Origin of the sequence: Klebsiella sp. C239, from assembly GCF_048822715.1 — a bacterium.
GTDB lineage: Bacteria > Pseudomonadota > Gammaproteobacteria > Enterobacterales > Enterobacteriaceae > Klebsiella > Klebsiella quasipneumoniae.
The window spans coordinates 169,462-392,815 of record NZ_JBMEZK010000006.1 but is presented as its reverse complement, the minus strand read 5'-3'; the positions used below and the strand labels follow the sequence as shown (position 1 = coordinate 392,815).

The following is a 223,354-nucleotide window of genomic DNA, read 5'->3' as shown; positions in this document are numbered from 1 at the left end:
GTTGGATTCCAGCACGTTGGTGACGCCGACGTAGGCCTTCTTCAGGTTAACCTCGTCGCTCCAGTGGTCAAACATGACGTTGAGATCCCAGATAGCCCCCTGCGCGCTTTTGAAGGCTTTGCTGATCTGGAATTCGCCGCCGTTGCTTTCGTTGCCCAGACGACCGATCGCCGAGGCGCCGTTATAGGAGCCGTCGACGCCGACATATTTCTGGTCGCCGGTCTGGAAATGGGCGCCATAGCGGGCATAGCCGCTGAACTTGAGGCCGAACGGAATCGCCACATCCGGCGAGGCGGCGGTGGTCTGCGGGTTGGTAATGACGTCGACCTTTTTGTCGGCCGCGGCGTCAATTTTCGCCTGGCGGTCGGCCAGCGCTTTATCAACGGCTTTGGCGACAATGGCGTCGATCTGCTCCTGAGTAAATTCTTGCGCCATTACGGAAATTGGGCACAGCGCGGCGACAACCGCCATGGCTAAAGGCAGTTTTTTCACAGTATTCATGGTTATCTCGCTTTAATAATTAATATATTTCAGATAATAACCATCCCATTCTGGCTAAAATAAATAACCAAAATAAGCTGATTTGTTTTTTTAGGGTACAGCGACGCCGGAGAGTAATATTCTCGCTGACGTTATTCCATATTAATTAACGCTGGTACAGATGGATTAATTCTTCTGAGAACTCGCGGGCCAGCAGCGAATTCATCAGATGATCCTGGGCATGTACCATAATAAGCGTCATAGGCTGACGCGCTTCACCGGCATCCTGCTCGATGAGCTGGGTCTGCATCTGATGCGCCCGGCGGGCGTAACCGTCGGCCTCATTTAAGAGTAAACGCGCTTCGTCGATATTTCCGGTTCGGGCCGCATGCAGCGCTTCAAAACATAATGAGCGTGACTGTCCCGCATTGACGATAATTTCCATTACCGCATCTTCTAATTCAATCATGTGTATTCCTGAGGTCTTTATTATTTAATAATGCAGTGAAAGTCCTTTTTCTGCATTATGACGCTGTCATCATATTATCTCTCCGGGGCGGAGAGGAATTAGCTAACGGTTTCTGCCACCGGAACGCTATTTTTGGTTTTCTCAACTTCGGTTTTCATTAAGGAACGTTCATAGGCGCGCAGGAACGGCAGGTAAATCACCGCCGACATCACCATGCAGATAAGGCACATCACTACCGGGCTCAGCGTCCAGTTGGCCGCCCACGAGGCGCCAATCGGTGCCGGCGTGGTCCACGGAGTGAGAGACACCACCTGGCTCAGCCAGCCAAGACGCGTCGCGCCGTAAGCCAGCACCGCGTTGACCATCGGTACGCAGACGAAGGGGATAAACATCATCGGGTTCATGATGATCGGCGCCCCGAACAGGATCGGCTCGTTGATATTAAAGAAGCTCGGCACGATGCCCATCTTGCCGATGGTGCGCAGATGAGTGGCCCGGCTACGCAGCAGCAGGAAGGCCAGCGGCAGGGTCGAACCGACGCCGCCAATCAGCAGATAGTGATCCCAGAAACCCTGCAGATAGACGTGCGGCAGCACCGTGCCGGCCGCCAGCGCCGCCTGGTTTGCCGACAGGTTGGCCATCCAGAACGGGTTCATAATGCCGGTGACAATCAGCGAGCCGTGGATCCCGGCGAACCAGAAAATCTGGCACATCAGAACGGAGAGCAAAATCGCCGGCAGCGAGTCGGAGGCGGAAACCAGCGGCTCCAGCAGATGCATGATCGCCTGCGGCAGGATCATCCCGGTCTGCGCTTCGATAAACAGGTTCAGCGGATGCAAAGTACCAATCACCACCAGCACCGGGATCAGGATTTCAAATGAACGGGCGACGCCGGTCGGCACCTCTTTCGGCAGACGGATGGTGATGTTGTTTTGCTTCAGCCACGCGTAGACGCGGGTGGAGTAGATGGCGGTGATCAGGGCGGTAAAAATGCCCTGGCCGGACAGATACTGAGTGGAAATTTTACCATCGGCATAGGGCGCGGCGACCAGCAGGAAGGCCATAAACGCCAGCAGACCGGACATCACCGGATCGAGCTGAAACTGACGACCGAGGCTGGCGCCAATGCCGACCGAGATAAAGAAGGTCATTACGCCCATGCTGAGGTTAAACGGCAGCATCAGCTGTTCGCGGTAGTGCTGGGAGAAATCGAGCCAGCCGCGGGCAAAGCCGTTGGTGGTATCGGGTGAAAACGGCGGAAAGATAAATACCAGCATGAAAGAGCCGATGATCATAAACGGCAATGCGGCAGTGAAGCCATCGCGGATAGCGATAACATATTTCTGCTGCCCAAGGCGTCCTGCCAGCGGAGTAATAGATTGCTCGATCACGGCAATCATGGACTGATACAGAGAACTCATTTCAACACCTCTCAGTGCGCCGCTGGGATCAGCGACAGAGCATAATTCAGGACGTTGTCTCCCCGCTGCATGCCGTAGTCCATCGTATCGATGGGCTGAACCGGAATGTTGAGGGAAGCCGCTTTGTCAGACAGGGTTTTCAACATGTATTTCACCTGGGGGCCAAGCAACACCACCTGATACTGCGGAAACTGGATGTCAAATTCGGAAACGCCATAGGCGTCAATCTGCACCGGCAGATCACGTTCATTCGCCGCCTCCACCATCTTTCTGACCAGCAGACTGGTGGACATTCCGGCAGAACAGCACAGCATAATCTTGTACATCGACGACCATCCTCAAAATGTAAAAAGTTATTGCGTGGATGATTTGATATCAGACGGAAACCGGTTTCCATTCATAAAAAGCAGAACTGTGATAGTGGTCAAGATCTCCTGGTTATGGGGCGGATTTATTGGATTTGGCTCACATTATTCTGTCGATTTGGCGATGTTTTGCGCTGAAATGGAAAATCGGTTTCCAAACAAATGGCGAAATGGATATACTGCGCTGGTCATAATTGAAGCGATTCAGGTTTACGGGATTTTAGCGGGGCGCAGCGCCCGCGCAGGGGAAAATGATGTCGACAATCAATGATGTTTCACGACTTGCCGGGGTTTCCAAAGCCACGGTGTCGCGAGTGTTGAGCGGCTCACGTGGCGTGAAGGAGGCCAGTCGTCAGGCGGTGCTGCAGGCGGCGGAAACGCTCAATTACCGGCCAAACATGATAGCCCAGTCGTTGCTTAGCCAGTCCACCGGCTGCATCGGCGTCATCTGCGCCCAGGACAATATCAATCAAACCACCAGCTATCTCTACGCCCTGGAAAAACAGCTCAGCCAGCACCAGAAGCACCTGCTGCTGCGCTTCGCCAACACCAGCAGCGGCGTGATGAACTCGCTGGAGGAGTTGACCTGCGGGCTGTGCGATAACGTGCTGATCATCGGCGCGCGTTTTCCTCTGAATATTAACCGCCCGGACGTGGTGCTGGTGGACTGCCTCGACAGCGAGGGCGAAAACAGCATTCAGTTCGATCACGCCTTCGCCGCCGAAACCGCCTGTCACTATCTGATAAGCCAGGGCAGAAGGCAGATTGCGCTGATCCATCCCCAGAGCAGCGGCTTCGCCGATCAGGTGCTGCTGGGCTACAAGCACGCGCTGGAAAAAAACTTTTTGCCGTTTAATCGCAATCTGGTGTTTCTGGATAACACCTCGCCGTCGGTGGCGGTGCAGGAGCTGGTCAATAACGCCACGACGCTGAACTTTAACGCGCTGCTGGTGAGCGATGAACAGCAGGCGCAGCGCGTGGTGCCGCAGCTGCAGGCGTTTAACCGCGCCGTTCCGCAAAATGTGATGGTGTTTAGCCTCGCCGGATCGTTACAGCTGCCCGGTATCCCGACTATCCCGGCGATTGAATATTCCATGGACGCGATGGCGTCGCGGATCGTCAACTGGTTGACCGAGAAAACGGACAACCCGGGCGGCAGTCCGCTGCGCGGCGATTTAATTATTCCGAAGCACTGATCGTCGCTCTTGCCCTGACCCGCCGCCGTTGGCTGCGGGTTTTTTAATGGCTGTTTTTTGTCGTATCCCTCACATTATAAATAAAACTCATATCTGTCGCCGGGTTTTCGAACCGGACAGCCTGCGTGACCTGCCTTAAGTTGAGTACGAAAGTTCCACTCAAAAAACACTAACCAGAACATTCGTACCGCCTGCTTGAGGAAGTCACCCTATGAATCACATGAACGTTGTCGATGTGAAAGCGTGGATAGATGCCCGCCCGGTCTCGCGCTTTCAATGGAACGTGCTGCTGCTCTGTTTCATCATCATTATGCTGGATGGGTATGACGCCGCGGTGATGGGCTTTGTCGCCCCGGCGCTCATCGAGGACTGGGGCATCAGCCGGGCTGAAATGGGGCCGATTCTTGGGGCGGCCATGTTCGGCGTCGCCATTGGCGCGCTGGTGGCGGGCCCGCTTTCTGACCGCTACGGCCGAAAGCGCATTTTACTCTGGTCGGTGGCGTTGTTTGCGCTGTTCAGCCTGGCCGGCGCCGTGGCGCAAAGCCCATCGCAACTGGCGCTGATGCGTTTTCTTACTGGCCTTGGACTTGGCGCGGTGATGCCCAACTGCGTCACGCTGGTGGCGGAATATATGCCGGAGCGGCGTAAAGGGGTGATGATCACCCTGATGTACAGCGGTTTTAACGTGGGTTCCGGCCTCGGCGGCTTTATCGCCGCCGGATTGTTATCGCATTACAGCTGGCATTCGGCGCTGATTTTTGGCGGCGTGCTGCCGCTCGTGGTGCTTCCCTTTATGATCGTGATGTTACCTGAGTCGGCAATGAGCATGGTGGCGCGCCGATTACCTGGCGAGCAGATCGCCAGGGCGCTTAACCGGCTTGGGGGCCAGTTTACGGCTGAAACCGTTTTCCAGCTGAATGCGCCGCCCATCACGCGGAGCAGTAAAGTGGCGCAGCTGTTCCGGCATGGCTATGCCCGCGGCACGATAGCGCTGTGGCTGACCTATTTTATGGGCCTGTTCGTGATATATCTGCTGAACGGCTGGCTGCCAACCATTCTTCGCTCCGGCGGGTTGTCGCTGCAGCAGGCGGCGATGATGACCGGCTTGTTCCAGCTTGGTGGCCCGCTGGGCGGGATCCTTGTCGGTATGCTGATGGATCGTGCCTCGGCGAAAGCGGTGATTGCGGCAACCTATTTTCTCGGCTGCCTGTGCTTGATGTCCCAGGGGTTGATGGATTTCGGATCGGCGGCGCTATCGGTGCTGATTTTTATCAGCGGGATGTGCATTAACGGCGCGCAGAACGGTCTGCAGGCCTATTCGCCAGCCTATTATCAAACCGAAATCCGCGCCACCGGCGTCAGCTGGATGCATGGTATCGGCCGTACCGGCGCTATTCTCAGCTCCACGCTGGGCGGGATGCTGATGCTGGCCGTACCGGGACACTCCTCGATCTTTTTAGTGCTTGCGCTACCGGCCTGCCTGGCGGGGATCTGTATTTTGTTGCACCGTATGAATCACGCTAAGCCTCGACTCACAGAGGCAGAACTGGACGCTTTGTCATCCCCCCTGGAACACCGATAAGTGGAGTTATCAGATGGCTAACATTCTCGGCGGTATCGCCGTCTCTCATACCCCGACTATCGGCTTCGCGGTCGATCATCATAAACAGCAGGACCCGGCATGGTCGCCGATCTTCCAGAGCTTCGAACCGCTGCAGCGCTGGCTGGAGGAGAAAAAACCGGATGCGCTGGTGTACATTTTTAATGACCATGTGACCGCCTTTTTCTTCGATCACTATTCGACTTTTACGCTGGGAATCGACAATCAATATGACGTTGCCGACGAGGGCGGCGGACCGCGCTGCCTGCCCCCGGTACAGGGCAACGCGGCGCTCTCAAGGCACATAGGCGCCAGCCTGATGGCCGATGAGTTTGATATGTCGTTCTTTATGGATAAAAAGCTCGACCACGGCCTTTTCTCGCCGCTTTCGGCGCTGTTGCCCTGGGATGAAGAGCAGGGGTGGCCGACGGCGGTGATCCCGTTACAGATCGGCGTGCTGCAATTTCCGGTACCAAGCGCGCGTCGTTGTTACAAACTCGGTCAGGCGCTGCGGCGGGCGATTGAAAGTTTCCCGGAAGATATCAATGTGGCGATTGTCGCGACCGGCGGGCTCTCTCATCAGGTCCATGGCGAGCGCTGCGGATTTAATAATCCTGAGTGGGACGCCCAGTTTGTTGACATGCTGGTTAATGACCCGGAAAAGCTTACCGAAATGACCCTTGGCGAATATGCCGAACTGGGGGGAATGGAGGGGTCTGAGGTGATCATGTGGCTGGTGATGCGCGGCGCGCTATCAGCCAATGTCACCGAAACCTGGCGCGACTATTACCTGCCGTCGATGACCGGTATCGCTACGCTGATCCTTGAGAACAATGCGCGCATGCCCCCCGTCGATACCCTGACGCGCCATCGCCAGCATATGGCGCAGCAGTTGGCCGGGGTGGAGAAACTGCCGGGAACCTATCCTTTTACCCACGAGCGCAGCCTGAATGGCTTGCGGCTTAACCGTTTCCTGCATCGGCTGATTGAGCCTGCCTGGCGCGAACGTTTTCTGCAGTCGCCTCAGTCGCTTTATGCCGAAGCTGGACTGAGTGAGGAGGAAAAGCAGTTGCTCAACGCACGCGACTGGCGTGGATTGATTCAGTACGGCGCCAGTTTCTTCCTGCTGGAGAAAATGGGCGCGGTGGTCGGCGTATCCAACCTGCATATTTACGCCGCGATGCGCGGGCAGACGCTGGAGGCGTTTCAGCAAACGCGTAACCAACAGGTAACTTACTCAGTGGCGGGTAAACGTTAAACGGTCCCGCCCTGAACCTGCTGATAAATAAAACGCAACAGCGCCTGCGTCGCCGGGGAGGGCAGGCTGCCGGCGCGAAACGTCAGTCCGATACGCCGGGTGGTATCAGGCAGGGGGACCGGCAACACGCTGAGCAGCCCGTTGTCTGTCTCAAAACGCATCTGGCTGGCGGAAACCGCCGCCAGCATGTCTGAGTCCCTCAGCAACCCTCGCACCATCGCCGCATCCCCGGTCTCCACCGTCGGCTGAGGCAGCGGCAATCCTAAGGTGACAAACGCCCTATCCAGCAAATGGCGTGCCGGGGCGTTGGCGCGCGGTAGCACCCATTGCGCTGTCGCCAGCTGGCTACGCGGGTCTGGATGGCGTAGCAGTGGGTGGTTATTACGCAGTAAAATCAGCATATCCTCTTCGAATAACGCCTCGCTACAGAGGTCCGGTAGATCTTCATCCTGGCGCAGCGCACCGATAATAAAATCGATATTACCTGCCCGCATATCGGCGACCAGCGACTCATACGGGCTTTCATTGGTCATGAGAGTAATGCCCGGGTGCTGTGCCAGAAAGGCGGCGATGGCGGTGGGCAGTAGCCGGGTGCGACTCAGCGGCAGAGCGCCAATACGCACGGTGCCCTCCAGTACCCCACGACGGGCGGCGAGATCGCTCCAGATATTTTCCAGTTCGTTGAGCGCTCTGCTGACCGGCGGATAGAGCAGTTCTGCGGCAGGCGTGGGGCGTACCCCTTCTGGCGTTCGGCGAAACAGCGCCGAATCCGCCCCTTTTTCCAGGACTTTCAGCGCGGCGCTGACCGCCGGTTGGGTGATCCCCAACTGTTGCGCGACGGTTTGGGTATGGTTGACGTGATAGAGCTGAATAAAAATGGCTAACCGGCGGGTATTGAACAGCCAGCCGGCGTCCGCCAGGGGGCCGCTGGTGCGGGTATGGTGTTTCTGCAACAGCGCCGGAATGGCCTGCAGGTCGTCAATCGCCCGCCGGGCGCGCGGCAGGATGCACTTGCCATACTCGGTGGGCACCATGCCGCTGTAATGGCGTTCGAATAGCGTGACGTTCAACGCGGCTTCAAGATCGCGGATAGCCCGGGTTATCGCTGACTGCGTGCGGAATAAGTCATCGGCAGCACGCGAAACGCTTCCGCGCAGCGCGACCTGACAGAAAAAACGCAGCTGCATGATATTTATGATTTTATTGTGCATTCTCTTCAGCATTATTCGTCAGGCCTGATACAGTGAGTGAGTCGACAACATAAATAAAAATCATAGCCTTCGCAAGTTAACGAATTACCTCCCAACGGCGGGACATGACAAGCTGAAAAAAACAACAGAGGAAGCCATCATGTCTCATCCGGTTAGCGAAAAAAGTGCCCTTGTCGTCAGCGCCCACTCGGCCGATTTCGTTTGGCGCGCGGGTGGTGCGATAGCCCTGCATGCCCTGCAGGGCTATCAGGTCCATGTGGTCTGTTTGTCCTTTGGCGAGCGCGGCGAGTCCGCCAAACTATGGCGTAAAGGCAACATGACGGAGGAGGCGGTGAAGCAAGTCCGTCGCGAAGAGGCGCAGGCTGCTGCCGAGATCCTGGGCGCCAGCGTCGAATTCTTTGATATCGGCGACTATCCGCTGCGCGCCGATAAAGAGACGCTATTTCGTCTGGCGGATGTGTATCGCCGTATCCAGCCCCACTTTGTCCTGACGCACTCCCTGCACGATCCCTATAACTACGATCATCCGCTGGCCTCCCATCTGGCTCAGGAAGCACGGATTATCGCCCAGGCAGAGGGCTATCGCCCCGGTGAGAAAATTGTCTCTGCTCCCCCGGTTTACTGTTTCGAACCGCACCAGCCGGAGCAGTGCAATTGGAAACCCGATGTGTTACTGGACATCACCGCCGTCTGGGAGAAAAAGTATCAGGCCATTCAGTGCATGCAGGGTCAGGAGCATCTGTGGGAATACTACACCCGCGTGGCGCTGCAGCGCGGGGTACAGGCCAAGCGCAATATCGGCATCACGGCCGCGCGCGATATCGTTCACGGCGAAGCCTTCCAGAGCATCTTCCCCCGCGTAACGGAGAACCTGGCATGAACCTGTTAAATAAAAAAGGCCTTGTGATCCGCCATCTGCCGCGCCATGACGAGGCGGTTTTGCGCCGCTGTGAGGCGGCCGGGGTGGCGACGCTTCATGAGGCCTGGGATCGTCAGGGGCTGATGGGGCCGACAATCCGTCCGATTCAGCAGGGTGTCAGTCGGGCGGGCAACGCGGTAACCGTGCTGGTGACGCCAGGTGACAACTGGATGTTTCATGTCGCGGTCGAGCAGTGCCGCGCCGGCGATATTCTGGTGGTGGCCCCGACGTCGCCGTGCGGCGATGGCTTCTTCGGCGATCTGCTGGCGACGTCTCTACAATCGCGCGGCGTGGTCGGTCTGGTGGGCGATATCGGCATTCGCGATTCGCAGACGCTACGGGAGATGGGATTCGCCGTCTGGTCTCGTCAGGTGTATGCCCAGGGAACAGTGAAAGAGAGCCTCGGTTCGGTTAACGTGCCGGTGATTTGCGCAGGCCAGCTTGTGCAGCCGGGCGATGTCGTAGTGGCTGACGACGACGGAGTCGTGGTGCTGCCGCACGCTCAGGTTCGTGATGTGCTTGATAAAGCGGAAGCCCGCATGAGTAATGAACTTGCGAAGCGTGAGCGGATGCGCCATGGCGAGTTGGGACTCGATATTTACGCTATGCGCCCGCGTCTGGCGGAAAAGGGGCTGCGGTATTACGACAGTGCTGATGAGGTGGAGGAGTAAGATGGCGCAACGTGGGATCCCTTGTCTGTGGATGCGCGGCGGCACCTCGAAGGCGGCCTGTTTTCTTGCTGACGATTTGCCTGCCGATCCGGCGCAACGTGATGCGGTGCTGCTGGCGGTGATGGGCTCGCCAGATCCCCGGCAAATTGACGGGATCGGCGGCGCCGATCCGCTGACCAGTAAAGTGGCGATTATTCGCCGCTCTGCACGGCCTGACGCCGATGTGGACTATCTGTTTGCCCAGGTGAACGTGGCGGGGGCCACGGTGGATTACGGCCAAAATTGCGGGAATATTCTTGCCGCCGTTGGCCCTTTCGCCATCGAGCGTGGGCTCGTTCCCCACGATGCGCCGCTTACTCGGGTGCGTATTTATATGGAGAACACGGGGCAACTGGCGGTGGCAGAGATCCCCTGCGATGCCGAGGGAGTCAACTACGTCGGCGAGAGTCGTATCGATGGTGTGCCGGGCAGCGCCAGTCCAATCCTGCTCCATTTTCTTGATGTGGCAGGCTCCAGCTGCGGGACACTGCTGCCGACCGGCAGGGTCCGCGACCGTTTTGATGGCGTCGAGGTGACCTGCATCGATAACGGGATGCCTGTGATCCTGCTGCGCGCTTGCGATCTGGGATGCACAGGCTATGAGACACGCGAACAACTGGATAATGATGACGCGCTTAAACGTCGCCTCGAGTCGATTCGTCTGCAGGCCGGGCCACTGATGCAGTTGGGTGACGTCAGCCAGCGTACGGTGCCAAAGATGACCCTGATCGCCGAGCCGCGACACGGCGGCGCCATCAGCAGCCGCACCTTTATCCCGCATCGCTGCCACGCGTCGATCGGCGTTTTTGGCGCGGTGAGTGTCGCCAGCGCCTGTCTGATCCCGGGCACTGTCGCGCAGGGCATGGCGCAGGTCGCGCCAGGCGAGACGCCGCTGCTCAGCGTTGAGCATCCGACAGGTGAATTTAGCGTGACGCTTCAGCTTGACGCTGATGGCGCCCTGGCAGGCTGCGGCCTGTTACGCACGGCGCGACTGCTGTTTGCTGGCGAAGTTTTTATTCCGGCCCGCGTCTGGCCGTGTGAGGAGTAATGATGACGACAATCGCGTTTATTGGTTTTGGCGAGGCGGGTGGCATTCTGGCGGCAGATCTGGCCCGTGAGCATGCGGTGACCATTTGGGATTGCAAGCTCAATGGCCCGGAGCGAGAGGCAATGGTCAGGAAAGCCAGTGAGTCGGGCGTTCAGGTGGGGAGTTCGCTGGCGCAGGCGCTGGAGAGCGCCACGCTGGTTTTTTCTACTGTGACCGCCGGTGAGGCGCTAAAGGTCGCGCAGCTGGCCGCCGCGCTGCTGCAGCCGGGGCAATATTTCCTCGATCTCAACTCCGTGGCGCCGGAGACGAAACGGCAGGCGGCTGGCCATTTTCTTCCCGGCGTTTACATTGATGTCGCGGTGATGGCGCCGGTGCCGCCGGCCCGATTGCAGACACCGTTATTGATCGGCGGGCCGCAGGCGGAGGCGATGGCGCCGCGTCTGCAGGGGCTGGGGCTGAACGCCCGCTATGGCGCCAGTACGGTGGGCCAGGTGTCGGCGATAAAAATGTGCCGCAGCGTGATGATCAAGGGTCTTGAAGCGCTCACCACTGAATGTCTGTTCGCGGCCCGTGAATATGGCGTCGAGGAGGAGGTGCTGAGCTCCTTGCATCATAGTTTCCCCTCTCTGGGCTGGACGGGGACGTTTCCCGACTATCTGATCAGCCGGGTGGCGGAACACGGAATTCGGCGCAGCGAAGAGATGGAAGAGGTGGTGAAAACCCTGCGTGACGTGGGTAGCAGCGGGGTCATGAGCAAGGCGATCGCGAGAAGCCAGCGCCAGCTTCCGCACCAGATGGCTGCCCGTAGCCTGAGCTACAGGCAGTTGACGCCGTTTGACTGGAGAACGCTGGTCGCCAGGCTGAAATAGTCGCTATTTGGCCGGACAGACGATTTTGTCGATCGCGGCCTGGTAGCTTTTCTGGTTATTGCGCTCTTTCGCCAGCGTTGCTTCGCGGACCGCGTTCTTGTTGCCGTCGGTCGCCAGCACGTTATTGGCAAAATCGTTGTCGCTGAGGTGGCTTGCTGGCGCGCATTTTTCCTTCACCGCTTTAAGCACCTGCTGCTTTTGCTGTTCGAACTGCAGGCTTTGCAGCGGTGATTCAGCCCACGCCGACGTGGCGCTCAGGGCGGTGACCAGGCATACCATCCAACATGCTTTCATCAGGCTTCTCCTTCCGTAATCGCTTCCGTCAACTATATGCGCAGGCGGGAAAACACGCAAATAGCGGTTAATTTAACTTGTTGAAAAGGCGTTTGTTATCATCGCCTCAGGCGGCTCTCACCCGCCGCCGCGAGTCGATGGCGATCAGCACCACCGAGGCCAGGATCAGCAGCGTGCCCAGCCAGTCCGGCAGCGTGAAGGTGATCCCCAGCAGCAGAAGCGACAGCAGGGCGCTGCTCAGCGGTTCGGCGCAGCTGAGGATCCCGGCTTTGGCGCCGCCAATCTTCTGCGCGCCGTTAAGATAAAGGCTGAAGGTCAGCGAAGTACCGATCACCACCAGGTAGAAAAAGGCTAACAGCAGGCTGCCGTTAACCACAAAATCGGTGCCCTGGCCGCCATAAAACGGCAGCAGCATCGCGCCGCCGAACAGCATGCTCCATCCCACGATCGGCAGCGTCCCGTAGCGGGCAATCAGCGTCGAGGGATAGGTGGTATAAAACGCGGCGGCAAACGCCGAGGCGATCCCCCAGAACAGCGCCGCCGGCGAAATCGACAGCGTCGTCGGGTTGCCGTGGGTCACCAGCAGAAAGGTGCCTGCCAGCGAGGTGCAGATAGCCCCCAGCACCAGCGGAGTGGGGCGCGCTTTACGGGCGAGGGCGAACCAGGCGACGATGATCGTCGGGGACAGGAACTGCAGCACCGTGGCCGTGGCGGCATTCGATTTTTCAATGGTCATCAGAAAGGTGAACTGCACGGTTAACGCGCCAAACAGCGAGAAAAACAGCAGGCTGACGGCGTCGCGGCGGTTTTGCAGCACGCGGAAAATGCGGTCGCCGTGAACAAAGCCGAGCATCAACAGGATCAGCCCGGCGAACAGCAGACGCGTCATGGTCAGAAACGGCGACGACATCTGGCTTTCCTGCATAATAAACTGCGCGCACACCCCGGAACTGCCCCACAGCACGGCGGCAATCAGTACGTTCAGCATCCCTTTTTTGCTGGAGCCCATCTTTTCCTCTGGCGAAATATGACAAAGGGGAATCATAGCATGCGCCCGCCCGGGGCGGCGGGGCAGGAAATGGTAGTCGGGCGCGGCGGTACAACTATTTTGCAGGCCCGGTAAGGCGAAGCCGCCGCCGGGCATTAACCGACAAACGCGCTCTAACTTAAATCGACATTTTTACTGCCGAACAGCCAGGTGAGCGCAAAGCCGCACAGGTAGGAGACCGCCAGTCCGCCGGCGTAGACCGCCATCCCGGCGTAAATCCCGCTGCCGGAGGTCATCAGCGGCAGCGCCACCAGCCCGGACGGACCAAACACCGTGTTCAGGCCGACCGGCAGCCCCAGCCAGGCGATCAGCCCGACGAAGAAGCCGCCGCAGGCGCCGCCGAGGCAGGCGGTGACAAACGGCTTCATCCGCGGCAGGGTGACGCCGTAGATTAGCGGCTCGCCAATCCCGAGGAAGCCCGGAATAATCGCCCCCTTAATCTGGGTTCGCAGCAGCGAATCGCGCTTCGCCCGCCAGAACAGCGCCAGCGCCGCCCCCACCTGCCCGGCCCCGGCCATCGCCAGGATTGGGAACAGCGAGTTAAAGCCCTGGGCATCCACCAGCGCAAAATAGACCGGGACAAACCCCTGATGGACGCCGAACATCACCGCCAGCAGGAACAGACCGGCCAGCACCGCCGAGCCAAACGGATTGCCGTTAAGATGCAGGAACAGCCACGACATGCCGGTAAACAACCAGCCGCCAATCGGCATGATCACCGTAAAGGTCACCGCGCCCATGATCAGCAGCGTCACCGCCGAGGTGAGGATCATATCGAGGTTGGCCGGCATGACCCGCCGCACCTGGCGTTCAACCCACGCCCCAAGGATGGCGGCGATCAATACGCCGATGATATTGCCGCGCGGATCGATACCGTGGCCGAAGAAGGTGGAGATCCCGGCATAGACGCCGCTGGTCGCCTCCGGGTTGTAGCCCAGCACGAACAGCGAGGCGATAATCGCGCCGTTCACGCCGGAGCCGCCGAACGCCTTCTGGGCGTTATAGCCAATCAGGATACTCAGGAAGGTGAACATCCCTTTGCTGAATACCTTCATATAGCCAATCAGCGCCACCAGGCTGGCGTTCGGATGGGCGTTCTCCAGCACGAAAACCTGTTCCGCCAGGGTGGCGAAGCCCAGCAGCAGCCCGACGGCGATAAAGCCAGGGATCAGCGGCGTAAAAATGGTGGCGAATTTGGCGAGAAACTTCTGCACCGCGCTGGTCTGCTTGCCCTTCAGCGCCTGTTTTTTCTCCGCCGCGACGTCGGCCAGCGTCGGCGCGGCGGGCGCCTCCTCCAGCAGGCCGTTCATCATCTCGGCGGCGGTTTGCGCCTTGCCGGGGCCGAGCACCACCTGGAACTGCTCGTCGCTGACGATCACCCCCATCACGCCGTCAATCTGGCGTATGGCGGCGGTGTCGGCCAGGCCTTCATCGCGCAGGGTCAAGCGCAGGCGCGTCATGCAGTTGCCTGCCTGCGCGACGTTAGCGGCGCCGCCTGCGTGGGCGAGGATCCGCGCTATCATCTCTTTCGTTATTTTTGCCATTGCCCGTTACCTGTCTGTCGGCGCTCAGGTGTTGCTGAGCGCCTTGCGGATATAGCCGTTGTTCTTCGCCAGCAGCGACTGCGCCGCTTCGGCGCTTAAGTCCGCCAGCACCATCACGATCGCCGTTTTACAGTGGCGGCCGCAGGCCTCCAGCGCCTTCTGGGCTGTGGGACGATCGCAGTCGGTCGCCTCCATCACGATGGAAACCTGGCGCTCAATCAGCTTGGCGTTGGTCGCTTCGACGTCGACCATCAGGTTGCTGTAGACCTTGCCGACGCGGATCATCGCCCCGGTGGAGATCATGTTCAGCACCAGCTTCTGCGCGGTACCGGCTTTCAGGCGGGTCGAGCCGGTCACTACCTCCGGGCCGACCACCGGGGTGATGGCGACGTCCGCCAGCTGAGCCATTTCGCCATGCGGGTTACAGCTGACGATGGCGACAAAGGCATTCTGACGATGGGCATACTCCATGGCGCCAATGACGTACGGCGTGCGTCCGCTGGCCGCCAGCCCCACCAGTACATCGCGGTTGCTGAAGTTCAGGTTCTGCAGATCCATCGCCCCCTGCGCTTTGTTGTCTTCCACGTTTTCCACGGCGCTGAGAATCGCTTTATGTCCGCCGGCGATGATCCCCACCACCTGCTCCGGGCGGGTGCCAAAAGTCGGCGGGCATTCGCTGGCATCGAGGATCCCCAGACGCCCTGAGGTGCCAGCGCCGATATAAATCAAGCGGCCACCGGCCTGCAGCGCCGTCGCGACCTTATCCACCACCTCGGCAATCTGCGGCAGATAGGGCGTAATCGCCTGGGCCACCTGCTGGTCTTCCTGGTTTATCACCGTCAGCATCTCGAGGGTGGAAAGGGTGTCAATGTTGGCGCTGTTGGCGTTGCGTCGCTCGGTCAGCAGTTTGCTCAGGTCAATACTCATAGGAACCTCGTTATTCTCAGTCGTGCGCAGTATAAGGAATTATTTATTCCTTGCCTGTGAAGAGTATCACGATTAGTTCGAGGAGAATAATATGAGAATGGTAGAGATGGCGGGAAATAGTGCGGTAATCAAGGTGGAATATTTTATTACCGCACCTGGCGTTTAGCGCGCGCCGCGCGGCTGGCTGAGGCCCATCAGCAGCGCCAGCAGGTAGCAGATCGCCATCGCGAGGCTCATCTTCAGCATCGTTTCGCCGCCGAGGCCCGCCAACGGCGCGGCGATGCCGCCGAAAACAAACATCAGGGTGCCCATCAGCGCGGACGCGGTCCCGGACTGGGCGGCGTCGACGGCGCTCATCGCTTCCGCGCCGGCGACGGTACTGATGCCGCTCATCAGCGACACGGTAAAAAACAGGCCGACCAGCGCCAGAACCGGCAGCTGCAGCCAGGCAAACAGCAGCATGATCGCCGCGCAGCCCACCGCCAGCGTCAGGCCGCCGCGCAGCAGGCCTTCGGCGCTGAAGCGGCGCGCCAGACGGGAAAAGATCATCGCCGCGATAATCAGCCCGATACCGTTCAGACCAAACAGCAGGCTGAACTGCATGGCGCTCATGCCGTATTCGCTCTGCATTACGAAGGAAGAGGAGCCGATGTAGGAGAACAGCCCGGCCATCATAAACGCCTGAATCAGGCAGAAGCGCAGAAAACGACGATTCTTCAGCACCGGCTGGCCGGGCCGCTGGCGGGCGGCATGGGTCGCCGCGGCCGGGCGCGTTTCCCGCAGGATAGTCAGGCTCATGACCAGCAGCGCGCCGCCAATGGCGGCCATCGTCCAGAAGAGAATTCGCCAGTCGAAGGCGGTGATCACGTAGCCGCCCAGCACCGGGGACAGGACCGGCGCAATGCCGTTCACCGTCATCAGCAGGGCGAAAAACTGGGTCAGCAGGGTGCCCTGGTATTTATCGCGGGCGATGGAGCGCGACAGCACCGAGCCGCCGGCGCCGGCGAAGCCCTGTAAAAAGCGCCAGACAATCAGCATGTTGATATCCCGGGTCAGGGCGCACATCGCCGAAGAGAAGATAAACAACAGCAGGGACAGCGCCAGCGGTTTCAGGCGGCCAATCCGGTCGCTCAGCGGGCCGAAAAACAGCTGACCCAGGCCGAGGCCAATCAGCGCGGCGGTCAGCGACAGCTGGGTCTGGGTGCTGGTGGCCTGCAGCTGCTGAGTGATCTCCGGCAGAGCCGGCAGATAAAAATCCGTGCACAGCGGCCCAATGCCCGACAGCAGGCCGAGGATCAGCGCCCAGGAGAGGGAAACACGTGGCATAACGATTCCTTACAGAAGCCGGGCGCGGTCGCCCGGCGGGTGAAATTAACTGGCGCCGCCGCCCAGCGACTGCCAGAGGGTGATCCGGTTATTGAGGTCGGTCTGCTGCAGGGACAGCAGCGTCGTCTTCGCCGACCACAGCGTGCGCTGGGCGGTGAGCACCGACAGATAATCGCCGACCCCAGCCTGATAGCTCTTCATGGCGATATCCAGCGAGGTCTGCTCGGCGGCGACATACTGTTGCTGGGCATCGAGCTCTTCATTTAGCGTTTCCCGGCGCGCCAGCGCATCGGCAACGTCCTTAAAGGCGCTCTGAATCGATTTCTCGTAGGTGGCGATCAGCCCCTTCTTCTCCGCTTCCGCATAGCGCAACTGCGCCAGGTTGCTGCCGCCGGTGAACAGCGGCAGGCTAATGGAGGGGGCGAACGACCACACCTGCATCCCGTGGCTGAACAGCGACGACAGCGAGTCGCTGCCGACGCCGGCGCTGGCGGTCAGGGAAATCGACGGGAAGAAGTTCGCCCGCGCCGCGCCGATATCGGCATTGGCGCTCTTCAGATTATGCTCCGCTTCCTGAATATCCGGCCGGCGCAGCAGCACCGACGATGACACCCCCGCCGGCACCAGGGCGATGCAGTTATCCCCGAGACTGTCGAGGGTGCCGGGCAGCAGGCTCTCCGGCACGGTTTCCCCCGCCAGCAGGTTAATAGCGTTTTTATCCTGCGCCACCAGCGTGCGGTAGCTGGCGACGCTGGCGCGCGCCTGCTGATAGACGCTTTCCGCCGAGCTTAAATCGCCGGCGGAGGCGGTGCCCACCGCCATCTGACGGGCGACGATGTTGCGCGAGTTTGCTGCGCTGTCCATGGTCTGCTGCGCCAGCGCCAGATTGCTGTTATCCGTCGCCAGGGTCACCCAGGCGGTGGTCAAATCGGCAATCATCGTCAGCCGGGTATTCTGCGCGGTGAATTCGCTGGCAAGCCAGGTTTCGCGCGCCGCGCGCGACAGGCTCTGGTTCTTGCCAAACAGATCCAGCTCGAAGCTGGAGACCGCCCCGTCGGCCTGCGAAGCGGAGCTCAGGCCGCTGGCCACCGTTTTGCTGCGCGTATGGCTCAGCTCGGCATCGACGGTGGGGAACAGCGACGCCCGCGTCTCGCCGTACTGGGCGCGCGCGGCCTCGATATCGGCCAGCGCCTTTTGCACATCGCGGTTGCTGTTCAGCGCGATACTGACCACTTTTTTCAGCCGCGCGTCATTGACCACTTTCTGCCAGTCGCCGACCACCGCCGTCGATTCGCCGTGCGCCCCGGGGAGGGTAGCCGGCACCGGCGCGGCCGGGCGATCATAATGCGGATCAAGCGAGACGCAGCCCGCGGTCAGGAGCGCGATAAACATAAAACTCAAACGAAACATACCTTACTCCTGAGAAGAACGTTGGCGGGTGAAGAAGCGTTTCACCAGCACGAAGAACAGCGGTACGAAGAACACCGCCAGCAGGGTGGCCGTCAGGGTGCCGCCGATGATGCCGGTGCCGATCGCCACGCGGCTGTTGGCCCCGGCGCCGGTGGCGATGGCCAGCGGCAGCACCCCGGCGATAAACGCCAGCGAGGTCATGACAATTGGGCGCAGACGGGTCTGCGCGGCGCGGATAGCCGCCCGGGAGAGCGAATAACCCTCATCCACTGCGGATTCAGCGAACTCCACGATCAGGATGGCGTTCTTCGACGACAGGCCGATGGTGGTCAGCAGCGCCACCTGGAAGTAGACGTCGTTGCTTAAGCCGCGCAGCGTCGCCGCCAGCGCCGCGCCGAGCAGGCCGAGCGGGATGACCATGATCACCGAGAACGGCACCGACCAGCTCTCATACAGCGCCGCCAGGCACAGGAACACCACCAGAATCGAGATGGCGTACAGGCTCATCGCCTGGCCGCTGGCCAGCTTTTCCTGCAGCGAAATGCCGCTCCACGCCCAGGTGGAGCCCGCCGGCAGGCTGTCGGCCAGCTTTTCCATCTTGTCCATCGCCGCGCCGGAGCTGAAGCCGGCGGCGTTTTCGCCCTGGATCTCAAAGGCGGCGGAGCCGTTGTAGCGCACCAGGCTTTCCGGACCGTATTGCCAGTGGGTGGTGGCGAAGGCGGAGAAGGGCGTCATGCTGTTATCGCTGCCGCGAACGAACCATTTGCCGAGGTCGGAGGGCACGGCGCGCGCGTCGCTCTCGCCCTGGATGTACACCTTCTTCACCCGGCCGCGGTCGATAAAGTCATTCACGTAGGTACCGCCCCAGGCGCTGGAGAGGGTATCGGTCACGTCGCTCAGCGACAGCCCCAGCGAGACCGCTTTGTTGTTATCGATATCCACCTGCAGCTGCGGCATCTGCGGCAGGTCGTTGGCGCGCACCGACTGCAGCTCGCCGCTCTGGTTGGCCGCGGCCAGCAGCTGACTGCGTAGCTTCATCAGGCTGTCGCGGTCGGTACCGCCGCTGGCCATCAGCTCGAAGGTGAAGCCGTTGCTCTGTCCGAGACCGTCCACCGACGGCGGGGTCATGGCGAACAGGGTGGCGTCGCGGATCGTCCCCAGCTCTTTATTGGCGCGCAGGGCGATGGCCTGGGCGGTATTGTCGTCGCCTTTGCGCTGCGACCAGTTGTTCAGCGACACGAAGGCCATCCCGGCGTTCTGACCGCTGCCGCTAAAGCTGAAGCCGTCGACGGTGAAAATGACGTTGGTATTGGCTTTCTCTTTGGTCAGGAACCAGTCGGTGACCTGGCGACGCACCTCGGCGGTACGCACCGCGGTGGCCCCGGCGGGCAGGGTGTACTGGACCATGATCTCGCCCTGGTCCTCCACCGGCAGAAAGCTGCCCGGCAGTTTCCACATCGCCAGCGCCATCGCCCCGCAAATCAGGACGTAAGCGCCCATCATCACCGCGCCACGGCGCAGGCCGCCGAGCACGCGGCGCTGGTAGCCCGCTTCCGTGCGCCCCCACAGACGGTTAAACGCGCCGAAGAACCCTTTAGTATGAGGCCTGGAGTGGCTGAGCAGCGCGCCGCACAGCGCCGGGGTGAGGGTCAGGGCCACCACCACCGACAGCATCATCGCCGAGATAATGGTCACCGAGAACTGGCGATAAATGACCCCGGTCGAGCCGCCGAAGAAGGCCATCGGCAGAAAGACCGCCGACAGCACCAGGGCGATCGCCACCAGCGCGCCGGAGATTTCGCCCATCGATTTTTCGGTGGCTTCCCGGGCGGGCAGCCCTTCGTCGCGCATAATGCGCTCGACGTTCTCCACCACCACAATGGCGTCGTCCACCAGCAGGCCGATCGCCAGCACCATGGCGAACAGCGTCAGGGTGTTAATCGAGTAGCCGAACAGCGCCAGCACGCCGAAGGTGCCGAGCAGCACCACCGGGACCGCTACCGCCGGGATCAGCGTGGCGCGGAAGTTCTGCAGGAACAGATACATCACGCAGACCACGAGGATAATCGCTTCGAAAAGGGTCTGAATCACGTCTTCGACCGAGATTTTGATGAACTCGGTGCTGTCCTTTGGATAGGCGATATCGTAGCCCTGCGGCATCTGACGCTGGAATTCGGCGATTTTGCTTTTCACCAGGGTCGCGGTGTCCAGCGCGTTGGCGCCGGGGGCCATCATCACCGCGATCCCGGCGGCCGGGTGGCCGTTGAGATTGGCGGTAGCGGTGTAATCCTCGCTGCCCATCTCCACCCGCGCGACATCGCTCAGGCGCACCACCGAGCCGTCGGCCTGGCTTTTCACGATGATCGCTTTGAACTGGTCAGGGGTTTGCAGCCGCGACTGCGCGCGCACGGTGGCGGTCAGCTGCTGGGCGCTGGACGATGGCAGGGCGCCGATTTTACCGGCGGAGACCTGCACGTTCTGGGCCTCAATCGCCGACTGGACGTCGGAAGGCATCAGCGAGTAGGAGGCGAGTTTAGTCGGGTCCATCCAGACGCGCATCGCGTATTCGGCGCCGAACACCTGCAGGCTGCCGACGCCCTCTACGCGCGCCAGCGGGTCCTGCAGGTTGCTGACCAGCCAGTCGGAGATATCGGAGCTGGTGGCGCGGTCGGTTTTGTCATACACCGCGAGGATCAGCAGGAAGCTGCTCTGCGATTTTTCCACCGTCACGCCGGACTGCTGGACTTCGCTCGGCAGCCGCGATTCCGCCTGCTGGACTTTGTTCTGCACCTGCACCTGGGCGGTGTCCGGGTCGGTCCCCTGCTCAAAGGTGACGGTGATGCTGACCGAGCCGTCGGAGCTGCTGGTGGAGCTGAAGTAGAGCAGATGGTCGAGGCCGGTAAGCTGCTGCTCGATCACCTGGGTGACGCTGTTCTCCAGGGTTTCGGCAGAGGCGCCGGTGTAGGTGGCGGAGATTTTCACCGCCGGCGGGGCGACGTCCGGGTACTGGCCTACCGGCAGAGTGCGGATCGCCAGCACGCCGGCGAGCATAATCAGAATGGCGATCACCCAGGCAAAGACCGGGCGACGCACGAAGAAACGGGAGAACATCAGGCGTTGCCTCCGTTATTGTTGACGGCAACGGCCTTCACCGTCTGGCCAGGGGCCACTTTACCCGTGCCTTCGACGATCAGCTTGTCGCCCGCTTTCAGGCCGCTCAGCACCAGCCATTTATCGCCGTAGGTGTCGCCGGTTTCCACGGCGCGCTGCGCAACTTTGTTGTCGGCATCGACCACCAGCGCCGTGGCGTCGCCTTTGGCATCGCGGGTAATCCCCTGCTGCGGGGCGAGGATCGCGTCGTTCATGATGCCTTCATCGATGCGCGCGCGGACAAACATCCCCGGCAGCAGGACGTGCTGCGGGTTGGGGAAGATGGCGCGCAGGGTTACCGAGCCGGTGGATTCATCGACGGCGACTTCGGTGAGCGCCAGACGCCCTTTTTCGCTGTAGGTGCTGCCATCTTCAAGGATTAACGTCACGCTGAGGGTATCGCTGTTGCTGGCCAGGCTTTGTTTGCGTAAACGCAGGAGATCGACGCTGGAGCGCGTCAGATCGACATACATGGTGTCGAGCCCGCGGATCGTCGCCAGCGCGGTATCCTGATCGGCGGAGACCAGCGCCCCCGGCGTGACCGACGAGATGCCGATGCGTCCGGCAATCGGCGCGGTGACAGTGGTCCAGTTCAGGTTGATGCGCGCGCTCTCCAGCGCCGCTTTCTTCGATGCCACGCTGGCCTTGTCCTGGGCGCAGGTGGAGGCGGCGTCGTCGGCATCCTGGCGGGAGACGCCGTTATCCCGGACCAGCGACGCGTAGCGCTGAGCCTTCTGGCAATCGGAGACCACCAGCGCCTGGGCCTGTTTCAGCGCCGCCGCCGCTTCATTCCAGGTCGCGCGATAGCTGGAGGGATCGATCTGGTAAAGGGCCTGCCCGGCCTTCACCATATCGCCTTCGGTAAACAGGCGCTTCTGGATGATGCCGCCCACCTGCGGGCGTACTTCGGCGCTGAGCGAGGCGGTGGTGCGGCCGGTGAGCTGGCTGACTACCGGAACCGGCTGGCTTTGCAGAGTGACCACGCCCACTTCCGGCGTGGGTTGCTGCGGGGCAGATGTCTGCGCATTATCGCATCCGCTGAGGAGAAATAATGCTGTCGCGATGGGAGCTATGATGTATTTCATTATATTTTCTCAAGATATAAGACGTCCGCCCCGTTTATTTAAAAACGAGGGAATAGGTTGGGCGCTGAGGCATTTTCGGCTAAGCGAAAATGACAAAAAAGGAACACAGATGTTCCTGAACGTGATTGTTATTGTGTCTCCGCTGAAGCCAACCTCTTCGGCCTTCAGGAGGTGAAAAGCGCATCTCCTCTGGTTTTGTGGTGAGAATGATCATTCTCATTTTTTCCCATTATACGATCCGCCGCGATAATGGAAAGGTTTTTTTGCTTACTTTTAGAACGCAAAAAATTAAGGCAAATAATCATGGAGAAAATAAGAATTTTTTGTGAAAGTGGAGAGGAAAAATAACCTTTCGGCACCGCGATACTGGAGATAGTTAATGGCGTTAATTATTACAAAAAGCATTAATCCCGACGACCAACAAGAATTGTTTGTCGGTCTGCGGCACTATAATCAGCAGTATCTTGATGCGGCGCAGTTTGGCGATCTGGGCGTTTACTCCCGCGATGCGCAAGGGGTGATGCAGGGCGGGCTGATTGCCAAACGCAAGGGTAACTGGCTGTGCATTGAGTATCTGTGGGTCAGCGAAGCGACGCGCGGTCGCGGACTGGGGAGCGAGCTGATGCAGGAGGCGGAGCGGCAGGCGCAGGCGCTGGGCTGCAGCCATCTGCTGGTGGATACCTTTAGCTTCCAGGCGCTGCCGTTTTATCAGAAATTAGGCTATCAGCTGCAGATGTCGCTGCCCGACTTCCCGCATGCGGGGATGCAGCGTCACTATTTGTCGAAGGCGCTGTAACGGTCCTGATATCGCCGGGCGGTCAGGTACCGTACCAGTGATTGTGCCGGATGGCGGCATAAATGCCTTATCCGGCCTACACAGTTCTCCCGTCGTTTCGCCCCACCCAGGACCGGCAAGCGCAGCGCCGCCGGGCAGGATATCAGGCACGGCACCAGTATTCTTGCCGGGTGGCGGCTGCGCCTTACCCGGCCTACGGTTCGTGCTGTGCCCGCCATGATGCCGAGCGGCCTGTTGTTGATATACCCACTTGCGCGACTGAAACTGCCGGTGCTGGCGGCCTCAAAATCGCTGAGATGTTCCCGGAAGGCCGGGGCAGCCCGCATGGATGCGGGCTGAGGGCCGTGTTTTGCATGGACGCTGCCTCGGCCCGACCCGAAGCCTGCAGGGATAAGTCGAAGGTACCGCGTAGCGGCGATTTTGCTGGCCGGAGCCCGGGGGTACAGGGGGCGGCGGCGACTGGCCGCCCCCTGTGCGCTCCCTGCGCCATAAGAGACATAGCGCAGAAGAAATATCGGGAGCGCAATCTGCCCGGACATAACACGGGAGTGGTAGCCCTGCTAAGCGTAGCGCGAGCAGGGAAATTTACGGTTGTGCCGTTATTTCTGTAGCCCTGCTAAGCGCAGTGCGAGCAGGGAAATTTACGGTTGTGCCGTTATTTCTGTAGCCCTGCTAAGCGCAGTGCGAGCAGGGAAATTTACGGTTGTGCCGTTATTTCTGTAGCCCTGCTAAGCGTAGCGCGAGCAGGGAAAATCCCGGATGGCGGCGCGTGGCGCCTTATCCGGGCTACAAAAGCGTCAAAACCACGCCTTAACCCCCGACGCCATGGCCCATTAACGCCAGCGCGTGGCTGACGATGGTCTGGCGGTCGACCGCCTGTAAACGCGGATCGCTGTGGATGCGCGAAAACGGCACCAGCACCAGGCTAATCACCGTGGTAAACAGCAGCTCCGGCGACAGCGCCGGGTTAATCTTGCCCTCCCGCTGCCAGCGGCGCACCGCCTCCAGCATCACCTGAAAACGCTCCTCGCCGAAGCGGGCGTCCATATGCTGACGCAGGATCGGCATCTCGCCGATGATCTCCTGCATCCACAGCGGCGCGAACCAGGCGTTTTTCTCCGCCATGTGCGCCAGCGTCTCGACCATCATCGTCAGCGCCAGCACCGGGTCCTGCGGATGGTCGACAAAGATGCGGCTGATGTGGTTGCGCAGCGGCATAAAGCGCTCTTCGATCAGCTGCGTCACCAGCGCATCCCGCGAACTGAAATAGTAATGCAGCATCGCCGGCGTCACCCCGGCCTCTTTGGCGATGGCATTCAACGACACGCGGGCCGCGCCGTCGCGGGCAAACAGCGTCAGGGCGATGTCCATCAGCTGTTCGCGGTTGGCGGTACCCGGTTTTTTACCGCGCGGCCGCCCCGGGCGGCGGGGGGTATCCTGATCCTTTTGTGCTGTCATGATATGGCGATCTCTTGACCCGACTCATTCTTTCACTAAATATTAATTATGCATTTAATTAATTTCAAGCGAGTGTTGTGATGACTTCTCAAGTCGCGAACCCACCGGTGCAGTCGATACGCCTGCTGTTTAGCGCCTTGCTGCTGGTGATGCTCCTCTCCGCGCTGGATCAGACCATTGTCTCCACCGCGCTGCCGACGATTGTCGGCGAACTGGGCGGGCTGGACAAGCTTTCCTGGGTGGTTACCGCCTATATCCTCAGCTCCACCATCGCGGTGCCGCTGTACGGTAAATTCGGCGATCTGTTCGGCCGCAAAATCGTGCTGCAGGTGGCGATTGGGCTGTTTCTTGTCGGCTCCGCCCTCTGCGGGCTGGCGCAGAACATGACCCAGCTGGTGCTGATGCGCGGCCTGCAGGGGCTCGGCGGCGGCGGCCTGATGGTCATCAGCATGGCGGCGGTGGCCGACGTCATCCCGCCCGCCAGCCGTGGCCGCTATCAGGGGCTGTTCGGCGGCGTTTTTGGCCTGGCGACGGTGATCGGCCCGCTGATCGGCGGCTTTTTGGTGCAGCACGCCTCCTGGCGCTGGATCTTCTACATCAACCTGCCGCTGGGCCTCTTCGCGCTGCTGGTGATCGGCGCGGTATTCCACAGCAGCAATAAACGCAGCCAGCATGAGATTGACTGGCTGGGGGCGATTTACCTCAGCATGGCGCTGCTGTGCATCATCCTGTTTACCTCGGAAGGGGGCAGCGTTCATGCGTGGAATGACCCGCAGCTGTGGTGCATTCTGGCCTTCGGCATCGTGGGGGTCATCGGTTTTATCTACGAAGAGCGAATGGCCGCCGAGCCGATTATTCCGCTGTCGCTGTTCCGCAACCGCAGCTTCCTGCTGTGCAGTCTGATCGGCTTCGTCATCGGCATGTCGCTGTTTGGATCAGTCACCTTCCTGCCGCTCTATCTGCAGGTGGTGAAGGAGGCGACCCCCACCGAGGCCGGGCTGCAGCTGATCCCCCTGATGGGCGGCCTGCTGCTGACCTCGATTATCAGCGGGCGGATTATCAGCCGTACCGGTAAATATCGCCTGTTTCCGATCCTCGGTACCCTGCTTGGCGTGACCGGCATGGTGCTGCTGACCCGGATCACCATTCACTCACCGCTGTGGCAGCTGTACCTGTTTACCGGCGTGCTGGGGGCCGGTCTGGGGCTGGTGATGCAGGTGCTGGTCCTGGCTGTTAAAGGAGGCGCCGCTGAAGACCGCGACGCACTAAGCGGCCCCGGCGATGCGCAGCAGCGCCTGACGCAGCGCCGGCGCGGCAAAATCGATAAATTTTCGCAGCTTAAGCGGCGCCAGGTCCCGGGCGGTATACAGCAAATGGACCGGCGCCGGCTCCGGCTCGACGCGCTCCAGCAGCAGACGGAGCTCACCCTGTCGCAGGCCGTCCAGCGCCTGATAGTGCAGTAAGCGAGCTACGCCCACCCCCAGCCGCGCGGCATCGGCAGCGCTCTCCGGCGTGGTGACCGATAACGCCGGCGGCAGGTTAATCAACTGGTCCTCGCGCTCAGCGGCGCGAAAGCGCCAGCCGCGATAGGGCATCGGCGATTCAATGCGGATGATCGGCAGCGCCGCCAGATCGCGCGGCCGCTGCGGCTCGCCGTATTTCGCCAGCAGCGCCGGATGGGCGCAGGCCACGATGCGCATCCTGCCGAGGCGGGTGGCCACCATGCTGCTGTCCGCCAGGTCGCCTATCCGCACCGCCAGATCGATATGGTCGCCCACCAGGTCGGCGTTACGATCGCTGAGCAGCAAACGGACGTGAATCTGCGGGTAACGGGCGATGAATTCAGCGATCACCGGGAGAACGTGCTGGCGCCCAAACATTGTCGGCGCAGAGATCACCAGCTCGCCTTTCGGTTCCTGATACTCGCCCGTCGCCTGGCGTTCGGCGTTTTCCACCTCCTCAAGGATCCGCCGCGCGGCAGCGACATAATCGACCCCGGCGTCGGTGAGCGTCAGTTTGCGGGTGGTCCGCGCCAGCAGGCGCACCCCCAGCGCGTTCTCCAGCTCGCCGATATGGCGGCTGACGGTGGTCAACGGCATATTCAGCGCCCGCGCCGCCGCCGACATACTCCCCAGCTCGGTCACTTTCACCAGCAGCGCCATCGCGCTTAATCGATCCATTATTCTCCCGATTTTTGGAAAGATGATTGCCACGAAACCAGTATTATCATTTTTCGCAGTACAGTCCATGATGGCGCCAGACAACAGGAGGCGCTATGGCAGCAACCTTTCTCGATATCGCCATCACCCCGGACGTGATGGATGTGCAGCATGAAATGGGCAGCGACCAGCTGTGGCAAACGCCGCACAGCCGCCGCCAGGCCGACCGCTTCGGCGACAGCGAAGCGGGGATGATCGCCACCCGCGACAGCTTTTATCTGGCGACGGTGTCGCAGAGCGGCTGGCCCTACATTCAGCATCGCGGCGGCCCGCCGGGGTTTCTGCATCTGCTGGACGATACCACCCTGGCGATGGCGGATTTCGGCGGCAACCGTCAGTACATCACCACCGGCAACCTGCGCGGCAGCGACCGGGCCTGCCTGTTTTTGATGGATTATCCGCGCCGTGCCAGGCTGAAAATCTACGCCACCGTCGAGGTCGTGGCGGCAGAGAACCACCCGCCGCTGCTGGCGCAGGTGGCGCCGGCCAACTATCGCGCCCGCATCGAGCGCCTGTTTCTTTTTCATCTGCAGGCGTTTGACTGGAACTGCCCGCAGCACATTACGCCGCGCTACAGCGCGCAGCAGGTGGCGGAGTACAGCCAGAACCTGCAGCAACGTATTCATGACCTGGAGCAGGAGAATCAGCGCCTGCAGCAGCAATTAGCCCGCAGAGGAGAGTCAGCATGACCGAACAACGTCCCCCGTTACCGCCGTTTACCCGCGACAGCGCTATCCAGAAGGTCCGCGCTGCGGAAGATGGCTGGAACAGCCGCGATGCCGAAAAGGTCGCTCTGGCCTACACCATGGACAGCGAATGGCGCAACCGCAGCGAGTTTGTCCACGGCAGGGGGCAAATTGTCGAATTCCTGCAGCGAAAATGGCGTAAGGAGCAGCAATATCGGCTGATTAAGGAGCTGTGGGCATGGCAGGAAAATCGCATCGCCGTGCGCTTCGCCTATGAGTGGTGCGACGACAGCGGCAACTGGTTTCGCTCGTACGGCAATGAAAACTGGGAGTTTGATCAGCACGGGCTGATGCAGACGCGCTACGCCTGCATCAACGACCTGCCGATCGCCGAAAGCGAGCGCCTGTTCCACTGGCCCCAGGGGCGTCGCCCGGACGATCATCCGGGGCTCAGCGACCTGGGGCTGTAAAACCGGCGCTGCGCGACGGATTAATCGGCTTTCGGGAAGTCGACCACCGTGTCGTTAACCCGGTTCACCATATTGGTGAACAGGATCGCGCTGATGGCGCTGATAATCTCAATCACCTGCTGGTCGCTAAAACCGGCGTTGCGCAGCGCGGCGACGTCGGCTTCCGGCAGCGTGCCGGTGGTGGTCACCAGCGTCTGCGCAAATTTCACCAGCGCATCAAGCTGTGCCTCTTCCGCATACTCCCCGCGGCGCAGGGCGTGGATCTGTTCGCTGCTGAAGCCGGCTTTTTTCGCCATCAGCGTATGTGCGGCCAGGCAGTAGTCACAGCCGGTGGCTTCGCTGACCGACAGGTTAATGGCTTCCAGCTGTTGGGCGCTGAGGCTGCCTTTATGTAGCATCGCATTGTGCGCCAGCGCCTGCTGCAGCGCGGCCGGCGAGTGGCCGCCGATGGCCAGGTAGGCATTCGGCACTTTGCCCATCGCTTTTTTGATCCCGGCGAAAATATCGGCGGCTTTGCCGGTGGCGTCTTGTTCACGGATATCAGCTAAACGGCTCATGGTTAACTCCTGTTGTTTTCGAGGGTGTGTGTTGGCATCGGGGTCATCTTAGGCGGTTGCCGCATGCTAGACTGGCGGTCTTCGTCTCACCTTTTTGTCTTATCGTCTCAGGAGAAGCATGGACAGTCTCAGTCATCTGCTGGCGCTGCTGGCGCCGCGCTGCGAAGTGAACCTGCACTGTCGCTTCGGCGGCCGCTGGCAGGCCGGGCACCAGCAAATGCGCAGCGGCGTGGTGCCATGGCACGTGGTGCTGCGCGGCGAGGGGCGGCTCAACGTCGGCGGCCAGACCCATCACCTGCGCGCGGGAGATGTGGTCCTCCTGCCGCACGGTTCGCCGCACCTGATGGAGAGCCTGGTGGAGTGGGGCCAGGTGCTGCCGGTGGCGCATCGCTTTAACGGCACGGTGACGGAAATGCGCGCCGGCCCGGCGGAGGGGGCGCTGGAGATGCTGTGCGGCGAATTCTATTTTGGTCCGCACGTCAGCTGGCTGTTCACTGAGGCGTCGACGCTGATCCATCTCCATACCGATGCGCGCGAAGACTGCCCGGAGCTGCAGCCGTTGCTTAACATACTGGTCCGCGAAAGTCTGGCGCAGCGTCCCGGCGGCAGCGCTATCGTGCGCAGCCTCGGCGATACGCTGCTGGTGCTGCTGCTGCGCATGCTGCTTGGCGAGCAGCAGCCGCCAGGCGGGCTGCTGCGTCTGATGAGCGATGAGCGCCTGATGCCGGCGGTGCTGGCGGTGATGGCGACCCCGGAGCAGCCGTGGACGCTGGAAACCATGGCCGCCCGCGCCTTTCTGTCGCGGGCCACCTTTGCCCGCCATTTTGCCCGCGTTTATCACCTGACGCCGCAGGCGTGGCTGTCGCAGCTGCGAATGGCGCTGGCCGCCCGGCTGCTGCGCCTGGAGCGTCAGACCAACCTCGAGGTCATTGCCGAACGCTGCGGCTTTCAGTCGCTGGCGTCCTTCTCGAAGCGCTTCAAAATGCGCTATGGCGTGACGCCGGGCGAGTGGCGACGGGGCTAGCGCTTCGCGCCTGGCGAAGATGATTTTATTTCCGGTTGCGCGGTTTGCTGTTTATTACCCCACCCGAAAGTCGCTATAGTTTTGCACGAAAAAAACAACGACAGTCAGGACGGACAGGGTGAAGAGGATGAGATTACGTTTACGTGCCGCCGCCGCGGTAATGCTGGCGGGTCTGGCGCTGGTCGGCTGCGACCAAAAGGGTAATGAAGCGAAGCACATTAAGGTCGGCGTGATTAACGGCGCTGAACAGGATGTGGCGGAAGTGGCGAAGAAAGTGGCCAAAGAGAAATATGGTCTGGAGGTTGAGCTGGTGGGGTTCAGCGGCTCGCTGTTGCCTAACGAATCGACCAACGCCGGGGATCTGGACGCCAACGTCTTCCAGCATCGGCCTTTCCTTGAGCAGGACAACAAAGCGCATAACTACCATCTGGTGGCGGTAGGCAATACCTTCGTCTTCCCGATGGCCGGCTATTCGCGCAAGATAAAGTCAGTCGCCGAACTGAAAGACGGCGCGACGATCGCTATCCCCAACGATCCGACCAACCTCGGGCGGGCGCTGCTGCTGCTGCAAAAAGAGAAGCTGATAACCCTCAAAGCCGGTACCGGCCTGCTGCCGACGGCGGTGGATATCACCGACAACCCGCATCATCTGAAAATTATGGAGCTGGAAGGGGCGCAACTGCCGCGCGTACTCGACGATCCTAAAGTCGACGTGGCCATCATCAGCACCACCTACCTGCAGCAAACCGGGCTGTCGCCGGTTCGCGATGGCATCTTTATCGAAGATAAAAACTCGCCCTACGTGAACATCATCGTGACCCGGGAAGACAATAAAGACGCGGAAAACGTGAAGGAGTTTATGCAGTCGTACCAGTCGCCGGAGGTGGCGAAGGCGGCAGAGACTATCTTCAACGGCGGCGCGGTGCCGGGCTGGTAAGCCAACTTACAGGGAGAGGCGCGTATGGTACGCCAACGGCAGGCTGATCTGCTGCTGATTGCCGCGACGGTGATTGCCGCCTGCGGCTGGATTTTTTCCCGCGAGGCGATCGCCGGCATGCCGGTATTCGCGTTCCTTGGGCTGCGCTTTTTCTTCGCCGCGCTGCTGCTGCTGCCGTTTTGCCGCGGGTTTCGCCCGCAAAAGCAGCACTGGCCAAAGCTCATCATCAGCGGGCTATGGTTTGCGCTCAACCTCTGCCTGTGGATCTACTCGGTCTCCACGACGGCATCGCTCGGCGAAGGGGCGTTTATCATGAGCCTGTCGATGATGTTCGTCCCGCTGACCGCGTGGGTGATGATGAAGGTGCGTCCGCCGCGGGCCTGGTGGGAGTGCCTGCCGATCGCGGTGGTGGGCCTGGGCCTGCTCAGCCTGCACATGCCGATAGTCTTCCATCCCAGCCAGGGCTGGTTTTTGCTGACGGCGCTGGTGCAGTCCATCTGGTTCTGTTACACCAGCCGCTGCGCGCGCGAAGTACCGCTGATCCCCCTGACCACCGTGCAGCTGGCGATCACTGGTATCGTCGGGTTGACCCTCTCCGCTGCCGTTGAACGCTGGGACCAGCCGATGACCCTGCCGACCTTCGGCTGGCTGGTGGCCAGCATTGTCATCGCCACCAGCCTGCGCTTCGGTCTGCAGATGAAGGGGCAGAAGTACGCGGCGGTGGCCAGCGCGGCGATCATCATGGTGCTCGAACCGCTGCTGACGGTCATTGCCGCCGCGCTGTGGTATGGCGAACAGCTGCCGCTGCAGAAGATTATCGGCGGCGTGCTGATCCTGGTTGCCCAGCTGTGGTTCCGCTGGCGGATGCTTAAGCCGTAGCCTGCCCGGTGCGCGGCTGCGCCATCAATTGCAGCAGCGGCACCAGCGACAGCCCGTCCGGCATTTCGCCGCGGGCGATCAGCTGGTTTATCTCCTCAAAGGTAAACCAGCCGGTTTCCATCACTTCATCCTGATCCGCATCCATCCCCACCCAGCGTAAACCGGTGGCCAGCCAGGTGATAAACAGCTGATCGCTGCTGCCGTAGGAGGGGTTGAAGCGAATGATCTCCTCGACGCGTTGCGCCTGCCAGCCGGTCTCTTCCCGCAGCTCGCGCAGCGCGGCGACCGCCGGATCTTCCCCTTCGTCAACGCCGCCTGACGGAATGGCCCACACCACCTTGTCGATCAGGTAGCGGTAGTGGCGAATCAGCAGCACTTTCTCATCCTGAATGGCCACAATCCCCACCGCCGGGCGCGGATAGTGAATGGCGTAAAAGTCGCGGCGCTCGCCGGGGGCGATATCAATACCCACCTTGCGCATGCTGAACCACGGCGTCTCGGCGATGACCTGCGGGTCGTGCATATCGGCGGCGGTCAGTTTTTTCTTCATCCTGCCACTCCTGTCAAAAATGGAGCCTTCAGAACAACATAGCCGGAGGCGGATAGCAATCGCCGCAGGTTGGCCCGATTTCATCGATCCTTGCCCAAATGCCCCTATTGCGCCAGGCTGGTACTCAGTACGATGTTCGTCAAATCACCCCCCTGAGGAACGCCAACATGAACATCACCCATATCCGTAACGCGACCCAGATTATTGAATACGCCGGGAAAAAGTTTCTGATCGATCCGATGCTGGCGGACAAGGGCGCCTGGCCGGGTTTTCCTGGCACCGCGCGCAGCGAGCTGCGCAACCCGCTGGTGGCGCTGCCTTTTTCCCGCGATAAAATCATCGACGTTGACGCGGTGATCGTCACCCATACCCATGACGATCACTGGGACGAGGCGGCGATCGCCGCGATCCCGAAAACCCTGCCGGTGTTCGTCCAGCACGAAGCCGACGGCGCGTTGCTGCGCAGCCAGGGTTTCCAGGATATCCGCCTGCTGACGGCAGACAGCGAATTTGCCGGCGTGCGCCTGCTGAAAACCACCTCCGGCCAGCACGGCAGCGATCGCACCTACGCGGTGCCGGCGATGGCCGAACGCCTGGGCGAGGCCTGCGGCGTGCTGTTTCGCCATCCGCAGGAGAAGACGCTATGGCTGGTGGGGGATACCATCTGGCGTGATGAAATTGCAGCCGACCTGCTGAAGCTGCGCCCGGACGTGGTGGTCCTCAACGCCGGCTACGCCCACGTCATCGGCTTTGGCCCGATTATCATGGGCAAAGAGGATCTCCTGAACGTACACTTCACCCTGCCGGAAGCGAAAATCATGGCGATTCACCTGGAAGCGGTCAACCACTGCCTGGTGAGCCGGGAAGAGATGCGCCAGTATGCGCTGGATAATCAGATAGCCGAGGTAGTGTGTATCCCGCAGGATGGGGAAACCGTGGTTTATTAACGTGCGCAAGGGGAAGGAACGATGAAACTCACCGACGTGGCGATTGTTGCCGTAGAGGGCTTTAGCCCGTTTCATTATGCCGTTCCCTGCATGCTGTTTGGCGATTCGGTCTCTGAAAGCAAACGCTTTAACCTGCACATTTGCGCCGAGCGGCCGGGGCTGCTGCGCGCCCGCGACGGCTTTGCGCTGTACGCCAGCGGCGATTACGCCGTGCTGGAACAGGCGGATATCGTGGTGGTGCCTTACTGGGGCGAGGTCGACCGCCGCCCGCCGCAGGCGCTGCTTGATAGCCTGGTGCGGGCCCGGAATAACGGCGCGGAAATCGTCGGTCTGTGCCTCGGCGCGTTCGTTCTGGGCTACGCCGGGCTGCTGGACGGGAAACGCGCGGCGACCCACTGGGAGTTTGAGCAGGATTTTCAGCGCCGGTTTCCGCAGGTGCGGCTGGATATCAACGCCCTGTACGTCGACGACCAGCGGATCATTACTTCGGCGGGCACCGCGGCGGCGCTGGACTGTTGCCTCTACATCATCCGCCAGCGTTTCGGCAGCCTCGCGGCCAACCAGATCGCCCGGCGGCTGATTGTTTCACCGCACCGCGAGGGCGGCCAGGCGCAGTTCATCGCCCAGCCGGTGCCGAAAAACACCCGCGATGCGCGAATCAACTGCCTGCTGGATTATCTGCAGCAGCATATTGCCGAGCCGCATAATCTCGATTCGCTGGCGCGGGTGGTGGCGATGAGCCGCCGCAGCCTGACCCGCCACTTCGCCCGGGCGACCGGGATGAGCATTACCGACTGGCTGACCGCCGAACGCCTGCGCCGCAGCCAGAGCCTGCTTGAGGCGGGCGATCTGCCGGTTGAGCAGGTGGCGGAGGCGGTGGGTTATCTCTCTGCCGTCACCTGGCGTCAGCAGTTTAAGGCGCGCTTTGGCGTCAGTCCGACCGAATGGCGGCGCACCTTTCGCCGCGGCGCTTAGCCGGCGAGGGTCGCGCTGTCGATCACGAAGCGGTATTTCACATCGCCCTTGACCATTCTTTCCCAGGCTTCGTTGATCTCATCCCCGCGGATCAGTTCGATATCGGCGACGATGCCGTGTTCAGCGCAGAAGTCGAGCATCTCCTGAGTTTCCGCGATCCCGCCAATCATCGACCCGGCAATCGACCGGCGGCGGATGATCAGATTGAACACTTCCGGCGACGGATGCGGCGTGGCCGGAGCGCCCACCAGCGTCATGGTGCCATCGCGCTTCAGCAGCGTGGTGAAGGCATCGAGATTATGCGGCGCCGCCACGGTGTTGAGGATGAAATCGAAGCTTTTGACGTGGGCCGCCATTTCGTCTTCGTTACGCGACACCACCACCTCATCGGCGCCCAGCGCTCTGGCCGCATTACGCTTGGATTCGGAGGTGGTAAAGGCCACCACGTGAGCCCCCATGGCGTGGGCCAACTTGATTCCCATATGCCCAAGGCCGCCGATGCCGACCACGCCGACTTTTTTACCCGGCCCGGCGTGCCAGTGGCGCAGCGGCGAGTACGTCGTGATCCCGGCGCACAGCAGCGGCGCGACGGCGGCCAGCTGCGCTTCGGGATGGGTTATCCGCAGCACGTAGTGTTCTTTAACCACGATCTGCTGTGAATAGCCGCCCAGAGTGTGGCCCGGCGCGTCCTGAGTCGGTCCGTTGTAGGTCAGCACCATATGGTCGCAGTAGTTCTCCAGCCCCTCAGCGCACTCCTCGCACTGTTGGCAGCTATCGACCATGCAGCCGACGCCCACCAGATCGCCGACGGCGTAGCGCGAGACAGCGTCGCCGACCGCGGTGACCCGGCCCACAATTTCATGCCCCGGCACGCAGGGATAGAGCGTTCCCGCCCATTCCGATCGCGCCTGGTGGAGATCGGAGTGGCAGACGCCGCAGTAGGCGATGGCGATCTGCACATCCTGCGGCCCCGGTTCGCGGCGGGTGATGGCCATTGATTCCAGCGGCTGGCTGGCGGAGTAGGTACCTATAGCGTTGATCAGCATAGCGAAACCTCTTGATCGAATAGAGCGGGAGATGGATGCGGGTCGTCAGTGGCATCGATAAGGGTAGCCTGGACTGGGAGAGATGCGAGGGGGAAAGCGGCATCAGACACGGCGTAAGCGAGCGAGTCGCCGGAGCCGCAATTTATAAGACAGGTTTATCATTTAAGCGGCTAAGCCGTATAAATATTTACGAAAATTATTGTTTTTTAGTGATGGAAAATCGAGGTAAACCGCTTATGCCGATAATAATGCTTACACTCTTTTTATTATGGAAACGACTTGGTTTTTATTCATGATTGCGCGTGTTGATACTATTACCGCTGAAAATCATGCCCTTCAACCTGACTTAATGACACAACACGATGTCGAAACCTGACGCCAACGGCCAGAATTCCCGGTCATTACCCTCTTTTTTTTATGGACGACGAACAAAACCGTTACCTGCGGTGGAATCCTTATTATCCGCGTTCCGGCCTGTCAGCACCCCTTTTGAACTGGCGCAGTCAAACTATTACCATTTTCCCTTGGCCCAAAGCGAATCCGGCTTCATTCTCCTCGAAGAAGGCGTGGCTTCAGTTTGCTTTGCGGAAAATCAACTGGTGATATCGACGGTCCTCGCCCCGGCTATATTGGGATTAATTGATAATTATGGCGTGTTTAACGGACTCCCGGATATACGCCACAGTTCTCTGTTTGCTGAGACGGATTTAAGCGGGCGCTGGATAGCGCATCAGGCTGCGGTCAATATCCTGAATGAGAAAAACCTGTGGCAGGAGATGGCCCATATCCTGACGCAGCGGTTGATGGTGTTGAGCATGCGCGAGCGGGAGCTGCTGGGGGTGGACTCTTACCAGATGGTGCGCATCCTGTTAATGGAGCTGGCGGTCTATTCGGAGACGTACCGTAGACAGATCAATGTATTAAGGTTTATCCAGCGGCGTACCAACCTGTCGCGTAGCCGCATTATGTCGATTCTGTCGGAGCTGCGCAAAGGCGGTTATATTATTATCCACCGCGGGGTGTTGATGACTATCGCCCAACCGCTTCCCGCCAATTTTTGAGCCTGGCAGGCGAAGGGCGTGATTTGTCGCCCCCCACCTGCTGGTCCGCTTAGGGCTCAATCGCCGTCAGGTAGTCCAGCCGCAGCGGCTCAGCCAGCAGACGCTCCATCTGCGTAACAAACGCCTGAAAATAGGGCATCTCTACATGCGCATCAAGGGCGTCCTGCCCACGCCACGCTTCGCGCATGTAGAAAGTGTCCGGCGCGTCGCGCAGCTGGAACAGCGCGTAGTCGAGATTGCCCGGCTCCTGTCTCGTCGGCAGGAGCAGCTTCTGCAGGGCCTGGCGCAGCGCGTCCGTTTGGCCTGGTTTCGCCTTGAGCACGGCGAGCAGGGTTATCATCTTAAAATCCCTCCAGCACAATCTTGCCCACCGCGCGTCCGGTTTCCAGCTGGCGATGCGCTTTCTGCAGATTGTCGGCAGTGATGGCGCCGTAGTGTTCGCCGAGGGTGGTTTTGATCGTGTGGTTGTCGATCAGGGCCGCCACGCGGGTCAGCAGCTGATGCTGGGCGATCATGTCATCCGTCTCAAACATTGAGCGGGTGAACATAAATTCCCAGTGCAGGGAGAGGCTTTTGGCTTTCAGCGGCACCACGTCCAGGGTCTCCGGATCATCAATCAGCGCCAGCTTGCCCTGCGGGGCGAGGGCGTCAATCAGCGCGTTGAAGTGCTGGTCGGTGTTGGTCAGGCTGGCGACATGGGTCACCGCGTTGATGCCGATACGCGCCAGCTCGTCGGCGAGCGGCTTGCTGTGATCGATAACATGGTGCGCGCCCGCCTCGCGGACCCACCGTTGACTCTCCGGACGCGAGGCGGTGCCGATCACCGTCATGGCGGTCAGTTTACTGGCCAGCTGGGTCAGGATCGAGCCCACGCCGCCCGCCGCGCCGACGATCAGCAGCGTGTCGCCCGCGTTGCCGCCTTCCGTGACGCCGAGACGGTGAAACAGCAGCTCCCAGGCGGTGATCGCCGTCAGCGGCAGCGCGGCGGCGGAGGCGTTATCGAGGGTGCGCGGTTTGTGCGCCACCAGGCGCTCATCCACCAGCTGATATTCACTGTTGCTGCCGGCCCGGCCCAGGGCGCCGGCGTACCAGACCTCATCGCCTGGCGCGAACAGCGTCACTTCCTCGCCGACGGACTGCACCACGCCAACGGCGTCCCAGCCCAGCACCCGCGGCGTGTCGCCCTGGAAGCCGGCGCGCACTTTGGTGTCTACCGGATTGACCGAGACCGCCTTCACGGCAACCAGCAGGTCACGCCCGTGGGCGGAGGGGACCGGCAGGTCGATCTCGGTTAAAAAAGGGATATTGTCGCCGTCAGCGGCGGCTTGAGTAATGGCGATAGCTTTCATAACTGCTCCGGTCTGTGAATCGGGTGAATAAAGCGATGACGCGATAGTAGACCGGTGCCGGGAGGGGAAAAACGGGTTAACGGCAATAACAGTTATATGCAGAAAGTGAAAATCAGCCCACCTGATAGAAATCGAGCATCACCCCATCCTGAGTACGCCCGCCAGCACAGATAAACAGCGAGGTGGTTAGCCAGCTGAGCGCGGGGGTATCCACCTCGAAGGTGGGGACGGTGCGAAAATAGATATCTTCCGGCGGAATAGTGCTAAAAAAGCGCATATCGTCGGCGAACAGTTGGTCATGATAGTGGGCCGGCACCCGGCGGATACCGTTGTTTTCCACGTACATCGTCCCTTCCTCCACCTGCAGGGCATAGCGGGCGGATAGCCTGCATGTGCCGTCGGGCCCGATAATCTGGCTATCGACGCCGCCGGGCAGCACGTGGCCGCGCAGTTGACCCGAGACGCTGCCGCCGAGAATCGGGATCAGCTGGCGCTTGCCGGTCTGCGGACTGCGGGAGACTATCACCGGTTTATCAACCTGGATGGTAATGGAAAAACAGTGTCTCAGTTCGGGGGTCATCATGGCTCTCCTGTTTCGGTTGGCAACGACACGCGGCCTTTGCGTCAGTGTAACGGGTTTGCAGGAGACAAAATAACGCAGGGTTTGGATGAAAATGATTGGCTGAGATGATGGGTTTTGCGACTCAGTTTGGTTGGGCGTGGCTGTGGGCGAGCAGAGGCAAACTGGCGGAAGATCACAGGAGTTGAACCTGCCCGGGACCGCTGGCGGCCCCAACTGGATTTGAAGTCCAGCCACCTCACCGGAGATGACGATCTTCCGCGCCTCGATTGCTACATGGAGGCGGGGCGCATTATAGCTACTTTCAGCCGTTTACCACATACCTGAACGCACTTTTTTACTGTTAAAACTGGACTTTGCAGAACAGTCTGAGACAAATCCGTTCAAAATCCATGAGTTACACTTTTTCATACTCTTTTCAGGCTAACGCGATCGCAAAATACATGAAACATATTCTGATAATGACCTAATTCATCTTCCTGCGGCAAAGGCTGATAAAAAATGTAACCGGTACCCATCCGTGGTGCCGCCAAGGGAATTGTGCCCATATGAAAGATCCTGTTTTGTCCGTCAAAGAGAAAAATGGCTACGGCATCATGGGCGACGGCGCCACCCTCCCCATTATTCTCGCCTTGTTCACCCTCATTTCGGCGGAGAGGGTTTTTTTATTCCATTTTTGTACAAAAAGTAACATTCATTTCAGTCTGGTGACTCAGGCCGCAGACGCTATTCCTGAACGGTGATAGCGTATGCTGCCGCTGAGAGGAGCCCGCCATGGACTTAGAAAATATCTTTCGTGACGTGAAGCTAAGCAAAACGGAAATGACCGTGCTGCGCTTTATCCAGAACGACCCGGAGCTGTGTATCCGCCAGGGGATCCGCGCCGTGGCGGAGCAGTGCTACAGTAACCCCTCCTCGCTGGTGCGGTTGGCGAAAAAGCTTAAGTTCAGCGGCTGGCTGGAGCTGGTCTATTTCATCAAGTTCAATATCACCATGCCGAAGCTCGATGTCACCAACGATATCGACTATATGAGCATTCAGCCGGCGGAGGCGCTGACGCCGCTGCTGGCAAGCCTCGCGCAGCAGCGCGTCCTGATCCACGGCAGCGGCTTTTCGCAGCTGATTGCCCAGTATATTTATAACAAGTTTCTCGTCACTGGGGTGAATGCCAGCCTGGCGCTGTGGCCGGATTACGAAATCCTTGAGCAGAAAAACGCCGCTCGCTTCGACTCCATCTGGATCATTTCTAAATCCGGGCGCAGCAGCTCGGCGCTCAACTGGGTGAAGGCCCTGGAGGGGAAAGAGATCAACCTGGTCTGCTTTACCGGTGATTATCAGAGCCCGCTGGCGCAGGCTGCGGATACGGCGTTTATCATTCACGATCCGCAGAAGTTCGACGATGATATTTACTGGAGCAACCCGTTTTTCGGCTACTGCATCCTAGGCTTTGAGCGGCTACTGAAGATGTGGTTTACCCGCGCACCTGGCAATAGCTAGCCCCGCTAAGCGCAGTGCCGCCGGGCAATATATCAGGCGCCGCGCCGCCATGTTGCCGGGTGGCGGCTGCGCCTTACCCGGCCTACGCCTCCAGGTCCGGTCAGTGATTTACCGCCAGGCGGCGAACTGCTTATCGTCGAGATAAGCTTCGACCAGGGTTTTCGCCAGCGACCAGGAACCGATCAGCGGGTGCGCCATCAGCGCCCGCACCGCCAGCGACTTATCCTGCTGCAGGATCGCCGCTACCGCCAGCCGCTCATACTCTTTCACGCAGGAAATCATATTCTTCTGCGCCGTCGGCACCTTCGTCGGCGTGACCGGCCTGAGGCCCTCCCGGCTCAGGTCGCAGCTGATCTCAATCACGTCGTCAGGGCGCAAAAAGTCGAGCGTGCCATTATTCTGGATCGACACCACGATCCGCTTGGTGGTGGTGCTGTTCACCGCTTCCAGAATATCCAGCGCCACCCCGGCATAGCCGCCGGTGTCCGGCTCTTCGATAAACTGCCGCAGCGTCAGCGGCTCGCGGGTATGAAATTTCTCCTGCCGGGATTCGTTCTGCATATAGCTGTTTTCCCGGCGCAGGTAGTGCTGCATCCAGATATTGAAGGCGGCTTCCGGCTGCGTTCTGGCATCCACGGTGCGCAGCGCCTGGCGCATCTCCTGATTGATACGGGCGATCTGCTCCCCGCGCGTTTCGCCTGCCCCCTGAATCGCCTTCAGCGCCTCGTCGCGATAGTAGTAATAATAGAGATATTCGTTGAGTAACTGGTTATCGCACAGCCGCACCAGCTCGGGTGAGAAGTACTGCATCGCGGTCTTCTGGTACAGCGCCGGGCTGGCGATCAGCCGCTCGGTCACCGCTTCCCCGCGCACGGTGAAGTGGGTAAACCAGGAGAAATGGTTCAGCCCATAGCATTCCACGCTCAGGTCGCGCTCCTCACAGCCGAGGATCGCCGGCAGTTCACGAATCAGCTCGGAAGGCGCATCGCAGATCCCATAGACCCGACGCTTAAAGCCGGACTTGACGATCGCTTCCGTCACCAGGCCTGACGGGTTGGTAAAGTTAAACAGAATGGCGTCTTCGGCGGCATGGGCTTCGATCAGCCGGCAATAGTCGAGGATCGCCGGGATCGAGCGCATAGCCATCGCGAAGCCGCCGGCGCCGGTGGTCTCCTGGCCGAGGGTGTTATGTTGCAGCGCAATGCGCTCGTCGCGAATGCGGCTTTCATCGCCGCCGACCCGCAGGGTGGTAATAATATAATTGGCGTTTTGCAGCGCCGCGACCGGGTCGGTGGTGGTCGTGAAATGAATATCCGGGCGAATGGTCGTAAATACATAGCGGGCAATTTCGCCGAATATCGCCAGATTATCCGCAGAGTTATCGAGAAAAACCACCTCCGTTAAACCAATGCGGTGAGCATTATATGCCAGAGATTTCGCTAAAAATGCAGAGCGAACGCCGCCCCCGCCTAATACGGTTAATTTCATACAAACTCCTCATTAATTTTCTGCTAACCAGTTATCAACCCGGGAACGTACCTGTCCCACTTTTACGCCATAAATAACCTGAACTTCATTACGATTGCGCACCACGCCGTTGGCGCCGGTATTTTTTAATTGCGCGTCATCAACTTGCGCCATATCGCGCACGGCTACGCGCAGACGAGTAAAACAATTATCGACGGAGAGAATATTCTCCTTGCCCCCGAGGCCGCAGATAATGTCATCGGTAACCGACTGCGGCTGCGCGACTTTCTGGCGGTACTCCGCTTTGCTGTAGAGCTTCACGCTCTCGTCATCTTCCCGGCCCGGCGTTTTCAGATTCAGCTTCACCACCAGGGTGCGGAAAATCACGTAGTAGACGGCGAACTGGCCGATCCCGATAAGGACATATCCCGGCCAGCGCGTTAAGGAGACCGGCAGCGGCAGGTTATAGATCAGAAATTCGATCAGGCCCGATGCGCCCCAGGGGCGTACGGTGAAGAGGTCGCAAATGGCCTGCGAGGCGGCGGTTAACGTCGCATGGATCACCCACAGCAGCGGCGAGACAAACAAAAAGGTGAACTCAATCGGCTCGGTGATGCCGGTCAGCATGGAGGTGATAATCGCCGGCAGCAGAATCGCCTTAGCCATTACTTTTTTCTCCGGCTTCGCGGTGTGGTAGAACGCCAGCGAGGCGCCGGCGAGGCCGAAGATGGTGGTCATCCCTTGCTGTGAGAAGCGTAGGGCCTCATTCATCACCGGGGTCAGATCCGGGTGGCGCATATAGGCGAGGAAAATGGCCTGGGTACCGGAGACCACCTGGCCGTCCACGTTCAGGGTGCCGCCAATCTGGGTGAGCTGGAAGGGGGACCAGACAAAATGGTGCAGGCCGGTCGGGATAAGAAATTTTTCAAAGAAACCATAGACGAAGACCCCGGCGACCCCGGCATTTTTCATAAAGCCGGTGAGGGCGGAGATGCCGTGGGTCATAAACGGCCAAATCCAGGTAAAGGCGATGGCGTAGAAGATAACCACCGGCGTCATCGCCACCAGCGTCAGCTTGGCGCCGCCGTACATCGACAGCGCGCCGGGCAGGTCAATGGTAGAGACTTTATTGTGCACCCACGCGATGGTGCAGCCGAGAATAATGCCAAGGAAAACGCCCATATCCACCACCACAAAGCCCAGCAGCTGGGTTTGCCCGGTGCCATAATATTCACCGTTAATTTTTTCGGCGAGTCCGTGGGTGTGTTCCAGCCAGGAGTGGTTGGCGCCAAGAAACATAATGAAGCACATCACCGCAACCAGCGCGACTTCGGTTTTTTTATCTTTTGCCAGACCATAGCTAATGCCGACGCAAAATAATAAGCCGAGGTTGCCAAATAAAGGCCAAAAGGTGTCGCCGAGCATCTGCCCAAGCTGGTGCAGGAAACTGGTTTCAGCAATTAATGTCGGATTAGTTAATACTGAACTGAGGGCCAGAATTAAGCCAATGACCGGCAAGAACAATACGGCGCCGATCATGGCCCGGGAGAATTTTTGCATATTCTCCAGAATACGCTGACGTATTTCAGGCATGATTGATCCTTTTATATTTTTGTAGGGACAGGGAGCGGTTTTTTATCGACTTCCAGTATTTTGGTTATAGCAACTCTGATATTTGAAGGGAACCAGTAGCGGTAAATAGGCACAGATAGGCGCTTATTGCACACAGGTTTCAGAATGCCTGCAGACCCTCTCCCTGACAGGGAGAGGGCGTAGCCAGAGCGGCGTTTTTGCAGAGAAGCCTTCCCTCTCCCGTGGGGGAGAGGATGATGGGATATCGCTATGGCGTGACGGGAGCGGGCGCTGGCGCGGCGGGGGCGGTATTGACCTCGCCGTTGCGCATCGTTTGCGCCACCTGCTGTTTCTCCATGTTCACGGCGCTAAGCTGTGCGTTGACCGTCGGCTTGAGCGGGGCATCGGCCTGCACGCTGCCGCTGGCGGTCAGCTGGAGATTGCCATCCCCGCTGATGGGGAGCGAAGGCCAGCCCCAGGCCTGCAGAATATTCAGCGGCACGCCGCGGCCGTTCAAGCTCAGATTGACCTGGCGCTGCGGCAGCTGGGATACCGCGGCGGTGGCCTGCAGGATACCGCGCTCGGTGAACGCGCTGAGCTCAGTGATATTGAGCGTCGACGCCGTGGCGCTCAGCTTGAGTGAAGGGCGGCGCACGTCAATTCGGTTAAAAGTCGCCGCCGCGGCGTTCAGCGTCGCGCTACCGTTCCACACCCCCCAGCTGCCGTTTTTCACCAGCTGAAGCTCGCCGCCATAGCCATCGAGAGCGGTAATTTGCCATGGGAAGGCAGGGTCCACATCGATGATCAGGTTGCGGCTGGCGCTGAATTTTTTCAGCGTCAGGCTTTGCAGCCAGGCCGGCAGCGGCGTCATCCACAGCGGCTTCCAGTTCGCCGGCAGCGTGTACTCCAGCCCGGCGAAGGCGGTGTCGTCGAGCACCAGCGCGTTACCGGCGCGCAGCCAGTTGCCGGAGGTTCGCACCATGCCGCCCTCCCAGCGCGAGGAGAACTGGCGCAGGGCAATACCCTGGGGTGAAAATTCGGCATTCACGATCGGGTCGAAAAAGTGCAGCGAGCCGTAGATAAATTCGCTGGCATTCATCGACAGCGTGCCGTCCTGGCTCTGCCAGCCGCCGTGACTGAGCGTCAGGTTGCGCAGGTTCAGGTCGAGGTCGGTTACCGCCCAGTCCGGCCCCTGCAGGCGGGCGTCGGTGATATCCAGGCGGCCAATCTGCAGAGAGGGGACCGTGGTTAACGGCGCGAAAAAGTCGGCCAGCGAGGCGGCGCTCTGCAGTCGGATCTCATTTAGCTGAAGGTTATCCACCAGCCAGCTGCCGTCGGCGCTGCGTTTCGCATTGCCGGTTAAGGTGCCGCGGGCGACATCGGCGCCGAGGGTGGAGAGGGTGACCTCGCCCTGATCAATCTTGCCCTGAATCAGGACGTTGCTGGCTTCGACGCCGTTGAGCGTCATTGAACCTGCGCTCATCTGGATCTGCGCCGTTTTCCCCAGCACATTGCCTGCCTCCGGCGCCCATGGGCTGACGCCGCCGGTGACGCGCTGCGCGCTGAGCGCCCAGCCGGTTTCCGGACTATTGAAAGCCATATTGCGCAACATCAGCCGGTCGGCAGCGAACGGCAGGTCGGCAGAGTGGGGGGACAGATTCAGGGTGCCGTCGTTAAGGACAATCTCATCCGCATGCAGCGGGTCGCTAAACTGGCGGGTGCTGAAACCAATATCGACCGTTTTCGCCACCAGGGTTGCCGGCTTGCCTTCCCGGCCAAAGGTGACGTTTTGCAACTGCACATGCAGAGGGGAGGAGAAATCATGATCCATCGCATCGAAGGAGACCTGCCAGCCGGTGCCATTGCTGAGCCAGGCGCTGGCCTGGCGGGCGCCCCAGTGGGTTTGCAGCAGGAACCACGCGCCAACCATGACGAGCAGCAGAGCGACTAGCAGCCAGAGAATCAGCTTTCCAAGAAATTTCATGGTCTTCCATTCTGTGAGATGCACATAACCGTGTTATGCCCGATTTAGGCGCACTTCTCAAGGCAGGCGTGGTTTATTTCCGTGACGGAGCAGGCGGTGGAGAACAACAGGGGGGCGTCCCGGCCGATGGCACGACCGGGGGCGCGTTAAATCAGGCTTTTTCCGGCGGGAAAATTAAATTCAGAACAATCGCCGTGATACCGCCGGCGGCGATGCCGGAGGAGAGCAGATTCTTCAGCCAGTCCGGCGCGAACTGCAGGATCAACGGCTGTTGCGACACGCCGAGGCCCACCGCCAGCGACAGGGCGATAATCAGGATCGCCCGGCGATTCAGCGGCTCGCGGGAGACGATGCGCACGCCGGACGCGGCGATGGTGCCGAACATCACCAGCGTGGCGCCGCCGAGCACCGGCTCAGGGATATGCTGTACGAAACCGCTCACCGCCGGGAACAGCCCGAGGACGATCAGCATCAGCGCTACCACAAAGCCGACGTAGCGGCTGGCGACGCCGGTCAGCTGGATCACGCCGTTGTTCTGGCCGAAGCAGGAGTTCGGGAAGGTGTTGAAGACCGCGGAAACAAAGGAGTTGAGGCCGTTAGCCAGCACGCCGCCTTTCAGGCGTTTCATATACAGCGGACCGGAGACCGGCTGCTCGGAGACATCGGAGGTGGCGGTGATATCGCCGATGGTTTCCAGGGAGGTGATCATAAACACCAGCATCAGCGGCAGCAGGAGGCTCCAGTCGATGCCGAGGCCATAGTACAGCGGCGTCGGAACGGTGATGAGGCTGCTGTTGGTCGGGGCGGTGTTGGCCGGCAGCATATCGAGGAACCACGCCGCCAGATAGCCCGCCGCCATGGCAATCACCAGCGAAGCGATGCGCAAATAGGGATTACGCTGGCGGTTGAGAATGATGATCAGCGCCAGCACGATGCCCGCCAGCAGCAGGTTCTTCGGCGCGCCGAAGGTGTGGTCGGCCATCGCCGCGTAGCCGCCGCCGATGGAGGTCAATCCGACCTGAATCAGCGACAGGCCGATAATCATCACCACCACGCCGGAGACCAGCGGGGTAATGATGCGGCGCGCCAGATGCAGGACGCGGGAGAGAACCATTTCCGTGCAGCTGGCCAGCATCAGGGTGCCGAACAGGGCGGCCATCATTGTCGGGACGTCGGCGCCGCCGGTTTTCAGCGCGGTGCCGCCCATGATGAGCGGGGCGACAAAGTTGAAGCTGGTGCCCTGGATGGAGAGCAGTCCGGAACCGACCGGGCCCCAGGCTTTGATCTGAATAATGGAGGCCACGCCCGAGGCGAACAGCGACATGCTGATGATATGTTGGGTATCTTGCGCCGGGAGACCGAGAGCCTGGCAGATTAACAGCGCCGGGGTGATCACCGCGACAAACATCGCCAGCAGGTGCTGGAAGGCGGCGAACAGGGTTTGCGGTAGCGGTGGGCGATCTTCGAGGCGGTAGATTAATTCGCTGGCTGGTTTATGCGCAACCGGTTGCGCATTTTCTGACTCTGCGGTGTTAACGGACATCACAAGCAATCCCAAGGTGGCAAAGCGGGAATTTTATCGGACTGTAGACCAAAAGCAAACGTTTGCCAGCGATTGCCCATAAAAATTTATGCCGTGAATATGCGCAACGAGATAATTAACATTTTGTATGCTAAATCGCATCATTCAGGATACAAAATATGTTTTCCTGTCATTTTTTCCGCCGTTCTGCGTAAAATCCCCCTCTGACTCCTCATGATGAGAAGCTAAAGACACCAGGAATATCGTCGCGTGTGAATGGATCATGCGCCATAAGGAGCTTTTTATGTTTCATCTCGATACCTTATCGACGCTCGTTGCCGCAACGCTTGTGCTGTTACTCGGCAGAAAACTCGTCCAAACCGTTCCCCTCCTCAAGCAATACACCATTCCTGAACCTGTTGCCGGCGGTCTGCTGGTGGCGCTGGCGCTGCTGGTGCTGAAAAAAAGTATGGATATCGAAATTGATTTCGATATGAGCCTCAAAGATCCGCTGATGCTGGCGTTCTTCGCCACCATCGGGCTAAACGCCAACCTCGCCAGCCTGCGGGCGGGCGGCAAGGTGCTGGGTACCTTCCTGATTGTGGTGGTTGGTCTGCTGCTGCTGCAGAACGCCCTCGGTATCGGCATGGCGAAGCTGCTGGGGCTGGATCCGCTGATGGGTCTGCTGGCCGGCACTATCACCCTTTCCGGCGGCCACGGCACCGGCGCGGCGTGGAGCAAGCTGTTCATTGAGCGCTATGGTTTTGCCAATGCCACGGAGGTGGCGATGGCCTGCGCGACCTTCGGCCTGGTGCTCGGCGGTCTGATCGGCGGCCCGGTGGCGCGTTACCTGGTGAAACACTCTTCCTCTCCTGACGGGACGCCGGACGATCAGGTGGCGCCGACCGCCTTTGAAAAGCCGGACGTGGGGCGGGTGATCACGTCGCTGGTGCTGATCGAGAGTATCGCCCTGATCGCCATCTGTCTGACGCTGGGCAAGGTGGTTGCGCAACTGCTGGCGGGCAGCGTCTTTGAGCTGCCGACCTTCGTCTGCGTGCTGTTTATCGGCGTGATCCTTAGCAACAGCCTGGCGCTGGCGGGGTTGTATCGGGTGTTCGATCGCGCGGTGTCGGTGCTGGGCAACGTCAGCCTGTCGCTGTTCCTCGCCATGGCGCTGATGAGCCTCAAACTGTGGGAGTTGGCCTCCCTGGCGCTGCCGATGATTATTATCCTGGCGGTCCAGGCGTTGGCGATGGCGCTGTATGCGGTGTTCGTCACCTACCGGATGATGGGCAAAAACTACGATGCCGCGGTGCTGGCGGCGGGCCACTGTGGGTTTGGTCTGGGGGCAACGCCGACGGCGATTGCCAATATGCAGGCGATTACCGACCGTTTTGGCCCGTCGCACATGGCCTTCCTGGTGGTGCCGATGGTGGGGGCGTTCTTTATCGATATCGTCAACGCGCTGGTGATTAAGCTGTTTCTGCTGCTGCCGGTGTTTGGCTGATAAAAACCCGGAGGCGGTGCGCTACCTGATTATGCGGTCTGCGGGCTGTGTAGCCCGGGTAAGGCGTTTACGCCGCAACCCGGGGATACCCCGGGATTTATGCGTTGGCGCGGCTTCTCCCCGGCTCGCGCTGCGCTTAGCCGGGCTACGGGGTGTGCGGCCTGCTGGTTGTATCCCGGCCAAGGCGTTTACGCCGCCAGCCGGGAATACCTCAACAACCTTACGCTTCGTCGTGCTCTTCCCACGCCAGGGCGCGTTTCACCGCTTTCTTCCAGCCGCTGTAGCGATAGTTGCGCTCGGTGGTTTCAATGCCCGGGCGGAATTCGCGCTCAATCACCGCTTTCTCCTGCAGCTCATCAAGGTTCTGCCAGAAGCCGACCGCCAGCCCGGCCAGATAGGCGGCGCCCAGGGCTGTGACTTCGCGCACTTCCGGACGCTCCACACGGGTGCCGAGGATATCGGACTGGAATTGCATCAGGAAGTTGTTGGCCACTGCGCCGCCGTCCACGCGCAGGGCGTGCAGACGGATACCGGAGTCAGCCTGCATTGCTTCCAGCACGTCGCGGGTCTGATAGGCGATGGACTCCAGCGTCGCACGGATAATGTGGTTCGAGTTCACGCCGCGGGTGAGGCCGAAAATCGCGCCGCGGGCATACGGGTCCCAGTAGGGCGCGCCAAGACCGGTGAACGCGGGCACGACATACACGCCGTTGGTGTCCTTCACTTTGGTGGCGAAGTACTCGGAGTCGAACGCATCGCTGATGAGCTTCATCTCGTCGCGCAGCCACTGGATGGAGGCGCCAGCCATAAACACCGCCCCTTCCAGAGCGTAGTTCACCTCGCCGCGCGGACCGCAGGCGATGGTGGTCAGCAAACCGTGAGTGGAGGTCACCGCTTTTTCGCCGGTGTTCATCAGCATAAAGCAGCCGGTGCCATAGGTATTTTTCGCCATCCCTTCCTTGACGCACAGCTGGCCGAACAGGGCCGCCTGCTGGTCACCGGCGATCCCGGCGATAGGAATACGGGTCCCGCCTTTACCACCGATGTTGGTCTGGCCGTACACTTCGGACGACTTGCGCACTTCCGGCAGCATGGCGCGCGGAATATCCAGCGCGTCGAGCATCTTGTCGTCCCAGTCCAGGTCGTGGATGTTGAACAGCATGGTGCGCGAGGCGTTGGTGTAGTCGGTGACGTGCACGCGACCCTGGGTCATCTTCCAGATAAGCCAGGTGTCCACGGTGCCAAACAGCAGCTCACCGCGCTTCGCACGCTCACGGGAACCTTCGACATGGTCGAGGATCCATTTCACCTTGGTGCCGGAGAAGTAGGGGTCCACCACCAGGCCAGTGGCCTTGCGGATATACTCCTCCATCCCGTCACGCTTGAGCTGCTCGCAGATCTCTGCGGTGCGGCGGCACTGCCAGACGATGGCGTTATAGATCGGTTTGCCGGTCTCACGCTCCCACACCACCACGGTCTCACGCTGGTTGGTGATACCGATGGCCGCGATCTGATCGGAGTTGATATCCGCTTTGGCCAGCGCTTCGACCAGCGTCGAGCTTTGGGACGCCCAGATTTCCATCGGGTCGTGTTCGACCCAGCCTGGCTTAGGATAAATTTGTTCGAATTCTCGCTGGGAGACGCTGACGATATTGGCATCATGATCCATCACAACGGCCCGGGAGCTGGTAGTGCCCTGGTCAAGCGCAACGATATATTTTTTGTCGGTCATAGTCGGTGTCCCGTAGTCAGATTACAGCGAAGCTTTATGTTGAGTGGTGGAAGAGGAGGGGCTCTGTTGCTCTTCGTCCACGCAGGTGTCGCAAGGCAGGTGGCGGCCAATCAGCTTACGATAGCTGAACGCGCCCAGCGCCGCGCCGACCACCGGTGCGCACAGCGGCACCAGGAAATAAGGTATATCTTTGCCGCCGGTGAAGGCGACATCACCCCAGCCGGCCAGCCAGGCGAAGGCTTTCGGGCCGATATCACGCGCCGGGTTCATGGCGAAGCCGGTCAGCGGGCCCATGGAGGCGCCAATCACCGCGATCAGCAGGCCGATCAGCAGCGGCGCCAGCGGGCCGCGCGGCACGCCGTTGCCATCGTCGGTCAGCGCCAGGATGACGCCCATCAGGATAGCGGTAATCACCATCTCTACCGCGAAGGCCTGCACAAAATTGATATGCGGGTTCGGGTAAGTGGAGAAGATGCCAGCCAGATCAAGGCTTTCCACGCTGCCGCGTACCATATGGTGGGTGGTTTCATAATCGAGGAAAAGATTGTAATAAAGCCCGTAAACTAATGCCGCAGCGCAAAAGGCGCCAGCGAATTGCGAAATAATAAAAGGAACCACTTTGCGGCCATCGAAGCAGGCGAACAGCCAGAGCGCGATGGTCACCGCAGGGTTAAGGTGCGCACCGGATACCCCGGCGGTCAGGTAGATCGCCATGGCGACGCCCAGACCCCAGATGATGCTGATTTCCCATTGTCCGAAGCTGGCTCCCGCGACCTTGAGCGCAGCCACGCACCCAACGCCGAAAAAGATCAACAACCCGGTACCGAGGAACTCTGCGATGCACTGGCCTTTTAAGGTTGATGTTTGGCTCATAATCGAATCCTGAAGCGTGGTGATGATTATTGTATGTAGGGTGGTCACAGACGACCATATTGCCATGTAGGCATAGTGTTAATTTATCGTTAACGAGCAAAAACGAGAAATATCGAACTTCAAATGTGTGTACCACGTCAAGAAAATGAGCGTTTTCGCGCCATTCGCGCGCATTGAGCGCGCTGCCGGAGCGTTTCACCTCGCATTTTGTTAACCATAAAATTAACAATGGCTCATGAAGTACGAGCGAACTGCGCTGAAAGTACCAGGTAAAGACTGAAAAGTGTTGCAAACCGCAATCTGCGCGGCTTGCCGCTGGACAGGGGAGGCGGGGATTCATACAATCGACGATAACACCGCTATGTGCGCTAATTTTCGTTAAGGCGGGACCGCGTATACGAAACACCAGTTTCTATCAACGCCTTGCAAGTTCAGGAGAGGTATGACGATGTCATTAGAAGTGTTTGAGAAATTAGAATCTAAGGTTCAGCAGGCGATTGATACCATCACTCTGTTGCAGATGGAAATCGAAGAGCTGAAAGAAAAGAACAACACCCTGGCGCAGGAAGTTCAGAGCGCACAGCATGGTCGTGAAGAGTTGGAGCGCGAAAACAGCCAGCTGAAAGAGCAGCAGCAGGGCTGGCAGGAGCGTCTGCAGGCGCTGCTGGGCCGCATGGAAGAAGTCTAATCGCTTCGCGCCCTCTCCCGCCAGGGAGGGGGTGATCCTTATCCCTCCCTTTATTCTCGCAAGTTATAGCCAATCTTTTTTTATTCTTTAATCATTGAATCGCTTTCTGGCACGCTTAGCCCATCACAACACGACATAAAGAGAGCGGTGCGATGAATAAGTGGGGCGTAGGGTTAACTCTGTTGCTGGCATCCGCCAGCGTTCTGGCAAAAGACATTCAGCTATTAAACGTATCTTATGATCCAACGCGCGAGCTGTACGAACAGTACAACAAAGCGTTCAGCGCGCACTGGAAGCAGGAGACCGGCGACAACGTGGTGATCCGCCAGTCGCACGGCGGCTCCGGCAAGCAGGCGACCTCGGTGATTAACGGTATTGAAGCGGATGTGGTTACGCTGGCGCTGGCCTACGACGTCGACGCGATCGCCGAGCGCGGCCGTATCGATAAAAACTGGCTGAAGCGCCTGCCGGATAACTCCGCGCCCTATACTTCCACCATCGTGTTCCTCGTCCGTAAGGGCAACCCGAAACAGATCCATGACTGGAACGACCTGATCAAACCGGGCGTGTCGGTCATTACCCCGAACCCGAAAAGCTCCGGCGGCGCTCGCTGGAACTACCTGGCGGCCTGGGGCTATGCCCTGCATCAGAACCATGGCGACCAGGCGAAAGCCCAGGAGTTCGTCAAGGCGCTGTATAAAAACGTGGAAGTGCTGGACTCCGGCGCGCGCGGTTCGACCAATACCTTCGTAGAACGCGGGATCGGCGATGTGCTGATCGCCTGGGAAAACGAAGCGCTGCTGGCGACCAACGAACTGGGCAAAGACAAGTTTGAAATCGTGACTCCGAGTGAGTCGATTCTGGCTGAGCCGACCGTTTCGGTGGTCGATAAAGTCGTGGATAAGAAAGGCACCCGCCAGGTGGCGGAAGCGTACCTGAAGTATCTCTACTCGCCGGAAGGCCAGGAGATTGCGGCGAAGAACTTCTACCGTCCGCGCGATCCGAACGTGGCGAAAAAATATGCTAATGAATTCCCGAAACTGAAGCTGTTCACCATCGATCAGGAGTTCGGCGGCTGGACGAAAGCGCAGAAAGCGCACTTCTCCAACGGCGGCACCTTCGACCAGATTAGCCAGCGTTAAACCTCTCCAGCCCCGCTCCGGCGGGGCTTGCTGCCATCGCCCTGCGGCGGCTGTGCTTGCGCGGGCCTTCAGGCCGCCAGCGTAGCCCGGGCAACGCGCCAGACGCCATCCGGAAAAGCGCCCCGCCCGTCATCTGTTTTCATTTAGTCATCAAATTACGTTACTCTTCCGCTTCAGGCTTAACAGGGAATGAAAATGAGAAGAGTAAGATACTTTTTGCTGGCGCTGCTGGTGGCGATCCTCGCGGCGCTGGCCGGCGGCTACTACTGGCTGCACTCTGGCAACCCGGACGCGTTGCGCAAGATTGTTCTGCAGCAGTGCGTTCCCCATCAGCAACAGCAGCAAAACCCGTCGCCGTGCGCCGAAGTGAACCTCAAGGGCGGCTATGTGCTGTTTAAAGACCGTAACGGCCCGCTGCAGTATTTGCTGATGCCGACCTACCGCATTAACGGCACCGAAAGCCCGCTGCTGTTGGATCCGCTGACGCCCAACTTCTTCTGGCAGGCCTGGCAGGGGCGTGAAATCATGAGCCAGCGCCACGGCGCGCCGGTTCCGGATAACGCGGTATCGCTGGCAATCAACTCGCGCAGCGGACGCACGCAAAACCATTTCCATATTCATATCTCTTGCCTGCGCCCCGATGTGCGCGCGCAGTTAGATAAGGATGCGGCGGCGATCAGCAGCCGCTGGCTGCCGCTACCGGGTGGGCTTGAGGGCCATGAATACCTGGCGCGCCGGGTGACGGAGGCGGAGCTGGCCCAGCGCAGCCCATTCCTGATGCTGGCGGAAGAGGTGCCGGAGGCGCGTCAGCATATGGGACGCTTCGCGCTGGCGATGGCCCAGCAGGGCGACGGCTCGCTGGTGCTGCTGGCGACGGAGCGTAACCTGCTGTCTCTGAACCGGGCCTCGGCGGAAGAGATTCAGGATCATCGCTGCGCCATCCTTAACGCAAACCACTAGTTCTGGCGTTTACCTGTCTTACCTGTCGTCGTATTCTTGCTGAAAAAAACGACAGGAGACAGGCATGTCGCTCTGGCTTACCCACCCGCTGTTCCTCCCTTCACTGATTGTCGGCGTCACCATTGTGCTCTGGGCGACGTCGCTGCTGCCGGAGTTTATCACCGCGCTGCTGTTTTTCGCTGCGGCGATGATGGCGAAAATCGCCCCGCCGGAGGTGATCTTTGGCGGTTTTGCCTCCTCGGCCTTCTGGCTGGTGTTCAGCGGCTTTGTGCTCGGCATCGCGATCCGTAAAACCGGGCTGGCGGACCGGGCGGCGCAGGCGTTGTCGGCGCGGCTAACCGACTCCTGGCCGCGGATGGTCGCCAGCGTGGTACTCCTCAGCTACGCCCTGGCGTTCGTGATGCCTTCCAACATGGGGCGCATCGCGCTGCTGATGCCGATCGTGGCGGCGATGGCCCGCCGGGCGGGCATTGCCGACGGTAGCCGCGGCTGGTTCGGCCTGGCGCTGGCGGTGGGATTCGGCACCTTTCAGCTGTCGGCGACCATTCTGCCCGCCAACGTGCCGAATCTGGTGATGAGCGGCGCGGCGGAAGGCTCGTACGGTATCCACCTGAATTATGTCCCCTATTTACTGCTGCATACGCCGGTGCTTGGCTGGCTGAAAGGGGCGGCGCTGGTGGCGCTAATCTGCTGGCTGTTTCCTGATAAGCCGCATCCGCCGCGCGACCTGGCGCCGCTGCCGGCGATGAGCCGCGACGAGAAGCGTCTGGCGTGGCTGCTGGCGGTGGTCCTCACGCTGTGGGTGACCGAGAGCTGGCACGGCGTCGGCCCGGCGTGGACCGGCCTGGCGGCGGCGGTGGTAACGCTGCTGCCGCGGGTGGGCTTTATCAGCGGCGAGGAGTTTGCCAGCGGCGTGAATATGCGCACCTGCATCTACGTCGCCGGGATTCTGGGGCTGGCGATCACCGTCACCCAAACCGGGATTGGCGGCGTGGTGGGCAATGCGCTGCTGGAAGTGATGCCCTTGGATAAAGACAATCCTTTCACCAGCTTTCTCGCTCTGACCGGGATAACCAGCGCGCTGAACTTTATTATGACCGCCAACGGCGTGCCGGCGCTCTACACCACCTTTGCCCAGAGCTTTGCCGACGCCACCGGCTTCCCGTTGCTGAGCATAATTATGATTCAGGTGCTGGGCTATTCCACGCCGCTGCTGCCGTATCAAGCGTCGCCGATCGTGGTCGCGATGGGGTTAGGCAAGGTCCCGGCGAGGGCGGGGATGCTGCTGTGTCTGGCGCTGGCGGCGGTGAGCTATTTGATTTTGCTGCCGCTGGACTACGCCTGGTATCAGCTGTTGGGGAAACTGTAGAGGCAAAAAAAGCCCGGCTTGCGCTGTGCGAAGCCGGGCTTCAGAGAGTTATCAGTCATCCCGGTCGCGTGTCGCCGCCGGGAAAAGCGGATTAGGCTTTTTTCGCCGCTTCTGCAGCTTTCACGATCACCGCGAAAGCGTCTGCTTTCAGGGAAGCGCCGCCAACCAGCGCGCCGTCGATGTCCGGCTGGGTGAACAGCTCTGCTGCGTTGCCAGCGTTAACGGAACCGCCGTACTGGATGATCACTTGCTCAGCGATTTTGGCGTCAGCTTTAGCAATGTGGTCACGGATGAATTTGTGCACCGCCTGAGCCTGAGCCGGGGTCGCGGATTTGCCGGTACCGATAGCCCATACGGGTTCGTAAGCGATAACCACGCCTTCGAAAGCGGCAGCGCCCTGCGTTTTCAGTACCGCGTCGATCTGACGCGCGCAAACTTCTTCCGTTTTGCCCGCTTCGTTTTCCGCTTCGGTTTCACCGATGCACAGTACCGGAGTCAGACCCTGCTCTTTCAGCACGGCGAATTTCTTCGCGATCAGCTCGTCGGATTCTTTGTGGTAGGTACGACGCTCGGAGTGGCCGATGATGATGTACTGCGCGCCGATATCTTTCAGCATTTCGGCGGAGGTTTCACCGGTGAAAGCGCCGGACAGGTTCACGTCAACGTTCTGCGCGCCCAGGTGGATGTGGCTGCCTTCTGCCGCACGCTTAGCCAGGTCCAGATACATTTCCGGCGGGGCGATGGCAACTGCGCAGCCGCTTACGCCAGCCAGCTCGGTACGCAGGTTCGCAACCAGTTCGTTTACCATGTGGCGGCTGCCGTTCAGTTTCCAGTTACCCATCACTAAAGGATGTCGCATTTTAATTCTCCACGCTACTTAAGCGAATTAAGGAATATAGCCGCCCCAGAGGGCAGCATGGTCTGTGAAACAGTATAGAGACTCGTCACTGGAAAGGCTTTGCTTTTTGTCATTTATTGTTACCTTCCAGCGTTTCAGATAGCGCCAGCTTAATCGGTTCAATAGCGAAGGTCAGACCCTTTTCGCCATGATCTGCCACCACATAGCGCACGGCGCCCTCGGTGTCGGCGAAGTAGCGTTTGCCTTTGCCGGCGGTCAGGAGTTTCTGCAGTTTTTGCTGGCTCTGCGCCGGGCTAAGGGTGGGCACGAAGGCGCGGATCATGGCGCTCATATACTCCAGCGCTTTGGCCTTCACCGCTTTTTGCTCCGGCCCCTGGATCGGTAGCCAGGTGATCTGCATGGATTTGATCTTCAGCGTGCCGCGCTCCAGCGCGGTGGAGGCATAGAGATTTTCGTTTATCTTGCTGGCGGCGCGGGTCAGGTTAGCCCGATCGCGGCTGGTTGATATGGAACGGAATTCATTCAGAGGCAGCTTCGGGTTATCGGCGTTAAATTTTTCCCGGAACTGGCTGATCGACAAGTCAAAGCTCGGCGCGCCGGCGAGCAGGTAGGGGGCAGCGGTCGTCGATTCGCTTTCTGCGGACAACGCGTGCGGGCCGACGGCAAGGCCCATCAGCCCACTGAAACACAAGATTGTCCACTTCTTCATGCCCGTCGTTCCTTTTTTTGCCTGCTGACGATTAAATCGGGAAGCGCGGCGCTTGTCAAAAAGTCACGACGCCAGGGTAAACTACGCAGACGATGATGATAAGGAAAAACGCATGACCCTACAGCAGTGGTTATTCTCAATTAAAGGGCGCATTGGCCGCCGCGATTTCTGGATCTGGATTGCCATCTGGCTGGTGACCATGAGCGCTCTGTTCACCCTGGCAGGCAGCAATCTGCTTAATCTGCAGACGGCGGCGTTTATTATCGTCTGCCTGCTGTGGCCGACGGCGGCGGTGGTGGTGAAGCGACTGCACGATCGCGGCAAATCCGGACTGTGGGCGCTGCTGATGATTTTGGCGTGGATGCTGCTGGCGGGGAACTGGGCGATGCTGCCGCAGGTCTGGCAGTGGGGCGTCGGGCGCTTTGTGCCGACGCTGATTATCGTCATGATGCTGATCGACCTGGGGGCGTTTGTCGGCACCCAGGGCGAGAATAAGTTCGGCAAGGAGACCCAGGACGTGCGCTGGAAAGCGGACGCCTGATTACCAGTAATGCTCCGCCGTCATGTGGCCCGGCCGGCGACGCAGATGTTTGGTCATCTGCCGGGTCTCTTTTAACAGCTGTTGGGTATCGCGCACCATCTGCGGGTTGCCGCACAGCATCACATGGCTGGTGTCGTTGGTCATCGGCAGGCCGACCGCCTCCTCCAGCGCCCCGGTTTCAATCAGGAACGGCACCCGGCCGGTCAGCGAGCCTGCCACGGTTTCGCGACTGACCACCGTCTGGATGCGTAATTTGCCGGCGTAGCGCTGCTCAAGCTCGCGCATCAGCGGCAGATAGCTCAGGTCCGCGGCGTAGCGCACGGCATGGACCAGCACCAGATGGTTAAAGCGCTCAAGATCTTTGCCTTCCTGGAGAATCGACAGGTAAGGCCCAAGCGCGGTGCCGGTCGCCAGCATCCACAGGGTATCGCAATTCGGTACTTCCTCGAGGACGAAGAAGCCAGCCGCTTCGCTCACCACCTGGACCTTATCGCCCGGCTTCAGCGCCGCCAGACGCGGGCTCAGTTTGCCTTCCGGGACGGTGACCAGATAGAACTCGAGATCGGGATTGCCGGGAGCGTTGACGTAGGAGTAGGCGCGCTGCACGCGTTCGCCGTCGATTTCCAGCCCGAGCTTGGTAAATTGCCCGGCGGTAAACGGCTGAACCGGCGCCCGCACGTATAAACTGAACAAGGCGTCCGTCCAGTACTCCACTTTTGTCACTTTGCCGCTAACCCAGTCCGCCATCGTCTTCTCCTGTTGCCAAGCGATGCTTTATCTTCGGCCCAGACGGGCAAGATTTCCACCCCACAGGCGCAAGAAAGCTCTATTGATCAAATATAAACGAAGAACAGGACAACCGCCCGCGGACGGTTGCCTGGAGGAGAGAAAGCGGTATTACAGGATGTGCTGCTGGACGTCCGGATCTTTACGGTCGAGGTAATGAATCGACTGGATCCGACGGATGGTGCGCGACTTGCCGCGGATCAGCAGCGTCTCGGTGGTGGCCATATTGCCCTTACGGGTGATGCCGTCCAGCAGATCGCCTTTGGTGATGCCGGTGGCGGAGAAGACGACGTTATCGCTGCGCGCCATTTCATCAAGGCGCAGCACTTTACCCGCTTCGATGCCCATGGTTTTGCAGCGCGCCAGCTCGTTTTCACCGATGCGACGATTCTCTTCACTGTCGCCCTTCACGTGGTGACGAGCCAGCAGGCGGCCCTGCATATCGCCGTCGAGCGCGCGGATCACCGCGGCGGAAACCACCCCTTCCGGCGCGCCGCCGATGCCGTACAGCACGTCAACTTCGCTATCCGGCATGCAGGTGAGAATGGAGGCCGCGACGTCGCCATCGGGAATGGCGAACACGCGCACGCCCAGCTGCTGCAGCTGAGCAATCACCGCGTCGTGGCGCGGTTTCGCCAGCACGGTGACGGTCAGCTCGCCCAGCGGCTTGTTCAGTGCGCGGGCGATATTGCGCAGGTTCTCTTCCAGCGGCAGACTGAGGTCGATAGCGCCTTTAGCGCCCGGGCCGACAATCAGCTTTTCCATATACATATCCGGCGCGTTGAGGAAGCAGCCTTTATCGCCGACCGCCATCACCGCCAGGGCGTTAGCCTGGCCCATCGCCGTCATCCGGGTGCCTTCGATGGGATCGACGGCGATATCCACCGCATCGCCCTTTCCAGTGCCCACTTTTTCGCCGATATAGAGCATCGGCGCTTCATCGATTTCGCCCTCGCCGATGACGATGGTGCCGTCGATATTGACGAGGTTAAGCATAATGCGCATGGCGTTCACCGCGGCGCCGTCGGCGGCGTTTTTATCGCCGCGGCCCAGCCATTTATAGCCCGCCAGCGCGGCGGCTTCGGTGACACGCGAAAATTCGATGGCCAGTTCTCGTTTCATAATCCACTCATTGTGTAGAAAAATTGCCCGCAGCGCGGCAAAAGCGCGCTACGCGTTGGAATAGCGTTCGGTTTCCGGCATCCAGCGCTCGATCAGCGCCTGGGCCTGCAGCGGATAGCGTTCATGAATGTGGCGCGCAATGCGCTGAACGTCGGGGATCATCGCCTGATCGCGCAGTAAATCCGCCACTTTAAACTCGGCGTTGCCGGTCTGGCGGGTGCCGAGCAGCTCGCCGGGACCGCGAATTTCAAGGTCTTTCTGGGCGATGACGAAACCGTCGTTGCTGTCGCGCAGCACCTGCAGACGCTTCTGCGCCGTTTTAGAGAGCGGCGATTTATAGAGTAGCACGCAGTGGGAAGCGACCGCGCCGCGCCCGACGCGCCCTCTGAGCTGGTGCAGCTGCGCCAGACCCAGACGTTCCGGGTTTTCGATAATCATCAGGCTCGAGTTCGGCACGTCGACACCGACTTCAATGACCGTCGTGGCTACCAGCAGGTGCATTTCGCCCTGCTTGAAAGCCTGCATCACCGCCTGCTTCTCCGCCGGTTTCATCCGCCCGTGTACCAGACCGATATTCAGCTCCGGCAGCGCCAGCTTGAGCTCCTCCCAGGTGGCTTCCGCCGCCTGGGCCTCCAGCAGATCGGACTCTTCGATGAGGGTACAGACCCAATAGGCCTGGCGGCCTTCGTGGGTGCAGGCGTTGCGCACGCGGTCGATAATATCGCTGCGCCGGGTGTCCGGGATAGCGACGGTGGTCACCGGGGTTCGGCCCGGCGGCAGCTCGTCGATAACCGAGGTATCGAGGTCGGCGTAGGCGGTCATCGCCAGGGTGCGCGGGATCGGCGTGGCGGTCATGATCAGCTGATGCGGATGAAAACCCTGCTGCTGACCTTTCTCCCACAGCGCCAGCCGCTGGTGTACGCCGAAGCGGTGCTGTTCGTCGATAATCACCAGCGCCAGGCCATTAAACTGCACCTGTTCCTGGAAGATGGCGTGGGTGCCGACAATCATCTGCACCTCGCCGCTGGCGATCGCGTCCTGCTGCGCCTGGCGGGCTTTGCCTTTCTGTTTGCCCGCCAGCCAGCCGACTTCAATGCCCAGCGGTGCAAACCAGCTGCGGAAGTTATTGGCGTGCTGCTCGGCGAGCAGTTCGGTGGGCGCCATCAGCGCCACCTGTTTGCCGTGGGCGATAGCGCGCAACGCGGCCAGGGCGGCGACCAGCGTTTTACCGGAGCCGACGTCGCCCTGCACCAGGCGCATCATTGGCACGTCCAGCGCCATATCGCGCTCGATCTCGGCGGTGACCCGCGCCTGCGCGCCGGTGGGCTTAAAGGGCAGGGAAGCCAGCAGCTGATTTTTCAGGGTATCGTTGGCGCCGAGCGGCAGGGCGTGATAGCGCTGGGCGCCTGCCCGCAGCGCCAGCATGCTGAGGTTGTGCGCCAGCAGCTCTTCCAGAATCAGGCGCTGCTGCGCCGGGTGCTTGCCGCTTTCCAGCTCGCTAAGCAATAACGATGACGGCGGACGATGCAGGGTGCGCAACGCCTCCGGCAGGCTCATCATCCCCTGCGCCAGCTCCGGCGGCAGGAGTTCGCCGATAGCGCAGGTCTCCAGCAGCTCGAGCGCCTGATCGGTGAGCTTGCGCAGGGTCGCCTGCTTAATGCCCTCGGTCGTCGGATAGACCGGCGTTAGGGTCTCCTGCAGCTCCGGGGTGCTCATATCGCCCTGGACGCGATATTCCGGGTGGATCATTTCGGCGCCGTACTTCCCGCGTTTGGCTTCACCGTAGGCCAGCACGCGTCGACCGGTCGCGAGGCTGTTTTTCATCGCCGCGTTGAAGTTGAAAAAGCGCATGGTGAGGATGCCGGTGCCGTCGCTGATCTGGCAGGTCATCATTCGGCGGCCGCCGAAGGTGATATTGCTGTTGAGCACTTCGCCTTCCACGGTGGCATAAACGCCGGGAAGCAGATCGGCTATCGGATAAAGATGGGTGCGATCTTCGTAGCGCAAAGGCAGGTGCAGCAGCAGATCCTGTACCGTATGCAGGCCGATCTTCGCCAGCTTGCTGCTCTGCGCAGCCCCGACGCCGGTGAGTGAACTGAGCGGAACGGCATCTAACAGGCGGCCTGACATCGCGTTTACCTCGCAGCCTGCATGGTGGCCCACCACGCGGCATCGGCTTCCACTTCGCCCTGCTCGTTAACGTGGGGGTAAGGCAGCCCTTTTTGTCTCGCAACGCGGGCCAGCACCGGATAGCCGCCTTCAAACAGCAGGCGCTGTTGCTCTTCCGGCGGCAGCATGCTGTTGGCGCGTTGGTACATCCCGGCATTCTGTCGCTGCCGCTGGGCTTCATACAGGATCAGCGCCGAGGCGACGGAGACGTTCAGCGACTGCACCATGCCGATCATCGGGATAATAATGTCCTGATCGGCCAGGGCCAGCGCTTCCTGAGTGATGCCGGTTTTCTCCTGACCCATCAGGATGCAGGTTGGGCGCGTATAGTCGATTTCACGGAAATCGATGGCTTTGTCGGAAAGATGGGTGGCGAGGATTTGCATACCCTGGCCTTTGAGGTGGCCGACGGCATCTGCGATGGTACGGTGGGTTTTCACCTGCACCCAGCTGTTGCTGCCCGCGGCGGCGGAGGCCATGGTGCGCATCCGGCTGCTCGGCCAGACCGCGTGCACCTCGTGTACGCCAACGGCGTCTGCGGTCCGGATGACCGCAGAGACGTTATGGGGCTTATGGACCTGCTCCATGCAGACCGTCAGGTCAGGCTGACGCCTGGCGAGCATCTCGCAGATACGCGCATAACGCTGTGAATTCATTACTCTTAATCCTTCGAATTACCTCTTTAGCCGCTGCGGATCACGCGGCCCATCCCTGGGCCTCGCCCCTGACGGGGGCGCTGCAAGCAGCGTTCAAATCTGCTCCCGGCAGATTTGTCATTCGCTTGCCGCCTTGATGCAATTCGAATGTTTTGTCTAAAAGCTAATTTCGGTTACGGGTGACTTTAATCACGTCCGGCATGACGCGTATTTTGCGCATGATATTCGCCAGATGCACGCGGTCGCGGGCGGTCAGGCGGATAAAGGCGCTGTATACGCGGCCATCTTTCTCTTCCGTATTCAGGCTCTGGATATTGGAAGAGGCGGTGTTGATCGCCGCCGTCAGGTTAGCCAGTGCGCCCTGGTGGTTAAACATATCCACCTTGATCTCCGTAATGAACTCCTGAGCGGTCTCTTTATCCCACTCAACCGCCATAAATTTCTCCGGCTCTTTCTGGTAGCCGCGGATGTTACGACAGGATTCATGATGGATAACCAGCCCTTTGCCAGGACTGACGTGGGCGATAATCGGGTCACCGGGGATCGGGCGACAGCACTTGGCGAAAGTGATCAGCACGCCATCGGCGCCTTTGATCGGCAGATGGCCGTGGTTTGAGGCATTGGCCGGCACCGGCGCCGCAGCGGCTTCGCCCTGCTGCAGGTTTTTCGCCACCACCACGCTCATGGCGTTGCCCAGACCGATCTCCGCCAGCAGGTCGTCAAGCGAGGCCAGCTTCATCCGGTCGAGCTCGCGCTGGATATTCTCCGGCGGGATCTCGGCGAGTTTGCGGCTACCGCCCAGCGCGTGGTTGAGCAGACGACGGCCAAGGCTGACCGAGTCATCGCGCTTGAGGTTTTTCAGCAGCTGACGGATCTTGGCGCGCGCCTTCGAGCTGACGACAAAGTTCAGCCAGGCGGCATTCGGACGTGCGCCCGGCGCGGTAATAATTTCGACAGTCTGACCGCTGGAGAGCGGCTGCGACAGCGGATAGGGCTGGCGGTCGACGCGCGCGCCGACGCAGGCATGGCCGATATCGGTATGCACCGCATAGGCGAAGTCCACCGGCGTGGCGCCAGCGGGCAGTTCGACAATGCGCCCTTCCGGGGTGAAAACGTAAATCTCATCGGGGAACAGATCGGATTTAACGCTCTCGATAAATTCAAACGAGCTGCCGGCGCTCTGCTGCAGCTCCAGCAGGCTTTGCATCCAGCGCTGGGCGCGGATTTGCGCGGTGGTGCTGCTTTCGCCGCCGTGCTCTTTATAAGCCCAGTGCGCCGCGACCCCCATCTCCGCCATCTGGTCCATGTCTTCGGTACGAATTTGTACCTCGACCGGGACGCCGTGGGGGCCGATCATCGAGGTGTGCAAAGACTGATAGCCGTTCGCTTTCGGAATAGCGATGTAATCTTTGAAACGACCTGGACGCGGTTTATAGAGGCTGTGCATCTGGCCAAGCACGCGGTAGCAGACATCGGCATCATGGACGATAACGCGGAAGGCGTAGATATCCATGATCGAGTGAAAACGCTGCTCTTTAAGCACCATTTTGCAGTAGATCGAGTACAGATGCTTTTCGCGACCGCTGACGCGGCAGGGGATCCCCGCTTCCTGCAAACGCCCTTCGATTTCCGAGAGAATCTTTTGGATCATCTCTTTACGGTTGCCGCGCGCCGCTTTGACCACCTCTTTAATGACGCGGTAGCGGTTCGGGTACAGCGCCTCAAAGCCCAGCTCTTCGAGCTCGGTTTTGATGTGATGGATACCTAAACGGTGCGCCAGCGGGCTGTAGATTTCCAGCGTTTCGCGGGCGATGCGGCGGCGTTTATCCGGGCGTAGCGAGCCCAGGGTACGCATGTTGTGGGTGCGGTCGGCAAGCTTGATGAGGATGACGCGGATGTCCTGCACCATCGCCATGATCATTTTGCGAAAGTTTTCGGCCTGTGCCTCTTTCTTATCGCGGAACTTGAGCTTATCAAGTTTCGATACCCCCTCTACCAGTTCGGCGACGCTTTTACCAAAAAGCTGTTCCATGTCCTGGTAGGTGGCGGGAGTATCTTCAATCACATCATGCAGCAGCGCGGCCATCAGCGTTTCGTAGTCGAGCTTCATCTCGGCCAGAATACAGGCTACCGCGACCGGGTGCGTGATATAAGGTTCACCGCTTGAACGTGTCTGACCCTCGTGAGCGTCACGTGCAACGAGATACGCCTGCCGCAGACGTTTGATCTGGTCTTCCGGCAGGTAGTTTTGAATCAGCTGATTCAGGCTTTCAAACAGATACAAGGGCGACCCGCTGTGTGATTAACGACGACCTTCAGCAATCGCGGTAACGGCTTGTAATTCAGCGGCTTCCTGCTCTTGCTGTTCCTGGCGCTCACGTACGTCGAGGATCTGGTTGTTGATCAGACCTTCTTCGATTTCGCGCAGTGCGATTACGGTGGTTTTATCGTTTTCTTCCGGTACCAGCGGATCCTTTCCGCCTACCTGCATCTGACGAGCGCGACGCGCGGCGACCAGTACCAGGTCAAAACGGTTACCAATTTTCTCTACAGCGTCCTGAACAGTTACGCGTGCCATACTTAAAATGCTCCACAGGTGAAGAAATGACTGGGCATGATACTGAATGTGGGTTCAGTCTGCCAATAGTTTGGTGATTAAAGCGCCATGTCGCTGCTTTTGGCGGCTCATGCGCAGACGTTCAGCGCGGATGATATTTTTCAGGTCGCTCAGGGCGGTGTCAAAATCATCGTTCACAATCAGGTAATCATATTCGGCGTAATGGCTCATTTCCGCAACGGCCTGGGCCATTCGTTTCGCGATCACCTCTTCGCTGTCCTGGCCGCGGCCGCGCAGGCGACGGTCCAGTTCATCTTTTGACGGCGGCAGAATAAAAATGCTGCGTGCGCCAGGCATGCTTTTACGGATCTGCTGCGCGCCCTGCCAGTCGATATCGAGGAAGACATCAACGCCGGTCGCCAGCACCTGCTCGATCGCTTTACGCGACGTGCCGTAATAGTTGCCAAAGACCTCTGCATGTTCCAGAAACGCGTTTTCGCCAATCATCGAGCGGAATTCGTCGTGATTCACGAAGAAATAATGTTCGCCGTGCACTTCACCCGGACGCGGCGCCCGCGTGGTATGGGAAACCGATACCTGGGTGTCATACAACGGTTGGGTTTTTAATAAAGCCTGAATCAGGCTGGATTTACCCGCGCCGCTAGGGGCGGAAACAATATAAAGCGTGCCTTGAGCCATGAGTGTCTTTTGTATGTGGTTATCGAAAGAGGTCCTACATACGAGCCTATTATACACGTCGCCGCGGCGTGACGCAGTCCTTGTCACACTTTTTGCCGCTGTTTCTTTCATTTTGCCTGCCGTTTTCCTGAATTCGAGAGCCGTTGCTGCAACGAGGTGTAAATCCTGGAAGGCGCTTCGCAGGGTGAAAAAGCGCCCGTCGCGGTTTCCGGCATTCTGCCGCAGACTCTCCGCCAGGTGATGAAGGAGGGGACAGCAATGCGTAAAGGAGGAGGGTGGCTGGCGATAGGGATGTTCTCCGCCAGCGCGCTGGCGACGTGTCCGGACTGGCCGCCGGCCAAAGGCAGACAGGAGATCGCACGTCTACATCAGCAGATTGACGCCTGGAACGAGGCTTACTGGCGACAGGGCGCCAGCGAGGTGAGCGATGACGTTTACGACCAGCTCGCCTTGCGCCTGGCGCAGTGGCGGCAATGCTTTCCGGGCGCGACGCCTGAGGATGACGATCTGCCTCCGCCGACTGGCGATACGCGTCATCCAGTCGCCCATACTGGCGTGCGCAAGCTGGCGGATGGGGCCAGCGTGGCCCGCTGGATGAAAAATAAAGCCGACCTGTGGGTACAGCCTAAAGTGGACGGCGTGGCGGTCACCCTGGTCTATCGCCAGGGGCATCTGGTTCAGGCTATTAGCCGCGGGGATGGCCTGCGCGGTGAGTTGTGGACCGCCCGAGCGCGGCAGATCCCGGCGCTGGCGAAGCTGACGACCGGCGAACTGGCCAACAGCGTGCTGCAGGGGGAGCTATTTCTGCGTCGGGAGGGGCATATTCAGGAGCAGGCTGGCGGAATGAACGCGCGGGCGAAAGTCGCCGGGTTGATGATGCGGGCTGACGCGGCGGCGGCGCCGCTGAGCCAGCTGGACGTTTTTATCTGGGCCTGGCCAGACGGTCCCTCGGATATGCGCCGTCGACAGCAGCTGCTGGCGCAGGCGGGGTTTGGCTACAGCGGACAATACACCCATTCGGTAACGCGCGTTGAGCAGGTGGCGGAGTGGCGCCAGCGCTGGTATCGCTCGCCGCTCCCCTTCGTCAGCGATGGCGTGATTGTGCGTGAAGGACGCGAACCGTCGGGGCGCGTCTGGTCACCGGGAAGGGGCGAGTGGCTGGCAGCCTGGAAATATCCTCCGGCATCGCGGGTGATGGAGGTGCGGGCGATCCATTTCAGTACTGGCCGCAGCGGCAGACTCAACGTAGTGGCTGAGCTTGAGCCCCAGCGGCTGGATGACAAACGCGTGCAGCGGGTTAACGTTGGCTCTGCGAGCCGCTGGCAGGCGCTGGATATCGGGGTTGGCGATCAGCTGCAGATCAGTCTGGCAGGCCAGGGTATTCCAAGGATCGACGCTGTTGTCTGGCGGACGGTCGAGCGCCATAAACCGACGCCGCCGGCGGCGAAATTCAATGCGCTAACCTGCTATTTCGCCACCCCCGAGTGCAGCGAACAGTTTCTTTCCCGGCTGGTCTGGTTGTCATCAAAGTCGGCGCTGGATATCGATGGCGTAGGGGAAAGCGTATGGCGCGTTATTCAGCAGCAGCACCCGATGGAGCATCTTTTTTCCTGGCTGGCGCTCACGCCGGAGCAGCTGCAGGCGATGCCGGGGATCTCGGCTGCCCGCGGGCAGCACCTCTGGCATCAGTTTGATCTTATTCGTAAACGGCCTTTTATACGCTGGGTGCTGGCGATGGGGATCCCGGTGCCCCAGGGGGCGCTGGCGCAGCCTGGCAGTGAAAACTGGCGCCTCCTCACGGCAAAGAGTGAAGCGCAATGGCGCACGCTGCCGGGCGTGGGGGCGATCAGAGCCCGACAGTTAGTGGCTTTCCTGCATGACCCTGACGTGGCGGCGCTGGCGCAATGGCTTAGCAGGCAGCGCATCCCCGGGTTTTAAGGCGGTTAGTGGGCGTCGTGGGTGTAGTGGAAAACCGGTAGCCCGAGCTTCCAGCGCAGCGCCAGCATGCGGGCGGTAAAGCCGAACAGCAGCGTGGCCAGGACCACCACATCGTGGCTGCTGACGTAGTGTTGCAGCGCTATATAGAGTACCGCTGCGGCAAACGAGATCCCGGCATACAGCTCTTTCTGGAAGACCAGCGGAATGCGCTTGCAGAACATATCGCGCAGTACGCCGCCGAAAACGCCGGTGATGACCGCAGCAATAGAGGCGATAACCGGGCCTTCGCCCATATCCAGGGCGATCTGCGCGCCGATGATGGAAAACACGATCAGCCCCAGCGCATCCAGCACCAGGAAAAGCCGGCGAAGGTGCGGCATTACCGGGGCGGCAATTGTGGTAAGGACGGCGGCGACGGCGACAATGATGACGTATTCCGGATGCTTCACCCAGCCGAGAGGATAGTGTCCCAGCAGGATATCGCGAACAGAACCCCCGCCCAGCGCGGTCGCGGTGGCGATAATAATGACGCCAAACGTGTCCATCCGCCGACGACCGGCAGCCAGCGCTCCGGTCATGGCTTCCGCGGTGATACCGATTAAATACAGAACATGAAGCAGCATAGATCCCCCCAGACAGTGGCCGGCAGGTTAACGATTTGTGCGCAGGATCACGATTGATATTTTCTAAAGTGAAGTCGTTAGGCCAGGAAAAAGTAATGACAACATGGCTTAAATTGGCTTTATTTGGTGGTTAAGTATTATTTTTTGAATTTTTACAGATTAGAAAAAGTAATGTCTTATTCCCGATCGGTTATCTATATTGAAAACGCTATGAATACCTAATGTTTAAGTCCCGACCTTTATCCTTTTATTTTCTTTCTCGAGGAGATGAGAAAATGCGTGTCGCCGCCGGGAACAAACATTCTCTGACTCGCCTGATGGCCGTAGTATTAACCGGGATTCTGGCCGGTCTGTCCGGTATGGCGCTGGCGCTGATTTTACATGCCATTCAGCACCTGGCTTTTGGCTACAGTCCAGCGCATATCGTTGGTTCGGTGTCATTTTTACAGGGCGTCACGGCGTCGCCCTGGCCACGTCGCATCGCGGCAATCGTGGCAGGCGGCATCGTCGCCGGATTTGGCTGGTGGCTGCTTGGTCGCTATGGGCAGAAGCGGGTTTCCATTGCCGCGGCGGTGGCTAACCCTTCCGTCCCCATGCCCGCGGGCACCACGACGATCCACGCTCTGCTGCAGATCGTCACCGTAGCGCTGGGGTCCCCGCTTGGCCGCGAAGTGGCTCCTCGGGAAATGGGCGCGCTAGGAGCGGGGATGGTGGCGCGTAAGCTGCGCCTGCTGGAGGATGAAACCCGTACGCTGATTGCCTGTGGGGCGGGCGCGGGCCTGGCGGCGGTGTATAACGTCCCGCTGGCAGGGGCGTTGTTCACCCTCGAGGTCATGCTGCTGTCGTTTAGCTGGGAAAAAACGCTGGCGGCGATAATGACCTCGGCGATTGCCGCCTGGACGGCCACCCTCGGGTTAGGGGATGAATCGCAATACCATTTTGTTTCCAGCGCGCTTCCGCACACCTTTCTCTGGTGGGCGATTCTGGCGGGCCCGATTCTTGGCGCCGGCGCCTGGCTCTTTCGCAAAGCGACCAGCGCAGCGCGTTCACGCGTGCGAAGTAACTGGCAGATGCCGGTGTTCTGTCTGCTGGCGTTTTCGCTTCTGGCCGTCCTTAGCCTCTGGTTCCCGGCGCTACCGGGCAATGGCAAGGGGCCGATGCAGCTGGCGCTCAGCGACGGGCTGCCTCACTCCATGGTCGCGATCCTGTTAGGGCTGAAGCTGGTGGTGATCCTGGCGGTGTTGCGCGGCGGCGCGGAAGGCGGGTTGTTAACCCCGGGGCTGGCGGTGGGCGGGTTGGTCAGCCTGCTGCTCTGCGCGCTCTGGCAATCAGGGTTCCCTGGCGGAGATGAAAGCAGTTTCGCCCTGGTGGGGGCAGCCGCTTTTCTCGCCGCCTCCATGCAGATGCCGCTGACGGCGGTGGTGCTGGTGATGGAGTTCACCCACATGGATCACAGCTATCTGGCCCCGACGCTGCTGTGCGCGGCAGGGGCGTTTTTGACCTGCCGGGTACTGGATAAAAGACATTGCTTTTGAAATGAATGAAAAAAGGCCGGTAAACCGGCCTTCAGAAAGGTATCTGAGATTACTCGATATTCTGGATCTGCTCGCGCATTTGCTCGATCAGCACTTTCAGCTCAATCGCAGAGTTGGTGACCTCGGCATTGATCGATTTTGACGCCAGGGTGTTCGACTCACGGTTGAACTCTTGCATCATAAAGTCGAGACGGCGACCCACAGCCTCTTTCTTTTTCAGAATGTTGTAGGTCTCTTTTACGTGGGCTTCGAGGCGGTCCAGCTCTTCGGCAACGTCGATACGCTGCGCCATCAGCACCAGCTCTTGCTCGAGACGGTTATTCTCCAGCTGCACTTCCGCATCTTCCAGCTTGGCGACCAGACGCTCGCGCTGCCACTGGAGAATTTCCGGCATATGAGCGCGAACTTTCGCCACTTCGCCGCTCACGCCTTCAAGACGCTGCTCGATAAGCGCTTTCAGCGCCTGGCCTTCCGTTTCGCGAGCGACGATGAAGTCATCCAGCGCGCCGTCAAGGGCTGCCAGAATGTCGGCGGCGATGGCGTCAAGATCCTGTTCTTTGGCGGCCATCACGCCCGGCCAGCGCAGGATATCAACCGGATTGATTTCCCCTTCATCGCTCTGCATTTTTACCCAGTTGGCGGCGTTAACCAGCTGTTTAGCTAGCTTTTCGTTGAGAATCAGTTCGCCCTGAGCGCTGGGGTCTTGTTCAAAACGCAGGGTGCATTCGACTTTACCGCGAGTCAGGCGGGCGCGAATGCGCTCGCGTACCACGGGCTCCAGGCTACGGAACTGCTCCGGCAGGCGGAAGTACGTTTCCAGATAGCGCTGGTTTACCGAGCGCAGCTCCCATGCGGCGCTACCCCAGTCACCCTTGGTTTCACGGCGGGCATAGGCGGTCATACTGCGGATCATAGACGTTCCTGTTTTCGTAATAATGAATGCAAGGATTATAGCTATGCCGGCGGTGACTTAACAGGAATAGTGATGAAATACTTCAAGACTGATTTTTTAAGGGACATAGCTTCGCTGTATTTAATGCGATTACTTTGCTTAGTGAAATGTATCCTTTTATAGCGGATAGGAAATAAGCTTTGATTCTTTCGCGGCTTAAGCATCATTATGCTGTTAATTTTTATCAAATGAATTCTGTCTATTCGCAGTAAAGCTATCTCTCCCTGCTTTCAGGCAGAATAAAAAAGAGTGAAAAACCGTAGGCCTATTTTTATTATTGAATGTGAGTATGATCATCCACATGTTTTGTATCGTCTTAAAGCTATATCGTGGTATTTTTTACAAAGTATAACCGCCAAAAATGTTATGGGGTATTACCTTTAACTATTATGTATGCTTTTTCTGAATTCAATATGACAAAAGTATTAATATCTCTGTTGGGTGCATTCTCTTCATGAATATAATCAATTTAATTATATTTATTTGTTTTGTAATGGCAATGATTTAACTTTATGTAGTATTGTCCGGCAGCAAGATCGCGAGTATAGTCATTTTAGATGAGTTCTATAAAAAGGATTTTAATATGGACACTATCTTTGATAAAGTCATTAGAGAATTTTTCCCAAATACAAATATACCCTTTTGGAAAAAATGGCTTTTCAGGTCCGCCTTCGGCAATAAGAAATTTACTCGCATAATATATAACGATCGGTTAGTTAATCAAAGTGGAGTCGAATGGGTTAATTCGGTCGTCGATCTCCTTGAATTGCAATGTGCAACCGAACAGCATCAATTTAATAACATACCCGAAAATGGGGCAGCGGTTGTTATTTCAAATCATCCAACAGTCATCGATGGTCTTGCTTTAATACATACGGTCTCCCGGGTGAGGAAAGATATAAAAATAATTGCCAACCACATTTTGCCAATTATATTTCCACAGGTGGCAGAACTGACCATTGGTATTGAAAATATGGCCGGTAAGATGAGCCATAAAAAATTTAGAGAGATGAACAATCATCTGCGAGAGGGAGGCGTATTAATTATATGTCCAGCGGGTAAACTGGCTAACTGGTCTCTTTCAGGTTTACAGGAGCATAAGTGGAACCCCGGTTTTTTACAGCTGGCGATGAGAAATAATGCGGCGCTGGTGCCTATTCATATTACGGGTAAAAACAGTAACGTTTATTATCTTACTGCAACGATCTGGCGGCAACTGTCAAATATAATGGTTATTCGTGAAGCTCTCCGCCATCGTGGAAAGACCATGGGAATCAATATCGGACAGCAAATAACCTTATCTTCATTGCAAAAATACAATGAAGATCTTTCTGCAGCAGCTAATGTATGTTTGATGCACCTCCAGAGCATAGGGAAGAATGGAGCAGCTCTTGTCGATACGATTTCGCCACAAGGACTAAAAGAAGATAGAGAGGATTTAATAAGTGCGATAGATGAGTGCGAAATATTAAGACAGTTTGATGATGGAAGAAAATTATTGATTTATCGCTGCAATACTGGCCGTTTCTCACCAATTATTGATGAGTTAGGACGCTTACGCGAACGCTGTTATCGCGATATTGGTTCAGGGTCCGGTAAAGATAGAGATAATGATATTTTTGATGAAAGTTATTATCACATTTTATTGTGGGATCCTGCTGAAACAGAAATTCTGGGGGCGTACCGTCTCGTTCCTGTTGGCGAGCAACTCGCCCGCCATGGAATAGCTGGCCTCTATAGTAATAGCTTATTTAAATATCATGATAGCGCCTATTTGTGCTTAGAGCAGTGTGTAGAAATAGGTCGTGGCTTTATCCAGAAACCTTATCAAAAAGGTAATGTTCTTGATTATTTATGGCAAGGTATATTCGATTTTATAAAAAGATACCCCAACTATAAATATTTATTAGGTGTGTTGACTATCCCAGGATCTTTTCCTGAAGAGGTACAGAAACTGATTGTGAGTTTTTATAATATGTACTTTCCCACCACGACTGATTTTTGTACACCAATAGCCCTGTTCACGGTAGAAACTACACAAAGCGATAGTCCTTTTAGCGGAAACGATTTTAGCGAAGACTGGAGTATGTTAAATCATCTTCTGAGAGAAAAAGGTTATAAGCTGCCCTGGCCTTTTAAACAGACTGCTAAATGGTTCTCACCAGGTGGATCGTCGATTATTTCATTTACTAAAGATGAGGCTTTTAACTCGATAGCTGGGTTAAATCTGAGCGCTATTGATAAATTGAATGAAATATACGTTAAACATTATTTAAAAGACTGAGTTGACGATGACTAACGGGTACTGGAGTAATAATGCTTTAATCCAGCCGTCAGTAATAAGGGAAATGATATGCGTATGGATACGTTTTAATGCAAAAGTCAGTAACTAAATGCTTTGTCATGATTTCGATGCTAGTACTCTCGGGATGTGATAACAAACCGGATAACATGCTATCCGGTTATTCACATGGTGAATTTGTATACCTTTCTTATTCTGGTAATGAAAAAATAGAACGAATCTTCATTAATAAGGGCGATAATGTCATTCCAGGACAGGAGTTAGTGAAGATTGACTCCTTCGATGCACAAAATATTTTCCTGCGTGCTGAAGAAAAACTTTCAGCTGAGAGCGCAGTGTTACGAAATCTGAAATCGGGAGAGCGGCCAGAAGAGCTGGATATTATACGGTCACAGCTAAAAAAAGCCCAATCGGCAGAATCACAGGTAAAGCGGCAGCTTGGGCGATATCGTCATCTTTATGCCAACCATGCCATATCGCGGGCGGAATGGGAGGATATCAGGGATGAGTTAACGCAAAAAGGCGCACAGGTTGAAGAGTTAATTAATCAACTCAAGGCACGGCAACTACCGGCCCGTCAGGATGAGATTAGCCAACAGCTCTCGATGGTGGCCGCGGCAAAACTCGAACGTGATAAAGCGCTTCGGGATGTTCAGCAAACGACGATTGTATCTCCAATAAATGCCAAAGTTTTTGATATTATATATCGTGTTGGGGAGCGTCCTTCAGCCGGCAGACCAATAATCAGTCTGTTACCACCTGAGAATATAAAAGTACGCTTCTTTATACCCGAGGCGATGCTCGGTAAATTTAATATCGGGACGAAGGTAAGACTTTTATGCGACGGTTGTGCAGAACCTATTCCTGGCGTTATTAATTATATCAGTCCTGAAGCAGAGTTTACGCCCCCGGTTATTTACAGTACGAAACGCCGTGAAAAACTTATTTTTATGGCCGAGGCGATCCCTGTCCTGGAGCAGGCTGAACGGATGAAAATCGGTCAGCCGTTTGATGTGGAGATTATTGGCAATGAATAATCTTTGTATTGATGTGAAAAATCTCAATAAACATTTTGGCGAACATCATGTCGTAAAGGATTTCTCATTACAGGTGGCAAAAGGCGAGATTTATGGTTTTCTTGGTCCGAACGGTAGCGGAAAAACGACATCGATACGGATGATGTGCGGTTTGATTACGCCCGATTCAGGTGAAGGTTTTTGTCTGGGTATGGACATCTTCACTCAGCGGGAAAAAATAAAACAAAAGATAGGCTACATGACTCAGTATTTCTCGATGTGGGGAAATTTAACTATTCGGGAAAACTTATATTTTATTGCACGATTATATGGCCTTGACCAGCGTAAGGCCCGGGTTGAGGATGCGCTTACAGAATTAGGTCTTACTTCCCGGCAGCACCAGCTGGCTAAGGAACTTTCTGGCGGCTGGAAGCAAAGAATGGCCCTCGCCGCCTGCATGTTGCATGAACCTGTTTTGCTGTTTCTGGATGAACCGACCGCTGGCGTGGATCCAAAAGCGCGACGGGAGTTCTGGCAAATGCTGCATCAGCTCTCTGACAAAGGGATCTCAATACTGGTGAGTACGCATTATATGGACGAGGCAGAGCGCTGCCATAAAGTTGCTTACCTCTCTTATGGTCGGCTACTGGCGAATGGCACTATTGCATCGATTATCGCTTCGCAGAACCTTATTACCGTGAGAACCAGCGGCGCTGGGCTGACGGTGCTTGAAAGCCAGCTCCAGCGCTTGCCGGATATTGAACAAACGGTCATTTTTGGCAATCAGCTTTATGTTACTTCCAGAGATGAAGCGAAGTTAGCATCCGCGCTATTTGCTTTTAAACAACAGGGTTATGAGTTCTGCCAGGTCGATACCAATCTGGAAGACGCATTTACCTATCTGATGAAAAACAATTGTGAAAAAAATTAATTTAAACTTCTCTCTAATCCGCTGGTTCGGTGTGGTTATTAAGGAGATCCACGAATTACGTCGTGATAAAGTCAGTATCAGCATGGTACTCCTTACCCCTATTTTTCAGCTGATCATTCTTGGCTATGCGATAAATATGGACCCGCATCATCTTCCTACCGCATTACTGAATTACGATAGCGAACGCATGAGTCAGGTTTTTGTGACAGGAGCGCAAAATACCGGATATTTTTCGATGATACCTGTCGATTCTGAAGAGGCAGCTCAGAAAGCATTTGTTCGAGGTGATGTCACTTTTATCGTAACGATCCCCGAGGGGTTTACGCGCAAGATGCTGCGTGGAGAAAAACCTCAGCTGCTTATTCAGGGGGATGCTATCGATCCGATGACCACGGGAAATGCGTTAAGTGCTCTGGTGCAGGTTGCGAAATCGATGTTTCAGCAAGACTTGCCGGGTGAAATGCGTGTAGAGCAAAAAGAGGATGATTTTGAGCTTATTATCCATCGCATGTTTAACCCGGAGGGGATTACCCAGTTTAATACGATTCCCGGTATTATGGGGTCGATACTCAGTACAACCTTGATCCTGATGACCGCTCTGTCGATTACTCGTGAGAGAGAAAACGGTGCGTTAGAAAATTTACTGGTTTCTCCTTTGACCGGGCTTGAGGTCATTGTTGGTAAGATAACACCTTTTGTTATCATTGGCCTGTTTCAGGCGACGTTAATTCTGATTGCCGCCGTTCTGTTATTTGATATTCCTCTTCATGGCAGCGTTTTCCTGCTTTTTTTAGTGTTGTTGATTTATGTCTTCCTCTGCCTGTCAATCGGCATTGGTATTTCTGGCATAGCGCAAAACCAACTGCAGGCGCTGCAAATGTCGTCATTTTATTTTATCCCTTCCATTATGCTGTCTGGCTTTATCAGTCCTTTTATTAGTATGCCCGACTGGGCGAAAGCCATTGGCTCCTGTTTGCCGCTGACCTACTTCATCCGGTTGGTAAAGGGCATTATGCTGAAAGGGTATTCTGCGACGGCATTATTACCCGATCTGTTGCCGCTGATTGGCCTGGCGGTGATAGTGATCGGCGTAGGGTTGAAATCTTATCGGAAAACGCTGGACTGACATTATGTGCGCGCCCGGCAGGTGTTGGCATAGGCTTTTCGCCATGAAATTCGTATAATGCGGCCTTACATTCGTTTCAAGCCGGAGATTTCTATCATGCGTCCAGCAGGTCGTAGCGCCAACCAGGTGCGCCCCGTTACCCTGACCCGTAATTACACAAAACACGCTGAAGGCTCTGTGCTGGTTGAATTCGGTGATACCAAAGTGCTGTGCACCGCCTCCATTGACGAAGGCGTACCGCGTTTCCTGAAAGGACAGGGACAGGGGTGGATCACCGCTGAATATGGCATGCTGCCGCGTTCAACGCACACGCGTAACGCGCGTGAAGCGGCAAAAGGCAAACAGGGCGGCCGGACGATGGAAATTCAGCGCCTGATCGCCCGTGCGCTGCGCGCGGCGGTTGATCTGAAAGCGCTGGGCGAGTTTACCATCACCCTCGACTGCGATGTGCTGCAGGCCGACGGCGGCACCCGCACCGCGTCTATTACCGGTGCCTGCGTGGCGCTGGCCGACGCGCTGAATAAGCTGGTGGCGGCCGGCAAGCTGAAAACTAACCCGATGAAAGGGATGGTGGCGGCGGTCTCTGTTGGGATCGTTAATGGCGAAGCCATCTGCGATCTGGAGTACATCGAAGACTCTGCCGCGGAAACCGATATGAACGTGGTGATGACCGAAGATGGTCGCATCATCGAGGTGCAGGGTACGGCAGAAGGCGAGCCGTTCACCCATGAAGAGCTCCTCACTCTCCTGGCGTTAGCCCGAGGGGGGATCGAATCCATTATTACGACGCAGAAGGCGGCGTTAGCAGATTAGTTTTTAAGGCGACTGAGAAGTCGCCTTTTTTTTGACCGTAAAAAAGTAAGATGAGGAGCGAATCCATGAAGCCGTATCAGCGCCAGTTTATTGAGTTTGCGCTTAGCAAGCAGGTTCTTAAGTTTGGCGAGTTCACGCTGAAATCCGGGCGTAAGAGCCCCTATTTCTTTAACGCCGGCCTGTTTAACACCGGGCGCGATCTGGCTCTTCTGGGCCGTTTTTATGCCGAGGCGCTGGTGGATTCCGGGATTGAGTTCGACCTGCTGTTTGGCCCGGCCTACAAAGGGATCCCGATTGCCACCACCACCGCGGTGGCGTTAGCCGAACACCATGACCGCGACCTGCCTTACTGCTTTAACCGTAAAGAGGCAAAGACTCACGGCGAAGGCGGCAATCTGGTCGGTAGTCCACTGCAGGGCCGGGTCATGCTGGTGGATGATGTGATCACCGCCGGTACGGCGATTCGCGAATCCATGGAGATCATCCAGGCCAACGGCGCGCAGCTGGCGGGTGTGCTGATCTCCCTGGATCGTCAGGAGCGCGGCCGCGGCGAAATCTCCGCCATTCAGGAAGTGGAGCGGGATTACGGCTGCCAGGTTATCTCGATCGTCACCCTGAAAGAGCTGATCGCTTACCTGGAAGAGAAACCGGAGATGGCGGAACACCTGGCGGCAGTTCGCGCTTATCGCGAAGCCTACGGCGTGTAACGAAAATGCCCGGTAAGCAGAGCGCTACCGGGCAATGCAAAAAAACTACTGCAGCTGTGCGGCGACCAGCGGCCAGCGGGCGTCGAAATCATCCGTCGGACGGTATTTGAACTCGCTGCGCACAAAGCGCGACAGCATGCCCTCGCAGAAGGCCAGCAGCTGGCTGGCCAGCAGCGTTTCGTCGAGAGTGTAGCCTTCGCCTTCGCGCATTTTTTTCTCGCGCATCACCTGACGCAGCTGCACTTCGATGCGTTCAAAAAGCTGGTTGATACGGCCCTGCAGCCGATCCTGTTCGAACATCAGCGCGTGTCCGGTGAGGATGCGCGTCAGCCCAGGATTACGCTCGCCAAACCCAAGAATCAACAGAACAATCAGGCGCAGGCGCGCGGATGTGTCCTTCTCATCTTTCAGAATCAAATTGATGCGCGTAATCAGACTGTCTTCAATGAACTCGATCAGGCTGTCAAACATGCGGGTTTTGCTGGGAAAATGGCGATACAGCGCGGCTTCAGAAACGCCGACGGAAGCCGCCAGTTTCGCGGTGGTAATACGTTGGCTACCATCGCTGGATTCCAGCATTAGCGCCAGAGATTGAAGTATTTCTTCGCGACGATTCCGTTTCGCAGTTTGCTTTTCTGCCATGTTTTAAAATACCCCTGAAAATAAGCACTTGTCAGGCAGACATCCACAACGCGACCGCAAACCAGAGTTTGCGGTGATGTTATTGCATTATGCGCGTTGGGATGCAGATTCCGTGTTGCTGGGCTTATTTACGCCCTGAGTGACCGAAGCCGCCTTCGCCGCGGTCGGTGGCATCGAAAGATTCCACCAGGTTAAATTCCGCCTGCACGACCGGCACAAAGACCATCTGCGCGATACGTTCGCCCGGCTCGATAATAAAGCTCTGCTGACCGCGGTTCCAGACGGACACCATCAGTTGCCCCTGGTAATCGGAGTCGATAAGGCCCACCAGGTTGCCCAGCACCACGCCGTGCTTATGACCCAGGCCCGAGCGCGGCAGGATCACCGCCGCCAGAGAGGGATCGGCGATATGAATCGCAAGGCCGGTCGGCAACAGCGTGGTTGCGCCCGGCGCCAGCTCTACGGCGTCGTCGAGACAGGCTCGCAGGTCAAGTCCGGCGGAGCCGGAGGTGGCATAGGTCGGCAGCGGAAATTGCTGGCCGACACGCGGGTCCAGAATCTTAACGTCGATTTTTTTCATCATAACGGGTCACGATCTCGTCGAGTAATAATTGGCCCAGGAGTTCCTTGCGCTCAAGTGGTAAGCGCTTTTCCCCATCCTGCCAGAAAAGGTGTAATGCGTTGCTATCGCTGTTAAATCCCTGATTAGGCTGGGAAACATCGTTGGCGCAAATCAGGTCGAGGTTTTTGCGGGCACGTTTTTGCCGCGCATATTCTTCCACATTATTCGTTTCGGCGGCAAACCCAACGACGTAGGGGCGATGCGATTTTAGCGCTGCAACCCCGGCGACGATATCCGGGTTTTTAACCATTTTTATTGTTAATTCATCACCTTGTTTTTTTATTTTATCTTCGGCGATGGCGGCGGCGCGGTAATCCGCCACCGCGGCGCAGCCAATAAAAATGTGCTGCTGCTGAGCGCTGGCCTGGACGGCCGCTTCCATTTCCAGCGCGGTAGTGACATCAATGCGCTGCACAAAGGGCGGTGTCGGTAGCGATACCGGTCCGCTGACCAGGGTCACGTTCGCGCCGCGCTGTGCGGCGGCGGCGGCAATCGCGAAGCCCATCTTACCGGAGCTGTGGTTTGAGATGTAACGCACCGGATCCAACGGCTCACGGGTCGGGCCCGCGGTAATCATGAGGTTGAGATGTTGCAAATCTTTGACAGGGGAAGCGAAATGCTGTGCGGCCATCTCCACGATGGTTAACGGATCGAGCATTCGCCCCGGGCCGACGTCGCCGCAGGCCTGGCTACCGCTGTCCGGTCCCCACAGCAGCAGGCCGCGGGAAGCGAGCGTCTGCAGATTATGCTGGGTGGCCTGCGCGCGATACATCTGCTGGTTCATGGCGGGCAAGACGGCAACCGGGGAAGGGGTGGCGAGACAGATCGTCGACACCAAATCATTGGCCATGCCTGCCGCCACGCGGGCGATCAAATCGGCGGTCGCCGGGGCGAGGATCACCAGGTCGGCCCATTTTCCGAGCTCAATATGGCCCATGGCCGCTTCCGCCGCCGGATCGAGCAGGCTGTCGGAAACCGGATAGCCGGATACCGCCTGCAGGCTGAGTGGGGTGATGAACGCTTTTGCCGCCTCCGTCATTGCGACACGCACTTCCGCGCCGCGTTCACGTAGTCGCCGTACCAGTTCCGGGGTTTTATACGCCGCGATACCGCCGCTGACGCCCAGGACGATTTTTTTACCCGCCAGAGTCATCATGATGTATTCCTGTTGCCGTAGACCAGAATCCGCGCATCTTATCACAATCCTGCCGCCGTCGTGCCTCTGACGGGCATTCACTTTGCGAGCGGCTACGCAGGGTGAAAAGCGGCGGGTCGGCAGCGTCGTCAGGTTGTGCCAGGATAGGCTGATTCACGCAGGAGGGCGCATGGACGGAACGGAAAATCTGATGCCACGGGAGAAGATGCTGCAATTCGGCATCGAGGCGCTGACGGACGTTGAGCTACTGGCGCTGTTTCTGCGCATTGGCACACGCCGTCAGGATGTGCTGAGCTACGCCCAGGCGTTATTGCAGCGCTTTGGTTCGCTCTACGCTCTGCTTTCCGCTGATAAAGCGCAACTGGTTGCCGTTGACGGGCTGGGGCTGGCGAAATATGCGCAACTGAAGGGGATTGCCGAGCTGGCGCGGCGCTATTTTAGCTCGCAGCTGGTTGAGGAGGCCGCGCTGGTCACCCCCTCAATGACGCGGGAATTTTTGCAAAGCCAGCTGACGGAAGAGGAGCGCGAGATCTTTATGGTGATCTTTTTAGATAATCAGAACCGCGTGTTGAAACATAGCCGCCTTTTTTCTGGTACTCTTAGCCACGTTGAGGTGCATCCGCGAGAAATTGTACGCGAAGCCATCAAAGTGAACGCCGCCGCCGTGATCCTTGCGCATAATCATCCCTCCGGTAGTCCGGAGCCGAGTCAGGCTGACAGGCTGATTACCGAAAGGGTGGTAAAGTGTTGTCGATTCATGGAGATACGCGTGCTTGACCATCTGGTTATCGGCCGCGGTGCGTATGTATCTTTTGCCGAACGTGGCTGGATTTAGCCCCGAACTGGCGATCCTTCGGGATCTTTGTCTGTTCGGGACTTGAGCACATCGCCGAGTCAGCGTATACTACGCCACCTTTGAGAATCTCGGGTTTGGCATTTGGGCCTGGCAGTCGAGAGTTCACATTGAACTGCGATGACCAGGCTGTAAAGCCTGACGAGGCGCCAATACCCCATACGAAGCTCGAGCTAATTTGATTTTTGGAGAATAGACATGTCCCGAGTCTGCCAAGTTACTGGCAAGCGTCCGGTGACCGGTAACAACCGTTCCCACGCACTGAACGCGACTAAACGCCGTTTCCTGCCGAACCTGCACTCTCACCGTTTCTGGGTTGAGAGCGAGAAGCGTTTTGTCACCCTGCGCGTATCTGCTAAAGGTATGCGTGTAATCGATAAGAAAGGCATCGATACAGTTCTGGCTGAACTGCGTGCCCGTGGCGAAAAGTACTAAGTACTTAGAGGAAATAAATCATGGCTAAAGGTATTCGTGAGAAAATCAAGCTGGTTTCTTCCGCTGGTACTGGTCACTTCTACACCACCACGAAGAACAAACGTACCAAACCGGAAAAAATGGAACTGAAAAAGTACGATCCGGTTGTACGTCAGCACGTTATCTACAAAGAAGCTAAAATCAAATAATTTTAGCCTCCTTGTATAAAAACCCCGCTCCGGCGGGGTTTTTTGTTTTTAAAACTCCCCCATATTGCTTTCACACACTCCCTTTTCAGCCACCTGTCCGTGAAGCACAATACGCCGGGTAAATGGAGGAAAATCATGCCTGAATTACCAGAGGTTGAAACCAGCCGCCGCGGCATTGAGCCGCACCTGGTTGGCGCAACCATTCTGCACGCCGTCGTGCGCAACGGACGGCTGCGCTGGCCGGTTTCTGAAGAGATTTATCGCCTGAGCGACGTTCCGGTGCTCAGCGTGCGTCGTCGCGCCAAATACCTGCTTCTGGAACTCCCGAACGGCTGGATCATTGTCCATCTCGGGATGTCGGGAAGCCTGCGCATCCTGAGCGAAGAGCTGCCTGCGGAAAAACACGATCACGTTGATCTGGTTATGAGTAACGGTAAAGTCCTGCGCTATACCGATCCGCGCCGCTTTGGCGCCTGGCTGTGGACCAAAGAGCTGGAAGGCCACCCGGTGCTGGCGCATCTGGGGCCGGAGCCGCTGAGCGACGCCTTCAACGCCGATTATCTCCAGCAGAAATGCGCGAAGAAGAAAACCGCGATCAAACCCTGGCTGATGGATAACAAGCTGGTGGTGGGCGTCGGCAATATCTACGCCAGTGAATCGCTGTTCTCCGCCGGGATCCACCCTGACAGGCTGGCGTCCTCACTGTCGCGAGACGAGTGCGAGCAGCTGGTGAAGGTGATTAAGCTGGTCCTGCTGCGTTCGATAGAGCAGGGCGGCACCACGCTGAAGGACTTCCTGCAAAGCGATGGCAAGCCCGGCTATTTTGCCCAGGAGCTACAGGTCTATGGCCGCAAGGGCGAACCCTGCCGGATCTGCGGCACGCCGGTTGTCGGGACCAAGCATGCCCAGCGGGCGACCTTTTATTGCCGCCAGTGTCAGAAATAGTCACCGGAACAGGAATGATTGTCGGCCAGGTCAGCGGACCTGCGGGCGCGCATCTGGTGGGCCGGGGACGTTTGTAGGCCAGGTAAGCGCAGCGCCAGCCTGGCTCATGCCCCAGCAGATGCGTTACTTCAGCTTATTCAACAGCGCCTGGTGGACGTTGGCTGGCAGGAAGTGAGAGACATCGCCCTGGTGGCGCGCGACTTCTTTGACCAGCGAAGAGGAGATAAACGACCACTCTTTGCACGGCATCAGGAACACGCTCTCAAGGGTGGGCATCAAATGGCGGTTCATATGGGCCAACTGCATCTCATATTCGAAATCCGCCACCGCCCGCAGGCCGCGGATCAGGATATTGGCCTGCTGCGCGCGCGCGAAGCTGGCCATCAGGTCGCTGAAGCCGACCACCTGAACATTCACCAGGTGGGCCGTCGCCTGCTCCGCCAGCGCAATACGTTCATCAAGGCTGAACATCGGCTTTTTACTCGGGCTGGCGGCGATAGCCAGCACCACTTTATCGAACATACTCGCCGCGCGGGTGACGATATCGATATGGCCATTGGTGATGGGATCGAAGGTACCCGGATAGATCGCTTTTGTGCTCATGATGACTCTTTCTCCGAGTAGCCGTGGCTCAGCGCCCACAGCTCGGTATATTTCGTAAACGTATACTGCGCGTTGACCATCGCCAGTAACCAGCCCTGCTTACCGTCCAGCACCCCACCGCGCAGCAGCAGCGTTTTCAGGAACGCGCCCAGCGTGTGGCTGAATATCCCCGTCATCGAGGTCTTCTTGCCCTTCCGGTGGCGTTCTAGCGCCCATGCGGCGGCATACGCCAGCTGTTTTTGCTGAAAGCCAGCGAAGTCGCGGCACGTCAGATGCAGGAGATCGCCGGTCAACGGAATGACCTCGGCGCCCAGGCTATCCAGCGATTCATGGACCAGATTATCGTTATAGCGGTAACGGGCGCGTTCGTACAGGCGCAGGACACGATCGGGGTACCAACCGCTGTGGCGCATAAAGCGTCCGAGAAAATAGTTACGGCGGGCGATGCTGTAGATGGCGCCGCGCTGCGGGGCTGCCAGGACCGTAAGAATAGCCTGTCTGAGTTCCGGCGTGACGCGCTCATCGGTATCGATCATCAACACCCAGTCGCCGGTGGCGTAGTCCTGCGCGCGCTGGCGCTGAATGCCATAGCCTCGCCAGTCGGTATGGGTATAGACCTGCGCCCCGAGGCGGCGAGCCAGCTCGACGGTGCCGTCGGTACTGCCGGAGTCGAGGACGATAATTTCATCCGCCCAGCTAACGGAGTCCAGACAATCCGGCAGCAGGTCCGCTGCGTTTTTGGCGATCATCACCACGGAAAGCCGGTTCGACATTAATGACTCCGCTGCGGCAGGTAAGGTTGCAGTAACTGTAGCAGACGCGACAGCGCGCCCTGGTTCTGGTGCAGCACTTCCACCGCGTGACGGCCATACCACAGGCGGTAGTCTTCATCGGTCAGCAGCGTGGAAACCTCTTTGACCAGCGAGTTAGCGTCGGTGACGGTGATCAGGCCATCGTCCTGCTGCAGCTTGGCGCAGATATCTTTGAAATTGAAGGTATGCGGCCCCATCAGCACCGGAATGGCGTGCGCCGCCGGCTCGAGCGGATTATGGCCGCCGCGCTCCACCAGGCTGCCGCCGACGAAAGCGAGGTCGGCAATGCCGTAGAGCAGCATCAGTTCGCCCATGGTATCGCCAATGACCACCTGGGTACTGGAGGAGGGGATCTCGCCGGTGCTGCGCAGAGTGAAGCTCATTCCGGCTTTTTGCACCATGTCGCGGGCGTCAGGGAAGCGCTCCGGATGGCGAGGAACAAGGATCAGCAGCAGGTTCGGAAAGGTCTCCAGCAGCTTTTTATGCGCCTGGAGGATAATTTGCTCTTCGCCATCGTGGGTGCTGGTGGCAATCCAGACTTTGCGGTGCGGCGCCCATTGCCGGCGCAGCGTCACCGCGCGGGCCGCCAGCTCTGGCGTGACGGAAATATCGAATTTCAGGCTGCCGGTGACCGCCAGCTGGTTGCGCTTCAGTCCCAGCGCGAGGAAGCGGTTGCCATCTTCTTCATTCTGCGCGGCGATAAGCGTAATACGGCTCAACAGGCGGCGCATAAAGCCGCCCAGCTTGGCATAGCCTTTGGCGGAACGTTCGGACAGGCGGGCGTTGGCAATCACCAGCGGGATCTTACGCTTATGCAGCGCGGCTACCATATTCGGCCACAGTTCGGTCTCCATGACGATCACCAGCTTCGGCTGAACGGTGTCCAGGAAGCGGTTCATGGCGCCGGGCAGATCGTAGGGCAGATAGACGTGATGGACATCTTTGCCGAAGGCCGACATGGCGCGCTCGGAGCCGGTTGGCGTCATGGTGGTGACGGTGATCGGCAGAGAAGGGTAGCGGTGGCGCAGGGCGCGAACCAGCGGGATGGCGGCTAAGGTCTCGCCGACGGAAACGGAGTGCAGCAGAATGCCATCCGGCTCTACCTTGTTCTGACAGAAGCCATAGCGTTCCGCCCAGCGTTTACGGTAGGCAGGAGCCTTACGACTGCGCAGCAGCAGCCGCAGCCACACCAGCGGCTGAATAAGGTAAAGTAGGGTGGTATAAAGCAATTCCAAACTATTTATCCGTTCTCTGTTTTGGCGGGCAAATTCTAAGCATTTAGCCCGCGTAAAGCTATCTCTTTGGCGGAAACAGCGGGTTTTTGGTCTATCCCGCGTGGCGATAACGCTTAATACGCAGATAACGGCGTCCCAGGCGCCAGCGTAAACGGAAAGTACAGGCGTTTTTCCAGATTAACCGCCAGATACCGCGGTCGAAGAATTCTTTAATGATAACATGCTTTTTCGACTCATCTTTCATACTGTCGAAGGTGTGGATGATCCCCAGGCCTTCTTTGGCGATCTGCCAGCGACAGGCGGCGATATGGCGCACTTTGTCCGGGTAACGCTGGTTGATCGCCTCCAGCATCTCCAGAATTTTCATGTAATGGCGCGCCGAACGCATCAGCGTGTCGTCGTTGTCCGGCTTATGCGACACCGACTCAGAGTGGATGTAGTAATCATAGAATTGCTGACTGGTGTACTGCACGCGCTCCGCGGCCAGCAGCGCCTCTGTGGTCCACGGGATATCCTGATGGCGCAGGCCGGGCTCGAAATGGAAGTGATGCTGGCGGATAAAATCGTGGCGATAGATATTGAGCCAGGTGACGTGCAGAAATTTCCGCGAATCCAGGGCCTGCTTGAGCCAGACATGCCCCGGCAACACACCGGTCGAGGGCAAGCGGTCCAGCGGAAAGATCGGGTGGCTCTCGCGGCCCTTTTCGTACACGTAGGTGCCGTTGCAGGTGGCGATATCGAGATGTGCTTTCTCCGCCATCTCCAGCAGCGTGCGATACATGCCCGGATAGAGTTTATCGTCGATGTCCGGAAACGCGAGATACTTGCCGCTGGCAACCGCCAGGCCGGTATTGCGCGCGACCGAGACGCCCTGGTTTTCCTGCTCCAGCACCTGGACGTTCTGCAGCCGATCCCGCCATTCGGCGATCACCGCCAGGCTGTTGTCCGTCGACCCATCGTTCACCAGGATCAGTTCATAGCTGTCCAGCTGCTGCTGTTCAATGCACTCAAAGAATTGCGCAAGAAATTTCTCACCGTTGTAGACGGCAGCCACGATGCTCAGTAAAGGCGTTTGACTCATAAATCTTCGATCCTGGTTAACTAACGGCGTCAGATGCGCTGCAGCTGACGGTACTGCTGACAAATGGACACGACGCTGAATTTTTCCAGCGCGGCATCGTCGATGGCCGGCGGGTTATGGTAAATGCTTTGCATCGTCTGAGCCAGCGCCGGACTGGTGAGATCCGCCAGACCGCGGGCAAGTTCGCCGGTGAGGATCTCGGTGACGCCGCCGGGGCAGCGGGTGCTGGCGACCGGGGTATGCAACAGCAGCGACTCCACCACCACATTGCCGAATCCTTCGCTATCCGAGCTCAAAACCAGCATCCGCGCGCCTTTGATCCACGGTAAGGGGTTTTCCTGAAAACCTTTGAACCACACCCGGTCGTCAATCTGCAGCGTTTTGGCCAGCTGGCGCAGGCGCTGCTCTTGCTCCGGTTTCCCCTGGCCTAACAGCACCAGCGGCGCGTCGATGCCGCTTTGCGCGTAGGCTTCGAGCAGGCGGTCGTGGCGTTTGCCGGGATGGAAGCGGCCGACGTGAATCAGGTAGTCGCCGTCCGGGCGCTCGCTGTCGGCTTCCGCCCCGGCGCGCAGGGCGGCGATATCGAAGGGGTTATAGATGGTTTTCAGCTGCGCCGGGCGCAGGGCGAAGGCTTCCACCAGATCGCGCCCCACGGCGTCGGAAACCGCCACCACGTTGCGCCCCTGGTAAATCCGCTTAATTTTCTGCTGCTTCATCCAGCGGTCAAAGCCGGTACGGTGACCAAGATAAGAGGCCGAGAAGACGCCGTGCAGGCAGAACCAGACGTTGCGCTCGCGCAGCGCCTGGCTGCGGGCGACGATGCGGTCGGTTTTGTGCAGGTTGGAGAGCACAAGGTCAAATTGTCCCTGCTGCTCGGCCCGGATGACCGCGGCGTCCAGCTGGCGGGCGCGGCGGGACAGCTCGGTCAGCTTGCGCCACGGTTTGCGGCAGCGATCGGCCACCACCTGGTAGTCGAGCCCCTCGGGCAATGGGTACTCGCAGACGTCGCGTAGCGAAATGAGCGAGACCCGATCGCCGTCGCGCAGGAACTGCGCCGCCAGGGTGAGAACCACTTTCTCCGCGCCGCCGCCGGGCAATCCGTCAATCACAAATAAGATGCGCATCGTTATTTCACCAGATCCTGATAAAGGGAAAGCAGCTGGGTTGAGAGGCGCTCGCTGGTGCAGGCCATGATGCGCTCGCGGGCGCGGTCGCCTTCCGCGGAGCCCAGCGCGCGGGCAGGCAGGGCCATCACCGCCTGCTGCAGCGCCGGGATATCCAGGGCGTCGCAGACGTAACCGTTGTGGCCGTTGACGATAAACTCCGCCCCGCCGCAGCCGGTGGTGGTGATCACCGGCAGACCGCAGGCCATTGCCTCAAGGATGACGTTGGGGAACGGATCGTAGAGGGTCGGCAGCAGCAGGCCATCGGCCATCTGATAGAACGGCAGCGTCTCCGACTGCATGCCGAAGAAGCGCACCCGCGCTTCGCAGCCGAGACTCTTCGCCAGCGCCTGATAGCGCGGCTGATCTTTATCTTTGCCAACCACCAGCAGATAGCGATCGGTCGGGGCGATGGCGCGGATCGCCGCCGCCAGCCCTTTACGCTCAAAGCCGGAGCCGACGTAAATCAGGCAGGTTGCCTGCAGCGGCAACTGCCATTTGGCGCGTAAGGCGGCAAAGGTTTCTTCGCCCGGCGGCAGGAAACGCTGGTTATCAATGGCGTTATAGATAACGTGGATCTTGTCCGCCGGCAGGCCAAAGTCTTCGATGATCTCGCGTTTGATCATCTCGGCGTTGCAGATCACTCCGCGCAGATGCGGGTCTTCGTACATCTCCCGTTCCGCTTGCATCACATAACGGTGGTAGCGGTCGGCGAACAGCAGGCGGCTTTTCCAGGCCGGTAAAATGCGCGAGCGCTGTTGCAGCCAGCGGCGATGAACGCCGTCGCCGGCGCGGTAGAGATCGCAGCCGGGAATACGCTCATGGCTCTGCACCAGGTCGAAAGATTCGCGCTGCCAGAGCGCCCGCGCGGCGTTGGCAAACCCGCGCTCGCGGCTGATGCGCCCCCATTTGCGCGGATTACAGATATGGATCTGCCAGTCCGGTTTCACCGGCCCCTGCCATTCGCGGGTGATGACGTTCAGCTGCAGATGACTGCTGTCGAGGGCTTCCAGCGCGCGGGAGACAAACCGTTCTGCGCCGCCGTCCGGGCGGTACTTCTGCCGCACCAGAGCCAGCCTGAATTTACTCATGCCAGTACCTTTTTCGCCGCCGCGATCACGGCGTCGGTAGGAATTAAATCGAGATAACGTTCGTCGGTGTTGGTGTTGATGGCGTCCGGGTCGGGCAGCGGACCGAAGTCGCCTGCCCAGATCACCTCGCCTTTCGCCTGCCATGGACGCCAGAAGGTCAGCTTCGAGGGGCCGAACAGGGCGACCAGCGGGGTGCCGAGAGCCGCAGCCATATGCATCGGCACCGAGTCGACGCCGATAAACAGCCGGGCGTGATCGATCACCGCCGCCAGCTGGCGCAGCGTTAACTGGCCGGCTAAAGAGTGCAGCCGCGCCTGCGGGCAGCCGGCGATGATGGTCTCCACCATCTTCTTCTCTCTATCGTCGGGGCCGGAGGTGAGTACCACCGCGTACCCTTCGGCGGACAGCGCGTTGATCAGCGCGCTCATCCGATCTTCGCGCCAGCATTTAAAGAACCAACGCGACGTTGGCTGGATGACGATGTAGTTATCCCGGAAGTCCTCCGGCAGCAGGGCGCGGCTGGTGGCCCAGTCTGCTTCGCTGTAGCCCATCCGCGCCGGGGCGTCGTTCAACTGGATACCGAGCGGAGCGAGGATAGAGAGATTCTGCTGGACCGTATGCAGCTGATTATGCTGTTGGGTGGCGGCCAGCGCGGTGTGGCAATAGCGCCAGAACGGGTGGCGACGCTTCGGAAAATCAAAGCCGATCCGCGTCGCGGCGCCGGTCAGTTTGCTGATAATCGCGCTCGGCCACTGGTCGGCAAGGTTGAGCACCATATCGTATCGCTGCTGGCGCAGCGTCTGAATGAGCTGCCATTGCATCTTCAGCTGATGCTTTTTCCCCTGCTTTTTCCAGCGGCGGTCGAGACCATAAATTTGGTGGATATCGGGGTTGGCGGCGAGCATATCCCGGGTCTCTTCATACAGCAGGACATCCACGCTGGCGGCGGGATACTGCTGTTTCAGCGCGTGAATAAGCGGGGTGATCAGCAGCATGTCGCCATGATGGCGCAGCTTAATGACCAGGATCCGCGCCGGGTTCAAGGGGCTGCGGGAGAGGGTTTCAGGCGTCATACTCTGTTCTTCATCCAGGATAAGGGTTCCGATTCTAGGGGATCAGACAGATTGAGAGAAGCGTTGTATTGCTCTACCATGACCCGATACGTATGGCCTGAGGACGTTTTCGTGCACAATCCCGCATTTCTCATCACGATTGATACAGAGGGCGATAACCTCTGGCAAAAACATGACAGCATCACCACCGAGAATGCGCGTTATCTCCCGCGTTTTCAGCAGCTTTGCGAAAAGTATGGCTTTAAACCGGTCTATTTGACCAATTATGAAATGGCCATCGATCCCTTTTATATCGAATTCGCCAGAGACGTGATTGCCCGCGGCACCGCGGAAGTCGGTATGCATCTGCATGCCTGGAACAGCCCGCCGACCGAGCCGCTGACCGCCGATGACTGGCGGCATAAGCCTTATCTCATTGAATACAGCGATGCCATGATGCGTGAGAAGGTCGACTATATGACGCGTCTGCTGGAGGACACCTTCCAGACCAAAATGGTTAGTCATCGCGCCGGGCGCTGGGCCTTTGACGAGCGCTATGCGCGTCTGCTGGTGGAGTACGGGTATCAGGTGGATTGCTCGGTGACCCCGCGGGTGAACTGGAAGACCGCCAAGGGGGCGCCGCAGGGCGATGGCGGGACCGATTATCGTCGCTTCCCGCAGCATGCCTATTTCCTCGATGAAAATGACATCAGCCGCGAGGGCCGCTCGCCGCTGCTGGAAGTGCCGATGAGCATTCAGTACAAGCACTCCGCGTGGATGAACAGCGTGAAGCAGGGCTACGACCGCCTGCGCGGCAAAGTGCGTTCCCCCTCCGTGCACTGGCTGCGTCCGATGGGCGGCAACGTGGAGACGATGAAAAAAGTCGTCGAACAAACGTTGACGCAGGGCAATGACTACGTGGAATATATGCTCCACTCTTCAGAATATATGCCCGGCGGCAGCCCCACGTTCCAGAATGAACGGGATATTGAGCGTTTATACGCTGACCTTGAAGCCTTTTTTAGCTGGCTGGCGCCGCAGGTGAAGGGCATGACGTTGGCAGAATATTACCAGCGGAAAATCACACAGCGCTAACACAGCTCAAGGTACCGTATGCGTATCCTTAAACAATTGACGCGGAAAAAGAACGCTTTTTTCCGCGGTATTAAATTTAATTTAATTAACTATCGATACAGAAATAAGCCGGCGCGCAAACCCTTCGACCCGGCCCCCGTGCGCCGCGTGCTGCTATTGCGCCTGGACGATAAAGTCGGCGATATGGTGGTGACCACCGGCTGCGCCAGAATACTGGCCGAACGGGGATATCAGGTTTCGGTGTTAACCGGACCAATATGCTGCGAAATATTAGCCGGCTCAGAATTCATTGAGCAAGTATATTTATATCGACCACGCATGTCCTTAAATACGTTACGGGCGGCGGGTTTTGATGCGGTTATCGATTTTGATGACGTGACCAGCTATGAACGCTTTAAATTACTCGCCGATTTACGGGCGACCAGCGTGATTGGCTTTAATAAAGAGCCCTATAAACTTTACGATCATTCGATCGCTTTTTTTGACAGCAACAGCCATATTTCCCTGCGCTATCAACAGGTGGTGAAGCTTTTTGGCGTCGTTGACGACCAGCCATACGACTATCATCTCCCCGGCTGTCGCCATGAGCGGGAGAAAGTGGCGCGCTTGCTTTCCCAGGCCGGAGAGGTCGCACTGCGCGTCGCCATTAACCCTTTTACCGCCTCCGAGGATAAAGACTTCTGTCGTCATCAGGTGGCGACCCTGGTCGAGCGGCTACATGCTCTGCCTTACCGGGTCTGTATCGTGATGGTGGGTCGCAGCGAGAAAATTCAGCAGCTGGGGCTGGATATGGCGCTATACGTCGCCGACAGCACCATCAACTCCGCCGTGGAGGTGATTCGCAGCTGTGATTTAGTCATTACGCCGGACACCTCGATTGTGCATATCGCCCGCGCCTTCGATAAACCGATGGTGGCTGTCTATAACAAACGCAAACTCAAGGATACCGGGCTGCCCGGCTATCATATCTGGGCGCCGGGCTATGACAAAGCGAGGCAGATCGTTTGTGAAGAAGCGAATGTCGCCGATGTGGCGATTGAGTCGGTATGGCCGGTGATTAAAGAGCAGGCCGACCGGCTGGTCGCCGCCCGCAGTTAATAGAAAAGTGAATATAAAAAAGGGCCGTCAGCGGCCCTTTCTTGTTAACGCTTTTCCGCCAGCCCTTTGCTGAGCGCAATGCCCAGCGGCAGCCAGAACAGCACCCAGGTTTCCCGGGGGTTGCTGATGATAAACATCCCCTGCGAGGCCATAAACACCAGCGCGTAAAACAGGATCGCCAGACTGTAGCGGCTGTCGGAGCGGCGCTTGCGCCACGCCTGCCACAGTCCGCAGGCAATGACCGCCAGCAACAGCAGTAAACCCACGATGCCGCCTTTCAGCAGGGCGCCCATATATACGCTGTGGGTGGTGGTGATGTGTTCGCCGCTGTAGTTGATGAAATCCAGTTCATAGCTAAAACCGCGTCCCAGCCAGGGCTGGCTGGCCATCTCCGACAGCGTATGGTGCCAGATGCTCAGGCGCAGCCCGCTTTGGGTGCCCAGCTCTTCGAAACGGGCGAGCAGCATGTCGCCCACCGGCGTCATGACCAAAAGCAGAGCCACCAGCACGGCCAGCGCCGCGGCGATCAGCAGGTTGCGGCGGGTGAAGACGTGCAGGTGCAGCGTACAGCCGACCGCCAGCACCAGGGCGATGATCGGCCCGCGGCTTTGGGTCAGCAGCATCATCACCAGCATGATGGCCACTGGCAGATAGAGCCAGTGGCTGGCTTTTTCTTTCAGTAGCATGCCGCAGATTAAGATGCCGATGCCGCAGTATCCGGCAAGGTCGATAACGTTTGTTGGCCCGGGGTTCTCGGGGGAGACCGCTCGTTCGGTGAGGACCAGGGTGTGGTCGAACATCAGCGTCCACAGCGAGAGCACGGTGATCCCGCCAACCACCGCCAGCATGGCCAGGCGGCGGGTTCGTTCGTCGCTGAGCAGCATCGCCATCAGCAACAGATAGCCCGTCAGGTACACGCCGTGGGTGATCGGCGAGTCGATATGCTGCGGCGTATGGCCCCACAGGTTACTGAGGGCGTAATAGATAAAGAAGACCGCCAGCAGCGCCCAGGTCTGCCACTGTTCGCGTAACACGCCGGCCAGCGCCTGGCGGTTTTCCGGGCGTATCAGCGAGAGCAAGAGCAGCAGGATCGATAAATGCAGCAGGTTATTGGTCCGGGTGGACATGCAAAAAATCGCGCTGAAAAATAAAAACAAAGGAAAAACAATCGAGTAACCCTGTCTGGCGTAGTTACTCATTTTTAAAGTACTCATTAAACGCAACCTTTTCGAAAATAGTGTCCGGCACAGCGCTTTCTGGTGAAAAATTAATGACCCGGATCTGGCGTTGCTGCAGTACCTGCGCGGCATGCGCAAAGGAGGGCATGACGAGGGTATCCACTTTTGTTGCCAGGTACGAAGGCAATTTTTCTTGTTGTGTTTCGTAGAATCGCGGCTGGTTGAAGTTAGTCATATCCAGACCGCTCACCAGGATAGTGCTGAAGCCCAGCCAGGCGAGGATCTGCAGCGCCCAGTAGACCACCGTGCCGGCATCAAAGACGCCCTGGCGAATATCGGTGCTAAAACAGATATCCGGGCGCTGGGGATGAAAGCACATCGCCGGATTCTGCTGGTAAGTGCGCTTTATCGCTTCGCTGGCGACTTTCGGCTGGTAAATCTTATAGCAACCGTCCTCAATCAACGCCAAACGGCAGCGCAGCGCGTCCGCATGGCGATCGACGATTTTGGCGATCCCATGCATGGTGGTGAACAGCAGAATGTCCGGCTGACTGACGATGGCGCGGATAATGTCCGGCTTCTTATCGAAAAACTCCATGTCGACGATGGTATAGAGCGAAAAGTGCAGTCGGTCGGCAAGATGCCAGGCGCCATTGACGCCCATCACCGGGATCGTTTTCGACAACAGGGAAAAATCGATATTGCGGGTCGAAGGGCCAGTGGCGGTCAGCAGGACTTCGCCCTGCATGCTGTTTTTCAGCGCGCTCAGGCTGACCAGCGGCACCGTTTTCCCTTTATAACGCAACGCGCTGATTTCGCCGCTCGGCGCGCGGGTGATGCGGGTAAAAGGCCACAGATTTTCATTGTGACGATAAGCGCGAGGGCGGGTGTAGCGATAGATCTGCTTAAACAGGGATCCCATCAGAGCAGCCCCTGATTTTGCAGAAGAAGATGAACCCGGCTGGCGGTAATATCGCCGGTGCTGGCGCTGTTTTCCGGCCGCACGATGTGCTGGTTTTTACCGTATCCGCCAATCAGCCCCGGATCGGTCGGGCCGTAGAGCGTGAAGTTCGGTTTATCCAGCGCGGCGGTCAGATGACTCAGGCCGGTATCGACCGAGACGACGGCCCGGGCGCTGGCCAGAACCTGCGCCACCTGCTCAAGGCTCATGCGCGGCAGCACTTCAACATACTCCCGGCCTTCCGCCAGCCGCTTCGCCCGCGCCTCTTCGTGCGGGGCGCCCCACGGCAGCTTAATGCGGACGCCGCTGTCGGCCAGCAGATCGAGCAGTTCCTGCCAGCGGTTTTCCGGCCAGTGCTTATCGTCGCGGGTGGTGGCGTGCAGAAACACCAGATAGGGGGCGGCAGCGCTAGCCTCGTGCTGCAGGAAATGGCGCGCAATGGCGTAATCCCCCTGGGTTTGGGGTTTCGCGTAGCCGAGGCTTTTGGCGAACAGCTCGCGGGTACGCTCCACCGCGTGCTGCTGTTTCGCAATGTGGTGGCGGCGGTTGTAAAACAGGCTGGCCAGCGGCTCGCGGGCCGTTTGCCAGTCCATACCATGCTTGACGCCGTGCGCCAGACGGGTGACCAGCGCAGCGCTTTTCACCAGCCCCTGGGCGTCGATAATGGTGTCATACTTGACCGCCTGGACGGCCTCGCGAAAGGCTTTACGCTCCGCTTTGATCGGCGCGGAGAACCAGGCTTTACGCCAGCGGCGGATCGCCACCGGGATCACCCGCTCGACGCTGTCATGCCAGGAGGGGATCTGCGCGAAGCCTTCTTCCACAACCCAGTCGAAGCGGATGCCGGGGATGGCCTGCGCGGCGTCGGTCAGCGCGGGCAGCGTGTGCAGCACGTCGCCCATCGATGAGGTTTTTACAATCAATACCCGCATCCGCTACGCTTCCTCGTGCCCGGTTTTTTCCGTCAGCAATTCGTTCAGCTCTTGCAGGACGCGCTCTGGCGTAATGTCGATCAGGCTCTGATGATAACCTTCCGCGGCATCGCCTTTGCGCACCTTGTGGTAGCCGGTAATCAGACGGATCACGCGCGCTTTATGCGACAGCGGCGGGGTAAAGTCCGGACTGCTCGGGCCATACAGCGCCACCAGCGGGCGGTCCAGCGCCGCGGCGACGTGCATCAGCCCCGAATCGTTAGTCACCACCGCTTTACAGGCGGCAATCAGGATCACCGCCTGCTCCAGCTGGGTTTCACCCGCCAGATTCCGGCACCAGGCCTGCTGCTCGCTGCTGAGGGCGGCGATGATCTCTTTGCCGGCCTCGTTATCTTTTGCCGAGCCAAATAGCGCAATCTGATAACCATCGTCGATGAGCTTTTTCGCCAGCGCAGCATAGTGATAGTGCGGCCAGCGTTTTGCCGGGCCGAACTCCGCGCCGGGGCAAAAGCCGATGATCGGCCGATCGTTGGACAGGTTAAAGGCGCTGCAGGCCTGCGACTTTTCCCCTTCGTTGACCTGCAGCTGCGGCCATAGCAGCGGCTGCGGCAGATCTTTGGCGCAGCGCATCACGCCGTTGTCGTAGGCCAGCGCCACGTAGCGTTCCACCATCAGCGGCCAGGCGTCTTTGTCCAGCACCCGGGCGTCGTTGAGCAGGCCGTAGCGCATCTCGCCGCGCCAGCCGGTGCGCAGCGGGATGTTGGCGAAGAAGGGGACTAATGCCGATTTAAACGAGTTTGGCAGCACGTAAGCGCGATCGTAGCGACGCTCGCGCAGGCTGTGGCCGAGCTTGCGGCGTTCGCCGATAGCCAGCGCGCCGTGGCCCAGCGGCATCGGGATCGCTTCGTTCACTTCCGGCATGCGCGATAACAACGGACGACACCAGGCTGGCGCCATCACGTCGATAATCGCCTGGGGATAGCGCGCCCTGAGCGTACGATAAAGACTTTGCGACATCATCATGTCGCCCACCCAAGACGGGCCTACCACCAGAATTTTCATGTTATCTCTTACGCATCCCGATTCAGCCAGGCCATATACTCCGTTACGCCTTCGGCAACGGTTTTGAACGGTTTGTCATAGCCCGCTTTACGCAGGTTAGTCAGATCCGCCTGGGTGAACGCCTGGTAGCGGCCTTTCAGTTTGTCCGGGAATGGGATGTACTCGATGCTGCCTTTTTTGTGGTACGCCAGGGTTGCGTCGGCGACGGCCTGGAAGGATTCCGCGCGGCCAGTGCCGAGGTTGAAGATGCCGGAAACGCCGTTTTCCCAGAACCACAGGTTGACATCAGCCACGTCGCCGACGTAGACGAAGTCGCGCTTGAAGCCGTCGCTGCCTTCGAACAGTTTCGGACTTTCGCCATTATTCAGCTGGGTGTTGAGGTGGAAAGCGACGCTCGCCATGCTGCCTTTGTGGCCTTCGCGCGGCCCGTAGACGTTGAAGTAGCGGAAGCCGACGATCTGCGAATTGGCTTCCGGCAGGATCTGACGAACGTATTCATCGAACAGGAATTTGGAGTAGCCGTAGACGTTAAGCGGCTGCTCATACTCGCGAGACTCGATGAAATCGCTGGTGCGTCCACCGTAGGTGGCCGCCGAAGAGGCGTACAGGAACGGAATTTCGCGCTCCAGGCAGTAGTGCAGCAGCTCTTTGGAGTACTGATAGTTGTTGTCCATCATGTACTTGCCGTCCCACTCCGTGGTGGAAGAGCACGCGCCTTCGTGGAAGATTGCGTCAATGTCGCCGAACTCTTCGCCTGCCATAATCTGGATCAGAAAGTCTTCTTTATCCATGTAGTCAGCGATGTTCAGGTCAACCAGGTTCACAAACTTGGTGCCGTCTTTCAGATTGTCGACAACCAGAATGTCGGTAATGCCCTTGTCATTCAGCGCTTTAACGATGTTGCTGCCGATAAAGCCTGCGCCGCCGGTTACGATGATCATAACTGTACCTTTGAAGTTGAGAGCCCGGAGACAATCCGGACATGAATGCTCATATCATATCACCACATGAGCAAGCCTACAGCCATTCGCAGAATAAGGTGCTGGGCTGACGTGATTTATGCTGCAAATAATTCATTCAGGCCTGCATCATCTCGTATCAGCGTATAGCTTTGGGTAATATGTGCCAAATTTTGCCGAATCTGGAGAGTTGCAATGCGTGGTGATTTCTACAAACAGTTAACTAGCAATCTGGAGACCGCTCGGGCCGAAGGCTTATTTAAAGAAGAGCGCATCATCACCTCGGCGCAGCAGGCGGACATTACCGTCGGCAACAGCCACGTGATTAACTTCTGCGCCAATAACTATCTGGGTCTGGCCAACCACCCGGCGCTGATCGACGCGGCGAAATCCGGTATGGACAGCCACGGCTTCGGGATGGCCTCGGTACGCTTCATCTGCGGCACCCAGGATACGCACAAGCAGCTGGAGAAGAAGCTGGCGGATTTCCTCGGTATGGAAGACGCAATTCTCTACTCCTCCTGCTTCGACGCCAACGGCGGCCTGTTTGAAACGCTGCTCGGCCCGGAAGACGCCATTATCTCCGACGCCCTGAACCATGCCTCGATCATTGACGGCGTGCGCCTGTGTAAAGCGAAGCGCTTCCGCTATGCCAACAACGATATGCAGGAACTGGAAGCGCGTCTGAAAGAAGCCCGCGACGCTGGCGCGCGTCACGTGCTGATCGCCACCGACGGCGTCTTCTCGATGGACGGCGTGATCGCCAACCTGAAAGGCGTTTGCGACCTGGCGGATAAATACGATGCGCTGGTGATGGTCGATGACTCCCACGCCGTCGGCTTCGTCGGCGAAAACGGTCGCGGCTCCCACGAATACTGCGATGTGATGGGGCGCGTCGACATCATCACCGGCACGCTGGGTAAAGCGCTGGGCGGCGCCTCCGGCGGCTACACCGCCGCACGCAAAGAGGTGGTCGAGTGGCTGCGCCAGCGTTCCCGTCCGTATCTGTTCTCCAACTCTCTGGCGCCGGCCATCGTGGCCGCCTCCATCAAAGTGCTGGAGATGGTCGAAGAGGGCGCAGACCTGCGCGATCGCCTGTGGGCCAACGCGCGTCTGTTTCGTGAAAAAATGACTGCGGCAGGCTTCACCCTGGCGGGCGCCGACCACGCCATCATTCCGGTGATGCTGGGTGAAGCGGTGGTGGCGCAGAACTTTGCCCGCGAACTGCAGAAAGAAGGGATCTATGTCACCGGCTTCTTCTATCCGGTGGTACCGAAAGGCCAGGCGCGTATTCGCACCCAGATGTCGGCGGCGCATACCCCTGAACAAATTGAGCGTGCGGTGGAAGCCTTTACCCGCATCGGCAAACAACTGGGCGTCATCGCCTAATAAGGGTGTGAGATGAAAGCGTTATCCAAACTGAAAGCGGAAGAAGGCATCTGGATGACCGACGTACCGGAACCGGAAGTCGGCCATAACGATCTGCTGATTAAAATCCGCAAGACCGCCATTTGCGGGACCGACGTGCACATCTACAACTGGGATGAGTGGTCGCAGAAGACCATTCCGGTGCCGATGGTGGTCGGGCACGAATATGTCGGCGAAGTGGTGGGGATTGGCCAGGAAGTGCGCGGCTTTAAGATTGGCGACCGCGTCTCCGGCGAAGGGCATATCACCTGCGGCCACTGCCGTAACTGCCGCGCAGGCCGTACCCACCTGTGCCGCAACACCATCGGCGTGGGCGTCAACCGCCCGGGCTGCTTTGCCGAGTATCTGGTGATCCCGGCCTTTAACGCCTTTAAAATTCCCGACAATATCTCTGATGACCTGGCGTCCATCTTCGACCCATTCGGCAACGCCGTGCACACCGCGCTCTCCTTCGATCTGGTGGGGGAAGACGTGCTGGTCTCCGGCGCCGGTCCGATCGGCGTGATGGCGGCGGCGGTGGCGAAACACGTCGGCGCGCGTAACGTGGTGATCACTGACGTTAACGAGTACCGTCTCGAGCTGGCGCGCAAAATGGGCGTCACCCGCGCGGTGAACGTGGCGAAAGAGAACCTCAACGACGTGATGGCCGAGCTGGGGATGACCGAAGGTTTCGACGTGGGTCTGGAGATGTCCGGCGCGCCGCCGGCGTTCCGCAGCATGCTGGATACCATGAACCACGGCGGCCGTATCGCGATGCTGGGTATCCCGCCGTCGGATATGTCCATCGACTGGACCAAGGTCATCTTCAAAGGGCTGTTTATCAAAGGGATCTATGGTCGCGAAATGTTCGAAACCTGGTACAAGATGGCGGCGCTGATCCAGTCTGGCCTGGATCTTTCGCCGATCATCACCCACCGCTTCGGCATTGACGACTTCCAGAAGGGCTTTGACGCCATGCGCTCCGGTCAGTCCGGTAAAGTGGTTCTGAGCTGGGAATAACGCCTCCGGTCTGTTGTAAACATCAGCAAAAAAGGCGCCTGCGGGCGCCTTAATTTAGATTTGGATAACATTTTTAGCCTGCTTAATATCAAGCGCACAATTTCTACATCGATTTTACGGTTATTCGCTTATACAGTGTGTTTAGTCGCGGTTTAACTTTGAAACGATCATGCTTAAACTCTCCGTATGCTTACTGACCTGTAACTCTGCACGTCTGCTCATGGAGGTGCTGCCCCCGCTGCTGAAGGTGGCCGATGAGTGTATTGTCGTCGACTCCGGTAGCACCGACGAAACGGTCTCTATTTGTCAGCAGTTTGGTCTCACCGTCCATCATCATGCCTATAAAGCCCACGGCGCGCAGATGAACTATGCCATCGGGCTGGCCAGCCATGACTGGGTGCTGTGCATGGACAGCGATGAAATTCTTGATAACGACGTCGTGGCGGCCATTCAGGCGCTAAAAGCGGGGGAGGAGCCTGACCCGGCCTGCGCCTGGCGTTTGCCGCGCTACTGGTTTATCCTCGGCACGCAGGTGCGGACGATCTACCCCATTTCCTCGCCGGATTACCCGGTGCGCCTCTTTAACCGCCAGCAGGCGCGGTTTAACGACCGGCCGGTGGATGATCAGGTGGTCGGACACGCGCGCTCCGTCAGGCTGCCGGGCTTTGTACGCCATGACACCTTTTATTCGCTGCATGAAGTGTTTAATAAGCTGAACAGCTATACCACCCGGCTGGTGAAGCACCAGCAGATCACACCTTCGCTGACGCGGGGGATCGTCAGCGCCATTGGCGCTTTCTTTAAGTGGTATCTGTTCAGCGGGGCGTGGCGCTATGGCAAAGTCGGCGTGGTCACCGGCCTGTACGCCACGTTTTACAGCTTTCTCAAATATTTTAAGGCGTGGTACGCCCACGAAGATAACCAGGCGCCCGTCGCGCAAAAGCGAACGGACCCCTGAGTGGTCTAGCTGCCGGGATTGTCCCAGCCCTGCCATTTGAGGCGATAGTACTGGACCAGCGCGCTCTGGCTGATGCTGTCGCTGAGGATAGTGAAGAAGCGGCTGGCGTTCACGGGCTCCAGCGGGCGCTTCGGCTTGCAATACTTCACGCCGTGGAACGGATTACGCGGCTTCTGCTGCTGCGGCGGCGTTTGTTGCGCAGGCGGCTGAGCGTAGTTTGGCGTCGAGTTGTCGACCTGCGGCTCGTTGAGCAGGCTGCTCGGGCGCACCAGCGTGATATCCGGCGGCAGGTTATAGACCATCTGCTGCAGCACCCGCACCGTCGTCGGATGCGGATGGCCAATGGCTATCGCCGAACCGTTACGCCGCGCCAGGGCGATGGCGCGGTTGAACTGGGTGCGGATATCGGCTTCATTCTGCGTATCGTCCAGAAACACCTTACGCTTAATCACCTTCACCCCGGTGCCCTGCGCGGCGCGCATGGCCTGGGTATTGCCGATGGTCACGCTGTCGAGAAAATAGAGATTGTAGCGCTCCAGGGCCTGCATCACCTTCTGCATGCCAAACAGGTTGGAGGTCATCGCGCTGCCCATATGGTTATTCAGCCCGACGGCGTAGGGGACTTTGCCATAGGCCTCGCGGATGATGCGCTCGATCTCCTCGCTGCTCATTTCGGGACGCAGGGTGTCTTTTTCCAGCGGCTGTTTGCTGAGCGGCGCCATCGGCAGGTGGATGAGCACTTCATGGCCCAGATTATGCGCTTTCGTGGCCATTTCCCGGGCGTGCGGCGCGTTCGGCAGCACGGCGACGGAGATAGTGGACGGCAGCGCCAGCACCTGATTTTCGGTCTGCGGGCGGTAGCCAAAATCGTCAATAACGATGGAGAGTTTGCCAGCGAACGCTGGCGCCGCCAGAGCCAGCGAACCGGCTACGGCAAGAGCAATTGCGCGAAATTGAAGCAAAACTTATCTTCCCAACCACGGCTGTGGATTGACCGCCTGACCCTGGCGGCGAATTTCGAAATAGAGCGACGGACGGCCCTGACCGCCGCTGCTGCCTACGAGCGCGATAGGCTGACCGGCACGCACCTGCGTACCGACGCTGACCAGCGCGCTTTGGTTATAGCCATACAGGCTCATGTCGCCTTTGCCATGCTCGACCACCACCACCAGACCATAGCCCTGCAGCCAGTCGGCCAGAATGACCCGACCATCGGCAATCGCTCTGACTTCGGTGCCTTCAGACGCGGCGATAACCATCCCTTTCCAACGTAGTTCACCTTGCAGCTGTTCGCCATATCGATGAAGGAGCGGACCGCGAACCGGCCAGAACGCCTGACCGCGCGGCGAGCCCAGCCCGCCGGTGCGCGACATCAGCGAACGCTCGCTTTCCGTTGGTTTATAGGTGGTGCCTTTGCGCGATGCTTCCTGCTGGCGGTCGCGCACCGCCTGCGCATCGCGAGCTTCCCGATCGGCACGGGCTTTGGCGGCAGCCTCCGCCTGGGCGATACGACCGCGTAGGCGCGATTCGTTAGCCCGCAATTCACTTAACTGTTGCTGACCCCGCTGAATGGAGGACTCCAGGCCGGAAAGGGTCTTTTTCCGTTCGTTACGCGCCTGCTCCAGCTTCGCCTGCTGGGCTTTTTGCTCGTAGACCAGCGTCTGCTGCTGGCTCTGCTTCTCTTCGAGCATCGACTTTTGCACCGCCATCTCTTCGCGCGTTTTCTTCAGTTCCGCGATGGTTTCCTGGCGGGCCTGGTTGAAATAGCTGAAATAGACCTGCATCCGCTGATTGCGCTGACCCTCTTCACCGCTCAGCACCATCTGGATGCCGGTATGCGGCCCCTGGCGGAACGCCGCGTCAAGCTGCGCGGCGAGGTTACGCTCCTGAGACGCGCGCTGGCGCTCCAGCTTCGCGAGAGAAGCGTTCATCTCGTCAATCTGCTTATTGAGCTGGTTCAAGCTGTCTTGGGTTTCGCGCAGTTTGCGGGCCGCGGCGGCGATCGCCTCTTCCTGCGCTTTGAGCTGAGCGAGCAGGCTTGCGCGCTGCTGCTGCTGTTGCTTAATCGCCCGCTGCCTGGCGGCGATGTCGGCCTGGATGGACTTTAGCTGATCGCGATCGTCGGCGTGCGCAGATGACGCGCACAGTAATACGCCAGCGCTGAGCGCGCTGGCGTAAAGGACGGATCGAACTGCCGTTGCGATCCATGTAGTTGAATACGTCGCCTTTCCCCTCATGGGGAAGGATTATTCCACGATGAACAGCGGCTTGCCAGTCATCTCTTGCGGGATTTCCATTCCCATCAGCGACAGCATGGTCGGGGCGATGTCGGAAAGTTTGCCGCCATTGACCGCTTTGACCGCTTTGTTACCGACGTAGATCAGCGGAACCGGCAGGTTGGTGTGGGCGGTGTGCGCCTGACCGGTGGCCGGGTCGCGCATCTGTTCGGCGTTACCGTGGTCGGCGGTGATCAGCAGCTGGCCGCCAACGGATTCCACCGCCTGCGCCACCTGATCGATACAGTGATCCAGCGCTTCAACGGCTTTCACTGCCGCTTCCATCACGCCGGTATGGCCAACCATATCGCCGTTCGGGTAGTTACAGATGATGGTGTCGTACTGGCCGCCTTTGATGGCCGCGACCAGTTTTTCGGTCAGCTCGGCGGAGCTCATTTCCGGCTGCAGATCGTAGGTCGCCACTTTCGGCGAGTTAATCAGGATCCGCTCTTCGCCTTTGAACGGCTCTTCTACGCCGCCGTTGAAGAAGAAGGTGACGTGGGCGTATTTCTCGGTTTCGGAGATGCGCAGCTGGGTTTTATCGTGCTTCGCCATCCACTCGCCGAAGGTATTGGCCAGCGAGGCGGGCGGATAGGCGCAGGCCACTTTGATGTCGGCGGCATATTCGGTGAGCATCACGAAGTCGAGGTTAACCACTTTCTTACGCGCAAAGCCGTCGAAGTCGGCGTTGACGAAGGCGCGGGTGATTTCGCGTGCGCGGTCAGCACGGAAGTTCATGAAGATCAGCGCATCGCCATCTTCCATCGCGGCATCGGCCTGGCCGGCGGCGCGGATCACGGTCGCTTTCACGAACTCGTCGTTTTCGTCACGGGCGTAGGCAGCCTGCAGGCCGGCAACGGCGGTATCGGCCTGGAATTCGCCTTTCGCCAGCGTCATCAGATCGTAAGCCTGCTCAACGCGATCCCAGCGGTTGTCGCGGTCCATGGCGTAGTAGCGGCCAATGAGCGACGCGATGCGGCCCTTGCCCAGCGCGGCAAATTTGGCTTCGAATTTTGCCAGCGTTTTTTCCGCGCTGCGCGGTGGGGTGTCACGACCGTCGAGGAAAGCGTGCAGGTAGATCTTCTCAGCGCCGCGCTCTGCCGCCAGCTCCACCATCGCCATGATGTGATCTTCATGGCTGTGAACGCCGCCCGGCGACATCAGACCCATGATATGTACCGCTTTACCCGCGGCAACCGCTTTATCGACCGCGGCGGTCAGTACCGGATTGGCGAAGAAGGTGCGTTCTTTAATTTCCACATCGAGACGGGTCAGGTCCTGATAGACGATACGACCGGCGCCCAGGTTGACGTGGCCCACTTCGGAGTTCCCCATCTGACGGTCCGGCAGGCCAACTTCCAGGCCGGATGCATCGATCAGGGTATGCGGACGTTTGGCCCACAGGGCGTCCATTACCGGCGTTTTAGCGCTGTAAATGGCGTTATCCTGTTGGTCTTCGCGATAGCCGTAGCCATCCAGAATCACCAGTACCATAGGTTTTTTAGTAACCGACATTGCGACAACCTCATGCTCAAAGACAGAAATTTTGCGTAATTTTACTACAGCTGAATCGTTTAAATCCCCGTGAAAGATCAAAGAAAGGAAGCGGCCGGGCCGCGGCGCGTCAGCGAGAACGGCTTTTTTTCGCCGCCGCCCGCAGAAAATACATTACATCGCGCTCACTGGCTGTAATTGCCGCAAGGCACAGGTATACTCCTTTCCTGGTTTTTTTCTCACTTAGTCGGGAGTTGTAACCCCCCATGCAAGAAATTATGCAATTCATCGGCCGTCACCCTGTTCTGAGCATCGCGTGGATCGCGCTGCTGGGGGCGGTGCTGTTCACCACCTTCAAGGGCCTGATGTCGAAAGTTAAAGTCATCACCCGTGGTGAAGCGACGCGTCTTATCAATAAAGAAGACGCGGTGGTGGTCGACCTGCGTCAGCGTGACGATTTCCGTAAAGGCCATATTGCCGGCGCCATCAACCTGCTGCCCAGCGATATCAAAGCGAATAACGTCGGCGAGTTGGAAAAACACAAATCGCAACCCATTATTGTGGTAGACGGTTCCGGCATGCAGGCGCAAGAGCCAGCCAGCGCGCTGAACAAAGCCGGGTTTGAAAAAGTCTTTGTACTGAAAGAGGGCATTGCTGGCTGGAGCGGCGAAAACCTCCCTCTGGTACGCGGCAAATAACTTACCTCGCGTGGTGATGCCGCCGCGTTTTCCCCTTCGCGCCTGACGTGAGGGGAACACAGGCTGCGGCGTAAAACCCTCAGGGTAATAACAGGAGTGAAGTCATGGCCAATATTGAGATCTACACCAAAGCGACCTGCCCGTTCTGCATCCGCGCGAAAGCGCTGCTGAACAGCAAAGGCGTAACGTTCCATGAGTTGCCGATCGATGGCGATGCCGCGAAGCGTGAGGAGATGATCCAGCGCAGCGGACGGACGACGGTTCCGCAGATTTTTATTGATGCGCAGCACATTGGCGGCTGTGACGACTTGTATGCGCTTGATTCACGTGGTGGACTTGATCCCCTCTTGCGCTAATTTTTGCGCGCTTTCCCTGCCGGAAGCGCGTATTTAAGGACAACACGAAAGGGTTTTACTATGTCAGAACAAAACAGCACCGAAATGACCTTCCAGATCCAGCGTATCTATACCAAAGATATCTCTTTTGAAGCGCCGAACGCGCCGCAAGTTTTCCAGAAAGACTGGCAGCCGGAAGTTAAACTTGATCTGGATACCGCCTCCACCCAGCTGGCTGAAGGCGTTTATGAAGTGGTGCTGCGTGTAACCGTGACCGCCGCGCTGGGCGAAGAGACCGCGTTCCTCTGCGAAGTACAGCAGGGCGGTATTTTCTCCATCGACGGCATCGAAGGCACCCAGATGGCGCACTGCCTTGGCGCATACTGCCCGAACATTCTGTTCCCGTACGCGCGCGAGTGCATCACCAGCCTGGTTTCCCGCGGTACCTTCCCGCAACTTAACCTTGCGCCAGTGAACTTCGATGCGCTGTTTATGAACTATCTGCAGCAGCAGGCTGGCGAAGGTGCAGAACAACATCAGGATGCCTGATGAACGCACTTAATGCTGCAATGACTGTGATCGGTGCCGGCTCTTACGGCACCGCTCTTGCCATCACCCTGGCAAGAAATGGCCACCACGTTGTGCTCTGGGGCCATGACCCGAAACATATCGCGACGCTGCAACACGATCGCTGCAACGCCGCGTTCCTTCCCGATGTGCCTTTCCCGGATACGCTGCATCTTGAAAGCGACCTGGCCACCGCCCTGGCCGCCAGCCGCGATATTCTGGTGGTGGTGCCAAGCCATGTGTTTGGTCAGGTGTTACGCCAGATTAAACCGCTGATGCGTCCTGACGCGCGTCTGGTATGGGCGACCAAAGGCCTCGAGGCCGAAACCGGTCATCTGCTGCAGGACGTGGCGCGTGAAGCGCTGGGCGATGATATCCCGCTGGCGGTGATCTCCGGGCCAACCTTCGCCAAAGAGCTGGCCGCCGGCCTGCCGACGGCGATTTCGCTGGCGGCGACGGATCCGCAGTTTGCCGAGGATCTGCAGCACCTGCTGCACTGCGGCAAGAGCTTCCGCGTCTACATCAACCCGGACTTTATCGGCGTCCAGCTCGGCGGCGCGGTGAAAAACGTCATCGCCATCGGGGCGGGGATGTCGGACGGCATCGGCTTCGGCGCCAATGCGCGGACGGCGCTGATTACCCGTGGCCTGGTGGAAATGTCTCGCCTTGGCGCGGCGCTGGGCGCCGACCCGGAAACCTTTATGGGCATGGCCGGCCTCGGTGACCTGGTGCTCACCTGCACCGACAACCAGTCCCGTAACCGTCGCTTCGGCATGATGCTCGGCCAGGGGATGGACGTGCAAAGCGCCCAGGAAAAGATTGGCCAGGTGGTTGAAGGCTACCGCAATACCAAGGAAGTTCGCGTTCTGGCACAGCGTTTAGGTGTCGAAATGCCAATAACCGAGGAAATTTATCAGGTATTGTATTGCGGAAAAATTGCGCGCGAGGCAGCATTGACCTTATTGGGTCGCGCCCGCAAGGACGAGCGCAGCAGCAATTAGCTTTCCTTTGTCACCTGAATGACCCTGCCAGCGCAGAACTGGCAGGTCATTACCATATCGCCTGGAGTATGCAATGCCGTGTGAAGAACTGGATATCGTCTGGAATAATATTAAAGCCGAAGCCCGGGCTCTGGCGGACTGTGAGCCAATGCTCGCCAGTTTTTATCACGCAACGCTACTCAAGCATGAAAATCTGGGCAGCGCGCTGAGCTATATGCTGGCCAATAAGCTGGCTTCCCCGATTATGCCGGCTATCGCCATTCGCGAAGTGGTGGAAGAGGCCTACGCCGCCGACCCGGAAATGATCGCCTCGGCGGCCTGCGATATTCAGGCGGTGCGCACGCGTGACCCGGCGGTGGATAAATACTCGACGCCGTTGCTCTATCTGAAGGGTTTCCATGCCCTGCAGGCCTATCGTATCGGCCACTGGCTGTGGACTCAGGGCCGGCGTGCGCTGGCGATTTTCCTGCAAAACCAGGTGTCCGTCTCTTTCCAGGTGGATATCCACCCGGCGGCGAAAATCGGCCGCGGGATTATGCTCGACCACGCCACCGGTATTGTGGTTGGCGAAACGGCGGTGATTGAGGATGACGTCTCTATACTGCAGTCGGTCACCCTCGGCGGTACCGGTAAAACCAGCGGCGACCGTCACCCGAAAATTCGCGAAGGCGTGATGATTGGCGCCGGGGCGAAAATCCTCGGCAATATCGAAGTCGGGCGTGGGGCGAAGATTGGCGCCGGTTCGGTGGTATTGCAGCCGGTTCCGCCGCACACCACCGCCGCAGGCGTGCCGGCGCGTATCGTCGGCAAGCCGGAGAGCGACAAGCCGGCGATGGATATGGATCAGCATTTCAACGGCATCCACCACACTTTCGAGTACGGCGACGGGATTTAACGTCTTGCCCGGTGGCGCTGCGCTTACCGGGCCTACGATCTCTCCCCGCCCAGCATGTCGCCCGGATAAGGCGCGGTGCGCCGCCATCCGGGAAGGGGTCAGTTAGCTGCGCAGCACGGCGCCTGGATACCCCAGCTGCCGCCAGGCCTCGTACACCACCACCGACACCGCGTTTGACAGGTTCATGCTGCGGCTGTCCGGCATCATCGGAATCCGAATTTTCTGCTCCGGCGGCAGGGCATCAAGGATGCTGGCCGGCAGACCGCGGGTTTCCGGACCAAACATCAAGAAATCGCCATCCTGATAGCTCACCGCGCTGTGCGCCGGCGTACCTTTGGTGGTCAGGGCGAACAGACGCTGCGGCTGCGCGCTGGCGATAAACGCCGCGTAATCGGCGTGGCGCTGCACGGCGGTGAACTCGTGATAGTCCAGTCCGGCGCGTCTCAGGCGCTTATCGTCCCAGGTGAAGCCCATGGGCTCAATGATATGCAGACTGAAGCCCGTGTTGGCGCACAGGCGGATAATATTCCCGGTGTTCGGCGGGATCTCTGGTTCGAATAACACGATGTTCAGCATACTGACCCCTTAATTGCGGGGGGCAGAATAGCAGATATTTGGTCAACCCTCACCCCGGCCCTCTCCCTGAGGGTGAGGGCCGGGGGAGAGCAAAACGGCGCAGCTTATGCCGCGTTATGCTGCTTCAGCGCATCGAAGGTCTGCAGCGCCTCCGTGTTCTGCACCAGCGAATCACGGCTAATGTCCGCGATGGTTTTTGCGCCGGTCAGGGTCATCGCCACCTTCATCTCTTTCTCGATCAAATTCAGCAGATTCGCCACCCCCTGCTTGCCGTGGGTCGCCAGGGCGTACAGGTAAGCGCGGCCCAGCAGTACGCTGTCGGCGCCCAGGGCGATCATTCGCACGACGTCGAGACCGTTGCGGATGCCGCTGTCGGCGAGAATGGTAATGTCGCCTTTCACCGCGTCGGCAATCGCCGGCAGGGCGCGGGCGGAGGAGAGCACGCCGTCAAGCTGGCGGCCGCCGTGGTTGGAGACCACAATGCCGTCGGCGCCGAAGCGCACCGCGTCGCGGGCGTCCTCCGGGTCGAGGATCCCTTTGATCACCATCGGTCCGTCCCAGAAATCACGGATCCACTCGAGGTCTTTCCATGAAATCGACGGATCGAAGTTATTCGCCAGCCAGCCGATGTAATCCTCCAGGCCGGTCGGCTGGCCGAGATAGGCGGAGATATTCCCCAGATCGTGCGGACGGCCGTTGAGGCCAACGTCCCATGCCCACTGCGGATGGGTGACCGCCTGCCAGTAGCGGCGCAGGGCGGCGTTCGGGCCGCTCATGCCGGAATGGGCGTCGCGGTAGCGGGCGCCGGGAGTCGGCATATCGACGGTAAAGACCAGCGTTGAACAACCCGCCGCCTTCGCGCGCTCCAGCGCATTACGCATAAAGCCGCGGTCGCGCAGAACATACAGCTGGAACCACATCGGCCGCTTGATGGTCGGGGCGACCTCTTCGATCGGACAGACGGAAACGGTGGAGAGGGTAAACGGAATGCCTTTGTCATCCGCTGCGCCGGCGGCCTGCACTTCGCCGCGGCGGGCGTACATTCCGCACAGCCCCACCGGCGCCAGCGCCGTCGGCATCGCCAGCTTCTCGTTGAAGAGGGTGGTCTCGAGGCTCAGGTCCGACATATTGCGCAGAATACGCTGGCGCAGCGCCACGTCGGAAAGGTCCTCGACGTTGCGGCGCAGGGTATGTTCGGCGTAAGCCCCGCCGTCGATATAGTGGAACAGGAACGGCGGCAGGATACGCTGGGCGGCGGCGCGATAGTCGCTGGCGGCGGAAATAATCATCACGAATTCTCCCTGGAATTATCAATAGCATCGCCGGGCAGGCGGGTAATTCGCGCCTGGCGGGCCTGGTCTTCATCAAAACGTTTAATGGTGGCGTGGACAAAACCTAAGTGGGCCATCATCGCCTGGCGCGCCGCCTCGGCGTCGCCGGCGACAATCGCCTCCATGACGGCCTGGTGCTGTTCGGTCAGGCGGGCAAAAACCGGCGGCACCAGATACATCCGCTGACGGCTCTGCTTGACGGAGGAGTGCAGCAGGTCGAAAAAGCCGCGCATGGTTTGCAGGAGCACCACGTTATGCGAGGCTTCGGCGATGGCCAGATGAAAGCGGACGTCCGCCTGCGAGGCGATATCCGGGTCTTCGCTCTGGGTCGCTTCAAAGCACAGGCGAATTTTTTCTTTATCGGCGTCGGTGGCCCGCATCGCCGCGTGCCACGCGGTGCTGGCTTCGATGGCGTGGCGGGCCTCGAGGATGTCGAAGCTGTAGTCAGGGTCATCGGCCAGCAGCGTCTTCAGCGGCTGGACGATGTTTTGCTCCGACCACGGCTCATGCTGAAAGCGGACGAAAGTGCCGCCGCCGCGACGGCTCAGCAGCACCCCTTCATTGACCAGCATCGCCAGCGCTTCGCGCAGGGAATTGCGCGAGACGCCGAGCTGAGCGGCGAGCTGGCGCTCGGCGGGCAGTCGCATGCCCGCCTCCAGCTGTTGTTCTTCAATCAGCGCCCGGACGCGACGCGCCACGTCGTCGGCCAGGCGTTTAGGCATCACTATCACGGTATCATCCAGGTTAAAACGTAGGCCTGCAGCGTAGTGATCAGACCCACCATGCAGGTGAAGATCAGGCTGTGTTTGACGGTAAAGCGGAACAGATCCGACTCTTTACCCACCAGGCCTACCGCGGCGCAGGCGATGGCGATCGACTGCGGGGAAATCATCTTGCCGGTGACGCCGCCGGTGGTATTGGCCGCGACCAGCAGGATATCGGAGACGCCAATCTGCTGCGCCGCCGTTGCCTGCAGCGCGGCGAACAGGGCGTTAGACGAGGTGTCCGAACCGGTCAGGAATACCCCCAGCCAGCCCAGGAACGGCGAGAAGAAAGTAAACGCGTGGCCGGTATGGGCCAGCGCCAGGGCCAGGGTCGACGACAGCCCGGAGTAGTTGGAGATAAAGGCGAACGCCAGCACCATGCCGATAGAGTAGATCGGCAGCGCCAGGTCCTTCAGCGTTCCGGCGAAGGTGGTCAGCGCGTCTTTCGGCTTCATGCGCAGCCAGACGATGGACAGCAGGGCGGCGAACAGAATGGCGGTGCCGGTTGCCGACAGCCAGTCAAACTTATAGATGGCGGCGTAAGGCGTCGCGGCGCTGACCACCGGCGGCATGCGGGCGACCATTTTGTCGAGGAACGGCACCGAAATATTGATGACGAAGTCATACATCGCGCCGCCCGGTGCGAACAGCGCTTTGAACGGCGGCACGCTCCACAGGGTCACGGTGGCGGTCAGGAACAGGAACGGCGACCAGGCGCGGATCACTTGTCCCGCGGTGTAGCGCGTGCGGGCCAGCGTCATATCCACCTGCGAGGCGCCGATATCGCCAAAGCGGAAGATCCGCGCCGGCTGCCAGCGTTTGAGGAACAGGGTCAGGCAGACCAGGGAGACCAGCGATGAGATGATGTCCGGCAGCTCCGGGCCAAGGAAGTTAGAGCTGAGGTACTGGGCGATAGCGAACGAGCCGCCTGCGACCATCACCGCCGGCCAGGTCTCTTTGATACCCCGCCAGCCGTCCATAATCGCCATGATCCAGAACAGCACGATAATGGTCAGGAACGGCAGCTGGCGGCCCACCATCTGGCCGATGGCGAAGCTGTCGATACCGGTCACCTGACCGGCCACCAGGATCGGGATGCCCATCGCGCCGAAGGCCACCGGCGCGGTGTTGACGATCAGGCACAGGCCTGCGGCATACAGCGGGTTAAACCCGAGGCCGACCAGCAGCGCCGCGGTAATCGCCACCGGCGCGCCAAATCCCGCCGCCCCTTCGAGAAAGGCGCCGAACGAGAAGCCGACGATCAGCATCTGCAGGCGCTGGTCAGGCGTAATCGACAGGATCGACGAGCGGATAATGTCGAACTGTCCGGTCTTCACCGAGATTTTATAGACGAAGACTGCGGCAATAATAATCCAGGCGATGGGCCACAGCCCGTAGAAGAAGCCATACACCACCGAGGCCAGGGCGCGATCCACCGGCATTTTATAGAACAGCAATGCGACGGCCAGGGCGATCGCAACGGTCCAGGTAGCGGCGAGATAGCCTTTCAGTTTGAGCTTTATCAGCGCAAAAAAGAAAAACAGAATCGGTAGCGATGCGATAAGACTGGATAACCAGATATTACCGGCGGGATCGTAGTTTTGTTGCCAGAGATTCATGCAGGGTCTCCATCGGGCCGCCAGGACGGGTGGGCTGAGTCTGCGCTCTTTGCCGACCCGTCGTAGGTAAAATTGGCCCGGCCAATTAGGGATAGCAGGGTTGATGACAACGAATGGTTAACCAGATGTTACTCTTAGGCAACGGGTTTGTGATGTATTTTGATGGATTTGTGAACTGTCGGGGGTAGATAAAATTATTGGTTGGACCAATCGGCCGGACAGGGAACGAAAAAGGGGGGGGGGTAGGACAGAATAGCCCTCTCCGAACGGAGAGGGCTGGGGATCAGAATTCGCTGCGGGCGAAACCGGTCATCTCTTTCAGGCCCATTTCCCGGCCCAGGGCGGTCATCGGATGGACGACCACCAGGCCGCGGACGCTTTTCTTCAGCTTGCCCATATCGGCCTGCTCTTTTTTGGTAATCGCGCGGCGGAACGGCAGGCTCATCAGCTTCTGCGCCTCTTTGCTCAGCTTCTGGCTCTGGACGGAACGCAGACGTTCAATCTCCGTTTCCAGAGTGGCTTTTTCTTTCTCCAGCTCCGCGTATTTATCGGCGGCTTCCACCAGCGACAGCTCGGCCTGCTGGTGGCGGATGGCGTCGAGACGATCGCTCAGACGTTTGATTTCATTCTTTTCGACTTCTTTCATGGTGATTTGATCTGTTAATAAAGGGGCTTCATTCGCCTATAGTATGTGCCGTGACTGCTATTGTTGATAGCTATTTATCAAAAATTCGCCGTTTATCGCCGTCAGAATACGATACCTTAATCTGCTAATAATTTGAATTTTATAATTATTCCTTCCGATACCCGCGCTAATTTCATTTCTGTGAAGCCTGTCGGCAGATAAGCACGTTTTCCTTAACCCACGCCGGTGAATTGGCTAATGCTTAATCAGATTATTCCCAAAAGGAGGACGTGATGGCAAAGATCGGCGACGGCGTACCACGTTTAATCGACAAAGCGGTTGATTTTATGGCTTCCAGTCAGGCGTTTATGGAGTATTTGAAAAAGTCTCCGCGGCTGCAGCATGTACCGCGAGATATCCCTCAGGATAAGGAAGCGTTGTTTCTGCAGCGTCTGGAATATTATCGTCAGCTTTACCGGCCGACCTGCGACCAGACGGAGCCGGAATCAGAGCGTTGATTTCTGGAAGGCTTTTTTTAAGCTGATTCGTGAAATCAGCTCAGTCAGGGACAACACCATCGTTGAACGCACCATCTGCTGGTAACGCAGTTTCTGCATTGCCAGCAGTTCGGCGTCGCTGTCATCAAACTGCGGCGTTGGCGGCAGGGCGGCGACGCAGTGCAGTTCGCCGAACGGACCGATAATTTCGTCGTCGGTAAAGCTGTACTCATTGCCGTCGTGATTAAGCTCTTCGCGCAGGGCCATCAGCAGCTCGGCGTCTTCATATTCGGCACGGCTTATCACCCCAAGGCCATAAATCAGCTTCAGGCGTACTGAGAGATCGCCGAGCGGCCCGCTGCCCTCCAGCAAGGGCTCGACGGCGTATTTCACCGCGTAGTCGTCTTTACGGAACACCTGAAGCACCAGAATATTGACCGCTTCCGTTAACAGCTCGACGGTGGCGATCAGGAAGCTTCGTACGGTTTTGCCAGCATTCAGACGCTCAAGCACACGGTTTTCAAATGCTTGTGTTTCTTCCATCATTGCCTGCATATCTGACAGGAGTCGTAATGGGCGCGACGTCGGCCGCGCCAGGTTGTGCATCATTTTACCGCGTTATAGTCGTTAACGGCCTCCGCGACGACATCGCTTGCCGCGTCAAGGCCGGAAATCTGCGCCAGCGCGGCCTGCGGCCCTTTGTCGGCGATCAGTGTCGCCAGCTCCTGCGCCTGCGGATCGTCTTCGCTACGGAAATGCATCGCCGCCGCAATCCCTTTCACCAGATTGCGGTGCGGCAGGCCGTATTCCAGCGTACCCAGCAGCGGCTTAATTAAACGGTCGCCGGCGCTCAGTTTGCGCAGCGGCTGACGGCCTACGCGCTCGACATCGTCTTTCAGGTACGGGTTCTCGAAACGGCCAAGAATTTTCTGGATATAAGCCGCGTGCTTCTGCGGGTCAAAGGCGTAGCGTTTGATCAACACCGCGCCGCTCTCCTCCATCGCGCCCTGCACGACGGCCCGAATTTTCTCGTCGAGGATCGCGTCGCGAATCGTCTGGTGGCCCGCCAGTTTTCCGAGGTAGGCGGTTATAGCATGCCCGGTGTTCAAGGTGAAGAGCTTGCGTTCGACAAATGCCATCAGGTTATCAGTTAATTCCATTCCCGGGATGGTCGGCAGTTCGCCCTTGAACTGGGTTTTATCGACGATCCATTCGCTGAAGGTTTCCACGGTGACTTCCAGCGGGTCATGGGTAGCGGACGCCGATGGCGGCACAATACGGTCAACGGCGGAGTCGACGAAGCCGATATGGGTTTCCACCCAGGCCTTATCTTCCTCCGCCAGGGCGTTAAATACGTGGCCTTTTAACTGCGTGGTGCCGCGCACCATGTTTTCGCAGGCGATAATGTTCAGCGGGCGTTCGGTGCCCTGCGCCTTGCGCTTCGCCAGCCCTTTGGCGATGGCCGGGGCGATGCGCTCAAGAACGACGGGACCGACGGCGGTGGTCACCAGGTCGACGCTGGCGATCAACTCCACTACCTCGTCGCCAATGCTGCTGACGGCATTCACGCCGGAGACGGTATCCACCTGCTCATTTTCGCCAACGACGTGAACCTGGTAGCTATGACGGGCATTCAGGGCATCAAGTACGGTCTGATTGACATCGGCAAACGTCAGGTCGATGCCCGCGTCAGCCAGCAGTTTACCGATAAAGCCACGTCCGATATTACCTGCGCCAAAATGTAATGCTTTCATAGTATTAACCTTCAATTAATGTTTTTACCTGAGAGGGCTGGGGTGAGGCTTTTTCCCTCACCCCAACCCTCTCCCAAAGGAGAGGGTTGGATAGCGCTGATTATTTATTCAGCAGCGCCAGTACGTCGTCGACGCTGGTGGTTTTCGCCAGGCGCTCAATCACCGTTTCGTCATCCAGCGCATTGGTCAGGCTGGTAATCACCTGAATGTGCTCGTTGTTGCGGGCGGCGATGCCGATCACCAGGCGGGCAACATCGTCTTCATCTTCCCCAAAGCGCACCCCTTCCGGGTACTGGCAGAAGACGACGCCGGTTTTCAGCACGCGGTCTTTCGCTTCGATGGTGCCGTGCGGCACCGCGATGGACTCGCCGAGATAGGTCGAGGTCAGTTTTTCGCGGTCCAGCATCGCCTGCACATATTCCGGCTCGACGTAGCCGCCTTTCACCAGCTGCTCGCCGGCGAAGCGAATGGCTTCTTCTTTGGTGGCCGCTTTGCGACCGAGGAAGATGTTATCCGCACCCAGCTTGAACAGGTTTTTGTCAGTATCATCAAAGCTGTCTTTCAGGCTATCGGTGACTTTAACTTCGTTGTCGATGTGGCGCTGGGCCGCCACCAGACGCTCGGTCAGGCTGGTGTACAGACCGCTGTCGAGGAAGTTGGTCAGCGAAATATGCTGCGCCTGCGGTACCTGGCGCATGGCGCGCTCGGTCAGGTCGCGGTGGGTGATCACCAGGTCAACATCCGGCGGCAGGTTATTGATGGCGCTGTTGGTGACCGAGATGTTGCTCAGGCCGGCATCCTGCACTTTCTTGCGCAGTACCCCGGCGCCCATGGCGCTGGAGCCCATCCCGGCGTCGCAGGCGACGATGATTTTACGCACATGGCTCAGGTCGTTGGTGACATTGCCAGCCGCCAGCGGGTTGGCGCCTTTGGATTCCGCTTTCATGTCATGCATACGACGGGTTGCGGCTTCGATATCGTCTTCTTCTTTGACTTTGCTGGTCTTGAGCAGAACCGCAGAGACGACGAAGGAGACCGCCATCGCGGCGATAATGGCTGCGATGTTCGCGAAGTAGGCCCCTTTCGGCGTCATCGCCAGCACCGCCAGGATAGAGCCCGGGGAAGCCGGAGAGACCAGACCGCCGTTGAGGATGGTCAGGGTGAAGACACCGGTCATCCCGCCGAGGATAACGGCCAGGATCAGACGTGGGTTCATCAGCACGTACGGGAAGTAGATTTCATGGATACCCCCCAGGAAGTGGATGATAGCCGCCCCGCCTGCAGACTGTTTAGCGCTGCCGCGGCCAAAGAACATGTACGCCAGCAGAACGCCCATCCCCGGACCCGGGTTAGCTTCAATCAGGAAGAAGATGGATTTACCCAGCTCGTGGGACTGCTGAATACCCAGCGGCGAGAAGATACCGTGGTTGATGGCGTTATTGAGGAACAGGATTTTTGCCGGTTCCACGAAGATAGACGCCAGCGGCAGCATGTCGTGCGCCACCATGAAGTTAACGCCAGCCGCCAGAATTTTCGACAGAACTTCTACCGCCGGGCCGATGCCGAGGAAGGCGAGAATGGCGAGGATCATCCCGATGATGCCGGCGGAGAAGTTATTCACCAGCATTTCAAAACCGGATTTGATCTTACCGTCTACCCAGTTATCGAATTTCTTGATGCAGTAGCCGCCCAGCGGGCCGGCGATCATGGAGCCGAGGAACATCGGCATATCCGCGCCGACGATAACGCCCATGGTGGTGATCGCCCCGACCACGCCGCCACGTTCGCCGCCGACTAATTTACCGCCGGTGTAACCGATCAGCAGCGGCAGCAGGTAGGTGATCATCGGACCGACCAGCTTCGCCAGCGTTTCGTTTGGCAACCACCCTGTCGGAATGAAAAGCGCGGTGATGATACCCCACGCGATAAACGCGCCGATATTCGGCATCACCATATTGCTGAGAAAACGACCAAAGCTTTGCACTTTGATCTTGATATCGGATGACATAAAACACCCCTTCTTCTGTTTTGCGTATCGCGCAGGCTAAAAGCCCGAGGTTTGTTGTTAATGTGGCGGCAGAGGTAGCCGGGCCCTGATTGATAGTGCGAAATCTGGCACTGAATCGTTTAGCTGTCCAGCCAGCGCCCTTAAGTGTGATTTAGATCACATGAATATAGGGGGCGGAGAGGGTTTTGTAGTGATTACGATCACATAATGGCTGTGTAAAAAAACAACAGACCGCCGTTTTTGCCGCTAATCTGCGTTTTTGTGTGATATTTGTCACAATTATGTTTCGTGTTTTTGTTGTTTGTTTGTGATTTTGATCACAAAGAATTTCATGGTGGATTTTTGCCGCTGTGATCTCGGCCCGGTTTTGCGGCCAGGGCGAGGCGGCGCTGTAACTAAGCAACCATGTTTGTTAAATAACTTTTTTCCGCCGGATGGCAAAAATGAAAGGGGTGAATTATGCTCAAATCAGCGGTCCGGATATCAGTGGGCCGTGATTAAAATTTATATAAATTATTAGCGTAAAGCCGAGGGAATTATGTTTCTCAATTATTTTGCGCTGGGCGTTCTGATCTTCGTTTTTCTGGTCATTTTTTATGGGATTATCATTATTCACGATATTCCTTATTTGATTGCCAAAAAACGCAACCACCCCCATTCCGATGCTATTCATGTCGCCGGATGGGTCAGTCTTTTTACGCTCCACGTCATCTGGCCGTTTTTATGGATATGGGCCACGCTGTACCGGCCTGAGCGCGGTTGGGGCATGCAGCATAAGGCGAATACGGACCCCGACGAACCTGAAAAAGAGACGGATATACAACAGCTTCGCCAACGACTGAGCGACCTTGAACATCAGGTGGCGGCCATCCAGCGGCCACAGTCCACCGCTGCGGCGGAGAAATAAACTATGGATCTGTTGATCATTTTGACCTACGTGGCCATCGCCTGGTCGATATTTAAAATCTTCAAAATACCGGTTAATAAATGGACGGTTCCCACCGCGGCGCTGGGGGGCGTATTTATTGTTAGCGTGCTTATTTTATTAATGAACTATAACCACCCTTACACCTTTCTGGCGCAAAAGGCGGTAATATCTATTCCTATTACGCCGCAGGTGACCGGGGTTGTCAGCAGCGTCACCGACAAAGCGAATCAGCGCGTCGAAAAGGGCGAGGTGTTATTTACCATTGACCCGGCGCGCTACCAGGCGCGGGTCGATCGCCTGCAGGCCGACCTGGTGACAGCGCTGCACAGTATTAACACCCTCAAGGCGCAGCTCTCTGAAGCCCAGGCCAACACCACCCGCGTGTCGGCGGAACGCGATCGCTTATACAAGGACTATCAGCGCTACCTGAAAGGGAGCCAGGCGCGGGTGAATCCGTTCTCGGAAAGCGACATCGATAACGCCAGGCAGAATTATCTGGCCCAGGACGCGCTGGTCAAGGCGTCGGTGGCGGAGCAGGCGCAGATCCAGAGCCAGCTGGATAGCATGATCAACGGCGAACAGTCGCAAGTGGCCAGCCTGCGCGCCCAGCTGGCGGAGGCGAAATATAATCTTGATCAGACCACCGTGCGGGCGCCCAGCGATGGGTATATCACTCAGGTGTTGATCCGTCCGGGGACCTACGCCGCCTCGCTGCCGCTGCGGCCGGTGATGGTGTTTATCCCCGAGCAAAAACGGCTGATCGTCGCCCAGTTCAGGCAAAATTCGCTGTTAAGGCTGGAGAAGGGCGACGACGCGGAAGCGGTGTTTAATGCCCTGCCCGGACAGGTGTTCCACGGTAAACTGGTGAGCATTTTACCGGTGGTGCCCGGGGGGACCTATCAGGCGCAGGGGGCGTTGCAGTCGCTGACCGTGACGCCGGGCAGCGATGGCGTGCTGGCGACCATCGAGCTCGATCCGAATGCCGAAATTGATGCGCTACCCGATGGCATCTACGCTCAGGTGGCGGTCTACTCCGACCATTTCGCCCACGTTTCGGTGATGCGTAAAGTGCTGCTGCGCATGACCAGCTGGATGCACTACCTCTATCTCGATCATTAATGCGATCGGCGGCAGGTTGAGCGGGAGGCTCACCTGCCTTTTACCTCGCCCTGAGCCATACTCATATCTTTGTTGGCGATAAGGAGCAGGCTATGAAACTGATCGGCAGCTACACCAGTCCCTTTGTGCGCAAAATATCGGTGATCCTGCTGGAAAAGCGCATCCCTTTTGAGTTTGTCAACGAATCCCCCTACAGCGAAAGCAACGGCGTGGCGCGCTATAACCCGCTCGGCAAAGTGCCGGCGCTGGTGACGGATGACGGCGAATGCTGGTTTGACTCCCCGGTTATCGCCCAGTATCTCGAGCTGCTGGGCGTGGCGCCGCCGATGATCCCCGCCGATCCCAGAGCCGCTCTCAGGATGCGCCAGCTAGAGGCACTGGCGGATGGGGTGATGGAGGCCGCCCAGGCGCTGGTGCGCGAAAAGGCTCGCCCCGCGGCCCAACAGTCAGAGCAAGAGCTGCTCCGCCAGCGGGAGAAAGTGGCGCGCGGCCTCGACAGGCTGGAAGCCTGCGCGGCGGACGGGACGCTGCGCGGCGACGAGGTCAATCTGGCGACCATCGCCACGGCCTGCGCCATCGCCTACCTGAACTTTCGCCGGGTGGCGCCGGGCTGGTGCGCCACCCGGCCGCAGCTGGTGAAGCTGGTGGATGCGCTGTTCCAGCGCGCCAGCTTTGCGCGCACCGAACCGCCGCGGACTTGACCCAGACAGGTAACAGTTTGCGCAAGGAGGCGTTACAATCGCCGCTGATTGTTGACTCCCTCTCCCGTCGGGAGGGGGGAAAATAACTTACCGCCAGGCCCATTGATGACTACCGAAATTCGTGCGCTTTATACCCGGCTTCCGGCCATTGACCGCTTACTCCGCGACCCCGCTTTTTCCTCCCTGCTGACGCAGCACGGCCATTCGCAGGTGGTGACGCAGCTGCGCCAGATGCTGGACGAGGCGCGGGAACAGATCCGCCAGTGTCAGACACTGCCTGACTGGAGCCATGACTGGCTGAGCGCCTGCGCGCAGCGGCTGACCGCCAGAAGGCAGAGCGCCCTGCGTCCGGTGTTTAATCTCACCGGTACGGTGCTGCACACCAATCTCGGGCGCGCCATCCAGGCTGAGGCGGCGGTGGAGGCGGTCGCCAGCGCGATGCGCGCACCGGTGACGCTCGAATATGATCTCGACGACGCCGGGCGCGGCCATCGCGATCGCGCCATTGCCGATCTGCTGTGCCAGATCACCGGCGCGGAAGATGCCTGTATCGTGAACAACAACGCGGCGGCCGTTCTGCTGATGCTGGCGGCTACCGCCAGCGGCAGGGAGGTGGTGGTCTCCCGCGGCGAGCTGGTGGAGATCGGCGGGGCGTTCCGCATCCCCGACGTGATGCGCCAGGCGGGTTGTCAGCTGCACGAAGTGGGCACCACCAACCGCACCCATGCCAAAGACTATCGCCAGGCGGTGAATGACAATACCGCCCTGCTGATGAAGGTCCACACCAGCAACTACAGCATTGAAGGCTTTACCAAAGCCGTCGACGAAGCGGAGCTGGCGGTCATCGGCCGCGAGCTGGACGTCCCGGTGGTGGCCGACCTGGGCAGCGGGTCGCTGGTGGATCTCAGTCAGTATGGCCTGCCGAAGGAGCCGATGCCGCAGGAGATGATCGCCGCCGGGGTGAGCCTGGTCAGTTTCTCCGGCGACAAACTGCTCGGCGGCCCGCAGGCCGGAATTATCGTCGGCAAACGCGCGCTGATTGCCCGCCTGCAAAGCCATCCGCTGAAGCGGGCCCTGCGCGCGGATAAAATGACCCTCGCGGCGCTGGAAGCCACGCTGCGCCTCTATCAGCATCCGGAAGCGCTGCGGGACACCTTACCGACGCTGCGCTTGCTCACCCGCCCGGCGGACGAAATCCGCCGGCAGGCCGAACGTCTGCAGCCTGCCCTGGCGGCACACTATGCTGATTTTGCCGTCAACGTGGCAGCCTGCCAGTCGCAGATTGGCAGCGGCTCGTTACCTGTCGACCGTCTGCCTGGCGCGGCGTTGACCTTTACCCCGCATGACGGCCGCGGCAGCCGGCTGGAGGCGCTGGCGGCCCGCTGGCGCGCGCTGCCGTGCCCGGTGATTGGCCGCATTTATGACGGTCGGCTCTGGCTGGACCTGCGCTGTCTGGAAGATGAAACCCGGTTTATGGAGATGTTGTTACGATGATTATTGCCACCGCTGGACATGTTGACCACGGCAAAACGACGCTGCTGCAGGCGATAACCGGCGTAAATGCCGATCGTCTGCCGGAAGAGAAAGCGCGGGGAATGACGATCGATCTCGGCTATGCCTACTGGCCGCAGCCGGACGGGCGGGTGCTGGGATTTATTGACGTGCCCGGGCACGAAAAGTTTTTGTCCAACATGCTGGCGGGGGTGGGAGGGATCGACCATGCGCTGCTGGTGGTGGCCTGCGATGACGGCGTGATGGCGCAAACCCGCGAACACCTGGCGATCCTGCAGCTGACCGGAAAGCCGACGCTGACGGTAGCGCTCACCAAGACGGACCGCGTGGCGGCCGCCAGGGTGGCGGAGGTTCAGGCGGAGGTCGAGCAGACCCTGCGCGAACTGGGCTTTGACGCCGCCGCTTTCTTCCCCACCGCGGCGGTGGATAACATCGGTATTGCCGAACTGCGCAGCCATCTGCTGCAGCTTGCGGAGCGCCCCCATCCACAGCAGCGGCGTTTTCGCCTGGCGCTGGATCGCGCCTTTACCGTCAAAGGGGCGGGGCTGGTGGTCACCGGGACGGCGCTCTCCGGCGAAGTTCGGGTCGGGGATACTTTGTGGCTCACCGGCGTCAACACGCCGATGCGCGTCCGCGGCCTGCATGCCCAGAATCAAGCGGTTGAGCAGGCGCACGCCGGGCAGCGCATTGCGCTGAATATTGTCGGCGATGCGCAGAAAGAGGCATTGCACCGCGGTGACTGGCTGCTCTCTTCACCGCCGCCGGAGCCTGCAGAGCGGGTGATTGTCGAACTGCAGTGCCATACGCCGCTCAGCCAGTGGCAGCCGCTGCATATTCACCACGCTGCCAGCCACATCACCGGCCGGGTGTCGCTCCTGGAGGGCGGCCTGGCGGAGCTGGTGCTGGATACTCCGCTGTGGCTGGCGGATAACGACCGGCTGGTGCTCCGCGATATCTCCGCTCGCTTGACGCTGGCCGGCGCACGGGTGGTGACGCTGGATCCCCCGCGCCGCGGCAAGCGTAAACCGGAATATCTGCAGTGGCTGCACGCCCTGGCGGCGGTCGGCGCTGACGATGCGCAGGCCCTGGAGCTGCATCTGCAGCGGGACGCCGTCCGGCTTGAGCGCTTCGCCTGGGCGCGGCAGCTGAGTGAAGCCGGAATGGCGGCCTTGATCCAGCGACCGGACTATCTGCAGGCCGGACAGCGCCTGCTTAGTGCGCCGCTTGCCGCCCGCTGGCAGCGAAAATTGCTGGATGCCCTGGCGCGCTACCATGAGCAGCATCGCGACGAGCCGGGCCCTGGCCGGGAGCGCCTGCGCCGCATTGCGCTGCCGATGGAAGAGGAAGCGCTGGTGCTGCTGCTGATTGAGCAGATGCGCGAGAGCGGATTAGTCCACAGCCATCACGGCTGGCTGCATCTGCCCGAGCATAAAGCCGGGTTTACCGACGAGCAGCAGGCGGTCTGGCGGAAGGTGGAGACCCTGTTCGGCGATGATCCCTGGTGGGTGCGCGATCTCGCGCGCGAAGTCCATGTTGAAGAGTCCCTGATGCGCGCGGTGCTGCGCCAGGCGGCGCAGCAGGGGATGATTACCGCGATCGTCAAAGATCGTTACTACCGCAACGATCGCATTGTGCAGTTCGCCCAGCGGGTGCGCGAGCTGGATCAGCTGCGCGGCTCAACCTGCGCGGCGGATTTTCGCGATACCTTAAACGTAGGGCGGAAGCTGGCGATCCAGATCCTCGAGTATTTCGATCGGATTGGCTACACCCGTCGTCGCGGCAACGATCATATCCTGCGCGATAAAGCATTGTTTCTCTAATCATTAACGCCTGCTCCCCGGCGGACAGCGAACGGTGTGTTGCCGGGGAAGAGGGGGTCGCGTTGTTCCTGGCCTTATTCGGCTTCCCGAACCCAGATACGCATTTCGCCTTCTCCGCGGTTTGCCCAGCTAAACCAGGGAATAAAGGTCAACGTCTGTGAATGGGGGGTGGCCAGAGGGTGATCGTAGCTCCACAGCTTCTGCGCATCGGCGTTTTCTGCATGTTTTCTGTAGCCTGGGGCCTGAATCAACATTTTGTGAGCAAACAGCCCCTTTCCTTCAAACACCGTGAACCTGGCATCGCGTGGCAGCAGTAGGTTATGCAGCGCCTCACCGTTATCAGCTTGTTCAAGACAATAAACCAATGGACCGCGTTGCAGCGCCACCTGGCCTGCCTGGTGGCGAACCAGCGGATTACCATATACCCGGCGAACCGGCATCGGCAACGTTAGCATCAGAGTGTCGCCTTCCTGCCAGAGATGTTGGATATGCAGATAGCCCTGGCGTATATCCTGCGTGACCGGCGCGCCGTTCAGGGTGAGCTGTGCCCCCTCGCACCAGTCCGGGAGACGCAGCGCCAGCGTATGGTTCAATGCTGACGGAGACTCGATGACAATTTTGACCTGTTCCTGCCAGGGATAGTCACCGCTGATACGCAGACGTAACGTCTTTTCTCCTACCGGGATCTCAGCCTGATTACCGACGTAGAGATTGATATACAACGCCTCTTCGCGTGGCGTATAGATATAATGTCCCAGCGAGGTCAGGAGACGAGCGATATTCGGTGGGCAACAGGCACAGCCGAACCAGCGCTGACGAACAGGCTTAACATGGTCATAAATATGATTGAATTTTAAAGCCTTGGGCTGCACTTCCAGTGGGTTGACGTAGAAGAAATGTTTACCGTCCAGCGCCATACCGCCCAGAACGGTATTGTAAAGCGCGCGCTCCATCACATCAGCATATTGGCTGTCGGCTTCCAGTTCCAGCATGCGGCGCGCGAACATCATCAGCCCGATAGAGGCGCAGCTTTCCGCATAAACGGTATCATTCGGCAGATCGTAATCGCTGCTGAAGGCTTCCCCGCTGCTCTGTGAGCCAATGCCGCCCGTAATATACAACTGACGCTGGACCATGTTTTTCCATAACCGCAGGCAGTCCTGGCGTTTGCCTTCGTTCTTGCTCAGGCGTGCAAGGTGCGCTACGCCGGCCATTAAATAAACAAAGCGAACCGCGTGACCCACAGCGGTGGTCTGTTCGGCAAGCGGCAAATGCGCCTGGCTGTAGGGTTTATCCATCACCATCCACGCCGGCCCATAGGTATTCCAGAAGGAGGTTTTGCCGCGTTTTTCATATTCGATGTCATAGAAATGCGGCTGTGTCCCACGCTGTTCAACGAAGTAATTAGCCAGCGCCATATAGCGTGGTTCCTGAGTCACATCGTACAAACGCATTAACGCCAGCTCTATTTCAGGGTGTCCCGGGTAGCCGTGCAGCTGATTGCCGTCCGGACCAAAGACGCTGTCGATATGATCGGCGAGGCGACATACCACCTCCAGCAGGCGGCGTTTACTGGTTGCCTGGAAGAATGCCACCCCAGCCTCAATCAAGTGACCGGCACAGTACAATTCATGGCATTCGGCGAGATTGGTCCAGCGTTCCCCGGGCGCTTTCACCGTAAAATAGGTGTTCAGATAACCATCTTCACATTGCGCGGCGGCAATCAGCTCAATCACCTCGTCGGCGGTTTTTTCCAGTTCCGCATCTGGCTTCTGACACAATGACCAGGCGACTGCCTCCAGCCATTTCGCCACATCGCTGTCCTGGAACACCATTCCGTAGAATTCCCCTGCCTGCTGACCTGCGGCGATACGGAAGTTTTCTATCGCATGGCTGGGTTCAGCCTCGGCGATCCGGTCATTGAGGGCATCCCACTGATAGGGAATGACGACATCACGCACCAGTTGCTGATACTGACCCAGAAACGGATCGTTAACTTTCAGTTTGTGCAGATCGACTTCCATGATTTCTCCTTAAGACTGAATGTGACGTGCGCGCAGATCGGTTGCAATGCGCGACATCATGGGATTGTTGAGCTTACAGGCGCGGATAGCGAAGGCCAGCAACAGATGGAACAGCGCGGGCAGCAGGGTTTCCATCGCCGTGATCCCCGATAGTGAGGATGGAGTCTGATTGCTGGCGCCGGGTTGATAAGCAACGTAGATAAATACCAGGCTGATAATGCCCGCACTGGAGGCCCATGCCAGCTTGATAAAGAACAGGTTGAAAGCAAAGTTCATCCCTGACGAACGGACACCCGTCTTCCATTCACCATAATCATCAGAGAAGGCCATCAACGAAAAATGCAGCGGTAGGGTAAAGCCCAGGATGATGCCATTGCCGAGAATGACCACCAGCCATAGCGTTTGCCAGGACGGACCGGTTGGCAGGAACCACATCCCCACCGCCAGTAAGGCCAATACCAGATTGGTGTAGTAATAGAGCTTGACGGTATCAACGTGGCGCGACAGCCAATTGACGATCGCGGCGCCCAGAATCGAGGAAAAGGTGACCATGGTGAAAAACAGCGATGTATAGCCAGTAGAGCCGCCCAGTACATAGGTAATAAAGTACATGTAGCCGCCACCGCGAATGTTAAACACGTTGATCAACAGGAATGACATCGCCAGCATGAGTAACAACTGATCGTTTTTACGCAGACCGGCGATATGTTCGCGCAGGGTGAATTTGCCGAGCATCTCCAGGGAAACACGCTCACGTACCCAGAAAAAGCAGCACAAAAACATCACCGCCGCGATGGCGCAGAGTACGCCGACACCATACTGATAACCCTGGGCGGTATTCCCCTGACCGAGCGCTTTAACCAACCACGGCAGGCCCACGGAGACCAGGAATCCTGCCACGCCGCACAGTACAAAGCGCCATGCCTGGCAGGATATCACCTCGCTATGGCGAGTGGTCATCGTATTAATGAGCGCGCAGTAGGGGACGTTAATCGCGGTATAGCTGACTGAAAGCAGCAGGTAAGTGCCGAAGGCCCAGGCGATTTTTACCCCCATGCCGGCATCCGGCACGGTAAAGGTCAGCACCCCGATCGCTGCAATAGGAACCGCAATCCATAGCTGCCAGGGGCGAAAACGTCCCCATCGGCTTTGGGTCCGATCGGCGAGGACGCCCATGATCGGATCGGAAATAGCATCAAACACGCGCAGCGCAAGGAACAGAGTACCGACCAGCGCCGGGGTGAGCCCAAAGACGTCAGTATAGAAAAAAGTGAGAAAGTTCATGATCAGGCAGGTGATGACCGTTCCACCGGCGTCGCCCAGACCATAGCCTATTTTTTCACGGAGAGATAATTTGGCGTCCTGCACGTGCTTCGTGAGGTCGCTTGTCGTAATCGGAGCCGTAGTCATAAATAACTCCCGAAGATGATGTTCAGAATTATTCCGCTGTCTGACCGGCGGACATTTTTTGTCTTTTGCAAATACATTAATTATTTTGCACCGAATAAACGAGGCAACAAGGGAAGGGAAAAGTATAAAAAGAGGACGATTCCGACTTCGTCATAAAAGTGTGATTCCGATCCGGAAAGGCGTTAATTTATGATTAATAATCAGTTGGAAAGAGATTTTTTATCGTTTCGTTAGCGGAAAATTAAATATATATGCTTGAATTATCCATGCCTCTCCCGATTCGCGTACAAAATGGCGGCTTATTTATTTCCCGTGGCGTCGGCAGTCATCCGGCGCGTAAACTGCAGTCCTGGGAAATTATTTTTGTCGAAAAGGGGACGTTAACGATTTGCGAGGAGGGTGAAATATTTAACGTTAATGCAGGGGAGAGTTTACTGCTGTGGCCAGAACGTTCTCATGTTGGGGTGGGGGAATTTCCCGCCGACCTGAAATTTTATTGGCTGCATTTTGAAGTACTGACGGAGAGTGTCCGGTCTCTGCCGCCTGCGCTGCTTAACGTTCCGCAACATACCCGCGTCAGCGATCCACAATACATTATTTCGCTGTTTCGCCAGTTTCTTCGTGAACAGGAGAATATTCACCGCAGCCTGGCGCTGGAGCTCCTGTTATTGCTGATACTGCAGCAGATTGCCGCGGCGGCAAGCGAAAAACCGGACGACAGTCCCGGCGCTGCGCTGGCCTGGAAAGCGCAGCAGATCATCCATACCCGTTACCACTTGCCTGTTTCAGCATCGACGCTGGCGAAAGAGCTGCACTGTAATGCGGACTATTTAGGACGCGTCTATCGTCACGTTTTTCGCGTGACGTTGACCGAAGCGCTGCATCGTCAGCGGGTCAGAGCGGCGGAAAAGCTATTGATCAGTGATTCACTGTCGTTGACCGAAGTCGCGAGCCAGTGCGGCTTTAATGACGTCGGTTATTTTCGCAAGATCTTTCGCAAGCACACCAGCCTCACGCCTGCAGCCTGGAAGCGCCGCTACTGTAAGGAGCACATTAATTCAGCGTAATGAAAAATCACTTGTGCTAGTGACTAAAAACAGCGCTGATTCCATTCAGGATCAAAGCGCGGGCAGGGATTATTCTGGCACCCTGCGGTTTTATCCCCAGGGAGCAGAGGATGAACCGGTTTCTTATTGCCAATGCCCAGCAGTGTATTGGCTGTCGTACCTGTGAAGTGGCCTGCGCGGTGGCGCACCAGCAGGCGCAGGATCTCTCCATGCTGTCGACAGGCCATTTCACGCCGCGTATCCGGGTGGTGAAAAGCGGCGAGATATCAACGGCGACGGCCTGTCGGCAGTGCGAGGATGCGCCTTGCGCCAGCGTCTGCCCGCAGGGGGCGATTCGTCGGGAGGAGGACGTCTGGTGGGTCGATCAGCGCCGCTGCATCGGCTGTAAAAGCTGCATGGTGGCCTGTCCGTACGGCGCAATGACCGTCACGGTGGTGAACCAGCAGGCGCAGGCGCTGAAATGCGATTTATGCCACCACCGCGCCGAGGGGCCGGCCTGCGTAGCCGCCTGCCCGACGCAGGCGCTGCGGGTGATGGCTCCCGCGGAGCTGGAGGCGCTATGCGCGCAAAAACGCCAGCGGCTGGCGCTGGCGTGAGCGGGTCCGCTAACGGGCGTTAGCCGTCAGCGGCGTCAGGGATTAGGCTTCCTGTTCGCGCCAGGCGAATTCAACCTCTTCGGCGAGAATTTTCACCCCGGCCTCGATTTTTTGCGGGTCCGGCACATAGTTCATGCGCATGCACTGGTGAGTATGCGGCCACGGTTTATCGAGTCCCGGGAAGAAGAAATCCCCCGGCACCATCAGCACGCCACGCTTTTTCAGCCGCTGATACAGCAGCTCGGTGGAGATCGGCAGATCCTTAAACCACAGCCAGAGGAAGATCGCCCCCTCCGGTTTGTGAATAAGGCAGCGCTCCTCCGGCAGATAGCGGCGAATAATGGCGATGGTCTCCTGCACCCGCTGGTAATAGAAGGGTTTGATCACTGTCTCTGACAGGCGCAGCAGATCCTGACGTTTAATCATTTCACACATCATTGCCGGCCCGATACCGCCGGGCGCGAGGCTGATAATGCCGTTCATGTTGCTGATGGCGGTGATGATTTTCTCGTTGGCGATGATAATCCCGCAGCGGCTGCCCGGCAGGCCCAGCTTGGACAGGCTCATACACAGCACGATGTTCGGATTCCACAGCGGTCGGGCGTCGCTGAAAATAATGCCCGGGAACGGCACGCCGTAGGCGTTATCAATCACCAGCGGGACCCCATGCTGATTCGCCAGCGCATCCAGTTTGATCAGCTCTTCATCAGTGATGACGTTGCCGGTCGGGTTGGTGGGACGCGAGACGCAGATCATCCCGGTCTCTTCCGTCACCTGCAGATGCTCAAAATCAACGTGGTACTTGAACTGGCCTTCCGGCAGCAGTTCGATATTCGGCCGGGTGGCAACGAACAGATCCTCTTCCAGGCCGGCATCGGCATAGCCGATATATTCCGGCGTCAGCGGGAACAGCACCTTACGGGTGGTGCCATCTGCCCGACGGCCTGCGAACAGATTAAACAAGTAGAAAAATGCGCTCTGACTGCCGTTTGTTAGCGCAATATTCTGTGGTTCGATCTCCCAGCCCAGCTCGTCGCGCAGCATCTTCGCCAGCAGGCTCAGCAGCTCGCTTTTGCCCTGCGGACCATCATAATTACAAAGCGCATCAAGGGCTTTGCCATTATCCAGCATGTCGGAGAGCAGCTGCTGGAAGTAGTCATTCATCTCCGGGATCTGAGCGGGGTTGCCGCCGCCCAGCATAATAGCGCCCGGCGTGCGCAGACCGTCATTAAGGTCTTCCATCAGGCGGGTAATGCCTGAATGACGGGTGAATTTGTCGCCGAAAAGGGAAAATGTCATCGCGAATCGTCTGTCGGTGGTTCTGGAAAGTGGCTAACCATAACGCCAGCGCCAGCGTGGTGCAAATCGAAGGGAAGGGGGATGTTTTTGTTTTTATCCTGTGAATCGATTTTTTATCAGCGTATTGTGCTGACTGGCTCCCCGCCGGGCAGGGAGCCACTCCTGCTTTACTGCTGTTGTCCGGCCCAGATGACCATCACTTTGTCTTCACCGCTCTCGCGCACGAATCCGTAACCCCGCGGCATTGACAGCGTTGTCTGTTTGCCCATACCGATCGCCGGATGGCGCGCGCGGAACTGGCCGATCTTCTGCCAGTGGGTAACGCTGCGGGCCGCTTTACCGTTGACATCCTGCCAGTTCATCTCTGAACGGGTGCCCTGCAGCGGGTCCGAGCCGGTGGGGCCGAACGGGCGCGACGACTCGTCACCATAGAAGATCTGCACGGCGCCAGGGGCCAGCAGCAGCAGCTCTGCCGCCGTGGTGCCGCCTTCGCGGAACAGGCGCGTATCGTGCGAGGAGAGGTAGCTCAGGACGTTAAAGCTCTGCAGCTTGTCCGCCATTTGCTGCCAGGTGAGGTCAATGTTGGCCATGCAGTTAGCCGCTTTCGCCGCCTGGTCCTGGTAGTCGAAATTGATCATCGCATCAAAACCGTGGCGATAGTAATCGCTCTCCATCACCCCGTGTCCCCAGGCTTCGCCGGTCATCCAGAACGGCGCAGCATCCAGCGCTTTATCCGGATTGGCTTTCTTCCACTCCGCCAGCGCGGCGGTGGCCTGGGTTTTTAACTGCTGCCAGGCGTCCATCTCCACATGTTTAGCGGTATCGACGCGGAAGCCGTCGATGCCGTAGTCGCGCACCCACTGGCTCAGCCAGTGCGTCAGGTAGTCGCGCGGCGTATAGCCCGGGATCGCTTTCGCCGCAGTGTCCGGTTTATGGCTGTAGAAGTTCGGCAGCCCCGACGCCTCCTTCGATTCGGTTTTCAGATCCGGCAGGAAGGCCAGCGACATGGTGAGATCGTCATAGCCCGGGTTGTCGTAATCGCCGATATCGGTGCGGATCCACTTCTTGCCCCACCATTTCTCCCACCCGGCTTTATCGCTGAAGTTGATATAGTCGTTAAAGCTGTGCCAGGTCTGGCCCGCGCCGGGCTTCCAGTCCGTCCAGCGCTCGCCGAGGGTTTTTTTCAGCTCATCCCCTTGCAGATACAGAGAGCCGAACTGGAACTCCTGCATGTCGGCCAGGGTGGCGTAACCGGTATGGTTCATCACCACGTCGAACAGAATACGTATTCCGCGCTTATGCGCTTCATCCACCAGCCGACGGAGATCGGCTTCGGTCCCCATATTGGCGTCCAGTTTCGACCAGTCCTGGGTGTAATAGCCGTGGTAGGCGTAGTGTGGAAAATCGCCTTTCGTCCCGCCGCCGACCCAGCCGTGGATCTGCTCGAGCGGGGAGCTGATCCACAGGGCATTGACCCCCATCTGCTGCAGATAATCCAGCTTGCTGGTTAATCCCTGCAGGTCGCCGCCGTGGAAGGTGCCGATCTCCTGCATGCCGTCTTTATGTCGGCCATAGCTATTGTCGTTGGCCGGATTACCGTTCACGAAGCGGTCGGTCAGGACGAAGTAGACGGTGGCGTTGTGCCAGTCGAACGGCGCCGGCGCGGCCGTCTCGGCGCGCTCGAGCAGCAGCAGACCATTGCTGCCGAAGGCGGGCTGCAGCGTGATTTTGCCGCCGCTGACGGTCGCGACATTGCCGCTGTAGAAATCGCGAACTTTGCTGCCCTCGGGGAAGGTTTTACTGACGTCGAGGGTGAGAGGTTTTCCATCCCACTTCGGACACTGGCGGATCTGCGGCGCCGCGGCGCTGGCCTCTTTTTCTTCCAGCGAAATCATCATCGTCGGCGTGCCGGAGCGGGTATCCACTTCCAGGGTATACAGACCCTGGCGGAAGATGCGCCATTGCGGCGGCGTGCCGCGACAGGGTTCCATGGAGAGCATCTGGTTGAGCTTAATGCCGCCGGAAGGCTGCCAGCACTGTTGGTCAAAATTTAGCTGCAGGGGACGTGTACCCTTCTCAACCACTTTCTGGCTGATGAAGCGACCCGTCCCTTCTTCGGTAAAAGCAGGGAAGTCGGCGGTAGTCCAGGCGGCAAAGGCCATCCCAGGCACGAATAACGTGGCAAGCGCAGCGAGTTTCATTGCGGGATCCTTGAGCGGTTTTTAGCTAGTGTGCCTTGTTGCCGCGCGACTGAACTCCTCCCGGCGAACGTTTTACCAGGAGGATGAAAAGGGGTGAGTGACACCGCTCAAAAAATAGGCTAAAAATGAGACGAAGCTAGCATTTTCGCGCTAGCGATGCGGCGCAGAAACCGATTTCAGATGACAGCAATTCGGAATTGGACTATTTCTGTTGATGCTCTCAGTGCGTATTTTTGATACTATTAGCGATTCAGCTATCGTTTTTTTGTGAAAAACAAGGTGTTGGAATGCATATATCCGACCAGGAGACCTGATGATATCGAATCCCATACGACGATATGGGGCCGCCATACTTATGTTACTAACCTGCGTCTTTTCAGGTAGTGTGTTGGCAACAACGCACACAGCAACAAAGAGTCATAAAGCCCCAACGGTTAAGAAGATAAGTAGTACTAAGGTAAGCAGTAAACAAGAGTATTCTCGCAATAGTGTAAAGAGCAGTTCACTTCCTGACTTGCGAAAATACCCTTCCGGAACACCAAGGAAAAAAGCGTTTCTCCGGACGGTCATGCCTTATATTACCAAGCAGAATCAGGCGATTACTGCGGATCGTAACTGGCTTGTATCCAAGCAGTACGATGCTCGCTGGTCGCCGAGTGAAAAGGCGCGCCTGAAAGACATCGCGACACGTTATAAGGTGAAGTGGTCAGGCAATACGCGTCATGTGCCCTGGAACACGCTACTTGAGCGTGTCGACATTATTCCGAACAGCATGGTCGCGACCATGGCGGCGGCGGAAAGTGGCTGGGGTACTTCCAAGCTGGCGCGTGAGAACAACAATCTGTTCGGCATGAAGTGCGGCGCTGGTCGCTGCCGCGGCGCGATGAAAGGCTATTCGCAGTTTGAGTCGGTGGAGCAGTCGGTGCAGGCTTACGTCACAAACCTGAACACCCACCCGGCCTATTCCTCTTTCCGCAAATCGCGCCTGCAGCTGCGCAAGGCGGATCAGGAAGTAACGGCTAGTACCATGATTCATAAGCTGAAGGGCTATTCGACCAGAGGGTCGAGCTACAACAACTATCTCTTCGCGATGTATCAGGATAACCAGCGGTTAATTGCCGCGCACATGTAATGTGCTTATTTACGTGATTATTCATGCCCGGCGCGCAAGCCCGGGCATTTTTCTTTGCTCTCTACATCATGACTTCACTGTGCCGGTCACGGTACTCCTTCGGCGTCACGTCGTACTCTTTCTTAAACACCGAATAGAAATATTGCAGCGACGGGTAGCCGCACATCTGTGAAATTTCATTGATCGACAGGCTGGTGGATACCAGCAGGCTGCGCGCCTTTTCCAGTTTCTCGCTGTGGATCACCGTGTGGATGGTCTCCCCGACCTCCTCTTTAAAGCGTTTCTCCAGGTTGGAACGTGAAATGCCGACGGCGTCGAGCACCTGCTCCACCTTGATGCCTTTGCAGGCATTGTTGCGAATGTAATGCATCGCCTGAATCACGGAAGGATCGTTTAACGACCGGTAGTCGGTGGAACGTCGTTCAACGACGCGCATCGGCGGGATCAGCTGGCGCTGCAGCGGGAGCGCCTCGTTATTCAGCAGCCGGTGGAGCAATTTTGCCGCCTGATAACCCATCTGGCGGGTGCCCTGGGCGACGGAGGAGAGGGCGACGCGCGAGAGGTAGCGGGTCAGCTCCTCATTATCGATGCCAATAACGCACAGTTTCTCGGGCACCGGGATATGCAGCAGCTCGCAGGCCTGCAGGACGTGGCGGGCGCGCGCGTCGGTGACGGCGATAATGCCGGTTTGCGGCGGCAGCGTTTGCAGCCAGTCGGCGAGCCGGTTTTGCGCGTGCTGCCAGTTTTCCGGCGCCGTCTCCAGCCCCTGGTAGACCACGCCGCGGTACTTCTCCTTCGCCACCAGCTGGCAGAAGGCATACTCGCGCTCTACCGCCCAGCGTTTACCGCTGGAGGTGGGCAGTCCGTAAAACGCGAAGCGGTGTACCCCTTTTTCCTTCAGATGAAGAAAGGCGCTTTCCACCAGCGCGGTGTTGTCCGTGGCGATATAGTGGACCGGCGGGTACTGCTCTGGCTGATGATAAGAGCCGCCGACGCCGACGATGGGGACGTTGACATCGGCCAGTAGCTTTTCGATTTCGGGATCGTCATAGTCGGCGATAACGCCATCGCCTAACCACTCTTTGATGTTTTCGATTCGTGCTCGAAAATCCTCTTCAATAAAGATATCCCACTCCAGCTGAGAGGCCTGCAGATACTCACCGACACCCTCAACCACCTGGCGGTCATAAGCTTTGTTGGCGTTAAATAACAGCGTAATACGGTGACGCTTTTCAAACATAGATGATGTTCCTGCTCTAACCCCGGTCATACCCCTTCATTCATGATGTTGCCGATGGCCTGGCTTTCTCATTCACCCCAGCCACGTACGCGATACGCGGCTGGGATGCGCCGTCTGCAACCCGAATGCTGTTGGGTATACACTACCGGCTAATGCCCGAGATATTTCAAGCGCCTTATGGCGAAGTTTGGTGGTAGCGCAAAGAATTCGGACATTCTTCAGAGAGCGCTTCCTTACGCGCGCCGCTTGGTAGCGGAGTCCATCCACACCGCCAGCAGCAAAATGGCGCCTTTGACGATATATTGCCAGAAGGTGGCAACGTCCATCATGCTCATGCCGTTATCCAGGGCCGACATAATAAACGCCCCCATTACCGCCCCGGCGACACTGCCGATACCGCCCGCCAGGCTGGTACCGCCGATGACGCAGGCGGCGATGGCGTCCAGTTCGGCGATGTTGCCCGCCGAGGGGGAGCCCGCGCCAAGGCGCGAGCTGAGGATCAGTCCGGCAATGGCGACCATCAGGCCGTTAATGGCAAACACCGCCAGCTTGGTACGCTCGACGTTAATCCCGGACAGGCGTGCCGCCTCCAGGTTGCCGCCGATGGCGTAGATGCGGCGGCCAAAGGCGGTGCGAGTGGCCATGAACAGGCCTGCCAGCAGCAGGGCGGCGAGGATCAGTACCGGCGTCGGCACGCCGCGATAGTCATTGAGCAGCCAGATTGCGCCCAGCACAATCACCGCGGTAATGGCCTGGCGGCCAACGGCCGCGGTGGAGGACGCGGTCGCCAGACCTAACGCCTGCCGACGCATCCGTCCGCGCCACTGCCAGATAATGAACGCCGCCATGCCGACAACGCCGATGCCAAAGCCAATGCCATCTGGCAGGTAGCTTTGGCCGATCTGCGCCATCGCCGGGCTGGTGGGCGAGACGGTGGTCCCGTTGGTGATGCCGATCAGAATGCCGCGAAACGCCAGCATCCCGGCGAGGGTGACGATAAACGAGGGGACCTTGCGATAGGCCACCCACCATCCGTTCCACGCGCCGAGCAGCAGCCCCATCACCAGCGTCACCAGAATGGTGAGCGGCAGCGGCCAGCCGAGCCAGACGTCAAAGATCGCCGCGGCGCCGCCCAACAGCCCCATCATCGAGCCGACGGAGAGGTCGATTTCTGCCGAAATAATCACAAACACCATGCCGACGGCGAGGATGCCGGTGATGGCCGTCTGGCGCAGCAGGTTGGAGATATTGCGCGCGCTCAGGTAGGCGCCATCGGTAACCCAGGTGAAAAACAGCATAATGACGACGATCGCGGCGATCATCACGAAGACCTGGAGGTTAAGCCCCTTCAGCGCCGGCAGGGCGGTGGGGGCGGTTGGGGTAAGTTTGATTTCAGACGACGTGTTCTTCGACATGGCGTTCGCTCCTCAGCGCGGCTTCCATCACCTGTTCCTGGGTCAGATGTTGATTAACCAAATTGGCTTTTAGCCTGCCTTCGTGCATGACCAGCACCCGATCGCTAAGACCAAGCACCTCGGGCAGTTCGGATGAAATGACAATGACCGCGATGCCCTGCTGCACCAGCTGGTTAATCAGTTTATAAATTTCATACTTCGCCCCGATATCGATGCCGCGGGTGGGTTCGTCGAGGATCAGAATGCGTGGATTCAGCAGCAGACAGCGGGCCAGAATCGCCTTTTGCTGGTTGCCGCCGCTCAGGCGGCCAATCGCCAGCTCCGGCGAGGAGGTTTTAATTTTCAATCGCTGAATGGACTGCTCAATACAGTGCTGCTCGGCGGCGTCGTCCAGGCTGCTCATCGCGCCGGTGAACTGGCTGAGCGCCGCCAGGGTAATGTTCTTACCCACCGCCATCACCGGCACGATACCGTCTTTTTTGCGGTCTTCCGGCACCATGGCGATGCCGTGGCCAATGGCCTGCTGACAGTTAGTGATGCTGACCGGCTGGCCATCAATGAAGATCTCCCCCTGCCAGCGCCCCGGCCAGACGCCGAACAGGCACTGCACCGCCTCGGTCCGTCCGGCGCCGACCAGCCCGGCGATGCCGAGGATCTCCCCGCGATGCAGGGAAAACGAGACGTCATTGACCCGTTTAATATGACGGTTTACCGGGTGCCAGGCGGTTAAATGTTCGACCCGCAGGATCTCCTCGCCGTGGGCGTGCGGTTCGCTGGGATAGAGCGCGGTGAGCTCCCGCCCAACCATCATGGTGATGATGTCGTCTTCGCTCATGCCGCTGGCGTCGCGGGTGCCGATATGCTGGCCATCGCGGATCACGCAGATCGTATCGGAGATCGCTTTGACCTCATTGAGCTTGTGCGAAATATAGATGCAGGCGATATCGTGGTTTTGCAGATCGCGAACGATCGCCAGCAGCGTCGCGGTCTCTTGTTCGGTTAAGGAGGCGGTTGGTTCGTCGAGGATCAGCAGGCGCACCTGTTTATTCAGCGCCTTGGCGATCTCCACCAGCTGCTGCTGACCGAGGCCGAGGTCGCCGACGCGGGTGTCGGGCGAAATGGGCAGATTGACCTGCGCCAGCAGCTTCTGGCAGCGCAGCGTCATGGTTTCATAATCCAGCAGGCCGTGGCGGGATATTTCGGCGCCGAGGAAAATGTTCTCCAGCACGGTGAGATGTTTCACCAGCGCCAGCTCCTGATGAATAATGGCGATGCCTTTGCGTTCGGTATCGCGAATATGGTTTGCCTGCAGCGTTTCGCCGGCAAAAATAATCTCGCCCTCATAGCTTCCGTGCGGATAGATACCGCACAGCACCTTCATCAGCGTCGATTTTCCCGAACCATTTTCACCGCATAACGAGACCACCTCGCCAGCGTTCAGGCGCAGGCTGACATTATCCACGGCCTTAACGGCGCCGAAGGTTTTGGTGATGTTCTTCATTTCGAGTAGCCAGGCCATAAAGACTCCGCAAAAGTGATATCCGGCGGGATGAAAATGACGCCCCGTAGCGGGGCGTCAGCCATTACAGTTCACTCTTTTTATGGAAACCGTCTTTAATCACCGTGGCGTCGATATTCTCTTTATTCACTTCAATTGGCGTTAACAGGCGCGAAGGGACATCTTTTAAGCCGTTATTTAGCGTGGTGTCAGACTTCGGCTGCTTATCGTTGCCCAGCTCAACGGCGATTTCGGCGGCGTTGGTGGCCAGGGTGGTAATCGGTTTATAGACGGTCATCGTCTGGGTACCGGAAATAATGCGCTTCACGCCCGCCAGGTCAGCATCCTGACCGGAGATCGCCACTTTGCCTGCCAGCCCCTGGGCGGTTAAGGCCTGGATGGCGCCGCCGGCGGTTGCGTCATTGGAGGCCACCACGGCATCGATTTTGTTATTATTCGCCGTCAGCGCGTTTTCCATTATTTTCAGCGCGTTTTCCGGCAGCCAACCGTCAACCCACTGATCGCCGACAATCTTAATTTTGCCCTCATCGACATACGGCTTGAGGATCTTCATCTGGCCGGCGCGGAACAGCTTGGCGTTATTATCCACCGGCGAGCCGCCCATCAGAAAATAATTACCCTGCGGCACTTTGTCGACCAGGCTTTGCGCCTGCATTTCGCCGACTTTTTCATTGTCGAAAGAAATATAGAAATCAATATCGGCATTATTAATCATGCGATCATAGGCCAGCACTTTAATACCTTCCTGCTTAGCCTCTTTAATAACGTTACTGAGCACCTGACCGTTATAAGGAATAATGACCAAGACATCGACGCCGCGGTTGATCATGTTTTCAATTTGCGACATCTGCGTTTCTTCATTGCCATTGGCGGACTGGACAAAAACTTTGGCGCCTAAGGATTCCGCTTTATTGACGAAAATATCGCGGTCTTTCTGCCAGCGTTCCAGACGCAGATCGTCGATGGCCATGCCAATCTTCACTTCTTTCGCCATCCCCGCCATGCTGGCGAGCAGGAGGGAGCTAGCGCAAAGCGTAAGGCAAAGGTTCTTTATCTTCATAATAACGATACCTTTTTTGTAAGGGTAGGTAAGACGAACGGAAAAATAATGTTTGATACATGAGGTTGCGGATACGTTACAGATTCTTAACGCGGAAAGCAGGGCTGGCAATTACCGGTTCTTATTTTGCAGTTATGAAATTTCGTTTAATGCGCAAATTATGACGGCGATCGTATTTTATTCATGCACACTCTTATTATTGCACTGGACCTCTCTGACAGGACGGCAGAAGAACGCGCCGATATTATTTTTTGCGAGCTGGCGCACGTTTGTGGATTCTCTCAATGGCGGTGTGAAATAACGTAATTGAGGAAAATGAAAGCGAAATTCTATATTGGCTTAAACCCGTCATACTTCAAGTTGTAGGTGTGTTGGTGACATTCGTTGCTTCGCCCCCTGGTTATCGGGGACTCGCGCTCCTGCCGCCTTCCTGCAACTCGAATTATTTAGGGTACCTGATTGGTTATTCGCCGCATCTCTGAATATGGAGTTCTCTATGCAGACCTATTTCGATCAACTCGATCGCGTTCGTTACGAAGGCCCGAAATCCGCTAACCCGCTGGCTTTCCGTCATTACAACCCGGATGAACTGGTGCTGGGCAAACGGATGGAAGATCATCTGCGTTTTGCGGCCTGTTACTGGCACACCTTCTGCTGGAATGGCGCCGATATGTTTGGCGTGGGCTCCTTCGACCGCCCATGGCAGCAGCCTGGCGACGCCCTGGAGATGGCCAAACGCAAAGCCGATGTGGCGTTCGAATTTTTCCATAAACTCAACGTGCCTTACTACTGCTTCCACGACGTTGACGTCTCGCCGGAAGGGAGTTCGCTCAAGGAGTACAGCAATAACTTCGCCCGGATGGTCGAGGTGCTGGCGGAGAAGCAGCAGCAGAGCGGCGTCAAGCTCCTGTGGGGGACCGCAAACTGCTTCACCAACCCGCGCTACGGCGCCGGCGCGGCCACCAACCCGGACCCGGAAGTGTTTAGCTGGGCGGCCACCCAGGTGGTTACCGCCATGAATGCCACCCATCAGCTGGGCGGCGAAAACTATGTCCTGTGGGGCGGTCGCGAGGGCTATGAAACCCTGCTGAATACCGACCTGCGCCAGGAGCGTGAACAGATTGGCCGCTTTATGCAGCTGGTGGTGGAGCATAAGCATAAAATCGGCTTTAAAGGCACGCTGCTGATCGAGCCCAAACCGCAGGAGCCTACCAAGCATCAGTATGATTATGATGCCTCTACCGTGTACGGCTTCCTCAAGCAGTTTGGTCTGGAAAAAGAGATTAAACTGAACATTGAAGCCAACCATGCGACCCTTGCCGGCCACTCGTTCCATCATGAGATCGCGACGGCCATCGCGCTGGGGCTGTTCGGTTCCGTCGACGCCAACCGCGGCGATCCGCAGCTGGGCTGGGATACCGACCAGTTCCCGAACAGCGTCGAAGAGAACGCGCTGGTGATGTATGAAATTCTCAAAGCGGGCGGCTTCACCACCGGCGGCCTCAATTTTGATGCGAAAGTGCGCCGTCAGAGCACCGACAAATACGATCTGTTCTACGGCCATATCGGCGCGATGGATACCATGGCGCTGTCGCTGAAGGTCGCGGCGCGGATGATCGAAGACGGTGAGCTGGATAAACGCGTGGCCAAACGCTACGCCGGCTGGAACGGCGAGCTGGGGCAGCAGATCCTTAACGGGCAGATGACCCTCAGCGACATTGCCCAGTACGCCGCTCAGCATCAGCTGGCGCCGCAGCATCGCAGCGGTCAGCAGGAACAACTGGAAAACCTGGTCAACCATTATCTGTTTGACAAGTAATCATGCGGCGGCGCCCGGCGTGACCGGGACCGCCACCAGGATGCTCTGTTCGCGCCACGCTCAGCCGTGGCGCGCGTTTAAGGAGAGGTAGTATGTATATCGGCATCGATCTGGGGACATCGGGCGTCAAAGCCATTCTGCTCAATGAGCAGGGTGATGTGGTGGCATCGCATACCGAAAAACTCACCGTCTCGCGTCCGCATCCGCTGTGGTCGGAACAAGATCCCGAGCAGTGGTGGCAGGCTACGGACACGGCGATGAAAGCCCTGGGCGCGCAGCATAGTCTGCGCGACGTGAAGGCGCTGGGGATCGCCGGGCAGATGCACGGCGCCACCCTGCTGGATAAATCGCTACAGGTGCTGCGTCCTGCCATTTTATGGAATGACGGCCGCTGCGGCGAAGAGTGCCAGCTGCTGGAGGAAAAAGTCAGCGCTTCCCGGCAGATCACCGGCAACCTGATGATGCCGGGCTTTACGGCGCCGAAGCTCTTGTGGGTGCAGCGCCACGAGGCGACGGTGTTCAGCCAGGTCGATAAAGTGCTGTTGCCGAAGGATTATCTGCGTCTGCGGATGACCGGCGAGCTTGCCAGCGATATGTCTGACGCCGCCGGTACCCTGTGGATGGATGTCGCCCGACGCGACTGGAGCGATGAGATGCTCGCCGCCTGCGATCTCAGCCGGGACGCGATGCCGGCGCTGTTTGAAGGCAGCGACGTCACCGGGCAGCTGCGTCCGGAGGTGGCGCAGGCGTGGAATATGCCACAGGCGCTGGTGGTGGGGGGCGGCGGCGACAACGCCGCTGGCGCGGTCGGGGTCGGCATGGCCGATGCCGGTCAGGCGATGCTGTCGCTGGGCACTTCAGGTGTGTATTTCGCGGTCAGCGAAGGGTTCCTCAGCAAGCCTGAAAGCGCAGTGCATAGCTTTTGCCATGCGCTGCCGGGCCGCTGGCATCTGATGTCGGTGATGCTCAGCGCGGCTTCCTGTCTGGACTGGGCGGCGAAATTAACCGGTCTCGCCAGCGTGCCGGCGCTGATTGCGGCGGCGCAGTCAGCCGACGAGAGCGCCGGTCCGGTGTGGTTCCTGCCCTATCTGTCGGGCGAACGCACGCCGCACAACAACCCGCAGGCCAAGGGCGTCTTCTTCGGCCTGACGCATCAGCATGGGCCGGCAGAGCTGGCGCGGGCGGTGCTGGAGGGGGTGGGCTATGCGCTGGCGGACGGCATGGACGTGGTTCACGCCTGCGGCATCAAGCCGCAGAGCATCACCCTTATCGGCGGCGGGGCGCGTAGCGCTTACTGGCGACAAATGCTGGCGGATATCAGCGGCCAGCAGCTCGATTATCGTACCGGGGGCGACGTCGGCCCGGCGCTGGGGGCGGCCAGGCTGGCGCAGCTGGCGGTGCACGGCGAAGCCGACCGCGCCGGGCTGTTGTCGCCGCTGCCGCTTGAGCAAGCGCATCGCCCGGACGATCGCCGAGTGGCCCACTATGCGTCACAGCGGGAAACCTTCCGCCAGATTTATCAGCAGCTGAAACCGCTGATGTCATAGCCTCAGTCCGTCCGGCAACGCCGGGCGGATTACTTCCCTGAATGTCCCGGCTACATCCATCCAAAAAAGCGTATTTGTTTATTCCGAAATCTCCGTTTGGCCGTGCGTAACCTGAGGCATCGCCGGGGGAGTCGGTCATAATCAGCCCCTGTCGACCAGGGAGGTGAGATGAACACAAAACGCAATATTGCCAGGGTGATGATGGCAGCAGGATCGCTGGTTTATCTGCTCGGTATCTGGCGAACCTGCCCGTTGTTTAGCGGTAAAGGTTATTTTCTCGGCGTACTGGTGATGGGGATGTTTGCCGTCCTCGCCCATCAGCGCGCCAGACGGTGGCAGGAACAGGACGACGGTTTTATTGCCTTATGCCGGTTGGTGCTGCTGCTATCGGTCGGCCTGCTGCTGGTGGGCGCCTGGTATGTGCCGGCAGGCTGGCATGAAAAAGCCGTCTATATCGCGGCATGGTTTGTCTGCTTATATGGCGCATCGGCAACCCCCGAACGGATCCGCGTCGCCTGCGCGATGCAAAAAACGGAATAAGCGCCATCCGTGGGCGCGTAAGAGGTAAAAGTAATGGAAAACAAGCACGCGACGTATTCTCCGGCCTTTCATTTAATCTCCTGGATTGCCCTGATCGGCGGCATCGCCACCTATCTGGTCGGCCTGTGGAATGCGGATATGCAGTTGAATGAAAAAGGCTATTATTTTGCTGTCCTGGTGCTGGGGCTGTTTGCCGCAGCGTCTTATCAGAAGACGGTGCGCGATAAATATGAAGCCATTCCGACCACCGCGCTGTACTACACCACCTGTCTGGTGGCCTTCGTCATCGCCGTTGGCCTGCTGGTTATCGGGTTGTGGAACGCCAGTCTGCTGCTCAGCGAGAAAGGGTTCTATGGACTGGCGTACTTTTTGAGCCTGTTTGGCGCCGTTGCGGTGCAGAAAAACGTGCGTGATGCCTGGGACCCGACCCGTGTAAGAGAGCCTCTCAGCGTGCAGGAAGAGGGGCCTGAACTGTGAGTCGGGCCCGCTCTCGGCGGCAGGTCGTTAACTGACCAGCCGCCGGCTATCAACCCGCTGCACCAGGCCGGACAGCAGCAGGCTGCCGAGCAGGGCGGCGCTGAAAATCCACACAATATCCAGCAGCGGCCAGCGGCTCAGTTCCAGATGGCTGGCGCGCAGCGCATGCACAATCAGGGCATGGAAGCCGTAAATTCCCAGAGAATGACGTGCAATACATTCGATACCGGGCAGGGGACGCGCGTTCAGCCAGTTTTTGGCGAGCGTCAGCAGGGCGACCGCGCAAACGAACACCGCCGGCCCGCAGTAGAGATACCAGGTGTCGCCGAAGTCCCCGCGCCAGCGTAGCTCATGCAGCGTGCCGCGGGAGATGACCCACACGGCGGCGAGGAACAGCGCGGCGCAGAGCGGGGTCAGCCATTTTTTATCGGTATCCAGGGTGCCAATGGCCCTGCCCAACACGCCGTAGAGCACGTAATAAAAGGTGTCGCCATTGATATAGAGGTTGACCGGCAGCCACTCAATCCCGGCGGCTTTGACGCCAACCATGTTGGGGTTGGCCAGAATGCCGAGGATCGCCATCAGCGCCAGCAGCATTTTGCCGTTGACGGATTTAACCTGAATAAGCGGCGAGAGCAGATAGATAACGGCGATAGCAAAGAAAAACCACAGGTGGTAGAAGACAGGCTTCTGCAGCAAATTCTTTAACGACAGCCCGACGTTAATATGGGTAAACAGCGCGATATACAGCAGAGACAGCGCGCTATAGAACGCAATGCACAGGCCAATCCGCCAGAAATGGCGCGGCTGGGCGCTGCGTTCCCCAAAAAACAGATACCCCGAGATCATAAAAAACAGCGGCACGCTGACGCGGGAGGCGGAATTGAGCAGATTGGCGATATCCCATTGCAGCAGGGTAATCGTATGCGGATGAGTGATATACCAGCTGGTACTGTGGATCATCACCACCATCATGCAGGCAATGCCGCGCAGGTTGGTGATCCAGTGTATCTTTTCTTGCATCAGTCCCTCAAAGTCTACTGGCGATATAAGGTCTGACCCGCCTTATGCCCCGGTGTCGCACGAGATTAGTCTGAGTTTTTGATCACAGACTTGTCGCTGTTTCATGATATTCGCAAAATACCTGTAATACTGGATCTTTGCGATAACAACTTGCTGACAAGGCGGTGGAGGAGAACGTGGTGAAAGGTGTCGTTTCCATAATGCTGGCGCTGCTCCTTGCGGGCTGCAGCGAGACCGTTTCCCCGCCGGCGCAAAAGGCGCAGCGCGCGCATATTACACCGCAAACTACGCTCAATATGGCGCAGCTTTGCAAGGATCAGGCCGCTATCCGCTATAACACGCAAACGCAGTTAGTTGACGTGAACCATCTTGAACAATTCCAGGCGAGCTATGAGCTGTCGGGTCGTACCGGCAAGAATGAACGTTTCATCTGTTCCTTTGACCCCGACGGCCAGTTTATGCATCTTTCGATGCGCTGAATCGACCCCGCCTGGCGTAAATTTCGTCCGTTTTCCTGAAACTACGCCGTTTCGTACTGTATATCTCGCAGCCAGCGGGTATACTGACTCCTTCCTTTAAATCCACACGTATCCAGCACGAAATCATATGCAAAAGTTTGATACCAGGACCTTCCAGGGCCTGATCCTGACCTTACAGGATTACTGGGCTCGTCAGGGCTGCACCATTGTTCAACCACTGGACATGGAAGTCGGCGCCGGCACCTCTCACCCGATGACCTGCCTGCGCGCGTTAGGGCCGGAGCCGATGGCGACCGCCTACGTACAGCCTTCCCGTCGTCCAACCGATGGCCGCTATGGCGAAAACCCGAACCGTTTACAGCATTACTATCAGTTCCAGGTGGTGATTAAGCCTTCTCCGGACAACATCCAGGAGCTGTACCTCGGGTCGCTGAAAGAGCTGGGTATGGACCCGACCATTCACGACATTCGCTTCGTCGAAGACAACTGGGAAAACCCGACGCTGGGGGCCTGGGGTCTGGGTTGGGAAGTGTGGCTCAACGGCATGGAAGTGACGCAGTTCACTTACTTCCAGCAGGTGGGCGGCCTGGAGTGTAAGCCGGTGACCGGCGAGATCACCTACGGCCTGGAGCGTCTGGCGATGTATATCCAGGGCGTCGACAGCGTCTACGACCTGGTCTGGAGCGATGGCCCGCTGGGTAAAACCACTTACGGCGACGTGTTCCACCAGAACGAAGTGGAGCAGTCCACCTATAACTTCGAATACGCCGACGTCGATTTCCTCTTCTCCTGCTTCGAGCAGTATGAGAAAGAGGCCCAGCATCTGCTGGCGCTGGAGACCCCGCTGCCGCTGCCGGCCTACGAGCGTATTCTGAAAGCGGCTCACAGCTTCAACCTGCTGGATGCGCGTAAAGCCATCTCCGTCACCGAGCGTCAGCGCTATATCCTGCGCATTCGCACCCTGACGAAAGCAGTGGCGGAAGCGTACTACGCTTCCCGTGAAGCGCTCGGCTTCCCGATGTGCAACAAGAATAAATAAGAGGCGGCCATGTCTGAGAATACTTTTCTGGTGGAAATCGGCACTGAAGAGCTGCCACCAAAAGCGCTGCGCAGCCTGGCGGAATCTTTTGCTGCGAACGTGACCGCGGAGCTGGATAACGCCGGCCTCGCGCACGGTAAAGTGGAATGGTTTGCCGCCCCGCGTCGTCTGGCGCTGAAGGTGGCCAACCTGGCGGCGGCGCAAGCCGATCGCGAAGTGGAAAAACGCGGCCCGGCCGTTGCCCAGGCGTTCGATGCCGAAGGCAAGCCAAGCAAAGCGGCCGAAGGCTGGGCGCGCGGCTGCGGTATTACCGTCGATCAGGCCGAACGTCTGACTACGGACAAAGGCGAGTGGCTGCTGTATCGCGCCCATGTGAAGGGCGAAAGCACCGAAGCGCTGCTGCCGAACATGATTGCCAGCTCGCTGGCGAAGCTGCCGATCCCGAAACTGATGCGCTGGGGCGCGTCTGACGTCCACTTCGTGCGCCCGGTTCACACCGTCACGCTGCTGCTGGGCGACAAGGTGATCCCGGCTACTATCCTCGGTATCCCGTCCGATCGCGTGATCCGCGGCCATCGCTTTATGGGCGAGCCGGAATTCACCATCGACCATGCCGACCAGTACCCGCAGATCCTGCTGGAGCGCGGTAAAGTCATCGCCGATTACGAACAGCGTAAAGCCAAAATCAAAGCCGATGCGGAAGAGGCGGCGCGTAAGATTGGCGGTCAAGCCGATCTGAGCGAAAGCCTGCTGGAAGAAGTCACCTCGCTGGTGGAATGGCCGGTGGTGCTGACGGCGAAGTTCGAAGAAAAATTCCTCGCGGTGCCGTCTGAAGCGCTGGTTTACACCATGAAGGGCGACCAGAAGTACTTCCCGGTTTACGACAACGCCGGTAAGCTGCTGCCGAACTTTATCTTCGTCGCCAACATCGAGTCGAAAGATCCGCAGCAGATCATCTCCGGTAACGAGAAGGTGGTCCGTCCGCGTCTGGCCGACGCCGAGTTCTTCTTCAACACCGACCGTAAAAAACGTCTGGAAGACAACCTGCCGCGTCTGGAAACCGTGCTGTTCCAGCAGCAGCTGGGTACGCTGCGCGACAAGACCGATCGCATTCAGGCGCTGGCGGGCTGGATTGCCGAGCAGATTGGCGCTGACGTGAACCACGCGACCCGCGCGGGCCTGCTGTCCAAGTGCGACCTGATGACCAACATGGTCTTCGAGTTCACCGACACCCAGGGCGTGATGGGGATGCACTACGCGCGCCACGATGGCGAAGCGGAAGATGTGGCCGTGGCGCTGAACGAACAGTATCAGCCGCGCTTTGCCGGCGACGCGCTGCCGTCTAACCCGGTGGCCTGCGCGGTGGCGATTGCCGATAAGATGGACACCCTGGCGGGTATCTTCGGTATCGGCCAGCACCCGAAAGGCGATAAAGACCCGTTTGCGCTGCGCCGCGCCGCGCTGGGCGTCCTGCGTATCATCGTCGAGAAGAACCTGAACCTCGATCTGCAAACGCTGACCGAAGAAGCGGTGCGTCTGTACGGTGAGAAGCTGACCAACGCCAACGTGGTTGATGACGTGATCGACTTTATGCTGGGCCGCTTCCGCGCCTGGTATCAGGACGAAGGCTACGGCGTCGACACTATCCAGGCGGTACTGGCGCGTCGTCCAACCCGCCCGGCGGATTTCGATGCGCGCATGAAAGCCGTATCGCACTTCCGTACCCTGGAAGAGTCCTCCGCGCTGGCGGCGGCGAACAAACGTGTCTCCAACATCCTCGCGAAATCCGACGAGACGCTGAACGACATCGTTCACGCTTCCGTGCTGAAAGAAGCGGCGGAAATTAAGCTGGCGGGCAATCTGGTGGTGCTGCGCGACAAGCTGCAGCCGTACTTCGCCGCAGGCCGCTATCAGGATGCGCTGATTGAGCTGGCCGCCCTGCGCGAGCCGGTGGATGAGTTCTTCGAAAACGTGATGGTCAACGCCGAAGACAAAGATGTCCGCATCAACCGTCTGACGCTGCTGTCCAAACTGCGTGAACTGTTCCTGCAGGTGGCGGATATTTCTCTGCTGCAGTAAGCGTATCGGTAATAAAAAAACCTGCCTCAGGGCAGGTTTTTTTATACCTGAAATATAAGTAGTCGAACCGCTAATAATTCAGGCGTTGATATTTTAATTATTTACATTGATCAATAAAAAATATTTTAAGAATATATAAACATAATTCTGCAAGTTATTTACGCTAGAATGGCGGCGGGTGCTTGAGACTGTGTGTCTCAGGTATTCAGCGGGAGACAGACAGAGAAAAGCCCCACCTGATAGTCATCAAAGTGAGGCTCCCCTAATGCATGAACACCATAAGCGTAGCCTCTTACTTGTTGAAAATCAACACGGGAGGCGAGGAGTGTCGCGAAAGTATCTGTTGTTTGGCTTAATAGTGATTTGCTTCACTGTTTTATTATTGACCTGGATGGTTCGTGATTCGCTATGTGAATTACAGCTCAGGCAGGGAAATAGTGAGCTGGTGGCATTCTTAGCCTGTGATAGTAAACAGTAAGAGCATCTGGTGGGGATCTATCCCCACTATGCTTGCAGTGTCAGGCATTCTCAATGCACCCTTTCATTGTTCACCAAATAAATCATTTGCCTCCTGATATCAGGAGGCCTTTTTATTTTTAAACGATTGTTGAATTAAACGGGCTTGAAATTCATAGCGGAGTGTGGCTATCCTATGCCCCGACGAATCCCTCGTCTCACTGGAGCGCGCCCTACAAATGAACAAACACGACTGATGAACTTCACGCCTTACCTCGCAGACGTTGCGGGTAGGGGAGTATTGATTTCATTCAGGAGTGCTTATGGCTCATTGCGCCCACATCCCCGCTTTTGTTTTACATCAGGTCACCTGTCAGTTTGCGACGGGGCAGACCCTGTTTGGTCCTCTCAACGTCTCGCTGGAACCGTCCCTTTGCGGTCTGGTCGGCCGGAACGGCGTCGGTAAGTCGCGTCTGTTGCGCCTGCTGGCGGGCCTTGATTCTCCTGCCGGTGGCCATATCGAGCGCGCGGCTTCCATTGCCTGGGTGGCGCAGCAGCCGACGCTTACGCCGGAGACCACCCTCGCTACGCTGCTGGGCTATGCGCCGGTCTTTGACGCCTTGTACCGCCTTGAACAGGGTCATGGACTGGCCGACGATTTCGAGCTATTGGATGGCCACTGGGATCTCCCCGATCGGCTGAGTTTAGCTTTCCGTGAAGCCGCTCTCCCGCCGTTCTCTGCCGATCGTCCCGCTTTTTCACTCAGCGGCGGCGAGCGGATGAAGGCCCTGCTGTGCGGCGCCTTCGTCTCGGGCGCCGATTATCTGCTGCTGGATGAGCCCACCAACCATCTGGACAGTGAGGGGCGAGAGTGGCTCTATCAGCAACTGGAAAACTGGCACGGCGGAGCTTTGATCGCCAGCCACGATCGTCAACTGCTGGCGCGGATGCCGAGGATCATCGAGCTGACGCCGACGGCGCTGCGCAGCTACGGCGGCAACTATGACGAATATCAGCGGCAGCGCGAGGCGGAGCAGCAGGCGGCGCGCGCGGCGCTGGACCATGCGACGACCGAGCGGCGACGCACCCGCGCGCGAATGCAAAAAGAGCATGATGCTGCCCAGCGGCGCTCGGCGCAGACACTGCGTACCGTTGATACCCTGAATATCGCCTCTTTCGAACGCGTGAAGTACAAAGGCGCGGCAAAAGAGCGTCCGGGAACGCTGCGCCGTCAGCATCGTGAACAGAACAGCAGTCTGAATGGCGCTGTGCAGCAGGCGCGAGAGCGGGTGGAAGAGGATACGCCGGTGATGTTCACCCTGCCAGGCAGCGAAGTGGCGGCGGGCAAGCAGGTGCTGGTCGTGGAAGCATTGCAGCTCGCCCATTCCCCCGCTGCGCCGCTGGACTGGCGCATGGATGGTCCGATGCGCGTTGCGCTGCGAGGGCCGAACGGCTGCGGCAAAACTACCTTGCTGAAAACGCTGCTGGGGCTGGAGCAGGCCGCCTCAGGCGATGTCCGGCTGTCGGTGAGCGCCGCTTATCTGGATCAACATCTGACGCAGCTGGATCTGTCGTTATCGGTGATAACGCATCTGAGCCTGGAAGATACTCCGCTGGATGAGGGGCTGCTGCGGACCCGTCTGGCGCAGCTGCAGCTGGGCGCCGATAAGGTCAACCTGCCGCTGGCGGCGCTCAGCGGCGGCGAACGCCTGAAAGCGGCCCTGGCCTGCGTGCTCTGGCGACGCGATCCTGCCCAGCTGCTGTTGCTCGATGAGCCGACCAACCATCTCGATTTAGCGTCGACACAGGCCATTGAGTGTGCGCTGGCGACGTTTCCCGGCGCGTTGGTGGTGGTGTCGCATGACGAGGCGTTTCTGCAGGGGTTGAAACTCACCCACAGCCTGACGTGGGGGGAAACGGGCTGGCACTATACCCGACTCTGAATGCCCGGCAGCCGCCATCGTATGCTGGCGGCGGCTGGCGACAGATAAAAAAAATCCCCGCCATCAGGCAGGGATTCTCGATTCTTAGCGGCTTGAACTTACAGAGAAGTTACGTTGCCAGCTGCCGGGCCTTTAGCGCCGCTTTCGATGGTGAAGGAGACTTTCTGACCTTCATCCAGGGATTTGTAGCCATCGTTCTGGATAGCAGAGAAGTGTACGAACACGTCTTTAGAGCCATCGTCAGGAGTGATGAAGCCGAAGCCTTTGTCAGCGTTGAACCATTTTACGATACCAGTCATTTTACCGGACATAGTGAATTACCTTTAAAAAAATAAGTGAGCCTTGCGGCGTAGCGGTCTGGACTACAGATTTAAAGCGATAAAGGGAAAGTTCACTACGGGGGTATCTTTGGATAACCTTAGAAGGACTGCTCTATTCGACTGCTCTGTGGTCTGTACATCAAACCTGCGAGCATTAACGCACGTTCAGCACCTGATAGCAAACTTTTTTTTTTACGGCGCAGCGGCAAAAGCTCCCTTACTGGCCCTTGCCGCTGCGCGCTGGATTAATCGAGTAACTGTCTTGAAAGCTGCGGATTGGCCTGAATCAGGCGCATTAATTTCAGCTCTGTGGGGGACGGTCTTACCCGTCTCGACTCCCACTCTCTTACCATGGCGACGCTCACGCCCATGGCGTTGGCGAAGTCGTCAATCTTAAGTCCAGTGCCTTTACGCAGCTGTTCAAATTCACTAAACACAGTGGACTTACGGTTTGAGGTAAGTGTCTGATTATCGTCCTTAAAAACGATGTGTTCCAGGCTGCTCAGCAGTTCAAACACGGGATCTTTATATTCCATTGAGAACTCCTTTTATCACACAGCGGAAGAGATTTTTCTAAAGCTCTTTAAGAATAGTCAGAAAAAGGCGTAAAGGATGGTAACGTCCGTGATTATTTGCCAGCAGGTTATCGAATCGGCCCCGTCAGCCAAACGGCAACGGGGCCTAAGAGAATGATTACTAACGCGATGGCGTGGCTTCGAAAATTTTTGTAAACGGATAAGAAAAAAGCGGCAAAGCCGGCGCGGGCCGCCGGCTTATCGATCAGGCTTTCTGCAGACCTCTCGCGTCCTCTGTCGCCACGGGCGCTGATTTACTGACCCGGTATTTAATCAGCAGCGCGATGGCTGACAGGAACGCCGGGATGGCCAGCAGAGTGAAAATGGTCTCAAAAGAGAGCTGGGCCTGCATCAGGAAGGCGCCGCTGAACGCACCGAGGATCCCGCCGAAGCGGCCGATACCCAGCATCCAGGCGACGCCGGTGGCGCGCCCTTGCGTCGGGTAGAAGCCTGCCGCCAGCGCCGGCATCGACGACTGCGCGCCGTTCATAATACTGCCGGCGATAAACACCATCACTCCCATCAGCGCCAGGCTGCTGGTGGAGAAGCCGACCAGACAGACGAAAACGCCGGTCAGCAGCCAGCCGACGGCCACTACCTTATTGGGGTTGATCTTGTCCATCAGGGCGCCGAGGATCAGCACGCCAATTCCGCCGCCGAGCGGGAACAGAGCGGTGATGATTGAGGCCTGACTCATTGATGCGCCGGTTTCACGGATCAGCAGCGGCAGCCAGCTGGTCAGGAGATAGAAGATCAGTAGACCCATGAAGTAGGTCAGGCACAGCATCACGGTACCCACTGCGTAGCGCGGGGAGAAAATGACGCCGATAGCCGACTTCTCTTTCACCTGGCCTGCTTCGCGCAGCTCAAATTCCACCGCCTCCGGCAGCGGCGCGATACGCCGCAGGATGGCGGCAATGCGCTGCGCCGGCTGACGCTTCACCACCAGATAGCGGGCGGACTCCGGCAGCAGGAAAATTAAAGCCACCGCCAGCAGGAGAGGCATCACGCCGCCCAGCACCAGCACGCTCTGCCAGCCATAGTGCGGGATCATCCAGGCGGATAAAAAGCCGCCCAGCGACGATCCCATCGGAAAGCCGACGAACATCAGGTTCACCAGCAGCGCCCGACGGCGCTCCGGCGCATATTCGCTCATTAACGTGGCGGCATTGGGCATCGCTGCGCCAAGGCCCAGGCCGGTCAGAAAGCGCAGCAGCGTCAGCTGGTTAAGGCTGGTGGCAAAGGCGGTGAGCAGGCTGAATCCGCCGAACACCACGATCGACATAATCAGCACTTTCTTGCGGCCGATACGATCAGCCAGCGGTCCCGCGGTTAACGCGCCGACGGCCAGGCCCACCAGCGCGGCGCTCATCACCGGGCCGAGGGCGGATTTTTCCACGCCCCACTCCTGGACCAGGTCGGAGGCGATGAATCCGATGATCGCGGTGTCGAACCCGTCCATCGCGACGGTGACGAAGCAGAGCGCGAGGATCATCCACTGGTAGCGGGTGAAGGGGTGCTCGTTGATAAAGGCCTGAATGTCGATGGTTGTCTTAGTCATACGGCTTTCCTGGCAGACTGAGCGAGGGACAGAGGTTTGTTATTATCGTCGCCTTCGCGTCATTGAGTTTGATTTGTGCGATAATCGAACGCATCGCCGTTAATCGCTCATTCATCAAATCATTGAAGCGCTGACCAGGCAATCCGGGCGCGCGCCAAAGCGTGCGATTATCGTCCGCTTCCGGGCTAGGCGCCGGTTGATGGATTTTTTGTTTAAAGAATATCAATAAGTTACGTGATATGCGTCGGCCTGATTTAAAGCGCATATTTGTGATGCGCATAACAGACGCGCCAGGCGGTGATAGCGGCGTATGGAATGGCGTTTTTCCTGCGTAAGATTAGCAGTAAAGGGTATCCTGCGAGGCCGAGCTGGACTATCCTTGTCAGCGTCTGGCACGTGTGTGTCTTTGTGCGCTTTTTTTGGCTGAAAGGAGTAAAAAAATGGCGACAGGAAAGTCCTGCTCTCGCTGGTTTGCGGCTATGGCGGCCTTATTAATGGTGGTTAGCCTGAGTGGGTGTTTTGATAAAGAGGGCGATCAGCGCAAAGCGTTTATCGACTTCCTGCAGAATACGGCGATGCGTAGCGGTGAACGACTGCCGACGCTGACCGCCGATCAGAAAAAACAGTTTGGGCCGTTTGTCTCTGACTACGCGGTGATCTACGGCTACTCGCAGCAGGTGAGCCAGGCGATGGACGCAGGTCTGCGCCCGGTGGTGGATAGCGTCAATGCGATCCGCGTTCCGCAGGACTATATGACCCAGCGCGAGCCGCTGCGTCAGGCGAACGGCGCGCTGGGCGTGCTCAGCCAGCAGCTGCAGAATGCCAAAATGCAGGCTGATGCCGCGCATGGCGCTCTGAAGCAGGCTGACGATCTCAAGCCGGTCTTCGATCAGGTATACGCCAAGGTCGTCACCGCGCCAGCCGACGCGCTGCAGCCGCTGATCCCGGCCGCGCAGATCTTTACCCAGCAGCTGGTTCAGGTGGGGGATTTTGTCGCTCAGCAGGGGACCCAGGTGAGCTTTGTGGCCAACGGCATTCAGTTCCCGACCTCGCAGCAGGCCAGCCAGTATAATGCGCTGATTGGGCCGCTGGCGGCGCAGCATCAGGCGTTTAATCAGGCATGGACGGCGGCGGTGAACGCCACCCGCTAATGCCCCGTCTGGCTGACGTGAGCTGCGGCGAACGGGCTGGATAACGGACAGAATGCAAAAAGAACCCGGGGAGGGCGATGGCCGCCGCTACCCGGGTTTTTTTATGGCTTATTTTACCTGCGGATTGACGCAGTTTTTCTCGACCTTGCCGTTCAGGGCATCGATCAGGTTATCCACCGCGCAGGCCGCCATGTTGTAGCGCGTCTCATGGGTGGCGGAGCCGATATGCGGCAGCGCGACGACGTTCGGCAGGCTCAGCAGCGGCGAATCTTTAGCCAGCGGCTCGTGCTCGAAGACATCAAGGCCGGCAGCATGAATCTCCCCCGCCTGCAGGGCGGCGATCAGCGCCTGCTCATCGACCACCGGGCCGCGCCCGGCGTTAATAAAGATGGCGGAAGATTTCATTTTGGCGAACTGCGCCTGACCGAACAGATGGTGGGTCTCTTCGCTCAGGGGCAGGATCAGGCAGACAAAATCGGCTTCCTGCAGCAGGGTATCGAGATCGCAATAGCGGGCGTTGAAGCGCTCTTCTGCCTGCGGATGCTGGCGGCGCGCGTTGTACAGGATCGGCATGCCGAACCCGAAGTGGGCGCGCTGCGCCAGCGCCATGCCGATGCGGCCCATGCCGACGATACCTAAGGTTTTATGGTGTACGTCGGTGCCGAACCAGTCTGGCCCAATGCTCTTCGTCCACTCGCCCGCTTTGACGCGCTCCGCCACTTCCACCACCCGGCGGGCGGTGCTCAGCACCAGCGCCATGATCGTGTCGGCGACGGTCTCGGTCAGCACGGTCGGGGTATGCATCAGCAGCACCCGGCGGGCGTTCAGCGCCTCGACGTCGAAGTTGTCATAGCCAACGGACACGGTGGAGGTCGCACGCAGCTTCGGCATCTTCTCCAGCAGCGCGGCGTCAACCTTTTCGCTGGAGCCCAGCAGGCCCTCAGCCTGGGCGAAGGCCTCAGCGTGCTGCGAAACGGTCTCCGGCCGCAGGTTTTTCACCTGAGTGACGGAAAAGTGCTCCTCCAGACGCTGTAGCAGGTCGTCGGGAAGCGTTTTATAGAGAATGACAGACGGCTTCATGCGAATCTCCGTAGTGTGAGTCGTTCAGGCGTGATGAGCGCCAAGTGGAAGGTTTTGATTATTAGCAGGCTTAACAATCAAAGTCAGCCATACTGAGGCGAAAAGCGCCACCCCCATAAAAATATAGGAAGCTGCGGGGCTGCCGGTGGCGCCGTTCAGGTAGCCGACAAACCACGAGCCGCAGAAGGAGCCCAGGGCGCCCATGCTGTTGATCAGCGCCATCGCGCCACCGGCGACGTTGCGTGGCAGCATTTCCGGAATAATGGCGAAGAAGGGGCCGTAAGGCGCATACATTGCCGCACCAGCCACCACCAGCAGGGTGTAAGAGACCCAGAAGTGGTTGGCGCCGACCGCCCAGGAGCCGATGAAGGCCAGTCCGCCAATCAGCAGCAGCGGCCAGACGAACAGTTTACGGTTCTGCATTTTATCGGAGGCCCAGGAGACCACGATCATGGCGATAGTCGCCGCCAGGTACGGAACCGAAGAGAGCCAGCCCACTTCCACCATCCCCATATTTTCGCCGCCGCTGCGGATAATCGACGGCAGCCACAGTACAAAACCGTACACGCCGATGCTCCAGGCAAAGTACTGAGCGCAGAGCAGGATCACGTTGCGGGAGCGGAAGGCCTCGCCATAGTTACGCACCGCTTTGATGCCCTGCTGTTCACGATCCAGTTGTTCCTGCAGCGCGGCTTTTTCACTCTCCGCCAGCCAGGATACCTGCGACGGTTTATCTTTCACCAGCACCCACCAGCAGAAGGCCCAGATCACCGCCGGCACCCCTTCGATGATGAACATTTCCCGCCAGCCGAAGGCCTGAATCAGGTAGCCGGAGACCACCGACATCCACAGGACCGTCACCGGGTTGCCGAGGATCAGGAAGGTATTGGCCCGCGAGCGCTCGGATTTGGTGAACCAGTTGCTGATATAGATCAGCATCGCCGGCATCACCGCCGCTTCGACGACGCCGAGGATAAAGCGAATGGCCGCCAGCGCCGGGATATTATGCACAATCCCGGTCAGGGAGGCGCAGCCGCCCCACAGGATCAGGCAGATAAAGATCAGTTTGCGAACGCTGCGGCGCTCCGCATAGATAGCGCCGGGGATCTGGAAGAAGAAGTAGCCGAGGAAGAACAGGGCCCCCAGCAGGGAGGAGATCCCCTTGGTGATGCCCAGGTCTTCGGTAATGCCTGCCGCGGAGGCGAAGCTGAAGTTGGCGCGGTCGAGGTACGCCAGGCTATACGTGATAAACACGATAGGCATGATGTACCACCAGCGTTTCGTTGCATTTGTTGAGCTATTCATAGGCTTGCCTCTGTCAATGAGGTGACATACGTCCGTCGAAACGGACGCTGCTGTGCCGCGCTGCAGGTAGGGTACAGGACGGCTGTTATTGTTGCGTATAAATGTTATTCGCCCAGCGCGTCGCGGGTGGGCAGCCCCTCGCTGTCGCCCTGGACCTGAATGGCCAGCGAACCGATTTTATTGCCGCGGTTCACCGCCTGAAGCAGGGTTTTGCCTTCCAGCAGGGCGCTAATCACCCCGACGGCAAAGCCGTCGCCGGCGCCGACGGTATCGACGACGTTTTCGACTTTAATGGCATCAACCGTTCCCTGTTCGCCGCTGGCGCTCTTGAACCAGGCGCCGTCGCAGCCGGTTTTAATGACCACCGCCTTGACGCCGCGCGAGAGATAGAAATCGGCGATCCCCTCCGGGGTCTGCTGGCCGGTGAGGATGACGCCCTCTTTTAAGCCTGGCAAAACCCAGTCAGCCTGGAAGGCGAGACGGTTGAGTTTCTCCACCATCTCGGCTTCGCTTTTCCACAGCACCGGCCGCAGATTGGGGTCGAAAGAGAGGGTTTTGCCCTCGGCTTTCATGACCTTCGCCGCATGCTCCAGCAGCGCATATGAGCTTTCAGAGAGCGCGGCGGCCACGCCGCTCAGGTGCAGATGACGGGCGCTGGTGAAGTAGTCGGCGCGAAAATCGTCCGGCGACAGATGGCTGGCGGCAGAACCTTTACGGAAATATTCCACAATGGGATCGGTTCCATTTTCGACTTTCGATTTCATCTGGAAACCGGTAGCGAAGCGGTTGTCGATGGCGACAGCGTGGCTATCGATCCCCTCTTTCGCCAGCGATTGCAGTACGAAGCGGCCAAAGCTGTCGTTGCCGACGCGGCTGACCCAGCCGACCTTCAGACCCAGGCGCGCCAGGCCGGTGGCGACGTTCAGCTCAGCGCCGGCGACACGTTTCATAAAATGCTCCACCTCGGCCAGATCGCCGGTTTCGGTGGCGACAAACATGGCCATAGCTTCGCCGATGGTGATGACATCTAAATTTTCCACGGCTTATTCCTCGCGTAACAGGTTGACGTAGCGGCGGGTCACGGCCGTCAGGTCATGGCCAGTCAGCGGAAACTCGATTCCACGCGGCGCGTCGGCGGGAAGATTATCGAGCAGGGCCAGCCAGCGGTCGGCGGCCTGATCCGGCGGCACAGCGCGGAATTTCTCCTGATGAGGCTCCGCCGCTTTTACATGAATATAGCTGACCGCCGGCGCAAGATGGCGGGCGGCCTCTTCCGGCGAATCGCCGACCCACAGCCAGTTGCCCATATCAAACGTTAAGGTGATCGGCAGCTGATGGACCCGACAGGCGGCTTTGAAGCGCTGCATCGGCGCCAGCTGGCCGCAGTCGGTCTGGTCATTCTCCACCACCAGCGCCATGCCGCTGTCGCTGAGGATATCGCGCAGTTCGTCGAGCTGCTGGTTGTGGCGGAAATGGCCAAGGGAGAGCTTCAGCCACAGGGCGTTAAGAGTCTGCGCTTCCGCGAGCAGCGTCGGGAGATGCGGGTTAAGCTCGCCGTTGTCGGCGAACAGCGCCTGGGGCGCGGAGTAGCAGGCCAGCAGGCCGTGGCGCTCAATGGTGGCGGCCAGCGTCGGCAGGGCGTTGAGCTCTTCGGCGCTGAACAGCTCGCGGCGGATTTCGACGCCGTCCGCGCCGGCGTCGGCGATAAACGGCAGGACGGCGGCCTGGCCGCCTAAGGATTTAACATGGTCATTACCATACGCAGCGGTAACGACAATAATTTTTCTGGCCATCGCGCTCTTACTCCCGGCGTTTGTTGCTTAATCTCCTTATTACGCTAGATGGTATCGGTTCCATAAGAAAGGGCGAGATGTTTAATTTATGATCGGCATCACGAAGGATCGTTAACGGGAAGTTGATCCGCGGACGATAAGCTCGCCGGAGAAGACCCGCTCGCAGATGGGGTCGTTACTGCCAGCAATGCGCCGAATCACCTGTTCCACCGCCGCGTAGCCGATCTGCCACGTCGGCTGTTTGAGGGTGGTGATGCCGACGCCAGCCAGCTCCGCCCACTCCAGTTCGTCGAAGCCCAGCAGGCCGATATCGCTGCCCCAGATCAGGCCGACGCGCTTCAGGGCGCGGGCTACCTGCAGCGTCAGCGCGCCGTTGGCGGAGATCACCGCTTTGCGCATCCCGCGGTGGCGGGCGTGGAACTGGCGCAGGACGTTGTCCATCATCGCGCCGTCGTTGAGCTGCACTTCGGCGTTTTCGGCCACCACGCCGTGGTGGCGGGTGAGCGTGGCGCGGAAGGCGCTCAGGCGCTCGCGGCGGGTATTGACCGACCCCAGCGGTTCGCTAAGAAACAGGATGGCCTCAAAGCCTTTCTCCACCAGGTGTTCGGTGGCGGTGGTGGCGGCCTGGGCGTTATCAAGCCCGACCACATCGCAGGCGAAATCGGGGATTTTACGGTCAATCAGCACCATCGGCAGGGCCGACTGCTGCAGCCGGTTCAGGCCATCCTCCCGCATGCCGACCGCGTTGACGACGATGCCTTCCACCTGGTAGCTGCGCAGCAGGTCGAGGTAGTGCAGCTCCTGATCCAGCTCGTTATTGGTGTTACACACCAGCAGAGTGAAGCCCTTTTCCCGGCAAGCCGCTTCAATGCCGCTCATGACGTTGACCGAATAGGGGTTGGTGATATCGGCGATGATCAGGCCGATGAGGCGGGTTCGGCCGTGCTTGAGGCCGCGGGCCATCAGGCTGGGGCGGTAGTCGAGTTCGGCAATGGCTTGTTCAATACGTGATAACAGATCGTCGGAAAGCAGATGCTTCTCGCCGTTAAGATACCGTGAAATGCTGGTTTTGCCGGTCTTTGCGGCTTTCGCCACATCGCTAATGGTTGCACGCGCCGCTTTCGCCATGGTGGCTTCCTTTGCTGAAAATCTGCCAACACCTTAGCGCGAAAAATAGCGATATCAAGCATTTTGCCCGGCAGAGGCGCGGCCGGGCAACATGAGGATGCGCTTATTGCAGCGGGCTGAGGGTGATTTCCACGCGACGGTTCTGCGCCTTGCCTTCCGCCGTGCTGTTGCTGGCGATGGGGTTCGCCGGGCCCATGCCGGTGGTGCGAATGCGGTTGGCCGCCACGCCCTGGGTGATCAGCGCGCTGGCGACGCTGTCAGCACGCTGCTGCGACAGACGCATATTCAGGTCCTTACTGCCGGTGCTGTCGGTGTAGCCGACGACGTTAACGGCGGTTTTCTCATACTCTTTCAGCACCATGGCCACGCCGGTCAGGGTGTTGGCGCCGGCCGGTTTCAGGTTGGCGCTGTTGCTGTCGAAAGTGACGTTATTCGGCATGTTCAGCACGATGTTGTCACCATTTCGCGTCACGCTGACCCCGGTTCCCTGCATTTTGTCGCGCAGCTTCGCTTCCTGCACGTCCATGTAGTAGCCAATGCCGCCGCCCAGCGCCGCGCCTGCCGCTGCGCCAATCAGCGCGCCTTTGCCGCGGTCGTGTTTGGAGGAGGAAAGCGCGCCGACGCCAGCGCCCACTAAGGAGCCAATACCTGCGCCAATACCGGATTTGCCTGCTTCACGCTCACCGGTATAGGGGTTGGTGGTGCAGCCGGAAACGGCCAGGGTGCCGCTGACCAGAGCCGCAATCATAAGTACGCGTTTTTTCATTTAATGTCCTTAATCCTTTTTATTCTTTGCCACAGCGAACGTGACGGTTGATTATGACGCGCGAATACGTAGAAAATTCCCCGCATACCATCTCATTTTGTAAATAACATTGAACGGCGCCGATTCGCGCCGTCACCACACCTGCCTTCGCTGACCAGGAGCCGCCTTTGCCAACCTCATCTGCAACCAAAACCATTTTAACCGCCGCCCACTGGGGACCGATGCTGGTGGAAACGGACGGGGAAAACGTCCTCTCCTCCCGCGGCGCGCTGGCGACGCCGTTTGCCAATTCGCTGCAAACGGCGGTGCGCGACCAGGTGCACAGCAAAACCCGCGTGCGCTACCCGATGGTGCGCAAAGGCTTTCTCGCCTCTCCGGACAAGCCCCAGGGGGTCCGCGGTCAGGATGAATTTGTGCGGGTGAGCTGGGAGCAGGCGCTGGATCTGATCGATGCCCAGCATCGTCGGATCCGCGAAAGCTACGGACCGGCCTCCATTTTTGCCGGCTCCTACGGCTGGCGTTCTAACGGCGTCCTGCATAAGGCGGCCACCCTGCTGCAGCGCTATATGAGCCTGGCGGGCGGCTACACCGGCCATCTCGGGGATTACTCCACCGGCGCGGCGCAGGCGATCATGCCTTACGTCGTGGGCGGCAATGAGGTGTATCAGCAGCAGACCAGCTGGCCGCTGGTGCTGGAGCACAGCGAGGTAGTGGTGCTGTGGAGCGCCAACCCGCTGAACACGCTGAAAATTGCCTGGAACGCCTCCGACGAGCAGGGTATCCCGTGGTTCGACCGGCTGCGTCAGAGCGGTAAACGCTTGATCTGCATCGATCCGATGCGATCGGAAACGGTCGATTTCTTTGGCGATTCGATGGAGTGGATCGCGCCGCATATGGGCACCGACGTCGCGTTGATGCTGGGTATCGCCCATACGCTGGTGGAGAATGGCTGGCAGGACGACGAGTTTCTTGCCCGCTGCGCCAGCGGCTACGAGATTTTTGCCCGCTATCTGACCGGCGAAAGCGACGGCGTGGCGAAAACCGCCGACTGGGCGGCGGCTATTTGCGGCGTCTCAGCTGATAAGATCCGCGAACTGGCGAAACTTTTCCACGAAAACACCACCATGCTGATGTCTGGCTGGGGCATGCAGCGCCAGCAGTATGGCGAGCAGAAACACTGGATGTTGGTCACCCTGGCCGCGATGCTGGGGCAGATTGGCACCCCGGGGGGCGGGTTTGGGCTTTCCTACCATTTCGCCAACGGCGGCAACCCGACCCGCCGCGCGGCGGTGCTGGGCTCGATGCAGGGGAGCGTGGCCAGTGGCGTGGACGCCGTGGAGAAGATCCCGGTCGCGCGGATTGTCGAGGCGCTGGAGAAACCGGGTGCGGAGTATCAGCACAACGGCATGGCGCGGCGCTTCCCCGATATTCGCTTTATCTGGTGGGCCGGCGGCGCCAACTTTACTCATCACCAGGATACCAATCGCCTGATTCAGGCCTGGCAGAAACCAGAGCTTATCGTCATCTCCGAATGCTTCTGGACCGCCGCCGCGCGTCATGCCGATATCGTTCTGCCGGCGACCACCTCGTTTGAGCGCAACGATCTGACGATGACCGGGGACTACAGCAATCAGCATCTGGTGCCGATGAAGCAGGTGGTCGCCCCGCGGGGTGAAGCGCGCGATGATTTCGCGGTCTTTGCCGACCTCAGCGAACGTTGGGAGGCGGGCGGCCGCGAGCGCTTTACCGAAGGGAAGAGCGATCTGCAGTGGCTGGAGACCTTCTATCAGATGGCCGCCCGGCGCGGCGCCCAGCAGCAGGTGACGCTGCCGCCGTTTGCCGAATTCTGGCAGGCTAACCAGCTGATTGAGATGCCGGAGGCGCCGGAGAATGCCCGTTTCATCCGCTTCGCCGCCTTCCGCGACGATCCCCTGGCCAACCCGCTGAAAACGGCGAGCGGTAAAATTGAGATCCACTCGCCGACCATCGCCGCCTTTGGCTACGCCGACTGCCCGCCGCACCCGATGTGGCTGGAGCCCGACGAGTGGCATGGCAACGCCGAGGCGGGGCAGCTGCAGCTGCTGTCGGCCCATCCGGCACACCGTCTGCACAGTCAACTGAACTACTCCGCGCTGCGCGAACGCTATGCCGTCGCCGGACGCGAACCGTTGACTATTCATCCGCAGGATGCCCGGGCGCGGGGGATTGCCGATGGCGATCTGGTGCGGGTGTGGAACGCCCGCGGTCAGGTGCTGGCCGGCGCGGTGGTGACGGAGGGGATCCGCCCGGGGGTGATATGCCTGCATGAAGGGGCGTGGCCCGACCTGGATCCGGTGGCGGGCATCTGCAAAAACGGGGCGGTGAACGTCTTAACCAAAGATATCCCGACATCCCGGCTGGGCAACGGCTGTGCCGGGAACACCGCCCTGGCGTGGCTGGAGAAATATACCGGCCCGGCGCTGCCGCTTACAGCATTTGATCCGCCGGCCAGCGCATAATCCAGGTGGGGTGCTGAGTATCGTCCTGCCATGCGCAATCTTCAATGCGGAAGCCTTGCGCATGGTAGAAACTGACCGCTGATTCGTTTTTCTGATAAACCTCAAGGCTAAGCCAGGCGTAGTGCTGCTTGACTTCATCCAGCAGCGCCCGGCCAATGCCCTGGCGGATGGCGTCCGGCGCGACGAACAGCGCGCCGACGAAGCGGGACTCCAGCACGCTGACAAAGCCTTTTAGCTCTCCGTCGCGCTCCCAGACCCAGGTGCTGGCGGCGGGAAGATAGACGTCCCGTACCACCGCGACGCTGTCGCGCCAGTAGCTTTCGCTGATAAAGGGATGGGCATGGATCGTACTATCCAGCCACAGGGCCAGCAGCGGTGTATTATCTTTAGCGACCCACTTGCGGATCATCCTGACCTCCCGGGTGACAGAAGCAGCCGGTGACATGGTCGTTGACCAGCCCGCAGGCCTGCATAAAAGAGTAACAGATCGTCGAACCGACAAACTTAAAGCCGCGTTTTTTCAACGCTTTAGACAGCGCATCAGAGGCCGGCGTCGTGGTCGGGATCTCCGCCAGCGTCGCCGCGCGGGTGACCTGCGGCGCATTGTCGACGAAAGACCAGACAAAATCAGTGAACGACTCGCCATTTTCCTCCATCGCCAGATACGCCCGGGCGTTGCCGATAATGGCCTGGATTTTTCCCCGATGGCGGATAATCCCGGCATCCTGCAGCAGCCGCTCGACATCATCGTCCCCCATCGCCGCCACGCGCACCGGATCGAACTGGTGAAAAGCCTGGCGATAGTTCTGCCGTTTTTTTAACACCGTGATCCACGACAACCCGGCTTGCTGGCCTTCAAGGCAGATCATTTCAAACAGCCGCTGGGACGCTTTTTGCGCGACACCCCATTCGGTATCGTGATACTCGATATATAACGGATCCTGACTCACCCATCCGCAACGCTGCATAGCTATTTCTCCCTCTGCGCTAAAAAAGTGGACGCCCCGGCTTGACGACTGAAAGATAAAGATAATAGTTAATACAGGGAAATCGTATCCCCAAAAAAACACAGCAATAATGCCGATTCGGCTCTTTTCTGGAGTCGCATTAATGATAATAAAGAAATGCAATGGCCTCCGGGGGTTCTTGTTCCCGGTGTGCGTATCCGTCTGGGTATCGTGTGTCTCTGGAGCGAATGCCTGGCAACAGGAATATATCGCTATCGATACAAAAAGTAATACGTCGGAACGTTATACATGGGATAGCGATCACCAACCACGCTATGAAGATATCCTCGCCGAGCGGATGAAGTCGTCTGAAACGCCGGGCGGACTGGCGTTAAACCAGGGGCTGGCGCCGCCGGACAGCAGCCGGGGGATGAGCGTCGGCTGGAATTATCTGCTGGCAAACGGCATGACCTCCGGGCCGGTGGCCAGTCTGCGCAGCGACTACAGCGCGCCGGCGACGAAAAGCGTTGGCGAGACGGGATATGTCAACACGCTCGGCTGGCGTATGGATTATCAGTCGCTGTGGGGCGTGCACCCCTGGGCTCAGGTGAGCTATAACCAGTCGCTCGCCAGCGATGCCTGGTCGCCGACCACTCGCGCCAGAGAGGGCGGCTGGAGTGATGTCACCCTGGGCGCCGATATGCCGCTGGGATCGCATGTGGCGGCATGGGCCACCCTGTCGCAGGCGGATAATGTCCCGTCGGGGGAAAATACGCTCTATCTGATGGGGGTCAGCGCCAACTTTTGAGCGGGGATTGTTACGCGTTTGAAACGATGCGGTTATTGTTAAATCTCAGTAATGGCGCATTTCTGTGAGATAGCGCACACTAACTTTTTTGCTGATATTCGCGGAATGAATGTCATGCAATGCCATTCATTCCGCCATTAATGCATTTCATTCCCTGCTGATGGCAGTTCATGCCTTTTTCCCCCACTGGATGAGGGGCCTTCGCTATTGTGGCGGCAGTTAATTTATCAGGACAACTGCTATGAACGCTGCAAACCGTCAATCGACCCGCTGGCTTACGCTTATCGGCACCATCATCACCCAATTCGCTCTCGGTTCGGTTTATACCTGGAGCCTGTTTAACAGTTCACTGTCTGACAAACTGGGCGAACCGGTCAGCCAGGTCGCCTTCTCCTTTGGCCTGCTGAGCCTCGGGCTGGCGCTCTCCTCGTCGGTCGCCGGCAAGCTGCAGGAGCGTTTCGGCGTGAAGCGCGTCACCATGGCCTCCGGGATCCTGCTCGGACTGGGCTTCTTCCTGACCGCGCACTCCAACAGCCTGATGATGCTGTGGCTGAGCGCGGGCGTGCTGGTGGGGCTGGCGGACGGCGCCGGTTATCTGCTGACCCTGTCGAACTGCGTGAAGTGGTTCCCGGAACGCAAAGGGCTGATTTCCGCCTTCTCCATCGGTTCCTATGGTCTCGGCAGCCTGGGGTTCAAATTCATTGATACTCATCTGCTGGCCACCGTCGGTCTGGAAAAAACCTTCGTCATCTGGGGCGCTATCGTGCTGGTGATGATCGTCTTTGGCGCGACCCTGATGAAAGATGCGCCAAATCATACGGCGACCACCGCGGCCAACGGCGTCGTGGAAAACGACTTTACTCTCGCCGAATCGATGCGTAAACCGCAGTACTGGATGCTGGCGGTGATGTTCCTGACGGCCTGCATGAGCGGTCTGTATGTGATTGGCGTGGCGAAAGATATCGCGCAGGGGATGGTCCATCTGGATGTCGCCACGGCGGCTAATGCGGTAACGGTTATCTCAATCGCTAACCTTAGCGGTCGCCTGGTGTTAGGTATCCTGTCCGATAAAATCTCCCGCATTCGCGTGATCACCCTCGGTCAGGTGGTGTCGCTGGTGGGGATGGCCGCGCTGCTGTTCGCTCCGCTGAATGCCATGACCTTTTTCGCCGCGATTGCCTGCGTCGCCTTTAACTTCGGCGGAACCATCACCGTCTTCCCGTCGCTGGTCAGTGAATTCTTCGGTCTGAACAACCTGGCGAAAAACTATGGCGTCATTTATCTGGGCTTTGGTATCGGCAGCATCTGCGGTTCCCTCATCGCTTCGCTGTTCGGGGGCTTCTACGTCACCTTCTGCGTGATCTTCGCTCTGCTGATTATTTCGCTGGCGCTTTCCACTACCATTCGTCAGCCGAAAGGCAGTGTCTATAGCGAGGCGCACGCCTGAAACCTGCAGCGTGAAACGTGCCCCTGATTAATACCCTAAGCAAATAGTGCCAATCCAGCCAAATGTTTTGTAAATGTTTGGCTGGATCACATTCCCTCCTGATACTTTTCCCGTTCCCTGTGGTCTACTTATCGCGCTTTGTAGAGGTTTCTGATAACCAACCCTAACGCACCCTATTAGCCTACTGACTCATGCCACAGCGTCAGGCGGTGTTTTATTCTTCTTTTTCCAGGTTTGCTTGCATGAAATATATTAGAACGATGACGCAGCAGAAGCTTAGTTTTTGGCTGGCGCTGTACATCGGCTGGTTTATGAACGTCGCCGTTTTTTTTCGGCGTTTCGATGGTTATGCTCAAGAGTTCACTTTCTGGAAAGGGCTTTCCGGTGTCGTTGAACTGGTGGCCACGGTCTTTGTCACCTTCTTCCTGTTACGTCTTCTGTCGCTGTTCGGCCGCCGTATCTGGCGCATTCTGGCGACGCTGATTGTTCTGTTTTCCGCCGCCGCCAGTTATTACATGACGTTCCTCAACGTGGTGATTGGCTACGGGATTATCGCCTCGGTGATGACCACCGATATCGACCTGTCGAAAGAGGTCATCGGCTGGCATCTGATCCTCTGGCTGGCGGCGGTGAGCGCCCCGCCGCTGCTGTTTATCTGGAGCAACCGTTGCCGTCATACGCTGCTGCGCCAACTGCGTACCCCGGGTCAGCGGGTTAAAAACGTGCTGATCGTGGTGCTGGCCGGCCTCATCGTCTGGGGCCCCATCCGCCTGCTTGAGCTGCGCCAACACGATGTAGAGCGCCATTCTGAAGTGGATATGCCGAGCTACGGCGGGGTGATCGCCAACTCCTACCTGCCATCGAACTGGCTGTCGGCGCTGGGGCTGTACGCCTGGGCGCAGGTGGATGAATCCTCAGACAACAAATCGCTGATTAACCCGGCGAAGAAATTTACCTACGTCGCCCCGGAAGGGCTCGATGACACCTACGTGGTGTTTATCATTGGCGAAACCACCCGCTGGGATCATATGGGCATCCTCGGCTATAGCCGCAACACTACGCCAGAGCTGGCGAAAGAGAAGAATCTGGTCGCCTTCCGCGGCTACTCGTGCGATACCGCCACCAAGCTGTCGTTACGCTGCATGTTTGTGCGTCAGGGCGGGGCAGAGGATAATCCGCAGCGGACCCTCAAAGAGCAGAACGTCTTTGCGGTGCTGCATCAACTGGGCTTCAGCGGCAATCTGTACGCCATGCAGAGTGAGATGTGGTTCTACAGCAACACGATGGCCAACAATATCGCCTATCGCGAGCAGATTGGCGCCGAACCGCGTAACCGCGGCAAGAGCGTTGACGATATGCTGCTGGTGGATGAGATGAAGCGCGGTATGGCGCAGGGCAACGCCTCCGGTAAGCACCTGATCATCCTGCATACTAAAGGCTCGCACTTTAACTATACCCAACGCTATCCGCGCAGCTTCGCCCAGTGGAAGCCGGAGTGTGTCGGCGTCGACAACAAATGTTCTAAAGCGGAGCTGATTAACTCCTACGACAACAGCGTGACCTATGTCGATCACTTTATCGTCAGCGTCCTCGACCAGCTGCGGGATAAGAAAGCGATTGTGTTCTATGCCGCCGACCATGGCGAGTCGATTAACGAGCGAGAACATCTGCACGGTACGCCGCGCAAGATGGCGCCGCCGGAACAGTTCCGTGTGCCGATGATGGTCTGGATGTCGGATAAATATCTGGAGAATCCCGATCATGCCGCCGCGTTCGCCCATCTGCAGCAGCAGGCCGCGATGAAGGTGCCGCGACGCCACGTCGAGCTGTACGACACCATTATGGGCTGCCTCGGCTATACCTCGCCGGATGGCGGGATCAACGAGAACAACAACTGGTGTCGCGTGCCGGCTTCGAAGAAAGCGGCGAAGGAATAGCAATAGTGGCGAGATTCTCGCCGCTTGATTGATTTTTTGCTAATAAGGCATTGACGGGGGTGCATCCCAGCAGTAAGATGCGCCCCGCATTCGGTGATTGGCGCAGCCTGGTAGCGCACTTCGTTCGGGACGAAGGGGTCGGAGGTTCGAATCCTCTATCACCGACCAAATTCAAAAAGCCTGCTCAATGAGCAGGCTTTTTTGCATCTGTAGCCAGTGAGGATGAGAACCTCCGGGGGCAGGAGGTTCGACTCGAGCGGAGCGAGAGAACGTTGCGTCAGCAACGGCCCGCAGGGCGAGCCACAAAGTGGCGAGTCATCCTCTATCACCGACCAAATTCAAAAAGCCTGCTCAATGAGCAGGCTTTTTTGCATCTGCGGCCAGTGAGGATGAGAACCTCCGGGGGCAGGAGGTTCGACTCGAGCAGAGCGAGAGAACGTTGCGTCAGCAACGGCCCGCAGGGCGAGCCACGTAGTGGCGAGTCATCCTCTATCACCGACCAAATTCGAAAAGCCTGCTCAATGAGCAGGCTTTTTTGCATCTGCGGCCAGTGAGGATGAGAACCTCCGGGGGCAGGAGGTTCGACTTGTGTTCCGTAGGCCCGCGCAAGCGCAGCGCCGCCGGGCATCATCAGCGCGCTACTGGCCAAAACCCCATCAAAATCACAAAAAACGTCTTTATCCCCATTTCCAGCCAGCTGTTCGCTATTTTGTGACATCTTCCATTGCATTTTTTTATCGATGAACAGATCTTTTTTCGCGAAGCTTATGGCTAAATGCAGCATTTTCCGCTGTGCGTTTTAACGTTCACGCTATTAATCGCTCACATATTGGTCACATAGTAAGAAATTTTTCTCATTTGCTGGCATTGTTTCCCACTGGGTGTCGCACCTTAATAAGGTCTTTATTCTGCATATTCGCCTGTAGCATAAATTTCTCTGCTGAAAATAGCGTCTTGAAGTTTTTTTAATCTTTGCCTGCCGTTTCTCACGCTGGATGTAAAACCCGGCTGGCTGTATTGACGTTTCCCCATTCTGTTGACAGATTGTAGGGCATGAGGGGCATTTCATGGAGAATCCGTACTGCAACTCAGTCGTTTTTGCGAAAGGAATCCCCATCTCTCTCTACGCCTTCGGGCACCACCGACCGGACCGGGTATATTCTAAATAGTTCGCGCTGCGGGAAGGCGGCAAGTTTGCGAATCCCCAGGAACATAGATAACGATGTGACTGGGATAATCGAGCGCAGCCAACGCATCCGTGGTTCGAAATATGACGAATAAAAATAAATAAAGGTCTGGCGGATATATGCAAACAACATCACAGTTTTGGAGCAGAATAATGAGTATTTCCTTGAAGAAATCAGGGATGCTGAAGCTTGGTCTGAGCCTGGTCGCCATGACCGTCGCCGCCAGCGTGCAAGCGAAAACCCTGGTTTATTGTTCAGAAGGCTCGCCGGAAGGCTTTAACCCACAGCTCTTCACCTCTGGCACCACCTATGACGCCAGTTCCGTACCCATCTACAACCGCCTGGTCGAATTCAAAACCGGTACGACGGAAGTTATTCCGGGACTGGCTGAGAAATGGGAAGTTAGTGCGGACGGAAAAACCTATACTTTCCACCTGCGTCAGGGCGTGAAGTGGCAGGATAATAAAGACTTTAAACCAACCCGTGACCTGAACGCCGATGACGTGGTGTTCTCCTTCGATCGACAGAAGAATACCAATAACCCGTACCATAAAGTTTCTGGCGGCAGCTATGAATACTTTGAAGGGATGGGGTTACCAGACCTGATTAGCGAAGTGAAGAAAGTGGACGATAAAACCGTCCAGTTCGTCCTGACCCGCCCGGAAGCGCCGTTCCTCGCTGACCTGGCCATGGACTTCGCTTCCATTCTCTCTAAAGAGTATGCCGACAACATGCTGAAAGCCGGCACGCCGGAAAAAGTAGACCTCAATCCTATCGGTACCGGTCCATTCCAGCTGCTGCAGTACCAGAAAGATTCCCGCATTCTGTATAAAGCCTTCCCGGGCTACTGGGGCACCAAGCCGAAGATCGATCGTCTGGTCTTCTCCATCACCCCGGATGCCTCCGTGCGCTACGCCAAGCTGCAGAAAAATGAGTGCCAGGTGATGCCGTATCCTAACCCGGCGGACATCGCGCGCATGAAGGAAGATAAAAACATTACCCTGCTGGAACAGCCGGGTCTGAACGTCGGTTATCTCTCCTTCAACACCGAGAAGAAACCGCTGGACGATGTGAAAGTTCGTCAGGCGCTGACCTACGCGGTTAACAAAGAAGCGATCATCAAAGCGGTTTACCAGGGCGCAGGCCAGGCGGCGAAGAACCTGATCCCGCCGACCATGTGGGGCTATAACGACGACGTCAAAGACTACACCTACGATCCGGAGAAGGCGAAGCAACTGCTGAAAGAAGCGGGCCTGGAAAAAGGCTTCACTATCGACCTGTGGGCGATGCCGGTACAGCGTCCGTATAACCCGAACGCCCGCCGTATGGCGGAGATGATCCAGGCCGACTGGGCCAAGATTGGCGTCCAGGCCAAGATCGTCACCTACGAGTGGGGCGAGTATCTGAAACGCGCGAAAGCGGGCGAGCACCAGACCGTCATGATGGGCTGGACCGGCGACAACGGGGATCCGGATAACTTCTTCGCGACCCTGTTCAGCTGCGCCGCGGCGAAAGACGGCTCCAACTACTCGCGCTGGTGCTATAAGCCGTTTGAAGATCTGATTCAGCCGGCTCGCGCCACCGACGACCACAACAAGCGTATTGAACTGTACAAACAGGCTCAGGTAGTGATGCATGACCAGGCTCCGGCGCTGATCATCGCTCACTCCACCGTTTACGAGCCAGTGCGTAAAGAAGTCAAAGGCTATGTGGTGGATCCGCTGGGTAAACACCACTTCGATAACGTCTCTGTCGAATAATAAGCACGATGCCTGACCCCCTCTCCCCGCGTGGGAGAGGTGGGGGGCGTATTCCCGCTATTCCGGGGAATGCTTTTGTGAGCAATACAGACGCCCTGTCGCCAGGCGGGGCGTCACTAGAGAGAATCCGGGTTATGTTGCAGTTTATTCTCCGACGTCTGGGACTTGTCATCCCGACATTTATCGGTATCACCCTTCTCACCTTTGCCTTCGTCCATATGATCCCCGGCGATCCGGTGATGATTATGGCGGGCGAACGTGGTATTTCCCCCGAACGTCACGCGCAGCTGCTGGCCGAAATGGGCCTTGATAAGCCGCTGTGGCAGCAATATGCCCACTATATCTGGGGCGTGCTGCACGGCGATTTAGGCATCTCGCTGAAAAGCCGCATTCCCGTGTGGCAGGAGTTTGTCCCGCGCTTTAAAGCCACCCTTGAGCTGGGCGTCTGCGCGATGATCTTCGCCGTCGCCGTCGGCATTCCGGTGGGCGTGCTGGCTGCGGTAAAACGCGGCTCCATCTTTGACCACACCGCGGTGGGCCTGGCGCTGACCGGCTACTCGATGCCTATATTCTGGTGGGGCATGATGTTGATTATGCTGGTTTCGGTACAGCTGAACCTGACGCCGGTCTCCGGGCGCATCAGCGATACGGTGTTCCTTGACGATACCCTGCCGCTGACCGGCTTTATGCTGATCGACACCGCCATCTGGGGCGAGCAGGGCGACTTTATTGACGCCTTAATGCATATGATCCTGCCCGCCATCGTGCTGGGCACCATTCCGCTGGCGGTGATCGTGCGTATGACCCGGTCGTCGATGCTGGAAGTGCTCGGCGAAGACTACATCCGTACCGCGCGCGCCAAAGGCCTGACCCGGATGCGGGTGATTGTGATCCACGCGCTGCGTAACGCGATGCTGCCGGTGGTCACGGTGATTGGCCTGCAGGTGGGCACGCTGCTGGCGGGCGCCATCTTGACGGAAACCATTTTCTCATGGCCTGGTTTAGGCCGCTGGCTGATCGACGCGCTGCAGCGTCGCGATTATCCGGTGGTGCAGGGCGGGGTGCTGCTGGTGGCGACGATGATTATCCTCGTCAACCTGCTGGTCGACCTGCTGTACGGCGTGGTGAACCCGCGTATCCGGCATAAGAAGTAAGGGGCCATCATGTCACAAGTTACTGAAAATAAAGTTATCACTGCACCGGTGCCCATGACCCCGCTGCAGGAGTTCTGGCACTATTTCAAGCGCAATAAAGGGGCGGTGGTTGGTCTGGTGTACGTGGCGGTGATGATCATTATCGCCGTGTTCGCCAACTTCCTCGCCCCGTATAACCCGGCGGATCAGTTCCGTGATTCGCTGCTGGCGCCCCCGTTCTGGCAGGAGGGCGGCAGCCTGGCGCATCTGCTCGGCACTGACGACGTGGGCCGCGATATTCTGTCTCGCCTGATGTATGGCGCGCGCCTGTCGCTGTTGGTGGGCTGCCTGGTGGTGGTCCTGTCGCTGATCCTCGGCGTGGTGCTCGGTCTGGTGGCGGGCTATTTCGGCGGGGTGGTGGACTCGATCATCATGCGCGTCGTCGATATTATGCTGGCGCTGCCGAGTCTGCTGCTGGCGCTGGTGCTGGTGGCTATCTTCGGGCCCTCCATCGTCAACGCCTCGCTGGCGCTCACCTTTGTGGCTCTCCCGCACTATGTGCGTCTGACGCGCGCGGCGGTGCTGGTGGAGGTCAACCGCGACTACGTGACCGCCTCCCGCGTGGCGGGCGCCGGGGCGATGCGCCAGATGTTCGTCAATATTCTGCCTAACTGTCTCGCGCCGCTGATCGTTCAGGCGTCGCTGGGCTTCTCTAACGCCATTCTCGACATGGCCGCGCTGGGGTTCCTCGGCATGGGCGCGCAGCCGCCGACGCCGGAGTGGGGCACCATGCTCTCCGACGTATTGCAGTTCGCACAGAGCGCCTGGTGGGTGGTGACCTTCCCGGGCGTGGCGATCCTGCTGACGGTGCTGGCATTTAACCTGATGGGTGACGGTCTGCGTGACGCGCTCGATCCCAAACTGAAGCAGTAAGAGGTTCGAGATGGCGTTATTGAATGTAGATAAATTATCGGTGCATTTCGGCGATGAAAACGCGCCGTTCCGCGCCGTGGACCGCATCAGCTATAGCGTGAAGCAGGGCGAAGTGGTCGGCATCGTCGGGGAGTCTGGATCCGGTAAATCCGTCAGCTCGCTGGCGATTATGGGCCTGATTGATTACCCCGGCCGGGTGATGGCGGACAAACTGGAGTTTAACGGCCGCGATCTGCAGCGCATCTCTGAAAAAGAGCGGCGCCAGCTGGTGGGGGCGGAGGTGGCGATGATCTTCCAGGATCCGATGACCAGCCTCAATCCGTGCTATACCGTCGGCTACCAGATTATGGAAGCGATTAAAGTCCATCAGGGCGGCAATAAGCAAACCCGCCGCCAGCGGGCCATCGACCTGCTGAACCTGGTGGGCATTCCCGATCCGGCGTCGCGGCTGGACGTTTATCCGCATCAGCTTTCCGGCGGGATGAGCCAGCGCGTGATGATCGCGATGGCCATCGCCTGTCGGCCAAAACTGCTGATTGCCGATGAACCGACCACCGCGCTGGACGTGACCATTCAGGCGCAGATCATCGAGCTGCTGCTGGATCTGCAGCAGCAGGAGAATATGGCGCTGGTGCTGATCACCCACGACCTGGCGCTGGTGGCCGAGGCCGCGCATAAAATTATCGTTATGTATGCCGGTCAGGTGGTGGAGACTGGCGATGCGAAGGATATTTTCCGCGCGCCGCGCCATCCATACACCCAGGCGCTGCTGCGCGCGCTGCCGGAGTTCGCCCAGGATAAAGCGCGTCTGGCGTCGCTGCCGGGCGTGGTGCCGGGGAAATATGACCGTCCCAACGGCTGCCTGCTGAACCCGCGCTGCCCCTATGCTACGGATAAATGTCGTAGCGAAGAGCCGGCGCTCGCAGATCTCACTGGCGGCCGCCAGTCTAAATGTCACTACCCACTCGATGATGCCGGGAGGCCTGGATTATGAGTACGCAAAAGGCCGCCACGCCACAACCGCTGTTGCAGGCCATTGATCTGAAAAAACACTACCCGGTGAAGAAGGGGTTATTCGCCCCGGAACGGCTGGTGAAGGCGCTGGACGGCGTCTCCTTTACCCTTGAGCGCGGTAAAACGCTGGCGGTGGTGGGGGAGTCGGGCTGCGGTAAATCGACCCTCGGTCGTCTGCTGACGATGATTGAAATTCCCACCGGCGGCGAGCTCTATTATCAGGGGCAGGACCTGCTTAAGCACGACCCGCAGGCGCAGAAGCTGCGGCGGCAAAAAATCCAGATTGTGTTCCAGAACCCCTACGGTTCTCTGAACCCGCGTAAAAAAGTGGGGCAGATTCTGGAAGAGCCGCTGCTGATTAACAGCAGCCTGAGCAAAGAGCAGCGCCGCGAAAAAGCGCTGGCGATGATGGCGAAAGTGGGCCTGAAAACAGAGCATTACGATCGCTATCCGCATATGTTCTCCGGCGGTCAGCGCCAGCGTATCGCCATTGCCCGCGGGCTGATGCTCGATCCGGACGTGGTGATTGCCGATGAGCCGGTCTCCGCGCTGGACGTTTCGGTACGCGCTCAGGTGCTGAACCTGATGATGGATCTGCAGCAGGATTTAGGACTGTCCTACGTGTTTATCTCCCACGACCTGTCGGTCGTCGAGCATATCGCTGATGAAGTGATGGTGATGTATCTCGGCCGCTGCGTGGAGAAGGGCACCAAGGAGCAGATCTTTAACAATCCGCGTCATCCATACACCCAGGCGCTGTTGTCGGCGACGCCGCGTCTGAACCCGGACGACCGTCGCGAGCGGATTAAGCTGACCGGCGAGCTGCCGAGCCCGCTGAATCCGCCGCCGGGCTGCGCCTTCAACGCGCGCTGCCGCCGGCGCTTCGGCCCTTGCACCCAGCTTCAGCCGCAGCTGAAGGATTACGGCGGCCAGCTGGTGGCCTGCTTTGCCGTCGACCAGGATGAGAATCCGCAAAAGCCCCACGCCTGATGGCACGCTCCCGGTCCGATGACCGGGAGCTTCTCTCCCGCCGGAGATGAAATCCGACGATATCGCCTTTTATCGCAGTGAATGCCACGCTCTCGGAGCATTCTTCGTCGATTATCCGAAAAAATAAGACTTTCAGTCCATTTTTATAGAATTAAAGAGAAATTAAAATGGTTCAGGTTTATTCTTTCGCTTATCTGACGCTATGATTCTATCATCGCGAAATACCTTTATATAAAAACGAATGGGAAGCGCGGTGGTTGCGGGGCTTGAGGATGTACGCATACCTAAAAAATGGGGCTATTCTTCTCAAAGGGAAATGTTAGTGTAGCGATACTTCTGCCGTGGAATCACACCGAAAATCAAAATCTAAACTATTATAACCCTGTCAATCGTGTGTATTGGTACGTCTCCACCGGCGCTTTTTCTGCCATACCAGAGACGTCACGATATTTTAAATATACCCAGAAAATAACAACAAACTTAATATGAAATTTTTAAAATCATGAGGTTATCAATGAACCATTATGATGATCTGCAGCGCTTTCAGGAAAAAACGCGGACGCAAAACCTCAAATTTCAGGATCTTTCATCGCAAGCCGCCACGCGGGAGCATGGAGACTGGGCGATCCTCAATCAGCTGAATCCCGGCGCAGAGAAACCCTCTTCCCTGGCGCTGGGAGGCTCGGTCTCCGCGCCGTTGCCGCAGTCGGTGCCTGCGGATCTGTTCCGCCAGGTAGAGGCGGCCGTAGCAGCGGCGCCAGCCTCTGATCCTGTTGCGTCTGCCGCGCCAGCGGCCCCGCAGTCGGTCGTGGAGACCGCCGCAGCCGCGCCGGAGCCGGTCAGGCAGGAGCCTGCGGTGGCCCCTGCGCCTCCCATCCCGGCACCTGAACCGGCAATGGCTCCGCCGCCGAGAATGGCCCCCCGACCCGCGCCTGCCGCCGAGAACTATGCCCACCTGTTCGCGGCGAAAAGCGCAGAGCCGGTGACGAAAAATAAAGACCAGCCTTTGAAATCACTTCTGGAAAGGATCGCAACATGCCGTTGATTTGCGTCTGTTCACCGAAAGGTGGCGTAGGGAAAACGACCCTGGCGGCCAATTTAGCCTATGCGCTGGCGCGGACCGGCAGCAAAGTTCTGGCGCTGGATTTTGACGTCCAGAACGCCCTGCGTTTGCATTTTGGCGTGCCGCTGAACGATGAGCGCGGCTACGTGGCGAAGGCGCTGGAAATGCACGACTGGAGCCAGTGCGTGCTGAGCGCCGGCAGCAATATTTTCGTCCTGCCGTATGGCGAAGTGAGCGAAGCGCAGCGTCAGGCGTTTGATGAGCAACTGACTCACAACGACCATTTTCTCCAGCGCGGTCTCTCCGCGCTGCTGAATTATCCCGGGCTGATCACCATCGCCGATATGCCGCCAGGGCCTTCGCCGGCGCTAAAGGCGCTGACGGGTCTGGCGGACCTGCATCTGATCCCGCTGCTGGCGGATACCGCCTCGATGTCGACCCTGGCGCACGTGGAAAAACAGCGCCTGACCGGCGCGGCGCTGAATCACAAGCATGGGCACTATTTCGTCATTAACCAAAGCGATAGCCGTCGCCAGGTCAGCCGGGACGTCACCAGCCTGATGGAAGAAAAACTGGGCGAACGACTGCTTGGCATTGTCCATCGTGATGAAAGCGTGGTGGAGGCCAATGCGTCGCAGAAGTCGATTCTGGACTTTAACGCCTCCTCGGCAGCGGCCTTCGATATTGAAATTATTGCTAAAAAAATATCTTCGCTGTTGGGTATCCATATTGGCGATGGCACGGTGCACAGCCAGCCACGCATGTCAGGGCTTTAACTTATTGCAGGGCTGCTGAATGAAAAAATCTCTTTTTTGGTTGCTGGCGCTGGTGCTCTCTCCGGTCGCCGTGCTGGTAGTGATCACGCCGATGGACAGCCAGAAGCAGTACATCTTTGGTCTGCTGAGCATTGGTATTCTGTTTCTGATGGGTTTCAGCAAACGGCGCAGCATCTCGGTGATTATGGTCGTCACTTCGCTGCTGATGTCCACCCGTTACATGTATTTTCGCCTCACGCAGACCCTGCACTTCAACTCAGCCATTGAAACCATTCTCGGCATGGGGCTCTTTCTGGCGGAAGTCTATATCTGGGTGATGCTGCTGCTTAACTATCTGCAGACGGTCTGGCCGCTGAAGCGCGGCATTGTTCCGCTGCCGGATGATATGAGCAAGTGGCCGACGGTCGATATCTATATTCCGAGCTATAACGAACCGCTGGAGGTGGTGCGTGACACCGTCCTCGCGGCACAATGCATTGATTATCCAAAAGATAAAATGAAAATCTATCTTCTGGATGACGGTAAGCGCAGCGAATTTGCCGTGTTCGCCGCCGACGTCGGGGTGGGCTATATTACCCGCAACGACAACAAGCACGCCAAAGCGGGGAACCTCAACCACGCGCTGACCCTGACCCAGGGAGAGCTTATCTGCGTCTTCGACTGCGACCACGTCGCCACGCGCGTGTTTCTGCAGGCCACCGTCGGCGGCTTTCTGAAAGATCCGATGCTGGCGCTGGTGCAGACGCCGCACTACTTCTATTCCCCGGATCCGTTCGAGCGCAACCTCTCCGTCGGGCGCAATATTCCGAACGAAGGGATGCTGTTCTATGGCCCGATTCAGCAGGGCAATGATAACTGGAACGCCACCTTTTTCTGCGGCTCCTGCGCGGTGATCCGCCGCGAGGCGCTGGCGCAGATCGGCGGTTTCGCCGTCGAAACGGTCACCGAGGACGCCCATACGGCGCTCAAGTTCCAGCGCCTTGGGTGGAAATCGGCCTTTCTCGATATTCCGCTGGCGGCTGGCCTCGCCACCGAGCGCCTGGTGGTGCACGTTATCCAGCGTACCCGCTGGGCGCGCGGAATGACGCAGATTTTTCGCGTTGATAACCCGCTGTTTGGCCGTGGGCTGACCTTCCAGCAGCGCTTGTGCTATCTCAGCGCCATGCTCTACTACCAGTTCGCGCTACCGAGGGTGGTGTTTGTCACCGCCCCGCTGGCTTACCTGCTGTTTAACCTCAATATTATTTACTCATCAGCGAGCCTGATCGTCTCTTATGCGCTGCCGCACCTGTTTCTCGCCATCTACGTCGGTTCGCGAATGAACGGCCGCTATCGCTACAGCTTCTGGGGGGAAATCTACGATATTGTGCTGGCTTTCCACCTGGTGCTGCCGACCCTGGTGACGATGATTTTCCCCAAGCGTGGCAAATTCAACGTCACCGATAAGGGCGGCCTGCTGGACGTCGGCTACTTCGATTTCACCGTGGTGCGCCCGCATCTGGTGGTGGCCTGCCTGCTGGCGCTGGGGGTGATCGTCGGCATCGTCCGGGCGATTGGCCATGACTACTTTGGCTCGGACCCCAACGTTATCGCCCTCAACGTCGGATGGGGGATCTACAGTCTGATCTTCCTGCTGGCGGCGATTGCCGTAGCGCGCGAAACGCGGCAGGTGCGCAAAACCATTCGTATCGATGTCGATATTCCGGTGGTGATCCATTACGCCAGCGGCATCGTTTCCCGCAGCCATACCGAGGATCTGTCGATGGGCGGCTGCCGCGTGGTGGCGCCGGATACGCGCCATCTGGAGGATGATATCGAAGAGATTGAGCTGATCCTGCAGTCCGGGGCTATTTCGATCCCGGCGCAGCTGGTCACCTCTGACGAGCGCTTCCTGCGCCTCAAGTTTGATGAAGATATTCCGCTTTCGCGCCGCCGTGAACTGGTGCGCGTGGTGCTGGCCCGCGCGGATGCCTGGATTAATCCGCCGCGCCCGCAGGATAACCCGTTCCGCTCCTTCTTCACCATTTTACGCTGCGTGTTCGAACTGTTCTGGCTGACGTGGAAAACCCGTCGCAGCCAGCGCAATCGGGCAACAGTGGCGAAAACGGCGCAGGAGGATGGCACGTTATGAAGCGATTAACGACGCTGGCGCTGCTGGCAGGGATGCTCTCTGCGCCTGCGCTGCACAGTGAAGAACCGGGCGCTGCCGCCCCGCTGAGCTTCCCGCAGCTCAACGGCGCGGCGGACAGCGAGCCAGGCGACGAACCCCCGGCTGCCTCGCCGGAGGAGGGCGCCTCTCCGGCAGCCCCCGCCACCGACGGCGATGCGGCGGCGACGGCCCCTGCGCCGGAGATGCCGGACTTACCCCCGCCGGTGAGCGGTACGGCCGCGCCGGAGGTCATTCCTGTCGCCCCGGTCTGGGGAGGCGACCTGAATCTGGCGCAGATGGGGATGCCGGACGGCATTATCCTCAGCGGCGGTCAGCGGCAGGGGGGCGTCAGCTTTACCCTGCCTTCCGATCAGGTGGTGATCCATTCGCAGCTCAGCCTTGCCGTTCGCGTATCGCCGGAAATGGCGAGCCGCAACGCCACCCTACAGCTGATGCTCAACGGTCAACCGCTCGGCACCCTGCCGCTGGGCGCCGATGGCGAGGATGTCTCCCATTATCAGCTGGATATCCCGCCCGCGCTGATGGTCTCCAGCAATAACCTGAGCGTGAAGATCAACGATGGCGATACCCTGCAGTGCCAGCGTGACATTCATGATTCGTCGCGGGTCACGGTGCTGCCCACGTCGCATTTCAGCTGGGAAAGCCAGCAGTTGAACATCAGCGACGATCTGAGCCACTTCCCGCGTCCCTTCTTCGACAGCATGCAGATGACGCCGGCGGACATCGCCGTTTCCTATGGAGCGAAGCCGTCGGCCGACGTCTTCAGCGCCGCGGCGCTGGTCTCCTCCTGGCTGGGTATCCAGGCGGACTATCGCGGCATCGCCTTCAGCGCGCTGCGCGACCGTCTGCCGGAACGCCATGGCATCGTGATTGGCCATCCGGGCGAGCAGGTGGGCGGTATGACGCTGCCGGAAACCGATAAGCCGCTGCTGCGCATCATCGCCAATCCCGCCAATCCGGCCTATAAGCTGCTGTTGATCGTCGGCAAAAACGATACCGCGCTGCGCATGGCTGCCTGGCGGTTAACCCGCGGTAACTTTGCGCCGCAAACCGCGACGCTGGATGTCGAGCCGCAGACCATCCCGGTTGGCAAAGCGTATGATGCCCCGCGCTGGATCCCCACCGATCGTCCGGTCAGGCTCAGCGAACTGCTGCGTAAGGATCAAAGCCCGACCGTCAGCGGCGTCTGGCATGAACCTTTACGTATCGCCTTCCGCGCCGCCCCGGACCTCTATCTGTGGGATGGCGAGACGATCCCGCTGCAGGTTGGCTACCGCTTCCCGTCGGAAAACTGGATCAATGAGGATAAGTCCCTGCTGAGCGTCACGCTCAATGGCACCTTCCTCAACAACCTGCCGATGAACAAGCAGGGGCCGCTGGAGAAAGTCTGGCGCCACCTCGGCGGCGATGCGCGCCAGGAGCGCTTTACCATCCCGCTGGCCCCCTACCTGATCTACGGCGATAACCAGCTGTCGATGTACTTCAATGTGGTGCCGAAGGACGATGTTCCGTGCCAGGTGCTGCTGAATAACAATATCAAGAGCCGCATCACTGACGACTCCTGGATTGATTTGAGCAAGACGCGACACTTCTCGCTGCTGCCAAACCTCTCCTATTTCGTCGGCGCCTCGTTCCCCTTCTCGCGGCTGGCGGACTATTCGCAAACGACGCTCCTGCTGCCGGCGGAACCGTCTGAGACCCAGGTGGCGACCCTGCTGAATCTGGCCGCGCGCTCCGGGAACGCGACCGGCACCGCGCTGGCGAATAACCGCGTCGTTCTCGGGATGCCCAACGGCGGCGGGGATTTGCAGTCGCTGCGCGAACGTGACGTGCTGGCGGTCACCGCTCTCGATCAGCAGGCCTTCAACCAGAGCCTGCTGGCCGATTCACCCTACCGCCCGGTGGATAATGTGCTGAGCGTCCGCGAGCCCGATCTGTGGCAAAAAGCGCAGCGCCGGCTCACCGGCGACTGGACCTCCGCCAGCCTCGACGCCGATCGCTACTTCTCGTCCAGCAGCGCCTGGCGCGGGTTTATCAGCTATCGTTCGCCGTGGAACCCCGCCCGGCTGGTGGTGGTGGCGATGGCCAGCAATGATGATCAGCTGGCGCGACTGAAAAACGATCTGGACTCACCGCGCATCAACGCCGGGATCCGTGGCGATACCGCGGTGATCACCAGCGATAACGGGGTGCGCAGTTTCCAGGTGAGTACGCCGTTCCCCAGCGGTCAGATGCCGTGGTACATGATGGCGGTCTGGTATGCCAGCCAGCACTCCGGTTTCCTCGCCCTGCTGGGGCTGATTGCCACCTCGATAATGGGACTGGCGCTGACCGCGATGTTTAAACGTCACGCCCGTAAGCGTCTGGGTTCGGGGGATAACCAATGAAAAGAAAGATAACGATAACGATGAAAAGCTCCCGGCGGCTCACCACATTCTGCCTCACCGGCGCCCTGGCTCTCGGCGCCTCTGGCGGCGCGCTGGCGGCGGGTAACGACGCGGCGCTGCAGGCGCTGTTCGCCCAGGCCAACTATTGGCATGAGAAATCCCATGACGAGCTGGCGATGGAGTCCCTGCAGAAGGTGCTCTCGGTGGATGCCAACAACACCCAGGCGCTGTATCTGATGGCGCTCTGGTCGCAGCAGGGCGGCGATATGCAGGCGGCGGCGCAGTGGCGCGCGCGGCTGGCGAAAGCGGCGCCGGATAGCCCGGGCCTGCAGGATCTGGACAACGCCAAAAAGATGTCGCAGGTGCCGCAGGGCCAGCTCAGCCTGGCCCGCCAGCAGGCGCGCGGCGGCAATATCCCCGGGGCGCTGGCGACCTGGCGCAGCATGTTCAATGGCAATACGCCGCCTGCCGGGCTGGCGGCGGAATATTACCTGACCATGGCCAGCGACAAATCGCTTTATCCGCAGGCCATCAGCGAACTGCGGCAGTACGTGGCGCAGCATCCGCAGGAGAACGCCCCGCGGGTGGCGCTGGGCAAAGCGTTAACCTGGCGGGAAGAGACCCGTCGGGAAGGGATCGCCCTGCTCGAACCGATGGCCAGCGGCAATAAAGAGGCGGACAGCGGCTTGCGTCAGGCCTTGCTCTGGCTGGGCCCGCAGGCCGGGGATGAGCAGTATTACGATACCTGGATGCAGCGGCATCCGCAGGATAGCGAAGTTCAGAATTACTTTCGTGAACGGCGCAGCGGTCAGGCGCGCGGCCAGGGCTACGCCAATCTCAACAGCGGCAATACCGCTGCCGCGAAACAGCAGTTTGAAGAGGTATTGCAGACCAACCCGCAGGATGCCGATGCGCTGGCGGGCATGGGCTATATCGCCCAGCGCAGCGGCGACTACCAGGCCGCGTCACAATATCTGAGCCGGGCGGCGGATCTCGGCGGCGACGCCTCGGCGACCCGCCGTCAGCAGGCGGCCGATGCCTTGTTCTACGGCCAGCTGGCGCAGGCCCAGCAGGCCTATAAGCAGGGCAATATCAGCCAGGCGCTGGCGCTCTCCGCGCCGCTGGCGCAGCAGAGCGGGGCGCGGGGCGCCTCGGCGAAGCTGTTTCGCGCCGATGTGCTGCGGCATAACAAAGATTTACCCCAGGCCGAGCAAACGCTGCGCTCACTGTTAAACGACGATCCGCAGAATGCGGCGGCGCGGGAAAACCTCTACTACGTGCTGCGCGAGCAGAATAAATCCGCCGAGGCGCAGGCGATGCTGCAGACGCTGCCGCAGAGTCTGCAGCAAAAACTGCAGCCGCGAGTGGTGGCCGGCGTCCCGGGCGACGCCCTGCGCCGTCAGGCCCAGGCGCAGGTCAGCAGCGGTAACCCAGCCGGCGCCATTGCCACCCTGCGCCAGGGCGTCGCCCGCTATCCGGACGATCCCTGGCTGCGTCTCGATCTGGCCCGACTGCTGCAAAAATCGGGTAACACCAGCGAGGCCTCTTCGCTGATGTCGGCGGCCTATCGCCCCGGCGCCAGCAACAGCGCGCTGTATGCCGCCGCGCTGTTCGCCAGCGAAAACGGCGCCTGGCAGCAGGCGCAGACGCTGCTGTCGCGCATTCCCGGCGGCAGCCAGACCAGCGACATGCGCGATTTACGTCAGCGGGTGAACTACAACCTGCAGCTGGTGACGGCCGAAAACTACCTGGCGCAGGGCAATACCATCGCCGCCAGCAATACCCTGCGGGCGATGGCCTCTACGCCGCCGAAAGCCCCGGCGGACGCCGGCAAGCTGGCGCGGCTGCTGGCCGAGAGCGGCGACCTGACCACCGCGGTATCGCTGGTGCGCAACAATATCAGCGGCGGGGTGTCCGGCAACGCCGGCGATTACGCCGATCAGATCGCCGTCCTGAACCAGGCCGGGCTGACCGGCGAGGCGCAGAACCTGATCAGCAATCCGCAGCTGCAGGCCAGCAGTACGCCGACGCAGCTGGCGAGCATTCGCAATGGCTATGTGATCAACGAGGCCGATCGCCTGCGCGAGCAGGGCAATTACGCCGCGGCGTATGACAAGCTGATCCGCGCCATGCAAAGCGATCCGCAAAACACCGATCTGATGTTCGCCATGGCGCGGCTGTACCAGAGCGGCAAAATGAACAAAGAGGCCGGGGTGGTCTATGACTACCTGATGACGCGCGATACGCCGAACCAGGATGCGCGCGCCGGGGCCATCGACGTGGCGCTGTCGGCGGGGAACAACGATCGCGCTGAACAGCTGGCCGGCGGCTTGCGTCAGGATAACTCCCCGGATCGCCTGCTGCTGCTGGCGAGAGTGGCGGAGGCCCAGGGTCATCATCAGCAGGCGATGACCTACCTGCGCAGCGCCCGCGGCAAACTGCTGGGCATGCAAAGCACCAACAGCAGCGAAACGCCGACCGTCGGCGGGGTGCTGGCGGCGGATAACCCCTTTATCGGCGTGTCGCAAACGTCGGCGCCGACGCGGACGGCCTCCGCCTACGGCCAGTATATGCCGTGGCAGGTCGCCCAGTCGGCCGCCGCGCCCGGCTCCTCGCTGCCGGGGATCCAGCGCACCGATTTGCCGGTGGACACCGCCCAGACGCGGATGCTGCGTCAGGTGGACACCATGATGGAGTCGCTGCAGGAGAAAACCGGCAGCTGGCTGCAGGGGGGAATGGACGTGCGCGGACGCGACGGCGAATCGGGCACCAGCAAGCTGACGGAGCTCAGAACGCCGCTGACCTGGTCCTCCTCGCCGTTTGGCGACTCGCGCTTTGACTTTACCGTCACCCCGGTGTCGTTAAACGCCGGGACCGCCAGCGGCGACGCCTGGCGTCGCTACGGCGCCAACCCGCTGGCCAATGCGGTCTCCAATATGGTGAGTACCGCCACCAGCGAGCAGGCGGCGATCGCCGCGATGACCGAGGCGGAGCGGACGGCCTATTTTGCCAGCAATCCGGGCGCTGAGGCGTTAAGCGGCCTCGGCACCCTGAACGCGGCGGATTTCAATCCGACCACCAGCAGCGGGATGGAAAACCTGGCCAAGCTCGGGAGCTATGATTCGGGGCAGGTGGCCAGCTATCTCTCCTCGTCCAGCCGCAAGCCGAACGTTGACCAGACCAGCGGCTCGACCGATTCGCAGAAGGCCAACGGCGTCGAACTGGCGCTGGCGCTAAGCGGCGACGATTACCGGGTCGATATCGGCAGCACGCCGCTGGGCCAGGATCTTAATACCGTTGTCGGCGGGGTGAAATGGTCGCCCAAGCTGACCAACTATCTGTCGCTGATCCTCACCGGCGAACGCCGCTCGCTGACCGACAGCCTGCTTTCTTATGTCGGTCTGAAGGATGCCTATTCCGGGAAAAACTGGGGGCAGGTGACGAAAAACGGCGGCACCCTGCAGCTGAGCTATGACGACGGCGATGCCGGCTTCTACGTTGGCGGCGGCGGATACAGCTATCTCGGACAGAACGTCGCCAGCAACACCAGCATCAATGCCAATGCCGGGGTCTATCTGCGGCCCTATCATGACGAATACCGCCAGCTGCAGGCCGGGTTGAGCATGAGCTATATGGATTACTCCAAAAACCTCAGCTACTTCACCTATGGCCAGGGGGGCTACTTTAGTCCGCAAAATTACGTCAGCGTGTCGCTGCCGGTCAGTCTGACGGAGAAATATGATAACTGGACCATGAAGCTCGGCGGCTCGGTGGGCTACCAGTCTTACAGCCAGGATAAGAGCGCCTATTTCCCGACCAATTCGGAGTGGCAGCAAACCCTGGAGACGGCGGTAAGCAACGGGTTTGCCAAGGAAGCCTACTATTCCGCGACCTCGAAGAGCGGCATCGGCTATACCCTGCGCGCCGGGGCGGATTACAAGGTCAACAAACAGATGACGCTGGGGGGCCAGATTGGCTATGACACCTTCGGGGATTATAACGAAAGCACCGCCGGGCTCTATATTCGCTATATGTTAGGAGATCATTGATGATGACGGAGAACAATAACCCGGTGGTGATGACCTGGTTTCAGCAGCAGCAGACGCCTGCCGGATGGTTCGATCTGTTGATTATTATGGTCGAAGGTATGCTCAATAATGCCGGCGAGCTGGAGAGCCAGCCTTTCCTGCGTCAGATGGGCGCCTCGCTGGCGGAGACCCATCCGCTGCCGGCGTCGGAGACCGTGGGGGAGCTGGAGGCGAATATCAACCGGCTGCTGACCCATTTCCACTGGGGGGTGGTGACCATCGACGTCGGCGAGGACGGCCTGCGCCTGCGCCATCAGGCGTTGCCGGTCAGCCGCGACGACGCGGGGCGCGTGCGCTGGTGCAACGCGTTCTGTGCCATACTCGAGGGGTTATATTCTCGCTGGCTGCAGAGTCAGGGAGGCAGTGCTCACGTGATATTGCAGCGTGAGCGGGTGTTCTCCGTCTCTGACGTTCAGTTTCTTTACTACCATCCATAAAGAGTGAATTTATGCCCCTGCGTGCTTTAGTGGCGGTGATAGTGACAACGGCAGTGATGCTGGTGCCCCGGGCGTGGGCGGATACGGCATGGGAGCGCTATAAGGCCCGTTTTATGATGCCGGACGGTCGTATCATTGATACCGCCAATGGCAATGTGTCGCATACGGAAGGCCAGGGCTTCGCCATGCTCCTGGCGGTGGCGAATAACGATCGCCCGGCGTTCGACAAACTGTGGCAGTGGACGGACAGCACCCTGCGCGACAAGTCTAACGGGCTGTTTTACTGGCGCTATAACCCGGTGGCGCCGGACCCGATCGCCGATAAAAACAACGCCACCGATGGCGATACCCTGATCGCCTGGGCGCTGCTGCGCGCGCAAAAGCAGTGGCAGGACAAGCGCTACGCGACGGCCTCCGATGCCATCACCGCCTCCCTGCTGAAATATACGGTGGTGACTTTCGCCGGTCGCCAGGTGATGCTCCCGGGGGTGAAGGGGTTCAACCGCAACGACCACCTGAACCTTAACCCCTCCTATTTCATCTTCCCGGCCTGGCGCGCTTTTGCGGAGCGGACGCACCTGACCGCCTGGCGGACATTGCAGAGTGACGGGCAGGCGCTGCTGGGGCAGATGGGCTGGGGGAAATCGCACCTGCCCAGCGACTGGGTGGCGCTGCGGGCGGATGGCAAGATGCTGCCGGCCAAAGAGTGGCCGCCGCGGATGAGCTTCGATGCGATCCGTATCCCGCTGTATATCTCGTGGGTCGATCCGCATAGCGCCTTGCTCGCGCCGTGGAAAGCCTGGATGCAGAGTTACCCGCGTCTGCAAACCCCGGCGTGGATCAACGTTAGCACTAACGAGGTCGCCCCGTGGAATATGGCCGGCGGCCTGCTGGCGGTGCGTGATTTAACGCTTGGCGAACCGCAGGAAGCGCCGCAGATTGACGACAAGGATGATTATTACTCCGCCAGCCTCAAGCTGCTGGTCTGGCTGGCGAAACAGGATCAGCGCTAGCGCGGTGATGGCTTTGCAGGCCTCTCAGCCCGTATGCCTGCGGGCTGAGAGGGAAGAGCAGGAACGTCTCACGATGTCAGGCCGCCAGCATGGGCGGCCTTGTCGCTTATTGCGGATAAGGCACCCAGCTTCCGCCATTCAGCTGGACATACGGCTTGCCCTGATACTGGATAACGATGGCGTTGGCGTTTTCGGACACCGCCGCGCTCTGCGGCAGGTTGGCGACATACTGCTGCCAGTTGACGCTCTCTTCGCTGAACATTTTGCCGTCGAGGGCGCGCACCACCAGCTCCGACACCGCCAGGTAGCTGCTGGGCTGATCGATGATAATCGGCGCGCCTTCATGCGGCGCCTTCATGCCGAAGAATTTCACCGCCGTCGGGACGTTAGTGATCGACGGGCTCGGGATATCCCGCAGGCCAGACACCTGCATCTTATCGCCCTTCAGCGCGCCGCCGTGTTCCGGCACCACCACCACCATCACCTTCCGCCCCGATTTTTCCAGCTCGGTGAAGAAGTTATCCAGGTCGTCAAACAGCTTTTGCGCGCGCACTTTGTAGTCCGCGGTTTTGCTTTGTCCCGGGAAGTGGTTGCCGTCATGCAGCGGCAGGGTGTTATAGAAGGTGGCGCTCCGCGGATTGCTGCTGGCCTCTTCGGTCTTCAGCCAGCGGTTGAGGACCGCCAGATCCTCGTACACCGGCGAGCCGTCAAACGCCTGCAGGCTGACCGGCAGACCGCTCTGGTCCATCAGCGGGCTCTGCATGCCGCCCAGTGAACGCAGCTCTTTCAGGAAGTCGCCGAACAGGCCGTTGTGGCCGAGCATCAGCTGCTGGTTGAAGCCGAGTTTCGCCAGGTTTTCAAACAGGTAGCAATCGGCGCCGGACGGCTGATACAGGTTGGTATGCGACAGCTGGCCGCAGCTGGCGCGCAGCAGGCGCACCGCCGCCGGTCCGCTGTAGGAGGTTGCGGAGTTAAAGTTTTTGAAGACGATATCGAAATGCTTCCACAGCGGGTGGTCCATCAGCCCGGCGGCTTCAATATCCGACCAGGAGAGCGAGCAGATATTGATCACCAGCAGGTCAAACGGCTGCGCATCCGCCGGCAGCTGGTCCGGGAACGGCGTCTTGCGCTTCTGCTCGGCGGCATAGAAACCGTTCAGCCAGTTGGTGAGGTTGGCCGAGGTCGGCGGCTCGGTCTGCGGCGGAATATCGCTGCTGGCCGGGCTGGCCGGGCTGGACGCGGCGCCAGCGGCGGCGTTGGTCCCGACGTTGGCCGGCGCGGTGGCGGCGGCGGTGGTGGGCTGACCGGCAGGCCAAATGGTAAAGGCCGGCAGCAACGGGCTGACCGCCTGCCAGACGACCATCGCGGAGACAAACACGGTAACGCGCAGCCACTGGCTGATAAACAGCCATAGCACCAGTAAAACAAAGAAGGCGCCGACCATGCTCCAGTTGATAAAGCGGACAATCAGATCCCAGATATAGCTGGCGCTGAAGCCGGCGATTTGCGAGCCCTGGCTAAGCAGCGTCTCCGGCCCGGGCAGCCAGGTATCATGCCAGAACAGCGCGAAGCCGAGCGGAATGGCGATCCAGTGGCGGATGCGGTGCAGCTTTTCACGCGGGATCGGCACCAGCAGAAAGGCGAGAAACACCAGGTTCAGCATCGGGTGGAAATTGAGATACCCGGCCCACAGCAGGGCAAACTTGACCAGAAAGTATAAGTTCCAGCCGCCAAGGCCGCGCCAGTACTGCCAGAGCGGAAGCGGTGCCGCGGTCGTTTTTTTATTTGTCATTTATTCGCTTTGCCTTGCTTAACCGTTGTTCCCCGGCGTAATACCCCTGCCGGTTTCACGTAACGGGGTTTAAAGAACATCAATCTTAATGTCGTGCGGATCCGGCGCTGATAGTGGCGCGTCAGGTAGCCCAGCGGAAAAAACAGCAGGGCGCAGAGCACCACCAGTTGCAGAATATCGGCGATAGACATCATCAGGCTTGCTCCTCACGGGTGGTTAACCGGTGTGGTTCGGGATAGCGTCGCCAGTGGCGTCCATCGTGGGTGGCGTTGATGGTTTCGTTTTTACCGACCGAGAGGGGCAGCGGCGTGTTCCAGCGCGCCGGCTCGACGCCGCGCATGATCACGATTTCCGAGAGGATCTGTTTGTCTTCAAACCACACCATACGGTTAGAAAAAATATCGCCGGTCGGCAGCGGGAAAATATGATTTAGCGCGGTGTCGAGGTCATTGATTCGGCAAAATGACAAGAACAGCACCAGCCGGTTATTGCCGATGGTCATAATGTCGCCCATCCGGTTGGGTTTGCATAACGTCAGCGCCTGCTCGACGCGCAGCCCCGGCGCCGGGCGCAGGGCCACCATCACGCCTTTGCTGTCGGCCGGCAGCAGGGTATTGGTCATCACGTTGTGCACCGCTTCGCAAAAGGCGTCCCATTTCTGATAGCCCCGCAGCTTTAACGGCTGGCTCCAGGTGAGCAGGGTGGCAAAATCTTCCGGGATACGCCGGGAGAACTTTTGGTTCTGTACGCTTTCAATCAGCGTCAGGCAGCGGGAAAGCGACGCGCTGTTGGGGATCACCAGGCTGGCGCCGCTGCTGAGCAGCAGCCGCTCATCGGTCGCGCGCAGGCTGGGGGTTTGTTCGCGGACAATAATTTTCAGCGCGGTGCCGCGCTGACGACGCAGGGTATGAATATAGCGCCCCAGCTGTTCAATTTGCGTATTCTGGGTAATGGAGAAGAGGATCGTCGCCGCCTGCGCAGTGCGCCCGGCGTTGAAGACCTCGTCATTGGTATCGAACAGGGTCCAGTATTCCGAGAGCGGCGGGGCGCCTTCGAGGACGCGCACATGGCTGAGGATCGCTTTTTCGTCGCTACGCGGCTGCACGCTGGTTTCAGCATCCTGCGCTAATCGCCAGCCGGCGTCGTCGTGTTGCACCATCAGCTGCTGCTGGGCGCTGATGCCTTTATCGCTTCCCCACCAGGCAATATCAAAAAGATGGCGGTCGCCCTGGTAGCGAATACTTGCCAGACCGGAAAGGGATCGGTACGCGCGTAATAACGGGGTGAGCTGCCGATCGATATCCTGGGCGGGATTGATCGCTAAGAACGTGCAGCGATGATATTGCGCCCAGCGACTGGTTTTTTCCACCCAGGCGCATAACTTTTCATTATTTATATTTTGCCAGGCATTTTCAGCGCATAGCAGAATAAACAAATAATTGCCAGGCTCGAGGGAGCAGACTAAATCACGATGTATTTCTTCCAGCGCCTCCGGGCGATTCGGCAGGGTAAACAGCGCGATATTATTCGGGCCATGAATGCTATCTAATGAAATGATATCATCAGGTTTATCACCCATGACCAGCGCGGCAACTTTGCTGTTTTTCGCCTGCGCGGCCAGCGTCTGATTAACCAGACTGACGGCATCGGCATAACGGTCAACGTTGAGCCACCATACCCCGCCGACCGGCATATGGCACACTTCATCCCATAATGATGAAATACCCAAAGTAAATACACTATCCACGGCATCCCTCGTGCGCCCTGATTCACACTGGATAAGTTTACTAGCGAAACTGACAGAGTAAACCTAACATTGAAATTAAAGGTCATCAGTTTTAGCATGTACACCTGCTTTTTAAGGAAGCGCTGTATACGTCCTCTGGTTTAATAATAAATTTCGAACGGACAGAGATATGCCAGCAAAAGATCCTGTCGTACCCACGGACGCCACGCTGGGGTACACCTTTCAAAATGATTTTTTGGCGCTAAGCCGGGCATTTTCCCTGCCGGATATTGCTTATCATGATATTTCGAGGCGTGAACAGCTGAACGCAGCGCTGAAGCGCTGGCCGCTGCTGGCAGAGTTTGCAGAGAAAAAATAAGGAAGCCGGAGATGGCTATTCTGGGGTTACAGGGCGTGCGCGGGGGAACTGGCGTCACGTCCATTACGGCTGCACTCGCCTGGGCGCTGCAATTGCTCGGTGAAAGCGTGCTGGCGATCGACGCCAGCCCGGATAATATGCTGCGCTTTTTTTTCAACACCGATATCCATCATCAGGACGGCTGGGCCCGGTCGCTGCTTGACGGCCGTGACTGGCGCGACGCGGGTCTGCGCTATACGCAACATATCGATCTGCTGCCGTTTGGCCAGCTCAGCGCGGGCGAAAGAGAAAACGTCGACCAGCTGCTGCCCACCCTGGGCGCGATGACGGAGGCGGTACAGCAGCTGCAGGGTCAGTACCGCTGGCTGCTGCTGGATCTGCCGGCGGGCTATTCGCCGTTGACCCGCGAGCTGCTGACGCTCTGCGACCGCTCGCTGGTGGTGGTCCATCCCGACGCCAACAGCCATATCCGTTTGCACCAGCAGCCCTTTCCGGCCAACAGCGATATTCTGATTAACGATCTGCGGGTCGGCAGCCAGCTGCAGGAAGATCTCTACCAGCTGTGGCTCGAGAGCCAGCCGCGGATCCTGCCGGTGACCATTCACCGCGACGAGGCGATGGCCGAGTGCCTGGCGGCGAAACAGCCCCTTGGGGAGTATCGCCAGGACTCTCTGGCGGCGGAAGAGGTGCTGACCCTGGCGAACTGGTGCCTGATCCACTATGCCGGCGGGAGGTCGGTATGATCCGCCTCAGCACGCTGCTGTTGGCCCCGCCGGTGGGGGAACGGCTGCGCGCGCGCTATGACGACTACCGGCAGCATGGCGCCTCCTGGCTGTCGGCGTCGCTTGGCTGCCTGTGGGCATCGCTGGTCTGGGCGCTCATGCCGCTGGAGACGCCGCGCTGGCAGGCGATTCTGGCGCACCATGACACCTATTTCCCCCATATTAATCCGCACCGGCCACGGCTCCTGGATCCGCTGCGCTATCTGTTGCAATCCCTGTGGCTGCTGGCGACCCGCGTGCCGGAGCCGGAGAAAAAGGTCAACTGGCGTTCGCTGGCGGCGCTGGAAGGGGTGCACGGTCGCTACGCGCAATGGATGGAGAAACTGCCTGAGCAGGTTAACGCCCGCACCCGCCATCTGGATAAACAGAAAGAGCTGGCGCACCTCAATCCTAAACTGCGCCGGGCAATCCTCGGAGTGGTGACCTGCTGCTCGCTGGTGCTGGCGCTGATGTGTATTACGCAGCCCTTTAACCCGCTGTCGCAATTTATCTTCCTGATGCTGCTGTGGGGCGTGGCGCTGCTGGTGCGGCGCATCCCCGGCCGCTTCTCGGCGCTGATGCTGATCGTGCTGTCGCTGACGGTCTCGTGCCGCTATATCTGGTGGCGCTACACCTCGACGCTGAACTGGAACGACCCGGTAAGCCTGGTGTGCGGGATTATTTTGCTGTTCGCCGAGACCTACGCCTGGGTGGTGCTGGTGCTGGGCTACTTCCAGGTGGTCTGGCCGTTGAACCGCCAACCGGTGCCGCTGCCGGAGGACATGGATCTGTGGCCGACGGTGGATATCTTCGTCCCCACCTACAACGAAGATCTCAACGTGGTGAAAAACACCATCTATGCCTCGCAGGGCATCGACTGGCCGAAGGACAAGCTCAACATCTGGATCCTCGACGACGGCGGACGGGAAGCGTTTCGCCAGTTTGCCAAAGATGTCGGGGTGCACTACATCGCCCGTACCAGCCATGAGCACGCCAAGGCCGGTAACATCAACAATGCGCTGAAATACGCCAAAGGGGAGTTTGTCTCGATCTTTGACTGCGACCACGTGCCGACGCGCTCGTTTCTGCAGATGACCATGGGCTGGTTCCTGAAAGAGAAAGAGCTGGCGATGATGCAGACCCCGCACCATTTCTTCTCGCCTGACCCCTTTGAGCGCAACCTTGGCCGTTTTCGCAAAACGCCGAACGAAGGCACCCTGTTCTACGGCCTGGTACAGGACGGGAACGATATGTGGGACGCCACCTTCTTCTGCGGCTCCTGCGCCGTGATCCGCCGCGGCCCGCTGGATGAGATTGGCGGCATTGCCGTCGAAACGGTGACCGAAGATGCCCACACCTCGCTGCGCCTGCACCGGCGCGGCTACACCTCCGCCTATATGCGTATTCCGCAGGCGGCGGGGCTGGCGACGGAGAGTTTGTCGGCGCACATTGGCCAGCGCATCCGCTGGGCGCGCGGCATGGTGCAGATTTTCCGTCTCGATAACCCGCTGTTTGGCAAGGGGCTGAAGCTGGCGCAGCGCGTCTGCTACGCCAACGCCATGCTCCACTTCCTCTCCGGTATTCCGCGCCTCATCTTCCTCACGGCGCCGCTGGCCTTTTTGCTGCTCCATGCCTATATCATTTATGCGCCGGCGCTGATGATCGCGCTGTTCGTGCTGCCGCATATGATCCACGCCAGCCTGACCAACTCGAAGATTCAGGGCAAATACCGCCATTCGTTCTGGAGTGAAATCTACGAGACGGTGCTCGCCTGGTATATCGCGCCGCCCACCTTTGTGGCGTTGATTAACCCGCATAAAGGCAAATTCAACGTCACCGCGAAGGGTGGGCTGGTGGAAGAGGAGTATGTCGACTGGGTGATCTCCCGGCCTTATATCTACCTCGTGCTGCTCAACCTGGTCGGCGTCGCGGTGGGGATCTGGCGCTTTATGTACGGCCCGGAAAACGAAATTCTCACCGTCTGGGTGAGTATTGTCTGGGTGTTCTACAACCTGATTATTCTTGGCGGCGCGGTGGCGGTCTCGGTCGAAAGCAAGCAGGTCCGCCGGTCGCATCGTGTCGAAATGAGCATGCCGGCGGCCATCGCCCGCGATGACGGCCATCTGTTCTCCTGCACCGTTCACGACTATTCCGACGGCGGCCTGGGGATCAAAATTCACAGCGACGCGCAGGTGCTGGAGGGGCAGAACGCCAGGCTGCTGCTCAAACGGGGACAGCAGGAGTATGTCTTCCCGGTGCGGGTCGCGCGGGTAAACGGCAACGAAGTGGGATTGCAGCTGCTGCCGTTGACCAACCAGCAGCATATCGATTTTGTGCAGTGTACGTTTGCCCGCGCCGATACGTGGGCGCTTTGGCAGGATAGCTTCCCGGAAGATAAGCCGATGGAAAGCCTGCTGGATATCCTCAAGCTGGGATTCCGTGGTTACCGTCACCTGGCGGAGTTTTCGCCGCCGTCGGTGAAGGTCATTTTCCGCGCGCTCACCTCGCTGGTGGCATGGATAGTGTCGTTTGTACCCCGACGCCCTGAACGCGCCGCGCCGACGCTCTCCGCAGACCCGGCAATGGCTCAACAATGATGATAATGCGATGAAAAGAAAACTTTCCTGGATGTGTGCAGTAGCGGTGGGCATGTGCAGCTGGTATCCGCTGGCCTCTTACGCGGCGCCGGCCGCCGTGGTGAACCCGGCTCCTGGCGTTCAGCCGCAGGCGGCCACCCCGCCCGCGCCGGTGACGATTGGCGAGCCGACGGCGACCCTCGCCGAACCGACCGCTCCGGCGGTGGTCGCCGAGAATATCCCGCAGCGGGAGGTGAAGCTGACCTTTGCCTCCATCGCGCCGCCTCCGGGCAGCATTGTGCTGCGCGGCTCACGGCCTGACGCCTCGGTCGAATTCGGCATGCGCAGCGATGAGCTGGTCGCCAACGCGCTGCTCAATCTGGAATATACCCCGTCGCCCTCACTGCTGCCCGTGCAGTCGCAGCTGAAAGTCTATCTCAACGATGAGCTGATGGGCGTTCTGCCCGTCACCAAAGAGCAGCTGGGGAAAAAGATCCGTGCGCAGCTGCCGATTGACCCGCTGTATATCACCGACTTCAACCGCATACGGCTGGAGTTTGTCGGCCACTATCGCGATGTCTGCGAAAACCCGGCCAGCAGCACGCTGTGGCTGGACGTCGGGCGCGAAAGCTATCTGGATCTCACCTACCAGTCGCTGAAGGTGCATAACGATCTGTCGCACTTCCCGGTGCCGTTCTACGATCCGCGCGACAACCGCCCGCTGACGCTGCCGATGATTTTCCCGGGTTCGCCGGCGGTGGCCCAGCAGCAGGCGGCGGCGATTATCGCCTCATGGTTCGGCAGCAAGGCCGGCTGGCGCGGCCAGCAGTTCCCGGTCTATTTCAACGAACTGCCGGATCGTAACGCCATTGTCTTCGCCACCAACGACAAGCGTCCGGATTTCCTGCGCGATCATCCGCCGGTCAACGCGCCGACCATCGAAATGATCGACAACCCGAACGATCCTTACGTCAAGCTGCTGGTGATTTTCGGCCGCGATGATAAAGACCTGCTGCTGGCGGCGAAGGGGATTGCCCAGGGCAATATTCTGTTCCGCGGCAGCAGCGTCACCGTGGACGGCATCAAAACCCTGCAGCCGCGGCAGCCATACGATGCGCCAAACTGGGTGCGCACCGACCGCTCGGTCACCTTTGCTGAGCTGAAAACCTATGAACAACAGCTGCAGTCCAGCGGGCTGGTGCCGGATGCCATCACCGTGGCGCTTAACCTGCCGCCGGATCTCTATTTGCTGCGGGCCAACGGCATCGATATGGATCTGAAATATCGCTATACCATGCCGCCGGTGAAGGACAGTTCGCGGATGGATATCAGCCTTAACGACCAGTTCCTGCAGTCGTTCAGCCTTAACAGCTCCCAGGACGTGAACAAACTGATCCTGCGCCTGCCGGTGCTGCAGGGGCTGCTGGACGGCAAATCGGAGGTCACCATCCCCGCGCTGCGTCTTGGGGCGGTGAACCAGCTGCGCTTTGACTTCCAGTACATGAACCCAATGCCCGGCGGCTCCATCGACAACTGTATTACCTTCCAGCCGGTGCAGAACCATGTGGTGATCGGCGACGATTCGACCATCGACTTCTCGAAGTATTATCACTTTATTGCGCTGCCGGACCTGCGCGTCTTCGCCAATGCGGGCTTCCCTTACAGCCGAATGGCTGACCTCGCTGACACCCTGGTGGTGGTGCCGAAGGCGCCGACCCAGGGCCAGGTGGCGACGCTGCTGCAGGCGCTGGGCGGCATCGGTTCGCAGACCGGCCTGGCGGCGATTAATCTGCAAATGACCGACGATGGCAACCAGATCAAGAATAAAGACGCGGATCTGCTGCTGATCGGCGCGATCCCCTCGTCTCTCAAGGACGATACCAAAATCAACCTGCTGGTCGAGGCGACCAAAAGCTGGGTGAAAATGCCGATGCGCCACTATGACCTGGCGAGCATTTATCCCGATGACGAGGCCCGCACGCCCAACACCCGCACCGACATCACCTCTTCCGGACCGATGGCGGCGGTGATTGGCTTCCAGTCGCCCTACAACGATCAGCGTAGCGTGGTGGCCCTGCTGGCCGACAGCCCGCGCGGTAATGAATTGCTGACCAACGCCCTCAACGACAGCGGTAAGCGGGCGGCGATGTTTGGCTCGGTGGCGGTGATCCGCGAATCCGGCGTCAACAGCCTGCGGGTGGGCGATGTTTACTATGTCGGCCATCTGCCCTGGTTCGAGCGCATCTGGTTCGCGCTCTCTAACCACCCGATACTGCTGGCGATCTTCGCCGCGGTCAGTATCGTGCTGCTGGCGTGGGTGCTGTGGCGCATGCTGCGCATTATCAGCCGCCGCCGCCTTAGCCTGGATGATGAATAAACGATGATGAAAGTACTTTGCGGCGCGGTGCTCTCCGCGCTGGTACTGGCGGCGGGCCAGGCGAGCGCCGCTTGCCAGTGGCCCGCCTGGGAGCAGTTTAAGAAAGCGTACGTCAGCCCCGAGGGGCGGGTGATCGACCCCAGCGATGCGCGCAAAATTTCCACTTCCGAAGGACAGAGCTATGGCCTGTTCTTTGCCCTGGCGGCCAACGATCGCGCGGGGTTCGACAAGCTGCTGACCTGGACGCAGAACAACCTGGCGGAGGGCGACCTGCGGCAGCATCTGCCGGGCTGGCTGTGGGGGAAAAAGGACGACGAACAGTGGACGCTGCTGGACAGCAATTCGGCATCCGACTCGGATCTGTGGATAGCCTGGGCGCTGCTGGAGGCGGGGCGCCTGTGGCAGCAGCCGCAGTACACCGAGACCGGGAAAGCGCTGCTGGCGCGGATTGTCGACGAAGAGACGGTGGCGGTGCCGGGCCTTGGCACGATGCTGCTGCCGGGAAAAGTCGGTTTTGCCGACGACAGCGGCTGGCGGTTTAACCCCAGCTATCTTCCGCCGCAGCTGGCCACCTATTTTGTGCGTTTTGGCGCGCCGTGGCCCATCCTGCGCGACACGAACCTGCGTCTGCTGCTGGAGACCGCGCCGAAAGGCTTTACCCCGGACTGGGTGCGCTATGAGAAAGGGAAAGGCTGGCAGCTGAAAACGGAGAAGCCGCTGATCGGCAGCTATGACGCGATTCGCGTCTACCTGTGGGTGGGCATGCTTCATGATGGCGATAAGCAAAAAGCGCGTCTGCTGGCCCGCTTTGCGCCGATGGCGGCGCAGACCACGGAGCAGGGGGTACCGCCGGAGAAAGTGAATATCGCCACCGGTAAAACCAGCGGCCAGGGGCCGGTGGGCTTCTCCGCGGTGATGCTGCCGTTTTTACAGAACGACGAGGCCCGGTCGGTGCAACGACAGCGCGTCGCCGATAACTATCCCGGCGCGGATGCCTACTACAGCGCGGTCCTGACGCTGTTCGGTCAGGGTTGGGATCAACACCGTTTTCGTTTCACTGCGGGTGGCGAATTACAACCTGACTGGAACCAGGAATGCGCAAGCTCTCACTAAGTTTACTCACGCTGTCCCTCGGCGTCGCGCTGCTGCCGTTAGCGCAGGCGGCGACGACGCCCGCCCAGGAACATCTGCTGGAGCAGGTGCGCCTCGGCGAGGCCAGCAATCGTGAAGACCTGGTGCGCCAGTCGCTATACCGTCTGGAGCTGATCGACCCCAACAACCCGGACCTGATTGCCGCGCGGATGCGCTACCTGCTGCGCCAGGGGGATACCGCCGGGGCGCAAAAAGAGCTGGAGCGACTGACGAAGCTGGCGCCGGATTCCCCTGAGCTGAAGGCGTCGCGCAATGAGATGAAAAGCAACACCGGCGAGGGCCGTCAGGCGCTGCAGCAGGCGCGCCTGCTGGGCGTTGCCGGGAAGGTCGATGAAGCCATCGCCGCCTATGAAAAACTGTTCGGCGGCGTGCCGGATGATGTCGATGCCGCTATTGAATACTGGACGCTGGTGGCGCGCCTGCCGGCCCGTCATAGCGAAGGCGTCAGCCAGCTGAAAAAACTGAACGCCAGCGCGCCGGGCAACGTCAGCCTGCTGACGGCGCTGGCGAAGCAGATGTTTGCCGATAACAAACCGCAGGAAGGGTTCGCCTATCTGGCGGAAATGGCCCGCTCAGCCTCAGGACGCGGTATCGCCGCCGATATGTGGTTCAGCGAGGTGAAAAGCATGCCGGTGAGCAAAGCCAGCGTGCAGGCGTTGCAGCAATTCCTGCTGCAGTTTCCTACCGGCTCGGTGGCGGCGAACGCCCGCGTCCTGCTTGACCAGCAGCAGGCGCAGCTGCAGGATCCGACGTTCCGCGCCCGCTCGGAAGGGCTGGCGGCGGTCAAATCCGGAAATACCTCGCAGGCGGTGGCGGATCTGCAGAAAGCCGTTCAGGCCGACAGCCGCGACAGCGATGCGGTGGGCGCCCTCGGCCAGGCCTATTCCCAGCGCGGCGACCGAGCGCGCGCGGTGGCCCAGCTCAATAAAGCGATTGCCATGGATCCCGACAGCCCGAATCGCGGCAAATGGGACAGCCTGCTGCAAACCAACCGCTACTGGCTGCTGATCAAGCAGGGGGATAACGCCCTGAAGGCCGGTCAGCTTTCACAGGCGCAGAATTATTATGCCCAGGCGCAGCGGGTCGATCGGACCGACAGCTATGCCGTGCTGGGGCTGGGCGACGTCGCGGCGGCGCGCAAAGAGGCGGCGGCGGCGGAGCGCTATTACCAGCAGGCGTTGCGCCTGGATCGCGGCAATAACCTGGCGGTGCGCGGCCTGGCCAACCTCTATCGCGCCGAATCGCCGGAGAAAGCCAGCGCCTGGATCGCTGGTCTTCCTGCCGCCCAGCGGCGCAGCATCGATGATATCGAGCGCAGCCTGACCAACGACCGGCTGGAGAAACAAGCGCAGGCCCTGGAGAGCCAGGGCAACTGGGCGCAGGCGGCGGAAGTTCAGCGTCGGCGCCTGGCGCTCGAGCCGGACAGCGTGTGGATAACCTACCGTCTGGCGCGGGATCTGGTCAGCGCCGGTGAGCGCCAGGAGGCCGACGCACTGATGCGGACGATGGTCAACCGCCAGCCGCAGGATGCCGAACGGGTCTACGCCTCGGGGCTCTACCTGTCGGGGAACGACCAGGACGATCTGGCGCTGGCGCAAATCGCCGCTCTGCCGCGCAGCGCGTGGACGGATAACCTTCGTGAACTTGAGGCGCGTTTGCAAAGCGACCGAGTGCTGCGCCAGGCGAACCAGCTGCGCGACAGCGGCGAGGAAGCGCAGGCGATCGCCCTCATCAAACAGCAGCCGGCCTCGGTGCGCTATGACCTGACGCTGGCCGACTGGGCCCAGCAGCGCGGGGACAACCAGACGGCGATTGCCGACTATCAGCGGGTGCTGCGTCAGGAAGCCGACAACGGCGATGCGCGCCTCGGCCTTGCGGAAGTCTATCTGGCCGAGGGCGATAAACAGGCCGCCCGGGCGCAGGTCATGCAGCTGAAAGGCGCAGAGGCCGAATCCATGAATATGCAGCGGCGGGTCGCCCTGGCGCGAGCTGGCCTTGGCGATACCGCGGACGCCCAACAGATTTTTAACCAGATTGTGCCGCAGGCGAAGGCGCAGCCGCCCTCGATGGAGAGCGCGCTGGTGCTGCGCGATGCCGCGCGCTTTGCCACCCGGAACGGGGAGCCGCAGCAGGCGCTGACCCACTACCGGGAGGCGATGGTGGCCTCCGGCATCACCCCCGCGCAGCCGCAGGATAACGATACCTTTACCCGGCTGACGCGCAACGACAGCCGGGATGACTGGCTGAAGCGCGGGATCCGCAGCGATGCCGCCGACCTTTATCGCCAGCAGGATCTGAACGTCACCCTGGAACACGACTTTTGGGGATCCAGCGGCACCGGCGGCTATTCCGACCTCAAGGCGCATACCACCATGCTGCAGGTGGATGCCCCGCTGGCGGATGGCCGGATGTTCTTCCGCACCGACCTGGTCAATATGGATGCCGGCAGCTTTTCCACCCACAGCGACGGGAGCTACTCGCCCAGCTGGGGCACCTGCGGGGAGATCGCCTGTACCAGCGGCAGTAAAAATCAGACCGACAGCGGGGCCAGCGTAGCGGTCGGCTGGAAGAATGACACCTGGAGCGGCGATATCGGCACCACGCCGATGGGCTTCAATGTCGTCGATGTGGTCGGCGGCCTGAGCTACAGTAGCGACGTCGGGCCGGTGGGGTACACGGTCAACGTGCACCGGCGGCCCATCTCCAGCTCGCTGCTCTCCTTTGGCGGGCAGAAAGACAGCAACAGCCATACTGGCACCACCTGGGGCGGCGTTCGCGCCGACGGCGGCGGTGTGAGCCTCAGCTATGACCGGGGCGAAGCGCACGGTATCTGGTCCTCGCTGGGGGCCGACTCGCTGACCGGTAAAAACGTGGCGGATAACTGGCGCGTGCGCTGGATGACCGGCTACTACTATAAGGTGATTAACGAGAATAATCGTCGCGTCACCGTCGGCCTCAACAATATGATCTGGCACTACGACAAAGATCTCAGCGGTTACACCCTCGGCCAGGGCGGCTATTACAGCCCGCAGGAGTATCTCTCGTTCGCTGTGCCGGTGACCTGGCGTCAGCGCACGGAGAACTGGTCCTGGGAACTCGGCGGATCGGTCTCATGGTCCCATTCGCGTACCCAGACGCAAGCCCGCTATCCGCTGCTGAACCTGATCCCGTCCGACTACCGGCAGCGCGCCAGCGAACTGACGGAGGAGGGCGGCAGCAGCCAGGGATTCGGTTACACCGCCAGAGCGCTGGTGGAGCGGCGGGTGACCAGCAACTGGTTCGTTGGCGCCGCGGTCGATATTCAGCAGGCGAAGGACTACACCCCGAGCCATGCGCTGCTTTACGTGCGTTATTCGGCGGCCGGCTGGCAGGGGGATCTGGATATGCCGCCCCAGCCGCTGGTGCCTTACGCCGACTGGTAGCAGAATAGGCTGAATTACGTCACAGAGCACCACTCCACGGCGCGCTTCGCGTATACTCGTGAGGCGTTGCCCACCGTCGGCCGCCGGGGAGGTCTCTCCGGCGTCTGCGCCACCGCGCGGAGCTATCCCGTCACTTCATCCCTCGCGGGCGTGGGCGAAGGATTTAAGTATATAATCAGCCTGAAACGACCGGGATTGATGGATTAATGCCGGGTATGCATTCAGTATCAGTGGAGAACACCGTTGCGCGTCAGCCGTTCACTTACAATCAAACAGATGGCGATGGTCGCGAGCGTGTCCATGGCCTTTGTATTGGTTTTTTGCACTATTTTGCTGTTTCACTTTGTGCAACAGAGTCGCTTTACCACGGCCACGCAGTTAGAAAGTATCGCGCGATCCGTTCGCGAACCGCTGTCTGCGGCTATTCTGAAAGCCGATATTCCGGAAGCGGAAGCCATTTTAAGCCGTATCCAGCCTGCTGGCATCGTTAGCCGGGCGGATGTCGTCTTGCCCAACCAGTTCCAGGCGCTGCGGATGCGGTTTATCCCTGAGCGGTCGGTGCCGGTGACCATCACCCGGCTGTTTGAGCTGCCGGTGCAGATTTCGCTGCCCATTTATTCGCTGGAGCGGCCGGCCAACCCGCAACCGCTGGCCTATCTGGTGCTGCAGGCCGACTCCTATCGCATGTATAAATTCGTCATGAGCGCCCTTGCTACGTTAGTAACTGCTTACTTACTTCTGGTGCTAATGCTGACGGTGGCGCTCACCTGGTGCATCAACCGGCTGATGGTTCGCCCCCTGCGGCGTATCGCCCGCGAGCTGAACGATCTCTCCCAGCAGGAGCGTCTTGGCCATCAGCTGACCCTCCCGCGCCTGCACCATGACGACGAGATCGGCATGCTGGTGCGCAGCTATAACCGCAACCAGCAGAGCCTGGTGCGCCAGCATGATGAGCTGTCCATCCAGTCGACCCGCTTCCCTGTCTCCGAGCTGCCGAATAAAGCCTTTTTGCTGGCGATGCTGGAGCAGACGGTGGCCCGCCCGCAGAGCGCCGCGCTGATCGTCGTCGCCTGTGAAACCCTGCAGGACGCCGCCGGCGTGCTCAAGGAGAGCCAGCGCGAAATGCTGCTCCTGACGCTGGTGGAGAAGCTGCGCGCCGCGATCCCGCCGCAGATGGTGCTGGCCCAGGTAAGCGGCTATGACTTCGCCATTCTCGCCGATGGCCTCGCCGAATCCTGGCAGGCGGTGACGATAAGTAAGCAAGTGCTCACTATTATTAATGAACGTTTACCGCTGCATGGTCTGCAGCTGCGGCCCTACGCCAGCGTCGGGATCGCCATGTTCCACCCCGGTCTCAGCGCCGAACAGTTTTACCGGCGCGCGGTCTCGGCCGCGGTCACCGCAAGACGCAAAGGTAAAAATCAGATTGAGTTCTTCGATCCCGAGCAGATGGAAAAGGCTCAGCGCCGCCTGATGGAAGAGCACGAAATTATGACCGCCCTCGACAACCAGCAGTTCGCGATCTGGCTGCAGCCGCAGGTGGCCTGCGCCAGCGGCGAGCTCTGCGGCGCCGAGGTGCTGCTGCGCCAGCGGCAGGCGGATGGCAGCTGGTCCCTACCGCCGGCGCTGATTGAGCGCATTGAGTCCTGCGGGCTGATTATCCCGGTCGGCTACTGGGTGATGGAAGAGGCCTGCCGCCAGCTGGCCGCCTGGCAAAGCCAGGGCATTATGCTGCCGCTGTCGGTCAATGTTTCCCTGCTCCAGCTACTGGAGCACGACCGTGGCGAGGAGATGCTGAAGCTGATCGCCCGCTACCGCATTGCGCCGGGCACCCTCATCCTTGAGGTGACGGAGAGCTGCCGGATGGACGATCCGCAGGATGTGATGGCGCGGTTGCGGCCTCTGCGCGAGGCCGGCGTGCGGATTGCGCTGGATGATTTTGGCATGGGTTATGCCGGGTTGCACCAGCTGCAGCAGATGAAGGCTCTGCCGGTGGATATTCTGAAAATTGATAAGGTATTCATCGATATGCTGCCGGAGGATGTCAGCATGGTGCCGGCGATCATCCAGCTCGCGCGCGGCCTGTCGCTGCGCATTGTGGCGGAAGGGGTGGAAACGGAAGACCAGTATCGCTGGTTGCAAGCCGCCGGCGTCGAGGTGCTCCAGGGCCACCTGTTCGGTTGCGCTTTACCGCAGGAGGCGTTCAGCGCCCGCTATTTATCCCCGGTCCGCGAAGATGCAAATTTGTAAATGTTTTGTTGACTTGTGCGAGTCAGCTCAAAGATTTTAACAATCGCGTTGCACTTTCGACGTTAGTTATTTCTGAAATGTTTCCAGGGTGTTATTTTTAAGCCACAGACGCCAAATATCCCTTCTTGCTCTGTGGTTATTCCCAAAGGACACCCTATGAAAACCTCTATCTTTAAAAGCCTCTATGTCCAGGTTCTGACGGCCATAGCGATCGGTATTCTGCTGGGCCATTTTTACCCGGAACTGGGCGCGCAAATGAAACCCTTCGGCGACGCCTTCGTTAAGCTGATTAAAATGGTGATTGCTCCGGTTATCTTCTGTACCGTCGTGACGGGGATCGCCGGAATGGAGAGCATGAAAGCCGTTGGCCGTACCGGGGCGGTGGCGTTGCTCTATTTCGAAGTGGTCAGCACCATCGCGCTGATTATCGGTCTGGTTATTGTCAACGTGGTGCAGCCGGGGGCCGGGATGAACGTCGACCCGTCGACGCTCGATGCGAAAGCGGTGGCGGTGTACGCTGAGCAGGCGAAAGACCAGGGGGTGGTGGCCTTTTTACTGGATGTGATCCCGGGCAGCGTCATTGGCGCCTTCGCCAGCGGCAACATCCTTCAGGTTCTGCTGTTCGCCGTTCTGTTTGGCTTTGCCCTGCATCGTCTGGGCAGCAAGGGCCAGCTGATTTTCAACGTCATTGAAAGTTTCTCGCAGGTCATCTTCGGCATCATCAATATGATCATGCGCCTGGCGCCGATCGGCGCCTTCGGGGCCATGGCCTTCACCATCGGTAAATATGGCGTCGGCACCCTGGTGCAGCTGGGCCAGCTGATCATCTGCTTCTATATCACCTGTATTCTGTTCGTGGTGGTGGTGCTGGGGTCAATCGCCAAAGCCACCGGCTTCAGCATCTTTAAATTTATCCGCTATATCCGCGAAGAGCTGCTGATCGTGCTGGGGACCTCTTCATCCGAATCGGCGCTGCCGCGCATGCTCGACAAGATGGAGAAGCTCGGCTGTCGTAAATCGGTGGTGGGCCTGGTGATCCCGACCGGCTATTCGTTCAACCTCGACGGCACCTCTATCTATTTGACGATGGCGGCGGTCTTTATCGCCCAGGCGACCAACAGCCATATGGATATTTTCCATCAAATCACCCTGCTGGTGGTGCTGCTGCTCTCCTCGAAAGGGGCGGCGGGAGTGACCGGCAGCGGCTTCATCGTGCTGGCGGCGACCATCTCGGCCGTCGGGCATTTGCCGGTGGCTGGCCTGGCGCTGATCCTCGGTATTGACCGCTTTATGTCCGAAGCCCGTGCGCTGACTAACCTGGTGGGTAACGGCGTCGCCACGGTGGTGGTCGCGAAATGGGTTAAAGAACTCGATGCCAAACAGATGGATGATGTGCTGAATAACCGTGTTCCCGCGAACAAAACGCACGAATTATCCTCTTAAATCCTCCTCTTAGGCCCGTACTCCCTTGCTGGAGTACGGGCTCCTGCGCATAATTAGAGGTCATTTCCGCCCGGCGGGAATGACACGAAATGATTATTTTACGTTGTCATGCGACATTTTCGTCTCCGTGTGGTCTAACCGACGTATTTCACTCTCACTTTTTTCGGCAGCCCGTCAGTGGGATGCTGTTGTAACCAGGAATGTTCATCAGGGGTTCACATGCAGGGCACAACAATTAAACTCTTAACGGGCGGTTTGCTGATGGTAGCGGCGGCCGGTTATGTGCAGGCAGAAGCGCTCCAGCCTGATCCGGCCTGGCAACAAGGGACCTTAGCGAATGGGTTGTCGTGGCAGGTGCTGGCCACGCCGCAGCGTCCCAGCGACCGTATCGAAGTCCGTCTGTCCGTGAATATTGGCTCGCTGAGCGAAAGCACTCAGCAGAGCGGTTTCAGCCGTTTTATTCCCCGTCTGGCGTTGACGCAAAGCGGCAGCCTGCCGACGATGCAGGCGCGCTCGCTGTGGCAGCAGAGTATTGACCCGAAGCGTCCTCTGCCGCCGGCCATCGTCTCCTACGATTACACGATGTTTAATCTCAGCCTGCCGAATAACCGCAACGATCTGCTGAAAGAGGCGCTGAGCTGGCTGGCGGACGCCAGCGGTAAACTGACCATTACGCCTGAATCGATCAATCACGCGCTGCAGGGCAACGACATGGTGGCGACCTGGCCGCTGGATACCAAAGAGGGCTGGTGGCGCTATCGCCTCAAGGGCTCCACCATGCTGGGCCACGATCCCGCCGCGCCGCTGAAGCAGCCGATCGACGTGGCGCATCTGAAAGACTTTTATCAAAAATGGTACACCCCCGACGCCATGACGCTGATCGTGGTGGGTAACGTCGACAGCCGCAGCGTCGCTGAGCAAATCAGCAAAACCTTTGGCGATCTGAAGGGCAAGCGGGAAACGCCCGCGGCGGTGCCGACCTTATCGCCGCTGCCCACCGTGCCGGTCAGCATCATGACCAGCGCCGTGCGCCAGGACAAACTGTCCATCATGTGGGACGCCCCCTGGCAGCCGATCCGCGACTCCGCGGCGCTGCAGCGCTACTGGCGCGACGACCTCGCCCGCGAAGCGCTGTTCTGGCACGTGCAGCAGAGCCTGAGCAAAAATAACGTCAAGGATATTGGTCTTGGTTTTGACTGCCGGGTGCTCTATCAGCGCGCGCAGTGCGCCATCAACATCGAATCGCCGGGCGAGCGCCTGAATAACAACCTGAGCGTGGTCTCGCGCGAGCTGGCGAAAGTGCGCGACAACGGCCTGCCGCAGGAGGAGTTTGATGCGCTTATTGCTCAGAAAAGCCTCGAGCTGCAGAAGCTGTTTGCCACCTATGCGCGCACCGATACCGACATTCTGATGAGCCAGCGCATGCGCTCCTTGCAAAATCAGGTGGTGGATATCGCGCCGGAGCAGTACCAGAAGCTGCGTCAGGAGTTCCTCAACTCCCTGACGGTGGACATGCTGAACCAGTACCTGCGTCAGCAACTGTCTCAGGATATGGCGCTGGTGTTGCAGCAGCCGAAAGGCGAACCGGAATACAACATGAAGGAGCTGCAGGCCACGTGGGAAAAACTGATGGCGCCGAGTCCGGCGACCGCAGCGACCAGCGGCAGCGCCGATACGGTTGACGCCCACAGCGAGGCCAGCGACATCCCGTCGGGGCAGTAACCTGACGCCTCTCCGGCGCGCCAGCGGCGGCCGGAGAGCGCTTACAGGTGAGGATTATTGCGGCATTGCTTCCCGGGGGATGATCGCCCCGCGATACTGGATCACCGTGCTGGCGGTCAGATGTCCGCGTCTGGCGGCGGATTCAGCATCGCCGCCGGTCAGGCGCACGGCCAGATAGCCGGCGCTGAAGGAGTCGCCGGCGGCGGTGGTATCCACCACTTTCTCTTTGGCCAGCTTGACGGCCGGCACTTCCCGCAGCGGTTGCCCGCTCACCGAGACCAGGCAGGCATCCGCTCCGCGCTTCACCACCACCTCTTCCACGCCGGCGGCGTGGGTGCGGGCGATCACCTCGGCGACCGGTTTTTCCCCCCACAGCGCGTCTTCATCATCGAGGGTCAGAAACGCGATATCGGTGCAGGCGAGCATCTCCTGATAGACCTGCTGCGTCTCCGCCTGGCTGGCCCACAGGCGCGGGCGATAGTTGTTGTCGAAGATCACCTTGCCGCCGTTGCCGCGGCACTCACGCAGCAGCGTGAACAGCCTGGCACGACTGGCCGGGCTGAGAATGGCGAGGCTGATGCCGCTCAGGTAGAGATAGTCGAACGTGGCCAGCTCTTCGCAAATCGCCGCCGCGCGATCGCTCTCCAGCCAGAATTTTGCCGCCGCCTCGTTGCGCCAGTAGTAGAAGGTGCGCTCGCCGGCGTCATCGGTTTCAATGTAATACAGCCCCGGCAGGCGGTCGGCCATCCGCTGGATCAGGCTGGTGTTGACGTTTTCCTGCTGCCAACTGTCGAGCATCTGCTGGCTGAACGCATCGGTTCCCAGCGCGGTGACGTAGTGGACGCTCAGCGCGCTGGCATCCGTCTGCCGCGCGATATAGACCGAGGTGTTTAAGGTATCGCCGCCAAAGCCGCGGTTAACGGCCCCGTTCTTCTCTGACAGCTCAATCATGCATTCGCCAATGACGGCAATTTTTTTAGACATAGCCAGAACCTGCAATGGAATCGATATAAGCGCTAGTGTGCGCTGCGCTGTTTTGCTGGTCAATCATATTAAAACATCGTTCCATTATTTTTTTGACCTGACGCGCGTAATGTGACGAAAAGCGCATTTCCAGGAGAAACGCCGCTTTTTGACTATATTCAGGACTGACGTGATGCAAAAGGAGCGGAGTAGGGATGAGCAGAACCCGTAAAACGTTGGTTATCATCACAGGAACGATACTGTTGCTGATCGTTCTCTTCTTTATCGTGTTGGCCACCTTCGACTGGAACCGGCTGAAGCCGACGATTAATCAGAAAGTATCTGCCGAGCTGAACCGCCCGTTCGCCATCCGCGGCGATCTCGGCGTGGTCTGGGAGCGGCAGCCGGAAGAGCGCGGCTGGCGCAGCTGGATCCCGTGGCCCCATGTGCACGCGGAGGATATCGTGCTGGGCAACCCGCCGGCCATTCCCCAGGTGACCATGATCCACCTGCCGCGGGTGGAGGCGACCCTCGCCCCGCTGGCGCTGCTGAGCAAAACGGTGTATCTGCCGTGGATCAAGCTGGAACAGCCCGACGTGCGGCTGATCCGCCTGGCGGAAGACAACAATAACTGGACCTTTCAGCTGGCTGGCGATCAGCGTGCCGCGGGGGACAGCGCCCCCTCCAGCTGGTCTTTCCGCCTCGATAACATTCTCTTCGATCGCGGGACTATCGCCATTGATGACAAGATCACCCGCAGCGATATCACCATCCTCGTCGATCCCCTCGGCAAACCGCTGCCGTTCAGCGAAGTCACTGGCACGAAGGATCGGCATAGCGCGGCGAAACCAGGCGACTACGTCTTTGGCCTGTCGCTGAAGGGCCGCTATAAGGACCAGCCGGTCACCGGCAACGGTAAAATCGGCGGCATGCTGGCCCTGCGCAGCGCAAGCACGCCTTTCCCGCTGCAGGGTGACTTCCGCTCCGGCAATACGCGGGTGGCGTTCAGCGGCACGGTCAGCGATCCGCTCAACGTCGGCGGCATTGACCTGCGGCTGAAATTCGCCGGCGATTCGCTGCGCGATCTCTACGACCTGACCGGCGTGCTGCTGCCGGAGACGCCGTCGTTCTCCACCGACGGCCGTCTGCGCGCCGACTTTAAGCAGAAAAACAGCATGCGCTTTGACTATCAGAATTTTAACGGCCGGATCGGCGATAGCGACATTCATGGCTCCCTGACCTATACCACTGGCAAACCGCGGCCGAAGCTCAGCGGCGACATGGAGTCGAAGCAGCTGCGGCTGGCGGATCTCGGGCCGTTAATCGGCGTCGACTCCGGCAAAGGGACGAAGAAAAGCGCTGCGCGCCAGGCGGGCGATCGGCCGCAGCCGGCGGGTAAAGTGCTGCCGGCGGACCGCTTTGAAACCGATAAATGGCAGGTGATGGATGCCGATGTGCGCTTTAAGGGCCGGAGAATTGAGCACGGCGGTACGCTGCCGATCAGCGATCTGGCGACCCACGTGATCCTGGAGGATGGCGACCTGCGCCTGCAGCCGGTGCGCTTTGGCCTGGCCAACGGGTCGATTGCCGGCAGCGTGCACCTGCAGGGCGATAAAAAGCCGCTGCAGGGTGAGGCCAATCTGCAGGCGCGGCGACTGAAGCTGAAGGCGCTGATGCCGAACGTCGAGATGATGCAGAAAACCCTCGGCGAGATGAATGGCGACGTTCAGCTGCGCGGCAGCGGCAACTCGGTGGCGGCCCTACTCGGCAACAGCAACGGCAACCTGAAGCTGCTGATGAATGACGGCCTGATCAGTCGCAACCTGATGGAAATTCTCGGCCTTAACGTCGGCAACTACCTGATCGGCCAGATTTTTGGCGATGAGGAGGTTCGGGTGAACTGCGCGGCGGCCAATATCGACGTGACCAACGGCGTCGCCCGGCCGCAGATTTTTGCCTTCGATACGGAAAACGCGCTGATCAATGTGACCGGGACCGCCAGCTTTGCCTCCGAACAGCTGGACCTGACCATCGATCCGGAAAGCAAAGGCTTTCGGGTGATCACCCTGCGTTCCCCGCTGTATGTTCGCGGCACCTTTAAATCGCCGCAGGCGGGGGTGAAGGCCGGGCCGCTGATTGTCCGCGGCGCGGTAGCGGCGGCCCTGGCTACTCTGGTGACGCCGGCTGCCGCGCTGCTGGCGCTGATCTCCCCGGCGGAGGGCGATAGCAACCAGTGCCGGACCATATTGTCGCAGATGAAAAAGTAGGGGAGAGCCCTGACGCCAGCGGCGTCAGGGCGAAGGATCACAACGACTGGTGGCGGGTCTCGTGGGTCAGCAGCAGGGCGATCAGCGTCAGCGCCGCCATCGCCGCCAGATAGGTGCCGACCGCCGCGAGGCCATAGTTGCCCTGCAGCCAGGCGGCAATGTACGGCGCGACCGAGGCGCCGAGGATCGACGACACGTTATAGGAGAACGACGCCCCGGTGTAGCGCACTTCCGTCGGGAACAGCTCCGGCAGCAGCGCGCCCATCGGGCCAAAGGTCAGTCCCATCAGGCTTAAGCCCAGCAGCAGGAAGGCAAAGACCAGCAGCGGGTTACCGGAACCCAGCAGCGGTTTAAAGGCGAACAGGGCGAACAAAATAATCATCGTGGTGATGATAATCATGCTCTTACGACGACCAAAGGCGTCCGCCAGCAGGCCGGCGATCGGCACCATTACGCCAAAGCCAATCACCGCCATCATCAGCATCCACAGCACTTCGTTACGCGGCAGGCCCAGGCCATTCGGCGCCGCGCCGGTGCTGAAGGTCATCGAGTAGACGGTCATGATGTAGAACAGGGTATAGGTTGCCAGCATGATGAAGGTGCCCAGCACCGTCACGCGGACGTGTTTGGTCAACAGGGTACCCAGCGGGATTTTGACCTGTTTTTTCGCCGCCGCCACTTTGGCGAAGACCGGGGTCTCATGCAGCGAAACGCGAACATACAGACCGATGATCACCAGCACCGCGGAGAAGATAAACGGCACGCGCCAGCCCCACTCCATAAACTGCTGATCGGTTAACAGCCAGGAGAGCAGCAGAAAGGTGCCGTTGGCGAAGAAGAAGCCGATCGGCGCGCCCAGCTGCGGGAAGGAGCCATACAGGGCGCGCTTGCGCGCCGGGGCGTTTTCCGTTGCCAGCAGCGCTGCGCCGCCCCACTCCCCTCCGAGGCCAAGTCCCTGACCGAAGCGCGCCAGCGCCAGCAGCATCGGCGCGACAATGCCAATGCTTTCATAGCCGGGCAGCAGGCCGATCACCACAGTGGAGATCCCCATGGTTAACAGCGAGGCCACCAGGGTGACCTTCCGGCCGACGCGATCGCCGAAGTGGCCAAACAGCGCGGAGCCGATTGGCCGGGCGACGAAGGCAATGGCGAAGGTGGCCAGCGACTGCAGGGTGGCCGCGGCGGCATCGCCCTGCGGGAAGAAGATATGCGGGAAGACGATGACCGCGGCAGTGGCATAGATGTAGAAGTCGAAAAACTCAATGGCGGTGCCAATGAGCGAGGCGACAACGACTTTATTGCGTGAGTTGACCGGGGCGGTTTCCTGCGTGTTTTCGAGTGTGGTGGCTGTGGCTTGCATAGATCTTTCTTATTTTTGCGCGAACGAAAAGCCATATAGCCACAGCCATCGGGACATTTCAATCTGTAACAAACGCGGAAAATGAGCAAAAAAGAGGCAAAAAGCGGATAATTTTTACGCCAGAAAAAATAGTTCTATGAAATGCTTCACACAATTAAAAAGATAGAGAATAAAACCAGTTTTTCGTTAAATAAAAGTTACGTCCTGGATTTATCTGCTGAAATCAAGCGCGAGGATGAATTTTGCCTCTTTTATTCATCCTCGCAATACCTCAGCGGTGGGTTTTGCCCGGCATCCGCCGGTCGTCTTTATACTCCGCGGTGGCGATCCACGCGGCGCAGAACAGCGTCAGGCGGGCAAAGAAGTAGAAAAAGGCCATCAGCCCCAGCACCGATCCGAACGCCGCCCCGGAAGGGGATTTCACCAGCGCCGGCAGCGTCCAGGTCATGACGATTTTAATGATTTCAAAGCCAATCGCCGCGATAAGCGTGCCGCGAAACAGGGCTTTGCGCCGCGGACGGTGGCGCGGCAGCCGCCAGAAGATCCAGAAAAAGAGCAGATAGTTGGCAAAAATCGAGATGGCGAGACCGATCAGCCGCCAGGCGGGTTTCAGCCATTCAATATTGTCCAGATACAGCGCGGAGATAATCAACTGCTGGGCGGAACCGGCGACAGAGGTGATCGACAGCGTAATAATCAGCGCCACCAGCAGACCGATCAGCGAGATAAGATCGCGGAAGTATTTTATCCAGATTTTCTCCTCGTCCTGCGGCCGGCGCTCCCAGACGTCGCGCGACTGAGCGCGGATCGCTTCGCGCAGGTTGCCCATCCAGTTAATACCGGAATAGAGCGCCACCAACAGGCCGACGAGGCCGACGGCGGTGCGCTGCTGCACCGCGGTGTTGATGGTGTTTTTCAGCGTCGCCGCCAGCGTCGGGTCGCTGACGTTTTGCAGAATTTTGTCGAAAATGTCCTGCAGCAGGGTCGGATGCCAGGCCAGCACGAAGCCGGCGGCGGCAAACGAGACCATCAGGATCGGGATCATCGACAGGAACGAGAAGTAGGTGATGGCCGCGCCGAACTGATTGCCCAGCCGGTCGTTGAAGCGCTCTGCGGCGCGTATCAGGTGGGCGACTACCGGGTTGCGCTGCACTTTGGCCGCCGTTCCGGTGACGGTCTTCAGCGCCTGGCTGGCTTTTTGCCCGACGGCCGTGTCATTGAGAGCGTCGAGGGGGCTTTTGTTTTTCTCCGGCTGCGTGTCCGGTTCCTGTGGGGGGCGTCGATCGTCGTTTTCCGGCGTCATACGTGATTTCTTCCTTTTTTACCGCGAGATTTAGCAAAAAGTATACCTTAAATGCCGTATCCTGCAGGAACGCATCTGCCCGCCCCCCGTTCACCCTCCGCGCGGATCAATCGACGTAATCTTTCATCAGCCCGCCCAGCCACTCCATAAACAGATGCACGCGGCGGGAGAGATTGCGCCGGTGCGGGTAGATAAGCGAGACCGGCAGCGGCTCAGCGCGGTACTGGGGCAGGATCTCAATCAGTTCGCCGGCGCGTAACGCCTCGCGCACGCCGGTGCGTGGCACCTGAATAATTCCCAGCCCGGCGATACAGGCCGCCTGATAGGTTTCCGTGCTGTTGACCGTCAATATGCCGCCGCTTTTTACCCAGCGCACGGCGCCGTCGATCACCACCTCGAAGCCGGAAGGACGGACCCCGAGGGTGCTGGCGTAGTGGATCAGGGCATGATCCGCCAGATCCTCCAGGGCTTGCGGGTAGCCAAAACGGGTCAGGTAGTCCGGGCTGGCGCAGTTAATTTGCGTCAGCTTGCCCAGCGGGCGGGCGATAAGCCCGGAGTCTTTGAGCGCGCCGACGCGCACCACGCAGTCAAACCCCTCGCGGATCACGTCCACCAGCCGGTCGCTGCTGCTCAGCTCCAGTTCGATGCCCGGATACTGCTGCAAAAAAGCCGGCAGGTGCGGGATCACCAGCTTTTTGGCAAAACCGACCGGCATATCCACCCGCAGCCGGCCGCTGATGCTCGCCGGATCGTGCTGGAACATACCGTCCAGTTCGTCGAGGTTGCTCAGCAGATCCTTCGCCCGCTCGTAGTAGACCATTCCATCCTGGGTGAGCTGAACCCGGCGGGTGGTGCGGTGCAGGAGGCGCACGCCAAGATGGCTTTCCAGAGCCTGAATCTGCCGCGAGACGCTGCCTTTCGGCAGCGCCAGGGTCTCGGCGGCGCGGGAGAAACTCTCCAGATCCGCTACGCGAATGAATAACTGCATTGCATGAATTTTATCCATGCCGATGGCCTATTGTTATTGTGAATGAAACAGTAAAACGTAATGTAGCGTATTTATTGTTTCACTGGCAGTTAATAAGCTAGAACACAATCACAACGCAACCTGAAAGGGGTCTTCTGATGACACAACGTATCGCTTTAGTGACCGGCGGCAGCCGCGGTCTGGGTAAAAACGCCGCGTTGAAGCTGGCGGCGAAGGGAACCGACATTCTTCTGACCTATCACAGCAACCGCCAGGCGGCGCTCGAGGTGGTGGCGGAGATTGAGCAAAAAGGGGTGAAGGCGGCAGCATTGGCGCTGAACGTCGGCGATCCTTCAACATTCGACGCTTTCGCCAGCGAGGTGGCGCAGGTGCTGGCGCAGAAGTGGGGACGCACCACCTTTGATTATTTACTGAACAACGCCGGGATCGGCCTCAACGTCCCCTTCGCCGAGACCAGCGAAGCGCAGTTTGACGAGCTGATGAACATTCAGTTCAAAGGCCCGTTTTTCCTGACCCAGCGGCTGCTGCCCCTCCTGCAGGACGGGGGGCGCATCCTCAACGTTTCCAGCGGCCTGGCGCGCTTTGCCCTGCCGGGCTATGCGGCCTACGCCGCGATGAAGGGGGCGATGGAGGTTCTGACCCGCTATCAGGCGAAAGAGCTGGGCGGACGGGGGATATCGGTGAACATCATCGCGCCGGGGGCCATTGAGACCGACTTTGGCGGCGGGGTGGTGCGCGATAACGCCGAGGTGAATCGGCATATCGCCGCCCAGACCGCGCTGGGGCGCGTCGGGCTACCGGATGATATCGGCGACGCCATCGCCGCCCTGCTCAGCGATGAGCTGGCGTGGATGAACGCGCAGCGCGTGGAAGTCTCGGGAGGGATGTTCCTCTGAACCCCGCTGTCGTCAGACCGTGAGCGGCGGTGCGCTAGGGCGCATCGCCCTCCGCGCGCAGCCGACCAAACAGCCAGTCGTTGTGCCAGCGCCCGTTGAGCCAGTAGTTCTCCCGCAGCTCCCCCTCCAGCCGGAACCCGGCTTTGAGCAGTAACTGCTTGGACGCCTCGTTGCCGGCGGTGACGCTGGCGGTCAGGCGGCGGACGCCGCCGGTAGTGAAGGCGTAGTCGCACAGCGCGCGCAGCGATTCGTAGCCGTAGCCACGACCCTGCGCCGCCGGAGCGAAGAGAAAGCCGACCTCGGCAATGTCGCGCTGATGATGTTGGTAACCGGTGAGGCCGAGCGGGGTATGGGTCAGCCTGTCGCGCACCACCAGGCACAGCCAGTGTTCATCCCCGGGCGTCCACGGCGGCAGCCGCGAATCGAACGCCTCGCGGATGGCCGCCTGCGGCCTGGGGTCGGCCACGTAAAGCATGACCTGCGGATCCTGCTGCAGGGAAAGAAAAAACGACCAGTCGTCCAGCTGCAGCGGTGAGCAGCGCAGGCGCGGCGTCAGAAGTTCAGGCATAAGCGTCATTCCGGGCAGGGCGAATCCTCTGAACATAGCAGGAGAAGGCCGCCGGGAACAGCCCGACTAGGTTGGCTCGCCGTAGAGGCCAATCAGCCGGCGCACGACGCCGTTGGTCCAGCCGAAGCCATCCTGCAGGGGATACTCCCCGCCGCCGCCCTCATGCGGAACGCCGGTGGCGATGTGGTATTTCTCAATCAGCTTGTGGTGCTGCTTGTAGAAGTGGTTGACCGTCTGCAGCCAGCTCCAGGCGATCTCATCGCCCAGCGGATCCTGGCCGTAGCGTTTAAATCCCTGCACCGCCATCCACTGCAGCGGCGCCCAGCCGTTGGGTTTATCCCACTGCTCGCCGCTCTCGTATTCGGTGGCCATGATCCCGCCGGGGGTGAGCAGGCGGGCCCGCACCGCATCGGCAAGGCGTTCCGCCTGTTCGTGGGTCGCCAGGCCGACGTAAAGGGTGACAATGCTGGCGGCGGAAAACAGCGCCAGCTGTTCGCGGCGCCAGTCATAATCGCGAAAACAGCCGTTCTCATCGTCCCACAGATAGCGGTTAACCGCCGCCCGCCGATCCTGAGCCTTCTGGCGGAAGGCCGCTTCCGTCTCGCGATCGCCCTTCAGGCCGGAGAGGTTGGCGATGGTCGTCTCCAGCTTGAACAGGAAGGCGTTCAGGTCGATAGGGATAAACTGCGTGGTGCGGATACTGGCCAGTCGCGTGATATCCCGCAGCCAGCGGCTGGAGTAGTCCCAGCCGGACGCGGCGCCCGCCCGCAGGTCGCGGTAGACTTCATTGGCCGGCCGTCCGGAGTGTCGGGCGGTCTCCACGTCCTCGCGCCATGATTCATCCCGCGGCGTGTCCCGGTCGTCCCAGTAGCGATTGAGCAGGGAGCCATCCGGCATGCGCACCACGTGCCGATACGCCTGATGCGGGATCAGCGACTCGGCGCCGTCCATCCAGAAGGCATGCTCCATCTTCAGATGATCCAGATAGCGCTTCGCGCCGCGCACGCCGTCCTCTTCAAAGAGTTCGACCATCAGGGCGAACACCGGGGGCTGCGAGCGGCTGAGGTAGTAGGTGCGGTTGCCGTTCGGAATGTGACCGTAGGTTTCAATTAGCCAGGCGAAGTTATCGGCCATGCATTTCAGCAGATCTTCCCGGCCGCTCTCCGCCAGGCCCAGCATGGTGAAATAAGAGTCCCAGTAATAGGTTTCGCTAAAGCGACCGCCGGGCACGATATAGGCCTGCGGCAGCGCCAGCAGCGATGACCAGGGGATATGATCCTGAGGCTCGCGGGTCAACACCGGCCATAGTTTATCGATATGCTCTTTCAGCGTCAGGCTGGGGTCGGAGGTGTAGACGTCGGTATGGCTCTCCGGCAGCCAGAAATTATCCTCAACGAACTGCCGCAGGTCGAAATCGGGCTGGCGTTTGACCTTCCGGTAGTTCCGCAGGATGTCCAGCGGGTCGTGTTTCGGCGCGCAGTCGGGAAAAGTTTTGCTGTCGGCAAAAATGCGTGATTTCTGCACGTTGGTAAACAGCTCAAGATAGCGATCCGCCGGGGTGAGGGCATCGGAGGCCGGAAGCCCCTCGATCACCTCAGGCTCCGGTTCAGCGTCAATCATCTCATCCAGCTTTAATTCGTACGGATCGGCTTCGTAGCAGGGATCGATGTCGATCCTTAACTCGTCGTCTTCAACGTGGCGTAATTTCTGGCTGAACATAGCGATACGGACCTCCGGATAGCGTGAGTTCGCGGCCGGGCGTACCCGGCCTTGTCTTTTAAGCGTAGACAGTCGCTTCGGTGAGTGTGAAGTAAACTGTGCGTTAGATCACGCTTTTTCGCCGACAGGGGACGCGGTGATTTCTAATTAACACATTGATAAATAATTAATAAGTCCGCGATTAGGTGAAGATAAAATTCGGAGCATTCATTATGCAACAAAATTTTATCCCGGCGCGCTCACTCCCACGCCGCCTCCAGCATCTCCAGCAGCTGTTCGCTGCTCAGGCTGACCGGATTGGCCTTCATCGACGAGGAGGTGCTGGCGGCCAGCGCCGCCGGCTCCAGGGCGTCGCGCGCCACGCCGAGGTCGCGCAGGGTGCCGAGACCGGCGCGATGGCTCCATTCCCGCAGGCTGTCCCAGACCCGATCCGCCGGGACCTCCAGCCCCTCGGCCAGCCAGCGGCGAACGTCGTTGAAGCGCTGGCGCAGGGCGGGGTCGTTTATCTGCGACTCATTCAGCGCCAGCCCAAACGGCAGCAGGCTGCCGCATAAGGCGCCGTGCGAGGCGCGGCTCAGGCCGCCCAGCGGGCCGGCGAGGCCGTGGATCACCCCCAGCCCGGCGTTCGCCAGCGCCACTCCGCCGCACAGGCTGACCCAGGCCATCTCGTCGCGGCTGGCCGGGCACTCTTTTTCCATCAGAACCTTCAGCGCGCGGATGCCGCGCGGGATCGCCTGCTGACAGAGGGCGTCGGTGAAAGGGGTGGCCCGGCTGCAGAGCCAGGGCTCGATCACCTGGGTCAGGGCGTCGAGGCCGGAGCTCAGGGTGATGCTGCGCGGCGCGTTGTCGGTTAGCGCCGGGTCGACAATGGCCAGGTCAGGCAGCATCCGGTCGTCGCGCAGGCTCACTTTCCGCTGCTGTTCCACGACGTTGAGCACCGCGTTTTTAGTGACTTCCGCGCCTGTGCCCGCGGTGGTGGGGATCGCCACGAACGGCAGCGGGCTGGCTTCCAGCTGACGGCCGGTTCCCACGACTTCCAGATAGTCGATCAGCGGGCCGGTGGCGGGCGCCAGCGCCGCAATCGCCTTACCGGCGTCAATCACCGCGCCGCCGCCGAGGCTAACCACCGCCCTGATCCCTTTCTCGCGCGCCAGCTGGACGCCCTGCTCAATATCGATAAGCCAGGGTTCGCGGCTTATCGCCAGCGTCGTGACCGCCAGCTGCAACGCCTCCAGCTGATGGCGGAGAAACGCCGCCCGCTCCGGGCTGGCGCCATGCACCAGCAGAACAGGACCGCCCTGCTGCGCCAGCCAGGGGGCGGCGTTCTGGGCCTGACCGCGGCCAAAACGAATATTTTCAGGCATCAAAACGGTAAAAGGGGTCAACATGTCGGGTTCCTTTTCGGCAAACAGGCTGGAATCAACTATACACATTATCCAGCGCTCTGCCTTGTTGCTGGCTGGCAATAGAGTAGAGTGAATGAACTCTCTTTTATGGCTGAGGAATCGCTGACGATGCTAACAATTCTGGGCAAACGCTCTTCAATCAATGTACGGAAAGTGCTGTGGACCTGCGAGGAAATCGGGCTGGCGTACCAGCAGGAGGATTACGGCAGCGGGTTTAAGCCCCTGGACACCCCCGAATTTCAGCGCCTGAATCCTAACAGCCTGGTGCCGGTGCTGCTGGACGATGACTTTGTGCTCTGGGAGTCGAACAGTATCTGCCGCTATCTGGCGCGAAAAGCGGAGCGCTGGGATCTGCTGCCCGCCGGGCCGCAGCCCGCCGCCGAGGTGGAGCACTGGATGGACTGGCAGGCGACCGAGTTCAATAATGCCTGGCGCCATGCTTTTATGGGGCTGGTGCGTAAAGATCCCCGCTTTCAGGATCCGGCGGCGATTAAAGAGAGCATTGCCGCCTGGACCCACTGCGTGCGCATTGTCGAAGCGCAGCTGCAGCGGACCGGGGCGTGGGTCGCCGGCGAGCGCTTCACCCTGGCTGATATTGTGCTGGGCCTGTCGGTGCATCGCTGGAAGATGACGCCCTTTGCCCATCCGGAAATGCCGGCCGTGGAGCGCTGGTATATGGCGCTCAATCAGCGCCCGGCGTTTATGCGCCATGGAAATAACGGCGTGGCGTAGCGAACGGGCCAGGGCCTTATCGATTTTTCAGCGTATTCGCTTTGCACTGGCGGGGTAATGCCGCTACGATCCCGCGTCTATTTTTTATCCCATCCCAAATAACGTGTGGCAGGCAGGTGCAGTTTGAAAAAACGGTTAGGCCTTGTGCTACTGGCATTACTGTTGATTTCAGGCTGTTCCGGCACGCTGTCGCAAATGAGCCCGCCCAGCAATGAAACCAGTCTGACAGGGCGCAACGGTCAGCGGCTTTCCGTCGATGATTATGTCAGGCATTACATGCGCGAGAAGCAGGTCAGCGGCATGGTGGTGGCAATTATTCATCATAACGGCCCGGCGGAGTTTCACTGCTTCGGCGTGACCGATGACCAACATCGCTACCCGATAACCCCGCATACGCTGTTTGCCCTCGGCTCGCTGAGCAAAGGGGTTACCGCCGAAGTGGTCACGATGCTGGTGAACGAGGGCCGTTTCCACTGGCACGACACGCTGCAGACCCTGCTGCCGCCAGGTACCGCGCTGAGTGAGGATGCCCGTAAGATAACCTTGCTGCAGCTGGTGACGCATACCTCAGGGCTGCCGCGGCAACCGATGAATATGCTGTCGCTTGAGCACCTGCTGGCCTATCTCAACGATGGCGAGAACTTCTACCATGAGCTCGATGCCGATGGCGTACTGAGTTATCTGCAGCATTTCCAGGCCCCGGCGGAACCGGCGCCGAGTTACTCCAACCTCGGCTACGCGATCCTCGGCTATCTTCTCCAGTACCAGACTGGCGAATCGATTGAGACGCTGGCCTCGCGGATGATCTTCCGCCCGCTGGCGATGGGGAACACCAGCTTCCTGCCGCAAACGCTGCGTGATTATCCGCGGCGGGCGCTGGGCCATGCTGGCGATCAGCCGAAGTTTAAACCCCGCGGCGCGCTGACGCCGGACTGGCAGTTCCGTCATAACATGGTCGGCGCGGCGAGTTTGTACAGCGACGCCGGGGATCTGATTCACTATGCCCGCGCCCACTTCGCGCCCACCGGTCAGGCGGCGCTGGACCAGGCGTTCCGCGACGTTAGCGTCGACTATTATCCGCGACGGATTGAAGCGGCGAATATCGCCTGGGTAACAGACACGTTCGGCGAGCAGAAATTAACCTATCAGGTGGGGTACATCGGCGGCTATTCGAGCTATATCGGTTTTGATAAAGCGAATCAGAATGCGGTGGTGGTGCTGCAAAACAGCTTTAACTGGAGCAACTATATCGGCCATCAGATCCTGCGTCACCTGGCGGCGCAATAAAAAAGCCCCGTCCGGAGACGGGGCTGCGCGCCTTAGCGCATGGTGACAAACTCTTCTGCCGCCGTTGGGTGAATGGCGACGGTGTTGTCAAAGTCTTTTTTAGTGGCGCCCATCTTCAACGCCACCGCAAAGCCCTGCAGCATCTCATCCATCCCGAAGCCGATGCCATGGATACCGACAATCTTCTCTTCCGGGCCGACGCACACCAGCTTCATGCGGCACGGCTGGCGGTGCGAGGTGACGGCGGTGTACATCGCGGTGAAGGAGGATTTGTAGACCTTCACGGCGTCGTCGCCATACTGCTCGCGCGCCTGCGGCTCGGTTAAGCCGACGGTGCCGATAGGCGGGTGGCTGAAGACCACGGTCGGAATGTTGTTGTAGTCCAGATGCTCTTCCGGTTTGTTGTTAAACAGGCGTTCGGAGAGACGACGGCCTGCGGCCACGGCCACCGGGGTCAGCTCAACGGCGCCGGTGTTATCGCCCACGGCGTAGATGCCCGGCACGCTGGTGTTCTGGAACTTATCGACGACGATGTAGCCTTTATCGTCAGTTTTCACGCCGGTAGCCGCCAGGTTGAAGTTATCGGTCGCCGGTTCGCGGCCAATCGCCCAGATCAGGCAGTCAACGGTCTGGCTGCGGCCATCTTCCAGCTCAAGGGTCAGGCTGCCGTCGGCATGCTTCACCACCGCTTTCGGGATGGCGTTGGTATGCAGCTGCGGACCTTCGGCGTTCATCACTTCCACCAGCGTTTCGACGATCAGCGGATCGAAGCTGCGCAGCGGCGCGTGCTTGCGCACGAACAGGTGGGTTTCAGCGCCGAGGCCGTTAATCACCCCCGCCAGCTCAACGGCGATGTAGCCCGCGCCGACCACCGCCACGCGCTTCGGCAGCGCCGGCAGTTCGAAGAAACCGTCGGAATCAATACCGTATTCCACGCCCGGAATGTTCGGGTGGCTCGGACGGCCGCCGGTGGCGATCAGGATATGATCGGCCGTAATGGTTTCGCCGTTCACTTCCACGGTGTGGGCATCGACAAAGCGCGCAAAGCCTTTGATCACGTCGACGTTGTTCTTACCCAGCACGTTGTCGTAGGAGGTATGAATGCGGTCGATATAGGCGCTGCGGCTGGCGACCAGCTTCTCCCAGTCGAAATGGTTGATGGTGGTATCGAAACCGTAGTCCGGGCCGTACAGATGAATCGCTTCGCGGATCTGCGCCGCATGCCACATCACTTTTTTCGGCACGCAGCCGACGTTGACGCAGGTGCCGCCCAGCGCTTTGGCTTCAATCAGCGCGCACTTCTGGCCGTACATGGCCGCACGGTTAATCGAGGCGATACCGCCGCTACCGCCGCCGATGGCGAGGTAATCATAATGTTTGCTCATGCCCATATGTCCTTAATCGTTGATTGCCGCGATTGTAACGCGAGGCGTAAAAGGTTCCACCGATGGTTGCGATTACTCCGGCACGATCCAGCTGACGGTCGTGTGACCGGTACCGGCCGGCACCAGCTTGCTGTGCAGCCACGGCAGCACATTGTTCATCTGCTGCTCCAGCTTCCACGGCGGGTTGATGACGATCATCCCGGAGGCGGTCATGCCGCGCTGGTCGCTGTCAGGACGTACCGCCAGCTCAATCTGCAGAATCTTGCGAATGCCAGTGGCTTCTAAGTCTTTGATCATGCGTTTGATCTGCGCGCGCAGCACCACCGGGTACCACAGCGCGTAGGTGCCAGTGGCGAAGCGTTTGTAGCCTTCGTTAATTCCGGTCACCACCGCCTGATAGTCGGTTTTAATTTCGTACGGCGGGTCGATCAGAATCAGACCGCGGCGCGAGACCGGCGGCAGTTTGGCTTTCAGCTGCTGGTAGCCATCGGCTTTATCGACGCGCGCGCGGCTGTCTTTCTGAAACTCGGCGCGCAGCAGCGGGAAGTCGCTCGGGTGCAGCTCGGTCATCTGCAGGCTGTCCTGCTCGCGCAGCAGCTGGCGGGCGATCAGCGGAGAACCCGGGTAGTAGCGCAGCTGGCCGTTACGGTTGAAGTGTTCTACCACCGAAATATAGGGCTCAAGCTCTGCCGGCAGGTCGTCCTGCTGCCAGATGCGGGCGATGCCTTCGAGATACTCGCCGGTACGCTCGGCGTGCTCGCCGCTCAGCTGATAGCGGCCCGCGCCGGCGTGGGTGTCCAGGTAGAGAAACGGTTTTTCTTTCTCTTTCAGCGCTTCAATGATCAGGCTCTGAACGGTGTGTTTGAGGACGTCGGCGTGGTTGCCTGCGTGAAAGCTGTGGCGATAACTGAGCATGGATGCAGAGATTCCGGGAAATAAACAAGTTAACCGATAGTTTACCGCAGATCGGCCGAGATTACCGCTGCGCCGCCGCGCTGTTTCATTTCTGCCAAAAGCGTTGCAAAACATAACGCTGTCATAAAAGCGTCAAACGGCCGCGCTAGCGTCGGAGACAGGCAAGGTAATTGTTTGAATAAAAGGAAAAATAATGAAAAAGCAACTCTCGCTGCTGGCCGTCGCGCTGCTGCTGGCGCAACCGGTTCTGGCTAAAGACATCCCGCTGAACAGGGCGGCGGCCGTCGCCAATAGCGTGACGCCGGCTGCCTCCAGCCAGGCGTATGACGATCTTGAGCAACAGGCGCTGGCGCAGTTGCGCCACGCGCTGCAAGGGGATGCCGCGACGCTGACCCGCGATCGGTTGGCGCACACGAAACAAAACAAAACCCAGGCCGATACCGCCTGGCTGAAGGCCAGCGGCTACGACTTCCAGACCCGGGCAAACCAGCAGGCGGATATTGCGCTATTGTCGGCGTTCAGCAGTCTGCCGGAGACCGTCGTGAAGCAGAATCTGGCGACGGTGACCGCCATCAACCGCGACGCCGTGCAGACCACCCGCCGTCAGGCGCTGGCCGATGCGCAAGGGATTAGCTACCTCTATTTCCTCAGCGACGCGCTGGGGCCTCGTCTGGGCAACGCGTTTCTAACCGCCTATGACCAGGGCGCGCTGGGGAAAGCGGCGGCGCTGATCAAAGCCTCGGAAGTCAGCACCGGCGAGGCGAAAAAGCACTTCCACAATCCGCGGCCGTTCCTGGTCCAGGGCAACACCATTCACCTGGTGCCGGACGACGTGGTGGTGAAGGATAACCAGCCCTATACCGCCGACGGCGGCTCGTTCCCCAGCGGCCACACCAACACTGGCTATACCGATGCGCTGCTGCTGGCGGCGATGATCCCGGAGCGCTACGACGCGCTGGTGGCGCGCGGCGCCCGCTATGGCTACTCGCGCATCGTGCTGGGCGTCCACTATCCGCTGGACGTGATCGGCTCGCGGATGGTGGCCGAGCGCAACGTGGCCCATTATCTTAACGATCCGCGCTACCGGGTATTATTTAACGAAGCCCGCGATCAGCTGCGCGCCGCGCTGGCGAAAGCCTGCGGTACGTCGCTTGCCGAGTGCGCGAAGAGCAGCGTGAAAGACGATCCCTGGCGCGATCCTGCGATGCATGATTTCACTCGTTTCACCATGACCTACGACCTGCCGCGGCAGAAGGGGCCGCAGCCGCGCCTGCAGGCGCCGGAGGGGGCGGAAGTGCTGCTGGAGGCTGCCCTGCCGCAGCTGTCTGCGGCCCAGCGCCGGGCGCTGATGGTCAACACCGCGCTGCCAGCGGGCTACCCGCTGTCCGGCGCCACCCCCGAACAGCAGTTCTGGCAGCGGCTGAATCTGTCGGCGGCCTGGGAGATGGCGCAAAAAAGGCATTAATGCGGTTTCCGACACGCTGCGCCGCGTGTCGCGCTTTTCCGGCAACGGGCGGACTTATCGCAGCAATACCCAGGCTGACGCACCGCCCGTCATTGAAATTCCCCCAACTATCCCCCATTCTAGATCTCATGCATAAGCGCCGGACGCGCGCTTCACTCACCCTTTTCAACAGGACAGCGCATATGACCAATCCATTACTGACGCCTTTTTCCCTGCCGCCTTTTTCTGCGATCAAACCAGAGCACGTGGTCCCAGCGGTCACCAAAGCGTTGGAGGATTGCCGGGCCGCGGTGGAAAGCGCGGTGGCGCACGGCGCGCCGTATAGCTGGGAAAATCTTTGCCAGCCGCTGGCGGAAGTGGACGATGTGCTGGGACGCATCTTCTCGCCTGTCAGCCATCTCAATTCGGTAAAAAACAGCCCGGAACTGCGTGAGGCCTACGAACAGACGCTGCCGCTGCTCTCCGAGTACAGCACCTGGGTCGGCCAGCATGAAGGGCTGTATAAAGCCTACCGCGATCTTCGCGATGGCGATAACTACGCCACGCTGAATACCGCGCAGAAAAAAGCGGTGGATAACGCGCTGCGCGATTTCGAATTATCCGGTATTGGCCTGCCGCCGGAGGCGCAGAAACGCTACGGTGAAATCGCCGCGCGCCTCTCTGAGCTGGGCAACCAGTACAGCAACAACGTCCTTGACGCCACCATGGGCTGGAACAAGCTGGTGACCGACGTCGCCGATCTGGCCGGTATGCCGGAAAGCGCGCTGGCCGCCGCTCAGGCGCAGGCCCAGGCCAAAGAGCAGGAAGGGTATCTGCTGACCCTGGATATCCCGAGCTACCTGCCGGTGATGACCTACTGCGACAATCAGGCGCTGCGCGAAGAGATGTACCGCGCCTACTCCACGCGCGCCTCCGACCAGGGGCCAAACGCCGGTAAATGGGATAACAGCCCGGTGATGGCGGAGATCCTCGCCCTGCGCCACGAGCTGGCGCAGCTGCTGGGCTTTGACAGCTACGCCTTTAAATCCCTCGCCACCAAAATGGCGGAGGATCCGCAGCAGGTGCTCGACTTCCTCACCGACCTGGCAAAACGCGCCCGTCCGCAGGGCGAAAAAGAGCTGGCCCAGCTGCGCGCTTTCGCTAAAGCCGAGTTCGGCGTCGAAGAGCTGCAGCCGTGGGACATCGCTTACTACAGCGAAAAACAGAAACAGCATCTCTACAGCATCAGCGATGAGCAGCTGCGCCCCTATTTCCCGGAAAACAAAGCCGTTAACGGTCTGTTTGAAGTGGTGAAGCGCATTTACGGCATTACCGCCAAAGAGCGTACCGATGTCGACGTGTGGCATCCGGAAGTGCGCTTCTTCGAGCTGTATGACGAACACAACGAGCTGCGCGGCAGCTTCTATCTCGACCTGTATGCCCGCGAGCACAAGCGCGGCGGGGCGTGGATGGACGACTGCGTCGGCCAGATGCGTAAGCTGGATGGTTCCCTGCAGAAGCCGGTCGCCTACCTGACCTGTAACTTCAACCGTCCGGTCAACGGCAAACCGGCGCTGTTCACCCACGACGAAGTGATCACCCTGTTCCACGAGTTCGGCCACGGTCTGCACCACATGCTGACCCGCATCGATACCGCCGGGGTTTCCGGCATCAGCGGGGTGCCGTGGGACGCGGTCGAGCTGCCGAGCCAGTTTATGGAAAACTGGTGCTGGGAGCCGGAAGCGCTGGCCTTTATCTCCGGTCATTATGAAACCGGTGAACCGCTGCCGCAGGCGCTGCTGGAGAAAATGCTGGCGGCGAAAAACTACCAGGCGGCGATGTTTATTCTGCGCCAGCTGGAGTTCGGCCTGTTCGATTTCCGCCTGCACGCGGAGTACAAGCCGGAGCAGGGGGCGAAAATCCTTGAGACCCTCGCGGAGATTAAAAAGCAGGTCGCCGTGGTGCCGGGCCCAACCTGGGGCCGCTTCCCGCACGCCTTCAGCCATATCTTCGCCGGCGGTTACGCGGCGGGTTACTACAGCTACCTGTGGGCTGACGTGCTGGCGGCAGACGCCTTCTCACGCTTCGAAGAAGAGGGGATCTTCAACCGTGAAACCGGTCAGTCGTTCCTCGATAACATCCTGAGTCGCGGCGGTTCTGAAGAGCCGATGGTGCTGTTCAAACGCTTCCGCGGGCGCGAGCCGCAGCTGGATGCGATGCTAGAGCATTACGGGATCAAGGGTTAAGTCTGCGGTGAAGATCTGCTTAATTGATGAAACGGGCGCCGGAGACGGCGCCTTATCTGTTTTAGCCGCCCGCTGGGGGCTTGAGCAGGATGACGATAACCTGATGGCGCTGGTGCTGACCGCTGAGCATCTGGAGCTGCGTAAGCGCGATGAGCCCAAACTCGGCGGTATCTTCGTCGATTTCGTCGGCGGGGCGATGGCCCACCGGCGCAAGTTTGGCGGCGGCCGCGGTGAAGCGGTGGCCAAAGCGGTCGGTATTAAAGGCGATTATCTGCCGGATGTCGTCGATGCCACCGCCGGATTGGGGCGTGACGCCTTTGTGCTGGCGTCGGTCGGCTGTCGCGTACGGATGCTGGA

At 59.0% G+C, this 223,354-nt stretch carries 196 protein-coding genes, 2 tRNA genes, 2 other RNA genes and 3 pseudogenes (1 of these 203 cut by a window edge); 104 read left to right on the top strand and 99 right to left on the bottom strand.

The window, feature by feature from the left end; all coding sequences use genetic code 11:
- The 4 genes from ACOI6Z_RS18470 to ACOI6Z_RS18455 form a co-directional block, all read right to left on the bottom strand.
- The coding region (locus tag ACOI6Z_RS18470; RefSeq protein WP_420687475.1) for a carbohydrate porin at window positions 1-501 on the bottom strand (501 nt) is incomplete at its 3' end.
- Between the two features lie 145 nt (window positions 502-646).
- Complete coding sequence (locus ACOI6Z_RS18465) at window positions 647-949, bottom strand: PTS lactose/cellobiose transporter subunit IIA (protein ID WP_004205145.1); 303 nt, start codon at window positions 947-949, stop codon at window positions 647-649.
- Window positions 950-1,047: 98 nt separating this feature from the next.
- Window positions 1,048-2,370 (bottom strand): PTS sugar transporter subunit IIC, encoded by a 1,323-nt coding sequence (locus tag ACOI6Z_RS18460; RefSeq protein ID WP_023291424.1) that lies wholly within the window; start codon window positions 2,368-2,370, stop codon window positions 1,048-1,050.
- Window positions 2,371-2,381: 11 nt separating this feature from the next.
- Window positions 2,382-2,696 carry a PTS sugar transporter subunit IIB gene (locus ACOI6Z_RS18455; RefSeq protein ID WP_023291423.1) on the bottom strand — a complete coding sequence of 105 codons (315 nt, stop codon included), beginning with the start codon at window positions 2,694-2,696 and terminating at the stop codon, window positions 2,382-2,384.
- A gap of 94 nt (window positions 2,697-2,790) precedes the next feature.
- Between ACOI6Z_RS18455 and ACOI6Z_RS18450 the strand changes: the two genes are divergently transcribed.
- The 4 genes from ACOI6Z_RS18450 to ACOI6Z_RS18435 all read left to right on the top strand — a co-directional run bounded on the left by ACOI6Z_RS18450 (window position 2,791) and on the right by ACOI6Z_RS18435 (window position 6,789).
- On the top strand, window positions 2,791-3,006 hold the full coding sequence (locus ACOI6Z_RS18450; protein ID WP_139104202.1) for a hypothetical protein: 216 nt from the start codon (window positions 2,791-2,793) through the stop codon (window positions 3,004-3,006).
- The gene (locus tag ACOI6Z_RS18445; protein WP_032429020.1) at window positions 2,990-3,931 is read left to right on the top strand and encodes a LacI family DNA-binding transcriptional regulator; all 942 of its coding nucleotides are present in this window, start codon (window positions 2,990-2,992) and stop codon (window positions 3,929-3,931) included. The genes ACOI6Z_RS18450 and ACOI6Z_RS18445 overlap by 17 nt, the downstream gene beginning before the upstream one ends.
- 211 nt (window positions 3,932-4,142) lie before the next feature.
- Window positions 4,143-5,513, top strand: coding sequence for an MFS transporter (locus ACOI6Z_RS18440; RefSeq protein ID WP_023291421.1), 1,371 nt, complete (start codon window positions 4,143-4,145; stop codon window positions 5,511-5,513).
- 13 nt (window positions 5,514-5,526) lie between these two features.
- Window positions 5,527-6,789, top strand: a complete 1,263-nt coding sequence (locus tag ACOI6Z_RS18435) for a gallate dioxygenase (RefSeq protein WP_023291420.1) — start codon at window positions 5,527-5,529, stop codon at window positions 6,787-6,789.
- On the opposite strand, the gene ACOI6Z_RS18430 is transcribed toward ACOI6Z_RS18435, so the two are convergent.
- Window positions 6,786-8,012 carry a LysR family transcriptional regulator gene (locus tag ACOI6Z_RS18430; protein WP_023291419.1) on the bottom strand — a complete coding sequence of 409 codons (1,227 nt, stop codon included), beginning with the start codon at window positions 8,010-8,012 and terminating at the stop codon, window positions 6,786-6,788. The genes ACOI6Z_RS18435 and ACOI6Z_RS18430 overlap by 4 nt on opposite strands.
- A 127-nt stretch (window positions 8,013-8,139) precedes the next feature.
- Here ACOI6Z_RS18430 and galB point away from each other — a divergent pair, with 127 nt between their 5' ends.
- The 4 genes from galB to ACOI6Z_RS18410 are packed head-to-tail and all read left to right on the top strand — an operon-like array spanning window position 8,140 to window position 11,546.
- On the top strand, window positions 8,140-8,880 hold the full coding sequence (gene galB / locus ACOI6Z_RS18425) for a 4-oxalmesaconate hydratase (protein WP_012540275.1): 741 nt from the start codon (window positions 8,140-8,142) through the stop codon (window positions 8,878-8,880).
- On the top strand, window positions 8,877-9,590 hold the full coding sequence (locus ACOI6Z_RS18420) for a 4-carboxy-4-hydroxy-2-oxoadipate aldolase/oxaloacetate decarboxylase (protein WP_023291418.1): 714 nt from the start codon (window positions 8,877-8,879) through the stop codon (window positions 9,588-9,590). The genes galB and ACOI6Z_RS18420 overlap by 4 nt, the downstream gene beginning before the upstream one ends.
- A gap of 1 nt (window position 9,591) precedes the next feature.
- Complete coding sequence (locus tag ACOI6Z_RS18415) at window positions 9,592-10,677, top strand: 4-oxalomesaconate tautomerase (protein ID WP_044525076.1); 1,086 nt, start codon at window positions 9,592-9,594, stop codon at window positions 10,675-10,677.
- Window positions 10,678-10,679: 2 nt separating this feature from the next.
- On the top strand, window positions 10,680-11,546 hold the full coding sequence (locus ACOI6Z_RS18410) for a DUF1932 domain-containing protein (protein WP_049013491.1): 867 nt from the start codon (window positions 10,680-10,682) through the stop codon (window positions 11,544-11,546).
- Between the two features lie 3 nt (window positions 11,547-11,549).
- Here the strand turns inward: ACOI6Z_RS18410 and ACOI6Z_RS18405 are convergent, their stop codons facing one another.
- From ACOI6Z_RS18405 to eefA, 8 genes are all read right to left on the bottom strand, one after another.
- Window positions 11,550-11,840 carry a YicS family protein gene (locus ACOI6Z_RS18405; protein ID WP_023291415.1) on the bottom strand — a complete coding sequence of 97 codons (291 nt, stop codon included), beginning with the start codon at window positions 11,838-11,840 and terminating at the stop codon, window positions 11,550-11,552.
- A 106-nt stretch (window positions 11,841-11,946) separates the two neighbouring features.
- Complete coding sequence (locus ACOI6Z_RS18400; protein ID WP_004205129.1) at window positions 11,947-12,849, bottom strand: DMT family transporter; 903 nt, start codon at window positions 12,847-12,849, stop codon at window positions 11,947-11,949.
- A gap of 152 nt (window positions 12,850-13,001) precedes the next feature.
- The gene (murP, locus tag ACOI6Z_RS18395) at window positions 13,002-14,432 is read right to left on the bottom strand and encodes a PTS N-acetylmuramic acid transporter subunit IIBC (RefSeq protein WP_023291414.1); all 1,431 of its coding nucleotides are present in this window, start codon (window positions 14,430-14,432) and stop codon (window positions 13,002-13,004) included.
- 24 nt (window positions 14,433-14,456) lie between these two features.
- Entirely contained in the window at window positions 14,457-15,359 is a 903-nt protein-coding gene (murQ, locus tag ACOI6Z_RS18390) for an N-acetylmuramic acid 6-phosphate etherase (protein WP_023291413.1), read from the bottom strand.
- 162 nt (window positions 15,360-15,521) lie between these two features.
- A complete protein-coding gene (locus ACOI6Z_RS18385; RefSeq protein ID WP_023291412.1) occupies window positions 15,522-16,685 on the bottom strand; it encodes a multidrug effflux MFS transporter in 1,164 nt (387 codons plus the stop codon).
- 45 nt (window positions 16,686-16,730) lie between these two features.
- The gene (gene eefC, locus ACOI6Z_RS18380) at window positions 16,731-18,095 is read right to left on the bottom strand and encodes a multidrug efflux RND transporter outer membrane subunit EefC (protein ID WP_032454402.1); all 1,365 of its coding nucleotides are present in this window, start codon (window positions 18,093-18,095) and stop codon (window positions 16,731-16,733) included.
- Between the two features lie 3 nt (window positions 18,096-18,098).
- Window positions 18,099-21,206 (bottom strand): multidrug efflux RND transporter permease subunit EefB, encoded by a 3,108-nt coding sequence (eefB, locus tag ACOI6Z_RS18375; protein ID WP_044525073.1) that lies wholly within the window; start codon window positions 21,204-21,206, stop codon window positions 18,099-18,101.
- Window positions 21,206-22,330: a multidrug efflux RND transporter periplasmic adaptor subunit EefA gene (gene eefA / locus ACOI6Z_RS18370; RefSeq protein WP_032454398.1), complete on the bottom strand. Its 1,125-nt coding sequence runs from the start codon at window positions 22,328-22,330 to the stop codon at window positions 21,206-21,208. The genes eefB and eefA overlap by 1 nt, the downstream gene beginning before the upstream one ends.
- Before the next feature lie 206 nt (window positions 22,331-22,536).
- Between eefA and ACOI6Z_RS18365 the strand changes: the two genes are divergently transcribed.
- Window positions 22,537-22,659, top strand: coding sequence for a hypothetical protein (locus ACOI6Z_RS18365; RefSeq protein WP_032454401.1), 123 nt, complete (start codon window positions 22,537-22,539; stop codon window positions 22,657-22,659).
- On the opposite strand, the gene ACOI6Z_RS18360 is transcribed toward ACOI6Z_RS18365, so the two are convergent.
- Entirely contained in the window at window positions 22,619-22,735 is a 117-nt protein-coding gene (locus tag ACOI6Z_RS18360; protein WP_032429230.1) for a hypothetical protein, read from the bottom strand. The two genes, ACOI6Z_RS18365 and ACOI6Z_RS18360, sit on opposite strands and share 41 nt — an antisense overlap.
- Here ACOI6Z_RS18360 and ACOI6Z_RS18355 point away from each other — a divergent pair.
- Complete coding sequence (locus tag ACOI6Z_RS18355; RefSeq protein WP_044525071.1) at window positions 22,710-23,126, top strand: GNAT family N-acetyltransferase; 417 nt, start codon at window positions 22,710-22,712, stop codon at window positions 23,124-23,126. The genes ACOI6Z_RS18360 and ACOI6Z_RS18355 overlap by 26 nt on opposite strands.
- An 810-nt stretch (window positions 23,127-23,936) precedes the next feature.
- On the opposite strand, the gene ACOI6Z_RS18350 is transcribed toward ACOI6Z_RS18355, so the two are convergent.
- Complete coding sequence (locus ACOI6Z_RS18350) at window positions 23,937-24,584, bottom strand: TetR/AcrR family transcriptional regulator (protein WP_023291407.1); 648 nt, start codon at window positions 24,582-24,584, stop codon at window positions 23,937-23,939.
- An 80-nt stretch (window positions 24,585-24,664) separates the two neighbouring features.
- On the opposite strand from ACOI6Z_RS18350, the pseudogene ACOI6Z_RS18345 reads away from it, so the two are divergent.
- Window positions 24,665-25,822, top strand: a pseudogene (locus ACOI6Z_RS18345) (MDR family MFS transporter); the annotation flags it as partial.
- A 27-nt stretch (window positions 25,823-25,849) separates the two neighbouring features.
- On the opposite strand, the gene ACOI6Z_RS18340 reads toward ACOI6Z_RS18345, so the two are convergent.
- On the bottom strand, window positions 25,850-26,764 hold the full coding sequence (locus tag ACOI6Z_RS18340; RefSeq protein WP_023291405.1) for a LysR substrate-binding domain-containing protein: 915 nt from the start codon (window positions 26,762-26,764) through the stop codon (window positions 25,850-25,852).
- A 95-nt stretch (window positions 26,765-26,859) separates the two neighbouring features.
- On the opposite strand from ACOI6Z_RS18340, the gene ACOI6Z_RS18335 reads away from it, so the two are divergent.
- A complete protein-coding gene (locus tag ACOI6Z_RS18335; protein WP_048298581.1) occupies window positions 26,860-27,492 on the top strand; it encodes a pyridoxamine 5'-phosphate oxidase family protein in 633 nt (210 codons plus the stop codon).
- Window positions 27,489-27,959 carry a DUF1348 family protein gene (locus tag ACOI6Z_RS18330; RefSeq protein ID WP_023291403.1) on the top strand — a complete coding sequence of 157 codons (471 nt, stop codon included), beginning with the start codon at window positions 27,489-27,491 and terminating at the stop codon, window positions 27,957-27,959. The genes ACOI6Z_RS18335 and ACOI6Z_RS18330 overlap by 4 nt, the downstream gene beginning before the upstream one ends.
- Window positions 27,960-27,979: 20 nt before the next feature.
- Here ACOI6Z_RS18330 and ACOI6Z_RS18325 read toward each other — a convergent pair whose 3' ends face one another.
- On the bottom strand, window positions 27,980-28,516 hold the full coding sequence (locus ACOI6Z_RS18325) for a carboxymuconolactone decarboxylase family protein (RefSeq protein WP_032433699.1): 537 nt from the start codon (window positions 28,514-28,516) through the stop codon (window positions 27,980-27,982).
- A 118-nt stretch (window positions 28,517-28,634) separates the two neighbouring features.
- Between ACOI6Z_RS18325 and ACOI6Z_RS18320 the strand changes: the two genes are divergently transcribed.
- From ACOI6Z_RS18320 to ACOI6Z_RS18310, 3 genes are all read left to right on the top strand, one after another.
- A complete protein-coding gene (locus tag ACOI6Z_RS18320; protein ID WP_023291401.1) occupies window positions 28,635-29,540 on the top strand; it encodes an AraC family transcriptional regulator in 906 nt (301 codons plus the stop codon).
- 127 nt (window positions 29,541-29,667) lie between these two features.
- The gene (nlpA, locus tag ACOI6Z_RS18315) at window positions 29,668-30,477 is read left to right on the top strand and encodes a lipoprotein NlpA (protein WP_023291400.1); all 810 of its coding nucleotides are present in this window, start codon (window positions 29,668-29,670) and stop codon (window positions 30,475-30,477) included.
- Between the two features lie 24 nt (window positions 30,478-30,501).
- Entirely contained in the window at window positions 30,502-31,356 is an 855-nt protein-coding gene (locus ACOI6Z_RS18310; RefSeq protein ID WP_023291399.1) for a DMT family transporter, read from the top strand.
- On the opposite strand, the gene ACOI6Z_RS18305 is transcribed toward ACOI6Z_RS18310, so the two are convergent.
- Complete coding sequence (locus ACOI6Z_RS18305; RefSeq protein ID WP_044525065.1) at window positions 31,346-31,906, bottom strand: NUDIX hydrolase; 561 nt, start codon at window positions 31,904-31,906, stop codon at window positions 31,346-31,348. The two genes, ACOI6Z_RS18310 and ACOI6Z_RS18305, sit on opposite strands and share 11 nt — an antisense overlap.
- Window positions 31,907-32,073: 167 nt before the next feature.
- On the opposite strand from ACOI6Z_RS18305, the gene ACOI6Z_RS18300 reads away from it, so the two are divergent.
- Complete coding sequence (locus tag ACOI6Z_RS18300; protein ID WP_023291397.1) at window positions 32,074-32,853, top strand: MBL fold metallo-hydrolase; 780 nt, start codon at window positions 32,074-32,076, stop codon at window positions 32,851-32,853.
- Between the two features lie 21 nt (window positions 32,854-32,874).
- Entirely contained in the window at window positions 32,875-33,828 is a 954-nt protein-coding gene (locus ACOI6Z_RS18295; protein WP_023291396.1) for a GlxA family transcriptional regulator, read from the top strand.
- Here the strand turns inward: ACOI6Z_RS18295 and ACOI6Z_RS18290 are convergent.
- Complete coding sequence (locus ACOI6Z_RS18290) at window positions 33,825-34,874, bottom strand: NAD(P)-dependent alcohol dehydrogenase (RefSeq protein WP_044525064.1); 1,050 nt, start codon at window positions 34,872-34,874, stop codon at window positions 33,825-33,827. The two genes, ACOI6Z_RS18295 and ACOI6Z_RS18290, sit on opposite strands and share 4 nt — an antisense overlap.
- Before the next feature lie 362 nt (window positions 34,875-35,236).
- On the opposite strand from ACOI6Z_RS18290, the gene ACOI6Z_RS18285 reads away from it, so the two are divergent.
- Window positions 35,237-35,935, top strand: coding sequence for a winged helix-turn-helix transcriptional regulator (locus tag ACOI6Z_RS18285; RefSeq protein ID WP_044525063.1), 699 nt, complete (start codon window positions 35,237-35,239; stop codon window positions 35,933-35,935).
- Window positions 35,936-35,984: 49 nt separating this feature from the next.
- Here the strand turns inward: ACOI6Z_RS18285 and ACOI6Z_RS18280 are convergent, their stop codons facing one another.
- The 4 genes from ACOI6Z_RS18280 to ACOI6Z_RS18265 all read right to left on the bottom strand — a co-directional run bounded on the left by ACOI6Z_RS18280 (window position 35,985) and on the right by ACOI6Z_RS18265 (window position 38,124).
- Window positions 35,985-36,275 carry a putative quinol monooxygenase gene (locus ACOI6Z_RS18280; protein ID WP_023291393.1) on the bottom strand — a complete coding sequence of 97 codons (291 nt, stop codon included), beginning with the start codon at window positions 36,273-36,275 and terminating at the stop codon, window positions 35,985-35,987.
- Window position 36,276: 1 nt separating this feature from the next.
- Window positions 36,277-37,284, bottom strand: coding sequence for a zinc-binding alcohol dehydrogenase family protein (locus tag ACOI6Z_RS18275; protein ID WP_044525062.1), 1,008 nt, complete (start codon window positions 37,282-37,284; stop codon window positions 36,277-36,279).
- 112 nt (window positions 37,285-37,396) lie between these two features.
- Window positions 37,397-37,864 carry a DUF3237 domain-containing protein gene (locus ACOI6Z_RS18270; protein ID WP_050533625.1) on the bottom strand — a complete coding sequence of 156 codons (468 nt, stop codon included), beginning with the start codon at window positions 37,862-37,864 and terminating at the stop codon, window positions 37,397-37,399.
- Between the two features lie 165 nt (window positions 37,865-38,029).
- Window positions 38,030-38,124: transfer RNA gene (locus tag ACOI6Z_RS18265), tRNA-Sec, on the bottom strand.
- Between the two features lie 288 nt (window positions 38,125-38,412).
- Between ACOI6Z_RS18265 and ACOI6Z_RS18260 the strand changes: the two genes are divergently transcribed.
- Window positions 38,413-38,607 carry a hypothetical protein gene (locus tag ACOI6Z_RS18260; protein ID WP_044525061.1) on the top strand — a complete coding sequence of 65 codons (195 nt, stop codon included), beginning with the start codon at window positions 38,413-38,415 and terminating at the stop codon, window positions 38,605-38,607.
- Between the two features lie 31 nt (window positions 38,608-38,638).
- On the top strand, window positions 38,639-39,361 hold the full coding sequence (locus tag ACOI6Z_RS18255) for a MurR/RpiR family transcriptional regulator (RefSeq protein ID WP_050533492.1): 723 nt from the start codon (window positions 38,639-38,641) through the stop codon (window positions 39,359-39,361).
- Window positions 39,362-39,469: 108 nt separating this feature from the next.
- On the opposite strand, the gene ACOI6Z_RS18250 is transcribed toward ACOI6Z_RS18255, so the two are convergent.
- The 4 genes from ACOI6Z_RS18250 to ACOI6Z_RS18235 form a co-directional block, all read right to left on the bottom strand.
- Window positions 39,470-40,849, bottom strand: coding sequence for a glycoside hydrolase (locus ACOI6Z_RS18250; RefSeq protein ID WP_032454377.1), 1,380 nt, complete (start codon window positions 40,847-40,849; stop codon window positions 39,470-39,472).
- A 12-nt stretch (window positions 40,850-40,861) separates the two neighbouring features.
- Entirely contained in the window at window positions 40,862-42,421 is a 1,560-nt protein-coding gene (locus ACOI6Z_RS18245) for a PTS transporter subunit EIIC (RefSeq protein ID WP_048298575.1), read from the bottom strand.
- Between the two features lie 247 nt (window positions 42,422-42,668).
- On the bottom strand, window positions 42,669-44,384 hold the full coding sequence (locus tag ACOI6Z_RS18240; protein ID WP_044525058.1) for an AsmA family protein: 1,716 nt from the start codon (window positions 44,382-44,384) through the stop codon (window positions 42,669-42,671).
- A gap of 151 nt (window positions 44,385-44,535) precedes the next feature.
- The gene (locus ACOI6Z_RS18235) at window positions 44,536-45,927 is read right to left on the bottom strand and encodes a nucleobase:cation symporter-2 family protein (RefSeq protein ID WP_004150226.1); all 1,392 of its coding nucleotides are present in this window, start codon (window positions 45,925-45,927) and stop codon (window positions 44,536-44,538) included.
- 283 nt (window positions 45,928-46,210) lie between these two features.
- On the opposite strand from ACOI6Z_RS18235, the gene gltS reads away from it, so the two are divergent.
- Window positions 46,211-47,413, top strand: coding sequence for a sodium/glutamate symporter (gene gltS, locus ACOI6Z_RS18230; RefSeq protein WP_032454381.1), 1,203 nt, complete (start codon window positions 46,211-46,213; stop codon window positions 47,411-47,413).
- A 220-nt stretch (window positions 47,414-47,633) separates the two neighbouring features.
- Here the strand turns inward: gltS and glpK are convergent, their stop codons facing one another.
- Window positions 47,634-49,145 (bottom strand): glycerol kinase GlpK, encoded by a 1,512-nt coding sequence (gene glpK, locus ACOI6Z_RS18225; RefSeq protein ID WP_004873089.1) that lies wholly within the window; start codon window positions 49,143-49,145, stop codon window positions 47,634-47,636.
- Between the two features lie 21 nt (window positions 49,146-49,166).
- A complete protein-coding gene (locus ACOI6Z_RS18220) occupies window positions 49,167-50,018 on the bottom strand; it encodes an MIP/aquaporin family protein (RefSeq protein ID WP_012967047.1) in 852 nt (283 codons plus the stop codon).
- 442 nt (window positions 50,019-50,460) lie between these two features.
- Between ACOI6Z_RS18220 and zapB the strand changes: the two genes are divergently transcribed.
- The 4 genes from zapB (at window position 50,461) to ACOI6Z_RS18200 (ending at window position 54,177) form a co-directional block, all read left to right on the top strand.
- Window positions 50,461-50,706: a septal ring assembly protein ZapB gene (gene zapB / locus ACOI6Z_RS18215; RefSeq protein ID WP_086075620.1), complete on the top strand. Its 246-nt coding sequence runs from the start codon at window positions 50,461-50,463 to the stop codon at window positions 50,704-50,706.
- Between the two features lie 152 nt (window positions 50,707-50,858).
- Window positions 50,859-51,848, top strand: a complete 990-nt coding sequence (locus ACOI6Z_RS18210) for a sulfate ABC transporter substrate-binding protein (RefSeq protein ID WP_023291381.1) — start codon at window positions 50,859-50,861, stop codon at window positions 51,846-51,848.
- Between the two features lie 189 nt (window positions 51,849-52,037).
- The gene (locus ACOI6Z_RS18205) at window positions 52,038-52,808 is read left to right on the top strand and encodes a CDP-diacylglycerol diphosphatase (protein ID WP_072096576.1); all 771 of its coding nucleotides are present in this window, start codon (window positions 52,038-52,040) and stop codon (window positions 52,806-52,808) included.
- Window positions 52,809-52,872: 64 nt separating this feature from the next.
- Window positions 52,873-54,177, top strand: a complete 1,305-nt coding sequence (locus tag ACOI6Z_RS18200; protein WP_420687474.1) for an SLC13 family permease — start codon at window positions 52,873-52,875, stop codon at window positions 54,175-54,177.
- 91 nt (window positions 54,178-54,268) lie between these two features.
- Here ACOI6Z_RS18200 and tpiA read toward each other — a convergent pair whose 3' ends face one another.
- Entirely contained in the window at window positions 54,269-55,036 is a 768-nt protein-coding gene (gene tpiA / locus ACOI6Z_RS18195; RefSeq protein ID WP_002922909.1) for a triose-phosphate isomerase, read from the bottom strand.
- 109 nt (window positions 55,037-55,145) lie between these two features.
- Window positions 55,146-55,745, bottom strand: coding sequence for a YiiQ family protein (locus ACOI6Z_RS18190; RefSeq protein WP_420687473.1), 600 nt, complete (start codon window positions 55,743-55,745; stop codon window positions 55,146-55,148).
- 112 nt (window positions 55,746-55,857) lie between these two features.
- On the opposite strand from ACOI6Z_RS18190, the gene ACOI6Z_RS18185 reads away from it, so the two are divergent.
- A complete protein-coding gene (locus ACOI6Z_RS18185; protein ID WP_004173894.1) occupies window positions 55,858-56,286 on the top strand; it encodes a DUF805 domain-containing protein in 429 nt (142 codons plus the stop codon).
- Here ACOI6Z_RS18185 and fpr read toward each other — a convergent pair whose 3' ends face one another.
- From fpr to gmk, 7 genes are all read right to left on the bottom strand, one after another.
- On the bottom strand, window positions 56,287-57,033 hold the full coding sequence (gene fpr / locus ACOI6Z_RS18180) for a ferredoxin--NADP(+) reductase (RefSeq protein ID WP_065813140.1): 747 nt from the start codon (window positions 57,031-57,033) through the stop codon (window positions 56,287-56,289). It abuts the gene before it with no gap.
- Window positions 57,034-57,183: 150 nt separating this feature from the next.
- Window positions 57,184-58,194: a class II fructose-bisphosphatase gene (gene glpX, locus ACOI6Z_RS18175; RefSeq protein ID WP_065813141.1), complete on the bottom strand. Its 1,011-nt coding sequence runs from the start codon at window positions 58,192-58,194 to the stop codon at window positions 57,184-57,186.
- A gap of 48 nt (window positions 58,195-58,242) precedes the next feature.
- Window positions 58,243-60,324, bottom strand: a complete 2,082-nt coding sequence (recG, locus tag ACOI6Z_RS18170; protein ID WP_065813142.1) for an ATP-dependent DNA helicase RecG — start codon at window positions 60,322-60,324, stop codon at window positions 58,243-58,245.
- Window positions 60,325-60,329: 5 nt separating this feature from the next.
- Window positions 60,330-61,019: a tRNA (guanosine(18)-2'-O)-methyltransferase TrmH gene (gene trmH, locus ACOI6Z_RS18165; RefSeq protein ID WP_017900060.1), complete on the bottom strand. Its 690-nt coding sequence runs from the start codon at window positions 61,017-61,019 to the stop codon at window positions 60,330-60,332.
- Between the two features lie 163 nt (window positions 61,020-61,182).
- Complete coding sequence (gene spoT, locus ACOI6Z_RS18160; RefSeq protein WP_004205080.1) at window positions 61,183-63,303, bottom strand: bifunctional GTP diphosphokinase/guanosine-3',5'-bis pyrophosphate 3'-pyrophosphohydrolase; 2,121 nt, start codon at window positions 63,301-63,303, stop codon at window positions 61,183-61,185.
- 18 nt (window positions 63,304-63,321) lie between these two features.
- Window positions 63,322-63,597 carry a DNA-directed RNA polymerase subunit omega gene (gene rpoZ / locus ACOI6Z_RS18155; RefSeq protein ID WP_000135058.1) on the bottom strand — a complete coding sequence of 92 codons (276 nt, stop codon included), beginning with the start codon at window positions 63,595-63,597 and terminating at the stop codon, window positions 63,322-63,324.
- 54 nt (window positions 63,598-63,651) lie between these two features.
- The gene (gene gmk, locus ACOI6Z_RS18150; RefSeq protein WP_002922664.1) at window positions 63,652-64,275 is read right to left on the bottom strand and encodes a guanylate kinase; all 624 of its coding nucleotides are present in this window, start codon (window positions 64,273-64,275) and stop codon (window positions 63,652-63,654) included.
- A gap of 258 nt (window positions 64,276-64,533) precedes the next feature.
- On the opposite strand from gmk, the gene ligB reads away from it, so the two are divergent.
- The gene (gene ligB / locus ACOI6Z_RS18145; RefSeq protein WP_263062965.1) at window positions 64,534-66,213 is read left to right on the top strand and encodes an NAD-dependent DNA ligase LigB; all 1,680 of its coding nucleotides are present in this window, start codon (window positions 64,534-64,536) and stop codon (window positions 66,211-66,213) included.
- A 5-nt stretch (window positions 66,214-66,218) separates the two neighbouring features.
- Here ligB and ACOI6Z_RS18140 read toward each other — a convergent pair whose 3' ends face one another.
- The gene (locus ACOI6Z_RS18140) at window positions 66,219-66,836 is read right to left on the bottom strand and encodes a trimeric intracellular cation channel family protein (RefSeq protein WP_002922654.1); all 618 of its coding nucleotides are present in this window, start codon (window positions 66,834-66,836) and stop codon (window positions 66,219-66,221) included.
- A 275-nt stretch (window positions 66,837-67,111) separates the two neighbouring features.
- Here ACOI6Z_RS18140 and ACOI6Z_RS18135 point away from each other — a divergent pair, with 275 nt between their 5' ends.
- Entirely contained in the window at window positions 67,112-68,371 is a 1,260-nt protein-coding gene (locus ACOI6Z_RS18135) for a chloride channel protein (protein ID WP_065813144.1), read from the top strand.
- Between the two features lie 49 nt (window positions 68,372-68,420).
- On the opposite strand, the gene ACOI6Z_RS18130 is transcribed toward ACOI6Z_RS18135, so the two are convergent.
- Window positions 68,421-69,284 carry a YicC/YloC family endoribonuclease gene (locus ACOI6Z_RS18130; protein ID WP_064154920.1) on the bottom strand — a complete coding sequence of 288 codons (864 nt, stop codon included), beginning with the start codon at window positions 69,282-69,284 and terminating at the stop codon, window positions 68,421-68,423.
- Between the two features lie 622 nt (window positions 69,285-69,906).
- Here ACOI6Z_RS18130 and ACOI6Z_RS18125 point away from each other — a divergent pair.
- The 6 genes from ACOI6Z_RS18125 to pyrE all read left to right on the top strand — a co-directional run bounded on the left by ACOI6Z_RS18125 (window position 69,907) and on the right by pyrE (window position 76,218).
- A complete protein-coding gene (locus ACOI6Z_RS18125) occupies window positions 69,907-71,607 on the top strand; it encodes a lysophospholipid acyltransferase family protein (RefSeq protein WP_420687472.1) in 1,701 nt (566 codons plus the stop codon).
- Between the two features lie 89 nt (window positions 71,608-71,696).
- Window positions 71,697-72,662, top strand: coding sequence for an HlyD family secretion protein (locus ACOI6Z_RS18120; protein WP_048298568.1), 966 nt, complete (start codon window positions 71,697-71,699; stop codon window positions 72,660-72,662).
- The gene (locus tag ACOI6Z_RS18115; RefSeq protein ID WP_023291370.1) at window positions 72,655-73,572 is read left to right on the top strand and encodes an ABC transporter ATP-binding protein; all 918 of its coding nucleotides are present in this window, start codon (window positions 72,655-72,657) and stop codon (window positions 73,570-73,572) included. Before ACOI6Z_RS18120 ends, ACOI6Z_RS18115 begins: the two co-directional genes overlap by 8 nt.
- A complete protein-coding gene (locus ACOI6Z_RS18110) occupies window positions 73,559-74,698 on the top strand; it encodes an ABC transporter permease (RefSeq protein WP_023291369.1) in 1,140 nt (379 codons plus the stop codon). The genes ACOI6Z_RS18115 and ACOI6Z_RS18110 overlap by 14 nt, the downstream gene beginning before the upstream one ends.
- A 96-nt stretch (window positions 74,699-74,794) precedes the next feature.
- Window positions 74,795-75,511 carry a ribonuclease PH gene (gene rph, locus ACOI6Z_RS18105; protein ID WP_023319338.1) on the top strand — a complete coding sequence of 239 codons (717 nt, stop codon included), beginning with the start codon at window positions 74,795-74,797 and terminating at the stop codon, window positions 75,509-75,511.
- Window positions 75,512-75,576: 65 nt separating this feature from the next.
- Window positions 75,577-76,218 carry an orotate phosphoribosyltransferase gene (pyrE, locus tag ACOI6Z_RS18100; RefSeq protein ID WP_004205073.1) on the top strand — a complete coding sequence of 214 codons (642 nt, stop codon included), beginning with the start codon at window positions 75,577-75,579 and terminating at the stop codon, window positions 76,216-76,218.
- Between the two features lie 45 nt (window positions 76,219-76,263).
- Here the strand turns inward: pyrE and slmA are convergent, their stop codons facing one another.
- From slmA to coaBC, 3 genes are all read right to left on the bottom strand, one after another.
- The gene (gene slmA, locus ACOI6Z_RS18095; RefSeq protein ID WP_004205072.1) at window positions 76,264-76,860 is read right to left on the bottom strand and encodes a nucleoid occlusion factor SlmA; all 597 of its coding nucleotides are present in this window, start codon (window positions 76,858-76,860) and stop codon (window positions 76,264-76,266) included.
- A 124-nt stretch (window positions 76,861-76,984) separates the two neighbouring features.
- Window positions 76,985-77,443, bottom strand: a complete 459-nt coding sequence (dut, locus tag ACOI6Z_RS18090; protein WP_004145270.1) for a dUTP diphosphatase — start codon at window positions 77,441-77,443, stop codon at window positions 76,985-76,987.
- The gene (coaBC, locus tag ACOI6Z_RS18085) at window positions 77,421-78,635 is read right to left on the bottom strand and encodes a bifunctional phosphopantothenoylcysteine decarboxylase/phosphopantothenate--cysteine ligase CoaBC (RefSeq protein WP_044525069.1); all 1,215 of its coding nucleotides are present in this window, start codon (window positions 78,633-78,635) and stop codon (window positions 77,421-77,423) included. Before coaBC ends, dut begins: the two co-directional genes overlap by 23 nt.
- A 172-nt stretch (window positions 78,636-78,807) precedes the next feature.
- Here coaBC and radC point away from each other — a divergent pair, with 172 nt between their 5' ends.
- The 4 genes from radC to mutM all read left to right on the top strand — a co-directional run bounded on the left by radC (window position 78,808) and on the right by mutM (window position 81,059).
- Window positions 78,808-79,473, top strand: coding sequence for a RadC family protein (gene radC, locus ACOI6Z_RS18080; RefSeq protein ID WP_017900054.1), 666 nt, complete (start codon window positions 78,808-78,810; stop codon window positions 79,471-79,473).
- A gap of 216 nt (window positions 79,474-79,689) precedes the next feature.
- Window positions 79,690-79,926: a 50S ribosomal protein L28 gene (gene rpmB / locus ACOI6Z_RS18075; protein ID WP_000091955.1), complete on the top strand. Its 237-nt coding sequence runs from the start codon at window positions 79,690-79,692 to the stop codon at window positions 79,924-79,926.
- A 20-nt stretch (window positions 79,927-79,946) separates the two neighbouring features.
- A complete protein-coding gene (gene rpmG / locus ACOI6Z_RS18070) occupies window positions 79,947-80,114 on the top strand; it encodes a 50S ribosomal protein L33 (RefSeq protein WP_002922510.1) in 168 nt (55 codons plus the stop codon).
- Between the two features lie 135 nt (window positions 80,115-80,249).
- Entirely contained in the window at window positions 80,250-81,059 is an 810-nt protein-coding gene (mutM, locus tag ACOI6Z_RS18065; RefSeq protein ID WP_032454367.1) for a bifunctional DNA-formamidopyrimidine glycosylase/DNA-(apurinic or apyrimidinic site) lyase, read from the top strand.
- A gap of 123 nt (window positions 81,060-81,182) precedes the next feature.
- Here mutM and coaD read toward each other — a convergent pair whose 3' ends face one another.
- The 7 genes from coaD to rfaQ form a co-directional block, all read right to left on the bottom strand.
- Window positions 81,183-81,662, bottom strand: coding sequence for a pantetheine-phosphate adenylyltransferase (gene coaD / locus ACOI6Z_RS18060; protein ID WP_004205067.1), 480 nt, complete (start codon window positions 81,660-81,662; stop codon window positions 81,183-81,185).
- Window positions 81,659-82,435 (bottom strand): glycosyltransferase family 2 protein, encoded by a 777-nt coding sequence (locus ACOI6Z_RS18055; RefSeq protein ID WP_049013039.1) that lies wholly within the window; start codon window positions 82,433-82,435, stop codon window positions 81,659-81,661. Before ACOI6Z_RS18055 ends, coaD begins: the two co-directional genes overlap by 4 nt.
- Window positions 82,435-83,709, bottom strand: coding sequence for a lipid IV(A) 3-deoxy-D-manno-octulosonic acid transferase (gene waaA, locus ACOI6Z_RS18050; protein ID WP_004205065.1), 1,275 nt, complete (start codon window positions 83,707-83,709; stop codon window positions 82,435-82,437). Before waaA ends, ACOI6Z_RS18055 begins: the two co-directional genes overlap by 1 nt.
- A gap of 91 nt (window positions 83,710-83,800) precedes the next feature.
- On the bottom strand, window positions 83,801-84,790 hold the full coding sequence (locus ACOI6Z_RS18045; protein ID WP_049013042.1) for a glycosyltransferase: 990 nt from the start codon (window positions 84,788-84,790) through the stop codon (window positions 83,801-83,803).
- Window positions 84,791-84,819: 29 nt separating this feature from the next.
- Entirely contained in the window at window positions 84,820-85,914 is a 1,095-nt protein-coding gene (locus ACOI6Z_RS18040) for a glycosyltransferase (protein ID WP_065812618.1), read from the bottom strand.
- 2 nt (window positions 85,915-85,916) lie between these two features.
- Window positions 85,917-87,044, bottom strand: coding sequence for a glycosyltransferase family 4 protein (locus ACOI6Z_RS18035; protein WP_023291363.1), 1,128 nt, complete (start codon window positions 87,042-87,044; stop codon window positions 85,917-85,919).
- On the bottom strand, window positions 87,041-88,117 hold the full coding sequence (rfaQ, locus tag ACOI6Z_RS18030) for a putative lipopolysaccharide heptosyltransferase III (protein WP_050533484.1): 1,077 nt from the start codon (window positions 88,115-88,117) through the stop codon (window positions 87,041-87,043). The genes ACOI6Z_RS18035 and rfaQ overlap by 4 nt, the downstream gene beginning before the upstream one ends.
- A gap of 111 nt (window positions 88,118-88,228) precedes the next feature.
- Between rfaQ and ACOI6Z_RS18025 the strand changes: the two genes are divergently transcribed.
- Window positions 88,229-89,191 carry a polysaccharide deacetylase family protein gene (locus ACOI6Z_RS18025; protein WP_023291361.1) on the top strand — a complete coding sequence of 321 codons (963 nt, stop codon included), beginning with the start codon at window positions 88,229-88,231 and terminating at the stop codon, window positions 89,189-89,191.
- 18 nt (window positions 89,192-89,209) lie between these two features.
- A complete protein-coding gene (locus tag ACOI6Z_RS18020) occupies window positions 89,210-90,289 on the top strand; it encodes a glycosyltransferase family 9 protein (RefSeq protein WP_044525046.1) in 1,080 nt (359 codons plus the stop codon).
- A gap of 44 nt (window positions 90,290-90,333) precedes the next feature.
- Here the strand turns inward: ACOI6Z_RS18020 and ACOI6Z_RS18015 are convergent, their stop codons facing one another.
- The 5 genes from ACOI6Z_RS18015 to rfaD are packed head-to-tail and all read right to left on the bottom strand — an operon-like array spanning window position 90,334 to window position 95,363.
- Window positions 90,334-91,503, bottom strand: a complete 1,170-nt coding sequence (locus tag ACOI6Z_RS18015; RefSeq protein ID WP_044525045.1) for an O-antigen ligase family protein — start codon at window positions 91,501-91,503, stop codon at window positions 90,334-90,336.
- Window positions 91,481-92,389, bottom strand: coding sequence for a glycosyl transferase (locus ACOI6Z_RS18010; RefSeq protein WP_023291358.1), 909 nt, complete (start codon window positions 92,387-92,389; stop codon window positions 91,481-91,483). Before ACOI6Z_RS18010 ends, ACOI6Z_RS18015 begins: the two co-directional genes overlap by 23 nt.
- On the bottom strand, window positions 92,389-93,360 hold the full coding sequence (rfaC, locus tag ACOI6Z_RS18005) for a lipopolysaccharide heptosyltransferase RfaC (RefSeq protein ID WP_065812616.1): 972 nt from the start codon (window positions 93,358-93,360) through the stop codon (window positions 92,389-92,391). Before rfaC ends, ACOI6Z_RS18010 begins: the two co-directional genes overlap by 1 nt.
- A 3-nt stretch (window positions 93,361-93,363) precedes the next feature.
- The gene (gene rfaF, locus ACOI6Z_RS18000) at window positions 93,364-94,422 is read right to left on the bottom strand and encodes an ADP-heptose--LPS heptosyltransferase RfaF (RefSeq protein ID WP_044525043.1); all 1,059 of its coding nucleotides are present in this window, start codon (window positions 94,420-94,422) and stop codon (window positions 93,364-93,366) included.
- Window positions 94,423-94,430: 8 nt separating this feature from the next.
- Window positions 94,431-95,363, bottom strand: coding sequence for an ADP-glyceromanno-heptose 6-epimerase (gene rfaD, locus ACOI6Z_RS17995; RefSeq protein WP_023291355.1), 933 nt, complete (start codon window positions 95,361-95,363; stop codon window positions 94,431-94,433).
- A gap of 213 nt (window positions 95,364-95,576) precedes the next feature.
- Between rfaD and kbl the strand changes: the two genes are divergently transcribed.
- The 3 genes from kbl to ACOI6Z_RS17980 all read left to right on the top strand — a co-directional run bounded on the left by kbl (window position 95,577) and on the right by ACOI6Z_RS17980 (window position 98,766).
- The gene (kbl, locus tag ACOI6Z_RS17990; RefSeq protein WP_065812615.1) at window positions 95,577-96,770 is read left to right on the top strand and encodes a glycine C-acetyltransferase; all 1,194 of its coding nucleotides are present in this window, start codon (window positions 95,577-95,579) and stop codon (window positions 96,768-96,770) included.
- A gap of 12 nt (window positions 96,771-96,782) precedes the next feature.
- The gene (tdh, locus tag ACOI6Z_RS17985; RefSeq protein ID WP_004205051.1) at window positions 96,783-97,808 is read left to right on the top strand and encodes an L-threonine 3-dehydrogenase; all 1,026 of its coding nucleotides are present in this window, start codon (window positions 96,783-96,785) and stop codon (window positions 97,806-97,808) included.
- A gap of 169 nt (window positions 97,809-97,977) precedes the next feature.
- The gene (locus ACOI6Z_RS17980; RefSeq protein ID WP_420687471.1) at window positions 97,978-98,766 is read left to right on the top strand and encodes a glycosyltransferase family 2 protein; all 789 of its coding nucleotides are present in this window, start codon (window positions 97,978-97,980) and stop codon (window positions 98,764-98,766) included.
- A 5-nt stretch (window positions 98,767-98,771) separates the two neighbouring features.
- Here ACOI6Z_RS17980 and ACOI6Z_RS17975 read toward each other — a convergent pair whose 3' ends face one another.
- Genes ACOI6Z_RS17975 through gpmM form a run of 3 tightly spaced genes read right to left on the bottom strand, consistent with a single transcriptional unit; the run spans window position 98,772 to window position 102,557 of the window.
- Window positions 98,772-99,728 (bottom strand): divergent polysaccharide deacetylase family protein, encoded by a 957-nt coding sequence (locus ACOI6Z_RS17975; RefSeq protein WP_023291353.1) that lies wholly within the window; start codon window positions 99,726-99,728, stop codon window positions 98,772-98,774.
- Window positions 99,729-99,731: 3 nt separating this feature from the next.
- Window positions 99,732-101,003: a murein hydrolase activator EnvC gene (gene envC / locus ACOI6Z_RS17970; RefSeq protein ID WP_023291352.1), complete on the bottom strand. Its 1,272-nt coding sequence runs from the start codon at window positions 101,001-101,003 to the stop codon at window positions 99,732-99,734.
- A gap of 9 nt (window positions 101,004-101,012) precedes the next feature.
- On the bottom strand, window positions 101,013-102,557 hold the full coding sequence (gene gpmM, locus ACOI6Z_RS17965; protein WP_023291351.1) for a 2,3-bisphosphoglycerate-independent phosphoglycerate mutase: 1,545 nt from the start codon (window positions 102,555-102,557) through the stop codon (window positions 101,013-101,015).
- Between the two features lie 245 nt (window positions 102,558-102,802).
- Between gpmM and ACOI6Z_RS17960 the strand changes: the two genes are divergently transcribed.
- The 5 genes from ACOI6Z_RS17960 (at window position 102,803) to cysE (ending at window position 106,032) form a co-directional block, all read left to right on the top strand.
- A complete protein-coding gene (locus ACOI6Z_RS17960; protein WP_023291350.1) occupies window positions 102,803-103,234 on the top strand; it encodes a rhodanese-like domain-containing protein in 432 nt (143 codons plus the stop codon).
- 104 nt (window positions 103,235-103,338) lie between these two features.
- The gene (grxC, locus tag ACOI6Z_RS17955) at window positions 103,339-103,590 is read left to right on the top strand and encodes a glutaredoxin 3 (RefSeq protein ID WP_002922429.1); all 252 of its coding nucleotides are present in this window, start codon (window positions 103,339-103,341) and stop codon (window positions 103,588-103,590) included.
- A 60-nt stretch (window positions 103,591-103,650) separates the two neighbouring features.
- Window positions 103,651-104,118 (top strand): protein-export chaperone SecB, encoded by a 468-nt coding sequence (gene secB / locus ACOI6Z_RS17950; protein ID WP_002922428.1) that lies wholly within the window; start codon window positions 103,651-103,653, stop codon window positions 104,116-104,118.
- A complete protein-coding gene (gene gpsA / locus ACOI6Z_RS17945; RefSeq protein ID WP_065812614.1) occupies window positions 104,118-105,137 on the top strand; it encodes an NAD(P)H-dependent glycerol-3-phosphate dehydrogenase in 1,020 nt (339 codons plus the stop codon). Before secB ends, gpsA begins: the two co-directional genes overlap by 1 nt.
- A gap of 73 nt (window positions 105,138-105,210) precedes the next feature.
- Window positions 105,211-106,032 (top strand): serine O-acetyltransferase, encoded by an 822-nt coding sequence (gene cysE, locus ACOI6Z_RS17940; protein ID WP_002922426.1) that lies wholly within the window; start codon window positions 105,211-105,213, stop codon window positions 106,030-106,032.
- A 102-nt stretch (window positions 106,033-106,134) separates the two neighbouring features.
- On the opposite strand, the gene trmL is transcribed toward cysE, so the two are convergent.
- The 5 genes from trmL to ACOI6Z_RS17915 all read right to left on the bottom strand — a co-directional run bounded on the left by trmL (window position 106,135) and on the right by ACOI6Z_RS17915 (window position 110,968).
- Window positions 106,135-106,608 carry a tRNA (uridine(34)/cytosine(34)/5-carboxymethylaminomethyluridine(34)-2'-O)-methyltransferase TrmL gene (gene trmL / locus ACOI6Z_RS17935; protein WP_023291348.1) on the bottom strand — a complete coding sequence of 158 codons (474 nt, stop codon included), beginning with the start codon at window positions 106,606-106,608 and terminating at the stop codon, window positions 106,135-106,137.
- 104 nt (window positions 106,609-106,712) lie between these two features.
- Complete coding sequence (lldD, locus tag ACOI6Z_RS17930) at window positions 106,713-107,897, bottom strand: FMN-dependent L-lactate dehydrogenase LldD (RefSeq protein ID WP_032454357.1); 1,185 nt, start codon at window positions 107,895-107,897, stop codon at window positions 106,713-106,715.
- Window positions 107,897-108,670, bottom strand: coding sequence for a transcriptional regulator LldR (lldR, locus tag ACOI6Z_RS17925; protein WP_004205041.1), 774 nt, complete (start codon window positions 108,668-108,670; stop codon window positions 107,897-107,899). Before lldR ends, lldD begins: the two co-directional genes overlap by 1 nt.
- Window positions 108,667-110,322 (bottom strand): L-lactate permease, encoded by a 1,656-nt coding sequence (gene lldP / locus ACOI6Z_RS17920; protein WP_023291347.1) that lies wholly within the window; start codon window positions 110,320-110,322, stop codon window positions 108,667-108,669. Before lldP ends, lldR begins: the two co-directional genes overlap by 4 nt.
- 283 nt (window positions 110,323-110,605) lie before the next feature.
- Window positions 110,606-110,968, bottom strand: a complete 363-nt coding sequence (locus ACOI6Z_RS17915) for a YibL family ribosome-associated protein (RefSeq protein ID WP_002922410.1) — start codon at window positions 110,966-110,968, stop codon at window positions 110,606-110,608.
- A 272-nt stretch (window positions 110,969-111,240) separates the two neighbouring features.
- Between ACOI6Z_RS17915 and ACOI6Z_RS17910 the strand changes: the two genes are divergently transcribed.
- Window positions 111,241-111,465: a hypothetical protein gene (locus ACOI6Z_RS17910; protein ID WP_002922402.1), complete on the top strand. Its 225-nt coding sequence runs from the start codon at window positions 111,241-111,243 to the stop codon at window positions 111,463-111,465.
- Here ACOI6Z_RS17910 and mtlR read toward each other — a convergent pair.
- From mtlR to mtlA, 3 genes are all read right to left on the bottom strand, one after another.
- On the bottom strand, window positions 111,454-112,050 hold the full coding sequence (mtlR, locus tag ACOI6Z_RS17905) for a mannitol operon repressor MtlR (protein ID WP_002922401.1): 597 nt from the start codon (window positions 112,048-112,050) through the stop codon (window positions 111,454-111,456). The genes ACOI6Z_RS17910 and mtlR overlap by 12 nt on opposite strands.
- Window positions 112,050-113,198, bottom strand: coding sequence for a mannitol-1-phosphate 5-dehydrogenase (mtlD, locus tag ACOI6Z_RS17900; protein ID WP_023291346.1), 1,149 nt, complete (start codon window positions 113,196-113,198; stop codon window positions 112,050-112,052). The genes mtlR and mtlD overlap by 1 nt, the downstream gene beginning before the upstream one ends.
- Window positions 113,199-113,298: 100 nt before the next feature.
- Window positions 113,299-115,206, bottom strand: a complete 1,908-nt coding sequence (mtlA, locus tag ACOI6Z_RS17895) for a PTS mannitol transporter subunit IICBA (protein ID WP_023291345.1) — start codon at window positions 115,204-115,206, stop codon at window positions 113,299-113,301.
- Between the two features lie 538 nt (window positions 115,207-115,744).
- On the opposite strand from mtlA, the gene ACOI6Z_RS17890 reads away from it, so the two are divergent.
- The 5 genes from ACOI6Z_RS17890 to selB all read left to right on the top strand — a co-directional run bounded on the left by ACOI6Z_RS17890 (window position 115,745) and on the right by selB (window position 121,286).
- Entirely contained in the window at window positions 115,745-116,113 is a 369-nt protein-coding gene (locus ACOI6Z_RS17890; RefSeq protein WP_023291344.1) for a DUF3302 domain-containing protein, read from the top strand.
- Window positions 116,114-116,116: 3 nt separating this feature from the next.
- Window positions 116,117-117,253 (top strand): HlyD family secretion protein, encoded by a 1,137-nt coding sequence (locus ACOI6Z_RS17885; protein ID WP_065812612.1) that lies wholly within the window; start codon window positions 116,117-116,119, stop codon window positions 117,251-117,253.
- A 92-nt stretch (window positions 117,254-117,345) separates the two neighbouring features.
- Window positions 117,346-117,954: a glutathione S-transferase gene (locus ACOI6Z_RS17880; protein WP_044525035.1), complete on the top strand. Its 609-nt coding sequence runs from the start codon at window positions 117,346-117,348 to the stop codon at window positions 117,952-117,954.
- A 105-nt stretch (window positions 117,955-118,059) separates the two neighbouring features.
- Complete coding sequence (selA, locus tag ACOI6Z_RS17875; protein ID WP_023291342.1) at window positions 118,060-119,448, top strand: L-seryl-tRNA(Sec) selenium transferase; 1,389 nt, start codon at window positions 118,060-118,062, stop codon at window positions 119,446-119,448.
- Window positions 119,445-121,286: a selenocysteine-specific translation elongation factor gene (gene selB / locus ACOI6Z_RS17870; RefSeq protein WP_044525034.1), complete on the top strand. Its 1,842-nt coding sequence runs from the start codon at window positions 119,445-119,447 to the stop codon at window positions 121,284-121,286. The genes selA and selB overlap by 4 nt, the downstream gene beginning before the upstream one ends.
- A gap of 74 nt (window positions 121,287-121,360) precedes the next feature.
- Here selB and ACOI6Z_RS17865 read toward each other — a convergent pair whose 3' ends face one another.
- Together ACOI6Z_RS17865 and ACOI6Z_RS17860 are read right to left on the bottom strand one after the other, a co-directional pair.
- Window positions 121,361-123,310, bottom strand: coding sequence for a glycoside hydrolase family 127 protein (locus ACOI6Z_RS17865; RefSeq protein WP_048298561.1), 1,950 nt, complete (start codon window positions 123,308-123,310; stop codon window positions 121,361-121,363).
- A 9-nt stretch (window positions 123,311-123,319) separates the two neighbouring features.
- The gene (locus tag ACOI6Z_RS17860; RefSeq protein ID WP_064158060.1) at window positions 123,320-124,720 is read right to left on the bottom strand and encodes an MFS transporter; all 1,401 of its coding nucleotides are present in this window, start codon (window positions 124,718-124,720) and stop codon (window positions 123,320-123,322) included.
- Window positions 124,721-124,971: 251 nt separating this feature from the next.
- On the opposite strand from ACOI6Z_RS17860, the gene ACOI6Z_RS17855 reads away from it, so the two are divergent.
- Both ACOI6Z_RS17855 and ACOI6Z_RS17850 read left to right on the top strand, forming a co-directional pair.
- Window positions 124,972-125,787 (top strand): AraC family transcriptional regulator, encoded by an 816-nt coding sequence (locus tag ACOI6Z_RS17855; protein ID WP_044525031.1) that lies wholly within the window; start codon window positions 124,972-124,974, stop codon window positions 125,785-125,787.
- A 110-nt stretch (window positions 125,788-125,897) separates the two neighbouring features.
- Window positions 125,898-126,383 (top strand): 4Fe-4S dicluster domain-containing protein, encoded by a 486-nt coding sequence (locus ACOI6Z_RS17850; RefSeq protein ID WP_023291340.1) that lies wholly within the window; start codon window positions 125,898-125,900, stop codon window positions 126,381-126,383.
- A gap of 42 nt (window positions 126,384-126,425) precedes the next feature.
- On the opposite strand, the gene avtA is transcribed toward ACOI6Z_RS17850, so the two are convergent.
- Complete coding sequence (gene avtA / locus ACOI6Z_RS17845) at window positions 126,426-127,682, bottom strand: valine--pyruvate transaminase (RefSeq protein WP_023291339.1); 1,257 nt, start codon at window positions 127,680-127,682, stop codon at window positions 126,426-126,428.
- Between the two features lie 167 nt (window positions 127,683-127,849).
- Complete coding sequence (locus ACOI6Z_RS17840; protein ID WP_044525030.1) at window positions 127,850-129,883, bottom strand: alpha-amylase; 2,034 nt, start codon at window positions 129,881-129,883, stop codon at window positions 127,850-127,852.
- Between the two features lie 313 nt (window positions 129,884-130,196).
- On the opposite strand from ACOI6Z_RS17840, the gene ACOI6Z_RS17835 reads away from it, so the two are divergent.
- Entirely contained in the window at window positions 130,197-131,015 is an 819-nt protein-coding gene (locus ACOI6Z_RS17835) for a protein bax (RefSeq protein ID WP_060589859.1), read from the top strand.
- Between the two features lie 61 nt (window positions 131,016-131,076).
- Here ACOI6Z_RS17835 and xylR read toward each other — a convergent pair whose 3' ends face one another.
- The 4 genes from xylR to xylF form a co-directional block, all read right to left on the bottom strand.
- Entirely contained in the window at window positions 131,077-132,255 is a 1,179-nt protein-coding gene (xylR, locus tag ACOI6Z_RS17830) for a D-xylose utilization transcriptional activator XylR (RefSeq protein WP_023291336.1), read from the bottom strand.
- Window positions 132,256-132,488: 233 nt separating this feature from the next.
- Window positions 132,489-133,670 (bottom strand): xylose ABC transporter permease XylH, encoded by a 1,182-nt coding sequence (gene xylH, locus ACOI6Z_RS17825; RefSeq protein WP_017900029.1) that lies wholly within the window; start codon window positions 133,668-133,670, stop codon window positions 132,489-132,491.
- Entirely contained in the window at window positions 133,648-135,189 is a 1,542-nt protein-coding gene (locus tag ACOI6Z_RS17820) for a xylose ABC transporter ATP-binding protein (RefSeq protein WP_044525029.1), read from the bottom strand. Before ACOI6Z_RS17820 ends, xylH begins: the two co-directional genes overlap by 23 nt.
- Before the next feature lie 64 nt (window positions 135,190-135,253).
- Entirely contained in the window at window positions 135,254-136,249 is a 996-nt protein-coding gene (xylF, locus tag ACOI6Z_RS17815; protein ID WP_023291333.1) for a D-xylose ABC transporter substrate-binding protein, read from the bottom strand.
- 496 nt (window positions 136,250-136,745) lie between these two features.
- On the opposite strand from xylF, the gene xylA reads away from it, so the two are divergent.
- From xylA to yiaA, 4 genes are all read left to right on the top strand, one after another.
- Entirely contained in the window at window positions 136,746-138,068 is a 1,323-nt protein-coding gene (gene xylA, locus ACOI6Z_RS17810) for a xylose isomerase (RefSeq protein WP_023291332.1), read from the top strand.
- Window positions 138,069-138,160: 92 nt separating this feature from the next.
- Window positions 138,161-139,615, top strand: a complete 1,455-nt coding sequence (gene xylB, locus ACOI6Z_RS17805) for a xylulokinase (RefSeq protein WP_065812610.1) — start codon at window positions 138,161-138,163, stop codon at window positions 139,613-139,615.
- 168 nt (window positions 139,616-139,783) lie between these two features.
- Window positions 139,784-140,155 carry an inner membrane protein YiaB gene (gene yiaB, locus ACOI6Z_RS17800; protein WP_032454341.1) on the top strand — a complete coding sequence of 124 codons (372 nt, stop codon included), beginning with the start codon at window positions 139,784-139,786 and terminating at the stop codon, window positions 140,153-140,155.
- A gap of 33 nt (window positions 140,156-140,188) precedes the next feature.
- The gene (gene yiaA / locus ACOI6Z_RS17795; protein ID WP_044525027.1) at window positions 140,189-140,632 is read left to right on the top strand and encodes an inner membrane protein YiaA; all 444 of its coding nucleotides are present in this window, start codon (window positions 140,189-140,191) and stop codon (window positions 140,630-140,632) included.
- Window positions 140,633-140,659: 27 nt separating this feature from the next.
- Here the strand turns inward: yiaA and ACOI6Z_RS17790 are convergent, their stop codons facing one another.
- The gene (locus ACOI6Z_RS17790) at window positions 140,660-141,655 is read right to left on the bottom strand and encodes an acyltransferase (protein WP_032454339.1); all 996 of its coding nucleotides are present in this window, start codon (window positions 141,653-141,655) and stop codon (window positions 140,660-140,662) included.
- A 179-nt stretch (window positions 141,656-141,834) separates the two neighbouring features.
- Between ACOI6Z_RS17790 and ACOI6Z_RS17785 the strand changes: the two genes are divergently transcribed.
- The 5 genes from ACOI6Z_RS17785 (at window position 141,835) to ACOI6Z_RS17765 (ending at window position 147,651) form a co-directional block, all read left to right on the top strand.
- Window positions 141,835-142,134, top strand: coding sequence for a YsaB family lipoprotein (locus tag ACOI6Z_RS17785; RefSeq protein WP_072096573.1), 300 nt, complete (start codon window positions 141,835-141,837; stop codon window positions 142,132-142,134).
- 127 nt (window positions 142,135-142,261) lie between these two features.
- Window positions 142,262-143,173, top strand: coding sequence for a glycine--tRNA ligase subunit alpha (gene glyQ / locus ACOI6Z_RS17780; RefSeq protein ID WP_023291326.1), 912 nt, complete (start codon window positions 142,262-142,264; stop codon window positions 143,171-143,173).
- 9 nt (window positions 143,174-143,182) lie between these two features.
- The gene (glyS, locus tag ACOI6Z_RS17775; protein WP_023291325.1) at window positions 143,183-145,252 is read left to right on the top strand and encodes a glycine--tRNA ligase subunit beta; all 2,070 of its coding nucleotides are present in this window, start codon (window positions 143,183-143,185) and stop codon (window positions 145,250-145,252) included.
- Between the two features lie 325 nt (window positions 145,253-145,577).
- Window positions 145,578-145,730 (top strand): type I toxin-antitoxin system toxin HokA, encoded by a 153-nt coding sequence (gene hokA, locus ACOI6Z_RS17770; RefSeq protein WP_032454338.1) that lies wholly within the window; start codon window positions 145,578-145,580, stop codon window positions 145,728-145,730.
- Between the two features lie 301 nt (window positions 145,731-146,031).
- The gene (locus ACOI6Z_RS17765; RefSeq protein ID WP_065812609.1) at window positions 146,032-147,651 is read left to right on the top strand and encodes an ATP-binding cassette domain-containing protein; all 1,620 of its coding nucleotides are present in this window, start codon (window positions 146,032-146,034) and stop codon (window positions 147,649-147,651) included.
- Window positions 147,652-147,749: 98 nt separating this feature from the next.
- On the opposite strand, the gene cspE is transcribed toward ACOI6Z_RS17765, so the two are convergent.
- The 4 genes from cspE to ACOI6Z_RS17745 all read right to left on the bottom strand — a co-directional run bounded on the left by cspE (window position 147,750) and on the right by ACOI6Z_RS17745 (window position 150,387).
- A complete protein-coding gene (gene cspE / locus ACOI6Z_RS17760) occupies window positions 147,750-147,962 on the bottom strand; it encodes an RNA chaperone/antiterminator CspA (protein ID WP_000014594.1) in 213 nt (70 codons plus the stop codon).
- Window positions 147,963-148,216: 254 nt separating this feature from the next.
- Window positions 148,217-148,507 (bottom strand): HTH-type transcriptional regulator, encoded by a 291-nt coding sequence (locus tag ACOI6Z_RS17755; RefSeq protein WP_004205010.1) that lies wholly within the window; start codon window positions 148,505-148,507, stop codon window positions 148,217-148,219.
- Window positions 148,508-148,751: 244 nt separating this feature from the next.
- Window positions 148,752-150,107, bottom strand: coding sequence for an MFS transporter (locus tag ACOI6Z_RS17750; RefSeq protein ID WP_044525024.1), 1,356 nt, complete (start codon window positions 150,105-150,107; stop codon window positions 148,752-148,754).
- On the bottom strand, window positions 150,100-150,387 hold the full coding sequence (locus ACOI6Z_RS17745; protein WP_065812607.1) for a hypothetical protein: 288 nt from the start codon (window positions 150,385-150,387) through the stop codon (window positions 150,100-150,102). Before ACOI6Z_RS17745 ends, ACOI6Z_RS17750 begins: the two co-directional genes overlap by 8 nt.
- A 160-nt stretch (window positions 150,388-150,547) precedes the next feature.
- Here ACOI6Z_RS17745 and ACOI6Z_RS17740 point away from each other — a divergent pair, with 160 nt between their 5' ends.
- A complete protein-coding gene (locus tag ACOI6Z_RS17740) occupies window positions 150,548-151,258 on the top strand; it encodes a DUF3053 domain-containing protein (protein WP_002921929.1) in 711 nt (236 codons plus the stop codon).
- A gap of 108 nt (window positions 151,259-151,366) precedes the next feature.
- On the opposite strand, the gene ghrB is transcribed toward ACOI6Z_RS17740, so the two are convergent.
- The 6 genes from ghrB to ACOI6Z_RS17710 form a co-directional block, all read right to left on the bottom strand.
- Window positions 151,367-152,338 (bottom strand): glyoxylate/hydroxypyruvate reductase GhrB, encoded by a 972-nt coding sequence (gene ghrB / locus ACOI6Z_RS17735; protein ID WP_023291320.1) that lies wholly within the window; start codon window positions 152,336-152,338, stop codon window positions 151,367-151,369.
- Window positions 152,339-152,362: 24 nt separating this feature from the next.
- Complete coding sequence (locus tag ACOI6Z_RS17730) at window positions 152,363-153,643, bottom strand: MFS transporter (protein WP_004205006.1); 1,281 nt, start codon at window positions 153,641-153,643, stop codon at window positions 152,363-152,365.
- Window positions 153,644-153,747: 104 nt separating this feature from the next.
- Window positions 153,748-154,683, bottom strand: coding sequence for a sugar kinase (locus ACOI6Z_RS17725; protein ID WP_008806889.1), 936 nt, complete (start codon window positions 154,681-154,683; stop codon window positions 153,748-153,750).
- Between the two features lie 3 nt (window positions 154,684-154,686).
- On the bottom strand, window positions 154,687-155,436 hold the full coding sequence (locus ACOI6Z_RS17720) for a sugar phosphate isomerase/epimerase family protein (protein WP_049013063.1): 750 nt from the start codon (window positions 155,434-155,436) through the stop codon (window positions 154,687-154,689).
- A gap of 111 nt (window positions 155,437-155,547) precedes the next feature.
- Entirely contained in the window at window positions 155,548-156,564 is a 1,017-nt protein-coding gene (locus tag ACOI6Z_RS17715) for a LacI family DNA-binding transcriptional regulator (RefSeq protein ID WP_023291318.1), read from the bottom strand.
- A gap of 103 nt (window positions 156,565-156,667) precedes the next feature.
- Complete coding sequence (locus tag ACOI6Z_RS17710) at window positions 156,668-157,330, bottom strand: OmpA family lipoprotein (protein WP_023291317.1); 663 nt, start codon at window positions 157,328-157,330, stop codon at window positions 156,668-156,670.
- A 167-nt stretch (window positions 157,331-157,497) separates the two neighbouring features.
- Here ACOI6Z_RS17710 and ACOI6Z_RS17705 point away from each other — a divergent pair, with 167 nt between their 5' ends.
- Window positions 157,498-159,828, top strand: coding sequence for a molybdopterin guanine dinucleotide-containing S/N-oxide reductase (locus tag ACOI6Z_RS17705; protein WP_065812606.1), 2,331 nt, complete (start codon window positions 157,498-157,500; stop codon window positions 159,826-159,828).
- On the opposite strand, the gene ACOI6Z_RS17700 is transcribed toward ACOI6Z_RS17705, so the two are convergent.
- Window positions 159,797-160,237 (bottom strand): N-acetyltransferase, encoded by a 441-nt coding sequence (locus ACOI6Z_RS17700; RefSeq protein WP_032454332.1) that lies wholly within the window; start codon window positions 160,235-160,237, stop codon window positions 159,797-159,799. The genes ACOI6Z_RS17705 and ACOI6Z_RS17700 overlap by 32 nt on opposite strands.
- Window positions 160,215-160,796, bottom strand: coding sequence for a DNA-3-methyladenine glycosylase I (gene tag, locus ACOI6Z_RS17695; protein ID WP_044525019.1), 582 nt, complete (start codon window positions 160,794-160,796; stop codon window positions 160,215-160,217). Before tag ends, ACOI6Z_RS17700 begins: the two co-directional genes overlap by 23 nt.
- Before the next feature lie 142 nt (window positions 160,797-160,938).
- Between tag and ACOI6Z_RS17690 the strand changes: the two genes are divergently transcribed.
- The 19 genes and pseudogenes from ACOI6Z_RS17690 to ACOI6Z_RS17600 all read left to right on the top strand — a co-directional run bounded on the left by ACOI6Z_RS17690 (window position 160,939) and on the right by ACOI6Z_RS17600 (window position 183,918).
- Entirely contained in the window at window positions 160,939-161,583 is a 645-nt protein-coding gene (locus ACOI6Z_RS17690; protein ID WP_023291313.1) for a lipase, read from the top strand.
- A gap of 241 nt (window positions 161,584-161,824) precedes the next feature.
- Window positions 161,825-163,030, top strand: coding sequence for an MFS transporter (locus ACOI6Z_RS17685; RefSeq protein WP_023291312.1), 1,206 nt, complete (start codon window positions 161,825-161,827; stop codon window positions 163,028-163,030).
- A gap of 242 nt (window positions 163,031-163,272) precedes the next feature.
- Complete coding sequence (gene eptB / locus ACOI6Z_RS17680; protein ID WP_023291311.1) at window positions 163,273-164,967, top strand: kdo(2)-lipid A phosphoethanolamine 7''-transferase; 1,695 nt, start codon at window positions 163,273-163,275, stop codon at window positions 164,965-164,967.
- A 91-nt stretch (window positions 164,968-165,058) separates the two neighbouring features.
- Window positions 165,059-165,135, top strand: a tRNA-Pro gene (locus ACOI6Z_RS17675).
- A gap of 34 nt (window positions 165,136-165,169) precedes the next feature.
- A non-coding RNA gene (locus ACOI6Z_RS17670) (RtT sRNA) lies at window positions 165,170-165,302 on the top strand.
- 34 nt (window positions 165,303-165,336) lie between these two features.
- A non-coding RNA gene (locus ACOI6Z_RS17665) (RtT sRNA) lies at window positions 165,337-165,469 on the top strand.
- Window positions 165,470-166,306: 837 nt separating this feature from the next.
- Window positions 166,307-167,914: a dipeptide ABC transporter periplasmic-binding protein DppA gene (gene dppA, locus ACOI6Z_RS17660; protein ID WP_032454329.1), complete on the top strand. Its 1,608-nt coding sequence runs from the start codon at window positions 166,307-166,309 to the stop codon at window positions 167,912-167,914.
- Window positions 167,915-168,048: 134 nt separating this feature from the next.
- On the top strand, window positions 168,049-169,068 hold the full coding sequence (gene dppB / locus ACOI6Z_RS17655) for a dipeptide ABC transporter permease DppB (RefSeq protein WP_002921786.1): 1,020 nt from the start codon (window positions 168,049-168,051) through the stop codon (window positions 169,066-169,068).
- Between the two features lie 9 nt (window positions 169,069-169,077).
- Entirely contained in the window at window positions 169,078-169,980 is a 903-nt protein-coding gene (gene dppC, locus ACOI6Z_RS17650) for a dipeptide ABC transporter permease DppC (RefSeq protein ID WP_044525015.1), read from the top strand.
- Between the two features lie 10 nt (window positions 169,981-169,990).
- On the top strand, window positions 169,991-170,974 hold the full coding sequence (gene dppD, locus ACOI6Z_RS17645) for a dipeptide ABC transporter ATP-binding protein (RefSeq protein ID WP_023291308.1): 984 nt from the start codon (window positions 169,991-169,993) through the stop codon (window positions 170,972-170,974).
- Window positions 170,971-171,984, top strand: coding sequence for a dipeptide ABC transporter ATP-binding subunit DppF (gene dppF, locus ACOI6Z_RS17640; protein WP_023291307.1), 1,014 nt, complete (start codon window positions 170,971-170,973; stop codon window positions 171,982-171,984). Before dppD ends, dppF begins: the two co-directional genes overlap by 4 nt.
- Window positions 171,985-172,002: 18 nt before the next feature.
- Window positions 172,003-172,182, top strand: a pseudogene (locus ACOI6Z_RS17635) (hypothetical protein).
- A 316-nt stretch (window positions 172,183-172,498) separates the two neighbouring features.
- The gene (locus tag ACOI6Z_RS17630; protein WP_044525014.1) at window positions 172,499-173,029 is read left to right on the top strand and encodes a cellulose biosynthesis protein BcsO; all 531 of its coding nucleotides are present in this window, start codon (window positions 172,499-172,501) and stop codon (window positions 173,027-173,029) included.
- Between the two features lies 1 nt (window position 173,030).
- Window positions 173,031-173,823 (top strand): annotated as a pseudogene (locus ACOI6Z_RS17625) (cellulose synthase operon protein YhjQ/BcsQ).
- Window positions 173,824-173,842: 19 nt separating this feature from the next.
- On the top strand, window positions 173,843-175,954 hold the full coding sequence (gene bcsA / locus ACOI6Z_RS17620; protein WP_023291304.1) for a UDP-forming cellulose synthase catalytic subunit: 2,112 nt from the start codon (window positions 173,843-173,845) through the stop codon (window positions 175,952-175,954).
- Window positions 175,951-178,380, top strand: coding sequence for a cellulose biosynthesis cyclic di-GMP-binding regulatory protein BcsB (gene bcsB / locus ACOI6Z_RS17615; protein WP_065812604.1), 2,430 nt, complete (start codon window positions 175,951-175,953; stop codon window positions 178,378-178,380). Before bcsA (ACOI6Z_RS17620) ends, bcsB (ACOI6Z_RS17615) begins: the two co-directional genes overlap by 4 nt.
- A complete protein-coding gene (locus ACOI6Z_RS17610) occupies window positions 178,377-182,429 on the top strand; it encodes a cellulose biosynthesis protein BcsC (RefSeq protein WP_060589827.1) in 4,053 nt (1,350 codons plus the stop codon). Before bcsB (ACOI6Z_RS17615) ends, ACOI6Z_RS17610 begins: the two co-directional genes overlap by 4 nt.
- Window positions 182,429-182,905 carry a cellulose biosynthesis protein BcsD gene (bcsD, locus tag ACOI6Z_RS17605; protein ID WP_004204979.1) on the top strand — a complete coding sequence of 159 codons (477 nt, stop codon included), beginning with the start codon at window positions 182,429-182,431 and terminating at the stop codon, window positions 182,903-182,905. The genes ACOI6Z_RS17610 and bcsD overlap by 1 nt, the downstream gene beginning before the upstream one ends.
- An 11-nt stretch (window positions 182,906-182,916) precedes the next feature.
- Window positions 182,917-183,918: a glycosyl hydrolase family 8 gene (locus ACOI6Z_RS17600; protein WP_023291300.1), complete on the top strand. Its 1,002-nt coding sequence runs from the start codon at window positions 182,917-182,919 to the stop codon at window positions 183,916-183,918.
- A gap of 106 nt (window positions 183,919-184,024) precedes the next feature.
- On the opposite strand, the gene bcsG is transcribed toward ACOI6Z_RS17600, so the two are convergent.
- From bcsG to bcsE, 3 genes are read right to left on the bottom strand one after another with little or no spacing between them, the layout of a single operon-like run.
- Window positions 184,025-185,710 carry a cellulose biosynthesis protein BcsG gene (bcsG, locus tag ACOI6Z_RS17595; protein WP_048298548.1) on the bottom strand — a complete coding sequence of 562 codons (1,686 nt, stop codon included), beginning with the start codon at window positions 185,708-185,710 and terminating at the stop codon, window positions 184,025-184,027.
- On the bottom strand, window positions 185,707-185,904 hold the full coding sequence (gene bcsF, locus ACOI6Z_RS17590) for a cellulose biosynthesis protein BcsF (RefSeq protein ID WP_004204976.1): 198 nt from the start codon (window positions 185,902-185,904) through the stop codon (window positions 185,707-185,709). The genes bcsG and bcsF overlap by 4 nt, the downstream gene beginning before the upstream one ends.
- Window positions 185,904-187,457 carry a cellulose biosynthesis protein BcsE gene (gene bcsE / locus ACOI6Z_RS17585; RefSeq protein WP_023291298.1) on the bottom strand — a complete coding sequence of 518 codons (1,554 nt, stop codon included), beginning with the start codon at window positions 187,455-187,457 and terminating at the stop codon, window positions 185,904-185,906. The genes bcsF and bcsE overlap by 1 nt, the downstream gene beginning before the upstream one ends.
- Window positions 187,458-187,626: 169 nt before the next feature.
- Between bcsE and bcsR the strand changes: the two genes are divergently transcribed.
- The 9 genes from bcsR (at window position 187,627) to ACOI6Z_RS17540 (ending at window position 203,518) form a co-directional block, all read left to right on the top strand.
- Window positions 187,627-187,815 carry a cellulose biosynthesis protein BcsR gene (gene bcsR, locus ACOI6Z_RS17580; protein ID WP_048298546.1) on the top strand — a complete coding sequence of 63 codons (189 nt, stop codon included), beginning with the start codon at window positions 187,627-187,629 and terminating at the stop codon, window positions 187,813-187,815.
- Between the two features lie 11 nt (window positions 187,816-187,826).
- The gene (gene bcsQ, locus ACOI6Z_RS17575; RefSeq protein WP_065812603.1) at window positions 187,827-188,558 is read left to right on the top strand and encodes a cellulose biosynthesis protein BcsQ; all 732 of its coding nucleotides are present in this window, start codon (window positions 187,827-187,829) and stop codon (window positions 188,556-188,558) included.
- The gene (gene bcsA / locus ACOI6Z_RS17570; RefSeq protein WP_023291295.1) at window positions 188,555-191,173 is read left to right on the top strand and encodes a UDP-forming cellulose synthase catalytic subunit; all 2,619 of its coding nucleotides are present in this window, start codon (window positions 188,555-188,557) and stop codon (window positions 191,171-191,173) included. Before bcsQ ends, bcsA (ACOI6Z_RS17570) begins: the two co-directional genes overlap by 4 nt.
- 10 nt (window positions 191,174-191,183) lie before the next feature.
- Window positions 191,184-193,529: a cellulose biosynthesis cyclic di-GMP-binding regulatory protein BcsB gene (bcsB, locus tag ACOI6Z_RS17565; protein ID WP_049013024.1), complete on the top strand. Its 2,346-nt coding sequence runs from the start codon at window positions 191,184-191,186 to the stop codon at window positions 193,527-193,529.
- Between the two features lie 3 nt (window positions 193,530-193,532).
- On the top strand, window positions 193,533-194,642 hold the full coding sequence (gene bcsZ, locus ACOI6Z_RS17560; RefSeq protein WP_420687470.1) for a cellulose synthase complex periplasmic endoglucanase BcsZ: 1,110 nt from the start codon (window positions 193,533-193,535) through the stop codon (window positions 194,640-194,642).
- Window positions 194,624-198,103: a cellulose synthase complex outer membrane protein BcsC gene (bcsC, locus tag ACOI6Z_RS17555; RefSeq protein ID WP_065812602.1), complete on the top strand. Its 3,480-nt coding sequence runs from the start codon at window positions 194,624-194,626 to the stop codon at window positions 198,101-198,103. The genes bcsZ and bcsC overlap by 19 nt, the downstream gene beginning before the upstream one ends.
- 243 nt (window positions 198,104-198,346) lie before the next feature.
- Entirely contained in the window at window positions 198,347-200,353 is a 2,007-nt protein-coding gene (gene hmsP, locus ACOI6Z_RS17550) for a biofilm formation regulator HmsP (protein WP_044525008.1), read from the top strand.
- Window positions 200,354-200,509: 156 nt separating this feature from the next.
- On the top strand, window positions 200,510-201,796 hold the full coding sequence (locus tag ACOI6Z_RS17545) for a dicarboxylate/amino acid:cation symporter (protein ID WP_023291290.1): 1,287 nt from the start codon (window positions 200,510-200,512) through the stop codon (window positions 201,794-201,796).
- Between the two features lie 219 nt (window positions 201,797-202,015).
- Window positions 202,016-203,518 carry a M16 family metallopeptidase gene (locus tag ACOI6Z_RS17540; protein WP_023291289.1) on the top strand — a complete coding sequence of 501 codons (1,503 nt, stop codon included), beginning with the start codon at window positions 202,016-202,018 and terminating at the stop codon, window positions 203,516-203,518.
- Between the two features lie 54 nt (window positions 203,519-203,572).
- Here ACOI6Z_RS17540 and ACOI6Z_RS17535 read toward each other — a convergent pair whose 3' ends face one another.
- Window positions 203,573-204,502 carry a sugar kinase gene (locus tag ACOI6Z_RS17535; RefSeq protein ID WP_044525007.1) on the bottom strand — a complete coding sequence of 310 codons (930 nt, stop codon included), beginning with the start codon at window positions 204,500-204,502 and terminating at the stop codon, window positions 203,573-203,575.
- 194 nt (window positions 204,503-204,696) lie between these two features.
- On the opposite strand from ACOI6Z_RS17535, the gene ACOI6Z_RS17530 reads away from it, so the two are divergent.
- Entirely contained in the window at window positions 204,697-206,748 is a 2,052-nt protein-coding gene (locus ACOI6Z_RS17530; protein ID WP_064158038.1) for an AsmA family protein, read from the top strand.
- A 37-nt stretch (window positions 206,749-206,785) separates the two neighbouring features.
- Here ACOI6Z_RS17530 and ACOI6Z_RS17525 read toward each other — a convergent pair whose 3' ends face one another.
- The 3 genes from ACOI6Z_RS17525 to ACOI6Z_RS17515 all read right to left on the bottom strand — a co-directional run bounded on the left by ACOI6Z_RS17525 (window position 206,786) and on the right by ACOI6Z_RS17515 (window position 210,417).
- The gene (locus ACOI6Z_RS17525; RefSeq protein WP_017900001.1) at window positions 206,786-208,108 is read right to left on the bottom strand and encodes an MFS transporter; all 1,323 of its coding nucleotides are present in this window, start codon (window positions 208,106-208,108) and stop codon (window positions 206,786-206,788) included.
- Between the two features lie 271 nt (window positions 208,109-208,379).
- Window positions 208,380-209,411 carry an inner membrane protein YhjD gene (yhjD, locus tag ACOI6Z_RS17520; protein WP_023291286.1) on the bottom strand — a complete coding sequence of 344 codons (1,032 nt, stop codon included), beginning with the start codon at window positions 209,409-209,411 and terminating at the stop codon, window positions 208,380-208,382.
- A 106-nt stretch (window positions 209,412-209,517) separates the two neighbouring features.
- Window positions 209,518-210,417, bottom strand: a complete 900-nt coding sequence (locus ACOI6Z_RS17515) for a LysR family transcriptional regulator (protein WP_032454302.1) — start codon at window positions 210,415-210,417, stop codon at window positions 209,518-209,520.
- A 119-nt stretch (window positions 210,418-210,536) separates the two neighbouring features.
- Here ACOI6Z_RS17515 and ACOI6Z_RS17510 point away from each other — a divergent pair, with 119 nt between their 5' ends.
- Window positions 210,537-211,295 (top strand): SDR family NAD(P)-dependent oxidoreductase, encoded by a 759-nt coding sequence (locus ACOI6Z_RS17510; protein ID WP_023291284.1) that lies wholly within the window; start codon window positions 210,537-210,539, stop codon window positions 211,293-211,295.
- A 34-nt stretch (window positions 211,296-211,329) separates the two neighbouring features.
- Here ACOI6Z_RS17510 and ACOI6Z_RS17505 read toward each other — a convergent pair whose 3' ends face one another.
- The 3 genes from ACOI6Z_RS17505 to ACOI6Z_RS17495 form a co-directional block, all read right to left on the bottom strand.
- Window positions 211,330-211,863 (bottom strand): GNAT family N-acetyltransferase, encoded by a 534-nt coding sequence (locus ACOI6Z_RS17505; RefSeq protein ID WP_023291283.1) that lies wholly within the window; start codon window positions 211,861-211,863, stop codon window positions 211,330-211,332.
- Between the two features lie 66 nt (window positions 211,864-211,929).
- On the bottom strand, window positions 211,930-213,582 hold the full coding sequence (locus tag ACOI6Z_RS17500) for an alpha,alpha-trehalase (protein WP_023291282.1): 1,653 nt from the start codon (window positions 213,580-213,582) through the stop codon (window positions 211,930-211,932).
- A gap of 239 nt (window positions 213,583-213,821) precedes the next feature.
- Window positions 213,822-214,970 (bottom strand): iron-containing alcohol dehydrogenase, encoded by a 1,149-nt coding sequence (locus ACOI6Z_RS17495; RefSeq protein ID WP_065812600.1) that lies wholly within the window; start codon window positions 214,968-214,970, stop codon window positions 213,822-213,824.
- A 126-nt stretch (window positions 214,971-215,096) separates the two neighbouring features.
- Between ACOI6Z_RS17495 and ACOI6Z_RS17490 the strand changes: the two genes are divergently transcribed.
- Together ACOI6Z_RS17490 and ACOI6Z_RS17485 are read left to right on the top strand one after the other, a co-directional pair.
- Window positions 215,097-215,720 carry a glutathione S-transferase family protein gene (locus ACOI6Z_RS17490; RefSeq protein WP_023291280.1) on the top strand — a complete coding sequence of 208 codons (624 nt, stop codon included), beginning with the start codon at window positions 215,097-215,099 and terminating at the stop codon, window positions 215,718-215,720.
- Between the two features lie 195 nt (window positions 215,721-215,915).
- Window positions 215,916-217,007, top strand: a complete 1,092-nt coding sequence (locus tag ACOI6Z_RS17485; protein WP_065812599.1) for a serine hydrolase domain-containing protein — start codon at window positions 215,916-215,918, stop codon at window positions 217,005-217,007.
- A 32-nt stretch (window positions 217,008-217,039) separates the two neighbouring features.
- Here ACOI6Z_RS17485 and gorA read toward each other — a convergent pair whose 3' ends face one another.
- Together gorA and ACOI6Z_RS17475 are read right to left on the bottom strand one after the other, a co-directional pair.
- The gene (gorA, locus tag ACOI6Z_RS17480) at window positions 217,040-218,392 is read right to left on the bottom strand and encodes a glutathione-disulfide reductase (protein ID WP_023291278.1); all 1,353 of its coding nucleotides are present in this window, start codon (window positions 218,390-218,392) and stop codon (window positions 217,040-217,042) included.
- Between the two features lie 72 nt (window positions 218,393-218,464).
- Complete coding sequence (locus tag ACOI6Z_RS17475) at window positions 218,465-219,307, bottom strand: 23S rRNA (adenine(2030)-N(6))-methyltransferase RlmJ (protein ID WP_004204945.1); 843 nt, start codon at window positions 219,305-219,307, stop codon at window positions 218,465-218,467.
- A gap of 193 nt (window positions 219,308-219,500) precedes the next feature.
- On the opposite strand from ACOI6Z_RS17475, the gene ACOI6Z_RS17470 reads away from it, so the two are divergent.
- The 3 genes from ACOI6Z_RS17470 to rsmJ all read left to right on the top strand — a co-directional run.
- Window positions 219,501-220,772 (top strand): acid phosphatase, encoded by a 1,272-nt coding sequence (locus ACOI6Z_RS17470; RefSeq protein ID WP_049013012.1) that lies wholly within the window; start codon window positions 219,501-219,503, stop codon window positions 220,770-220,772.
- 182 nt (window positions 220,773-220,954) lie between these two features.
- Window positions 220,955-222,997, top strand: a complete 2,043-nt coding sequence (gene prlC, locus ACOI6Z_RS17465; protein WP_023291276.1) for an oligopeptidase A — start codon at window positions 220,955-220,957, stop codon at window positions 222,995-222,997.
- Between the two features lie 7 nt (window positions 222,998-223,004).
- Window positions 223,005-223,354, top strand: the start of a protein-coding gene (gene rsmJ / locus ACOI6Z_RS17460) for a 16S rRNA (guanine(1516)-N(2))-methyltransferase RsmJ (RefSeq protein ID WP_032429010.1). Its footprint extends 403 nt past the window's final position; 350 of the gene's 753 nt are visible here — the first part of the coding sequence; it begins with the start codon at window positions 223,005-223,007; the stop codon falls past the right edge of the window.

Coding starts and splice junctions, on each gene's coding strand:
- ACOI6Z_RS18250 (WP_032454377.1), bottom strand. CDS start 40,849: ATGAAATTAACCGTATTAGGCGGGGGCGGCGTTCGCTCTGCATTTTTA.
- xylH (WP_017900029.1), bottom strand. CDS start 133,670: ATGTCGAAGAACACGTCGTCTGAAATCAAACTTACCCCAACCGCCCCC.
- yiaB (WP_032454341.1), top strand. CDS start 139,784: ATGAACACAAAACGCAATATTGCCAGGGTGATGATGGCAGCAGGATCG.
- ACOI6Z_RS18020 (WP_044525046.1), top strand. CDS start 89,210: ATGCGTATCCTTAAACAATTGACGCGGAAAAAGAACGCTTTTTTCCGC.
- ACOI6Z_RS17745 (WP_065812607.1), bottom strand. CDS start 150,387: ATGCGCATCACAAATATGCGCTTTAAATCAGGCCGACGCATATCACGT.
- bcsR (WP_048298546.1), top strand. CDS start 187,627: ATGCCAGCAAAAGATCCTGTCGTACCCACGGACGCCACGCTGGGGTAC.
- ACOI6Z_RS18340 (WP_023291405.1), bottom strand. CDS start 26,764: ATGGATCGATTAAGCGCGATGGCGCTGCTGGTGAAAGTGACCGAGCTG.
- ACOI6Z_RS18280 (WP_023291393.1), bottom strand. CDS start 36,275: ATGATAACCCTGCTCGCCGTGCTCAAGGCGAAACCAGGCCAAACGGAC.
- recG (WP_065813142.1), bottom strand. CDS start 60,324: ATGTCAGGCCGCCTGTTAGATGCCGTTCCGCTCAGTTCACTCACCGGC.
- ACOI6Z_RS18140 (WP_002922654.1), bottom strand. CDS start 66,836: ATGCTGCTTCATGTTCTGTATTTAATCGGTATCACCGCGGAAGCCATG.
- ACOI6Z_RS18275 (WP_044525062.1), bottom strand. CDS start 37,284: ATGAAAGCTATCGCCATTACTCAAGCCGCCGCTGACGGCGACAATATC.
- ACOI6Z_RS18300 (WP_023291397.1), top strand. CDS start 32,074: ATGAACATCACCCATATCCGTAACGCGACCCAGATTATTGAATACGCC.
- prlC (WP_023291276.1), top strand. CDS start 220,955: ATGACCAATCCATTACTGACGCCTTTTTCCCTGCCGCCTTTTTCTGCG.
- coaD (WP_004205067.1), bottom strand. CDS start 81,662: ATGAGCACAAAAGCGATCTATCCGGGTACCTTCGATCCCATCACCAAT.
- bcsC (WP_065812602.1), top strand. CDS start 194,624: ATGCGCAAGCTCTCACTAAGTTTACTCACGCTGTCCCTCGGCGTCGCG.
- ACOI6Z_RS17610 (WP_060589827.1), top strand. CDS start 178,377: ATGAAAAGAAAGATAACGATAACGATGAAAAGCTCCCGGCGGCTCACC.
- ACOI6Z_RS18115 (WP_023291370.1), top strand. CDS start 72,655: ATGAATAATCTTTGTATTGATGTGAAAAATCTCAATAAACATTTTGGC.
- ACOI6Z_RS18460 (WP_023291424.1), bottom strand. CDS start 2,370: ATGAGTTCTCTGTATCAGTCCATGATTGCCGTGATCGAGCAATCTATT.
- bcsF (WP_004204976.1), bottom strand. CDS start 185,904: ATGATGTCTATCGCCGATATTCTGCAACTGGTGGTGCTCTGCGCCCTG.
- lldP (WP_023291347.1), bottom strand. CDS start 110,322: ATGAATCTCTGGCAACAAAACTACGATCCCGCCGGTAATATCTGGTTA.
- ACOI6Z_RS17710 (WP_023291317.1), bottom strand. CDS start 157,330: ATGAAAAAACGCGTACTTATGATTGCGGCTCTGGTCAGCGGCACCCTG.
- ACOI6Z_RS17755 (WP_004205010.1), bottom strand. CDS start 148,507: ATGGAATATAAAGATCCCGTGTTTGAACTGCTGAGCAGCCTGGAACAC.
- ACOI6Z_RS17915 (WP_002922410.1), bottom strand. CDS start 110,968: ATGAAAGAAGTCGAAAAGAATGAAATCAAACGTCTGAGCGATCGTCTC.
- ACOI6Z_RS17820 (WP_044525029.1), bottom strand. CDS start 135,189: ATGGCCTGGCTACTCGAAATGAAGAACATCACCAAAACCTTCGGCGCC.
- ACOI6Z_RS17890 (WP_023291344.1), top strand. CDS start 115,745: ATGTTTCTCAATTATTTTGCGCTGGGCGTTCTGATCTTCGTTTTTCTG.
- bcsZ (WP_420687470.1), top strand. CDS start 193,533: ATGATGAAAGTACTTTGCGGCGCGGTGCTCTCCGCGCTGGTACTGGCG.
- mtlR (WP_002922401.1), bottom strand. CDS start 112,050: ATGCACAACCTGGCGCGGCCGACGTCGCGCCCATTACGACTCCTGTCA.
- eefA (WP_032454398.1), bottom strand. CDS start 22,330: ATGAAATACATCATAGCTCCCATCGCGACAGCATTATTTCTCCTCAGC.
- dppB (WP_002921786.1), top strand. CDS start 168,049: ATGTTGCAGTTTATTCTCCGACGTCTGGGACTTGTCATCCCGACATTT.
- rfaD (WP_023291355.1), bottom strand. CDS start 95,363: ATGATCATCGTAACCGGCGGCGCAGGCTTTATCGGCAGCAACATCGTT.
- glpX (WP_065813141.1), bottom strand. CDS start 58,194: ATGAAACGAGAACTGGCCATCGAATTTTCGCGTGTCACCGAAGCCGCC.
- ACOI6Z_RS18410 (WP_049013491.1), top strand. CDS start 10,680: ATGACGACAATCGCGTTTATTGGTTTTGGCGAGGCGGGTGGCATTCTG.
- coaBC (WP_044525069.1), bottom strand. CDS start 78,635: ATGACTCTGGCGGGTAAAAAAATCGTCCTGGGCGTCAGCGGCGGTATC.
- ACOI6Z_RS18350 (WP_023291407.1), bottom strand. CDS start 24,584: ATGACAGCACAAAAGGATCAGGATACCCCCCGCCGCCCGGGGCGGCCG.
- ACOI6Z_RS18190 (WP_420687473.1), bottom strand. CDS start 55,745: ATGAAGAAGTGGACAATCTTGTGTTTCAGTGGGCTGATGGGCCTTGCC.
- ACOI6Z_RS18435 (WP_023291420.1), top strand. CDS start 5,527: ATGGCTAACATTCTCGGCGGTATCGCCGTCTCTCATACCCCGACTATC.
- ACOI6Z_RS18445 (WP_032429020.1), top strand. CDS start 2,990: ATGTCGACAATCAATGATGTTTCACGACTTGCCGGGGTTTCCAAAGCC.
- zapB (WP_086075620.1), top strand. CDS start 50,461: ATGACGATGTCATTAGAAGTGTTTGAGAAATTAGAATCTAAGGTTCAG.
- gpmM (WP_023291351.1), bottom strand. CDS start 102,557: ATGTCGGTTACTAAAAAACCTATGGTACTGGTGATTCTGGATGGCTAC.
- ACOI6Z_RS17960 (WP_023291350.1), top strand. CDS start 102,803: ATGCAAGAAATTATGCAATTCATCGGCCGTCACCCTGTTCTGAGCATC.
- ACOI6Z_RS17730 (WP_004205006.1), bottom strand. CDS start 153,643: ATGAATAGCTCAACAAATGCAACGAAACGCTGGTGGTACATCATGCCT.
- ACOI6Z_RS17470 (WP_049013012.1), top strand. CDS start 219,501: ATGAAAAAGCAACTCTCGCTGCTGGCCGTCGCGCTGCTGCTGGCGCAA.
- ACOI6Z_RS17685 (WP_023291312.1), top strand. CDS start 161,825: ATGAACGCTGCAAACCGTCAATCGACCCGCTGGCTTACGCTTATCGGC.
- ACOI6Z_RS17495 (WP_065812600.1), bottom strand. CDS start 214,970: ATGTTGACCCCTTTTACCGTTTTGATGCCTGAAAATATTCGTTTTGGC.
- ACOI6Z_RS18255 (WP_050533492.1), top strand. CDS start 38,639: ATGGACTTAGAAAATATCTTTCGTGACGTGAAGCTAAGCAAAACGGAA.
- bcsQ (WP_065812603.1), top strand. CDS start 187,827: ATGGCTATTCTGGGGTTACAGGGCGTGCGCGGGGGAACTGGCGTCACG.
- ACOI6Z_RS18125 (WP_420687472.1), top strand. CDS start 69,907: ATGGACACTATCTTTGATAAAGTCATTAGAGAATTTTTCCCAAATACA.
- bcsB (WP_049013024.1), top strand. CDS start 191,184: ATGAAAAGAAAACTTTCCTGGATGTGTGCAGTAGCGGTGGGCATGTGC.
- ACOI6Z_RS18220 (WP_012967047.1), bottom strand. CDS start 50,018: ATGAGCCAAACATCAACCTTAAAAGGCCAGTGCATCGCAGAGTTCCTC.
- ACOI6Z_RS17690 (WP_023291313.1), top strand. CDS start 160,939: ATGATAATAAAGAAATGCAATGGCCTCCGGGGGTTCTTGTTCCCGGTG.
- eefB (WP_044525073.1), bottom strand. CDS start 21,206: ATGTTCTCCCGTTTCTTCGTGCGTCGCCCGGTCTTTGCCTGGGTGATC.
- ACOI6Z_RS17540 (WP_023291289.1), top strand. CDS start 202,016: ATGCAGGGCACAACAATTAAACTCTTAACGGGCGGTTTGCTGATGGTA.
- grxC (WP_002922429.1), top strand. CDS start 103,339: ATGGCCAATATTGAGATCTACACCAAAGCGACCTGCCCGTTCTGCATC.
- ACOI6Z_RS18130 (WP_064154920.1), bottom strand. CDS start 69,284: ATGATCCGCAGTATGACCGCCTATGCCCGCCGTGAAACCAAGGGTGAC.
- ACOI6Z_RS17490 (WP_023291280.1), top strand. CDS start 215,097: ATGCTAACAATTCTGGGCAAACGCTCTTCAATCAATGTACGGAAAGTG.
- pyrE (WP_004205073.1), top strand. CDS start 75,577: ATGAAGCCGTATCAGCGCCAGTTTATTGAGTTTGCGCTTAGCAAGCAG.
- ACOI6Z_RS17740 (WP_002921929.1), top strand. CDS start 150,548: ATGGCGACAGGAAAGTCCTGCTCTCGCTGGTTTGCGGCTATGGCGGCC.
- gmk (WP_002922664.1), bottom strand. CDS start 64,275: ATGGCTCAAGGCACGCTTTATATTGTTTCCGCCCCTAGCGGCGCGGGT.
- gpsA (WP_065812614.1), top strand. CDS start 104,118: ATGAACGCACTTAATGCTGCAATGACTGTGATCGGTGCCGGCTCTTAC.
- ACOI6Z_RS18360 (WP_032429230.1), bottom strand. CDS start 22,735: ATGCTTTTTGTAATAATTAACGCCATTAACTATCTCCAGTATCGCGGT.
- ACOI6Z_RS18200 (WP_420687474.1), top strand. CDS start 52,873: ATGTCGCTCTGGCTTACCCACCCGCTGTTCCTCCCTTCACTGATTGTC.
- rph (WP_023319338.1), top strand. CDS start 74,795: ATGCGTCCAGCAGGTCGTAGCGCCAACCAGGTGCGCCCCGTTACCCTG.
- ACOI6Z_RS18270 (WP_050533625.1), bottom strand. CDS start 37,864: ATGACCCCCGAACTGAGACACTGTTTTTCCATTACCATCCAGGTTGAT.
- ACOI6Z_RS18055 (WP_049013039.1), bottom strand. CDS start 82,435: ATGTCGAACCGGCTTTCCGTGGTGATGATCGCCAAAAACGCAGCGGAC.
- mtlD (WP_023291346.1), bottom strand. CDS start 113,198: ATGAAAGCATTACATTTTGGCGCAGGTAATATCGGACGTGGCTTTATC.
- ACOI6Z_RS18135 (WP_065813144.1), top strand. CDS start 67,112: ATGCGTGTCGCCGCCGGGAACAAACATTCTCTGACTCGCCTGATGGCC.
- ACOI6Z_RS17850 (WP_023291340.1), top strand. CDS start 125,898: ATGAACCGGTTTCTTATTGCCAATGCCCAGCAGTGTATTGGCTGTCGT.
- bcsG (WP_048298548.1), bottom strand. CDS start 185,710: ATGACAAATAAAAAAACGACCGCGGCACCGCTTCCGCTCTGGCAGTAC.
- glyQ (WP_023291326.1), top strand. CDS start 142,262: ATGCAAAAGTTTGATACCAGGACCTTCCAGGGCCTGATCCTGACCTTA.
- ACOI6Z_RS18325 (WP_032433699.1), bottom strand. CDS start 28,516: ATGAGCCGTTTAGCTGATATCCGTGAACAAGACGCCACCGGCAAAGCC.
- yhjD (WP_023291286.1), bottom strand. CDS start 209,411: ATGACGCCGGAAAACGACGATCGACGCCCCCCACAGGAACCGGACACG.
- ACOI6Z_RS18205 (WP_072096576.1), top strand. CDS start 52,038: ATGAAAATGAGAAGAGTAAGATACTTTTTGCTGGCGCTGCTGGTGGCG.
- ACOI6Z_RS17910 (WP_002922402.1), top strand. CDS start 111,241: ATGGCAAAGATCGGCGACGGCGTACCACGTTTAATCGACAAAGCGGTT.
- slmA (WP_004205072.1), bottom strand. CDS start 76,860: ATGGCAGAAAAGCAAACTGCGAAACGGAATCGTCGCGAAGAAATACTT.
- ACOI6Z_RS17980 (WP_420687471.1), top strand. CDS start 97,978: ATGCTTAAACTCTCCGTATGCTTACTGACCTGTAACTCTGCACGTCTG.
- ACOI6Z_RS18240 (WP_044525058.1), bottom strand. CDS start 44,384: ATGAAATTTCTTGGAAAGCTGATTCTCTGGCTGCTAGTCGCTCTGCTG.
- dppA (WP_032454329.1), top strand. CDS start 166,307: ATGAGTATTTCCTTGAAGAAATCAGGGATGCTGAAGCTTGGTCTGAGC.
- cysE (WP_002922426.1), top strand. CDS start 105,211: ATGCCGTGTGAAGAACTGGATATCGTCTGGAATAATATTAAAGCCGAA.
- ACOI6Z_RS17475 (WP_004204945.1), bottom strand. CDS start 219,307: ATGCTCAGTTATCGCCACAGCTTTCACGCAGGCAACCACGCCGACGTC.
- selA (WP_023291342.1), top strand. CDS start 118,060: ATGACTACCGAAATTCGTGCGCTTTATACCCGGCTTCCGGCCATTGAC.
- ACOI6Z_RS18440 (WP_023291421.1), top strand. CDS start 4,143: ATGAATCACATGAACGTTGTCGATGTGAAAGCGTGGATAGATGCCCGC.
- ACOI6Z_RS18365 (WP_032454401.1), top strand. CDS start 22,537: ATGATCATTCTCATTTTTTCCCATTATACGATCCGCCGCGATAATGGA.
- ACOI6Z_RS17510 (WP_023291284.1), top strand. CDS start 210,537: ATGACACAACGTATCGCTTTAGTGACCGGCGGCAGCCGCGGTCTGGGT.
- galB (WP_012540275.1), top strand. CDS start 8,140: ATGTCTCATCCGGTTAGCGAAAAAAGTGCCCTTGTCGTCAGCGCCCAC.
- selB (WP_044525034.1), top strand. CDS start 119,445: ATGATTATTGCCACCGCTGGACATGTTGACCACGGCAAAACGACGCTG.
- ACOI6Z_RS18010 (WP_023291358.1), bottom strand. CDS start 92,389: ATGGGATCCCTGTTTAAGCAGATCTATCGCTACACCCGCCCTCGCGCT.
- xylF (WP_023291333.1), bottom strand. CDS start 136,249: ATGAAGATAAAGAACCTTTGCCTTACGCTTTGCGCTAGCTCCCTCCTG.
- ACOI6Z_RS18385 (WP_023291412.1), bottom strand. CDS start 16,685: ATGCCACGTGTTTCCCTCTCCTGGGCGCTGATCCTCGGCCTGCTGTCG.
- ACOI6Z_RS17630 (WP_044525014.1), top strand. CDS start 172,499: ATGAACCATTATGATGATCTGCAGCGCTTTCAGGAAAAAACGCGGACG.
- ACOI6Z_RS18035 (WP_023291363.1), bottom strand. CDS start 87,044: ATGAGTAAATTCAGGCTGGCTCTGGTGCGGCAGAAGTACCGCCCGGAC.
- ACOI6Z_RS17835 (WP_060589859.1), top strand. CDS start 130,197: ATGATATCGAATCCCATACGACGATATGGGGCCGCCATACTTATGTTA.
- rpmB (WP_000091955.1), top strand. CDS start 79,690: ATGTCCCGAGTCTGCCAAGTTACTGGCAAGCGTCCGGTGACCGGTAAC.
- ACOI6Z_RS18290 (WP_044525064.1), bottom strand. CDS start 34,874: ATGCTGATCAACGCTATAGGTACCTACTCCGCCAGCCAGCCGCTGGAA.
- ACOI6Z_RS17860 (WP_064158060.1), bottom strand. CDS start 124,720: ATGACTACGGCTCCGATTACGACAAGCGACCTCACGAAGCACGTGCAG.
- ACOI6Z_RS18415 (WP_044525076.1), top strand. CDS start 9,592: ATGGCGCAACGTGGGATCCCTTGTCTGTGGATGCGCGGCGGCACCTCG.
- ACOI6Z_RS17715 (WP_023291318.1), bottom strand. CDS start 156,564: ATGGCGAAAGCGGCGCGTGCAACCATTAGCGATGTGGCGAAAGCCGCA.
- ACOI6Z_RS18400 (WP_004205129.1), bottom strand. CDS start 12,849: ATGGGCTCCAGCAAAAAAGGGATGCTGAACGTACTGATTGCCGCCGTG.
- ACOI6Z_RS18295 (WP_023291396.1), top strand. CDS start 32,875: ATGAAACTCACCGACGTGGCGATTGTTGCCGTAGAGGGCTTTAGCCCG.
- ACOI6Z_RS18430 (WP_023291419.1), bottom strand. CDS start 8,012: ATGCTGAAGAGAATGCACAATAAAATCATAAATATCATGCAGCTGCGT.
- ACOI6Z_RS17840 (WP_044525030.1), bottom strand. CDS start 129,883: ATGAAACTCGCTGCGCTTGCCACGTTATTCGTGCCTGGGATGGCCTTT.
- bcsD (WP_004204979.1), top strand. CDS start 182,429: ATGATGACGGAGAACAATAACCCGGTGGTGATGACCTGGTTTCAGCAG.
- glpK (WP_004873089.1), bottom strand. CDS start 49,145: ATGACCGACAAAAAATATATCGTTGCGCTTGACCAGGGCACTACCAGC.
- ACOI6Z_RS17750 (WP_044525024.1), bottom strand. CDS start 150,107: ATGACTAAGACAACCATCGACATTCAGGCCTTTATCAACGAGCACCCC.
- ACOI6Z_RS18455 (WP_023291423.1), bottom strand. CDS start 2,696: ATGTACAAGATTATGCTGTGCTGTTCTGCCGGAATGTCCACCAGTCTG.
- ACOI6Z_RS18245 (WP_048298575.1), bottom strand. CDS start 42,421: ATGCCTGAAATACGTCAGCGTATTCTGGAGAATATGCAAAAATTCTCC.
- trmL (WP_023291348.1), bottom strand. CDS start 106,608: ATGCTGAACATCGTGTTATTCGAACCAGAGATCCCGCCGAACACCGGG.
- dppD (WP_023291308.1), top strand. CDS start 169,991: ATGGCGTTATTGAATGTAGATAAATTATCGGTGCATTTCGGCGATGAA.
- ACOI6Z_RS18420 (WP_023291418.1), top strand. CDS start 8,877: ATGAACCTGTTAAATAAAAAAGGCCTTGTGATCCGCCATCTGCCGCGC.
- ACOI6Z_RS18405 (WP_023291415.1), bottom strand. CDS start 11,840: ATGAAAGCATGTTGGATGGTATGCCTGGTCACCGCCCTGAGCGCCACG.
- rpmG (WP_002922510.1), top strand. CDS start 79,947: ATGGCTAAAGGTATTCGTGAGAAAATCAAGCTGGTTTCTTCCGCTGGT.
- xylB (WP_065812610.1), top strand. CDS start 138,161: ATGTATATCGGCATCGATCTGGGGACATCGGGCGTCAAAGCCATTCTG.
- eefC (WP_032454402.1), bottom strand. CDS start 18,095: ATGTTTCGTTTGAGTTTTATGTTTATCGCGCTCCTGACCGCGGGCTGC.
- murP (WP_023291414.1), bottom strand. CDS start 14,432: ATGGCAAAAATAACGAAAGAGATGATAGCGCGGATCCTCGCCCACGCA.
- ACOI6Z_RS18045 (WP_049013042.1), bottom strand. CDS start 84,790: ATGAGTCAAACGCCTTTACTGAGCATCGTGGCTGCCGTCTACAACGGT.
- kbl (WP_065812615.1), top strand. CDS start 95,577: ATGCGTGGTGATTTCTACAAACAGTTAACTAGCAATCTGGAGACCGCT.
- eptB (WP_023291311.1), top strand. CDS start 163,273: ATGAAATATATTAGAACGATGACGCAGCAGAAGCTTAGTTTTTGGCTG.
- ACOI6Z_RS18310 (WP_023291399.1), top strand. CDS start 30,502: ATGGTACGCCAACGGCAGGCTGATCTGCTGCTGATTGCCGCGACGGTG.
- gorA (WP_023291278.1), bottom strand. CDS start 218,392: ATGAGCAAACATTATGATTACCTCGCCATCGGCGGCGGTAGCGGCGGT.
- ligB (WP_263062965.1), top strand. CDS start 64,534: ATGCGTAAAGGAGGAGGGTGGCTGGCGATAGGGATGTTCTCCGCCAGC.
- ACOI6Z_RS17855 (WP_044525031.1), top strand. CDS start 124,972: ATGCTTGAATTATCCATGCCTCTCCCGATTCGCGTACAAAATGGCGGC.
- ACOI6Z_RS17500 (WP_023291282.1), bottom strand. CDS start 213,582: ATGTTCAGCCAGAAATTACGCCACGTTGAAGACGACGAGTTAAGGATC.
- nlpA (WP_023291400.1), top strand. CDS start 29,668: ATGAGATTACGTTTACGTGCCGCCGCCGCGGTAATGCTGGCGGGTCTG.
- rfaQ (WP_050533484.1), bottom strand. CDS start 88,117: ATGACGCCTGAAACCCTCTCCCGCAGCCCCTTGAACCCGGCGCGGATC.
- ACOI6Z_RS17865 (WP_048298561.1), bottom strand. CDS start 123,310: ATGGAAGTCGATCTGCACAAACTGAAAGTTAACGATCCGTTTCTGGGT.
- bcsA (WP_023291295.1), top strand. CDS start 188,555: ATGATCCGCCTCAGCACGCTGCTGTTGGCCCCGCCGGTGGGGGAACGG.
- lldD (WP_032454357.1), bottom strand. CDS start 107,897: ATGATTATTTCCGCCGCCAGCGACTATCGCGCCGCCGCCCAGCGTATC.
- tag (WP_044525019.1), bottom strand. CDS start 160,796: ATGCAGCGTTGCGGATGGGTGAGTCAGGATCCGTTATATATCGAGTAT.
- ACOI6Z_RS17505 (WP_023291283.1), bottom strand. CDS start 211,863: ATGCCTGAACTTCTGACGCCGCGCCTGCGCTGCTCACCGCTGCAGCTG.
- envC (WP_023291352.1), bottom strand. CDS start 101,003: ATGAGGGGAAAGGCGACGTATTCAACTACATGGATCGCAACGGCAGTT.
- secB (WP_002922428.1), top strand. CDS start 103,651: ATGTCAGAACAAAACAGCACCGAAATGACCTTCCAGATCCAGCGTATC.
- glyS (WP_023291325.1), top strand. CDS start 143,183: ATGTCTGAGAATACTTTTCTGGTGGAAATCGGCACTGAAGAGCTGCCA.
- ghrB (WP_023291320.1), bottom strand. CDS start 152,338: ATGAAGCCGTCTGTCATTCTCTATAAAACGCTTCCCGACGACCTGCTA.
- trmH (WP_017900060.1), bottom strand. CDS start 61,019: ATGAATTCACAGCGTTATGCGCGTATCTGCGAGATGCTCGCCAGGCGT.
- rfaC (WP_065812616.1), bottom strand. CDS start 93,360: ATGCGGGTATTGATTGTAAAAACCTCATCGATGGGCGACGTGCTGCAC.
- bcsA (WP_023291304.1), top strand. CDS start 173,843: ATGAAAAAATCTCTTTTTTGGTTGCTGGCGCTGGTGCTCTCTCCGGTC.
- dppC (WP_044525015.1), top strand. CDS start 169,078: ATGTCACAAGTTACTGAAAATAAAGTTATCACTGCACCGGTGCCCATG.
- ACOI6Z_RS18235 (WP_004150226.1), bottom strand. CDS start 45,927: ATGTCCGTTAACACCGCAGAGTCAGAAAATGCGCAACCGGTTGCGCAT.
- ACOI6Z_RS18040 (WP_065812618.1), bottom strand. CDS start 85,914: ATGCGCATCTTATTTGTGATTGACGGATTGCCCGGCGGCGGCGCGGAG.
- ACOI6Z_RS17765 (WP_065812609.1), top strand. CDS start 146,032: ATGGCTCATTGCGCCCACATCCCCGCTTTTGTTTTACATCAGGTCACC.
- radC (WP_017900054.1), top strand. CDS start 78,808: ATGGACGGAACGGAAAATCTGATGCCACGGGAGAAGATGCTGCAATTC.
- ACOI6Z_RS18260 (WP_044525061.1), top strand. CDS start 38,413: ATGAAAGATCCTGTTTTGTCCGTCAAAGAGAAAAATGGCTACGGCATC.
- dut (WP_004145270.1), bottom strand. CDS start 77,443: ATGATGAAAAAAATCGACGTTAAGATTCTGGACCCGCGTGTCGGCCAG.
- tdh (WP_004205051.1), top strand. CDS start 96,783: ATGAAAGCGTTATCCAAACTGAAAGCGGAAGAAGGCATCTGGATGACC.
- xylA (WP_023291332.1), top strand. CDS start 136,746: ATGCAGACCTATTTCGATCAACTCGATCGCGTTCGTTACGAAGGCCCG.
- ACOI6Z_RS17600 (WP_023291300.1), top strand. CDS start 182,917: ATGCCCCTGCGTGCTTTAGTGGCGGTGATAGTGACAACGGCAGTGATG.
- ACOI6Z_RS17525 (WP_017900001.1), bottom strand. CDS start 208,108: ATGCAAGCCACAGCCACCACACTCGAAAACACGCAGGAAACCGCCCCG.
- ACOI6Z_RS17790 (WP_032454339.1), bottom strand. CDS start 141,655: ATGCAAGAAAAGATACACTGGATCACCAACCTGCGCGGCATTGCCTGC.
- ACOI6Z_RS18330 (WP_023291403.1), top strand. CDS start 27,489: ATGACCGAACAACGTCCCCCGTTACCGCCGTTTACCCGCGACAGCGCT.
- ACOI6Z_RS18210 (WP_023291381.1), top strand. CDS start 50,859: ATGAATAAGTGGGGCGTAGGGTTAACTCTGTTGCTGGCATCCGCCAGC.
- ACOI6Z_RS18335 (WP_048298581.1), top strand. CDS start 26,860: ATGGCAGCAACCTTTCTCGATATCGCCATCACCCCGGACGTGATGGAT.
- ACOI6Z_RS18120 (WP_048298568.1), top strand. CDS start 71,697: ATGCAAAAGTCAGTAACTAAATGCTTTGTCATGATTTCGATGCTAGTA.
- ACOI6Z_RS18015 (WP_044525045.1), bottom strand. CDS start 91,503: ATGAGTACTTTAAAAATGAGTAACTACGCCAGACAGGGTTACTCGATT.
- xylR (WP_023291336.1), bottom strand. CDS start 132,255: ATGTTTGAAAAGCGTCACCGTATTACGCTGTTATTTAACGCCAACAAA.
- tpiA (WP_002922909.1), bottom strand. CDS start 55,036: ATGCGACATCCTTTAGTGATGGGTAACTGGAAACTGAACGGCAGCCGC.
- ACOI6Z_RS17515 (WP_032454302.1), bottom strand. CDS start 210,417: ATGGATAAAATTCATGCAATGCAGTTATTCATTCGCGTAGCGGATCTG.
- yiaA (WP_044525027.1), top strand. CDS start 140,189: ATGGAAAACAAGCACGCGACGTATTCTCCGGCCTTTCATTTAATCTCC.
- ACOI6Z_RS17720 (WP_049013063.1), bottom strand. CDS start 155,436: ATGGCCAGAAAAATTATTGTCGTTACCGCTGCGTATGGTAATGACCAT.
- ACOI6Z_RS18285 (WP_044525063.1), top strand. CDS start 35,237: ATGTCGAAACCTGACGCCAACGGCCAGAATTCCCGGTCATTACCCTCT.
- cspE (WP_000014594.1), bottom strand. CDS start 147,962: ATGTCCGGTAAAATGACTGGTATCGTAAAATGGTTCAACGCTGACAAA.
- ACOI6Z_RS18465 (WP_004205145.1), bottom strand. CDS start 949: ATGATTGAATTAGAAGATGCGGTAATGGAAATTATCGTCAATGCGGGA.
- dppF (WP_023291307.1), top strand. CDS start 170,971: ATGAGTACGCAAAAGGCCGCCACGCCACAACCGCTGTTGCAGGCCATT.
- murQ (WP_023291413.1), bottom strand. CDS start 15,359: ATGAGTATTGACCTGAGCAAACTGCTGACCGAGCGACGCAACGCCAAC.
- rfaF (WP_044525043.1), bottom strand. CDS start 94,422: ATGAAAATTCTGGTGGTAGGCCCGTCTTGGGTGGGCGACATGATGATG.
- ACOI6Z_RS18305 (WP_044525065.1), bottom strand. CDS start 31,906: ATGAAGAAAAAACTGACCGCCGCCGATATGCACGACCCGCAGGTCATC.
- gltS (WP_032454381.1), top strand. CDS start 46,211: ATGTTTCATCTCGATACCTTATCGACGCTCGTTGCCGCAACGCTTGTG.
- mutM (WP_032454367.1), top strand. CDS start 80,250: ATGCCTGAATTACCAGAGGTTGAAACCAGCCGCCGCGGCATTGAGCCG.
- ACOI6Z_RS17700 (WP_032454332.1), bottom strand. CDS start 160,237: ATGATCCGCAAGTGGGTCGCTAAAGATAATACACCGCTGCTGGCCCTG.
- ACOI6Z_RS17545 (WP_023291290.1), top strand. CDS start 200,510: ATGAAAACCTCTATCTTTAAAAGCCTCTATGTCCAGGTTCTGACGGCC.
- avtA (WP_023291339.1), bottom strand. CDS start 127,682: ATGACATTTTCCCTTTTCGGCGACAAATTCACCCGTCATTCAGGCATT.
- ACOI6Z_RS18185 (WP_004173894.1), top strand. CDS start 55,858: ATGACCCTACAGCAGTGGTTATTCTCAATTAAAGGGCGCATTGGCCGC.
- ACOI6Z_RS17885 (WP_065812612.1), top strand. CDS start 116,117: ATGGATCTGTTGATCATTTTGACCTACGTGGCCATCGCCTGGTCGATA.
- bcsB (WP_065812604.1), top strand. CDS start 175,951: ATGAAGCGATTAACGACGCTGGCGCTGCTGGCAGGGATGCTCTCTGCG.
- fpr (WP_065813140.1), bottom strand. CDS start 57,033: ATGGCGGACTGGGTTAGCGGCAAAGTGACAAAAGTGGAGTACTGGACG.
- ACOI6Z_RS17535 (WP_044525007.1), bottom strand. CDS start 204,502: ATGTCTAAAAAAATTGCCGTCATTGGCGAATGCATGATTGAGCTGTCA.
- ACOI6Z_RS17485 (WP_065812599.1), top strand. CDS start 215,916: ATGAGCCCGCCCAGCAATGAAACCAGTCTGACAGGGCGCAACGGTCAG.
- ACOI6Z_RS18320 (WP_023291401.1), top strand. CDS start 28,635: ATGGACAGTCTCAGTCATCTGCTGGCGCTGCTGGCGCCGCGCTGCGAA.
- mtlA (WP_023291345.1), bottom strand. CDS start 115,206: ATGTCATCCGATATCAAGATCAAAGTGCAAAGCTTTGGTCGTTTTCTC.
- ACOI6Z_RS17530 (WP_064158038.1), top strand. CDS start 204,697: ATGAGCAGAACCCGTAAAACGTTGGTTATCATCACAGGAACGATACTG.
- ACOI6Z_RS17880 (WP_044525035.1), top strand. CDS start 117,346: ATGAAACTGATCGGCAGCTACACCAGTCCCTTTGTGCGCAAAATATCG.
- rpoZ (WP_000135058.1), bottom strand. CDS start 63,597: ATGGCACGCGTAACTGTTCAGGACGCTGTAGAGAAAATTGGTAACCGT.
- ACOI6Z_RS18355 (WP_044525071.1), top strand. CDS start 22,710: ATGGCGTTAATTATTACAAAAAGCATTAATCCCGACGACCAACAAGAA.